Origin of the sequence: uncultured Streptomyces sp., from assembly GCF_947488945.1 — a bacterium.
GTDB lineage: Bacteria > Actinomycetota > Actinomycetes > Streptomycetales > Streptomycetaceae > Streptomyces.
Window position 1 is genome coordinate 55,881 of the sequence record NZ_CANLBS010000013.1, and the last position, 172,180, is coordinate 228,060.

General features: G+C 75.4%; 26 protein-coding genes (1 of these 26 running past the window's edge). 8 read left to right on the plus strand and 18 right to left on the minus strand.

Features of this window, described 5'->3' with window-relative positions:
- The 5 genes from Q0994_RS21215 to Q0994_RS21235 all read left to right on the plus strand — a co-directional run.
- A protein-coding gene (locus Q0994_RS21215) for a carbohydrate ABC transporter permease (RefSeq protein WP_299537424.1) crosses the window boundary here: on the plus strand, window positions 1-35 show its 3' portion. It extends 892 nt beyond the left edge of the window; the window shows 35 of its 927 coding nt (coding positions 893-927); its start codon lies beyond the left edge, outside the window; the stop codon is at window positions 33-35.
- The gene (locus Q0994_RS21220; RefSeq protein ID WP_299537427.1) at window positions 35-955 is read left to right on the plus strand and encodes a carbohydrate ABC transporter permease; all 921 of its coding nucleotides are present in this window, start codon (window positions 35-37) and stop codon (window positions 953-955) included. The genes Q0994_RS21215 and Q0994_RS21220 overlap by 1 nt, the downstream gene beginning before the upstream one ends.
- Before the next feature lie 56 nt (window positions 956-1,011).
- Entirely contained in the window at window positions 1,012-2,313 is a 1,302-nt protein-coding gene (locus Q0994_RS21225) for an extracellular solute-binding protein (protein ID WP_299537429.1), read from the plus strand.
- A 168-nt stretch (window positions 2,314-2,481) separates the two neighbouring features.
- Window positions 2,482-3,786, plus strand: a complete 1,305-nt coding sequence (locus Q0994_RS21230; protein WP_299537431.1) for a BNR-4 repeat-containing protein — start codon at window positions 2,482-2,484, stop codon at window positions 3,784-3,786.
- 246 nt (window positions 3,787-4,032) lie between these two features.
- Window positions 4,033-5,286: a PQQ-binding-like beta-propeller repeat protein gene (locus Q0994_RS21235; RefSeq protein ID WP_299537433.1), complete on the plus strand. Its 1,254-nt coding sequence runs from the start codon at window positions 4,033-4,035 to the stop codon at window positions 5,284-5,286.
- An 18-nt stretch (window positions 5,287-5,304) separates the two neighbouring features.
- On the opposite strand, the gene Q0994_RS21240 is transcribed toward Q0994_RS21235, so the two are convergent.
- Entirely contained in the window at window positions 5,305-5,577 is a 273-nt protein-coding gene (locus Q0994_RS21240) for a hypothetical protein (RefSeq protein WP_299537435.1), read from the minus strand.
- Window positions 5,577-5,804 (minus strand): hypothetical protein, encoded by a 228-nt coding sequence (locus tag Q0994_RS21245; protein WP_299537437.1) that lies wholly within the window; start codon window positions 5,802-5,804, stop codon window positions 5,577-5,579. Before Q0994_RS21245 ends, Q0994_RS21240 begins: the two co-directional genes overlap by 1 nt.
- Window positions 5,805-6,634: 830 nt before the next feature.
- Here Q0994_RS21245 and Q0994_RS21250 point away from each other — a divergent pair.
- A complete protein-coding gene (locus Q0994_RS21250; protein WP_299537439.1) occupies window positions 6,635-9,454 on the plus strand; it encodes a LuxR family transcriptional regulator in 2,820 nt (939 codons plus the stop codon).
- Between the two features lie 144 nt (window positions 9,455-9,598).
- Here the strand turns inward: Q0994_RS21250 and Q0994_RS21255 are convergent, their stop codons facing one another.
- Window positions 9,599-10,456 carry a metallophosphoesterase gene (locus tag Q0994_RS21255; protein ID WP_299537442.1) on the minus strand — a complete coding sequence of 286 codons (858 nt, stop codon included), beginning with the start codon at window positions 10,454-10,456 and terminating at the stop codon, window positions 9,599-9,601.
- Between the two features lie 150 nt (window positions 10,457-10,606).
- Window positions 10,607-11,212, minus strand: a complete 606-nt coding sequence (locus Q0994_RS21260; RefSeq protein ID WP_299537444.1) for a hypothetical protein — start codon at window positions 11,210-11,212, stop codon at window positions 10,607-10,609.
- A gap of 320 nt (window positions 11,213-11,532) precedes the next feature.
- Between Q0994_RS21260 and Q0994_RS21265 the strand changes: the two genes are divergently transcribed.
- Window positions 11,533-12,729, plus strand: a complete 1,197-nt coding sequence (locus tag Q0994_RS21265; RefSeq protein WP_299537446.1) for a cytochrome P450 — start codon at window positions 11,533-11,535, stop codon at window positions 12,727-12,729.
- Between the two features lie 237 nt (window positions 12,730-12,966).
- Here Q0994_RS21265 and Q0994_RS21270 read toward each other — a convergent pair whose 3' ends face one another.
- From Q0994_RS21270 to Q0994_RS21300, 7 genes are all read right to left on the minus strand, one after another.
- Window positions 12,967-13,704: an ABC transporter permease gene (locus Q0994_RS21270; RefSeq protein WP_299537448.1), complete on the minus strand. Its 738-nt coding sequence runs from the start codon at window positions 13,702-13,704 to the stop codon at window positions 12,967-12,969.
- Window positions 13,701-14,618, minus strand: a complete 918-nt coding sequence (locus Q0994_RS21275; RefSeq protein ID WP_299537451.1) for an ABC transporter ATP-binding protein — start codon at window positions 14,616-14,618, stop codon at window positions 13,701-13,703. The genes Q0994_RS21270 and Q0994_RS21275 overlap by 4 nt, the downstream gene beginning before the upstream one ends.
- A 108-nt stretch (window positions 14,619-14,726) precedes the next feature.
- Window positions 14,727-33,764 (minus strand): type I polyketide synthase, encoded by a 19,038-nt coding sequence (locus Q0994_RS21280; RefSeq protein WP_299537454.1) that lies wholly within the window; start codon window positions 33,762-33,764, stop codon window positions 14,727-14,729.
- A gap of 3 nt (window positions 33,765-33,767) precedes the next feature.
- Window positions 33,768-44,540, minus strand: coding sequence for a type I polyketide synthase (locus tag Q0994_RS21285; protein WP_299537456.1), 10,773 nt, complete (start codon window positions 44,538-44,540; stop codon window positions 33,768-33,770).
- A gap of 29 nt (window positions 44,541-44,569) precedes the next feature.
- Window positions 44,570-54,064: a type I polyketide synthase gene (locus Q0994_RS21290; protein ID WP_299537457.1), complete on the minus strand. Its 9,495-nt coding sequence runs from the start codon at window positions 54,062-54,064 to the stop codon at window positions 44,570-44,572.
- Window positions 54,065-54,114: 50 nt separating this feature from the next.
- A complete protein-coding gene (locus Q0994_RS21295) occupies window positions 54,115-78,810 on the minus strand; it encodes a type I polyketide synthase (RefSeq protein ID WP_299537459.1) in 24,696 nt (8,231 codons plus the stop codon).
- 658 nt (window positions 78,811-79,468) lie between these two features.
- On the minus strand, window positions 79,469-80,377 hold the full coding sequence (locus Q0994_RS21300; RefSeq protein WP_299537462.1) for a LysR family transcriptional regulator: 909 nt from the start codon (window positions 80,375-80,377) through the stop codon (window positions 79,469-79,471).
- 100 nt (window positions 80,378-80,477) lie between these two features.
- Here Q0994_RS21300 and Q0994_RS21305 point away from each other — a divergent pair, with 100 nt between their 5' ends.
- Window positions 80,478-81,515 carry an NADP-dependent oxidoreductase gene (locus Q0994_RS21305; protein ID WP_299537465.1) on the plus strand — a complete coding sequence of 346 codons (1,038 nt, stop codon included), beginning with the start codon at window positions 80,478-80,480 and terminating at the stop codon, window positions 81,513-81,515.
- 190 nt (window positions 81,516-81,705) lie between these two features.
- Here Q0994_RS21305 and Q0994_RS21310 read toward each other — a convergent pair whose 3' ends face one another.
- From Q0994_RS21310 to Q0994_RS21340, 7 genes are all read right to left on the minus strand, one after another.
- Window positions 81,706-105,549 (minus strand): type I polyketide synthase, encoded by a 23,844-nt coding sequence (locus tag Q0994_RS21310; RefSeq protein WP_299537467.1) that lies wholly within the window; start codon window positions 105,547-105,549, stop codon window positions 81,706-81,708.
- Between the two features lie 29 nt (window positions 105,550-105,578).
- Window positions 105,579-147,701, minus strand: a complete 42,123-nt coding sequence (locus Q0994_RS21315) for a type I polyketide synthase (RefSeq protein ID WP_299537469.1) — start codon at window positions 147,699-147,701, stop codon at window positions 105,579-105,581.
- A gap of 55 nt (window positions 147,702-147,756) precedes the next feature.
- On the minus strand, window positions 147,757-165,123 hold the full coding sequence (locus Q0994_RS21320; RefSeq protein ID WP_299537471.1) for a type I polyketide synthase: 17,367 nt from the start codon (window positions 165,121-165,123) through the stop codon (window positions 147,757-147,759).
- 579 nt (window positions 165,124-165,702) lie between these two features.
- Window positions 165,703-167,649 (minus strand): hypothetical protein, encoded by a 1,947-nt coding sequence (locus tag Q0994_RS21325; RefSeq protein WP_299537473.1) that lies wholly within the window; start codon window positions 167,647-167,649, stop codon window positions 165,703-165,705.
- A complete protein-coding gene (locus Q0994_RS21330) occupies window positions 167,634-168,365 on the minus strand; it encodes an ABC transporter ATP-binding protein (protein ID WP_299537486.1) in 732 nt (243 codons plus the stop codon). Before Q0994_RS21330 ends, Q0994_RS21325 begins: the two co-directional genes overlap by 16 nt.
- Window positions 168,366-168,564: 199 nt before the next feature.
- The gene (locus Q0994_RS21335; protein WP_299537475.1) at window positions 168,565-170,163 is read right to left on the minus strand and encodes an acyl-CoA carboxylase subunit beta; all 1,599 of its coding nucleotides are present in this window, start codon (window positions 170,161-170,163) and stop codon (window positions 168,565-168,567) included.
- Window positions 170,164-170,320: 157 nt separating this feature from the next.
- On the minus strand, window positions 170,321-172,180 hold a 1,860-nt coding region (locus Q0994_RS21340), incomplete at its 5' end, for an SDR family NAD(P)-dependent oxidoreductase (RefSeq protein ID WP_299537478.1).

Here is a 172,180-nt window from a genome sequence, read left to right on the forward strand (position 1 = left end):
ACCTCAGGATCACCGAGCGGAAGGGCGACGCCTGATGACCACCACCACCTCCACCCCGCTGCACGGCACCGAGCGGCTGAAGACGTCCGCGACGCCCACCGCGCGCACCGGGCGGCGACGGATGCGCAAGGACGTGCTCCGCTCACGGGTCGTCGCCTGGACCGCCGTCCTGGTGATCGGAGCCTTCGGCCTCCTGCCGGTGTACTGGCTGCTGGCCACGGCGCTCAGCGCCCCCGAGCAGGCGTTCCAGTTCCCGCCCAAGCTCGTTCCCACCAGCATCACCTTCAGCAACTTCACCGCGCTGGCCGAGAACGACCAGTTGATCACGTACCTGGTCAACTCGCTGGTCGTGGCCTCGATCACGGCCGTGCTGAGCGTGGTCGTCGCGACCTACATGGGCTACTCGTTCTCGAAGTTCCGCTACCGGGGCCGGCGTTCCCTGATGCACATGGTGCTGGCTTCGCAGATGTTCCCCCAGGCGCTGCTGCTGGTGACGCTGTACGCGGTGTTCTCCAGCTTCGGTCTGCTGAACACGTACACCGCGCTGGTGCTGTCCTTCACCACGTTCACGATGCCGCTGTGCGTCTGGATGCTGAAGGGCATCTTCGACACCATCCCGGACGCCCTGCTGGAGGCCGCGTCCATCGACGGCGCGTCCCGCTGGCGGACGCTGCACTCGATCGTGGCGCCGCTGGCCGCGCCCGGCATGGTGGCCGCCGGACTGTTCGCGTTCGTCCGCGGCTGGAACGACTTCATCTTCGCGGTGACGCTGGCCGACAAGGAGAAGCAGACGCTTCCGCCCGGTCTGGTCTCCACCTACATCGGGGAGTTCCAGGCCGCCTGGCCGGAGCTGATGGCGGCTTCGCTCGTCGTGTCCGTTCCGGTGGTCGTGGCCTTCATGTTCCTGCAGCGCTACCTCGTCGGCGGGATGACCGCCGGTTCGGTCAAGAGCTGATCCCGCTCCCGCCCCCACACACCTTCCCCTTCCGCCCAACTCCCCAGGGAGACACCATGACCACCTCTGGCATCAGCCGGCGCGGCGCGCTGCGCATGTTCGGCCTCGGCGCGCTCGGCGTCGCCGGCACCGGTGTGCTGGCCGCCTGCGCCCCCTCCGGTCCCGCCTCCTCGTCCAACGGGGGCGACACGAAGACCAAGAACTTCGACTTCACCTCGTGGTCGCTGAACGAGGAGACCGCGAAGCCGTCGATCGAGAAGATCATCGCCGCGTGGGAGAAGGCCCAGGGGTCGAAGATCCGCGCGGTCTCGTACCCGTACAACGAGTACCTGAGCCAGCTCACCCTCAAGCTCGGCGGCGGGGAGACGACCGGCGCGATACACCTGGACATCGCCTGGCTCGCCGCCGTGGCGCAGATGGGGAAGCTCGCCGACCTGGCGCCGGTGGCGCCCAAGGGCGGTTACACGGACGTCGCGCTGAAGAGCGGTGTGTACGACGGCAAGCAGTACGGGCTGCCGTGGAACACCGGCTCGATCGGTGTGATCGCCAACGCCAAGCTGCTGAAGAAGGCCGGGATCGAGAAGCACCCCACCACGGTGGAGGAGTTCGAGGCCGCGCTGCGCGAGCTGAAGGGGCTCGGCGGCGGGGTGGTGCCGTACGCCGCGGCCACGAAGGTGGCGCAGCTGAAGGACATCTTCCCGTGGATGCAGACGTTCGGCTGCACGCTGATGGACGGCGACAAGGTGACCATCGGCGACGACGCCTCCGTCGACGCGGTGACCTGGTACAAGAAGCTGCACGACGCGAAGCTGATCGCCGCGGACGTGGACCGTTTCGACGCGCGGGCCCTGTTCGGTCAGGGCAAGGCGGCGTTCTACGACGACGCGATCATCGGCAAGGGCGTGACCTCGGCGCAGTCCTCCGACAAGACGCTCGCCGACGCGATGCAGCCGATGCAGCGCCCGGTCCTGAAGGCCGGCGACACGCCGCAGGCGCTCCTGTGGGGCGGTGTGATCGCGATCGTCAACGGCAAGGGTCAGGACGCGGCGACGGAGTTCGCCCTGCACACCACCTCCGACCTCGCCACCACGTCCGAGTACTTCGTCTCGCGGGCCCTGCCGCCGTCGACGACGGCCGGTCTGGCCGATCCGAAGGTCGCCTCGGACACCTTCACCACCGAGTGGACCGAGAAGATCACCAAGACGGCGACCGGCAGCCCGTTCTGGCAGTTCGCGCAGAACGCGCAGATCGAGGAGGCCGTGGCCGAGCAGGTCCAGGCCGTCCTGGTCGGCAAGACGAAGCCGAAGGACGCGATGAAGGCGGCCGGCGAGGAGATCACCGCCCTCATCAAGCGCTGACCGCAGGGCGCGCCCGCACGGGCTCGCCCTCCGGCCCTCCGGGGCGCCCGGTGGTGACGCCGCCGGGGCCCCGGCCCCCGCCCCTCCCGGGCTCCCGCACGGCACCGGCCCGGTGTGCGGCGTTCTCCGTTCCTCCCGCGCCACCCCCCGCCCACGAAGGAGTTCACCTTGCGACGTCCCTCGGTTCGCGCGTACGCCGCCTCGGCCGCGGCCCTGGCCGCCCTGCTCAGCCCGCTGCCCGCCGCCCGGGCCGACAGCGCCCCCCGTGCCGCGGTCGCGGCGACGGTCGTGGAGAAGGTCCCGTACGCGATGGACTCCTCCAACCAGGCCGCGTGGTGGACGCCCGCCGCCACGTACAAGGGCCGGGGCCAGTACACGTACTTCGCGTTCAACGAGCCGGGCTCCACGGCGGCGACGCACCGCCCGGCCATCGCGCGGCGCGACCCTGACGGTGTGTGGAGCCGGCTGCCGCTGCTGAACGCCGACGGGCGGCAGGCGGAGTTCGCGGACGACAACGGTCACAACCAGCCGTCCGTCGCCCGTGACGGCAGCGGTCGTCTGCACGTGTTCACGTCCATGCACGCCAACCCCTGGCGCTACTACCGCACCGAGGCGCCCGGCGGGAGCGTCACCGACCACGCGGCGGAGCTGCCCGACCAGGGCCAGGCCATCACCTATCCGGTGCTGACCACCGCTCCCAACGGGGACCTGTACCTGGCCGCCCGTGTCGGCGCCGGCAACGACCAGCGCCCCGGCAAGCTCTACCGCTGGGACAACGCCGCCTCCCGGTGGAGCGTCGTCGCGACGTTCGCCACCGCGCTGAACCGCTCGGTGTACCCGGACGACCTGACGGTGGACTCCGCCGGGCGCGTGCATCTGCTGTACGAGTGGGCCAAGGCGCCGGCCACCGCGTTCCGCCACCAGCTCTCCTACCTGCGGTACGACCCGGCGACCGGCGCGTTCACGGACAGTTCCGGCGCGTCCGTCACCGCCCCGGTGACGCCCGCGACGTCCGACGTGATCCAGGACCTCACCGCGGGTGAGGAGTGGAGCATCGACAACGCCTACACCGGACCGGCGGTGCAGAGCGCGAAGCTGACCCTCGACGACGGCTCCGTGCCCAAAGTCGCCTACCGCTACCGTTCCGCCGACAGTGGTGGGAACTTCCGGGTGTACTACGCCTATCCGAGCGGCGGAGGCTGGGCCCGCCAGACGGTGTACAGCGGCGGCCAGACCACTGCCGCCCTCGGTCTCACCTGGAACGCGACGGACGCGAAGCGGGTGTACTACGTGACGTCGACGGGCACGGAGCGGGTCTTCGCCGCGACCGAGTCGGCCGGTGCGTGGAGTGCGGTGGCCGCAGCTCCCGGGGTGGCCGCGGACCGGCTGGCGGTGCGGCGCGACTCGGACGGCAACGACGTGCTGTACCTCGCCGACACCGCGCACAACGCGCTGTACTACGGGCTGCGCTGACACCCGGCCCCCGGTTCCCACGGCTGCCCCGGCCGGTCCTCGGACCGGCCGGGGCAGGTCGCGTCCGGCGCGCCGGACGGACCGCGGACGCGGCCCGTGCGCGTCCGCGGGGGACGGTGACGAGCGGTCCACAGTCGTGTCCCGATCATGTACCGGCCGGCCGGCGGCCGGGGGGCGCCGTCTAGCCTGACGGCGCTGCGGACGTCCGACCGGTGTCGTCGCGGCACGACGGGAGCGGGGGCACGGATGACGGGCGGGGACATGGGCGCGGTGGCGGGCGGCGGCCGGGCGGTGTCGCGGAGACGGCTGCTGCGGATGGCGGGCGCCGGTACGGTGCTGGCCGCCATCGGCGCCGGGGGCGCGGCGTGCGGGCCCAAGGAGCCGGTGCCACCCGCGTCGGGCGGCGCCTCGGGCCACGCCGGCGACGAGAACGCCGGCGCCTTCACCACTCCCCCGCCGGGCACCGCGCCCGAGCCGCTGTGGCGGGCGTCGACGTCCCACGACAATCTGGGCGGGCTGCTGGCCCTCGCCGTCGTCGGGGACGTCGTGCTGGTGTCCGGCGACCCGCTGGTGGGCCGGGACGTCGTCACGGGCGAGGAGAAGTGGTCGCGGGCCGGCATCACCACGCCCGGCGCCCGGCTGATTCTCGGCGGTGGGACGCTGTACCTCTCCAGCGCGCAGTACGACGGTGACGTCGTGGGCATCGCGCCCGCCACCGGTGAGGAGACCTGGCGCAGCCGGCTGGGCGACGCCTATCAGCAGCCCCGGCCGATCGCGGCCGACGACCGGCGGGTGTACGTGCTGGCCGGGGTGCTGGAGAAGGACTTCTCGACGCCGACCAACGTCATCGCCGCGATCGACACCGCCACGGGCGAGGTGGTCTGGCAGGAGAAGCGCGACGCGGGCACGGAGGAGTACGGCATCACCGCGTCGGTCGTCGGCGACCGGCTGGTGTACACCGACTACCGGAAGAACGTGACGGTCCGGGAGACGGCTTCGGGCCGGCAGGTGTGGACGAAGAAGATCGGCAAGTCCAACTACCGGCGCTTCGCCACCCACGAGGATCTGGTCGTGGTGGCCGACGGGCAGCGGCTGCGCGCCTTCGGACTGGCCGCGGGCGAGGAGCGGTGGTCGCTGGCGACGGAACGGTTCAGCCTGTTCAAGGACCCGCAGGTGCTGGGCGGCGTCCTCTACGCCTCGGACAGCGTGCGCGGTCTGTGGGCGGTGGACCCGGGGACCGGGAAGCGGATCTGGCACAACGGGGACCTGCTGGACTCGGCGGCGCAGGCGTGGCAGTTCGCCCTGGTGGGCGGCACCCTGTACGGCGCGACCGAGTTCGACGCGGACGGCGGTGTGCACGCGTTCGAGGCGTCGACGGGGAAGCTGCGCTGGACGTACAACGACGGGAGCGGTGACATCCAGCAGTGGTACGCGGTGGCGGCGGGCGAGCGGCTCGCGGTGATGCACGGGAAGCGGCTGTACGCGCTGCCCGCGGTGTGAGCGGGGCGGGGCTTCGGCTCACACCTCGATGTAGGCGACCACCACCACGGTGCGCAGGGCGGTGACGAAGTAGAGGACGCGTACGTTCTCGATCTCGTCGGTGTACTGGCGCAGTTCGGGCCCGGTCGCGTCGCCGCCGCCGTCGCCGGGGATGGGTTCACCGATCCCGGGGTCGACGGAGAGGGCGACGAGGGTGCGGTCCAGTGCGTGGATCTCGCGTTCGCCGGTGAGTTCTTCGAGCTGTTTGGCCGCGGAGTCGCTGAACGCGATCCGGGCGCGCCGCACGGGCATCAGGCGACGGCCGGGCGGCGGGAGGCGAGGCGGGCGAGGTGCTGTTCCCTCAGCTCCTCCCACGGGGTGCAGTCCTCCACCGCGGGAAGCCCGTTGGCGGCGATGTCCTCCAGCGCGGCGGCCACCCGGTCGGCGCGTTCGCGGGTCCGGGCCGCGTAGGCGCGGACCGCTTCGGCGGTCGCGGGCTCCAACTGCTGGCGCGTGGAGGGGGCCTGCTGTTCGCTCATCGGCGTGCTCCCGGCGGTCGTACCTGCGTGAGCTCCTACCGTAGCGCCGGACGGGGGCGCGGTGCCGGGGTACGGGGGAACGGGCGTGGGTGGTGCTGCGGCCGCCGGCGCCCGGAGGGGTGTGCGGCGCGCACTGCCGGGTGCCCCTCGCGCCCCCGGAGTCTCCGGCGGTGGGCGGCCGGTTCTCTTTTCGCCGCGGTGAATTCTCGTCGTCGGGTGCGTGAAGTGGACGGGTGCGATCTCGGCCGGTGGGTGGATGGTGGCGGGGAGAGGAGATGGGTCGCGTGCGCGGATGCGGCGGGGCGCGGGGTGCGGAGAGGGCGGCGGGGGCCGGAGCGGGCGGGGTCGCCGGGGCCGTCGGGGGGCGCCGGCCGCGGGAGCCGTGGTGGGCGCCGGGTCGGAGACCGGGGTGGGCCAGGGGTTCCGGGCCGGGATTCACCCCGGGCCGCGGCATCCGTCTGACCTGGGGCGCGTCCGGCCGGCAGAGGGAAGGGCGCGCGGGATCTCCGGTACCCCCTCATGTGCGCCCCCTGGCAACGTCCCTCGCCACCCCTACGACCCCTGAGATATCGCCCCTCCGTGTGAGGCGCGTAGATACTGTGACCGTTGTGGCCGGACGGGTTCCTGTGCAAGATTTCCACAAGCGCTTGCCCCGTCCGGCGTGCGCGGGGTCAGGGGGGTAGGTATCAGGCCACCGCCACGGGGTGGCCGCTCGGTTCCATCCCGGCGTGCAGGTGCCTCGGGCACGCACGGCGGGCAGTTCGGACATGGTGCCGACCGGTTCCAGGTGACCTTGGTCGGCACCTCAAACGGGGAGGCTGACGCCAGTCGTGCTGGTGCACCGAGACGAACAACTGGCCCAGCTCCGCCGGGCCTTCCGGGCCTGCGAGGAGCAGGGGTACGGCCACGTGGCGCTGGTGACCGGCGCGGTGGGAAGCGGCAAGACGCAGGTGCTGGAGGAATTCGGGGAGTGGGCGGCGGCCGCGGGGGCCCGGGTGCTCGCCGCCGGCGGTTCACGGGCGGAGCACGGCCTGCAGTTCGAGGTGCTCGGTCAGCTCCTCTACCACGCCCGGCTCGGCAAGGAGGACGCCTCGCGCCTCGGTGATCTGCTGCGCGAGGCGGCGCTCTCGCTGCCGGACGCGCGGCCGGTTGCGGAGTCGGACCAGTTAGCGGCCGACGGCCCCGGCTGGGCGCCGCTGCTGCGTGGCGTGTTCGGCACCCTGCTCGAACTGGCGGAGCAGGCGCCGCTGGTCATCAGCGTCGACGATCTGCACCACATGGACGCGGCCTCGCTGCACTGTCTGCTGTACGTGATCCGGCGGTTGCGTCACGCGCGGATCATGGTGCTGCTGTCGGAGGCGCCCGTGCCGCGCCCCGCGCATCCGCTGTTCCACGCGGAGCTGCGCAGCCAGCCGCGGTTCGCCCGGATCGACCTGCCGCCGCTGTCGACCGATTCCGTCGCCCGTCTGCTGGGCGAGGACCGGGCGTCCGGGGACGTACGGGACGACGCGCGTCAGCTCGTGCTCATGGCGGGCGGCAATCCGCTGCTCACCCAGGCGCTCGTGGAGGAGCGTTCCGACCGGGCGCTGCGTCCCTCGGCTCCGCACGCGCGGGGCGGCGACGGGTTCGACCAGGCCGTGCTGCGCTGCCTCTACCGCCACGAGCCGGGCGTGCGCCGCACGGCCCGTGCGCTGGCGGTGCTGGACGACGCGGCGCCGGCCGAACTGCTCGGCCAGGTCCTGGACGTGCTGCCGGACTCCACCGCGACCGTGGTCCGCATCCTGCACGGTTCGGGACTCGTCGAGGGCGGGCGCCTGCGTCATCCGCGCATCGTGTCGTCGATCCTCTCGGACATGCCCGTGGAGGAGCGGCGCAGGCTGCACCGGAGGGCCGCGGAGGTGCTGCACGAGCAGGGTGCGGAACCCTGTGCGGTGGCCGGACACCTGGTGGCCTCGGGGTGGACCCGCGCGCCGTGGGTGGTACCGGTCCTCAAGGACGCCGCGGCGCACGCCCTGTCGTCGGGGCGGCCCGACGTGGCCGCCGCGTGCCTGCGGCTGGTGGTGCGCGCGGAACCGGACGAGGAGCGGCGCATTCCCGTGGTGCGGATGCTGGTGGAGGCGCGCTGGCAGGTCAATCCGGCGGCGGTCTCCGCCCCTCTCGGTGAGCTGGTGGAGGCGGCGCGGTCCGCGGGCTGGTCCACGGCCACGGGCCTGGACATCGTGCCGTACCTGCTGTGGCAGGGCCGGGCCGAGGAGGCCGTGGCCGCGGTCAGCGGGTTCACCCCGGGAGAGCGGGGCGAGGGGGCGGGGCGGTTGCAGGTGAGCCAGTTGCTGGTCGCGCTGTCCCATCCCGACTTCCTGGCGGACGTGCGCCGCACGCCCAGTTCGTGGAGCCGGGCGGCGACCGTTCCGCACGCCGTGGGGCCGGCGCTCCAGGCGGTCTCGGTGCTCGGAAACGCGCTGATCCCGACGGGCGGTGTCGACACGGTCGCCGCGGCGGAGCAGGTGCTCCAGCGCCACCACGGGTCGAGCGGGGCGCTGTCCCTGCTGCCGGCCCCGCTGGCGGCGTTGCTGGTGGCCGGCCGCGCGGACCGGGCCGCGGCGTGGTGCGACGCGCTGATGGACCACCCGGCGACCGCCCACGCGCCGACCTGGCGCGCGGTCCTGCGCGCGATCCACGCGGAGGCCACGTTGCGGCTCGGCGACCCGGCGGGGGCGGAGCACCTGGCGCGGGCCGCGCTGGACGATCTCCCGGTGGCGGCGTGGGGGGTGGCGGCGGGGGGACCGCTGGGCACGCTGATCGGCTGCGCCACCGAGGCGGGGCGGCTGCGGGAGGCGGACCACTGGCTCGCCCAGCCGGTGCCGCCGGGCCTGTTCCGCACTCCGGCCGGGGTGCATTACCTCGCCGCGCGGGGCCGGCACCATCTGGCCATGGGGCGGCACCAGGCGGCCACGGCCGATCTGAGCCGCTGCGGGGAGCTGATGCGCGGGTGGGGCATCGACGCGGCGGGGCTGGTGCCGTGGCGGCTGGACCTGGCGCGCGTGCAGGTGGCCCTGGGGAACCGGACCCAGGCGGTCCAGTTGCTGCAGGAGCAGCTTCAGGCGCCGCACGGGGTCGACGACCGCACCCGGGGCCGCGCGCTGCGTCTGCTCGCCTCGACGGCGGCTCCGGATCAGCGGCGCAAGCTGCTCTCCAAGGCGGTCGGTCTGCTCCAGGGCTGTGGCGACCTGCAGGAGCTGGCCCGTGCGCTCACCGACACCGGGCAGGCCCTGCAGCAGGCGGGCGATTCGGCGCAGGCCCGGCTGTTCGTCCGGCGTGCCGATCAGCTGAGCCACGATCTGGCGACGGTGCCGGTGGTGCCGTCCGCGCTGGACCGGGCCGGTGCGGGCGCCGCGGCGCCGGCCGATGAGGGCGAGGCACGGGAGCAGGACGACGTCCTCAGCGAGGCGGAGCGGAGGGTGGCGGTGCTGGCGGCGCGCGGGCACACCAACCGGCAGATCTCCAACGAGCTGTTCATCACGGTGAGCACCGTCGAGCAGCATCTGACGAGGGTGTACCGGAAGTTGGACGTGAAGCGGCGGACCGATCTGCCGAAGCCGCTGCTGGCGGCCGAGCCGGTGGCGGAGGGCGAGCGCGGCAAGGCGAGCTGACGCGACGTCACCTCGGCGGCCCGTGCGCGCGGCGTCCCCTGTCGGGGCGTCGGGCGTACGGGCCGTGTCCGGTGCGCCGGGGCGCGGGCGGCGGGCGGCGGGCGGCGGGCGGCGGGCGGCGGGCGGATCGTCGCGGGCGGCGGGTCAGGTCGTCGGGGCTGCGGGCGCGGGGAGGATGGTGCGCAGGGTGCCGGGCGGGGTGGCGCGGCGGCGCCATTCCCTCGGGTAGCCGACGGACACCTCCTCGAAGCGCACGCCGTCGTACCAGGTGGTGCGCGGGATGTGCAGGTGGCCGTAGACGGCGACGCGGGCGTCGTACCGCAGGTGCCAGTCGGCGGTCAGTTCGGTGCCGCACCATTGGGCGAACTCCGGGTAACGCAGCACCCGGGTGGGTTCTCTGACCAGGGGGTAGTGGTTGACGAGCACGGTGGGCAGGCCGCCGCGTTCGTCGTCGAGCCGCCGGCGGGTGAGCGCGACGCGTGCCCGGCACCAGTCGTCGCGGCCGGGGTGGGGGTCCGGGTGCAGCAGCATCTCGTCGGTGCAGACGACGCCGGTCTCGTACGCATAGGCCAGGGACTCCTCCTTGGTGGAGGTCCCCGGGGCGCGCCAGGTGTAGTCGTAGCCGAGGAAGAGCGGGGCGATCATGACGGGTTCGCCGTCGGCGTCCCAGACGGGGTAGGGGTCTTCCGGGGTCAGCACGCCGAGGCGGCGGCAGATCTCGACCAGGTGGGCGTACCGTGCCTCGCCGCGGAGGGGGAGGACGTCGTCGCGGGGGGTCCACAGTTCGTGGTTGCCGGGGGACCAGATGACCTTGGCGAACCGCCCGGCCAGCAGGCCGAGCGCCCATTCGACGTCGGCGGCGAACTCGCCGACGTCGCCGGCGACGAGCAGCCAGTCGTCGTCGCCGGTGGGGCGCAGTCCTTCGACGATCGCCCGGTTCTCGGCGTATCCGATGTGCAGGTCGCTGATCGCCAGCAACCGGCGGCCTTCGACGCTGGTCACCCGAACACCCTGCCTTCCGTCTCCCGCACAGGTCCGCGCGCCGGGCACCGGCAGGGACACGGCACGCGACGGGTGCCGACTCTACGCGGGGCGGTGACCGCCGGGCCACCCCTAGATCCACCGGCGTGGCCGGGGTGGCCGGTGCGGCGCTCAGGGGCGCAGGCCCGCTGTGCGCAGGCCCACGGCTGCCAGGTCCGCGATGACCTGTTCGTCGCCGCGCCGCCAGGCGTCCGCGAATCCGCCGGGCGGTACGGGGAGGGTGGCGAGGGCCCGCTGGGAGCCGGTGAGGACGCGCAGGGCGAGGAGGTCCGCGCCGCCGGGGCCCGCGGCGAGCCGGCGGGTGACGGCGCTGCGGCGGATCCAGCGCAGCCGCGCGGGGAGCCACAGCAGCAGCACGCACACGACCGGGATGGCGATCAGGGCGACGGTGGCCAGGGTCGCCACCTGTCCGACGGTGTCCTGGAGGGAGCGGCCGGCGTCGGCGAGACCGCTGCCCGCCTCGGCGGCGGAGGTGAGTGGTTTCTTCAACTCGTCGCCGACGAAGGGGACTTTGGAGGCGGCGTCGCCCGCGTCGGTGAGGCCGTCGGCGAGGCTGTCGCCGGCTCTCTCCGCCTTGCGGCCCGGTTCGGCCAGTTGGGCGATGGCGTCGTGCACGGCGAGGGCCAGCCTGATCGCGGCGTAGATGAGGGCGGCGGCGATCAGGTCGGCGAGGACCTGGCGGCTCCGACGTGCCGGTGTCTGGGCGTAGAGGCGCATGGGCGTGCTCCGTTTCGGGTGCGGGGGATGGGGCGTGGCCGGAGGCCGCGGGTACGGCTACCCCGATCGGGCGGGTGGGACGCCGGGCCCGGTCGTCCGGTCGGTGCTGTCGGTGCGGTCGTGCGGTCGGTGCGGTCGGTGCGTGGACCATCGGCGGGCCCTTGGACTGTGGGCGGCGGGCGGCGTGGCGTGGCGCGCGTTCGTCCCGCGGGGCCCGGCGGGTTAGGGGTTGACGGGGTTTCGGCGGCGGCTGAGGATCGGGACGCTGCCGGCGCAGCCGAGGCGCGCCACACCGGGGCGACACGGACGGATGGAATGGCATGAGCGTCCTCTACGACCTGAACGATCCCGCGCTGGCCGCCGACCGGTTCGGCTACTACCGGCGGTTGCGCGAGACGGATCCCGTGCACCGGACGCCGTTCGGCTACTGGGTGCTGACACGGTACGACGACGTCGACACGCTGCTGCGGTCGCCGCACGCCTCCAGTGCGTTCCCGAAGGACGCCGGGTGGGCGATGAAGCGCGGCGGGCCGACGTGTCCGGTGATGCGGAGCGTCGGCAACTGGCTGCTGCTCCAGGACGGCCCCGAGCACCGGCGGCTGCGGAAGCTGGTGGCGCGGGTCTTCACGCCCCGCTCCATCGACCGGATGCGTCCGCGCATCACGGACACCGTCGACGAGCTGATCGACGCGATGGGCGACGGCGAGGTGGACCTGATCCGGGACCTCGCGCTGCCGATGCCCGTCACCGTGGTGGGCGAGCTGCTCGGCATCCCCGCGCAGGACCGGGGGCGGTGCCGGGAGTGGACGGACAAGGTCGGCCATGTGCTCGACCCCGACGTCACGCCCCGGCGGCGCATCGCCATGAACAAGGCGGAGCCGGAGTTCCGGGCGTATCTGCTGGAGCTGATGGAGTCCCGGCGTGGCGGTGACCCGGAGCACGACCTGCTGTCGGTCCTGATGCAGGCGGAGGACGGGGAGCAGCTCACGGACGAGGAGATCTGCGCGAACATCCTCCTCATCTTCAACGCCGGGCACGAGACGACGGTCAATCTGGTCGGCAACGGCATGCTGGCGCTGTTGCGGCAGCCGGACGCGCTGCGGGCGCTGCGGGAGGACCCGTCGCTGATGCCGACCGCGATCGACGAGTTGTCGCGGTTCGATCCGCCGGTCACTCTGGCGACCCGGATCCTGACGGCCGACACGGAGATCGGCGGGACGGTCGTTCCGGCGGGCGCGACGGTGATGGGGCTGATCGACGCGGCGGGCCGTGATCCGGAGCGCTACCCCGATCCGGACCGGCTGGATCTGGCGCGTACGCAGCCGAAGACGCTCGCGTTCAGCGCGGGTCCCCACTACTGCCTCGGAGCGGTGCTCGGCAAGATCGAGGCGAGCACGGTGTTCGGCGCGCTGCTGGAGCGTTACCCGCGGATCGAACTGCTGGATGCGGATCCGCCGGTCAACGCGCACTTCAATCTGCACGGTCCGACGACGCTGCCGTTGCGTCTGGGCCGCTGAACCCTCCTCTCCCCCGCCCCTGTGGCCCGGCGATTCGGCGGATTCCGGGGGCCGTTCGGCGTGCCCGCGCGGGTCGGGCGGGCACGGCGCTCCCCGGACTGGCCGCCACCAACGTCGACTTCGCGGCGCGACTCTGCCGTACCCCGCAGATCGCCGTCGCCGGGCTGCTCGCCCCGCGACGAGGGCCGGCCGGAGGTTCCCGGGGCGGGCGCTCCGGGAACCTCCGGCCGGGCGGGCTCAGCGGAAGCGGCGTCCCTCGTCGGCGCGGTAGGCGCGGTGCGCGACGAACGCCAGGACGACGGTCCACACCCCCTGCGAGATCAGGGAGACGGGGCGGGGCGAGTAGTCGGAGACGGCGGCCCAGACGAGCTCCGCCGCGCCCCGGATCGGTATGTAGGGGGCGACGGTCCCGATGAAGCCGCCGGTGTCGGTGGGGTCGGCGAGCAGGCCGCCGAGGACCACCAGGAGCAGCGGGGCGACGCTGGTCAGCATGTTGACCAGGTACGGGTTGACGGCGTACCCGACCGCGAGCATGAACAGGGCGAACGGGATCACGGCGAGCAGCAGCGCGCCGAAGCCGAGGGCCACGTCGGCCGGGGACGCCTCGGCCTCGGTGCCGGCCATGGCGACGAGGACGAGCGGGATCGTGCCGAGCACGGTCATCAGCATGCTGAGCGTGATCATGCTGACCATCTTCGGCAGGGGTCCGCCCGGCAGGGTCCGGACGTAGCCGCCCCAGGGTTTGGTCCGGGAGTCCGCGATGCCCATGCCGTACTGGGCGGAGCAGATGATGAGGACGGCGAACAGGCACATCGAGGCGGTGCCCATGGTCGCGGTCGCCGGGTCGGAGCCCATGGTGGGGATGACGAAGACGAGCATGCCGCCGACGGGCATGAACAGCAGCCCGATGAAGACGGCGGGAATGCGGACCGCCTGGAGTATCTCGAACTTGACGTATGCGGAGACCGTGCTCATGTCGTCGTCACTCCGGCTTCGGTGGAACGGTCGGCACCGTGGTCGCGGCCGAGGAGGGCGAGGAAGGCGTCCTCCAGGGAGCCGGCGCTCACTTCGAGGTTGCTGAAGGCGGCGCCGGAGGCGACCAGGTCGCGCACGAGCCGGTCGGAGTCCTGGGAGATCAGATGGACCCGGTCGCCCTCGCGTTCCACACCGACCAGTCCGGGCAGCGCAGGAACCTCCGCCATCCGTACGCTGACCCGGCGCAGACCGCTGACCCGTCGCAGGGACTGGACGCTGTCGTCGGCGACGCAGCGCCCCTTGTCGACGATCACCACCCGCTGGGCGAGGGCCTCCACCTCGTCGAGGTAGTGGCTGGTGAGGACGACGGCGCCGCCGCCCTCGTGGAAGGTGCGGACGCCGTCCCACAGGGTGCGGCGGGCCTCCACGTCCAGTCCGGTGGTCGGCTCGTCGAGGAAGACCAGGTCGGGTTTGCCGACGAAGGCGAGGGCGATGGCGAGCCGGCGCTTCTGACCGCCGGAGAGCGCGCCGACCTGCCGGCCGGCGAAGGGGGTGATGCCGAACTGGTCGAGCAGGGCCGCCTTGTCGGCAGGGTCGGCGAAGTGCGAGGCGACGAAGTCCACGACCTCGGTGGCCTTCAGCGTCTCGGGCAGGCCGGTGTCCTGCGGGGTCATGCCCATCCGGCGGCGGGCCCGGACGTCGCGCGGGTCGTGGCCGAACAGCTCGATGCGGCCGGACGTCGGCCGCCGCAGGCCGACGAACAGGTTGATCAGGGTGCTCTTGCCCGCCCCGTTGGGTCCGAGGAGGCCGAGGAGCTGGCCCGGCGGGATGTCGAGGGTCACGCCGTCCACGGCCGTGTTCTCGCCGTAGCGCCGGGACACCCCGATCGCGCGGGCAAGGGGTTCGGTGGTCATCGCGTTTCCTTATCTGGGGGACGGCGGGGCCGGAGGCCGTGGGTGCGGGAGGGGCCGGCCCCGCCCGGTGGGCGGGGCCGGCCCCGCCCGGTGGGCGGGGCCGGGAGGTCAGGGTGCGGACGCGATCCACCGGTGGACGGCCCGTGCGGTCGTCGCGGCGTGCTCGGCCATCATCGTGAAGTGGTTGCCGGGGACGTCGACGACGTCGCGGGCGGCGGACCAGGAACTGCGCCACTCCCCGCCGTCGGCCGGTGCCCGCAGCGGCTCGCGGGCGCGGACCAGCAGGGTGGGGACGCGGTCGTCCGGGCCGGGCGAGTCCCAGAACAGCCGTCCGTACCAGGCCATCGCGGTGAGGCGGACGTCGTCCATCTCGACGTACTGCTCCACACGGTCGAACACCCCCTCGGAGAGTTCGCGGTTCCACTCGGCGAGCAGCGGGTCGTCCAGCGGATAGACGTCCGCCAGCACCAGGGCGGCGGGCGGGGCGCCCAGGTCGGTGAGGCGGGCGGCCAGCCGGTGGGCGAGGAGCGCCCCGCCGGAGTGGCCGAACAGGACGACCGGAGAGCCGTCGGCGTGGGCGAGCACGCCTTCCGCCTGCCAGTCGAGGGCCACGTCGGGGGTGGCGGGCAGCAGTTCGCCGCGGCCGTAGCCGAGGACGGGGACGGCGGCCACCCGGCGCTCGCCGCGCAGCGGCGCGGCGAGCCGTGCGAATTCGTGCGGTCCGCCGCCGGCCGTCAGGCCGCTGACGCAGACCAGGAGTTCGGGGGCGGGACCGTCGGCGAGGGGCACCGGCCGGGCCGGGCCGCCGGCTTCGGTGACTGTGTCGGCGACCGGCCGGAACCGGGCGGCCTCGCCGACCATGTCCAGGAACGCGGAGACGCGTCCGGTCCTGGTGGCTTCGCGGTAGAGCGAGTTCAGCAGGCCGACGGGGTTGCGGTCGGTCGGCGAGATGCCGAGTACGGGGGTGTGCGCCCCGGTGTCCGGGCCCCGGCCTTGCGCGGTCAGGAGTCCGTGGAGGTGGCGGGCGAGCGCCGCGGGGGTGGGGTGGTCGAACACGACGGTGCCGGGGAGTTCCAGACCGGTCGCCCGTTCCAGGGCGGTGCGCACCTCCAGGGCGCCCAGGGAGTCGACACCGAGTTCCAGGAACCCCCGGTCGGGGGCGACGGGTTCGGTGTCCGGGTGTCCGAGGACGGTCGCGGTGGTGGTGCGGACCAGGCCGAGGACGGCGCGGTCGCCGTCCGGGCCGGTGAGAGCGGCCGGGCCGGGCCGGGCGGGGGCGACGGGCTCGGCCGGGGAGGGCCGCAGCTCCGGGATCCCGTCGAAGAGCCGGTCGGGGCCGGCGGCGGCGCGGGAGGCGTGGAAGGGGTCCGGGTCGATGTCGGCGACGGTGACGCAGGGGTCGGGCTGGGCGACGGCGGTCTCCAGCGCCCCCCAGGCGTCCTCGGGGTCGAGCGGGCGCAGTCCGCCGGCCCCGCCGTCCGGTGCGTCCCCGGGCGCCGCGGGGCCCCAGGAGAGGGAGGTGGCGGGGAGGCCGAGGGCGGCGCGGTGTCCGGCGAGGGCGTCGAGTCCCGCGCAGGCGGCGGACCGGGCGGTGGCGCCCGCCTCGCCCCACACGCCGGCGACCGAGGAGAACAGGACGAAGGCGTCGAGGCCGGAGGTGAGTGCGTGCAGGACGCGGGCGCCCTCGACGGCGGCCCCGCCGTCGGTCCGCTGCTCACCGTCCGGGCGGGCGGCGTCGGTGTGCACGACGGCGGTGAGCGGCCGGTCGGCGGGTACGGCGTCGAGGACCGCGGCGACCGCGGCGCGGTCGGTGGCGTCGGCGGCGGCCAGGGTCACGGCGACGGGCAGCCCGGCGGCGAACTCCCGTACCTCCGGGGTGTCCGCGTCGCGGGCGAGCAGCACCAGATGGTCCGCGCCGCGGGCGGCGAGCCGGGTGGCCGCCCACCGGGCGGCGCCGTGGGAACCGGTGACCAGCACGGTGCCGGAGGGCGTCCAGCGGGGGGCGTCGGCCGGCAGCGGAGCCCGGCGGAGCCGGCGGGCGAGCGGGGCGGCGCGCAGGGCGATCTGGTCCTCCCCCGCTCCCCCGGCGGCGAGCAGGGCCGCGAGGCGGGAGGCCGTGCGGGTGTCCGGGCCGGCCGGCAGGTCGACCAGTCCGCCCCAGCGGTGCGGCGCTTCGAGGGCCACCGTCCGGCCCAGTCCCCAGAGCGCGGCCGCGCGCGGGTCGGGCGCGGGGTCGTTGGGGCCGGTGGTCACGGCGCCCGTCGTCAGGCACCACAGCGGCGCGTCGGTCCCGGTGTCGCCGAGGGCGTGTGCGAGGGCGGCGGCCGTGGCGGGTCCGGTGGCGAGGCACAGGACCCCCGCGACGGTCCGTCCGGCCGGGAGGGCCGCGAGCAGGGCCTTCGCGCAGGTGTGGCGGTCGTCGTCGCCACTCACCCGGACCCCGGTGAGCCGCATGCCCTCGGCCTGGAGCAGTGCGGCGAGGGGGGTGGAGGCGTCGTCGTCATCGGTGTGCACCAGCAGCCAGTCGCCGCCGGGCACGGCGCGTTCCGGCTCGGGCATCGGCCGCCAGGAGGCGGTGTAGCGGTACGCGTCCTCGGGCGCGGCGGGCCGGAGGACCGTGCCGGGCCCGGCGGGGTGGGGGGCGGGCCAGTAACGGGTGCGCTGGAAGGCGTAGGTGGGGAGGGCGGGGCGGGTGCGGCCCGGTGCGAGGATCGTGCCCCAGGTGATGCCGGGGCCGGTGCCGTTGGTGGTGTGCAGCCGGGCGAGGGCGGTGAGGAGTGCGGTCGGCTGGTCGCGGTCGGGGCGCTGGGTGGCGACGGCGAAGGCGTCCTCCGCGTCGCCGAGGGTGCGGGTGCGCTCCAGGACGCGTTCGACGAGCGCGGTGAGGGTGGTGCCGGGGCCCAGTTCCAGGAAGCGGGTGGCTCCGTCGTCGACGAGCGCGGTGACGGCGTCGGAGAACCGTACGGTGGCGCGGGCCTGGCCGGCCCAGTAGCCGGGGGTGGACATCGCGCCGTCGTCGGCGAGGCCGGTGACGGTGGACACCAGGGGGATGCGGGCGGGCCGGAAGGCGAGCTTCGCGGCTTCGGCGGCGAGCGCGTCGAGCACCGGGTCCATGTGCGGGGAGTGGAAGGCGTGCGAGACGTCCATGCGCCGCATCCTGCGGTCGGTGGCCCGGCCGAGTGCGGCGAGTTCCTCCAGCGCGTCGGCGTCGCCGGAGACGACGACGTCCTCGCGGGTGTTGACGGCGGCCAGTTCGGCGCGGCCCCCGAAGCCGGCGAGCGCGGCGCGGGCCTCGGCCTCGGTCATCCGTACCGCCGTCATCGCTCCGCCCGGCGGCAGCGCGTCCATGAGAGCGCCGCGGGCGGCCACCAGGGCGCAGGCGTCGGGGAGCGACAGGACGCCCGCGGTGTGCGCGGCGGCGAGTTCGCCCACGGAGTGCCCCGCGATCCGGTCGGGGACCACGCCCCAGGACTCCAGCAGCCGGAACAGGGCGACCTGGTGGGCGAAGAGGGCGGGCTGGGCCCATCCGGTGCGGCCGAGGGCGTCCGCGTCGTGGAAGACGACGTCGCGCAGCGGCCGGTCGAGCAGCGGGTCGAGGTGGGCGCAGACCTCGTCGAAGGCTTCGGCGAAGGCGGGGAAGGCGTCGTACAGTTCGCGGCCCATCCCGGCGCGCTGGGCCCCCTGCCCGGAGAACAGGAAGGCGAGCCGTCCCCGGACGGCGGTGCCGCGCACGGTGTGCGGCCCGGTGCGGCCCTCGGCGAGGGCGTCGAGTGCGCCGCGCAGCCCGTCGGCGTCGGGGGCGATGACGACGGCCCGGTGGTCCAGGGTCGCGCGGGTGGTGGCGAGGGCGTGGGCCACGCCACGGGCGTCGGGACCGGGTCCGGTCCGGTCGAGGAGGCCGCGCAGTCGGGCGGCCTGGCCGCGCAGGGCGGCGGCGGAACGGCCGGACAGGAGCCAGGGGGCGGGGACTGCGGCGTGCGCGGCGGCTTCCGGGGCCGGGCCGGCCGGCGCGGGGTGGGCCCCGGAGGGCTGTTCGAGGATGACGTGGGCGTTGGTGCCGCTGATGCCGAAGGAGGAGACGCCGGCCCGGACCGGACGCCCGGTGGCGGGCCAGGGGCGGGACTCGGTGAGGAGCCGGACTGCGCCCGCCGACCAGTCGACCTCGGTGGTCGGCTCGTCGACGTGCAGGGTCGGGGGGAGAACGCCGCGGCGCATCGCCTCGACCATTTTGATGACGCCCGCGACCCCGGAGGCCGCCTGGGTGTGGCCGATGTTGGACTTCAACGAGCCGAGCCACAAGGGCTCTTCGCGGTCCTGTCCGTAGGTAGCGAGCAGCGCCTGCGCCTCGATGGGGTCGCCGAGCCGGGTGCCGGTGCCGTGGCCCTCGACCGCGTCGACGTCGCGGACGCCGAGGCCGGCGTCGGCGAGCGCGGCGCGGATGACCCGCTGCTGGGAGGGGCCGTTGGGCGCGGTGAGGCCGTTGGAGGCGCCGTCCTGGTTGACGGCGGAGCCGCGTACCACCGCGAGCACCTCGTGGCCGTTGCGGCGGGCGTCGGAGAGCCGCTCCAGCAGGAGCAGGCCCGCGCCCTCGCCCCAGCCGGTGCCATCGGCGGACGCGGCGAAGGAGCGGCAGCGGCCGCCGGCCGCCAGGCCGCCCTGCCGGCCGAACTCGGCGAAGACCGCCGGCGTCGGCATCACGGTGACGCCTCCGGCGAGGGCGAGTTCGCATTCGCCGGCGCGCAGGGACCGGGCCGCCAGGTGGAGGGCGACCAGGGACGAGGAGCAGGCGGTGTCGATGGTGACGGCGGGCCCTTCGAGGCCGAAGGCGTAGGACACGCGACCGGAGATGACGCTGTTGGAGCCGCCCGTCAGGGCGTGTGCCTCGGAGCCTTCGGGCAGTACGCCGGTGAGGGCGTAGCCCGCGGCGGACGCGCCGACGAACACACCGGTGCGGGAACCGCGTACGGCGTCGGGGGCGATGCCGCCGCGTTCCAGGAGCTCCCACGCGGTCTCGAGCAGCAGCCGTTGGTGCGGGTCCATGGCCACGGCTTCGCGGGGCGAGATGCCGAAGAGGTCGGCGTCGAACTCGGTGGCGTCGTGGACGAAGCCGCCCTCGGCGGTGAACCCGCCGGTGGCGCTGAGGTCCCACCCCCGGTCGGCGGGGAACGGGGTCATCGCGTCGACGCCGTCGGCGACCAGGTCCCAGAGGTGTTCGGGCGAGACCGCGCCGCCCGGGTAGCGGCAGCTCATGGAGACGATGACGACGGGGTCGTCGTCGCCGGCCGGGGCCGGGGCCGCCGCGGCGGAGGTCTCGGTACGGGCCAGAGGGCCGGTGGTGAGGGCGGTGAGGAGCTCGGCGGTCACCGCGGTCGCGGTCGGGTGGTCGAACACGAGGGTCGAGGGCAGGGCCAGGCCGGTCGCGCCGGTGAGTCCGTCGCGGACCCGCAGGGCGGTGAGCGAGTCGATGCCGAGGTCGGTGAAGGTCGTTGTGGGGTCGATCGCGTCGGGGCCGGAGTGGCCGAGGACCGTGGCGACGGTGGTGCGCACCAGGTCGAGCAGGACACCGGGGCGGTCGGCGGCGGGCAGGGCCTCCAGCCGGGCGCGCGGCCCGGACCGTTCCGGGCCGTCGCCCCCGCCGTCGCGGGAGCCGTCGGCGGCCGACTCGGCCGGGGGCCGGGCGGCCTCGGCGAGGTCGTCGAGGAGCGGGCTGGGCCGGCGGGCGGTGAAGGCGGGGGCGAAGCGGTTCCAGTCGACATCGGCGACGACGGTGCCGGGCCTGCCGGAGTCGACGGCCGTGTCGAGGGCGTCCAGGCAGCGTTCGGGGTCCATGGGGGCGATGCCACGGTCGCGCAGGAAGGCTCCGGCGTCCGCTTCGGCGGCCATTCCGGCGCCGCCCCAGGCGCCCCAGGCCACCGAGGTGGCGGCCAGGCCCTCGGCGGTGCGCCGGTGGGCGAGGGCGTCGAGGTGGGCGTTGGCCGCGGCGTATCCGGCCTGGCCGCCGCTGCCCCAGGTGCCGGCGATCGAGGAGAACAGGACGAACAGGCCGGCCGTGGCGCCGAGCAGGTGGTCCAGGTGGACGGCGCCGAGCACCTTGGCGCGCACGGCGTCCTGGAGGCCGGCGGGGGTGGCGGTGGCGAGCGGCTGCCCGGCGGCGGTGCCCGCGGTGTGGACGACGCCGGTGACGGGGTGGCGGGCGAGCAGGTCGGCGAGCGCCGTCCGGTCGGTCACGTCGCAGGCGACGACGGTGGCCCGTGCTCCGCCGGCGGCGAGTTCGGTCACGAGCGCGTCGGCGCCGGGGGCGGCCGGTCCGGATCTGCTGAGCAGGATCAGATCGGTGACGCCTCGTCGGGCGAGCCGGTGGGCGACCCGGCGGCCGAGGGCCCCGGTGCCGCCGGTGACGAGGACCGGTCCGTCGGGTGTCCAGGGGCGCGTGGCGGCCGTCGCGGGCGCCGCTCGGCGCAGCCGCCGGGCGTAGCAGCCGGAGGGGCGGAGCGCGAGCTGGTCCTCGGGGCCGGCGGCGCCGGCCAGGAGGGCGGCGAGCCGGGTCGTGGCACGGGGGTCCGGGGTCCCGGGGAGGTCGAGGAGTCCGGCCCAGCGGTCGGGGTGTTCCAGCGCGGCGCTGCGGCCGAGGCCCCAGACCATGGCCTGGGCGGGGCTGCTGCCGGGGTCGGAGCGTCCGACGCTCACCGCGCCGCGGGTCAGGCAGCGGACCGGGGCGTCGATGCCCGCGTCGCCGAGCGCCTGAAGGAGGGTGAGGGTGTGGGCGAGGCCGAGGGGGATCGCGTCGTGCGCCGGGTGGGGGCGTTCGTCGAGCGCCAGCAGGGAGACCACGCCCGCGAGGTCGTCCGTGGAGGCGAGGCGGGCGGCGAGCGCGGCCCGGTCCGTGTCGGCGGGGACGACGAGCTGGGTGACGTCGGCCGCGGAGAGGGCGGCCAGGACCATGTCCCGTGCGGTGGCTCCGGCGGCGTCTGGTGCGTCTGTCGCCTCGGCTTCGGCCTCGGCGGGGAGGACGAGGAGCCAGCGGCCGGTGGGGGCGGGGGCGGGGGGCGTGGCCAGCGGTGTCCAGGTCACCTCGTAGCGCCAGGAGTCGACGGTGGAGGCGTCGCGCCGGGTCTGCCGCCAGGCGGCGAGTGCGGGCAGGAGTTCGGTGAGGCCGGGCTCGTCCAGCCGGAGGGCGTCGGCGACGGCGGCGGTGTCGCCGCGTTCGACGTCGGCCCAGAAGCGCTGCTCCGCGGGGTCGCCTTCCCGGTGGGCCGTTCCGGCCGCGGCGGCGGGCTCGGGCCAGTAGCGGTCGCGGGCGAAGGCGTAGGTGGGCAGGGCGACGGGGCGCCCTTCGGTGTGGACGGCTGTCCAGTCGACGGCCACCCCGTGGACGTGGGCTTCGGCGAGCGCGGTCAGCCAGCGGTCCCGGCCGCCCTCGTCCCGCCGCAGGGTGTGCAGGACGGTGCCGGGGGTGCCGCGCTCGTCCAGGGTCTCGCGCAGACCGACGGCGAGGCCGGGGTGCGCGGTGGGTTCGAGGAACGTCGTGCGGCCGTCGTCCAGGAGGGCGCGGGTGACCTCCTCGAACCGGACCGGCATGCGGAGGTTGTCGTACCAGTAGGAGGCGTCGAGGCGGACGGTGTCGAGGGGGCCGCCGGTGACGGAGGAGTAGAACGGCACCGTCGACCCGCGGGGGCGTACGGGCGCGAGGTCGGCGGCGAGCCGCTCGCGCAGAATCTCCACGTGGGCGGAGTGGGAGGCGTAGTCCACCGGGACGCGGCGGGCCCGGACCCCCGACTCCGCGCAGTGGGCGACGAACCGGGTGACGGAGTCGGCGTCGCCGGAGACCACGGTGGAGCGGGGTCCATTGACGGCGGCGACGGAGAGGCCCGGCCGGTCGGACAGCAGTGCGAGGGCGTCGGCCTCGCCGACCGCCAGGGACACCATGCCGCCCAGACCGGCGAGTTCCTCGGCGATGAGCCGGGCCCGCAGCGCGACGACCCGGGCGCCGTCCTCCAGGGTGAGGGCGCCGGCGACGACGGCCGCGGCGATCTCGCCCTGTGAGTGCCCGGCCACCGCGGCCGGAGCGACGCCCGCCGAGCGCCACAGTTCGGTGAGGGAGACCATGACGGCCCACAGGGCGCACTGGACCTCCTCCACCCGCTCCGGGCCGGTCCCGCCATCGCGCACCACGTCGAGCAGGGCGAAGTCGGTGTAGGGGGCCAGGGCCGCGGCGCATTCGGCCATGCGGGCGGCGAACACCGGTTCGCTGCCGAGGAGTCCGGCGGCCATGCCGGCCCACTGCGAGCCCTGGCCCGGGTACACGAACACGGTGCCGGGCCGGGCCGTCGGGCCCGTCCGGGTCACCAGGCCTGGCGCGGGGGCGCCGTCCGCGAGGGCACGCAGACCGCGGCGGAAGCCGTCCAAGTCGTCGGCGAGGACGACCGCCCGGTGTTCGAGCACCGCGCGGGAGCGGATCAGGGAGCGGCCGACGTCGGCCGGGGCGTCCCGCTCCCCCAGGGCGGCGAGCAGACGGGCGGCCTGGACCGGCAGCGCCTCGGCGGTGCGCGCCGACAGCGGCCAGGGGACGGTGCGGCGGGGGGCGGGGGCGGGCTCGGGGGCCGGGGTCGCGGGATCGTCGGGGCGGTACTCCTCGAGGACGACGTGCGCGTTGGTACCGGACACGCCGAACGAGGAGATGCCCGCGCGGCGCGGTTCTTGTCCCTCGGGCCAGGGCTGCTGGTCCGTCAGCAGCCGGACCGCGCCGGACGACCAGTCGATGTGCGGGCTCGGTACGTCGGCGTGCAGGGTGCGGGGCAGCACGCCGTGGTGGAGGGCTCCGACCATCTTGATGATTCCGGCGACTCCGGCGGCGGCCTGGGTGTGCCCGATGTTCGACTTGACGGATCCCAGCCACAGCGGGCGCGCGCGGTCCCTGCCGTAGGTGGCGAGCAGGGCCTGGGCCTCGATCGGGTCACCAAGGGTGGTGCCCGTGCCGTGGGCCTCTACGGCGTCGATGGCGTGCGGGGTGAGGCCGGCGTCGGCGAGGGCGGCGCGGATGACGCGTTCCTGGGCGGGGCCGTTGGGGGCGGTGAGGCCGTTGGAGGCGCCGTCCTGGTTGACGGCGGTGCCGCGGACGACGGCGAGCACGGGGTGGCCCGCGGCGAGTGCGTCGGACAGGCGTTCCACCAGGAGCACGCCGACGCCTTCGCCCCAGCCGGTGCCGTCGGCGTCGGCGGAGAAGGCCTTGCACCTGCCGTCCGCGGAGAGACCGCCCTGGGTGCTGAACTCGACGAAGGTGCTGGGCAGCGGCATGAGGGTGATGCCGGACGCGAGCGCCATGGAGCACTCCCCCGCGCGCAGGGAGCGCACGGCCAGGTGCAGCGCGACCAGGGACGACGAGCAGGCGGTGTCCACGCTGAGGGCGGGACCGCGCAGCCCGAAGGTGTAGGAGACACGGCCGGACAGGACGCTGGCGGTGTTGCCGGTGCCGAGGTGTCCGCCGGTGGCGGCGGGGGTGCCGAGGAGCAGGGCGGCGTAGTCCTGGCCGTTGGTGCCGGCGAAGACGCCGGTGTCGGTGCCGTGTACGGAGGTCGGGGGGATTCCGGCGCGTTCGAAGGCCTCCCAGGAGGCTTCCAGCAGCAGTCGCTGCTGCGGGTCCATGGCGAGGGCTTCGTTGGGCGAGATGCGGAAGAGCCCGGCGTCGAAGGCGGCGATGTCGTCGAGGAAGCCGCCGGTGCGGCTGCGGGAGGCGCCGTCCGGGCCGGTGAGGGCGTCGAGGTCCCAGCCCCGGTCGGCGGGGAAGCCGGTGAGGGCGTCGGTGCCCGCGGCGACCAGGTCCCAGAGGGCTTCCGGGGAGTCGGCGCCGCCGGGGAAGCGGCAGGACATGCCGATGATGGCGATCGGTTCGTCGTGGGCGGTCCCCGGCCCGGTCCCGGCCGTGGGAGCGTCCTCCTCCCCGTCGGTGAGTTCGGCGAGCAGGTGCGCGGCGAGTGCCGCGGGGGTCGGGAAGTCGAAGACGAGACCGGCCGGAAGGGCCAGTCCGGTGCGGGCGGCGAGGAGGTTGCGCAGCTCCAGTGCGGTCAGCGAGTCGAAGCCGAGGTCGCGGAAGGCGCGTTCGCGGTCCACGGCGGCTCCGGCCGCGTGGCCGAGCACGGCTGCGGCCGCGTCCGTCACCAGGGTCTCGACGGTCCTGAGGCGTTCCTCGGGGGGCAGGGCGGTGAGCCCGCTGCGGGGGTCGGCCGCGCCCGCGTCGGCGTCGCGGACGACAGGGGCGGCCTCGGGGAGTTCGGTGAGCAGTCGGGTGGGGCGTACGGCGGTGAAGCCGGGAGCGAAGCGTTCCCAGTCGATGTCGGCGACGACGAGGGTCGCGGCGTCGGCGTCGAGGGCGGCGCCGAGTGCTTCGAGGGCGCGGTCCGGGGGCATGGCGGGCAGGCCGGCCCGTGCGAGGCGGGCGGCGGCGGTCGCCTCGGCGGCCATGCCGGCGCCGGCCCAGGCGCCCCAGGCGACGGAGGTTCCGGGCAGCCCCTGGGCGCGGCGGCGTTCGACGAGGGCGTCGAGGTGCGCGTTGGCGGCGGCGTAGGCGCCCTGTCCGGTGCTGCCGAGGACTCCGGCGAGGGAGGAGAACGTGACGAACGCGGTGAGGTCGCCGGTCAGCCGGTCGAGGTGGTCGGCGGAGTCGGCCTTGGCGGCGAGGACCGCTTCGAGGCGGTCGGGGGTGAGGGTGTCGAGGACGCCGTCGTCGACGGTGCCGGCGGCGTGGAAGACGGCGGTGACCGGGTGGCGTGCGAGCAGGTCGGCGACCGCGTCGGGGTCGGTGAGGTCGCAGGCGACGATGTCGCAGGCGCAGCCGCGGTCGGCGAGGTCGGCGGCGAGGTCGGCGGCGCCGGGCGCGTCGGGGCCGCGGCGGCTCGCGAGGAGGACCGCGGGCGCGCCGCGGTCGGCGAGCATGCGGGCGACGTGGCCGCCGAGGGCGCCGGTTCCGCCGGTGACGAGGACGGTGCCGGTGGGCCGCCAGGGGGTGGTGGCGTCGGGGGCGGGCGCGCGGCGCAGCCGGCGGCCGTGGGCTCCGCCGGCGCGGACGGCGGTCTGGTCCTCGCCGGTGGTGCCGGACAGTACGCGGGCCAGGTGGTCCGCCGCGTCCGGGTCGAGGCGGGCGGGCAGGTCGACGAGTCCGCCCCACCGTCCGGGGTGTTCGAGGGCGGCGACCCGGCCGATCCCCCACAGCCGGGCGGCGGCGGGGTCGCTGGGGTCGTCCGGGTCGACGGTGACCGCGCCGGTGGTGGCGCACCACAGGGGTGCGGTGGCGGCGGTGTCGTTCAGGGCCTGGAGCAGGGTGAGGAGTTCGGCGGGGGTGTCGGGGCGGGCGAGGACTCCGGCAACCAGCCGGTCGGGGTCTGCGGGGTCGCGGAGGACGGACGTCAGGCGCGCGGCGAGGGCGGCGCGGTCCGTGCCGGGGTCGGTCAGCTCGATCACGTGGGCGCCGGCGCGGCGGAGCGCGTCGGCCAGGGTGAGGGCGGTCGTGCGCGGCCCCGGGTCGCCGGCGCCGGGTGAGGTGGTGGTGTCGCTTGCGCCGGCCCGGGGCGTGGAGGTGACGAGGAGCCAGGTGCCGGTGAGCCGGGTGGCAGGGCCGGTCAGGGGTGTCCAGCCGATCCGGTAGCGCCAGGGGTCGGTCCGTGCGTCGGCACGGCCGCGTTCCCGCCAGGCGGAGAGCGCGGGCAGCACGGCGTCCAGTCCGTCGCGCTGGTCGGCGTCGAGGCGCAGGGCCCCGGCGACGGCGTCGGTGTCCGCCCGGTCGACCGCCGCCCAGAAGCGGTCTTCGGCGGGCGAGGCGGCGGGGAGCGCGGGGCGTTCCACGGGGGTGGGCCAGTAGCGGCGCCGCTCGAAGGGGTAGGTGGGCAGGTCGACGCGGGTGCCGCCGGCCGGGGCGAGGTAGGTGGTCCAGTCGACCGCGACGCCCCGGGTGTGCAGGCGGGCGAGGGCGGCGACCAGGGTGTGCGCCTCGGGGCGTCCGGGACGCAGGGCGGGCACGGCGACCAGGTCGGCGGCGGCCTGCTCCGCGAACGGGGCCAGGACGCCGGAGGGGCCGAGTTCCAGGGCGGTGCGCACTCCGGTGAGGCGGCGGACGGCGTCGGCGAAGCGTACGGGTTCGCGCACCTGGCGCACCCAGTACTCGGGGGTGTCGATCGCACCGGGCGCGGTGGGCACGACGTGGATCGCCGGGGGGTGGAAGGTGAGGGTGCGGGCGACGGCGGCGAACTCGTCGAGCATGGGTTCCATGCGGTGGGAGTGGAACGCGTGGGAGACGGTGAGCCGTCGGCACCGGTGCCCCTGTTCCCGCAGGCGGTGTTCCAGGGCGTCGAGGGCGTCGGCGTCTCCGGAGAGGGTGAGCGAGCGGGGGGCGTTGACGGCGGCGAGGTCGACGCCTTCGGGGAGGGTGATCTCCTCCTCGGCCGCCTCCACCGCCAGCATGCCGCCGCCCTCGGGCAGGGCGTCCATGAGCCGGGCGCGGGCGGAGACGAGTACGCAGGCGTCGTCCAGGGAGAGGACGCCCGCGACGTGCGCGGCGGCGAGTTCGCCGATGGAGTGGCCGACCAGCTGGCCGGGGACCGTGCCCAGGGATTCGATCAGCCGGTAGAGGGCCACCTGGAGGGCGAACAGGGCGGGTTGGGTGTACAAGGTGCGGTTCAGCGCGTCGCCGTCCCCGAAGACGACGTCGGCCGGCGGCCGGCCCACGTCGACGCGGGCGCACACCGCGTCGAAGGCGTCCGCGAAGACGGGGAAGGTCTCGTACAGTTCCCGGCCCATGCCGGGGTACTGCGCGCCCTGTCCGGTGAACAGCAGGGCGAACCCGCCGTGCACCACCCGGTCGGCGACGACGTCCGCCGAGGGGGCGCCGTCGGCGAGCGCGTCCAGTCCGGCGCGGTGGCCCCCCCGGTGGTCGCCGATCACCACGGCCCGTACGCCCTGGTCGGCGCGGTGGGCGAGGGAGAGGGCGAGGTCGGCGGGTGCGGCGTCGGTCGCGGCGAGACGCGCGGCCTGGCGGGCGAGGGCCTGCGGGTCGGCGGCGGACAGCACGGCGGGCAGCGGGAGGGCGGGGCGGTCCGCGGGCGGGTCGGTGCGTGCGGTCTCCGGGGCGGCGGGGGCCTGTTCGAGGATGGTGTGGGCGTTGGTGCCGCTGATGCCGAACGAGGAGACGCCCGCGCGCCGCGGCCGGCCGGTGTCCGGCCACGGGCGGCCTTCGGTGACGAGTTGCACCGCGCCCGCGGTCCAGTCGACGTGGGAGGTGGGGGCGTCGACGTGGAGGGTGGGCGGAAGGGTCCCGTGGCGGAGCGCCATGACCGCCTTGATGACGCCGGCGATGCCGGCGGCGGCCTGGGTGTGGCCGATGTTGGACTTCACGGAGCCGAGCCGGAGCGGTTCCTCGCGGTCCTGTCCGTACGTCGCGAGGAGGGCTTCGGCCTCGATGGGGTCGCCGAGGCTGGTGCCGGTGCCGTGGGCCTCGACCAGGTCGACGTCGGCGGGGGCGAGGCCGGCCGATGCCAGGGCGGCCCGGATCACCCGTTGCTGGGAGGGGCCGTTGGGGGCGGTGAGGCCGTTGGAGGCGCCGTCCTGGTTGATGGCGCTGCCGCGGACGACGGCGAGCACCTCGTGGCCGTTGCGGCGGGCGTCGGAGAGCCGCTCCACGAGAAGGACGCCGACGCCCTCGCCCCAGCCGGTGCCGTCGGCGGATTCGGCGAAGGAGCGGCAGCGGCCGGTGGAGGACTGGCCGCGCGCTCTGGTGAACTCGGCGAAGACGGACGGGGTGGAGAGCACGTTGACGCCGCCGACGAGGGCGAGGTCGCATTCGCCGAAGCGGAGCGCCTGCTGGGCCAGGTGCAGGGCGACGAGTCCGGAGGAGCAGGCGGTGTCGACGGTGACGGCGGGGCCTTCGAGGCCGAAGGTGTAGGCGACGCGGCCGGACACGACGCTGGGCGATCCGCCGGTGACCAGGTAGCCGTCGCCGGCTTCGGCGGACAGGGCGAGCAGGCTCAGGTAGTCCTGGCCGCCGGTGCCCGCGTAGACGGCGGTGCGGGAGCCGGTGAGGGTGCGGGGGTGAATGCCGGCGCGTTCGAACGCTTCCCAGGACGCTTCCAGCAGCAGGCGTTGCTGGGGGTCCATGGCGAGGGCCTCGCGGGGCGAGATGGCGAACAGGTCGGCGTCGAAGGTGACGGCGTCGGGGACGAAGCCGCCCTCCCGGGTGTAGTCGGCTCCGTCCCGGGCCAGGAGGCCCTTCTCCCAGCCCCGGTCGGTGGGGAACGGGGTCATCGCGTCGGTGCCGGAGGCGACCAGTTCCCAGAGGTCTTCCGGGGACCGTACGCCGCCGGGGAAGCGGCAGCTCATGCCGACGATGACGATCGGGTCGTCCGCCGCGGCTGCCGGGGCGGTGACGGTCCCTCGGGTCGACGGGCCGGTGACGCCCGCGGCCCCGCCCGCGGCGGGCTCGCCGGCGATCTCGGAGGCGAGGAAGCGGGCGAGTGCGGTGGGGCTGGGGTGGTCGAAGACGACGGTGGCGGAGACGCGCAGACCGGTGGTGAGGGTGAGCCGGTTGCGGAGTTCGACGGCTCCGGCCGAGGTGAGGCCGAGGTCGCCGAAGGCCCGTCCGGGTTCGACGGCGGCCCCGGAGTCGTGGCCGAGGACGAGGGAGACCTGGTCGCGCACCAGGTCGAGGAGGACCCGGTTGCGTTCGGCCTCGGACGCACCCGCCAGCCGGTGCACCGGCAGGGTGCTCTCCGGTTCGGCGGGGCGCTCCGCGGCGGCGGCCTCGGCGCCGCGCCGGAGGGCGCGGACGTCGGGGAGGTCGTCGAGCAGCCGGCTGGGGTGGGTGGCGGTGAAGAACCAGGAGAACACCTCCCAGCGGATGTCGGCGACCACGAGGTGGGTCTCGTCGCGTTCGAGGGCGGCACGCAGGGCGGCGAGGGCGGAGGCGGGGTCCATCCGGGGCACGCCGTGCCGTTCCAGCGCGTCGCCGAAGGCCCCGTCGGCCATGCCGCCGCCCGCCCAGGAGCCCCAGGCGACGGAGGTGGCGGGCAGACCCTGGGCGCGGCGGTGGTGGGCGAGGGCGTCCAGGTAGGCGTTGCCGGGGCCGTAGTTGCCTTCGCCGGCGGACCCGAAGACGGCGGCGAGCGAGGAGAACAGGACGAACGCGGACAGGTCGAGTCCGGCGGTGGCGCGGTGCAGGTTGTACGCGATGCGGGCCTTGGAGCGCAGTGCGGTCTCGACGCGGTCGAGGGTGAGCCCGTCGATGATGCTGGAGTCGACGACCCCCGCCGTGTGGAAGACGGCCGTCAGCGGCAGCCCGGCGGGGATGCCGGCCAGGATGCCGGCGAGCACGTCGGGGTCGGCCGGGTCCGCCGCGACGAGGGTGACGCGGGAGCCCGACGCTTCGAGTTCGGCGACGAGTTCGGCCGCGCCGGGGGCGGCGGGGCCGCGCCGGCTGATGAGCAGCAGGTGCTCCGCGCCCTCGGCGGCGAGCCAGCGGGCGAGGTGGCCACCGAGGGCGCCGGTGCCGCCGGTGATCAGCGACGTGCCGGTCGGGCTCCAGGTGCGCCGGGGCGGTACGGCTTCGCCCCGGTGCAGCCGGGGGACGAAGGTGCCGTGGGCGCGTACCGCGACCTGCTGTTCCCCGGTGCCGCCGAGGACGGCGGCGAGCCGGGCCATGGCGCGGGGGCGGGGATCGGTGGGGAGGTCGACGAGTCCGCCCCAGCGGGTGTACTCGTGGGCGGCGGACCGCCCGAACCCCCAGACGAGCGCGCCGGCGGGGTGGGTGACGGTGTCGCCGGGGGCGGCGGCGACCGCACCGGCGGTGGCGCACCAGACGCGGGCGTCGCCACCGGCGTCGTGCACGGCGTGCAGGAGGGTGAGGGTGGCGGCGAAGCCGGCCGGGACGGACGGGTGTGCGTCGGTGGGGTCCTCGGCGAGGGCGAGCAGCGACAGGATGCCGGCCGCTCCGCGCAGCCGCGCGGCGACGCCGGTGCGGGTGTCGGAGGCGGTGAGCGTGAGGAGTTCGGGTTCGGCCCCCGCCTCGCGGAGCGCGGCGAGGGTCGCGGCGACGAGGGGGTGGCGGGCCGGGTCCGGGTCGGGGTCGGCGTGGACGGCGACCGCCCATCGGCCGCTCAGCCGGGCGGCGGGGGACGGTTCGGCGGGGATCCAGGAGAGCCGGTAGCGCCGGTTCTCGGCGCCGGCCCGTTCGCGGTCGCGCCGGTGCCAGGAGGTGAGGGCGCCGAGCGCCTCGCCGAGCGGGGTCTGGCCGCTGACGTCGAGCATCTTCAGGAGGGTGGGCAGATCCTCCTGCGCGACGGCGTCCCAGAACCAGTCGTGGGCGGGGTCGGCGGCGGGGGCGGGGTCGGGCCCGACGGTGTCGAGCCAGTAGCGGCGGCGCTGGAAGGCGTAGGTGGGCAGGTCGACGGGGGTGGCGCCGGTGTCCCGGAACACGGTGGTCCAGTCGACCCGGACGCCGTGGACGTGGGCCTCGGCGAGGGCGGTGAGCCAGCGCCGTCTGCCTCCCTCGTCGCGCCGCAGGGTGTGCAGCACGGCGGCCTTGAGGCCGGTCGCTTCGATCGTCTCGCCGAGGCCGACGGTGAGTCCGGGGTGCGGACTGGTCTCGAGGAAGAGGGTGCGGCCGTCGTCCAGCAAGGCGCGGGTGGCGTCCTCGAAGCGGACCGGGTTGCGGAGGTTGTCGTACCAGTACGTGGCGTCCAGCACGGTCGCCGCGTCGATGCGCCCGCCGGTCACCGAGGAATAGAACGGGACCACCGGCGCGGTCGGCCGTATTGGGGCGAGGTCGGCGAGCAACTGCTCCCGCAGGCCCTCCACATGGGCCGAGTGCGAGGCGTAGTCCACCGGAACCCGGCGGACGCGGACGCCCGCGTCCGTGCAGTGCGCCACGAGTGCGGCGATGGCGTCCGCGTCACCCGACACCACCGTCGAGCCAGGTCCGTTGACCGCCGCGACCGACAACCCCGGCCACCGCAGCACCAGTTCACGCGCCTCGGACGCGGGGACGGCCAGCGACGCCATGCCGCCCCGGCCCGCCAGCTCACGCGCGATCAGCCCCGACCGCAGCGCCACCACCCGCGCACCGTCCACCAACGACAACGCACCGGCCACCACCGCAGCCGCGATCTCACCCTGCGAGTGACCCACCACCGCCGCCGGGACCACGCCCACCGAACGCCACAGCTCCGCCAGCGACACCATCACCGCCCACAGAACCGGCTGCACCACCTCCACCCGCTCCAGCTCAACACCGTCACCGCGCACCACGTCCAGCAACGCGAAGTCGGTGAACGGGGCCAGTGCCTCGGCGCACTCCGCCATCCGCGCCGCGAACACCGGCTCGGCGTCCAGGAGTCCGGCGGCCATCCCCGCCCACTGCGACCCCTGGCCGGGGAAGACGAACACGGCGCCGCCGCGGCCGGTCTCGCCGGAGCGGGTCACCACGGCGGGGGTGCCCCGGCCCTCGGCCAGCGCCGCCAGCCCGTCACGGAAGCCCTCCAGGTCGGCGGCGAGCACCACCGCGCGGTGTTCGAGCGACGCGCGGGAGGAGACCAGGGAGAGACCGACGTCCACGGGGGAGGTGTCCTCGCCGAGGTGGTCCAGCAGCCGGGCGGCCTGGCCGCGCAGGGCCTCCGCCGTGCGCGCCGACACCACCCACGGCACCACCGTCCCGGCCGCCGGACCGACGACCGCACGCGCAGCATCGGGCTCGGGCTCGGCGGGCCGGTACTCCTCGATCACCACGTGCGCGTTGGTGCCGGACACGCCGAACGACGAGATGCCGGCCCGCCGGGGCTCCTGTCCCGCCGGCCAGGGCTGCTCGTCGGTCAGCAGGCGGACCGCGCCGGCCGACCAGTCGACGTGCGGGCTCGGCACGTCCGCGTGCAGGGTGCGGGGCAGGACGCCGTTGCGGAGCGCGCCCACCATCTTGATGACGCCGCCGACCCCGGCGGCGGCCTGGGCGTGGCCGATGTTCGACTTCAGCGAGCCGAGCCACAGCGGCCGGTCGGCGGGGCGCTCCTGGCCGTAGGTCGCGAGCAGGGCCTGCGCCTCGATCGGGTCGCCGAGCTTGGTGCCGGTGCCGTGCGCCTCCACCGCGTCGATGTCGGCGGCGGTGAGCCGGGCGGCGTCGAGGGCGTCGCGGATCACGCGTTGCTGCGAGGGGCCGTTGGGCGCGGTCAGGCCGCTGGAGGCGCCGTCCTGGTTGACGGCGGAGCCGCGTACCACCGCCAGGACCGGGTGGCCGTGGGCGAGCGCGTCGGAGAGCCGCTCCACCAGGAGCATGCCGACGCCCTCGGCCCAACCGGCGCCCTCGGCGTCGGCGGAGAAGGACTTGCAGCGGCCGTCGGCGGCGAGGCCGCCGGACATGCCGAAGTCGATGAAGGTGTTGGGGGTGATCATGACGGCGACGCCGCCCGCCAGGGCCATGGAGCACTCCCCCGCGCGCAGTGAGCGCACCGCGAGGTGCAGGGCCACCAGCGACGACGAGCACGCGGTGTCGACGGTGAGCGCGGGCCCTTCGAGGCCGAGGGTGTAGGAGACGCGCCCGGAGACGATGCTGCCGCTGCTGCCGGTGCCGAGGTAGCCGGCGACGCTGTCGGACACCGAAAGGGCCCGGGAGGCGTACTCGTTGTACATCACGCCGGTGAAGACGCCGGTCCGGGTGGAGCGCAGGGAGAGCGGGTCGATGCCGGCCCGTTCCACGGCCTCCCACGAGGTCTCCAGGACAAGCCGCTGCTGCGGGTCCATGGCGAGCGCTTCGTTGGGCGAGATGTTGAACAGGGACGGGTCGAAGTCGGCGACGTTCTCCAGGAAACCGCCTTCGCGGGTGAACTCGACGCCCGCCGCCGCGCCCGCGTCGAAGGGGGTCATGTCCCAGCCGCGGTCGGTCGGGAACGGGGAGACAGCATCGACGCCGTCCTCGACGAGCCGCCAGAGAGCCTCGGGGGTGTCGACTCCGCCGGGGTAGCGGCAGGCCATGCCGACGATGGCGATGGGCTCCCGCTCGGCGGACTCCGTCGCGCGCAGCCGCTGCCGGACGGCCGCGAGGTCGGTGGTGACCCGCTTGAGGTAGTCCCGCAGCTTGTCCTCGGTGGACATGTTCCGTGCGCCCGCTGTCGTGTCCGGCATGCCCTAGGCCCCCAGCTCTTTGTCGATGAAGTCGAACATCGCGTCGTCGTCGGCCGTGTCGAGGCCGCTCGCCGCGGCCAGCAGTCCGGTGTCTCCCCCGGCCCCGGTGTCGTACCGGGCGAGCAGGGCGTTGAGCCGGGAAACAACGCGTGCTCGTGTCTCGTCGCCGGGTCCGGTGCGCGCGAGTACGGAGTCGAGCCGGTCGAGGTCGGTCAGCAGGTCCTGCGTGCCGCTCGCCGCGGAGTCGGCGGTGAGGCGTTCCAGCAGGTGGTCGGCCACCTTCAGTGAGGTGGGGTAGTCGAAGACGAGGGTGGTCGGCAGGCGCAGGCCGGTGGCGGTGGCGAGCCGGTTGCGGATCTCGACGGCGGTCAGCGAGCTGAAACCGAGTTCGGTGAAGCCGCGCTCGGGGTCGACGCTGTCCGACGAGGCGTGTCCGAGCACCGAGGCGGCGTGGAAGCGGACCAGGTCGAGAACGGTCTGGGCCCGTTCCGGGGCGTCGAGGGCGGCGAGCCGTGCGGTGAGGGCCGCCGCGCCCTGCCCGTCGCCGGCCGTCGCCCGCCGGGTCGTGGCGGGGACCAGGACGCGCAGCAGCGGGGGTACGGGGTCGGTGGCCGCCCGCGCCCGGAGGGCGGGGAGGTCGAGGTGGGTGGCGACGAGGTGGGCGCGGTCCGTGGCGAGGGCCGCGTCGAAGAGGGCGAGGCCGTCGGTGTCGGAGAGCGCCGTGCCCGCGCTGCCGGCCCTGGCGAGGTCGGCGCCGGCGAGGTGGGCGGTCATGCCGGTGGCGGTGGCCCAGAGGCCCCAGCCGATGGACCGGGCGGGCAGTCCGCGCGCCCGGCGCCGGGCGGCGAGGGCGTCCAGAACGGCGTTGGCGGCGGCGTAGTTCGCCTGGCCGGGGGTGCCGAAGGTGGCGGTGCCGGACGAGAAGAGTACGAACAGGGCCGCGTCGCCCACCAGTTCGTCCAGGTGCAGCGCCGCGTCGGACTTGGGGCGCAGTACGGCCGAGACCCGTTCGGGCGTCAGGGCGTCGAACACCCCGTCGTCGAGGACGCCGGCGGCGTGCACGACGCCGGTGACGCGCCGGCCGGCCAGCGCGGCGGCGACCGCGTCCCGGTCGGCGGCGTCGCAGGCGACGACGTCGGCGCGGGCGCCGAGTTTCGCCAGCTCGGCGACGAGGTCGCCGGCTCCCGGTGCGGCGGGGCCGGAGCGGCTGAGGAGGAGCAGTTCGGTGACGCCGTGGGTCTCGGCGAGGTGGCGGGCGAGCATCCCGCCGAGGACGCCGGTACCGCCGGTGATCAGTACGGTGCCCTCCCTCGCCTCCGGCGTGGTCCGCGGGTGGTCGGGCCTCCGGGTCCGGACCAGGCGCGGGACGAGCAGTGAGCCGCCGCGCAGCGCCGTCTCCGGTTCGTCGGCGGCGAGGGCGCCGGGGAGGGCGGTGAGGTCGCCGTCGGTGTCGATCAGCGTGATCCGGCCGGGATGTTCGGAGTGGGCGGACCTGAGCATTCCGCGGGCCGCGGCTCCCGGCAGGTCGAGGACGTCCTCGCCGTCGCGGACGGCGGCGGCCCCGCAGGTGAGCAGGGCGATCCGGGTGTCGGCGAGACGGTCGTCGGCGAGCAGGGTCCGGACGGCGGCCAGAACCTCGGCGGTCCTGCGGTGGACGGCGTCCGCCTCGTCCTCGGGGGCGGCCCCCGCCGAGAGCAGCACGACGTCCGGTACGGGCGTCCCGGCGTCGAGGGCGTCGGTGAACGCGCCGGGGTCGGCGTGCCAGTGGACGGCCGGCGTCTCGTCGGCGAGGTGGTCGGCGGCGCCGAGGAGGTCACCGCCGACGACGGCCCAGGACACGGGCTCGGGCCCCGCCGGGGCGGGCACCCAGTCGATGCCGTAGAGGGAGTCCCGTACGTCCCGGCCGACGGTGAGCTGATCCGCGGCGAGGGGGCGCAGCGCCAGCGACGCGACCTGGGCGACCGGGGCTCCGCCGGCGTCGGCGGCGTCGATGCGGACCGCTTCGCCGTCCGTGCCGTCGGCGCCGGTCCTGGTCAGCCGGACGCGGAGTTCGGTCGCCCCGGTCGCGTACGGGGTGACGCCGTGCCAGGAGAAGGGCACCCTCACCTCGTCGGTGCCGGGGAGGAGACCGCCGGCGCCGATGGCGTGCAGCGCGGCGTCGAGCAGGGCGGGGTGCAGCCCGAAACCGGCGGCGTCCTGGTGGGCGGACGGGTCGAGGGCGACCTCGGCGAAGACCTCGCCGTCGCGCTGCCACACGGCGCGCAGGCCCTGGAACGCGGGCCCGTAGGCGTAGCCGTTCTCGGCGGCAGCCCGGTAGAAGCCGGTGACGTCGACGGGGCGGGCGTCGCGCGGCGGCCAGAGGGCGAGTCCGGGGACCGGTTCGGCGGGGTCGGCGGGGCGTACGGTTCCGGTGGCGTGCCGGGTCCAGGCCGCGTCGTCGCCCTCGGGCCGGGAGTACACCGTGACGGGCCGGGTCCGGTCCTCCCCCGCCGAGTCCCCGACGACGACCTGGACGACGACGGCACGCTCGTCGGGCAGGATGAGCGGCGCCTCCAGGGTCAGTTCGTCCACACAGGGGCAGTCGGCGCCGGCCCCTGCCCGCGAGGCGAGTTCGACCAGTGCGGTCCCCGGCAGCAGCACGGTGCCGAGCAGGGCGTGGTCGGCGAGCCAGGGGTGGGTGGTGCGGGCGAGCCGGCCGGTGAGCAGGACGCCGTCGGTTCCGGCCACGGACACGGCGGCGCCGAGCAGCGGGTGGTCGGTCCGTCCGAGGCCGACGGCGGTCACGTCGGCGGGCAGCGCGTGGTTCTCCGGCCAGTAGCGCTCGCGCTGGAAGGGGTAGGTGGGCAGATCGACGGGGTGCCCGGTGCGGTCGTCCAGCAGGGTGCGCCAGTCGATGTCCACGCCGTGGACATGTGCCTCGGCGAGGGCGGTGAGCCAGCGCGGCCTGCCTCCCTCGTCGCGCCGCAGGGAGTGCAGCACGGCGTGCGAGCGGCCCGACGACTCCAGTGTCTCCTGGAGACCGACCGTGAGCACCGGGTGCGGGCTGGTCTCGACGAAGAGGGTGCGGCCGTCGTCCAGCAGGGCGCGGGTGGCGTCCTCGAAGCGGACCGGGTTGCGGAGGTTGTCGTACCAGTACGTGGCGTCCAGCACGGTCGCCGCGTCGAGACGCCCGCCGGTCACCGAGGAATAGAACGGGACCACCGGCGCGGTCGGCCGTACCGGGGCGAGGTCGGCGAGCAACTGCTCCCGCAGGCCCTCGACGTGCGCCGAGTGCGAGGCGTAGTCCACCGGGACCCGACGGGCACGTATCCCGTTCTCCGCGCAGTGCGCCACGATATCGGCGATGGCGTCCGCGTCACCCGACACCACCGTCGAGCCAGGTCCGTTGACCGCCGCGACCGACAACCCCGGCCACCGCAGCACCAGTGCACGCGCCTCGGACGCGGGGACGGCCAGCGACGCCATCCCACCCCGGCCCGCCAGCTCACGCGCGATCAGCCCCGACCGCAGCGCCACCACCCGCGCACCGTCCACCAACGACAACGCACCGGCCACCACCGCAGCCGCGATCTCACCCTGCGAGTGACCCACCACCGCCGCCGGGACCACACCCACCGAACGCCACAGCTCCGCCAGCGACACCATCACCGCCCACAGAACCGGCTGCACCACCTCCACCCGCTCCAGCTCAACACCGTCACCACGCACCACATCCAGCAACGCGAAGTCGGTGAACGGGGCCAACGCCGCCGCGCACTCCGCCATCCGCGCCGCGAACACCGGCTCGGCGTCCAGAAGTCCGGCGGCCATCCCCGCCCACTGCGACCCCTGGCCCGGGAACACGAACACCGCGCCACCACGACCCGCACCACCGGAACGGGTCACCAGACCGGGGGCGTCGCGGCCTTCCGCCAAGGCCCGCAGTCCCTCGTTGAAGCCGTCGGGGCCGGCGGCGAGCACCACTGCTCGGTACTCCAGCGCCGCCCGGCCGGTGGACAGCCGCCAGGCGACGTCCGCCGGGTCGGCGGACCCGGTGGCCGGCGCCAGCCGGGCCGCCAGAGCACGCAGCGCGTCGGCGCTGCCTGCGGACAGCACCCAGGGCAGGACCCGGCCGGGACCGTCGGGCGCGGGCCGGTCCGGCGCGGGGGTGTCGGGTGTCCGCCGGGGTGCGGGGGCGGCCTCCAGGACGACGTGGGCGTTGGTGCCGCTCACGCCGAAGGACGAGACCGCAGCGCGGCGCGGCCGGTCCATCTCGGGCCAGGGACGGGACTCGGTCAGCAGCTCGACGGCGCCCTCGGTCCAGTCCACCTGGGACGTGGGCTCGGCGACGTGCAGGGTGCGCGGCAGCACGCCGTGCCGCATCGCCTCCACCATCTTGATGACACCACCGACCCCTGCGGCGGCCTGGGCGTGGCCGATGTTGGACTTCAACGAGCCGAGCCACAGGGGCTCTTCACGGTCCTGCCCGTAGGTGGCGAGCAGCGCCTGCGCCTCGATCGGGTCACCGAGCTTGGTGCCGGTGCCGTGCGCCTCCACCGCGTCGACGTCGGAGGGGGTCAGTCCAGCCGAGGCCAGCGCCTCCCGGATGACGCGCTGCTGGGCGGGGCCGTTCGGGGCCGTCAGGCCGTTGGACGCGCCGTCCTGGTTGACCGCGCTCCCCCGCATCACCGCCAACACCTCGTGGCCGCGGGCCAGTGCGTCGGAGAGGCGTTCCACCAGCAGTACGCCGATGCCCTCGGCCCAGCCGGTGCCGTCGGCGTCCGAGGAGAAGGACCGGCACCGGCCGTCGGAGGCGAGTCCCCGCTGGCGGCTGAAGTCGATGAAGACGGCGGGGGTGGACAGGACGGTGACGCCCCCCGCGAGCGCGAGGTCGCATTCGCCGTTGCGCAGCGACTGTGCCGCCAGGTGCAGCGCGACCAGCGACGAGGAGCAGGCGGTGTCGACCGTCATGGCCGGGCCTTCCAGCCCGAAGGTGTAGGAGACGCGCCCGGCCAGGACGCTGCCGGAGGTTCCGGTGCCGAGGTAGCCCTCGACGCCCTCCGGCAGCACGGTCATGGTGGCGGCGTAGTCGTGGTACATCAGGCCGGCGAAGACTCCGGTGCGGCTGCCGCGCAGCGAGGTCGGGTCCAGGCCGGCGCGTTCGAAGGTCTCCCAGGCGGCCTCCAGCATCATCCGTTGCTGGGGGTCCATGGCGAGCGCCTCGCGGGGCGAGATCCCGAAGAGCTGCGGGTCAAAACGGTCGGCGTCGTGGACGAAGCCGCCCTCGACGACGTAGGAGGTGCCGGAGCTGTCGGGGTCGGGGTCGTAGAGGGCTTCGGCGTCCCAGCCCCGGTTGGCGGGGAAGGGGGTGATGGCGTCGGTGCCCGACATGACGAGTCGCCAGAGGTCGTCGGGGCTGTTGACGTCGCCGGGGTAGCGGCAGCTCATGGCGACGATGGCGATGGGTTCGTCGGTGGCGGCCCGGCGGGGCGTCGCGGCGGGTGCGGGCGCGGTCCTCTCGCCGGTGAGGCGGGGCAGCAGGTGGGTGACGAGGTCGCGGGGCGAGGGGTGGTCGAAGACGAGGGTGGCGGGCAGCCGGATGCCGGTCAGCGCGCCGAGCCGGTTGCGCAGTTCGACGGCGGTGAGGGAGTCGAAGCCGAGGTCCTTGAAGGGGCGGTGGTCCTCGATGGCGCCGGTGTCGCCGTGGCCGAGCACGGCGGCGACCTCGGCGCGTACCAGTTCGGCCAGGGCGTCCGTGCGTTCCGGCTCGCCGAGGGCGGCGAGCCGGTCGCCCAGGGAGGAGAGCGGTCGTCCGGACGCCGGGGCGGCGCTCGCGAGGGCGCGGGCGGTCCGGGTGACCAGGGCGCGGAGCAGCGGGGGCGCGGCGGCGGCCGGGTCGCGGTCGAGCAGGGTCCGCATCCCCGGCAGGTCCATGCGCAGGGCGACCAGGTGGGGGGTGTCGCCCGCGCGGGCCGCGTCGAAGAGGGCGAGGGCCTCGGGGGTGGCGAGCGCGGCCCCGGACCGGGTGATCCTGGCGCGCTCGTTTTCGTCCAGTCCGGCGGTGATGCCGCTGGCCTCGGCCCACAGGCCCCAGCCGACGGAGACCGCTCCGGGGCGGCGGTGGGCGACGGCGTCGAGGACGGCGTTGGCCGCCGCGTAGTTGGCCTGGCCGGCGGAGCCGAAGGTGGCCGCCGCGGAGGAGAACAGGACGAACAGGCCGACGTCGCCGACGAGGGCGTCCAGGTGGAGGGCGGAGACGGCCTTGGCGTCGAGCACCGTGTCGAGCCGGTCCGCAGTGAGGGCGGTGACCGTGCCGTCGTCGACGACGCCGGCGGCGTGCACCACCCCGGTGAGCGGGCGGTCGGCGGCAATCGCGTCCAGTACGGCGGCCAGCGCGTCGCGGTCGGAGGTGTCGCAGGCGACGACGTCGGCATGCGCGCCGAGGGCGGCCAGTTCGGTGACCAGTTCGGCGGCGCCGGGTGCGTCGGGGCCGCGCCGGCCGACCAGCAGCAGGTGGCGGACCCCGTGCCGGGCCGCCATGTGGCGGGCGACGAGGGAGCCGAGGACGCCGGTGCCGCCGGTGATCAGTACGGTGCCGTCGGCGGGCGGGGCGGGCGGGGCGCCGGGCGGTACGGCACGGGTCAGCCGGGGTGCGTACAGGCGGTCGGCGCGCAGGGCGAGTTCCGGCTCGTCGGCGGGGAGGGCGACGGCGGGCAGGGGCCGGTCGGTCCCGGGGCCGGTCGCATGGGGGCCGGTCGCGTCGGGGTCCAGGTCGAGGAGGACGAAGCGGTCGGGGTGTTCGGTCTGCGCGGAGTGCACGAGGCCCCGGACGGCTGCCGCCGCCGGGTCCACGGCGGTGTTCCCGGCGGGCGTGGCGCCCCGGGTGAGGACGACGAGGCGGGAGTCGGCGAAGCGGTCGTCGGCGAGCCATGCCTGCGTCCAGGCCAGTGCGCGGTGCGCGGCGGCCCGGACGGCCTCGGCTTCGTCCCGGTGGGTGTCGGCCGGGCCGGCGGACACCTGCACCGCGACGTGTGCGGGCGGCGCGGGGAGTTCGGCGAGCGCGGCGAGGTCGCCGGGATCGCGGACGAGGGTCCAGCCGGTGGGTTCGCGGTCCCCGGCGGGCAGCGCGGTCCAGTCGACGCGGAACAGGGTGTCGCGGGGCACCGCGCCGGCGGAGGGCGCGGCGGGGCGGAGTACGAGGCGTTCGACGGTGGCGACGGGGCGCCCCGCCGGGTCGGCGAGGGTGACGGAGACGGCGTCGGTGCCGGCGCGGGCGAGCCGCACCCGCAGCGCGGTGGCGTCGGCGGCGTGCAGGGTGACGCCGGACCAGCTGAACGGTAGGCGTACGGGAGCGGGGTGCGCGGCGCCTGTTCCGGTCCCTGTCGCCTCGGTCGCCTCGGCGGGGAGGAGGCCGCCGAAGGCCGCGGCGTGCAGGGCGGCGTCGAACAGCGCGGGGTGGAGGCCGAAGCCGGTCGCGGCGGTTCCGGCGGCCGGGGCCGCAGGCAGGGCGACCTCGGCGTACACCTCGCCGTCGGCGCCGAGCCAGGCGGCGGTGAGGCCGCGGAAGGCGGGGCCGTAGTCGAGTCCGGCGGAGGCGGCGGCGTCGTAGAAGCCGTCGACGGGGACCGGGCGGGCGTGCGGGGGCGGCCAGGTGGCGAGCCGGTCGTCCTCGGGCGCGTCGCCGGGCGCCGGGCGGAGCACGCCGGTGGCGTGCCGGGTCCAGCCGGCCGCGGGGTCCGGGTCCGCGTCGTCGGGGCCCACGTACACCGCGATGCCGCGCCGGGGGTCGGGGCCGGCGTCGGGGGCGTCCACCTCGATCTGGACGCGGACGCCGCCGCGGGCGGGCAGGACCAGCGGGGTGTCCAGGGTCAGTTCGTCCAGCACGGGGCAGCCGGCCTGCTCGCCCGCGTGCAGGGCGAGTTCGACCAGTGCGGTGCCGGGGACCAGGATCTCGCCGCCGACCCGGTGGTCGCCGAGCCAGGGATGGGTGGTGCGGGAGAGCCGGCCGGTGAGGACCAGGGCGCCGTCGCCGACGACGGAGACGGCTGCGCCGAGCATCGGGTGCCCGGCTCCGCGCAGCCCGGCCGCGCCGAGGTCGGTCGCGGCGACGGGGGTGGGCCAGTACCGGTCGCGCTGGAAGGCGTAGGTGGGCAGGTCGAGCCGGCGGGGCGACCACGGTGCGAGGACGGCGGCCCAGTCCAGGTCGAGGCCGGTGACGTGGAGCCGGGCGGCGGCGCGCAGCAGGGTGTCCACCTGGTCGCGTCCGGCGCGCTGCAGCGGGACGGCGGTCTCCGCCACGAGTGCGGACAGGACGCTGTCGGGGCCGAGTTCGACGTGCCGGGTGACCCCTCGGCCGCGCAGTTCCCCGGCCGCGTCGGCGAACCGTACGGTGGCGCGGATCTGCTGGACCCAGTGGTCGGGGGTCGCGGGGCCGCTGTCGGCGGCGACCGTCGACACGAAGGGGATGACGGGCGCCCGGTAGGTGAGACCGGCGGCGACGGCGGCGAAGTCGGCGAGCATCGGTTCCATCAGGTGCGAGTGGAACGCGTGCGAGACGGTCAGCCGCTTGACCTTGCGGCCCTCGGCGCGCAGCCGGGCCTCCAGGGCGGAGACCGCCGGTTCCTCTCCGGAGACGGTGATCGAGGCGGGTCCGTTGACGGCCGCGAGGTCCACCCCGTCCGGGAGGTCCACCTCGTCCTCGGCCGCCTCGACCGCCAGCATCGCGCCGCCTGCGGGCAGCGCCTCCATCAGCCGGCCGCGGGCCGCCACCAGGACGCAGGCGTCCTCCAACGACAGGATGCCCGCCACGTGGGCGGCGGCGAGTTCGCCGACGGAGTGCCCGGCGACGGCGTCGGCGCGTACGCCCCACGACTCGATCAGCCGGAAGAGGGCGACCTCCAGGGAGAACAGGGCGGGCTGGGTGTACGCCGTGCGGTCGAGCCCTTCGGCGTCGCCGAAGACGACGTCGCGCAGCGGGCGTTCGAGCGGGATCGCGGCGCATACCGCGTCGAACGCGTCCCGGTAGACGGGGTAGGTGTCGTACAGCTCCTTGCCCATGCCCGGGTACTGGGCGCCCTGCCCGGTGAAGAGGAAGGCCGTCTGACCGGGGCGGACCGTGCCGGTGAGGACGGTGGGTGGGGCGGTGGAGGCGGCGAGGGAGTCCAGGGCGGCGAGGACGTCGTCGGGGGACGCGGCAAGGACGACGGCGCGGTGTTCGTGGGACTGGCGGGTGGTGGCGAGGGAGAAGCCGAGGTCGACGGCGTCCGCGGGGGCGACCGGGTCGGCGGCGAGGAACGCGCGCAGGCGCGCCGCCTGGGCGGCGAGGGCGGCGGCGGAGCGGCCGGAGACCGGCAGCGGCACGGTGGCGGGAGCGGGGCGGCGCGGGGCGGCGGGCTCGTCCGGGTCGGCGGCCGGGGGTTCCTCGATGATGACGTGGGCGTTGGTGCCGCTGATGCCGAAGGAGGAGACGGCGGCGCGCCGGGGCCGGTCGCCGGGCTCCCAGGGGCGGGCCTCGGTGAGCAGGGTGATCTGTCCGGAGGCCCAGTCGACGTGCGGCGTCGGCTCGTCGGCGTGCAGGGTGCGGGGCAGCACGCGGTGCCGCATCGCCAGCACCATCTTGATCACGCCGGCGACCCCGGACGCGGACTGGGTGTGCCCGATGTTCGACTTGAGGGAGCCGAGCCACAGGGGCCGGTCGCGGTTGCGGCCGTAGGTGTCGAGCAGGGCGCGTGCTTCGATGGGGTCGCCGAGGGTGGTGCCGGTGCCGTGCGCCTCGACCGCGTCGATCTGCTCGGGCGAGAGGCGGGCGCCGGCCAGGGCGGCGCGGATGACGCGCTGCTGGGCGGGGCCGCTGGGGGCGGTGAGACCGTTGGACGCACCGTCCTGGTTGACCGCGCTCCCCCGGACCAGGGCGAGGACGGGGTGTCCGGCGCGGCGGGCGTCACTGAGCCGTTCGACCAGGAGCATCACGACGCCCTCGGCCATGCCCATGCCGTCCGCGTCGGCGGAGAACGCCTTGCAGCGTCCGTCGGAGGCGAGGCCGCGCTGGCGGTTGAACTCGTGGAAACCGGCGGGGTGCGGCATGACGGTGACGCCGCCGACGAAGGCGGCCGAGCAGTCGCCGTCGGTGAGGGCGCGGGAGGCGAGGTGGAGTGCGGTCAGCGAGGAGGAGCAGGCGGTGTCGACGCTGACGGCGGGGCCTTCGAGGCCGAGGGTGTAGGCGATGCGCCCGGACACCACGGAGGTGGCGCCGCCGGTGAGCTGGTAGCCCTCGGAGCCGGCCATGCCGTCGGTCGCGCCGTAGCCCTGGCCGTTGGTGCCGATGAAGACGCCGGTGCGGGAGCCGCGCAGGGTCTTCGGGTGGATGCCGGCCCGTTCGGTGGCCTCCCAGGCGGCTTCCAGGATCAGCCGCTGCTGCGGGTCCATGGCGAGCGCTTCGCGGGGGTTGATGCCGAAGAAGGCCGGGTCGAAGAGTCCGGCGTCGTGCAGGAAGCCGCCCTGGGCGGCCCGCAGGGACTCGCCGCCGTCGGCGCCCGGCAGGCCCCCCTCGCCCCAGCCCCGGTCGTCGGGGAAGGGGGTGATGGCGTCGCCGCCCTCCATGAGCAGGCGCCACAGGTCCTCGGGCGAGCGGACGCCGCCGGGCAGGGTGCAGGCCATCGAGACGATGGCCATCGGCTCCGGCTCGGCGGACTCGGCCTCACGCAGCCGCCGCCGGGTGTCGTGCAGTTCGGCGATCACCCGGCCGAGGTAGTCGCGGAGCTTGCGCTCGGTGGGGTTCTTGCTCGCTTCGGCGGTCATCTTGTTCTCCGACGGGGTCCTTGAGGCAGTCACTTCAGTCCCAGATCCCTGTCCACCAGATCGAACAGTTCGTCGTCCGACGCGAACTCCAGGCGGTCGGCGAGGCCGTCCTTCCCGGAGGTCGCGTCCGTGGTGCGCTGCGCGGCGAGCAGCGATTCCAGCCGCATCACGATGCGTACCCGGTCGAGGTCGTCGTCGGCGCGGCGGGCCAACGCCGCTTCGAGGCGGTCGAGTTCGTCCATCGACGGGAGGTCGTCGCCGGTGTCCTCGGGCAGCAGCAGCGACAGCAGGTGTGCCGCCAGCGCGGCCGGGTTCGGCACGTCGAAGACGAGGGTGGTCGGCAGGGTCAGGCCGGTGGCGGCGGCGATCCGGTTGCGCAGCGAGACGGCGGAGAGCGAGTCGAATCCGACGTCGCGGAACGCCCGGTCCTCCTCGATCTCCTCGGGTCCGGCGTGGCCGAGGACGACGGCGGCGTGGGTGCGTACGAGTTCGAGCACGGCCCGTTCGCGTTCGCCGGGCGAGAGTCCGGTGAGCACGGTCAGGAAGCCGTCCTCGGCTTCGGGGTCGGGGGCTTCCTCCGCGGGGTCCTCGGCGGGCCGCAGGGCGCGTACCTCGGGGAGTTCGCGCAGCAGCGGGCTGGGGCGGAGCGAGGTGAAGGCGGGGACGAAGCGTTCCCAGTCGACCTCGGCGGCGGCGACGAACGCGTCGCGGTGGTCGAGTGCCTGGCGCAGGGCGGTCATGGCGGGTTCGGGGGAGATCAGCGGGACCCCGCGGCGCAGCATCGGTTCGACGGCGGCGAGTTCGACCATGCCGCCGCCGTCCCAGGGGCCCCAGGCGATCGAGGTCATGGGGACGCCGTCGCGTGCGCGGTTCTCGGCGAGGGCGTCGAGGTAGGCGTTGCCGGCGGCGTATCCGCCGTGCCGGCCGACGCCCCAGACGCCGGAGATGGAGGAGAAGTGGACGACGGCGTCGAGCTGTGCGGGGTCGAGGAGCGCGTCGAGGTGGCGGGCTCCGGCGACCTTGCCGCCGGTGAGGCGGGCGAGGTCGGTGACGGTGGTTTCGGCGAGCGGGGCGAGGGTGCCCGTGCCGGCGGTGTGCATGACGGCGCGGACGGCGGTGCCGTCGTCGGCGAGGCCGGTGAGGAGGCGGGCGACGTCGTCGCGGTCCTCCAGATCGCAGGCGGCGACGGTGACGCGGGCGCCGAGAGCGGTGAGTTCGTCGGTGAGCGCGCGGACGCCGGGGGCGGTGGGGCCGCGCCTGCTGGTGAGGACGAGGTGTTCGGCGCCTTCGGCGGCGAGCCAGCGTGAGACGTGGCCGCCGATGGCGCCGGTGCCGCCGGTGACGAGCACCGCGCCGGTGGGGCGCCAGCCGTGCGCGGTGGGGCCGGTGCCGTCGCCGGTGCCGGCGTGCAGCAGCCGGCGGCCGTACACGCCGTCGGCGCGGACGGCGATCTGGTCCTCGCCGTCGGTGCGGGCGAGGGCCCCGGCGAGGCGGGCGGGCAGGTGGGGGTCGTCGGCGTCGTCGGCCGGAAGGTCGATCAGGCCGCCCCAGTGGCGCGGGTGTTCGAGCGCGGCGACCCGGCCGAGGCCCCAGGTCTGGGCCTGTTCGGGGTCGGCGGGGACCTCGTCGTCGCCGACGCCGACGGCGCCGCGGGTGAGGGCCCACAGCGGGCCGGTGTCGAGGGCGACGACGGCGTGCAGCAGGGACAGGGTCCCGGCCAGTCCGGCGGTGAGGGCGGGGTGGCCGGGGTGCGGTGCGGTGTCCAGGGCGAGCAGCGAGAGGATGCCGCCGAGGGGTTCGCCGGGGTTCACGAGGTCGCGGAGCAGGTCGGTGAGATCGTCGCCGTCGGTGGTGGCGGGGTCGACGACGAGGACGTCGAGGTCGGCGTGGCGTTCGGCGAGCAGGGTCTCGCAGAGGGCGGCGGTCGGTCCGCCGGCGGCGGACGCGGGCAGGATCAGCAGGCGGCGTCCCGGCAGGGTGGCGGCGGGCAGTTCGGTCAGCGCGGACCAGGCGACGCGGTAGCGCCAGGCGTCGACGGCGTCCTCCTCGCGTGCCGCCCGGTGCCAGGCGGACAGGCGCGGCAGGAGGGGTTCGAGGGCGGCCGGGTCGATGGCGGTGACCCCGGCGAGGGCCTCGGCGTCGTGGTCGTCGACGGCGGCCCAGAACCGGCTTTCGGTGGGCGAGGCGTGGCCGGCCGGTTCGGGGTGTCCGGCGTCGGCGGGGGTGGGCCAGTAACGCTTGTGCTGGAAGGGGTAGGTCGGCAGGTCCACGAGGTGGGCGCCGGGGACCGCTTCGAGGGCGGGCCGCCAGTCGACGGGGACGCCGAGGACCCATGCCTCGGCGAGGCCCGTGAGCAGGCGGGCGGGGCCGCCGTCGTCGCGGTGCAGGGTGCCGATCGCGGTGACGGGGCGCTCTTCGCGGGCGGCGGTCTCCTGGACGGCGGTGGTGAGCACCGGGTGCGGGCCGATCTCGATGAACAGGGTGTGGCCGTCGCGCAGGAGGGCGGTGGTGGCTTCCTCGAAGCGGACGGTCCGGCGGAGGTTGGTGTACCAGTAGCCGGCGTCGGCCTCCCGGGTGTCGAGGAGGTCGCCGGTGACGGAGGAGTAGAACGGGACGTCGGCGGTGCGGGAGGTGACGGCGGCGGTGTCGAGGGCGGCGGTGACCGCGTCGCGGATGGTCTCCATCTGGGCGGAGTGCGAGGCGTAGTCGACGGGCAGCCGGCGGGTGCGTACGCCCGCTTCGGTGAGTTCGGCGGTCAGTTCGTCCAGCGCCTCGGGTTCGCCGGACAGCACGACGGAGCCGGGGCCGTTGACGGCGGCGACGGAGATCCGGTCGGCGTGGCCGGTCAGGCGTTCCTCGGCGTCGGCGAGCGGCAGCGCGACGGAGAGCATGCCGCCGCGGCCGGCGACCCTGGTGAGGGCGCTGGAGCGCAGGGCCACCACGGCGGCGCCGTCGGCGAGGGTGAGGGCGCCGGCGACGCAGGCCGCGGCGATCTCGCCCTGGCTGTGCCCGACGACCGCCGAGGGGGTGACCCCGTGGGCGCGCCACACCTCGGCGAGGGAGACCATGACGGCCCAGAGCAGCGGTTGTACGACGTCGACGGCGTCGAGGGAGGGTGCGCCGGGGGCGGCGCGCAGCACCTGTTCGGGTGCGAAGTCGATGTGCGGGGCGAGGGCGTGCGCGCAGGCGTCGAAGCGGGCCCGGAAGACGGGTGAGGCGTCGAGGAGTTCGACGGCCATGCCGGCCCACTGGGTGCCCTGGCCGGGGAAGACGAAGGCGACCTTGGGGGTGGTCTCCCGGCCGGTGACGAGGGCGGGGTGGGGGGCGCCGTCGGCGAGTGCGCCGAGGGCGTCGAGCAGCCGGTCCCGGTCGGCGGCGACGGCGACCGCCCGGTTCTCGAAGGGGGCGCGGGCGGTGGCCAGGGTGTGGGCGGTGTCGGCGGGCGAGGTGCCGGGTTCGGTGCGCAGGTGGCCGAGGAGCGCCGCGGCCTGTGCGGCGAGGGCGTGCGGGCCGCGGGCGGACAGCACGAACGGCAGCGGGACGCCCGGGGCGGGGGTGGGGGCGGTGGTGTCGCCGGTGTCGTCGGGGTCGGGGGCTTCCAGGATGACGTGGCTGTTGGTGCCGCTGGCACCGAACGACGACACTCCGGCGCGGCGCGGGCGGCCGGTCTCGGGCCAGGGGCGGGCCTCGGTGAGGAGGGCGACGTGTCCGGCGGTCCAGTCGACCTTGGTGCTGGGCCCGTCGACGTGCAGGGTCTTCGGCAGGACGCCGTGGCGCATGGCCAGGACCATCTTGATGACGCCGGCGATGCCGGAGGCGGCCTGGGTGTGGCTGATGTTGGACTTCACGGAGCCGGTCCACAGCGGCTCGTCGCGGTCCTGGCCGTACGCGGCGAGCAGCGCCTGGGCCTCGATGGGGTCGCCGAGGGTGGTGCCGGTGCCGTGCGCCTCGACGGCGTCGATGTCGGCGGGGGCGAGCCGGGCGTCGGCGAGGGCGGAGCGGATCACGCGTTGCTGGGCGGGGCCGCTGGGGGCGGTGAGTCCGTTGGACGCGCCGTCCTGGTTGACGGCGGAGCCGCGCAGCACGGCGAGGACGCGGTGTCCGTTGCGGCGGGCGTCGGAGAGGCGTTCCAGCAGCAGGACGCCGGCGCCTTCTCCCCAGCCGGTGCCGTCGGCGGTCTCGGAGAACGCCTTGCAGCGGCCGTCGGCGGCCAGGCCGCTGAGCTTGCTGAACTCGACGAAGGGGCCGGGTGTCGACATGACGGAGACGCCGGCGGCGAGGGCGAGCGAGCATTCGCCGCCGCGCAGCGACCTGGCGGCGAGGTGGGTGGCGACCAGGCCGGAGGAGCAGGCGGTGTCGACGGTGACGGCGGGCCCTTCGAGGCCGAGGGTGTAGGAGATCCGGCCGGACAGGACGCTCGCGGTGGTGCCGGCGGTGAGGTGTCCTTCGACGCTCTCGCCGGAGCCGAGCAGCAGGTAGCCGTAGTCCTGGCCGTTGGTGCCGACGAAGACGCCGGTGTCGCTGCCGCGCAGTGCGGTGGGGGCGATTCCGGCGCGTTCCACCGCCTCCCACGAGGTCTCCAGCAGCAGGCGCTGCTGGGGGTCGGTGGTGGTGGCCTCGCGGGGTGAGAGGTGGAAGACCGCGGGGTCGAAGTCGGCGACGTCGTAGAGGAATCCGCCGCGGCGGACGTCGCTGGCGCCTTCCTCGGTGTCGTCGAAGAGGGTGTCGAGGTTCCAGTCGCGGTCGGTGGGGAACGTGGAGACGGCGTCGGTGCCCTCGGCGAGCAGCCGCCAGAAGTCCTCGGGGGTGCGGACGCCGCCGGGGAAGCGGCAGCCGATGCCGATGACGGCGACCGGTTCGTCGGCGGGGTCGGAGGGCCGGGCCGGGCCGGGGGCGGGCGTCGGTTCGGGAGCGGTCGCGGGCAGCAGGTGGGCGGCGAGGTGGGCGCCCAGCGCGGCGGGCGTCGGGTGGTCGAAGACCAGGCCGGCGGGGAGGCCGAGGCCGGTGAGCAGGGTGAGCCGGTCGCGGAGTTCGACGGCGGTGAGGGAGTCCACGCCGAGGTCGCGGAAGGCGGTGCGGGCGCCGACGGCGTCCGCACCGGCATGCCCGAGCACGGCGGCGGCCTCTTCGCGCACCAGGTCGGCGAGGTGCCCGGCACGGTCCGCCGGGGGCAGCGCGGAGAGTCTTCCGGCCCATCGGGCGCGCAGGGCGGCCGGGTCGGCGGCGGGGTGCGCGGTGGCGGTGTCGTCGGCGTCCGCGAGTTCGTCGAAGAGCCTGCTGCGGCGGGCCACCCGGAAGGCGGGGGCGAAGCGGCGCCAGTCGACGTCGGCGACGACCGACGCCGTCGCGTCCTGGTCGAGGGCGACGGCGAGAGCGTCGAGGGCGAGGCCGGGGTCCATCGCGGCCAGTCCCCGGCGGGCCAAGTGGGCTCGTACACCGTCGCGTTGGGCCATTCCCGCGCCGTCCCAGGGGCCCCAGGCCACCGAGGTGGCGGGCAGGCCGCGGGCGCGGCGGTGGTCGGCGAGGGCGTCGAGGTAGGCGTTGGCGGCGGCGTAGGCGGCCTGGCCGGCTCCGCCCCAGACGCCGGCGACGGAGGAGAAGAGGACGAACCGGTCGATGTCGCCGGCCGCGGGGAGCAGTGCGTCGAGGACGGCGGCGCCGCGGACCTTCGCGTCGAGGACGGCGGCGAACTCGTCGGGGTCGGTGTCCGCGAGTGCGGCGTCCTCGCTGATTCCGGCGGCGTGCACGACGGTGCGTACGGCGTGTTCGGCGAGGAGGGCGGCCAGGGCGTCCGGGTCGGTGACGTCGGCGGCGGCGACGGTGACGCGGGTGGCGGGGGCCAGTTCGGCGGCGAGGGCGGCGGTGCCGGCGTCGGCGCCGCGCCGGCCGACGAGGACGACGTGGGCGGCGCCCAGGCGGGAGAGTCTCCGGGCGACTTCGGCGCCGAGCGCGCCGGTGCCGCCGGTGACGAGGACGGGGCCGTCCGGGCGCCACGGCTGCGCCCCGGCGGTGGCGGGGGCGGGTTCGGCGCGGACGATCCGGCGGGCGAAGGCGCCGGAGGCGCGCACCGCGATCTGGTCCTCGTCGGTGACGCCGGTCAGGACGGAGAAGAGGGCGGCGGCGGATCCGTCGTCGAGGGTGGCCGGGAGGTCGACGAGTCCGCCCCAGCGGGTGGGCGCTTCCAGTGCGGCGACCCGCCCGGTCCCCCACACCAGTGCCTGGCGGGGGGCGGTGACCCGGTCGGTGCGGCCGGCGGCGACGGCGCCGCTGGTGAGGGCCCAGAGCGGCGCGCCGGTCTCGGCGTCGCCGAGCGCCTGGACGAGCAGCAGGGTGGTGGTGAGGCCGCAGGTCAGGGCGGGGTGGCGGGGGTCCGGTGTGTCGTCGAGCCCGAGGAGGGACACCACTGCGGTGAGCGGGCCCGTTTCGTCGGCGGCGTCGGCGAGGCGTTCGGCGAGTGTCCACCGCTCGGCGTCGGCCGGGTCGACGGCGAGTTCGGTGATCCGGGCGCCCCGGTCGCGCAGGGTGCGCAGGACGGCCGTGGCGAGTGGCCGGTCGGTGGGGCCGGCCGGCAGCACCGCCAGCCAGTTGCCCGGCCGGGGGGCGGGGGCGGGGGTGGTCAGCGGACGCCATGCGGTGCGGTAGCGCCAGGAGTCGACGCGTCCGCGGTCCAGGCGGTGGCGTCGCCAGGTGGTCAGCGCGGGCAGGACGGCGTCGACGGACCCGGGGCCGGGCAGGCCGAGCGTGTCGGCGACGGCATCGGCGTCGGCCCGGTCCACCGCGTCCCAGAACCGGGCCTCCCCCGGGTCGATGGCGCCGGACGCCGCCGCGGTGGGGGCGGCTCTCTCCACCCAGTACCGGTCGCGCCGGAACGCGTACGTGGGCAGCGCCACCCGCTCGCCGCCCCAGGTGTCGAACACGGCGCGCCAGTCGACGTCGGTGCCGGTGGTGTGCGCGGCGGCGAGCGCGGCGAGCAGGGTCGCGGGCTCGGGGCGGTCGCGGCGCAGGGTGGGCGCGACGGTGGCCCCGGTGCCGGGGAGGCAGTCGCGGGCGGCGGCGCAGAGGGTGCCGTCGGGGCCGAGTTCGACGAGGGTGCCGACCCGCTGGTCGCGGAGGCGGGCGACGGCGTCGGCGAAGCGGACCGGTTCGCGGATCTGGCGTACCCAGTACGCGGCGGTGGCGGGGTCGCCGGACGCCGTGGGGACGAGGGGGACGGAGGGGGCGTGGTAGGTCAGCGACTCGGCGACGCGGGCGAACGCGGCCAGCATCGGTTCCATCAGGTGGGAGTGGAACGCGCGCGTGACGGTGAGGCGTTTGACCTTGCGGCCTTCGTCCCGCAGCCGCCTCTCCAGCGCGACGATCGCGGCCTCGTCGCCGGAGACGGTGAGCGCGGCCGGGCCGTTGACGGCGGCGAGTGCGACGCCGTCCGGCAGGTCGAGCGCGTCCTCGGTCGCGGCGACGGCGAGCATCGCGCCGCCCGGGGGCAGGGCCTCCATCAGCCGGCCGCGCGCCGCCACCAGCCGGCAGGCGTCGTCCAGGGTGAGGATGCCGGCCGCGTGGGCGGCGGCCAGCTCGCCGACGGAGTGGCCGACCAGGTGGCCGGGGGTGACGCCCCAGGACTCCAGCAGCCGGAACAGGGCCACTTCGAGGGCGAACAGTCCGGCCTGGGTGTACGAGGTCCGGTTCAGGGCGTCGGCGTCGCCGTGCACGACGGCGCGCAGCGGCCGGTCGAGTTCCGGGTCGAGGCGGGCGCAGACCGCGTCGAAGGCGGCGGCGAACACCGGGAAGGCGTCGTACAGTTCGCGTCCCATGCCGGCCCGCTGGGTGCCCTGTCCGGCGAACAGCAGGGCGGTTCCGGAGTCGTCGGCGCTGCCGCGGACGACTCCGGCGGGGGCGCGGCCGGCGGCGAGGGCGGTGAGGCCGTCGGTCAGCGCCTCGCAGTCGCCGGCCAGCACGACGGCGCGGTGCTCCAGCGGGGACCGTGCGGTGGCGAGGGTGCGGCCGATGTCGAGGAGGGCGGTCCCCGGGCGGGTGTCGAGGTCCCCCAGCAGCCGGGCGGCCTGCGTGGCGAGCGCCTCGGCGGTGCGGCCGGACAGCAGGACCGGCACGGCGACGGGCAGGGCCGCCGCGGGGGCTTCCCTCCCGCTCGGTGTTTCCTGTGCCTCGGGGGCTTCGGGGGCTTCGGTCAGGATGACGTGGGCGTTGGTGCCGCTCATGCCGAAGGAGGACACCCCGGCGCGGCGCGGCCGTCCGCCGCGCGGCCACGGCTGTTCCTCGACCAGCAGGCGTACGTCCCCGGCCGACCAGTCGATGTGCGGGGAGGGTGTGCGGGCGTGCAGGGTGCGGGGCAGGACGCCGTGGCGCAGTGCCTCGATCGTCTTGATGACGCCCGCCATGCCTGCGGCGGCCTGGCTGTGGCCGATGTTGGCCTTCACCGAGCCGAGCCACAGGGGCTTCTCGCGGTTCTGTCCGTAGGTGGCGATGAGCGCCTGGGCCTCGATGGGGTCGCCGAGGCGGGTGCCGGTGCCGTGGGCCTCGACGGCGTCCACGTCCGAGGGGGCGAGGCGGGCGGCGGCGAGCGCGGCGCGGATGACGGCGCGCTGGGCGCGGGCGCTCGGGGCGGTGAGGCCGTTGGAGGCCCCGTCGGAGTTGACGGCCGATCCGCTGACGACGGCGAGCACGTCGTGGCCGTGGGCGCGGGCGTCGCTGAGGCGTTCCAGCAGGACGACGCCGGCGCCCTCGGCCCAGCCGGTGCCGTCGGCGTCGGCTCCGAACGCCTTGCAGCGCCCGTCGGGGGCGAGCCCGCCGTGTTTGCCGAACTCGCTGAAGACGCCGAGGCCGGCGATGACGCTGACGCCGGCGGCCACCGCCAGGTCGCATTCGCCGCCGCCGAGGGCGTGCGCCGCCTGGTGCAGGGCGACGAGCGAGGAGGAGCAGGCGGTGTCGACGGTGACCGCGGGACCTTCGAGCCCGAAGGTGTAGGCGACCCGGCCGGAGACGATGCTGCCGGCGATGCCGGTCATCAGATGTCCCTCGGCGCCCTCGGGGAGGGTCGCGCCGGCTCCGTAGTCGGAGGATCCGGCGCCGACGAAGACGCCGGTGCGGGAACCGCGCAGGGACAGCGGCGGGATGCCGGACCGTTCGAACGCCTCCCAGACCGTTTCCAGCAGCAGGCGCTGCTGGGGGTCCATGGTGAGCGCTTCGCGGGGGCTGATCCCGAACAGGGCGGCGTCGAAGCGGTCGGCCTCGGCGAGGAAGCCGCCGCGCAGTGCCGGTGTCCCGTCCTGGTCGGGCAGCGGCCCCCAGCCGCGGGCGAGGGGGAGTTCACCGATGGCGTCCCGGCCCTCCCGGACGAGCCGCCACAGCCCGTCGGGGTCGTCCGCGCCGCCGGGGTAGTGGCAGGCGGTGCCGATGACGGCGATCGGTTCGGGTGCGCGTTCCTCCGCCTCGTGCAGGCGCTGCCGGGTCTCGGCGAGGTCGGCGGTGACGCGCTTGAGGTACTGGAGGAGCTTCTCTTCGTTCGTCATGCCCGACCCTTCACCAGGTCCGTCCGTGGGGGCTGCTGTCCTGCGGGGGTTCACGACAGGCCCAGCTCCTTGTCGATGAAGTCGAAGACGTCGGTGGCGGAGGCGTCCTCCAGCCGTTCGGCGACGGCGACGCTCGCGCCGTCCGCCGCGCTCCGGTCGCCGCCGGTGACCCGCGCCAGCAGGGCGCGCAGCCGGTCGGCGACGACGGGGTCCTCGACGGGCCCGGCGTCCAGCAGGCCGATGGAGGCTTCCAGCCGGTCCAGTTCGGTGAGCACGGCGTCCGCGCGGGCCTGTTCGGGGTCGGTCCCGCCGACGAGTTCGGCGCGCAGGTGGTCGGCGAGCGCGGCCGGGGTCGGGTGGTCGAAGACGAGGGTGGCGGAGAGGCGCAGCGCGGTGGCCGCGGTGAGCCGGTTGCGCAGTTCGACGCCGGTCAGCGAGTCGAAGCCGAGTTTGGTGAACGCGAGGCCGGCGCCGACGGCTTCGGGGTCCTCGTGGCCGAGGACGGCCGCGGCGTGGGCGCGTACCAGGTCCAGCAGGGTGCGGCGCTGTTCGGACTCGGGCAGCGGTGCGAGGTCGGAGGCGAGGTCGCGCGGTGCGGCGGCGGTGGCGGCCCTGGCGCGTGCGGGGCGGCGGACCAGGCCGCGCAGCAGCGGCGGAACGGGGGTGGTGTCGCCGGCCCGTTCGCGTAGGGCGCGCACGTCGAGGTTGACGGGTACCAGGTGGGTGCGGGCGAGGTCGCGGGCCGCGTCGAAGAGGGCCATGCCCTTCTCTGCGCCGATGGCCCCGCCGACGGCGGCGCGGTCGCGGGCGCGCCCTTGGAGGTGGCCGGTCATGGCGCCGGAGGGCTCCCACAGTCCCCAGGACAGGGACTGGGCGGCGAGGCCGCGGACCCGGCGGCGGTGGGCGAGCGCGTCGAGGACGGCGTTTGCGGCGGCGTAGTTGGCCTGTCCGGCCGAGCCGAAGGTGGTGGCGACGGAGGAGAACAGGACGAACATCGCCAGGTCGGCTCCGGCCGTCAGGGCGTCGAGGTGGAGGGCGGCGTCCACCTTGGGCCGCAGGACTGCGTCGATGCGTTCGGGGGTGAGCTGGTCGAGGAGGCCGTCGTCGAGGACTCCGGCGGCGTGCACGACGCCGGTGAGCGGCCGGTCCAGGCCGTCCAGCAGCGCGGCGAGCGCGGTGCGGTCGGAGGCGTCGCACGCCTCGACGCGCACGGTGGCCCCGGCCTCGGTGAGTTCGGCGGCGAGCTCCGCCGCGCCGGGTGCGTCGGGGCCGCCGCGGCTGACGAGGAGCAGGTGGCGTACGCCGTGGTGGTGGACGAGGTGCCGGGCGAGGATGCCCGCGAGGACGCCGGTGCCGCCGGTGAGCAGGACGGTGCCTTCGGGGTCGGGTGCGGCGGGCAGGGTCAGGACGTTCTTGCCGGTGTGGCGGCCGCGGCCCATGTGGCGGAGCGCTTCGGGAGCGTCCCTGAGGTCCCAGGCGGTGACGGGGAGCAGGGTGAGGGCGCCCCGGTCGAAGAGGGCGACGATCTCGGTGAGGATCTCGGCGACCCGGTCGGCGTCGGCGCGCATCAGGTCGAAGACCCGGTAGGCGGTGCCGGGGTGGGCCCTGGCGACGTCGTCGGGATTGCGGATGTCGGTCTTGCCCATCTCCACGAACCGGCCGCCGGGGGCGAGCAGGCGCAGCGAGGCGTCGATGAACGGGCCTTCCAGCGAGTTGAGGACCACGTCGACGCCGTGGCCGCCGGTGGCGTCGCGCAGCCGGGCCTCGAAGCCGAGGGAGCGGGAGGAGGCGAGCCGGTCGTCGGGGAGGCCGGTAGTGGGCCACTTGCCGGGGCCCGCGGTGCCGTAGACCTCCAGGCCGAGGTGGCGGGCGAGCTGGACGGCGGCCATGCCGACGCCGCCGGCCGCCGCGTGCACGAGCAGCGATTCGCCGGCGGCCACCTGCGCCACGTCGACGAGTCCGTAGTAGGCGGTGAGGAAGGGGGTGGGGACGGACGCCGCCTGGGCGAAGGTCCATTCGGGGCGCATCGGGGCGAGTGCGCGCCGGTCGGTGACGGCGGTCGGGCCGAACGCGCCGGCGAACAGGCCGAACACCCGGTCGCCCGGGGCGAGGTCGGTGACGGCCGCGCCGACTTCGAGGACGGTTCCGGCGCCCTCGGTGCCCATGCCGCGCTGGTCGGGGACCATGCCGAGGGCCATCACGACGTCGCGGAAGTTGACGCCGGCGGCTCGGACCGCGATCCGTACGTGGGTGGGCGCCAGCTCCGCGCCGGCCTCGGGCGCGGGTACGTACGCCAGGTTCTCCAGGGTGCCTTCGCCGACGATGTCGAGGCGGGTGCCGGGGAGGGGCGCGGGCAGCCGGTTGCCGGCGTCGGCGCGGGCGAGCCGGGGGGCGAGGAGCGTGCCGGCGCGCACGGCGAGCTGCGGTTCGTCGGTGCCGAGCGCGGCGGGCAGGGCGGCGGCCGAGTCGGGGTGGCCGTCGACGTCGATCAGGGCGAACCGTCCGGGGTGCTCGCTCTGCGCGGAGCGCAGCAGGCCGTGCACGGCGGCGCCGGCCAGGTCGGGTACGCCCTCCCCCGCGCCGACGGGGACGGCGCCGCGGGTGACCACGGCGAGGCGGGCGCCGGCGAAGCGTTCGTCGGCGAGCCAGGCTTGGGCGAGCTCCGCCGCGCGGTGGACGGCGGCGCGCACCTGGTCCGCCGTCTCTCCGGCGCGGCGGGTGTGGTCCACGACGACGACGCCGGGGGCGGCGGCGCCCCGGTCGACGGCGGCGGCGAGTTCCGTGAGGCCGTCGTGGCGGGTGTCGGCGGCGAGGCCGTCCGTCGCCGGGCCGACGAGGACGAGCGGGGTCCGGGCGCCTTCGGCGACGGGCGCCCAGTCCAGGCGGAACAGAGAGTCGAGCACGGGGCCGTGGGCGGCGCGGCGTACGGCGTCGGTGTTGACGGGCCGCAGGGTCAGCGCGCCGACGGAGGCGACGGGGGTCCCGGCCGGGTCGGCGGCGACGAGCGACACGGTGTCCGGCCCGGCGGCGGTGAGGACGACCCGCAGGACGGTGGCGCCGGTCGCGTGGAGCTGGACGTCCTCCCAGGCGTACGGGAGCTGGGCGTCGGGGCCGAGCAGGCCGCCGGTCCCGGCGGCGTGCAGGGCGGCGTCGAGGAGCGCGGGGTGCAGCCCGCAGCGGGCGGCCTCGCCGTGCGCGGCGGCGGGCAGGACGACGTCGGCGTACACGTGGCCGCCGTGCCGCCAGGCGGCGCGCAGCCCCTGGAAGACGGGGCCGTAGGCGTAGCCGCCGGCGGCGAGCGCCTCGTAGTGGCCGGTGAGGTCGACCGGTTCGGCTCCGGCGGGCGGCCAGGTGGGCGGCACGCCGTCCGGGCCGGGTGCGGCGGCGAGGGCGGGGTCGGTGAGGAGCCCGGTGGCGTGGGTGGTCCAGGGGGTGGCGGGGTCGGCGTGTTCGGGGCGGGAGGAGACGGTGACGGGGCTGCGGCCGTCGGCCCGGGGTCCGTCCACGAGGAGCTGGAGGTGCACGCCGTCGGTGGCGGGGACGACGAGCGGGGCGTGCAGGGTCAGTTCGTCCAGGCCGGAGCCTCCGGCGTGCAGGGCGAGTTCCACGAAGGCGGTGCCGGGCAGCAGGACGGCACCGTGGACGGTGTGGTCGGCGAGCCACGGGTGGGTGGCGAGCGACAGCCGTCCGGTCCACAGGGTTCCGGCGCCGCCGGCCAGCGGCACGGCGGCGGCCAGCAGCGGGTGGTGGGCGTCGGCCAGTCCGGCGCCGGTGACGTCGGCGGTGGCGGGGCGGGTCTCGGGCCAGTACCTGCGGTGCTGGAACGGGTAGGTGGGCAGGTCGAGGACGCGGCGTCCGGCGGGGCCGCCGAGGACGGCCGACCAGTCGACGGACGCGCCGGCGACGTGGGCTTCGGCGAGGGCGAGCAGCCAGCGGTGGGCGTCCTCCTCGTCGCGGCGCAGGGTGGTCAGGACGGTGCCGGTGGCTCCGGTGTCGTCGAGGATCTCCTGCACGCCGACGGTGAGCACGGGGTGCGGGCCGACCTCCAGGAACACGGTGTGGCCGTCGGCGAGGGCGGCGCGGGCGGCCTGGTCGAACCGGACGCGGCCGCGCAGGTTGCGGTACCAGTAGTCGCCCGTGAACCCGTCGGCGCCGAGGGCCGCGCCGGTGACGGTGGAGTAGACGGGCACGTCGCCGGGGCGGGCCCGGTCGGTGGAGAGTTCGGTGAGCAGCGGGCGCAGCGGTTCGACGAGCGGGGTGTGGGAGGCGTAGTCGACGGGCATCCGGCGGGCGCGGACGCCGGTGTCCGCGCAGTGCGCCAGCAGGTGGGCGAGGTCGTCCGCGGCGCCGCCGACGACGGTGGAGCGGGGGCCGTTGACGACGGCGACGGCGATGCTCGGCCAGGGGGCGATCAGCTTCTCCGCCTCGGCGGCGGGCAGTGCGAGCGAGGCCAGGCCGCCCCGGCCGGAGAGGTGTTCGGCGATGGCCCTGCTGCGGAGGGCGACGACGCGGGCGGCGTCCTCCAGGGTGAGGGCGCCGGCCACGACGGCGGCGGCGAGTTCGCCCTGGGAGTGGCCGATGACGGCGGCGGGGACCACGCCGGCGGCGCGCCACAGGGCGGCGAGGGAGACCATGACGGCCCACAGCACGGGCTGGACGACGTCGGCGCGCTCCAGGCCGGCGTCGTCGTCCGCTTCGCCGCGCAGGACCGCGAGCGGGGAGAAGTCGAGGTACGGGGCGAGGGCCCGTTCGCACTCCTCCAGCCGGGCCCGGAAGACCGGTTGGGTGTCGATGAGCCCCGCGGCCATGCCGGCCCACTGGGTTCCCTGTCCGGGGAAGACGAACACGGGCGCCCCGGCGGTGCGGGCGGTGCCCCGGCGCAGGGCGGCGGGGTGCTCGCGGTCCTCGGCGAGGGCGTCGAGCGCCTCGGGGCCGAGGACGACGGCGCGTTCGGTGAGGTCGGCCCGTGCGGTGGCGAGCGTCCAGGCCACGTCCTGGGCGTCGGCCGGTGCGGTGCCGGCGGCGGCGAGGCGGCGGGCCTGGTCGCGCAGGGCGTCGGGCGATTCGGCGGAGAGCACCCAGGGGACGGCGGCTTCCCGCGGGGCGACCGGGGCGGCGTCTGCCGGGGCGGGCTGTGCCGGGGACTCGTCCGTCCGGGCGGCGTCCGCCGGGGCGGCTTCGAGGACGACGTGGGCGTTGGTGCCGCTCATGCCGAAGGACGAGACGCCGGCGCGTCGGGGGCGCCCGGCCCCGGGCCACTCGCGTGCCTCGGTCAGCAGTCGCACGTTGCCCGCGGTCCAGTCGACCTTGCTGGTGGGACGGTCGGCGAACAGCGTGCGGGGCAGGCGCCCGGCCCGCATCGCCATGACCATCTTGATGACGCCCGCGATGCCGGAGGCGGCCTGCGCGTGGCCGATGTTGGACTTGACGGAGCCGAGCCACAGCGGCTCCTCGCGGTCCTGCCCGTACGTCGCGAGCACCGCCTGCGCCTCGATCGGGTCACCCAGCCTGGTGCCGGTGCCGTGCGCCTCGACCGCGTCCACGTCACGGGGGTCGAGCCGGGCGGCGGCGAGGGCGGAGCGGATGACGCGTTGCTGGGAGGGGCCGTTGGGGGCGGTGAGGCCGTTGGACGCGCCGTCCTGGTTGACGGCGGAGCCGCGCACGAGGGCAAGCACCCGGTGGCCGTTGCGGCGGGCGTCGGAGAGCCGCTCCACGAGCAGCAGACCGACGCCCTCGGCCCAGCCGGTGCCGTCGGCGTCGTCGGAGAACGCCTTGCAGCGGCCGTCGGCGGCCATCGCGTCCTGCTTGCCGAACTCGGTGTAGATGCCGGGGGTGGCCATGGCGACGACCCCGCCGGCGACGGCGAGCGAGCATTCGCCGTTGCGGAGCGCCTGTCCGGCCAGGTGCAGGGCGACGAGCCCGGAGGAGCACGCGGTGTCGACGGTGACGGCGGGCCCTTCGAGCCCGAAGGTGTACGAGAGCCGGCCGGAAAGGACGCTGGCGGAACTGCCGGTCGCCAGGTACCCCTCGCTGCCCTCGGGGGCCACGGCGGGTAGAGACAGGTAGTCGTGGTTGTTGGCGCCGGCGAAGACGCCGGTGCGGGAGCCGCGCAGCGACAGCGGGTCGATGCCGGCCCGTTCGAAGACCTCCCAGGCCGTCTCCAGGAGCAGGCGTTGCTGGGGGTCCATGGCGACGGCTTCGCGCGGCGAGATGCCGAAGAGTCCGGCGTCGAAGTCCGCGATGTCGTCGAGGAATCCGCCGCGCTGCGGCCAGGTCGGCGCCTGCGCGTCGGCCTCCTCGCTGCCGGCGTAGAGGTGCCAGCCCCGGTCGGCGGGGAAGTCCCCGACCGCGTCGACGCCGTCGGAGACCAGCCGCCAGAGGTCCTCGGGGGTGCGCACCCCGCCGGGGTAGCGGCAGCTCATCCCGATGATGGCGAGCGGTTCGTCCCGTTCCGTCCCGGCCGTCGGGGCGTCGGCCCCGGCGGTGTCGCCGGGGGCGCGGGAGGCCGTCGGCAGCGTGTCGGCGAGCAGGGTGGCGAGATGGGCGGCGAGGTCCCGGGCGGTCGGGTGGTCGAAGACGGTGGTGGCGGACAGGGCGAGGCCGGTGGCGGCGGCGAGGGTGTCGCGGAGTTCGACGGCCGTCAGCGAGTCGAAGCCCAGGTCGGAGAAGGCCCGCAGCGGCGCGACGGCGTCGGCGTCGGCGTGTCCGAGCGCGGCGGCGGCGGACGTACGCACGAGGGTGAGCAGGGCCCCTTCGCGTTCGCGGGCGCCGAGTCCGGCGAGGCGGCGGCGCAGGCGATGCGCTTCGCCGGTGCCCTCGGAGGTCGGTGAAGGGGTCGGTTCGGTGTCGGGGAGCAGGTCGAACAGGGTGGTGGTCCGGCCGGCGGTGAAGGCGGGCAGGAAGCGCGCCCAGTCGACGTCGGCGACGGTCACGTTGCCGAGCCCCGTGGTGACGGCGTGCTCCAGGGCGGCGACGGCCGCCGACGGGTCCATGGGGATCAGTCCGCGCCGCCGCAGGTGCTCCTCGGCGCCCTCGTCCACCAGCATTCCGGCTTCGGCCCAGGGTCCCCAGGACACGGAGGTGGCGGCGGCGCCCCGCGAGCGGCGGCGCTCGGCGAGCCCGTCGAGATACGCGTTGGCGGCGGCGTACGCGGCCTGGCCGCCACTTCCCCACACACCCGCGATGGACGAGAACAGCACGAACAGATCGGCGTCCGGGAGGAGTTCGTCCAGGTGTGCGGCACCGAGCGTCTTGGCCCGCACCACCTCGGCGAACTCCTCGACGCCGGTCTCTCCCAGCGGGCGCGCGTCCACCACGCCTGCCGCGTGCACCACACCGCGCACCGGGTGCGCGGTCAGCAGAGCGGACAGCGCCTCGCGGTCGGCGACGTCGCAGGCGACGACGGTGGCGGTGGCGCCGAGACCGGCCAGCTCCGCCACCAGGGCGTCCGCGTCCGGCGCGTCCGGACCCCGGCGGCTGGTCAGCACCAGCTCGGTCACGCCCCGGGCCGCCAGACATGCGGCCACGCGGGCGCCGAGGCCGCCGGTGCCGCCGGTGACCAGCACCGGGCCCGTGGGGGCGAATCCCGCCGGGGCGGCCTGGGCGGCCGGGACGCGGACGAGCCGGCGGGCGAAGGTACCGGAGGCACGGACGGCCACCTGGTCCTCGGTGCCCAGCAGGGCCGAGACGAGCCGGGTGCCGGCCCGGTCGTCCAGGACGGCGGGCAGGTCGATCAACCCGCCCCAACGGCCGGGCAGTTCGAGTGCGGCGACCCTGCCGAGGCCCCAGACCTGGTGAGCGTCCGGGTCCGTGGGCCGGTCGGCCCGGTGCACCGCCTGCGCCTGTCTGGTCAGGCACCACAGCGGCGCGGCGATCTCCGCCTCGCCGAGCGCCTGGACGAGCAGGAGCGTGGCGGCGACACCGGTCGGCAGGTCGGGCCGTCCGGGGTGGCGGCCGTCGAGTCCGGCCGTTCCCGCGATCACGCCTTCGAGGGTGCCGGTGACGGCGACAGCGATCTCTTCCGCCAGGTTCCAGCGGTCGTCCTCACCGCCGTGGAGGGCGACGTCGCCGATCTCGATGACCTCGGCGCCGTGCGCCCGGAGCGCCGCCACCACGTCGTCGGGGCAGGCGACCGCGAGCCAGGTGCCGAGAGCGGCGGGCCGGTGGACGGCCACCGGTTCCGGGACGGGCGTCCAGGTCGGCCGGTAGCGCCAGGAGTCGGCCGCCGAGCGGGCCAGCCGGTCGGACCGCCAGACGGACAGCGCGGGAACGACGCCGGCCAGGGCGTCCGCGTCGAGGTGCAGGGTCTCGGCGAGCCGCGTCAGGTCCCCGCTCTCGACGGCCGACCAGAAGCCGGCGTCCTCGGCGTGGACGTCGGCCGGGGTGGCGGACGCGGGGACGGCGGACGCCTCGATCCAGTACCGCTGCCGCTGGAAGGGGTACGTGGGCAGCGCGACGCGTCGGCCCGCGCCGACCACCGTGCCCCAGTCGACCGCCGCGCCCCGGACGAACGCGGACGCGACACCTCTCAGGGCAGTCTCGGCCTCGTCGCGCTCCGCGCGCAGCAGGGGCACGGCGACGGCATCGACGAGGGACTGCCGGGTCAGCGCGGACAGCACGCCGTCGGGGCCGAGTTCGAGGAAGGTACGCACACCGGTGAGCGAGGTGACGGCGTCCATGAAGCGGACCGGCTCCCGGACCTGACCGACCCAGTACGCGGCGGTGGCCGGATCACCGGGCGCCGTGGGCGCGAAGGGGATCGACGGGGCGTGGAACGTCAACGACTCGGCCAGGAGCGCGAATTCGGCGAGCATCGGCCGCATCCGGTGCGAGTGGAAAGCGTGTGAGACGGCCAGCCGCTTCACCTTCCGGCCCTCGCCCCGCAGCCGGTCCTCCAGAGCGGCGATCGCCTCCTCACCGCCCGAAACGGTGAGCGAGGACGGGCCGTTCACCGCCGCCAGGTCCACCCCGTCCGGCAGCTCGACCTCCGCCTCGGCGGCTTCCACCGCCAGCATCGCCCCACCCCCGGGCAACGCCTCCATCAACCGCGCACGCGCCGACACCAGCGCACACGCGTCATCCAGCGACAGAATCCCCGCCACATGCGCCGCCGCCACCTCACCGACGGAGTGGCCCACCAGAACGTCCGGCGTCACGCCCCACGACTCGACCAGCCGGAACAACGCCACCTGCACCGCGAACAACCCCGGCTGCGCACAACCGGTCCGGTCCAAGGCAGCGGCGTCGTCCCCGAACACCACCTCCCGCAACGGCCGGTCCAGCTCCACCCGCGCACACACCGCATCGAACGCGTCCGCGAACACCGGGAACACCTCGTACAACCCCCGGCCCATCCCAACCCGCTGCGACCCCTGCCCCGTGAAGAGGAAGGCGGTACGGCCGGGGGCGGCCGATCCGGTGACGACGGAGGCCGGTGCGCCGCCGGCCGCCAGAGCGGCGAGGGCTTCGCGGTCCGCACCGAAGACGACGGCACGGTGGTCCAGTCGTGCGCGCCCGTCCGCGAGAGTGCGGGCCACGGCGGCGGGGGCCGGGTCGTGGGCGGCCAGATGGGTGCCGAGCAGGGCCGCCTGTGCGGCCAGCGCCTCGGGGGTGCGGCCGGTGAGCACCCAGGGGACCACCGGAATCCCGGCGACGTCGGGGGCGGGGTCGGTGCCCGGTCCGGTGCCGGGTTCGGTGTCCGGTTCGGGGGCCTGTTCCACGATGACGTGGGCGTTGGTGCCGCTGACGCCGAAGGACGACACGCCGGCCCGGCGGGGGCGGCCGGTGGCGGGCCAGGGGCGGTTCTCGGTGAGCAGTTCCACCGCGCCCGCCGTCCAGTCGACCTCCGGGGTCGGGTCGGCGACGTGCAGGGTCTTGGGCAGGACTCCGTGGCGGATCGCCTGCACCATCTTGATCAGGCCGCCGACACCCGAAGCGGCTTGTGTGTGACCGGTGTTGGACTTCAGTGAACCGAGCCACAGCGGCTCCACCCGGTCCTGCCCGTACGTCGCGAGCAGGGCCTGCGCCTCGATCGGGTCGCCCAGCTTGGTGCCGGTGCCGTGCGCCTCGACCGCGTCCACCTCCGAGGGGGCCAGGCGCGCGGCGGCCAGCGCCTCGCGGATCACCCGCTGCTGTGCCGGGCCGTTGGGGGCGGTGAGGCCGTTGGACGCACCGTCCTGGTTGACCGCGCTGCCCCGCACGACCGCCAGGACCTCGTGGCCCTGGGCGAGCGCGTCGGAGAGGCGTTCCACCAGCAGCACGCCGACGCCCTCGGACCAACCGGTGCCGTCGGCGTCGGCGGCGAAGGACTTGCAGCGGCCGTCGGCGGCCAGGCCGCCCTGCTTCGAGAAGTCGGCGAAGACGGCGGGGGTCGCCATGACGACCACACCGCCTGCCAGCGCCATGGTGCACTCGCCGTTGCGCAGCGACTGGGCCGCCAGGTGCAGGGCGACCAGCGACGAGGAGCACGCCGTGTCGACGGTGACGGCCGGCCCTTCGAGGCCGAAGGCGTACGAGACGCGGCCGGAGATCACGCTGGAGGAGATGCCGGTGGACAGGTAGCCGTCGCTCGCCTCCGGGGACGCGGCGAGGAGCGAGACGTAGTCGTGGCTGTTGGCGCCGGCGAAGACGCCGACTCTGCTGCCGGACAGGGAGGTGGGGGCGAGGCCCGCCCGTTCGAACGCCTCCCACGAGGCTTCGAGCAGCAGGCGCTGCTGGGGGTCCATGGCGACCGCTTCGCGCGGCGAGATACCGAACAGGTCGGCGTCGAAATCGGCTACTCCGGTGAGGAAGCCGCCCTCCCTGAGGAAGCCGGACGGCGCCGGGTCCCAGCCGCGGTCGGTGGGGAAGGCGGTGATGCCGTCGGCCCCGGAGACCACCATCTCCCAGAGGTCGTCGGGCGACTCCACCCCTCCGGGGTAGCGGCACGCCATGCCGATGATGGCGATCGGCTCGTCGGCCTCGGCCGGGGTCCGGGCCCCGCGGGCCTCCACACGTCCGGCCTCGGCGGGGGCGCCGGCGGTGTCGACCAGGGTCGCCAGGTGCGCGGTCAGCGCCTCGACGGTCGGGTGGTCGAAGACCAGGGTGGCGGGCAGGGCGAGGCCGGTGGCGGCGGCGAGGCGGTCGCGCAGTTCGACGGCTATCAGCGAGTCGAAGCCGAGCTCGGAGAAGGACCGGTTCGTCGGTACGTGGTCGGGGTCGGGGTGTCCCAGGACGGCGGCGACGTCGGAGCGCACCAGGGCGAGCAGGACGCGCGCCCGCTCCTGCGGCGAACCGGCGGTGTCCGCCAGCCGGGCGGCGAGGGCGGTGCCGGCGACGGTTCCGTCCGGTCCCTGTGGGGCGTCCACCGGGCGGGCCGGCCCGGGGAGCTCGTCGAAGAGGGTGCTGGGCCGGGCCGCCGTGTACGCGGGGACGAACCGCTGCCAGTCGACGTCGGCGACGACGACGCAACCGAGGTCGTGGGTCACCGCCTGCTCCAGCGCGGAGACCGCCAGCTCCGGGGCGAGCGGGGTGAGGCCGCGTCGGCGGAGGTACTCCTCGCCGTCGCCGTCCACCAGCATTCCGGCTTCGGCCCAGGGTCCCCAGGACACGGAGGTGGCGGTGGCGCCCCGTGCCCTGCGGCGCTCGGCGAGCCCGTCCAGGTACGCGTTGGCGGCGCCATAAGCAGCCTGGCCACCGCTCCCCCACACACCCGCGATCGACGAGAACAGCACGAACAGCTCCGCGTCCGGCAGGAGTTCGTCCAGCAGCTCCGCCCCGAGCGTCTTGGCCCGCAGCACGTCGGCGACGTCCGCGAGCCCCGTCGCACCGAGCGGGCGCACGTCCACCACACCCGCCGCGTGCAGCACACCACGCACCGGGTGCGCAGCCAACAGCGCCGACAGCGCGTCCCGGTCCGCGACGTCGCAGGCGGCCACGGTGACCCTGCTGCCCAGCGATTCCAGCCGGGCGACGAGCTCCGCGGAGTCCGGGGCCTCTGTGCCCCTTCGGCTGGTGAGCACCAGGTGTTCAGCTCCGGCGCGTGCCAAGGACTCGGCCACCCGTGCCCCCAGAGCCCCGGTGCCGCCGGTGATCAGGACCGTACCGCCGGGGTACCAGGGGCGGGTCGGGGTGCCGGGAAGACCGACGTGCCGGAGGCGGCGGGCGAACGTTCCGGAAGGGCGTACGGCGATCTGGTCGTCGGTCCCCGCGAGCGCGGCGGCGAACCGGGCGCCGGCCCGCCGGTCCAGCGCCGCCGGCACATCCACCAGCCCACCCCAGCGCTGCGAAGCCTCCAGGCCCACCACCCGGCCCAGACCCCACACACCCGCCTGCACCGGATCCACCGCACCATCCGCACGCCCCGTGGACACCGCACCTGCCGTCACACACCACAACGGCGCCGAAACCTCGGCATCGCCCAAGGCCTGCGCCAACACCAACGAAGCAGCCACCGGACCCGGAACACCATCGACACCAGCACCCCGACCGGACGCCAGCAACGACACCACACCGGTCAGCTCACCAGCCGCATACGCCTCATCGACCAGACACTCCGCCCACTCCCACCGATCAGGAGCACCCTCCAGCACCACCTCCACCGGAACCGCACCACCCGCACGCAGCGCCCCGCACACCCACCCCGACAATGCAGGATCCGTGTCCTGCGCCCGCACCACCAACCACGAACCCCGCGCCGACCCCGACGCCCCCACCACCGGACGCCACGAAACCCCGTAACGCCACCCCTCCACCACCGACCGCTCCGCCGCACCACGACGCCACGCCGACAACGCCGGCAACACCGCACCCGCAGCCTCCGCATCCACACGGAGCGACTCAGCCAGCGCCTGCGCGTCGCCCGACTCCACCACCGACCAGAAACCGGCGTCGGACGCCTCGTCCGGGACGGAGGTCTCGGGGGCACCGAGCCAGTACCGCTCGTGCTGGAAGGCGTACGTGGGCAGGTCCAGCAGGCGGCCGCCGCCGACCACCGCCGACCAGTCGACGTCGGTTCCGCACACGTGGAGACGGGCCACGGCCTGCAGGGCGGAGGCAGTCTCGTCCTGTCCGGCGCGGAGCAGCGGGGTGGCGACGGCCAGGTCGTCCGAGAGGGCGCGGGCGGCGGCGGAGAGCACGCCGTCCGGGCCGAGTTCGAGGAACCGGGTGGTTCCGCGCTCGACGGAGGCGACGACGGCGTCCGCGAAGCGCACGGGTTCCCGGACCTGGCCGACCCAGTAGGCGGCGGTGGCCGGATCGCCGGGCGCGGTGGGCGCGAGGGGGATCGACGGGGCGTGGAACGTGAGTCCCGCGACGACGGTCTCGAACGCGGCGAGCATCGGCTGCATCCGGTGCGAGTGGAAAGCGTGCGAGACGGCCAGCCGCTTCACCTTCCGGCCCTCGCCCCGCAGCCGGGCCTCCAAAACCCCGATTGCGTCCGCGTCGCCCGAAACGGTGAGCGCGGACGGGCCGTTCACCGCCGCCAGGTCCACCCCGTCCGGCAGCTCGACCTCCGCCTCGGCGGCTTCCACCGCCAGCATCGCCCCGCCCCCGGGCAACGCCTCCATCAAACGTGCACGCGCCGACATCAGCGCACACGCGTCGTCCAGCGACAGAATCCCCGCCACATGCGCCGCCGCCACCTCACCGACGGAGTGGCCCACCAGAACGTCCGGCGTCACGCCCCACGACTCGACCAGCCGGAACAACGCCACCTGCACCGCGAACAACCCCGGCTGCGCATAACCCGTACGGTTCAACACAGCGGAGTCGTCCCCGAACACCACCTCCCGCAACGGCCGGTCCAGCTCCACCCGCGCACACACCGCATCGAACGCGTCCGCGAACACCGGGAACGCCTCGTACAGCCCCCGGCCCATCCCGACCCGCTGCGACCCCTGGCCGGTGAAGAGGAAGCCGGTGCGGCCCTCTTCGACCGTGCCGCGCACCACGCCCGGTGCCTCGGTGCCCGACACCAACGCGTCCAGCCCGGCCAGCAGTTCGGCGTCACCGGCGCCCAGCACCACCGCGCGGTCCTCCAGACCCGCCCGCGCCACCGCCAGGGTGTGCGCCACATCGGCGGCGGCCGGAGCCTCGTCCTGCGCGCGCAGGTACGCCGCCAGCCGGCCGCCCTGTCCGGTCAGGGCCTGCTCGTCGCGGGCGGACAGGGCCCAGGGCAGCACGGACGGTGCGGCCACCGGTGAAACCGTCGCACCGGCCGCCGGGAGCTGGGGTGCTTGTTCGATGATGACGTGGGCGTTGGTGCCGCTCACCCCGAACGACGACACCCCCGCACGACGCGGCCGCCCCTCCACGACCTCCCACGGACGCGCCTCGGACAACAACTCCACCGCACCCGACGCCCACTCCACGTGCGACGACGGCACCTCCGCGAACAACGTCCGGGGCAACACCCCACGACGCATCGCCTCCACCATCTTGATCACACCAGCCACACCCGAAGCAGCCTGCGTATGACCGATGTTCGACTTCACCGACCCCAGCCACAGCGGCACCCCACGCCCCTGCCCGTACGTCGCCAACAACGCCTGCGCCTCGATCGGATCACCCAACCGCGTCCCCGTCCCGTGCCCCTCCACCACATCCACGTCGGAGGGCCGCAGGCCGGCCGCGTCGAGCGCGCCGCGGATCACCCGCTGCTGTGCCGGGCCGTTGGGGGCGGTGAGACCGTTGGACGCACCGTCCTGGTTGATGGCGGAACCTCGCACGACCGCCAGGACCTCGTGGCCCTGGGCGAGCGCGTCGGAGAGGCGTTCCACCAGCAGCACGCCGACGCCCTCGGACCAGCCGGTGCCGTCGGCCGCGTCCGAGAACGCCTTGCAACGCCCGTCCGAGGCGAGCCCGTCCTGACGGTCGAACTCGGAGAAGATCTCGGGCCCGACGATGACGGTGACGCCGGCCGCGAGTGCCATGGTGCACTCGCCGTTGCGCAGCGACTGGGCCGCCAGGTGCAGCGCGACCAGCGACGAGGAGCAGGCGGTGTCGACGGTGACGGCGGGGCCTTCCAGCCCGAAGGAGTAGGCGATCCGGCCGGACATCACGCTGTTCGACATGCCGGTCATCAGGTGGCCGTCCGCGCCGACGGTCCGGCCGCCGGTTCCGTAGCCGGACGTGGACGCGCCGACGAAGACGCCGACCTGGGTGCCGTGGAGGGAGCGCGGGTCCATTCCGGCCCGTTCCAGGGTCTCCCACGAGGTCTCCAGCAGCAGCCGCTGCTGGGGGTCCATGGCGATCGCCTCGCGCGGCGAGATGCCGAACAGCCCGGCGTCGAAGCCGGTGGCGTCATGGACGAAACCGCCCTCGGCCGCGTACGCACCATGGGCCCGGGACAGGTCCCAGCCACGGTCGGTGGGGAAGGTGCTGATGCCGTCGCCGCCGGCCGCCACCAGGTCCCAGAGGTCCTGCGGGGAGCGGACTCCGCCGGGGTAGCGGCAGGCCATGGAGACGATCGCGATCGGCTCGTCGGGGTCGCCGGGCGCCCGCGTCGGGGTGGCACCCGACTGCGTAAGGCCGGCGGTGCCGTCGGCCATGTCGGCGGCGAGCAGTTCGGCGAGGCGGTCGGCCAGCGACTGCGCCGTGGGGTAGTCGAAGACGAGCGTGGCGGGCAGCGCCGTGCCGAGTGCCGCGGCGAGCCGGTCGCGCAGTTCCACGGCGGTGAGCGAGTCGAAGCCGAGGTCGGAGAAGGGCCGAGTGGCCGCGACGGACTCGGCCGTGGAGTGGCCGAGAACGGTGGCCGCACCGCTCCGTACGAGGGACAGCAGCGCGAGACCACGCTCGCCCGCGCCCAGCGCGGCCAGTTCGCGCCGCAGCGGCAGCGAACCCCCCGTCCCGCCGTCGTCTGCCAGGTCGACGGTGGCGGCGGCGGTGGTGGCCCGTACCGCGTCCGGGATGTCGTCGAAGAGGGGGCTGCGGCGACCGGAGCCGTACGCGGGGGCGAAGCGGGCCCAGTCGACGTCGGCGACGGTGACACAGCCGAGGTCACGGGCGACCGCGTCCTCCAGGGCGGTCAGAGCGAGTGCGGGGGCGAGCGGGGTGAGGCCGCGTCGGCGGAGGTATTCCTCGGCGTCCTCGTCCACCAGCATTCCGGCTTCGGCCCAGGGTCCCCAGGACACGGAGGTGGCGGTGGCGCCCCGTGCGCGGCGGCGCTCGGCGAGCCCGTCCAGGTACGCGTTGGCGGCGGCATAAGCAGCCTGGCCACCGCTCCCCCACACACCCGCGATCGACGAGAACAGCACGAACAGGTCTGCGTCCGGCAGGAGTTCGTCCAGCAGCTCCGCCCCGAGCGTCTTGGCCCGCAGCACGTCGGCGACGTCCGCGAGCTCCGTCGCACCGAGCGGACGCGCGTCCACCACACCCGCCGCGTGCACCACACCACACACCGGGTGCGCGGCCAACAGCGCCGACAACGCGTCCCGGTCCGCGACGTCGCAGGCGGCCACGGTGGCGGTGGCACCGAGCCCGGCCAGCTCCGCAACCAAGTCGTCGGCGCCCGGCGCGTCCGGACCCCGGCGGCTGGTCAGCACCAGCTCGGTCACGCCCCTGGCCGCCAGCCGTCGCGCCACCTGCGCGCCGAGTCCACCGGTACCGCCGGTGACCAGCACCGGGCCCGTGTGCCGGAACTCCGCCGGGGTGTCGGAGGCACCTTCGACACGCGCGAGCCGCCGGACGAAGGTTCCCTCCGCGCGTACGGCGATCTGGTCGTCCGTTCCCGCGAGCGCGGCGGCGAACCGGGCACCGGCCCGCCGGTCCAGCACCGCCGGCACATCCACCAGCCCACCCCAGCGCTGCGAAGCCTCCAGGCCCACCACCCGGCCCAGACCCCACACACCCGCCTGCACCGGATCCACCGCACCATCCGCACGCCCCGTGGACACCGCACCCGCCGTCACACACCACAACGGCACCGAAACCTCGGCATCGCCCAAGGCCTGCGCCAACACCAACGAAGCAGCCACCGGACCCGGAACACCATCGACACCAGCACCCCGACCGGACGCCAGCAACGACACCACACCGGTCAGCTCACCAGCCGCATACGCCTCATCGACCAGACACTCCGCCCACTCCCACCGATCAGGAGCACCCTCCAGCACCACCTCCACCGGAACCGCACCACCCGCACGCAGCGCCCCGCACACCCACCCCGACAATGCAGGGTCCGTGTCCTGCGCCCGCACCACCAGCCACGATCCCCGCGCCGACTGCGACGCTCCCGCTACCGGACGCCACGAAACCCCGTAACGCCACCCCTCCACCACCGACCGCTCCGCCGCACCACGACGCCACGCGGACAACGCCGGCAACACCGCACCCACGACCTCCGCATCCACACGGAGCGACTCAGCCAGCGCCTGCGCGTCGCCCGACTCCACCACCGACCAGAAACCGGCGTCCTCGGAGTGCGGGGCGGACGGAGTCGTGAGGGCGGGGGCGGCGGGCTCGATCCAGTACCGCTGCCGCTGGAACGCGTACGTGGGCAACGCGACGCGTCGGCCCGCGCCGACCACCGTGCCCCAGCCGACGTCCGTTCCACGGACGTGGGCCGAGGCGAGGGCCCGCAGCGCGGTCTCCTTTTCGCCCTGCTCCGCACGGAGGAACGGGACGGAGAACGCGTCGTCGCGTATCTGACGGACCAGGGCGGACAGCACGCCGTCGGGGCCGAGTTCGAGGAAGGTACGCACACCGGTGAGCGAGGTGACGGCGTCCATGAAGCGGACCGGCTCCCGGACCTGACCGACCCAGTACGCGGCGGTGGCCGGATCACCGGGCGCGGTGGGCGCGAAGGGGATCGACGGGGCGTGGAACGTCAACGACTCGGCCAGGAGCGCGAATTCGGCGAGTATCGGCTGCATCCGGTGCGAGTGGAAAGCGTGCGACACCGCCAGCCGCTTCACCTTCCGGCCCTCGCCCCGCAGCCGGGAATCCAGAGCGGCGATCGCCTCCTCACCGCCCGAAACGGTGAGCGAGAACGGGCCGTTCACCGCCGCCAGGTCCACCCCCTCCGGCAGCTCCACCTCCGCCTCGGCCGCCTCCACCGCCAGCATCGCCCCACCCCCGGGCAACGCCTCCATCAACCGCGCACGCGCCGACACCAGCGCACACGCGTCGTCCAACGACAGAATCCCCGCCACATGCGCCGCCGCCACCTCACCGACGGAGTGGCCCACCAGCGCATCCGGGACGACCCCCCACGACTCGACCAGCCGGAACAACGCCACCTGCACCGCGAACAACCCCGGCTGCGCATAACCCGTACGGTTCAACACAGCGGAGTCGTCCCCGAACACCACCTCCCGCAACGGCCGGTCCAGCTCCACCCGCGCACACACCGCATCGAACGCGTCCGCGAACACCGGGAACACCTCGTACAACCCCCGGCCCATCCCGACCCGCTGCGACCCCTGCCCCGTGAAGAGGAAGCCGGTGCGGCCCTCTTCGACCGTGCCGCGCACCACGCCCGGTGCCTCGGTGCCCGACACCAACGCGTCCAGCCCGGCCAGCAGTTCGGCGTCACCGGCGCCCAGCACCACCGCGCGGTGCTCCAGACCCGCCCGCGCCACCGCCAGGGTGTGCGCCACATCGGCGGGGAGCGTGTCCGTGGTGCGGACGTGGGCGGCCAGTCGCCCGGCCTGGTCGCGGAGGGCGTCGGCGGTCCGGGCGGAGAGCACCCACGGCAGGACACCGGAGGCAGGGGTCTCCGCGTCGCCGGGCGTTTCGGGGCCCGCCGACAACTGGGGCGCCTGTTCGATGATGACGTGGGCGTTGGTGCCGCTCACCCCGAACGACGACACCCCCGCACGACGCGGCCGCCCCTCCACGACCTCCCACGGACGCGCCTCGGACAACAACTCCACCGCACCCGACGCCCACTCCACGTGCGACGACGGCACCTCCGCGAACAACGTCCGGGGCAACACCCCACGACGCATCGCCTCCACCATCTTGATCACACCAGCCACACCCGAAGCAGCCTGCGTATGACCGATGTTCGACTTCACCGACCCCAGCCACAGCGGCACCCCACGCCCCTGCCCGTACGTCGCCAACAACGCCTGCGCCTCGATCGGATCACCCAACCGCGTCCCCGTCCCGTGCCCCTCCACCACATCCACGTCGGCCAGGGAGATTCCGGCGTCGGCCGCGGCTTCCCGGATGACGCGTTGCTGTGCCGGGCCGTTGGGGGCGGTGAGTCCGTTGGACGCGCCGTCCTGGTTGATGGCGGAGCCGCGCAGGACGGCCAGTACCCGGTGGCCGGCGGCCATGGCGTCGGAGAGGCGTTCCACCAGCAGCACGCCGACGCCCTCGGACCAGCCGGTGCCGTCGGCCGCGTCCGAGAACGCCTTGCAACGCCCGTCCGAGGCGAGCCCGTCCTGACGGTCGAACTCGGAGAACACGCCGGGATTGGTCATCACGGTGACGCCGCCCGCCACCGCGAGCGAGCATTCGCCGTTGCGCAGCGACTGGGCGGCCAGGTGCAGGGCGACCAGCGACGAGGAGCACGCCGTGTCGATCGTCATCGCGGGGCCTTCCAGCCCGAACGAGTACGAGAGCCTGCCGGACAGGACGCTGCTCGACATGCCGGTGAGGAAGTGCCCCTCGGAGCCGGAGTCCGACGCGCCGATGCCGTAGCCCGAGGGGGACGCGCCGACGAAGACGCCGGTGCGGGTGGAGCGCAGGGAACGGGGGTCGAGGCCCGCGTTCTCGAAGAGTTCCCAGGTGCTTTCCAGCAGCAGCCGCTGCTGGGGGTCCATGGCGAGGGCTTCGCGCGGGGAGATGCCGAAGAGGTCGGCGTCGAAGGCGGTGGCGTCGCGGACGAAGCCGCCCTGCAGGGTGAAGCCGATGTGGGCTCCGCCCGCGTCCCAGCCACGGTCGGCGGGGAACGCGCCGACGCCGTCGCCGCCGGCGGCGACGAGGTCCCAGAGTGCCGCGGGCGAGTCGACGTCTCCCGGATAGCGGCACGCCATGGCGACGATGGCGATCGGTTCGTCGGACACGGCGCGCGGTGCCGGTTCGGTCCCGTCCGCTCCGGCGGTGTGCCGGACGCCGTCCACCAGGGTGAGCAGGTGGCGGGCCACGGCGGCGGGGGTCGGGTGGTCGAAGACGAGGGTGGCGGGCAGGCTGAGGCCGGAGGCGTCGGCGACCCGGTTGCGGACCTCGACGGCGGTGAGGGAGTCGACACCCAAGTCCTTGAACGGCCTTTCGGCGTCCACGGGTTCGGTGTAGCCGAGGACGGCGGCGGTCTCCCGCCGGACCAGACCGAGGACGGTGCGGGCGCGTTCCGCGGGTCCCAGGCCGGCGAACGGGCTGGGCGCGTCGCCGGCGGCGGGGTCCGGTGTGCCGGTGTCCGTCCCGGCGTGGGCGTCGCGGGCTTCGGGGAGGTCGGCGAGCAGGGGGCTGGGGCGGCGGGCGGTGAAGGCGGGGGTGAAGCGGGTCCAGTCGACGTCGGCGACGGTGAGCGAGGTGGTGGCGGTGTCGATCGCGGTGGCGAGCGCGGTGAGGCAGAGGCTCGGCCGCATGGGGCGCAGGCCGCGTCGGCGGAGGTATTCCTCGGCGCCGGGGCGGGCGGCCATGCCGTGGTCGGCCCAGGAGCCCCAGGCGATCGAGGTGGCGGTGCGGCCCGCGGCCCGCCGGGCCTCGGCGAGGGCGTCGAGGTGGGCGTTGGCCGCGGCGTAGGCGGTCTGGCCGCCGCTCCCCCATACTCCGGCGATCGAGGAGAAGAGCACGAAGAGTTCGGCGTCGGGGAGGAGTTCGTCCAGGTGTGCGGCTCCCTGGGCCTTCGCCGCGATTCCCGCGGCGAGGTCGGCCACCGAGGTGGTGTCGAGGGGGGCCGTGGGGTCGGTGCCGGCAGCGTGGACGACGCCGGTGACCGGGTGGGCGGTGAGCAGGGCGGAGAGGGCGTCCCGGTCCGCGACGTCGCAGGCGACGACGGTCGCCGTGGTGCCGAGTGTCCGCAGCTCGGCGACGAGTTCGGCGGCGCCGGGGGCGTCGGGGCCCCGGCGGCTCGTCAGGACGAGGTCGGTGACGCCCCGGCCGGCCAGCCAGCGGGCGACGTCGGAACCGAGTGCCCCGGTGCCGCCGGTGATCAGCACCGGGCCGGTGGGGGCGGGTGCGGCCGGTGTGTCGGCGGCGGGGGCGACACGCGCGAGGCGGCGGACGAAGACGCCCTCGGGGCGCACCGCCACCTGGTCCTCGTCGCCGGCCAGGACGGTGGCGAACCGTTCGGCGGCGCGGGCGTCGGGGGCGGCGGGGAGGTCGATCAGGCCGCCCCAGCGTTCGGGGTGTTCCAGGGCGGCGACCCGGCCCAGGCCCCAGATCCGGGCGGCGGCGGCGTCGGTGAGGTGGTCGGCGCGTCCGGTGGAGACGGCGCCCGAGGTGACGCACCACAGGGGTGCGGGGATGCCGGCGTCGCCCAGTGCCTGGACGAGGGTGAGCGTGGCGCCGAGTCCCGCCGACACGCCGGTCCCGTCGGGACGGCCGTGCGTGGCGTCGGCGAGGAAGGAGAGGACGCCCGCGAGGCCGTCCGTGGTGGCGGCGGTGTCGCGCAGGAGTGCGGCGAGGTCCTCGCGGCCGGGCGGGGTGGCGGGGAGGGTGACGACGACGGGCTCGGCGCCGGCGTGTCGCAGTGCGTCGAGACACGCGGCGGCGCGGGCGGCGGCGTCCGGGCGGGCGCGGTCATCGGCGTCGTCGTCGGCGGCACGGAGTACCAGCCAGGTGCCGTGGAGCGGGCGGGCTGCCGGGTGCGCCGGGGCGGTCGCGGGGCGCCAGTGGACGCGGTAGCGCCAGGAGTCGACCTCGGTGCGCTCGGCGCGGTTGCGGCGCCAGACGGACAGGGCGGGCAGGACGGTTTCCAGCCCGTCGCCGGAGCGCAGCCGCAGGGTTTCGGCGACCTGCTCGTGGTCGAGCCGGTCGACGGCGTCCCAGAAGTCGGCTTCGGCGGGGTCGGCGGCCGTGGTGGGGGCGGGCGGCTCCTCCCCGCGCGGGGCGGCCAGCCAGTAGTGGGTGTGCTGGAAGGCGTAGGTGGGGAGGCCGACGAGGTCGCCGGCGGGCAGGACGGACGTCCAGTCGACGGGCAGGCCCGCGACGTGCGCCTCGGCGAGTGCGGTGAACCAGCGGTGGGTACCGCCCTGTCCGCGTCGCAGGGTCCCCAGCACGGTGCCGTCGGTTCCGGTGTCCTCGACGGTGTCGCGGACACCGGTGGTGAGGACGGGGTGCGGGCTGACCTCCAGGAAGGCGGTGTGCCCGTCGGCGACTGCGGCGCGTACCGCCCGGTCGAGGCGTACCGGTTCGCGGAGGTTGCGGTACCAGTAGTCGGGGTCGAGGGTGCGGGTGTCCAGCGGGCTGCCGGTCACCGTGGAGTAGAAGGGGACGTCTCCGGTCCGGGCGTCCGGTGCGGGCAGGGCCCGGAAGACGGGGTGCAGGGGTTCGGTGAGGGGGGTGTGGGAGGCGTAGTCGATGGCGACGCGGCGGGCGCGCACCCCGGACTCCTCGCAGGCGGAACCGAGTTCGGCGAGCGCCTCGTTCGTTCCGCCGACGACGGTGGTGCGGGGGCCGTTGTACGCGGAGATCCACAGCGGGCCGGGCAGGGGCGCGAGGAGCGCCTCGGCGTCGGCGGGCGGCATCGGCAGGGAGAGCAGGCCGCTGCGGCCGGACAGTTCGTCGGCGATGGCCTTGCTGCGTACGGCGACGATGCGGGCGGCGTCGGCGAGGGGCAGGGCGCCCGAGACGACGGCGGCGGCCAGTTCTCCCTGGGACGCGCCGATGACGCCGGCCGGGACGACTCCGGCGGAGCGCCAGAGTTCCGCCAGCGACACCATGAACGCCCACAGCAGCGGCTGGACGACGTCGGAGCGTTCGGCGAGGTCGCCGGCGTCGGCGGTGAGCGACGGCAGGGGGCTGTCGAGGTGCGGGGCGAGGGCCTCCTCGCACGCGGCGAAGCGGGCCGCGAACACGGGCTCCGTGGCGAGCAGTTCGGCGGCCATGCCGGCCCACTGCGATCCCTGGCCGGGGAAGACGAGGACGGGGGCGAGCCGGGTGCGGGCGGTTCCCCGCACCACGCCGGCGGGGGTCTCGCCACGGGTCAGTCCGTCGAGCCCGCGCCGGAAGTCCTCGGGGGTGGCGCCGAGGACGACGGCCCGGTGTTCCAGGGCGGCGCGGGCGGTGGCGAGGGTGTGGGCGGTGTCGGCGGGGGCGTGGTCGCCGGCGACCGCGGCGAGGCGTTCCGCCTGGGCGCGCAGCGCCTGCGGGGTCCGGGCGGACAGCAGCCACGGCAGCACGGGGGGCGTCGGCCGGGCGGGGGCGGCGGCGCTCGCCGTGCCCGCGGCGGTGTCGGGTTCGGCGACGGCGTCGGCGTCGTCCTCCGCGGGTGCGTCGGCGCTCTCCAGGACGATGTGGGCGTTGGTGCCGCTGATGCTGAACGAGGAGACGCCGGCCCGCCGGGGGCGTTCGGGGTCGTGCGTCCAGGGGGTCGCCTCGGTCAGCAGCCGGACCTGCCCGGCCGACCAGTCCACGTGCGGGGTGGCCTCGTCCGCGTACAGGGTCGGGGGCAGCAGTTCGTTGCCGAGGGCCATGACCATCTTGATGACGCCGGCGGCACCGGCGGCGGCCTGGGCGTGGCCGATGTTCGACTTGACGGAGCCGAGCAGCAGGGGGGCCCGGCGCGTTCCCTGCCCGTAGGTGGCGAGCAGTGCCTGCGCCTCGATGGGGTCGCCGAGCACGGTGCCGGTGCCGTGGCCCTCGACGGCGTCGATGTCGGCGGTGGTGAGCCGGGCGTTGGCGAGGGCGGCCAGGATGACGCGTTCCTGGGAGGGGCCGTTGGGGGCGGTGAGGCCGTTGGAGGCGCCGTCCTGATTGACGGCGGAGCCGCGGAGGACGGCGAGGACGCGGTCGCCGCGCTTGCGGGCCTCGGCGAGGGGCCGCAGCAGCAGGACGCCCGCGCCTTCGGCCCAGCCGGTGCCGTCGGCGTCGGCGGAGTAGGGCTTGCAGCGTCCGTCCGCGGCGAGGCCGCGCTGTCTGCTGAACTCGGTGAAGATCCCCGGGTTGGTCATGACGGTGACGCCGCCGGCCATCGCCAGGTCGCACTCGCCGTTGCGCAGGGCCTGCGCGGCGAGGTGCAGCGCCACCAGCGACGACGAGCACGCGGTGTCGACGGTGACGGCGGGCCCTTCGAGGCCGAGGGTGTAGGCGACGCGGCCGGACACGACGCTGGGGGCGCCGCCCGTGAGGAGGTGTCCTTCGACGCCGGGTGGCAGGGCGCGCAGCCCCGCGCCGTAGGCGGACGAGGAGGAGCCGATGAAGACGCCGGTGCGGGTGCCCCGCAGGGAGAGCGGGTCGATGCCCGCGCGTTCGAGGGAGTCCCACGCGGTCTCCAGCAGGATGCGCTGCTGGGGGTCCATGGCGAGGGCTTCGCGCGGGGAGATGCCGAACAGTTCGGCGTCGAAGTCGCCCGCGTCGTGGACGAAGCCGCCTTCGCGGACGTAGGTGCTGCCGGCCGCGTCCGGGTCGGCGTCGTAGACCGCTTCGGTGTCCCAGCCCCGGTCGACGGGGAAGCCGGTGATGCCGTCGCGGCCCTCGCGGACCAGGTCCCACAGGTCTTCCGGGGAGCGGACGCCGCCCGGGTAGCGGCATCCCATGCCGATGATGGCGATGGGTTCGCTGCCCCGTGCCTCCGCGACGCGCAGCCGGCGGCGGGTCTGCCGCAAGTCCGCGGTGAGCCGCTTGAGGTAATCGAGATACTTCTGATCGTCGGCCACTCGATGTCACCTTCTCCGGACCGGCAGCGCATGTTGCGGAAGCTACTCGATGAATTCACCGGGACCGCACGACGACGGGAATCCCCCTGTTTACCCGGCCGGATTGTCGGGTTCGGCATTCCGGCCGGAAACTCCCGCTGAGGGTACGAACCGTTCGGAGCCCGCAACAACCCCTAATGCGACCCCTAAGGGCCGCCCCACCGGGACGGACCGGGCGCGGGAGCGGGCGTGCGGGCCGCGCGGTGCGGGGGCCGCCCGAATACGCCCCGTATGAGGAAGCCCCCTGTTCCGGGGTGGGGAGCGGGTCGGGGTGGCGCGCCGGGGGCGGCGGAGCGCCGTCCGGCGCCGTCGCCTGCCGTGCGACCGCGTCCGCCGCGATCGTCCGTGACGGTTCTCCCGGTGTTTTCCACCGACCCGCCGACGGGCACGAGGAGTTTTTCGCACGGGCGGGACGGCGGTGACCGGAGGTGAATTCCGTGCGGCGACGGCGGGAAATACGCGCAGGGAAATCAGGAGGCCGTCCGATCAGTGCCGGACGCACTGTCCGGAGCCGCACTCGGTCCGGTCGGACCCCTGACCCGCGTCGCACCCTTGCGGCCGCGCCCGCCCCATTGCCGTCACGCGCCGGGGGGAGGAGGCACCGTCCTGCTCGAACGCGTCACGGCGGCCCCCACGTCCGGGCGCCCACCGTGGCCCGCAACTCCCGCACGAAGGCGCGCACCACCGCGGCTGCGGCCAGGTCGGAGGTGGTGACGTAGCCGACCTGGCGTGTCGGACGGTCCGGCCCGAGATCGGTGACCGTGACCGAGGGTGTCGCTCCGGCCCGGGAGAGCGCCGGCATGATCGCCATTCCATGACCCGCGCTCACCAAGGAGAGCACCGCTCCGTCGTCCTCCGCCTCGATGGTCGTGTCCGGGATCCAGTCCTGCGCGGCCCACCACTCACGGGTGTACGAGCCGCAGTTCTCGGCCCAGTCGACCAGCGGCAGCGAGCGCGGGGTGGCGTGCCCCGCCGGGTGCACGAGGGCGTACGGATCTTCGAGGAGGCCGCTCGCGATCAGGCCCGGCGGAAGGGCCGTGGAGCCCCCGAGCGTGGCGATAGCTATGTCGGCTTTCCCGTCGGCCACTTCGCCCGCGGTGCCCCGCCCGACCTCGCGTACGATCCGCACCCGGGGCTCGATGCCCGGATGCCGGGCCCGGAGCCGTTCGAGGACGGGTGGCAGCAGGTGGAGAGCCGCACTGCGGAACGCCGCGATCCGCAGTGGCCCCTCCGCCGTGCCGGACCGGGCCGCTCCGCGCGTCTCGGCGCCCAGGACCTCCAGCAGACGCAGAACGCGACGTGCGTACGCCACGGCCCTCTCTCCGGAAGGGGTGGGACGGGCGCCGGAGCGACCTCTGTCGAACAGCACGGCGCCGACCTTGCGTTCGCTTCCGCGCACCGAGTGGGAGACCGCGGACTGGGTCAGACCGAGCGCCTCGGCCGCCGCCGAGAACCCCTGGGTCTCCGCGACCGCGACCAGGACGCGCAGTTCCTGAGGGCTGAGATCGGCATCGTTCGTGCGGGCCACGGGGCGCTCACCTCGGAACATGAGAACTGCTCATGGAACGGTCGGTCGCATGAGCCTATCCGGCTGCCCGGGTGGCACCTCCGCGCCGTACGGTCCGCTCATGAACGAGACCGCGCTCACCGTGCATCAGATCGCCCGCCCCCACGGCTTTCCCACCGCGGAGCACTTCGCCTTCGTCGAGTCGGCGCTCCCCGTGCCGCCGGCGGGCGCCGCGCTCGTGGAGAACCTCTACTGGTCCGTCGACCCGTACCACCGGGAGATGATGGATGACGTGCCCGGCGGCTTCGCGCTCGGCGCACCGCTGGAGGGACGCAGCATCGGGCGGGTCGTCGCCTCGCGCACTCCCGAACTGGCCGAGGGCGAATTCGTGTTCCACCGGCAGGGCTGGCGCACGCATGCCACCGTCACTCCCGAGGAGGTCCGACGGCTGCCCCGTTTCGAGGGGGTGCCCCTGACCGCGCACCTCAGCACCCTCGGCGGCACCGGCCTGACCGCCTATGTGGGTCTCACCCGGATCGCCCGGCTCCAGGAGGGCGAGGATCTGTTCGTGTCGGCGGCGGCGGGCGGGGTCGGCACGGCGACCGGCCGGTTCGCCAGGCTGCTGGGCGCCGGACGGCTCGTGGGCAGCGCGGGCTCGGCCGCGAAGGCCGCTTACCTCGTGCGGGAGGTGGGCTACGACCACGCTTTCGACTACCACGACGGGCCCGCCGCCGAGCTGCTCGGCAAGGCCGCGCCGGGCGGCATCGACGTGTTCGTCGACAACGTCGGCGGCGAACAGCTCGCCGCCGCGGTGGGAGCGCTGCGCGACTTCGGGCGCATCGTCCGGATCGGCACGATCAGTCAGTACAACTCCCCCGACGCGGTGCCACCACGCTTCGACTACGCGGACATCGTGGAGAAGAGCCTCCGCATGGAAGGCTTCCTGGTGCGCAACTACCAGGAGTTGCAAGAGGAGTTGTACGAGTTCGCCGTCCCCCGTCTGCAGAGCGGCCGGCTCTCCGCGGACGAGACGGTGGTCGACGGCTTCGAGCGCCTCGTGGACGCGTTCCTGGGAATGCTGCGCGGCGAGAACACCGGCAAGATCATCGTGCGGGACCGCACCGAAGCTCCGTCCGGAGGCCGACGCCCGGTTCGGTAGCGGAGCGGCCGGTGCGAGGCCCCGTCGGTCCCCACCGGTCCCCGCCGCGGCCGCTGCCACCACCACCGGCCGGAGCGAGCCTCCGGACCCGTCCGGGGAGAAGACCGGACAGCTCCAGCCGCACCCGGTTCGGCCAGCTCCTCCCCGTTCCACGGTCCGGGCCCCCGGACCGGCCCCGCGGGCCGACGGGTCAGAGGCCCAGCTCCCGGTCGATGAGCGCCAGCATGTCCTCGTCCCCGACATCGTCCAGACCGGACGGCCCGGTGGCGGCGGTGGCCCGGTCGTCGACCCACCGGGACAGGAAGGTCTGGAGCCGTACCGCCATCTTCGCCCGGGTCAGCCCGTCGGGCGGGGTGGTGCTGAACTCCGCGTCCAGGGCGTCGAGTCCGGCCAGCAGGGACGCGGTGCCGGACACCGGGCCCAGCTCGTCGAGGAGTCTGCGCACCAGGTCCGCCGGGGTCGGGTGGTCGAAGACCAGTGAGGCGGGCAGCTCCAGTCCGGTGTCCGCGCGCAGCCGGTCGCGGAGTTCGACGGCGGTCAGCGAGTCGAAGCCGATCTCCTTGAACGGGCGGTGCAGCTCCACGGTTTCGGCGCCCGTGTGGCCGAGGACGGCCGCGACGGCGTCCCGGACCAACGTCCCGAGCAGGGCGTCCCGCTCGGCGCCGGAGGTTCCGGCGAGCCGTTCGCGCAGTGCGGGCCCGGCGTCCGGGCGGCTCGACGCAGCGGTGCCCGTACCGGCGGACGGGCGGGGCGTGTCGACGAGTCGGGCGAGCAGCGGGCTGGGGCGGGACACGGTGAAGGCGGGGACGAACCGGTCCCAGTCGACGTCGGCGACGGTGACGCAGGTGTCCCCCGCGTCGACGGCCCGGCCGAGCGCGGCGAGGGCCCGGGTCGGGTCGAGGGCGCGCAGGCCGCGCTTGGCCAGGTAGGCGGCGGTCTCCTCGCCGGCCGCCATACCCTCGCCGTCCCAGCTCCCCCAGGCGACGGAGGTCGCCGTGCGTCCCTCGGCCCGGCGCTTGTGCGCCAGCGCGTCGAGGTAGGCGTTGGCCGCCGCGTAACCGCCCTGGCCGCCACTCCCCCAGACTCCGGCGACGGACGAGAACAGCACGAACAGCTCCGCTTCCGGCACCAGTTCGTCCAAATGCCGGGCCCCCTCCACCTTCGCCCGGACCGCCTCGGCGTACGCGTCGGCGTCGAGGTCGGCGAGGCGTCCGACGCCGGTGACCCCGGCGGCGTGCACCACGGCGGTGGGGCGGTACGCGGCGACGACCTCGGCCAGCGCGTCCCGGTCGGCGACGTCGCACGCCACCACCACCGCCTTCGCCCCCGACTCCGCCAACTCCGCCACCAACGCGGAGGCACCCGGCGCAGCCGGACCCGAACGACTCGTCAGCACCACCTCACGCGCCCCCCGCTCCACCACCCAACGCGCCACATGCCTACCCAACGCACCCGTACCACCCGTCACCAGCACCGGACCACCCAGCGCGCGCCCCACCGGCGACGAACCCACCGGCGAACCCACCCCCAACGGAGCCCGCACCAGACGACGCGCCAGCACCCGCCCATCACGCAGGGCGACCTGGTCCTCGCCGAGACCGGCCAGCACCGCCGCCAGGAGGTCGCCGGTCCGGGTGTCGAACTCCTCGGGCAGGTCGACGAGTCCGCCCCAGCGGTCGGGGTGTTCCAGTGCCGCGACCCGGCCCAGCCCCCAGAACTGTGCCTGGTCGGGGTCGGTGGCGGCCGTCCCGTCGCCGGCGGACACCGCGCCACGCGTCAGGCACCATACGGGTGCCTTTGCACGGCGCAGCAGGTCGAGGAGTTCCGCGGGCCGCGACCGCCGGCTGTGGTCGGGTCCGGCAACATCGCCGTCGCCGTCGCCGGGATGCGTGCCGGGTGCGGGCACGGTGAGGATGCCGGTCACCTCGCCGTCCGCACGGTCCACGACCGTGCCGCCGTGGCGTTCGACGGCCCGTACGGTCGCGGCGACGAGCGCATCCGAGCGGGGACCGAGGACCGCCCAGGTCCCTTCGAGCACCGTCTCGGCAGCGGTCGGCACCGGGGTCCAGGTGATCCGGTGGCGCAGGCGGTCCACGTCGGCGCCTGCGCGGGTGGCGGGCCAGTGGCGGCGGCGGTCGAAGGGGTATCCGGGCAGCCGGACGGGTCGTGCGTCCTCCAGCAGCGGCGACCAGTCGACCGGAACGCCCCGGGCGTGCAGACGGGCGACGGCGGCCAGCAGGGTGTCGCGTTCGGGCCGGCCGCGACGGAGCGCGGCGACGCCGTCCTCGGCGAGCGCGGTGAGGACGCCGTCGGGGCCGAGTTCCAGCAGGTGGACGGTGCCGCGTCGGCGCAGGGTGCGCAGCGCGTCGGCGAAGCGGACGGTACTGCGGATCTGCCGTACCCAGTATGCGGGCGTGGCGAGTTCGGGGTCGGGGGTGCCGGTGACGGTGGACACGACCGGGATCGCCGGGGCGTGGTAGGTCAGGGTCGCGGCGGTGGCGGCGAACGCGTCGAGCATGGGTTCCATGCGGTGCGAGTGGAAGGCGTGCGACACGGTGAGCCGCTTGACCTTGCGGCCCTCGGCCCGCAGCCGGGCTTCCAGGGCGTCGACGGCCTCCTCGTCGCCGGAGAGGGTCAGGGAGGCGGGGCCGTTGACGGCGGCGAGGTCCACGCCGTCGGGCAGTTCCAGGTCCCTTTCGGCAGCCTCGACCGCCAGCATCGCGCCGCCTCCGGGCAGCGCCTGCATCAGCCGGCCGCGTGCCGCGACCAGCGTGCAGGCGTCGTCCAGCGCGAGGACGCCCGCGACGTGCGCGGCGGCCACCTCGCCCACGGAGTGCCCGACGAGGTGGTCCGGGACGACGCCCCAGGATTCCACCAGCCGGTACAGCGCCACTTCGAGGGCGAAGAGGGCCGGCTGTGCGTACTCGGTGCGCTCCAGCGCATCCGGGTCGCCGAGGACGACGTCCCGCAGCGGGCGGCCGGCTGCCGTGTCGATCCGTTCGCACACCTCGTCGAACGCCGAGGCGAACACCGGGAAGGTGTCGTACAGCTCCTGTCCCATGCCGGTTCGCTGGGCGCCCTGGCCGGTGAAGAGGAAGGCGAGGCCGCCGTCCCGCGCCTCGCTGTGGAAGACGCCGGGCGCCCGGTCGCCCCCGGCCACGGCGGTGAGGGCGGCGGACAGGGTTTCGGCGCCGTCGGCGAGCACGACCGCCCGGTGGCGGAGCCGCGCGGTGCCGGTGGCGAGGGCCGCGGCGATACCGAGCATCGGCAGTTCACCGGCGACGGCCCGCAGCCGTTCCGCCCTGGCGCGCAGGGCGGCGGGGGTGGCGGCGGACAGCACGAACGGGACGGGGGCGGTGGGTCCGGGCGTCCCGGCCGCGGGGCGTGCGGATTCCTCGGTCGGGTACTCCTCGATGATGGTGTGGGCGTTGGTGCCGCTGAGGCCGAACGACGACACCGCGGCGCGGCGCGGGCCGGCCGAGGTCCAGGGCCGGTTGGCGGTGAGCAGGCCGATGTCGCCGGCCGTCCAGTCGACGTGCGGGGTGGGTTCGTCGGCGTGCAGGGTGCGGGGCAGCACCCCGTTGCGTACCGCCATGACCGTTTTGATCACTCCGGCGATGCCGGCGGCGGCCTGGGTGTGGCCGATGTTGGACTTCACCGAGCCGAGCCAGAGCGGCTGTTCCCGGTCGCGGCCGTAGGTGGCCAGCAGCGCCTCGGCCTCGATGGGATCGCCCAGGGAGGTGCCGGTGCCGTGGGCCTCGACCAGGTCGACGTCGGCGGACGCCAGTCCGGCGGAGGCCAGGGCGGCCCGGATCACCCGCTGCTGGGCGGGGCCGTTGGGTGCGGTGAGGCCGTTGGACGCGCCGTCCTGGTTGACGGCGGAGCCGCGGACCACCGCGAGCACCTCGTGGCCGTTGCGGCGGGCGTCGGACAGCCGCTCCACCAGGAGCACGCCGACGCCCTCGCCCCACCCGGTGCCGTCGGCGGCGGCGCCGAACGCCTTGCAGCGGCCGTCGGCGGCCAGTCCCCGCTGCCTCGCGAACTCCACGAAGGCGCCCGGCGTGGACATCACGGTCACCCCGCCGGCGAGGGCCAGGGTGCAGTCGCCGTTGCGCAGCGACTGGACCGCCCAGTGCAGGGCCACCAGCGACGAGGAGCAGGCGGTGTCGACGGTGACCGCCGGGCCCTCCAGCCCGAAGGCGTAGGCGATCCGTCCGGAGAGCACGCTGGCCGCGTTGCCGGTGCCGACGTGGCCTTCGAGCTCGGAGGTGTCGGTGTCGGTGTCCGCGTCGAGGAGCAGCGCCGCGTAGTCCTGCCCGTTGGTGCCGGCGAAGACGCCGGTGGGGGTGGAGCGCAGGGAGTGCGGGTCGATGCCCGCTCCCTCGACGGCCTCCCAGGCGGTCTCCAGGAGCAGCCGCTGCTGGGGGTCCATGGCGAGGGCTTCGCGCGGGGAGATGCCGAACAGTTCGGCGTCGAAGTCGGCGGCCCCGGCGAGGAAACCCCCTTCGCGGGCGTACGTGGTTCCCGGGCGCCGGGCGTCCGGGTCGTAGAGGGAGCCGAGGTCCCAGCCGCGGTCGGTGGGGAAGGGGCCCATCGCGTCGGTCCCCTCGGTGACGACCCGCCACAGGTCCTCGGGCGAGGACACCCCGCCGGGGAACCGGCAGGCCATGCCGACGATCGCGATCGGTTCGTCCGCGGCGGCCGGTCCGGTCCCCGTCTCCCCCGTCCGTGCCGCGGGTTCGCCGGACAGCAGCGTACGGAGGTGACCGGCGAGGGCCGCCGGCGTCGGGAAGTCGAACACCAGGCCGACGGGCAGGCGCAGTCCGGTCTCCGCGGCGAGGGTGTTCCTGAGCTCCAACGCGGTCAGCGAGTCGATGCCGAGGTCGCGGAAGGGACGGCCGGCGTCGATGGCGGCCGCCGAGCCGTGGCCGAGCACGGCGGCGGCCCGTGCGCACACCAGGCCGAGGACGTCGCCGGGGGCGACGGCGGGTGCGGCGGGGGCCCGGTGGGTCTCCACCAGGTGGGTGAGGAGGGCGGTGGGACGGGAGGCGGTGAGGCCGGGGGCGAACCGCTGCCAGTCGACGTCGGCGACGACGACGCAGCGGTCCCCCAGGTCGAGCGCCCGGCCCAGTGCGGTCAGGGCGCGCGCGGGGTCGAGGGCCGCGAGTCCGCCGCGCCGCATGCGGTCGGCGGTGGGGGCGTCGGCCGCCATGCCGGTCTCCGCCCACGGCCCCCAGGCCACCGACGTGCCGGCGCGCCCCTCGGCCCGCCGGCGTTCGACGAGGGCGTCCAGCACGGCGTTGGCGGCGGCGTAGGCGCCCTGGCCGGGGCTGCCGACCGTGCCGGCGAGGGACGAGAAGACGACGAACGCGCCGACCTGCCCGAGGAGTTCGTCGAGCACCAGCGCCGAGTCCGCCTTGGCGCGCAGCACCGCGGCGAACCGCTCGGGCGTCGTGTGGTCGACCACGCCGTCGTCGACCACGCCGGCCGCGTGGAACACCGCGGTGACGGGGTGGTCGGCGATCAGCCGGGCGACGGCGTCCCGGTCGGACACGTCGCAGGCGACGAGGTGGACGAGGGCGCCCGCCGCGGCGAGTTCGGCTTCGAGGGCGTCGGCGCCCTCCGCGGCCGGGCCGCCACGGCTCACCAGGACGAGTTCGCCGGCGCCCCGGTCCACCAGCCAGCGGGCCACCCGCGCCCCGAGGGCTCCGGTGCCGCCGGTGACGAGTACCGGCCCGTCCGGCGTCCAGGGGGCGCCGGCGGTGCGCCCGCGCGCCGGGGCGGTGTGCAGCCGGCGGCCGTGAATGGCGTCGGCGCGCACCGCGAGCTGGTCCTCGGGCGCGGTCGCCAGGGCGGCGGCGAACCGGCGGCCGGTACGTGGGTCGAGCACGGCCGGCAGGTCGATCGTGCCGCCCCAGCGCTCGGGCAGTTCCAGCCCGACCACCCGGCCGAGCCCCCAGACCGCGGCGGCGGACGGGTCCGCCGGTCGCTCGGTCCGGTCGACGGCGACGGCTCCGCGGGTGACGGCCCATACGGGGGCCGTCACTCCGGCGTCGCCGAGCGCCTGGACGAGCGTCAGCACTCCGTCGGCCGGCAAAAACGCCAGGGCCCCGGCGAGTCCGGCGTCCGGTCCGACCGCCGCGCGCAGCAGCCCGGTCAGGGCCGCCCGCTCGTGTCCGGAGGCGGCCACCGGGACCAGCTCGGCTCCGGTGAGCGCGGCCCGCACGTCCTCGGGGATGTGGCCGTCGGGGGCGACGCAGAGCCAGCGGCCGGCCGGAGCGGCGCTGCGGTCGGGCAGCCGCTCCCAGGTGACGCGGTAGCGCCAGGCGTCGGCGGAGGTCCGGTCCTGGTGGGCGCGGCGCAGCCCGGCGAGCACGGGCAGCGCGCCGGCGAGGACCGCCCGGTCGTCGGCGGTCACGGGCAGGGCGTCGAGGCCGTCCGCCGTCACCGTGTTCCAGAAGGCGTCGGAACCTCCGTCCGCCGGGGCGCCGGCGGGCTCCAGCCAGTACCGCTCGCGCTGGAACGCGTACGTCGGCAGGTCGACCAGGTCCGCCGGTACGCCGAGGATGGCGGTCCAGTCGACGCGGGCGCCGGCCACGTGCAGCCGGGCGACCGCGCCGAGCAGCGTGTCGGCGTCGGCGGAGCCGCCGCGCAGCGCGGGAACGGCGACGGCGTGGCCGTCCCCGCGGCCGACCAGCGCGGACAGCACGCCGTCCGGGCCGAGTTCGAGATACGCGCGCACGTCCGGCAGCGCGGCCACCGCGTCCGCGAACCGTACCGGCTCCCGGATCTGACCCACCCAGTAGGCGGCGGTGGCCGGGTCGCCGGGGGCGGTCGGCGCGAGCGGGATGCGGGGCGCGTGGTACGTCAGCGACTCGGCGACGCCGGCGAACTCCGCGAGCATCGGCTCCATGCGGTGGGAGTGGAAGGCGTGCGACACGGTGAGCCGCTTGACCTTGCGGCCCTCGGCCCGCAGCCGGGCCTCCAGGGCGTCGACGGCCTCCCCGTCCCCCGACACCGTGAGCGCGTCGGGCCCGTTGACGGCGGCGAGGCACACCCCTTCGGACAGGACCAGATCCCCTTCGGCCGCCTCCACGGCCAGCATCGCCCCGCCCTCGGGCAGCGCCTCCATCAACCGCCCCCGCGCCGACACCAGGCGGCACGCGTCGTCCAGCGACAGGATCCCCGCCACGTGCGCGGCGGCCAGCTCACCGATCGAATGGCCCACCAGGTGGTCCGGAACGACACCCCACGACTCCAACAGCCGGAACAACGCCACCTGCAACGCGAACAACGCCGGCTGCGCATAACCGGTCCGGTTCAGCACAGCGCCGTCGTCCCCGAACACCACCTCACGCAACGGCCGGTCCGACTCCACGCGCGCGCAGACCGCGTCGAAGGCGTCGGCGAACACCGGGTACGCCTCGTACAGCCCCTGCCCCATCCCGGCCCGCTGCGCGCCCTGGCCGGTGAACAGGAAGGTGGTCGGGCCGTCCGTGGTGGTGCCGCGCACCGCGGCCGGAGTCGCGCGGCCCTCGGCGAGCGCGGCGAGAGCGTCCAGGTCGCCGCCGGGCACGACGGCCCGGTGGTCCAGCTGGGCGCGACCCGCGGCCAGGGCGCGGGCGATCGCGGTCGGGTCGGGGGCGTCCGCCGCCCGGACCAGGTCGAGCAGCCGGGCCGCCTGCGCGGCGAGCGCCTCGGCGGAGCGCGCGGAGAGCAGCCAGAGCGGCCGCGTGCGGTGAGCCGTATCGCCGGTGCGGGGGGTACGGTCGGCGGGCGTGCGGTCGGCGGGGGTGGAGTCCGCCGGTTCCGCCGGTGCAGCCGGTTCCTGCGGGGCCTGTTCGACGATGGTGTGGACATTGGTGCCGCTGACGCCGAAGGACGAGATCCCGGCGCGCCGGGGCCGGCCCGTGGCGGGCCAGGGCCGGTTCTCGGTGAGCAGCTCGACGGCGCCCGTCGACCAGTCGGCGTGCGGGGTCGGCTCGGTGACGTGCAGGGTGCGGGGCAGGATGCCGTGCCGCATCGCCTGCACCATCTTGATCAGGCCGCCGACGCCCGAGGCCGCCTGGGTGTGACCGGTGTTGGACTTCAACGAGCCCAGGAGCAGGGGCTGTTCGCGGTCCTGTCCGTAGGCGGCGAGCAGCGCCTGCGCCTCGATCGGGTCGCCGAGCCGGGTGCCGGTGCCGTGCGCCTCCACCGCGTCCACGTCCGCCGGTTCCAGCCGGGCGGCGGCCAGCGCCTCACGGATCACCCGCTGCTGGGACGGGCCGTTGGGGGCGGTGAGACCGTTCGACGCGCCGTCGGAGTTGACGGCGGAGCCGCGTACCAGCGCCAGGACGCGGTGCCCGCGGGCGCGGGCGTCGGAGAGCCGCTCCACCAGCACCATGCCGACGCCCTCGGACCAGCCGGTGCCGTCCGCGTCGGCGGAGAAGGACTTGCAGCGGCCGTCGGCGGACAGGCCGCCCTGCTTGCTGAACTCGGAGAACGCGCCGGGCGAGGCGATGACGGTGACGCCGCCCGCGAGCGCGAGGTCGCACTCGCCGTCCCGCAGTGCGCGCGCGGCCCAATGCAGGGCGACCAGGGACGACGAGCAGGCGGTGTCCACGGTGATCGCGGGACCCTCCAGGCCCAGGGTGTAGGCGATCCGACCGGACAGGACGCTGTTCGCGGTGCCGGTCAGCAGGTGGCCCTCCAGCTCGGCGGGCAGCGTGGCGCCGCTGCCGTACGCCGAGTTGGACGCGCCGACGAAGACGCCGGTGCGGCTGCCTCGGACGGAGGTCGGATCGATCCCGGCGCGTTCCAGGGTCTCCCAGGCGGTTTCCAGCACCAGACGCTGCTGGGGGTCCATGGCGAGCGCCTCGCGCGGCGAGATGGAGAACAGTTCGCTGTCGAAGCGGGTGGCGTCGTGCACGAAGCCGCCGGCTCCGGTGTGGCCGGTCCCTGATTCGAGGTCCCAGCCGCGGTCCTCGGGGAACCCGGTGACGGCGTCGGAGCCGGAGGCCACCAGGTCCCAGAGGTCTTCCGGCGAGGCCACGCCGCCGGGGTACCGGCAGGCCATGGCGACGATCGCCACGGGGTCGTCGTCGTACGCGGCGTGTGGGGCGACCGCGCCGCCGGTGGTGTCGGCCGGGGCGGCGCCGGGGAGCCGGCCCAGCAGGTGGGTGGCGAGCGCGTCCACGGTCGGGTGGTCGTAGGCGGCGGTGGCGGAGACGCTGAGGCCGGTGGCCGCGCCGATCCGGTCGCGGAGGTCGATCGCGGCCAGCGAGTCGAAGCCCATCTCCTTGAACGGCTTACGGGTGTCGACCTGCTGGGGGCCGGGGTGGCCGAGGGCTGCGGCGACGTGCTCCCGGACCAGGGCGACGGCCTCGCGCCGCCGGTCGGCGGCGCCGAGGCCGTCGAGTCCCGCGGCCCAGGCGGACGGTCCCGCGGCCGGGACGGCGGTGCCGCGTCCGAGGGCCTCGGCGGCCTCGGGCACTCCGGCAAACAGCGTGCTGGGGCGGACGGCGGTGAACGAGCGGGCGAAGGGCGACCAGTCGACGTCGGCGACGACGAGGGTGTCCTCGTCGTGGTCGAGTGCCTGGCCGAGCGCGGCGAGCGCCCGGTCGCCGTCGAGGGGCCGCAGCCCCCGGCGGCGCAGGTGGCCTGCGGCGGGGCCGGCCGCCATCCCCGCTCCGGCCCAGGGCCCCCACGCCACCGAGGTGGCGGGCAGTCCGAGGGCGCGGCGGTGGGAGGCGAGCGCGTCGAGGTGGGCGTTGGCCGCGGCGTACGCGCACTGGCCGCCGCTCCCCCACACCCCGGCGATCGAGGAGAAGAGGACGAAGGTGTCGACGGCTCCGGTCCCGGTCCCGGTCAGCTCGTGGAGGTGACGGGCGCCGAGGGCCTTGGCCCGCACCACGTCGGCGTACGCCCGGGGGTCGGCGGCGTCGAGCGGGGTGGGGGTGTCGACGCCCGCCGCGTGGAAGACGGCGGTGACGGGGTGGGCGGTCAGCAGGGCGGCGAGGGCGTCCCGGTCGCCGACGTCGCAGGCGACGGGCCGAACGGTGACACCGCGTCCGGCGAGGTCGGCGACGAGGCGGGCCGCGCCGGGGGCCTCGGGGCCGCGCCGTCCGGCCAGGATCAGTTCGGTCGCTCCGCGGCCGACGAGCCAGTGGGCGAGTGCGGTGCCGAGGGCCCCGGTGCCGCCGGTGACCAGCACCGGCCCGGTCGGCGCCCACTCCCGTACGGCCGGCCCGGCGAGCGGGGCGCGGCGCAGCCTGCGGGCGTGGACTCCGTCGGCGCGGATCGCCACCTGGTCCTCGTCGCCGGTGAGTACGTGGACGAGCCTGGCTCCGGCGCGGTCGTCGAGCAGGTCGGGCAGGTCCACCAGGCCGCCCCAGCGGTCGGGTGTCTCCAGTGCGGCGACCCGGCCGACGCCCCAGACCTCGGCGCGTTCCGGTGCCGTGACGTGGGCGGTGCGGCCGACGGCCACGGCCCCGCGGGTGACGCCCCACACCCGGGTGCCGGTGCCGGCCGCGTCGGAGAGCAGCGTCAGGAGGGCGGGGGCGTCGACCAGGCCGAGGACGCCGGCGGCACCGGCGGGTATCCGCTGCCCGGGGGTGAGTTCGAGGGTGTCGGCGCCGGCCGCGGTCAGCGCGGCCACCACGTCGGGGGCCGGTCCGGCGGCGACGACGGCCCAGGTCCCGGTGAGCGTGCCGGGCCGCCCGGTGCGGGGACCCGCCTGGGGCTCCCAGGCGACGCGGTAGCGCCAGGAGTCGAGCTGGGTGCGTCGGCGCCGGGTCTCCCGCCACGCCGTGAGGGTCGGCAGCAGCGCGTCCGCCCGGTCGGTGTCGGTCTCCAGCACGTCGGCGAGAACCCCGGCGTCGCCGGAGTCGACGGCGGTCCAGAACGCGGTGTCCTCACCGGCGGTCGCCGTGGCGGGAGCCGGTTCCGGCCAGTACCGGGTCCGCTCGAAGGGGTAGGTGGGCAGGGCGACCCGGCGACGGCCGTGGCCGAGGACGGCGGTCCAGTCGACGTCGGCGCCGCGGGCGTGGGCCCGCCCGACGGCGGCCAGCACCGCGGTCGGCTCGTGCCGGCCGGAGCGGAGCACCGCTACCGCAGCCGTGTCCGCGGCGGCACCCCGGACGAGGGCGCAGAGGACGCCGTCGGGTCCGAGTTCGAGGAAGGTACGGGTGCCGGTCAGTGTGGCCACCGCGTCGGCGAACCGCACCGGCTCCCGCACCTGCCGCACCCAGTACGCCGCAGTCGCCGGGTCCCCCGAGGCCGTCGCGGCCAACGGGATCGCCGGAGCACGGTAGGTCAGCGACTCCGCGACCCGCCCGAACTCCGCGAGCATCGGCTCCATCAGATGCGAATGGAACGCATGCGAGACCGCGAGCCGCTTGACCCGCCGGCCCTCCACCCGCAACCGGACCTCCAGACCGATGATCGCTTCCTCATCACCCGAAACCGTAAGAGCCTCAGGCCCGTTCACCGCCGCCAGACACACCCCCTCCGGCAGCTCCAACTCTCCCTCGGACATCTCCACCGCCAGCATCGCCCCACCCCCGGGCAACGCCTCCATCAACCGCGCACGCGCCGACACCAGGGCACACGCGTCGTCCAACGACAAGATCCCCGCCACATGCGCGGCCGCCACCTCACCGATCGAATGCCCCACCACGTGGTCCGGAGTCACCCCCCACGACTCCACCAACCGGAACAACGCCACCTGCAACGCGAACAACCCCGGCTGCGCATAACCCGTACGGTTCAACACAGCGGCGTCGTCCCCGAACACCACCTCACGCAACGGACGATCCAACCCGCCGTCCACCCGCGCACACACCGCGTCGAACGCCTCCGCGAACACCGGAAACGCCTCGTACAACCCACGCCCCATCCCCACCCGCTGCGACCCCTGACCCGTGAACAGGAAGGTGAGGGCGCCGGGGGCGGCGGTGTCGTGCGCGGTTGTGGGAGCGCCCTCGGCGAGTGCGCCGAGGGCCGTCACAAAGGTGTCGCGGTCGGTGCCGACGAGGACGGCCCGGTGGTCGAGGCGGGCGCGGCCGGCGGTGAGGGTGGCGGCGACGTCGGCCGGGTCCGCGTCGCTGTCGGCGATCCGTTCGGCGAGCCGGGCGGCCTGGTCCCGGAGCGCGGCGGGGGTACGCGCGGAGAGCACCCACGGCACGGCCGACGGGACCAGGGGCGCGACGGGGGCGGAGGGGGCCGGCGGCTCCGCCGCCTGTTCGAGGACGACGTGGACGTTGGTGCCGCTGACGCCGAAGGAGGAGACGGCGGCGCGGCGCGGCCGGCCCAGGGCGGGCCAGGGCCGGTTCTCGGTGAGCAGTTGGACCGCGCCCGCCGACCAGTCGACCTGCGGGGTGGGTTCGGCGGCGTGCAGGGTCCGCGGCAGTACGCCGTGGCGCAGCGCCTCCACGGTCTTGATGACCCCGGCCACCCCGGACGCGGCCTGGGCGTGCCCGATGTTGGACTTCAAGGAGCCCAGGTGCAGGGGCTCCTCGCGGTCCTGCCCGTACGTCGCGAGCAGCGCCTGCGCCTCGATCGGGTCGCCGAGCTTCGTGCCGGTGCCGTGCGCCTCCACGGCGTCCACCTCGGAGGGACGCAGCCCGGCGGCGGCGAGGGCGGCGCGGATGACCCGCTGCTGGGAGGGGCCGTTGGGGGCGGTCAGGCCGTTGGACGCCCCGTCGGAGTTGACGGCGGAGCCGCGGACGACGGCGAGCACCTCGTGACCGGCCGCGAGGGCGTCGGACAGCCGCTCGACGAGCAGCACGCCGACACCTTCGGACCAGCCGGTGCCGTCCGCGTCGGCCGAGAAGGACTTGCAGCGGCCGTCGGCGGCGAGCCCTTGCTGCATGCTGAATTCGGTGTAGATGCCGGGGGTCGCCATGACGGTCGCGCCGCCGGTGAGCGCGAGATCGCACTCCCCGTTGCGCAGCGACTGGGCCGCCAGGTGCAACGCGACCAGGGACGACGAGCAGGCGGTGTCGACGGTCAGGGCCGGGCCTTCGAGGCCGAAGAAGTAGGCGAGCCGTCCTGAGGCGACGCTGGTGGCGGTGCCGGTCAGTCCGTGGCCCGCGGCTTCCTCGCCGTCCAGGCCGTAGTGGGAGGCGGCGACGCCCATGAACACGCCGGCCTGACGGCCGCGCAGGGAGAGCGGGTCGATGCCGGCGCGCTCGAACGCCTCCCAGGAGGCTTCCAGGAGCAGGCGCTGCTGGGGGTCCATGGCGAGGGCCTCGCGCGGCGAGATGGCGAAGAGTCCGGCGTCGAAAGCGGTGGCGTCGTCGACGAAACCCCCTGCCCGGGTGTACGCGCGGCCTGCCTCCCCGTCGGTCGGCCAGCCCCGGTCCGCGGGGAAGCCGCCGACCGCGTCCACGCCGTCGACCACCAGGCGCCACAGGTCCTCGGGCGAGGAGACGCCGCCGGGGTAACGGCAGGCCATGGAGACGATGGCGATCGGTTCGTCGGTCTGCACGGCGGCCACGGGGGCGGCGGCGGGCGTCGCGGTGCCCTCGGGCACGAGGGCGGTGAGCAGGTGTGCGGCCAGCGCCTCGGGCGTCGGGTGGTCGAAGGCGAGCGTCGCCGGCAGCCGCAGGCCGGTGGCGGCGTTCACGCGGTTGCGGAGCTCGACGGAGGTCAGCGAGTCGAAGCCGAGGTCGCGGAAGGCGCGTCCGGTCTGCACGGCGTCCGCCGAGGCGTGTCCGAGGACCGCGGCAGCCTGGGCGCGTACGAGACCGACGAGAGTGCGTTCCTGGTCGGCCGGGGTCTGCGCGGCGAGTGTGGCGGCGAAGGAGCCGGTGGCCGTGGCGGCGCGTCGTACGGGGGCCCGCAGCAAGCCCCGGAGCAACGCGGGGACGGGGGCGTCCGGCGTGCGGGACCGGAGCCCGGCGAGGTCGAGCCGGAGGGGAACGAGATGGGGTTCGGGCCGTCCCGTCACCGTGTCGAAGAGGGCGAGCCCGTCGGCGTCGGAGAGGGCGGAGCCCAGTCGGGCGAAGCGGGCCCGGTCGGTGGTGTCAAGGGTTCCGCTGAGGGCGCTGGCCCGGTCCCACAGGCCCCAGGCCGCCGCGGTGGCGGGCAGACCCCGGGCGTGCCTGCGGTGGGCGAGGGCGTCCAGGAAGGCGTTGGCCGCGGCGTAGTTGCCCTGGCCGGGGGTGCCGAGCGTGGCGGCCACGGAGGAGTACAGCACGAACATCGCCAGGTCGAGTCCGGCGGTCAGCTCGTGCAGGACCAGGGCGGCGTCCGCCTTCGGACGCAGCACGGCGTCCAGCCGGTCGGCGGTGAGCGCTTCGATCACGCCGTCGTCGGCGATGCCCGCCGCGTGGACCACACCGGTCAGCGGATGCGCCGCCGGGACGGCCGCGAGCAGCGCGGCGACCGCGTGACGGTCGGCCGCGTCGCACGCCACCACCTGCACCGACGCACCCGACGCCTCCAGCTCCGCGACCAGTTCCGCCGCTCCCGGCGCGTCCGGACCCCGGCGGCTGGCCAGCACCAAATGGCGCACACCTCGGGACTCCACCAGGTGGCGGGCCAACAAACCGCCCAGAGCCCCCGTGCCACCGGTGATCAGAACCGTGCCCTCGGGGTCCAACTCCCTCGGCAACACCAGCACGTTCTTGCCGATGTGGCCACCCGACCCCACGTGACGCAGCACCGCGCGCGCCTCGCGCACGTCCCACGCCCGCACCGGCGGCAGCCGCAGCACCCCGGACGCGAACAGCTCCAGCAACTCGCACAGCATCGCCTGCAACCGGTCCGGACCGGCCTCCCACAGGTCGAACGACCGGTAGGTGCCGTCGGGTCCGAACGAGTCCGGGTCGCGGAGGTCGGCCTTGCCCATCTCCACGAACCGGCCGCCCGGCGCGAGGAGCCGCGCGGAGGCGTCGATGAACTCCCCGGCCAGCGCGTTCAGTACGACATCGACACCGCGGCCACCAGTACGACTGCGGAACACGTCCTCGAAGCCCAGATCGCGGGACGAGGACAGGTGGTCGGCGTCCAGACCCGTCGCCGCCCACTTGGACACCGACGCCGTACCGAACACCTCCGCACCCCGATGACGCGCGATCTGCACCGCCGCCATCCCCACACCACCCGCCGCCGCATGGACGAGAACCCGCTCACCGGACCGCAGACCGCCCAGATCCACCAGGCCGTAGAACGCCGTCAGGAACGCCATCGGCACCGACGCCGCATCGACGAACGACCAGCCCTCCGGAACCGGAGCGACCATCCGCCGGTCCACCACCACCGAGGGGCCGAAGCCGCCGGAGAACAGACCGAAGACCCGATCACCCGGCGCCAGATCGGTGACATTCTCACCGACCTCCAGCACCACACCCGCACCCTCCGACCCCATCAAGGCAGCCGGATCCGGATACTCCCCCAGACCGATCAGTACGTCACGGAAGTTCACCCCGGTCGCGCGGACCGCGATCCGGACCTCCCCCAAGCCCGGAGCCATCTCGGCGACCGGGACGAAGGCCAGGCCGTCCAGGGTGCCGGTGCCGGTGGGCTCCAGCCGCCACGCGGGAACGTCCGGGGTGGCGAGGGCGGCCGTCGGCCTGGTGAGCCGGGGGGCGTGGGGGCGGCCCGCGCGCAGGGCGAGTTCGGGTTCGTCCAGGGCGAGGGCGGCCGGCAGCGCGGTGAGGGAGTCGTCCTGGTCGATGTCCACGAGGACGATGCGTCCGGGGTGCTCGGACTGCGCGGAGCGCACCAGTCCGCGGGCCGCTGCGGCGGCGGGTGCGGTGATCAGGTCGCCGGGGAGGCAGGCCACGGCTCCGGTGGTGACCAGCACCAGCCTGGTCCCGGTCGCGGTGGCGTCCGCGAGGTGTTCCTGGACGATGCTCAGCGCACGGCGGGTGGTGGCATGCAGGTCCCCGTCCGGGAGCCGGACGACGGTCGTGTCCCCGCCGATGTCTCCGCCGATGTCTCCGGTCGTGTCTCCGGCCGGCGGCGCGGTCGGGGCGGTGCCGGCGTGCGGAGCGTCGGGGAGGGCGAGCGGGGTCCAGGTGACGGAGAAGAGGGCGTCGGCCGTCGTGGGGGCCTGTATCCGGTTCGGGTCGACGGGCCGGAGGGTGAGGGCGTCGACGGTGGCGACGGGCGCGCCGGTCGGGTCGGCCGCCGCCAGGGACACCGTGTCGGGGCCCACGGCCGTGATCCGGACCCGCAGCCGTTCGGCACCGGTGGCGTGCAGGGTGGTGCCGGCCCAGGAGAACGGCAGGCGCGCGGTGTCGTCGCCCGTGGCGCCGTCGAGCACCCCGCCGAGGCCCAGGCCGTGCAGGGCGGCGTCGAGCAGGGCGGGGTGCAGGCCGAAGGAGCGGGCGTCGGAGCCCTCGGGCAGCGCGACGTCGACGCAGACCCCGTCGGCGGTGCGCCAGGCGGCGTGCAGGCCCTGGAACGTGGGCCCGTAGGCCAGCCCGCGCGCGGCGAGTTCGGCGTACAGGGTGTCCGTCTCGACGGGTTCGGCACCGGCCGGGGGCCAGACGGTGAGCGGTTCGGGGAGCGGTGCGGCGGAGACGCCGAGCCGGCCTTCGGCGTGCCGGGTCCAGTCGTGGGCGTCGTCCGGCCGGCCGTGGATGCTGACGGGTCGCAGGCCGTCCTCGTCCGCCGGGCCGACGATGATCTGCAGGGTGGCGGGCAGCACGAGGGGGGCTTCGATGGTGAGTTCGTCCAGCCGGACGGTTCCGGCCTCCGCTTCGGCGCCCGCTTCGGCCCCTGCCCGGAGGGCCAGTTCGACCAGCGCTGTGCCGGGGAGCACGGTGCGCTCGTGGACGACGTGCTCCGCGAGCCAGGGGTGGGCGTTTGGCGTCAGCCGTGCGGTGCAGAGGTGTCCGGCACCGTCGGCGAGGGGGGTTGAGGCGCCGATGAGCGGGTGGCCGGCGTGGCCGAGTCCGGCGGCCGTGAGGTCGCCGGCGGCGGGCCGGGGGCGTATCCAGTACCGCTCGTGCTGGAAGGCGTAGGTGGGCAGGACGGCACCGGGGCCCGGGATGTGGCGGGCCCAGTCGATGGCGACGCCGCGTACGTGGAGGTCGGCCAGGGCGCGGTGGAAGGAGTCGGTCTCCGCGTGGTGGCCGTCCCGGATCAGCGGGACGGCGGCGGCCTCGTCGGTGAGGCCCTGGACGAGGGCGGAAAGGGTGCCGTCGGGTCCGAGTTCGAGGAAGGTACGGGTGCCGGACAGTGCGGCCACCGCGTCGGCGAACCGCACCGGCTCCCGCACCTGCCGCACCCAGTACGCCGCAGTCGCCGGGTCCCCCGAAGCCGTCGCGGCCAACGAGATCGCCGGAGCACGGTAGGTCAGCGACTCCGCGACCCGCCCGAACTCCGCGAGCATCGGCTCCATCAGATGCGAATGGAACGCATGCGAGACCGTCAGCCGCTTGACCCGCCGACCCTCCGCCCGCAACCGGGACTCCAGAGCCTCGATCGCTTCCGCGTCGCCCGACAGCGTAAGGGAGTCGGGGCCATTGACGGCAGCGAGGCAGACCCCCTCCGGCAGCTCCACCTCCGCCTCGGCGGCTTCCACCGCCAGCATCGCCCCACCCTCGGGCAACGCCTCCATCAACCGCGCACGCGCCGACACCAACGCACACGCGTCGTCCAACGACAAGATCCCCGCCACATGCGCGGCGGCCACCTCACCGATCGAATGCCCCACCACGTGGTCCGGAGTCACCCTCCACGACTCCACCAACCGGAACAACGCCACCTGCAACGCGAACAACCCCGGCTGCGCATAACCCGTACGGTTCAACACAGCGGCGTCGTCCCCGAACACCACCTCCCGCAACGGACGATCCAACCCGACGTCCACCCGCGCACACACCGCGTCGAACGCCTCCGCGAACACCGGAAACGCCTCGTACAACCCACGCCCCATCCCCACCCGCTGCGACCCCTGACCCGTGAACAGGAAGGTGAGGGCGCCGTCGAGCGCGGTGCCCCGGCGGACGTGGGCGGCGGGGGTGTCGGCGGCGAGGGCGCGCAGGCCGGTGAGGAGTGCGTCGGGGTCGGCGCCGAGCACGACGGCGCGGTGTTCGAGGGCGGCCCTGCCCGTCGCGAGGGTGTGGGCGACGGCGGAGGGAGCCGTCTCCGGGTGGTCGGTGAGGTGGTCGAGCAGCCGGTCGGCCTGGGCGCGCAGTCCGGCTGCCGAGCGGGCCGACAGGTGCCAGGCCAAGGGGGTCGGCGTCGTCGCGGGCCGCTCGGCAGGGGTGGTCGGCCGATGCGGCGGTTCGGGTGCGGATTCGGCCGGCCCATCGGGGGCCTGTTCCACAATGACGTGGACGTTGGTGCCGCTGACGCCGAAGGAGGACACGCCCGCCCGGCGGGGACGGTCCGGGGAGGCGGCCCACGGGCGGCTCTCCGTCAGCAGTTCCACCGCGCCGCCCGACCAGTCGACGTGTGACGAGGGCCGGTCGACGTGCAGGGTGCGGGGCAGCAGGCCGTGGCGCATCGCCTCGACCATCTTGATGACGCCCGCGACGCCGGAGGCGGCCTGCGTGTGCCCGATGTTGGACTTGACCGAGCCGAGCCAGAGGGGTTCCTCGCGGTCCTGCCCGTACGTCGCGAGCAGCGCCTGCGCCTCGATGGGGTCGCCGAGGCGGGTGCCGGTGCCGTGGGCCTCGACGGCGTCCACGTCGGTCGGCCGGAGGCCGGCCATGGTGAGCGCGTCCTGGATCACCCGCTGCTGGGAGGGGCCGTTGGGGGCGGTGAGACCGTTGGACGCGCCGTCGGAGTTGACGGCGCTTCCGCTGACGACGGCCAGGATCCTATGGCCGTTGGCCCGCGCGTCGGACAGTCGTTCGAGGAGGACGACGCCGACCCCCTCGGACCAGGAGGTTCCGTCGGCCGCCTCGGCGAACGCCTTGCAGCGGCCGTCGGCGGCGAGTCCGCGCTGCCGGCTGAATTCGACGAACGCCGTAGGAGTGGCCATGACGGTGACACCGCCGGCGAGGGCCAGCGAGCACTCGCCGTTGCGCAGGGCCTGCGCCGCCAGGTGGAGGGCGACCAGGGACGAGGAGCAAGCGGTGTCGACGGTGACGGCCGGTCCTTCGAGGCCGAAGGCGTAGGAGACGCGACCGGACATGACGCTGGCCGTGGTGCCGGTGGCGAGGTAGCCCTCGGCGCCTTCCGGCCCTTGCGCGGCGAGGGCCGCGTAGTCCTGGCCGTTGGTGCCGGCGAAGACGCCGGTGCGGCTGCCGCGCAGCGAGCGGGGGTCGATGCCGGCGGCCTCGACGGCCTCCCAGACCGACTCCAGCAGCAGCCGTTGCTGGGGGTCCATCACGAGGGCTTCGCGCGGGGATATGCCGAAGAGCTCCGCGTCGAAATCGCCCGCCCCGGTGAGGAACGCGCCGTGGCGGGCGTAGGAGGTGCCGGGGCCGTCGCCGGCGAACAGGGCGTCGAGGTCCCAGCCCCGGTCGGTGGGGAATCCGGTGACGACGTCGCGGCCCTCGGCGACGACGTCCCAGAGGTCCCCCGGGCCGCTGACCCCGCCGGGGTAGCGGCAGGCCATGGAGACGATGGCGATCGGTTCGTCGGTGCGGGCGGCGACGGGTGCGGGCCCGGTGGCGGGGGCGTCGCCGACGCTCTCCGTGACGAGGTGGCGGGCGAGGGCCGCCGCGTTCGGGTGGTCGAAGACGAGGGTCGCGGTGAGGCGCAGGCCGGTGGCGGTGGTGAGGCGGTCCCGCAGGTCCAGCGAGGTGAGCGAGTCGAAGCCGAGGTCCTTGAACGGGCTGTCGGGCCGTACGTCCTCGGGGGTGGCGTGCCCCAGGACGGCGGCGGCCTCCGTCCGGACCAGGTCGAGGACGGCGCGGTCGCGTTCGGATCCGGAGAGCGCGGCCAACCGGGCGGTCCAGGAGGGGGCGCCTTCGGGGGTTCCCTCCCGCGCGGCGGGGGTCTCGTCGTCCCAGGGGAGTTCCGCGAGCAGTGCGCTCGGTCGGGCGGCGGAGAACACCCCGGCGAAGCGGGGCCCGTGCACATCGGCGACGGTGACGCAGGTGTCCCCCGCCGCCAGGGCGCGGTCGAGGGCGGCGAGCGCCCGGTCCGGGTCCATCGCGGTGAGTCCGCGCCGCCGCAGACCCTCCTCCGCTTCGGCACCGTGGTCCGCCAGCATGCCGCCGTCGGCCCAGGGGCCCCAGGCCACCGAGAGGGCCGGCACGCCGCGCCGACGCCTGGCTTCGGCCAGGGCGTCGAGGTGGGCGTTGGCCGCCGCGTACGCCCCTTGGCCACCGCTCCCCCACACGCCCGCGATGGACGAGAACACCACGAAGAGTTCCGCGTCGGGCAGCAGCGCGTCCAGGTGGCTCGCGCCCTCCGCCTTCGCCCGCGCCACCTCGGCGTACGCGTGCGGCGACAGGCCGGACAGGGGTTCCATGGCCATCACGCCGGCCGTGTGCACCACGCCCGTCACGCCGTGTTCGGTCACCACTGCGGCCAGTGCCGCGCGGTCCGTCACGTCGCAGGCGACGAGGGTCGCGGTGGTCCCCCGTGCGGCGAGGTCGGCGACCAGCGCAGCGGCGTCCGGCGCGTCCGGGCCCCGGCGCCCGAGCAGCACCAGGCGCGACACCCCGCGGTCGGCCAGCCAGCGGGCCGTCCGGGCGCCGAGGCCACCCGTGCCGCCGGTGACGAGCACCGGGCCCAGCGACGCCGGCGCGTGCCACGGACCGGCGGGCCGGGCCGGGGCGGGCAGCAGCCTGCGGCCGAACACGCCGGTGGCGCGTACGGCGACCTGGTCCTCTCCGCCGGTCCCGGCGAGTACCGCGGCGATCCGGGCGCCCGCGCGGGTGTCGAGGGTGGCGGGGAGGTCGATGAGGCCGCCCCAGCGTTCGGGCTGCTCCAGCGCGGCGACCCGGCCCAGCCCCCACACCGCAGCCGCCGAGGGGTCGGGCGCCCCGTCCGCGCGGTTCACCGACACCGCCCCACGCGTCAGCACCCACAACCGGCCCCCGAACCCGGCGTCCGCACGCAGCAACGGCAGCAGATCCACCGGGGCCGACGGCAGACACACCACACCCGCCACGTCCCCGAACCCGCTCAACTCCGCACCGAACCCGGCCGGGACGGCTTCAGCACCGTGGGCCCGTAGCAGGCCGGCGATCCGGTCCCCGGGGTCATCACCGAGGACCAGCCAGGAGGTTCCCTCCAGCGAGGCGGGCCGAACGGTGAGCGGACGCCAGGTGACCCGGTAGCGCCAGGCGTCCACCACGGACTCCTCGGCCCGGGTGCGACGCCAGTCGCCGAGGGCGGGGAGCACCGCGTCGAGGTTGCGCCGGGTGCCGTCGTCGGTCAGGTGCAGGGTGTCCGCGAGGCGGTCGGCGTCGCCGTCCTCCACCGCCTCCCAGAAGTCCGCCTCGGCCGGGTCCTCGGGGCGCAGCGCGCGGTCCCGGGGCAGCGGGTCGAGCCAGTAGCGCGTGCGCCGGAAGGCGTACGTCGGGAGGGCGACGTGCCGGGCGCCGAGGCCCCGGTAGATCTCCGCCCAGCCGACGGCCACGCCCACCACGTGGAGCTGTGCCACGGCGGTGAACAGCGCTGCGACGTCGTCCTGCCCGTCACGCAGCGCGGTCGCGGCCGTCATGTCCTCGGACACACCGCGGACCAGTGCGGACAGCACTGCGTCGGGGCCGAGTTCGAACGTCCGGGTGACGCCCTCGGCAGGCAGCGCGGCGACCGCGTCCGCGAAGCGGACGGGTTCGCGGACCTGCCGCACCCAGTACGCCGCCGTCGCCGGATCACCCGAAGCGGTCGGCACCAACGGCACCGAAGCCGGCGCATACGTCAACGACTCCGCCACCCGCGCGAACTCCCCGAGCATCGGCTCCATGCGGTGGGAGTGGAACGCGTGCGAGACCGTGAGCCGCTTGACCCTGCGGCCCTCCGCGCGCAGCCGGGACTCCAGGCCGGCAACCGCCTCCGCATCACCGGAAACCGTCAGCGAGGAGGGGCCGTTGACCGCCGCGAGGTCCACACCCTCCGGCAGGATCACATCCCCCTCGGCCGCCTCCACCGCCAGCATCGCCCCACCCCCGGGCAACGCCTCCATCAACCGCGCACGCGCCGACACCAGCGCACACGCATCGTCCAACGACAGAATGCCGGCGACGTGCGCGGCCGCCACCTCACCGACGGAGTGCCCCACCAGCACGTCCGGGGCTACACCCCACGACTCGACCAACCGGAACAACGCCACCTGCACCGCGAACAACCCCGGCTGCGCATAACCGGTCCGGTTCAAGGCAGCGTCGTCGTCCCCGAACACCACCTCCCGCACAGGCCGTTCAAGGCCGGCATCCACCCGCGCACAGACCGCGTCGAACGCCTCCGCGAACACCGGGAACGCCTCGTACAAACCGCGCCCCATACCCACCCGCTGCGCCCCCTGCCCCGTGAACAGGAACGCGAGGTCGCCGTCGCGGGCGGTGCCGACGACCGCGCCGGGGGCGGACCCGTCGCGGGCCAGTGCGGTGAGCGCCTCGCGCGGGTCGGTGAGGAGCACGGCCCGGCGCTCCAGGTGTGCGCGGGTGGTGGCGAGGGCGTGGCCGATGTCGAGGTCGGAGGCGTCGGGCAGGTCGTCGTCGAGTCGGCGTGCCTGGGCGAGGAGGGCGTCCTCGTCGCGGGCCGAGAGCGGCCAGGGCAGCGTGGCGGGCACGGGCCGGTCGGCGGCCGGGCGGTCGGCGTCGGCGGGGGGCTCGGGGGCCTGTTCGAGCACGACGTGGGCGTTGGTGCCGCTGACGCCGAACGAGGAGACCGCCGCGCGGCGCGGCCGGTCGACGGTCGGCCAGGGGCGTTCCTCGGTGAGCAGCGAGACCGCGCCGCGCTGCCAGGCGACGTGCGGGCTCGGCGCGTCGATGTGCAGGGTGCGGGGCAGGATGCCGTGGCGCAGGGCCAGGACGGTCTTGATGACGCCCGCGATGCCGGAGGTCGCCTGGGTGTGGCCGATGTTGGACTTCAACGACCCGAGCCACAGGGGCTCTTCACGGTTCTGTCCGTAGGTGGCGAGCAGCGCCTGAGCCTCGATCGGGTCGCCGAGCCGGGTGCCGGTGCCGTGGCCCTCTACGGCGTCCACGTCGGCCGGTTCCAGCCCGGCCGCCGCGAGGGCGGCCCGGATGACGCGCTGCTGGGCGGGGCCGTTCGGCGCGGTGAGGCCGTTGGACGCGCCGTCCTGGTTGACGGCGGAGCCGCGCAGGACGGCGAGGACCTGGTGGCCGTGGGCGAGGGCGTCCGAGAGCCGCTCCACCACCAGCACCGCGACGCCTTCGGACCAGCCGGTGCCGTCCGCCACGGCGGCGTAGGACTTGCAGCGGCCGTCGGCGGCCAGGCCGTTCTGCTTGGCGAACGCCTCGAACGGCGTGGGGGCGGGCATCACGGTCACGCCGCCGGCGAGGGCCAGGGTGCATTCGCCCGCGCGCAGGGCCTGCGCCGCCTGGTGGAGGGCGACGAGGGACGAGGAGCAGGCGGTGTCCACGGTCACCGAGGGCCCTTCCAGGCCGAGGGTGTAGGAGACGCGGCCGGCGATGACGCTGTCCGAGGTGCCGGTGAGCAGATGTCCCTCGGCGTCTTCCGGGACGTGCACCCCGGTGGTGGCGTAGCCCGAGTGGGAGGCGCCCGCGAACACCCCGGTCCGGCTGGAGCGCAGCGAGTCGGGGGCGATGCCGGCCCGCTCCAGCGCTTCCCAGGAGGCTTCGAGCAGGAGCCGCTGCTGGGGGTCCATCGCCAGCGCCTCGCGCGGCGAGATACCGAACAGGGCGGCGTCGAACTCGGTGGCGTCCGCGACGAATCCGCCCAGCCGGGCGTAGTCGGCGTCGGCGTCGAGGTCCCAGCCCCGGTCGGTCGGGAAGTCGCCGATGCCGTCGCCGCCGGCCCGGACGAGGTCCCAGAGTTCGTCGGGCGACGTCACCCCGCCGGGCAGGCGGCAGCTCATGCCGATGACGGCGATCGGCTCCCGGGCGGCCTCGACGAGTTCGCGGTTGCGCCTGCGCAGCCGCTCGGTCTCCTTGAGGGAGACGCGCAGCGCCTCGATGACCTGCTGCTCGCGGGTGCTCATGACTGGGCTCCAAACGGGGTGGACACGGGTCACGCGTCCGGGTTCTCGAAGGCGGTCTGGATGAGGGAGTCGATGTCCATCAGGTCGATGTCGGTGTCGGTGTCGCCGCCGTCATCGCCGTCGGGTCCGGTTCCGGTTCCCGTTCCGGGGCCGGTGGCGTCCGTCGGGGGTGCGGGTGTGCCGTCGGCGGCGGTACCGGAGGCCGCGAGGGCCAGCAGTACGTCCAGGAGGCCGGCTTCCCTCAGCCGGTCCGGGGTCAGTGAGGCGAGCGCCCGGGTCACCGGGTCCTCCCCCGTCGCCTTCTCGGTCGGTGCGGGGGTCTCGGGGACGGCGGTGGTTCTGGCCGCCGCCTTGGCCGCCTCGGCGGCGATCTCCTCCGCCAGTTGGGCGGCCAGCGCGACGGGGGTCGCGTAGTCGAAGATCATCGCGGTGGGCAGGTCGAGGCCGGTGTGCGCGGCGATCCGGGTGCGTATCTCGACCGCGGTCAGGGAGTCGAAGCCGAGGTCGGAGAAGCTGCCGCGGGCGGGGACGGTGTCGACGCCGGCGTGGCCGAGGACTTCGGCGGCCTGTGTGCGGACGAGGTCCAGCAGGGCGCGTTCCCGGCGGGCCGGGGGCAGGAGCGCGAGTCCTGCGGCGAACTCGGTGAGCCCTTCGCGCCGGGTCTCCTCCCGCGGGTCCGTCCCGTCGGAGGCGGACGGCGCGGCGAGCGCGACCAGCAGCGGGCTGGGCCGGGTGGCCGTGAACGCGGGGACGAAGCGCTGCCAGTCGATGTCGGCGACGGTGGCGCAGGTGAGGTCCGCGTCGACGGTGTCGGCCAGCGCGCGCACCGCGTGCTCGGGGTCCATGGCGCCCAGTCCACGGCGTGCGAGGAACCCGTCGGGGCCGCGGTCCGCGGCGGCCATGCCCTCGCCGTCCCAGCGGCCCCAGGCGACGGAGGTCGCCGTGCGTCCCTCGGCCCGGCGCTTGTGCGCCAGCGCGTCCAGGTGGGCGTTGGCCGCCGCGTAACCGCCCTGGCCGCCACTCCCCCAGACTCCGGCGACGGACGAGAACAGCACGAACAGCTCGGCGTCGGGGACCAGTTCGTCCAAATGCCGCGCTCCCTCCACCTTCGCCTTGATCTCTTCGGCGAAGGTACCGGAGTCGAGGTCGTCGATCGAGGTGAATGTGGCGATGCCCGCGGCGTGCACCACGGCGGTGGGGCGGTACGCGGCGACGACCTCGGCCAGCGCGTCCCGGTCGGCGACGTCGCACGCCACCACCACCGCCTTCGCCCCCGACTCCGCCAACTCCGCCACCAACTCCGACGCACCCGGCGCAGCCGGACCCGAACGACTCGTCAGCACCACCTCACGCGCCCCCCGCTCCACCACCCAACGCGCCACATGCCCACCCAACGCACCCGTACCACCCGTCACCAGCACCGGACCACCCAGCGCGCGCCCCACCGGCGAACCCACCGATGAACCCACCGGCAACGGAGCCCGCACCAGACGACGCGCCAGCACCCGCCCGCCCCGCAGGGCGACCTGGTCCTCGGGGCCGCCGAGGACGGCGGCCACCAGGGCTGTCGTACGGTCGTCCGCGTCGGCCGGCAGGTCGACGAGTCCGCCCCAGCGGTCGGGGTGTTCCAGTGCCGCGACCCGGCCCAGCCCCCATATCTGCGCCTGGTCGGGGCGGATCTGGGCACCGTCGGAGCCGGTGGCGGACACCGCACCCCGCGTCAGGCACCACAGGGGCGCCCCGAGGCCGGCACGGACGGCGTCCAGCACGGTCCCGGCGTCGTGGGAGAGCAGCAGGACCCCGTCGGCCGGTCCCGCTCCGGGCAGGTCGGCGGGGAGGCACTCGACGGTTTCGACTCCGGCCGACCGCAGGGCGGCGACCACGGCGGGCAGGGCGTCGCCGGGCTCCGCCGCGACGAGCCAGCGCCCGCCGGCCGGACGTCCGGCGGTGACCGGCTGCCAGTCGACGGCGTACCGCCAGGCACCGGTCGTCGCACGCTGCCGACGGTCGCGGCGCCACGCGGAGAGGGCGGGGAGCACGTCCGAGAGGCCGGCCCCGGCGTCGAGGCCGAGGGTGGTGAGGTCTCCGGACTCGACGGCCGTCCAGAACTCGGCGTCGGCCGGGTCGGCGGCGGTTTCGGCCGGGCGTGGCTCGGGCCAGTAGCGGGTGCGGTCGAAGGCGTACGTCGGCAGTGCGGGCCGGGGGCCTTCGCCGGTCGTCCGGAGCCAGTCGACGCGGGTGCCGCGGGTGTGCGCGGCGGCCACCGCGGTGAGCAGCGTCGTCGGTTCGTCGCGGCCGGGACGCAGGGCGGGGACGACGGCGGCGTCCTCGTCCAGCCGGTCCCGGACCAGAGCGGTAAGGGTGCCGTCGGGGCCGAGTTCGACGCAGGCGGTGATGCCGCGTTCCCGCAGGGCGGTGACGGCGTCGGCGAAGCGGACGGGTTCGCGGACCTGCCGCACCCAGTATTCCGGCGTCGCCGGGTCGCCGGGGGCGGTGGGGACGACGGTGAGCGTCGGACGGTGGTAGGTGACCCGCGCGGCGGCCTCGGCGAACGCCGGGAGCATCGGCTCCATGAGGCGGGAGTGGAAGGCGTGCTGGACGACGAGGCGCTTGACCTTGCGGCCCTCGGCGCGCCACCGCTCCTCGCACGCGGCGATCGCCTCCGCGCCGCCGGAGACCGTCAGCGCGGCCGGTCCGTTGACCGCGGCGAGGTCCACGCCCCGCGGCAGGGTGATCTCGTCCTCCGTGGCTTCGACGGCCAGCATCGCGCCGCCGGCGGGCAGCGCCTGCATGAGCCGGGCGCGGGCCGACACGAGGGCGCAGGCGTCGTCGAGGGAGAAGATCCCTGCGACGTGGGCGGCGGCCAGTTCACCGATCGAGTGGCCGACGACGGTGTCGGGCCGGACCCCCCACGACTCGAGGAGCCGGAACAGGGCCACCTGGAGGGCGAACAGGGCGGGCTGGGCGTGTTCGGTGCGGGTGAGGGCGTCGTCGTCGCCGAACACCACGTCGCGCAGCGGGCGGTCCCGGGCGGGGTCGACCCGTTCGCAGACCGCGTCGAACGCCTCGGCGAAGACCGGGTAGGTCGCGTACAGGGTCCGGCCCATGCCCGCGCGTTGCGAGCCCTGGCCGGTGAACAGGTAGGCGGTCGCGCCGGGTCCGGCGATGGAGGCCGGGGCGCCCGGCGCTCCGTCGGCCAGCGCGCGCAGTCCGGCGAGGAGGGTGTCGCGGTCGGTGCCGACGACGGCGGCCCGGTGGGTGAGGTGGGCGCGGCCGGCGGCCAGGGTGCGGGCGATGTCGGTGGCCGGCAGGGCGGGGTGGGCGGTGGCGAAGGCCAGCAGCCGTCCGGCTTGTCCGCGCAGCGCGGCGGCGGAGCCCGCGGAGACCGGCCAGGCGACGGGTGCCTTCTCCCGGGGGTCCGCTTCCGTGCCCGGAGCGTCCGGAGCGTCCGCCGCGGTGGGGCGGGTGGCCCGGACCGGGGGCTCTTCGAGGACGATGTGGGCGTTGGTGCCGCTGATCCCGAAGGAGGAGACACCGGCCCGCCGGGGGTGGCCGGTCTCGGGCCACGGCACCGGTTCGGTCACCAGCTCGACGGCTCCGGCACTCCAGTCGACGTGCGGGGTGGGCGCGTCGACGTGGAGGGTGCGGGGCAGCGTCCCGTGGCGCATCGCCTCGACCATCTTGATCACGCCCGCGACACCGGACGCGGACTGCGCGTGACCGATGTTGGACTTCAACGACCCCAGCAACAGGGGGCGTTCGCGGTCCTGACCGTAGGTGGCGAGCAGCGCCTGCGCCTCGATCGGGTCACCGAGGCGGGTGCCGGTGCCGTGTGCCTCGACGGCGTCCACCTCCGACGGGCGCAGCCCGGCCGCGTCCAGCGCGGCGCGGATCACCCGCTGCTGGGAGGGGCCGTTCGGCGCCGTCAGACCGTTGGACGCGCCGTCCTGGTTGACGGCGGAGCCGCGTACCACCGCCAGGACCGGGTGGCCGTGGGCGAGCGCGTCGGAGAGCCGCTCGACGAGCAGCATGCCGACGCCCTCGGACCAGCCGGTGCCGTCGGCGGAGGCCGCGAAGGACTTGCAGCGGCCGTCGGTGGCGAGGCCGTTCTGCTTGCTGAACCCGACGAAGACGTCGGGGGTGGCCATCACGGTGACACCGCCCGCGAGCGCCATGGTGCACTCGCCGTTGCGCAGCGCCTGGGCGGCGAGGTGCAGGGCGACCAGCGAGGCTGAGCACGCGGTGTCGACGGTGACCGCGGGACCCTCCAGTCCGAAGGTGTAGGCCAGCCGTCCCGAGGCGACGCTCCCGGCGCTGCCGGTGAGGAAGTGTCCTTCGGTGTCCTCGGGCATCCGCATGCCGACGCCGTATCCGGAGGACATCGCACCGACGAACACGCCGGTGCGGCTGCCCCGCAGGGTGCCGGGGTCGAGGCCGGCCCGTTCGAACGTCTCCCAGGAGGTCTCCAGCAGCAGGCGCTGCTGCGGGTCCATCGCCATCGCCTCGCGGGGCGAGATGGAGAACAGGGCGGTGTCGAAGTCCCCGGCCCCGTCGAGGAAGGCGCCGACCCGGGCGTACGTGGTGCCGGTGCGGCTTTCCGCGTCGAAAAGGGCGTCGAGGTTCCAGCCCCGGTCGGCGGGGAACGGCCCCAGCACGTCGGTCTCCTCCGTGACCAGCCGCCACAGGTCCTCCGGCGAGGCGACCCCGCCGGGGTAGCGGCAGGCCATGGCGACTATCGCGATCGGCTCGTCGGTGCGGGCGTCCGCGCCGGTGCGCGCCGGGGCCGGCGCGTCGGGTGCGCCGAGCAGTTCGGTGCGCAGGTGCGCGGCGAGCGCGCTCTGGCTGGGGTGGTCGAAGACCACGGTGGCGGGAAGCCGCAGGCCGGTCGCGGCGGTCAGCCGGTTCCGCAGTTCCACCGAGGTCAGCGAGTCGAACCCGAGGTCGCGGAAGGCGCGGTCGGGGTCGACCGCGTCGGCGGAGGAGTGGCCGAGTACCACGGCCACCTCGGCGCGGACCAGGTCGAGCAGCATGCGGTCGGGGTCGGCCGCGGTGGCGAGCCGGGTGACGAACTGGTCGCCGCCGGCACCGCCGTCCGCCCGGCGCAGCCCGGCCGGACGGCGCACCAGACCGCGCAGCAGAGGCGGGACGTCACCGGCCCGCCGCAGCCGGCCGAGGTCGAGCCCGGCCGCGACGAGGTGGCTGCGGCCGGAGGCGAGGGCGGCGTCGAACGCCGCGAGTCCCTGCTCGGTGGTGAGCGGGTCACCGTGGCGGCTGACCCGTGCGAGGCCGGCGGTGTCGAGATGGCCGGTCATGCCGCTGGCCTGCTCCCACAGGCCCCAGGCGACGGAGACCGCGGGCAGCCCGCGGGCGGCCCGGTGCTGTGCGAGTCCGTCGAGCACGGCGTTGGCCGCCGCGTAGTTGGTCTGTCCGGGCGAGCCGAGAGTGGCGGCCATCGAGGAGTAGAGGACGAACAGCGCGAGGTCCTGGCCCTCGGTCAGCTCGTGCAGGTGCAGGGCGCCGTCCGCCTTCACCCGGAGCACGGTGGCCAGGCGCTCCGCTGTCTGGGACTCCACGAGGCCGTCGTCCAGCACGCCTGCGGCGTGCACGACCCCGGTCAGGGGGTGCTCGGCGGGTACGGCGGCCAGCACCGCGGCGAGCGCGGCGCGGTCGGCGACGTCACAGGCGACGACGGTGGCGGAGGCGCCGAGCGCGGCGAGTTCCTCGGTCAGTCCGGCGGCACCCGGAGCCGCGGCGCCGTTGCGGCTGGTGAGGACGAGGTGGCGGACGCCGTGCGCGACGACCAGGTGCCGGGCGAGCAGGGCGCCGAGGGTGCCGGTGCCGCCGGTGACGAGGACCGTGCCCTCGGGGTCCGGGCGGCGGGCCGGAGCCGCCGTCAGGGGCGCGTGGCCGTCGTCGGGGCGCACCCGGGCGAGGGCGGGCACGTGCACCCGGCCGTCGCGTACCGCGGTCTGCGGTTCGCCGGACGCCAGGACGGCGCCGAGCACATCCGCCGGGAGGGTGCCGGCGGCCGTCCCGCTCACCACCGTGCCGACCGCTCCGGTGCCGGCGGCCTCCCTCTCGATCGCTTCGGTGGCGACGCTGTGGGTCGCTTCCGTGTCGATGAGGACGAAGCGGTCGGGGTGTTCGCTCTGGACGGCGCGGATCATCCCCCAGGCCGCCGCGGTCAGCGGCTCGGTGATGTCGTCGTCCGGGGTGACGGCGACGGCTCCGCGGGTGTGGACGACGAGGACGGACGAGGCGGTGCGCGCGTCCGCCAGCCAGGTCCGTACGCCCTCCAGCAGGGCGTCGGGCCGGACCGGGGCCTCCCACAGCGCGACGGACGGCACCGCGTCGGGGCCGGAGAGCGCGGTCACCGGGTCCAGTTCCGGCACTGGACCGGGGGCGGCGGCCCCGGCAGGTCCGAGGTCGTCGCCGAGCGGTGTCCACACCACTTCGAACAGGGCGTCCGTGCCGGCCGGGGACCGGTCGGTCATCGGGCGGACGGTGAGGGAGTCGACGGAGACGACGGTCAGACCGGTGGCGTCGAACGCGGCCAGGGTCGTCGCGTCCTCGCCGGCGGGGGTCAGCCGCACCCGGAGCGCGGTGGCGCCCGCGGCGTGCAGGGTGGCGCCGGACCAGGCGAACGGCAGCCGCACCTCGGGCGATCCCGCCCACGGTCCGGCGGCGGTGGCCGCCTGGACCGCCGCGTCGAGCAGGGCGGGGTGGACGCCGTAGGCGTCGGCGTCGCCCGGGTCGGGCAGCGCCACGTCGGCGTAGACCGTGTCGCCCGATTCCCACACTCTCAGCAGGCCCTGGAAGGCGGGGCCGTAGCCCAGGCCGACGCGGTCGAGTTCCGCGTAGTGCGTGCCGAGGTCGACGGGGGTGGCACCCGGCGGCGGCCACGCCTCGGGCAGGGGCTGTGGTGCGTCGCCCGCGGTGGAGGCGAACGCGCCGACCGCGTGGCGCGTCCACGGGCCGTCGGGGTCGGACTCGGGCCGGGCGTAGAGGGCGACGTTCCGGGCGCCCTCGGCTCCCCCGACGACGACCTGGAGCAGTACCCCGCCCCGCTCGGGCACGGTCAGCGGTGCGGCGAGGGTCAGCTCGTCGAGCCGGTGCAGCCCGGCGATCCGGCCCGCGTGCAGGGCCAGTTCCACCTGTGCGGCGCCTGGTACGAAGACGGTGCCGCGTACCCGGTGATCGGCCAGCCAGGGGTGGGTCGACAGGGACAGCCGGCCGGTGAGCAGCACACCGTCGTCCGCCGCGGAGACGACGGCTGCGCCGAGCAGCGGGTGGTCGGCCGAGCCGAGGCCGGCGGCCGTCAGGTCGCCGGACCGGGCCTTGCCCTCCAGCCAGTAGCGCTCGCGCTGGAACGCGTAGGTGGGCAGGTCGACGCGGTGCCCGGTGCGGTCGTCCAGCACGGCGGGCCAGTCGATGTCCACGCCGTGGACATGGGCCTCGGCGAGCGCGGTGAGCCACCGCTGCCGCCCGCCCTCGTCGCGCCGCAGGGTGCCGAGGGCGGCGCCGTGGGCGCCCAGGTCGTCCATCGTCTCCTGGATGCCGACGGTCAGCACGGGGTGCGGTCCGGTCTCGATCAGCACCCGGTTCCCCGCCGCCAGCAGGGCGCGGGTGGCGTCCTCGAAGCGGACCGGGTTGCGGAGGTTGTCGTACCAGTACGTGGCGTCCAGGGCGGTCGCCGCGTCGAGACGCCCGCCGGTCACCGAGGAATAGAACGGGACCACCGGCGCGGTCGGCCGTACCGGGGCGAGGTCGGCGAGCAACTGCTCCCGCAGGCCCTCGACGTGCGCCGAGTGCGAGGCGTAGTCCACCGGGACCCGACGGGCACGTATCCCGTTCTCCGCGCAGTGCGCCACGATATCGGCGATGGCGTCCGCGTCACCCGACACCACCGTCGAGCCAGGTCCGTTGACCGCCGCGACCGACAACCCCGGCCACCGCAGCACCAGTTCACGCGCCTCGGACGCGGGGACGGCCAGCGACGCCATCCCACCCCGGCCCGCCAGCTCACGCGCGATCAGCCCCGACCGCAGCGCCACCACCCGCGCACCGTCCTCCAGAGCCAGCGCACCGGCCACCACCGCAGCCGCGATCTCACCCTGCGAGTGGCCCACCACCGCCACCGGGACCACACCCACCGAACGCCACAGCTCCGCCAGCGACACCATCACCGCCCACAGAACCGGCTGCACCACCTCCACCCGCTCCAGCTCAACGCCGTCACCACGCACCACATCCAGCAACGCGAAGTCGGTGAACGGGGCCAACGCCGCCGCGCACTCCGCCATGCGCGCCGCGAACACCGGCTCGGCGTCCAGAAGTCCGGCGGCCATACCTGCCCACTGCGCCCCCTGGCCCGGGAACACGAACACCGCGCCACCACGACCCGCACCACCGGAGGCTGTGATCACCTCCGGCGTCCCCCGGCCGTCGGCCAGTGCCGACAGGCCGTCGCGGAAGCCGTCCAGGTCGGCGGCGAGCACCACCGCACGGTGCTCCAGCACCGCACGTGAGGTCGCCAGCGACAGCCCGACGTCGCTCGGGGACGTCACCTCGCCGAGGTGCGCCAGCAGGCGGGCGGCCTGGTCGCGCAGGGCCCGTCCGGTGCGCGCCGACAGCACCCAGGGCAGCACGCCGCCCGGCTCGGACGCGGTCTCCTCGGGCTGCTCGGGCTCGGCCGGCCGGTACTCCTCGATCACCACGTGCGCGTTGGTGCCGGACACGCCGAACGACGAGATGCCGGCCCGCCTCGGCCGGTCGACGGCGGGCCAGGGGCGGGACGCGTCCAGCAGGCGCACCTCGCCCGCGGACCAGTCGACCTGCGGGGTCGGCTCGGAGACGTGCAGGGTGCGCGGCAGCACGCCGTGGCGCAGCGCGCCCACCATCTTGATCACGCCCGCCACACCGGCCGCCGCCTGGGCGTGGCCGATGTTCGACTTCAACGAGCCGAGCCACAGCGGTTCTTCACGGTCCTGCCCGTAGGTGGCGAGCAGCGCCTGCGCCTCGATCGGGTCGCCGAGCCTGGTGCCGGTGCCGTGCGCCTCCACCGCGTCCACGTCCGCCGGTTCCAGTCCGGCGGCGGCCAGCGCGGTGCGGATGACCCGTTGCTGCGAGGGGCCGTTCGGGGCCGTCAGGCCGTTGGACGCGCCGTCCTGGTTGACCGCGCTGCCCCGCACCACGGCGAGTACCTCGTGCCCGTGGGCCAGCGCGTCGGAGAGGCGTTCCACCACCAGCATCCCGACGCCCTCGGACCAGCCGGTGCCGTCCGCGTCGGCGGAGAACGACCGGCAGCGGCCGTCGACCGACAGGCCCTTCTGCCGGCTGAAGCCGGTGATGACGTCGGGGGTGCCCATGACGGTGACGCCGCCGGCCAGCGCGAGGTCGCACTCGCCGTTGCGCAGCGACTGTGCCGCCAGGTGGAGCGCGACCAGCGACGAGGAGCACGCGGTGTCGATGGTCATCGTCGGGCCTTCCAGCCCGAAGGTGTAGGCGATGCGGCCGGAGGCGACGCTGCTGGACGCCCCGGTCAGGGAGTGCGCCTCGGCGTCCTCGGGGAGGTCGACGCCGATGCCGTAGCCCGACCACATGAGGCCGACGAACACACCGGTCGCCTTGGAGCGCTGGGTGCCGGGGTCGATGCCGGCCCGTTCGAACGCCTCCCAGGAGGCTTCCAGCAGCAGCCGCTGCTGCGGGTCCATCGCCAGCGCCTCGCGCGGCGAGATGCCGAAGAAGTCGGCGTCGAACTCCCCGGCGCCGTCGAGGAAGGCGCCGTGCCGGGTGTAGGTGGTGCCGGGGCGCTCGCCCTCGGGGTCGTAGAGGTGGTCGAGGTCCCAGCCTCGGTCGGCGGGGAACGGGCCGATCACGTCGGTCTCGTCCATGACCAGGTGCCACAGGTCCTCCGGGGAGGACACCCCGCCGGGGAACCGGCAGGACATGGCGACGATGGCGATCGGGTCGTCCGCCGGGTCGACGACCGGGCCCCGTCGGGCCCGTGTCGCGGCGGGGGCGTCGCCCAGCAGTTCGGTACGCAGGAACCCGGCCAGCACGGACGGGTTCGGGTGGTCGAAGACCAGGGTGGCGGGCAGCCGGAGGCCGGTGGCGGCGGCCAGCCGGTTGCGCAGTTCGACGGACATCAGGGAGTCGAAGCCGAGCTCCCGGAACGCGTGGTCGGGGGCGACCTCGTCGCCGGACGCGTGCGCCAGGACGACGGCGACCTCGTTGCGCACCAGGTCGAGCAGGATCCGCTCGGGCTCGGCGGCGGTGGCGAGCACGCCCGCCAGGGTGCCGGACGCGCCCGCCCCGGCCGTCCCGGCCCTGCGGAGCTGCGCCGGGACCTTCACCAGGCCGCGGAAGAGGGGCGGTACGTCGCCGGTCCGCCGGGCGCGGTCGAGGTCCAGCCGGCTGGGCACCAGGTGCGGGCGGCCGGAGGCGAGCGCGGCGTCGAAGAGGGCCAGCCCGTCCTCGTCGGAGAGTGCGTCCCCGAGGCGTCCGACACGGGCGAGGTCGGTGGCGCCGAGGTGGCCGGTCAGGCCGCTGGTCCGGGACCACAGGCCCCAGCCGAGCGACACGGCGGGCAGGCCGCGTCCGGCCCGGTGGTGGGCGAGGGCGTCGAGCACGGCGTTGGCCGCCGCGTAGGTGGACTGGCCCGCCGAGCCGAAGGTGGCGGCGGCCGAGGAGTAGAGGACGAACATCGCCAGATCGAGTCCGGCGGTCAGCTCGTGCAGGTGCAGGGCCGCTTCGGCCTTCGGGCGCAGGACCGCCGCCAGCCGGCCGGGGGTCTGGGATTCCAGTACCCCGTCGTCGACGGCGCCCGCCGCGTGGACCACGCCGGTCAGCGGGTGGTCCGCCGGGATCTCCGCGAGGAGCGCGGCGAGTGCGGTGCGGTCGGCCGCGTCGCAGGCCACCACCCGTGCCGACGCGCCGAGTTCGCCCAGTTCGGCGACGAGTTCGGACGCACCGGGGGCTTCGGGGCCGCTGCGGCTGGTGAGGATCAGCCGGCGCACCCCGTGCGTGGTCACCAGGTGCCGGGCGAGCAGGGCGCCCAGGGCGCCCGTGCCGCCGGTGATCAGGACCGTGCCCTCGGGGTCCGGCCCGGTCGGTGCGGCGTCCGCGCCGGAGCCGGGGGTGACTCTGGCCAGTCTCGGCAGCAGCGTCCCGCCGTCGCGCAGGGCGAGTTGCGGTTCGCCGGCGGCCACGGCCCGCGCAAGGGCCTCCACGAGCGCGTCCGGCACCGGTCCGTCGCCGTCGAGGGCCGTCCCGGCGTCCGTGTCCAGCAGCAGGAAGCGGTCCGGGTGCTCCGCCTGGGCGGCCCGCACCAGGCCCCAGGCCGCCGCGGCCCACGGGTCGGCGACCTCGTCGCCGGGGGCGGCGGCGACCGCGTCGCCGGTGCACACCACGAGGCGGGTCGCGGCCGTGCGGTCCTCGGCCAGCCAGGCCCGCAGCCCCGCCAGTACGGCCGCGGGGTCGGCGGGGGCCCGCCACAGGGCCAGGTCGGGCGCGTCGGCCCAGCCGGCCGGCCCGGTGGCCGGGTCGTCCACGGGGACGCACACCGGCGTCCCGGCGTCCGCGCCCGCCCCTTCGGCGGGCTTCGACCACACCACTTCGAACAGGGCGTCCGTCCCCGGACCCGCCGTCGGCGCCGGCGCGCCGGACAGCTCGCGCAGCACCAGTGACCGGGCCGTCAGCACGGGGAGACCGGTCTCGTCGAAGGCGTCGAGCGTCACGGCGTCCACGCCGGCCGGGGCCAGCCGGACGCGCAGTACCGGTGCGCCCACCGCGTGCAGCGTCGCGTCGGACCAGGCGAACGGCAGCCGTACCGTGAGCGGGGCGTTCGCCGCCCCTGCGGTGGCTCCGAGCGCGTGCAACGCGGCGTCCAGCAGGGCGGGGTGCACGCCGAACGCGCCGGCCTCGCGGCGGTCCGGCAGGGCGACCTCCGCCCAGAGCACGTCGCCCGTCCGCCAGAGCTCCCGCAGGCCGCGGAACGCGGGCCCGTACGCGAGACCCGCCGCGGCCAGCGCGTCGTAGTGGCCTGCCAGGTCGACCGCCACGCCGTCCGCGGGCGGCCAGGTCACCGGGTCGCCGGACGGGGCCGCCGCACCGCCGGGGGCGACCGGGGCGAGCACGCCGGCCGCGTGGCGCGTCCAGGGCCCGTCCTCGTCGTCCTCCGCGCGGCCGAAGACGACGACGTCCCGCTCTCCCGTGCGCCCGTCGGCGCCGCCGGAGACGACGACCTGGAGGCGTACGGCTCCCCGGTCGGGCAGGACCAGCGGTTCGTGGAGGGTCAGTTCACGCACCTGCGCGCCGCCCGCCAGGGTGCCCGCGTGCAGGGCCAGTTCGAGCAGGGCCGTGCCGGGGACGATGACGGTTCCGCGGACCCTGTGGTCCGCCAGCCACGGGTAGGAGGAGACCGAGAGGCGGCCGGTGAGCACCAGGCCGTCGTCGGTGGCGGAGGCGACGGCCGCGCCGAGCATCGGGTGGCCGGCGCCGGAGAGCCCGGCCTCGGTCACGTCGCCGGATCCGGGCTCGGCCAGCACCCAGTACCGCTCGTGCTGGAAGGCGTACGTGGGCAGGTCGGCGCCGCCCGCGGCGGGCAGGCCGGGCCAGCCGACGGTGGCGCCGGAGACGTGGAGTCCGGCGAGGGCGCGCAGGAAGGTCTCCGCCTCGTCACGGTCGGACCGGAGGGCGGGCACGAACACGGCGTCGTCGACGAGTTGCTGCGCCAGGGCCGACAGGACGCCGTCGGGGCCGAGTTCGACGTACCGGCGGACGCCGTCCATGCGGCTCATAGCGTCGGCGAACATCACGGGCCGGCGGGCCTGCCGCACCCAGTAGGCGTGTCCGTCGACCGGGCCCGGTCCGGTGGTGACGATCGGGATCGCCGGTTCGTGGTGGGTGAGGGTCGCGGCGACCGCCCCGAACTCCTCCAGGATCGGGTCCATGTGGTGGGAGTGGGCGGCATGCGAGACGATCAGCCGCTTGACGCGCCGGCCGCGCGCCCGCCACCCGCTCTCCAGTGCGGTGATCGCGTCCTCGTCGCCGGAGACCGTCACCGACGTGGGGCCGTTCACGGCCGCCAGGTCGACGCCGTCGGGCAGCGGCAGGATCTCGGCCTCCGACGCCTCGACCGCGAGCATGGACCCGCTCTCGGGCAGGGCCTGCATGAGCCGGGCGCGTGCCGACAGCAGCCGGCAGGCGTCGTCCAGGGACAGGACGCCCGCGATGTGCGCGGCGGCGAGTTCGCCGGTCGAGTGGCCGAGCACGACGTCCGGGTGGACGTCCATGGACTGCAGTAGCCGGGTCAGGGAGACCTGTACGGCGAACATGCCGGCGATGGCGTAGCCGATCCGGGTCATCTCGTCGCCGTCGCCGAACACGATGTCCGCGAGCGGCAGACCGACGTCGACGCGGGCGGCGACCGCGTCGAAGGCCTCCGCGAACGCCGGGTGGGCGGCGTACAGGGCGCGGCCCATGCCGGCGTACTGCGAGCCCTGGCCGGTGAACAGGAACGCCGTACGTCCGCCGGTCGCGGTGCCCCGTACGACGGAGGTGGCGGACGCGCCGGTGGCGAGGGCCTCCAGGCCGGGCAGCAGGCCGTCCGCGGAGTCGGACGGGCGGCCGAGGACGACGGCCCGGTGTTCGAGCGCGGCCCGGCCGGTGGCGAGGGTGCGGGCGACGTCCTGCGGTCGCACGTCCGGGTGGGCGGCGACGAAGTCGCGCAGCCGTGCCGCCTGCGCCCGCAGGCCGTCGGCGGTGCGGGCGGACACCGTCCAGGGCAGCGCGCCGCCGGTCCCCGTGCCGTCGTCGTCGCGGCGGGCGGGGACGGCGGGTTCCGGGGCCTGTTCCAGGATGACGTGGGCGTTGGTGCCGCTGATGCCGAACGACGAGACGCCGACCCGGCGCGGCCGTCCGGTGCGGGGCCAGGCGCGGTTGTCGGTGAGCAGGTCCACCGCGCCGGCGTCCCAGTCGACCTGCGGGTTGCGCTCGTCCGCGTGCAGGGTGCGGGGCAGCACGCCGTGGCGCAGCGCCTGGACCATCTTGATGACGCCCGCGACGCCGGCGGTGCACTGGGTGTGCCCGATGTTCGACTTGACCGACCCGAGCCAGAGCGGCTCGTCCCGGTCCTGGCCGTAGGCGGCCAGCAGGGCGTGCGCCTCGATGGGATCGCCGAGCCGGGTGCCGGTGCCGTGCGCCTCCACGGCGTCGACCTCGGACGGCTCGACGCCGGCGGCGGCCAGGGCGGCGCGGATGACACGCTGCTGGGCGGGGCCGCTGGGGGCGGTGAGGCCGTTGGACGCGCCGTCCTGGTTGATGGCGGAGCCGCGCAGCACGGCCAGGACGCGGCGCCCGTTGCGGCGGGCGTCGGAGAGCCGTTCGACGACGAGCATGCCGACGCCCTCGGACCAGCCGGTGCCGTCGGCGTCGGCGGAGAACGACTTGCACCGGCCGTCGGCCGACAGGCCCTTCTGCCGGCTGAACTCGGTGAACACGTCGGGGGTTCCCATGACGGACACCCCGCCGGCGAGGGCGAGTTCGCACTCCCCGTTGCGCAGCGCCTGGACGGCCCAGTGCAGCGCGACCAGGGAGGACGAGCAGGCGGTGTCGACGGTGACGGCGGGCCCTTCGAGCCCGAAGGTGTAGGAGATGCGGCCGGAGGTGACGCTGGTGGAGCTGCCGGTCAGGAAGTGCCCCTCGACGTCCTCGGGCAGGCGTACGCCGATGCCGTAGCCGGAGGAGGTGGCGCCGACGAAGACGCCCGCCTGGGTGCCCCGGAGCGCCCCGGGGTCCATGCCGGCCCGTTCGAACGCCTCCCACGACGCCTCCAGCAGGAGGCGCTGCTGCGGGTCCATCGCCAGAGCCTCGCGCGGCGAGATCCCGAACAGGCCCGCGTCGAACGCGCCCACGTCGTCGAGGAATCCGCCGTGCCGGGTGTAGGTGGTGCCGCGGCGGTCCGGGTCGGGGTCGAAGAGCGTGTCGAGGTTCCAGCCGCGGTCGTCGGGGAACGGTCCCACGGCGTCGACGCCGTCGACGACCAGCCGCCACAGGTCCTCGGGGGAGGTGACCCCGCCCGGGAAGCGGCAGGACATGCCGACGATCGCGATGGGTTCGTCGGTCCGCACGGTGGCCGCCGCGCGGCTGGTGGCCGTGTCGTCGTCGGGGCCGGACAGCTCGGTGAGCAGGTAGGCGGCCAGGGCGCTCGGGGTGGGGTGGTCGAACACCAGGGTCGCGGGGAGCCGCAGCCCGGTGACGACGGTCAGCCGGTTGCGCAGTTCGACCGAGGTCAGCGAGTCGAAGCCGATTTCGCGGAACGCCCGCTCGGCGTCGATGTCCCCGGTGGAGGAGTGGGCGAGGACGACGGCGGCTTCCTTGCGCACCACGTCCAGCAGCAGGCGGACCGGGTCCGCGGCGGCGGCGAGCCGGCGGGTCAGGTCGCCGTCGGTGGGCGCGCCGGACGCGCGGCGGCGGGGTGCGCGCACCAGGCCCCGCAGCAGCGGGGGCAGGGAGTCGGCGGCCCGGCGGAGCCGCGCGGCGTCCAGCGGGGCGGCCACCAGGTGCGGGCGGGCGGCGGAGAGCGCCGCGTCGAACAGTGCGAGGCCGTGCGTCGCCGTGAGCGGGTCGCCGAAGCGGGCCGCGCGGGCCAGGGCCGTCGCGTCGAGGTGGCCGCTGATGGCGCTCGCCTCGGCCCACAGGCCCCAGGCGAGGGAGAGCGCGGGCAGGCCGCGCCGCACCCGGTGGTGGGCGAGGCCGTCGAGCACGGCGTTGGCGGCGGCGTAGGTGGACTGGCCCGCGGAGCCGAGGGTGGCGGCGACCGAGGAGTACAGCACGAACACGGCGAGGTCGAGGCCCGCCGTCAGCTCGTGCAGGTGCAGCGCGGCGTCCGTCTTGGGCCGCAGGACGGCGGCGAGCCGCTCGGGGGTCTGCGTCTCGATCATGCCGTCGTCCGTGATCCCCGCGGCGTGGATCACGCCGGTCAGCGGGTGCGCGGCCGGGATGCCGGCGAACAGGGCGGCGACGGCGTCGCGGTCCGCCATGTCGCAGGCCACCACCCGCACCGACGCGCCCGCCGCCTCCAGTTCGGCGACCAGGGCCGACGCACCGGGCGCCTCCGGGCCGCCGCGGCTGGTCAGCACCAGGTGGCGCACGGAGTGCGCCTCCACCAGGTGGCGGGCGAGCAGCGCTCCCAGCGCACCCGTGCCGCCGGTGACGAGGACGGTGCCGCCGGGCTGGAAGGCCCGCTGCAGCACGAGGACGTTCTTGCCGATGTGGCTGCCCGAGCCGACGTGCCGCAGCGCCGCCCCCGCCTCGCCCATGTCCCACGCCCGCACCGGGGCGGGCACGAGGGCGCCCGCCGCGAACAGGTCCAGCAGTTCGCGCAGCATCTCCTGGATCCGGTCGAGTCCGGCGTCCCACAGGTCGAACGCGTGGTAGACCCGCTCTCCGAAGGCTTCCGGTTCGCGGAGGTCGGCCTTGCCCATCTCGACGAACCGGCCGCCCGGTGCCAGCAGTCGCGCCGAGGCGTCGACGTACTCCCCCGTCAGCGCGTTGAGTACGACGTCGACCCCGCGCCCGCCGGTCCGCCCGCGGAACGTGTGCTCGAAGCCGAGGTCGCGGGACGAGGAGAGATGGTCGTCGTCCAGTCCGGTCGCGGCCCACTTGGACACCGACGCCGTGCCGAACACCTCGGCGCCGAGGTGACGGGCGATCTGTACCGCCGCCATGCCGACACCGCCGGCCGCCGCGTGCACGAGGACGGACTCGCCGGCCCGGAGACCGCCGACGTCCACCAGACCGTAGAGGGCGGTGAGGAACGCCATGGGTACCGACGCCGCGTCGACGAACGACCACTCTTCGGGCATCCGGGCCACCATGCGCCGGTCCACGACGCACGACGGCCCGAACCCCTCGGAGAGGAGACCGAACACCGGGTCGCCGGGCGCCAGGTCGGTGACGCCCTCGCCGACCTCGACGACCACGCCCGCGCCTTCCGACCCCATGAGGGCAGAGGAGTCGGGGTACTCGCCCAGGGCGATCAGCACGTCCCGGAAGTTGACGCCGGCGGCGCGAACGGCGATCCGGACCTCACCGGCGCCGAGCACGGCCGGGGCGACGGGCACGAAGGCGAGGTCGTCGAACGTCCGGCCGGTCGCTTCGAGCCGCCACGCCCCGGCGGTCGGCAGAGGCATCAGCGGCGGCCGTACACGGGACAGCCGGGGCGCCACCAGCACGCCGCCTTCGCGGAGGGCGAGTTGTGGTTCGTCGTCCGGCAGGGCGGGGACGGCGGCGGCCGGCGTGGACGGGTCGAGATCGAGGAGGACGACCCTGCCGGGGTGTTCGGACTGCGCGGAGCGGACCAGGCCCCACGCGGCGGCGGTCAGCGGATCCGCGATGTCGTCCGCCGGGACGGCGACCACCGCGCCGCTCGTGCGCACCACGAGCCGGGCGTCGGCGGTCCGTCCGTCGGCCAGCCAGGACCGGATGCCCGCCAGCACCGCGCCCGCCTCGCGCGGCACCCGCCACCACACCTCCTCGGGACCCGCGGGGCCGCCGGTGCCGGACACGGAGTCCGAAACGGCGTCCGTGGGATCGGCCGCGTCGGACTCGATCCGCGTCCCCACGGCGCCGGGCGCGGTGGCGGGCTGCGGCAGCTCGGTCCAGGAGACCTCGTGGAGCCCGTCCGCCGCGGCGCCGTCCGGCCCGTCGGTGACGGGACGAAGAGTGAGGGAGTCGATCGACACGACGGCCAGACCGGTCCCGTCGTACGCGGTGACGGAGAGGGACTCGGGGCCGACCTGCTCCAGTCGTACCCGCAGTGTCCGCGCACCGGTGGCGTGCACCGAGACGCCGGCGAACGCGAACGGCACCCGTGCCACCGTCTCGCCCCCGGACCGCCCGGCGGCGACCGCCTGGAGCGCGGCGTCCAGCAGCGCGGGGTGGACGCCGAACCCGTCGGCGGCCTCCTGCTCGGGGAGCGTCACTTCGGCGTGGACGGTGTCACCGGAGCGCCAGACCGCCGTGAGTCCCTGGAAGACGGGGCCGTAGGCCAGCCCGGTCCCGGCCGCGTCCGCGTAGTGGGTGTCCAGCGCGACGGGCTCGGCTCCGGCCGGGGGCCACACCGGGTCGGCGATCCCGGCGGGCACGGCCGCCGCCGCCAGCAGCCCGCCGGCGTGGCGGGTCCACGGGGCGTCCTCGTCGTCGGCGGGGCGTGCGTAGATACCGATGGTGCGGGGTTCGTCGTCACCGACGACCACCTGCACCCGCATCGCGCCCCGCTCGGGGAGCACCAGCGGGGTGTGCAGGGTCAGTTCCTCGACCCGCTCGTACTGCGCCTGGGCACCGGCGTACCAGGCCAGTTCCGCCAGTGCGGTGCCCGGCACCACCACCGCACCCCGCACCCGGTGGTCCGCCAGCCACGGGTGCGTCGACACCGAGAGGCTTCCGGTGAAGAGGAGTCCGCCGCCTGCCGCCGGCGCGATCTCGGCGCCCAGCAGCGGGTGGTCGGTGGCGCGCAGCCCGGCCGCGCCGAGGTCACCGGCCCCGGCCCGGCGGCTCAGCCAGTACCGCTCGCGCTGGAAGGCGTACGTGGGCAGTTCGAGCCCGCCGCCGCCCCGGGGGGTGAGGAGCGCCGTCCAGTCGACGGGGGTGCCGACCGTGTGGACGCGGGCGAGGGCGGTCAGGGCCGACGCGGTGTCGTCCCGGTCGCGGCGCAGCAGGGGCACGGCGGGCACCGATGCGTGCACCGCAGGGGTCAGCGCGGACAGCACGCCCGCAGGGCCCAGCTCCAGGAACGCCCGCACCCCGGACAGCGACCCCACCGCGTCGGCGAACCGCACCGGCTCGCGGACCTGCCGCACCCAGTACGCCGCCGTCGCCGGATCACCCGAAGCGGTCGGCACCAACGGCACCGACGCGGGTGCGTACGTCAACGACTCCGCCACCCGCGCGAACTCCGCGAGCATCGGCTCCATCAGATGCGAGTGGAACGCGTGCGAGACCGTCAGCCGCTTGACCCGCCGACCCTCCGCCCGCAACCGGGACCCCAGAGCCTCGATCGCTTCCGCGTCCCCCGACACCGTAACGGATTCAGGGCCGTTGACGGCAGCGAGGCAGACACCCTCCGGCAGGACCAGATCCCCCTCGGACATCTCCGCCGCCAGCATCGCCCCGCCCTCGGGCAGCGCCTCCATCAGCCGGCCGCGCGCCGACACCAGCGTGCACGCGTCCTCCAGCGACAAGATCCCCGCCACATGCGCGGCGGCCAGCTCACCGATCGAATGGCCCACCAGCACGTCCGGAGCCACCCCCCACGACTCCACCAACCGGAACAACGCCACCTGCAACGCGAACAACCCCGGCTGCGCATGACCGGTCCGGTTCAACGCGGCGGCGTCGTCCCCGAACACCACGTCGCGCAGGGGCCGTTCGAGACCGGCGTCCACCCGCGCGCAGACCGCGTCGAACGCCTCCGCGAACACCGGGAACGCCTCGTACACACCGCGGCCCATTCCCGCCCACTGCGACCCCTGCCCCGTGAACAGGAAGACCGTGCGGCCGTCCGTCGTCGAGCCGGTGACGGCGTCGGCGGCGGGGTCGCCGTCGGCGAGGGCGGCGAGGGCGGCTGCGGCCTGCGCGGTCCCGGTGGCCAGCACCACCGCGCGGTGGTCGAACAGGGCGCGGCCGGTGGCGAGGGTGTGCCCGATCTCCTCGGGGCGCAGTTCCGGCCGGGCGACCACGGCGTCGAGCAGCCGTGCGGCTTGGGCGCGGAGCGCTTCGGAGGTCCGCGCCGACAGCAGCCACGGCGTGACGGCGGGCGGCGCCGGGGGTTCGGAGGGCGCCGGCACGTCCGGCGCGGGGGCCTGTTCGAGGACGACGTGGGCGTTGGTGCCGCTCATGCCGAACGAGGACACGGCGGCCCGGCGCGGCCGGTCCACGGCCGGCCAGGTCCGCGCCTCGGTCAGCAGCTCGACCGCGCCCGCCGACCAGTCGACCTGCGGGGTCGGCTCGGAGACGTGCAGGGTGCGCGGCAGCACGCCGTGGCGCAGCGCCTCGACCATCTTGATCACGCCCATCACCCCGGCCGCCGCCTGCGCGTGACCGATGTTGGACTTCGCCGAACCGAGCCACAGGGGTTCTTCACGGTCCTGCCCGTACGCGGCGAGCAGGGCCTGTGCCTCGATCGGGTCGCCGAGCCGGGTGCCGGTGCCGTGCGCCTCCACCGCGTCCACCTCGGCCGGGGTGAGGCCCGAGGCGTCGAGTGCGGCCCTGATCACCCGCTGCTGCGACGGCCCGTTCGGAGCCGTCAGGCCGTTGGACGCGCCGTCCTGGTTCACCGCCGAGCCACGGACCACGGCGAGGACGTGGTGCCCGTGCGCGCGGGCGTCGGAGAGCCGCTCGACCAGCAGCACGCCGACGCCTTCGGACCAGCCGGTGCCGTCGGCGTCGGCGGAGAAGGACTTGCACAGGCCGTCGTCGGACAGCCCCTTCTGCTTGCTGAACTCGCTGAAGATGCCGGGGGCCGCCATCACGGCGACGCCGCCGGCCAGGGCCATGGTGCACTCCCCGCTGCGCAGGGCGTGGACCGCCCAGTGCAGCGCCACCATGGACGAGGAGCACGCGGTGTCGACGGTGACCGCCGGGCCCTCGAGTCCGAGGAAGTAGGCCAGGCGGCCGGAGGCGACGCTGCCGGCGCTGCCGGTGAGCAGGTGGCCCTCGGTCTCGGCCAGTGCGGGCTCGGCGCTGTACTGCGAGGCGGAGGCGCCGATGAAGACGCCCGCCCGGCTGCCGCGCAGGCTGGTGGGGTCGATGCCCGCGTGCTCGAGGGCCTCCCAGGAGGTCTCCAGCAGCAGTCGCTGCTGGGGGTCCATGGCGAGCGCCTCGCGCGGCGAGATCCCGAAGAAGGAGGCGTCGAAGTCTCCGGCGCCTTCGAGGAATCCGCCGACCCGGGTGGTGGTGGTCCCCGGCCGGTCCGGGTCGGTGTCGAACAGGGCGTCGAGGTCCCAGCCCCGGTCGGTGGGGAACGGGCCGGTGACGGTGGTTCCGTCCATGACCACGCGCCACAGGTCGGCGGGGGACGCGATCCCGCCGGGGTAGCGGCAGGCCATGCCGACGATGGCGATCGGCTCGTCGGTCCGCACCGCGACGGACCGCGTCGTGCGGGGCGCGGCGGGTTCGGCGCCGGCCAGCAGTTCGGTCCGGAGGAATCCGGCCAGCACCTGGGGGGTGGGATGGTCGAACACCAGGGTCGCGGGGAGCCGCAGCCCGGTGACGGTGGTCAGCCGGTTGCGGAGCTCGACCGACGTGAGCGAGTCGAAGCCGAGGTCGCGGAAGGCCCGGTCGGGTGCCACCCCGTCGCCCGAGGCGAAGCCGAGCACAACGGCGATCTCCGCACGCACCAGGTCGAGCAGCATGCGGTCGGGGTCGGCGGCGGCCGCCAGTTCGGCGGCGAGTCCTCCGCCGTCCGCCCGCCGGGCGGAGAGCGCGAGCCGGGCCGCGGTACGCGTACGGGACCGGGGTACCGCCGCGCGCAGGACGGCGGGGATGTCGTCGGACCGGGACAGGCGGGCGTGGTCGATCGATGCGGCGACGAGCTGCGGCAGCCCGGCGGCCAGCGCCGCGTCGAAGAGGGCGAGGCCCTGCTCGTCGGAGAGCGCGCCGCCGAGTCGGGTGGCCCTCGCCCGAGCCACCTCGTCCAGGTGGCCGCTGACCGCACTGGCCCGGTCCCACAGGCCCCAGGCCACGGAGGCGGCGGGCAGACCGCGTGCCGCGCGGTGCTGGGCGAGCGCGTCCAGGACGGCGTTGGCCGCGGCGTAGTTGCCCTGGCCGGGGGTGCCGAGCGTGGCGGCCACGGAGGAGTACAGCACGAACATCGCCAGGTCGAGCCCGGCGGTCAGCTCGTGCAGGACGAGGGCGGCGTCCGCCTTCGGACGCAGCACGGCCTCCAGCCGCTCGGCGGTGAGCGTCTCGACCGGTCCGTCGTCGGTGACACCGGCCGCGTGGATGACGCCGGTCAGCGAGTGAGCGTCGGGGACGGCCGCGAGCAGCGCGGCGACCGCGTCACGGTCGGCCGCGTCGCACGCCACCACCTGCACCGACGCACCCGACGCCTCCAGCTCCGCGACCAGTTCCGCCGCTCCCGGCGCGTCCGGACCCCGGCGGCCGGTCAGCACCAGACGGCGCACGGCGTACGTCTCCACCAGGTGGCGGGCCAGCAAACCGCCCAGAGCCCCGGTGCCACCGGTGATCAGAACCGTGCCCTCGGGGTCCAACTCCCTCGGCATCACCAGTACGTTCTTGCCGATGTGACCGCCGGACGCCAGATGCCGGAAGGCGGTGCGCGCCTCGCGCAGGTCCCAGGCCCGTACCGGGGGAAGGGCGAGGTCGCCGCGCGCGAAGAGTTCGAGCAGCTCGGCCAGCATCTCCTGGAGACGGTCGAGCCCTGCGTCCCAGAGGTCGAAGGCGCGATACGTGTGGTCGGGTCCGAACGACTCCGGGTCACGGAGGTCGGCCTTGCCCATCTCCACGAACCGGCCGCCCGGCGCGAGGAGCCGCGCGGATGCGTCGATGAACTCCCCGGCCAACGCGTTCAGTACGACATCGACACCGCGGCCACCGGTCCGGCTGCGGAACGCGTCCTCGAAGGCCAGATCACGGGACGAGGACAGGTGGTCGGCGTCCAGACCGGTCGCCGCCCACTTGGACGCCGACGCGGTCCCGAATACCTCCGCACCCCGATGACGCGCGATCTGCACCGCCGCCATCCCCACCCCGCCCGCCGCCGCATGGACGAGAACCCGCTCACCGGACCGGAGACCGCCCAGATCCACCAGGCCGTAGAACGCCGTCAGGAACGCCATCGGCACCGACGCCGCCTCGACGAACGACCAGCCCTCCGGAACCGGAGCGACCATCCGCCGGTCCACCACCACCGAGGGGCCGAAGCCGCCGGAGAGCAGGCCGAACACCCGGTCACCCGGGTAGAGGTCGCTGACGCCCTCACCGACCTCCAGCACCACACCCGCACCCTCCGACCCCATCAAGGCCGCAGCGTCCGGGTACTCCCCCAGTCCGATCAGTACGTCACGGAAGTTCACCCCCGACGCACGGACCGCGATCCGGACCTCGCCGGCGCCCAGGGCTCCCGGCGTCGCCGGTATCAGGGCCAGGTTCTCCAGGGTGCCGGCGCCGGTGGTGTCCAAGCGCCACCCGCCCGCCGACGGCGTCCGCAGGGGGCGTACGCGGGTCAGGCGCGGCACCAGCATCCGGCCCTCGCGCAGGGCGAGTTGGGGTTCGTCGTCCGGGAGCGCCGGGACGGCGTCCGGCGTGGTGACCGGGTCCAGGTCGACCAGGACGATCCGGCCCGGGTGTTCCGACTGCGCGGAGCGCACCAGCCCCCAGACCGCCGCGGCGGACGGGTCGGTCGCCTCGTCCGCGGGGACGGCGACGACCGAACCCCGCGTGTACACCACGAGCCGGGCATCCGGAGTCCGCCCGTCGGCCAGCCAGGAACGGATGCCTTCCAGCACCTGGCTCACTTCTCGGGGCGCCCGCCACCACACCTCGGGGCCGGGGGTCGGCCCGGTGCCGGAGAGGGGTTCCGTAGGGTCGGCCGCGTGTGTCCCGACCCGTGTGCCGGGCGCACCCGCGGGCGCGGGCAGGGCGGTCCAGGACACCTCGTAGAGCGCGTCCGTCCCTGCGAGGGGCTGATCGGCGACCGGCCGCAGCGCGAGCGAGTCGATCGAGACGACCGGGGTGCCCGCCAGGTCGTACGCGGCCACCGAGACCGAGTCCGGACCGGCCGGCTCCAGCCGGATGCGCAAAGTCCGCGCGCCGGTGGCGTGCACCGACAGGCCCGCGAACGCGAACGGTATCCGCGCCACCGCCTCGTCCCCGGTCCGGCCGGCGGCGACCGTCTGGAGCGCGGCGTCCAGGAGTGCCGGGTGCACGCCGAACCCGTCAGGGTCCTGCGGCGCGGGGAGTGTCACCTCGGCGTAGAGGATGTCGCCGGAGCGCCAGGCCGCCGTCAGCCCCTGGAAGACCGGCCCGTAGGCGAGCCCGATGCCCGCCAAGTCCGCGTAGTGCGCATGGAGTTCGAGCGGCTCGGCACCGGCGGGGGGCCATACGGCTTCGGCCGCCTCGGGGGCCGAGGCCGTGTCGGGCGTCAGCAGCCCGGCGGCGTGGCGGGTCCACGGTTCGTCCTCGGCGTCGTCGGGGCGTGCGTAGATGCCGACCGTCCGGCCACCGTGCTCGTCCTCCCCCTCGACGATGACCTGCACGCGCACGGCGCCCCGGTCGGGCAGCACCAGCGGGGTGTGCAGGGTCAGTTCCTCGACCCGCTCGCACTCCGCCTGCGCACCCGCGTACCAGGCGAGTTCCGCCAGCGCGGTGCCCGGCACCACCACCGCACCCCGCACCCGGTGGTCCGCCAGCCACGGGTACGCGGCGGTGGACAGCCGACCGGAGAACAGGAGGCGCCCGCCCGTGGCGGGGGAGATCTCCGCCCCCAGCAGGGGATGTTCGGCGACGCGCAGCCCCGCCGCGCCGAGATGGCCGGTGCCGGGACGCGGGCTCAGCCAGTACCGCTCGCCCTGGAAGGCGTACGTGGGCAGTTCGGCCCTGCCGCCGCCCCAGGGGGTGAAGAGCGCCGTCCAGTCGACGGGGGTGCCGACCGTGTGGACGCGGGCAAGAGCGGTCAGGGCCGACGCGGTGTCGTCCCGGTCGCGACGCAGCAGCGGCACGGCGGGCACCGACGCATGCACCGCAGGGGTCAACGCCGACAGCACACCCGCAGGGCCCAGCTCCAGGAACGCCCGCACCCCGGACAGCGACCCCACCGCGTCGGCGAACCGCACCGGCTCGCGGACCTGCCGCACCCAGTACGCCGCCGTCGCCGGATCACCCGAAGCGGTCGGCACCAACGGCACCGACGCGGGTGCGTACGTCAACGACTCCGCGACCCGCGCGAACTCCGCGAGCATCGGCTCCATCAGATGCGAGTGGAACGCGTGCGAGACCGTCAGCCGCTTGACCCTGCGGCCCTCCGTCCGCAACCGGGACCCCAGAGCCTCGATCGCTTCCGCGTCCCCCGACACCGTAAGGGAGTCGGGGCCGTTGACGGCAGCGAGGCAGACGCCCTCCGGCAACTCCAACTCACCCTCGGACATCTCCACCGCCAGCATCGCCCCGCCTTCGGGCAACGCCTCCATCAACCGGCCGCGCGCCGACACCAAGCGGCACGCGTCGTCCAGCGACAAGATCCCCGCCACATGCGCGGCGGCCAGCTCCCCGATCGAATGGCCCACCAGCACGTCCGGAGCCACCCCCCACGACTCCACCAACCGGAACAACGCCACCTGCAACGCGAACAACCCCGGCTGTGTGAAGCCCGTACGGTCCAGCGCCTCCGCGTCCCCGAACACCACCTCCCGCAACGGACGATCCAGATCCACCCGCGCACAGACCGCGTCGAACGCCTCCGCGAACACCGGGAACGCCTCGTACAAACCGCGGCCCATACCCGCCCACTGCGACCCCTGCCCCGTGAACAGGAAGACCGTGCGGCCGTCGCGTACGTCGCCCCGCACCACACCGGGCGCGACGCGGCCGTCCGCCAGGGCGGTGAGGGCGTCGGCGGCCTGGTCGGGGCCAGTGACCAGGACGACCGCGCGGTGGGCGAGCGCGGCGCGGCCGGTCGCCAGGGTGCGCCCGATGTCCACGGCGGGGCCCTGCGCTCCGCGCAGCCGGGTGGCCTGGGCGGCGAGTGCGGCGGTGGTGTGGCCGGAGAGCGGCCACGGCACGAGGGCAGGCTGCGGCGCGGAGGAGTCGAGAGGCGCTTCGGCGGGCACGGTGAGCGCCCGATCGGCGGGCACGGCATCGTCGCCGGGGGTGGTGACGGGCGCGACGGTGACGGCCGCCACGGTGGCGGGCTCGGCGAGCAGGACGTGGGCGTTGGTGCCGCTGATGCCGAAAGAGGAGACACCGGCGCGGCGCGGGCGGCCGGTGCCTGGCCAGGGGCGGGCCTCGGTCAGGAGTTCCACCGCGCCGGCCGACCAGTCGACGTGGGAGGACGGCGTGTCGGCGTGGAGCGACGGGGGCAGCACGCCCCGGCGCATCGCCTCGACCATCTTGATGACGCCCGCGACCCCGGAAGCGGCCTGGGTGTGGCCGATGTTGGCCTTGACCGAGCCCAGCCGCAGCGGCTCGTCGCGGTCCTGGCCGTAGACGGCGAGCAGCGCCTCGGCCTCGATGGGGTCGCCGAGCCGGGTGCCGGTGCCGTGTGCCTCCACGGCGTCGACCTCCGAGGGTCGCAGACCGGCGGAGGCCAGCGCGGCGCGGATGACCCGCTGCTGCGACGGTCCGTTGGGGGCGGTCAGGCCGTTGGAGGCGCCGTCGGAGTTCATCGCGGAGCCGGCGACGACGGCCAGTACGGCATGACCGTGGCGACGGGCGTCGGAGAGCCGCTCGACCAGCAGCATGCCGACGCCCTCGCCCCAGGCGGTGCCGTCGGCGGCGTCGGCGAAGGGCTTGCAGCGGCCGTCGGCGGCGAGGCCGCGCTGCCGGCTGAACTCGACGAAGGCGCCGGGGGTGGCCATGACGGTCACACCGCCCGCGAGGGCCAGGTCGCACTCGCCGTTGCGGAGCGACTGGGCGGCCAGGTGGAGAGCGACGAGGGAGGAGGAGCAGGCGGTGTCGACGGTGACGGCGGGGCCCTCGAGTCCGAAGGTGTAGGCGACCCGGCCGGACATGATGCTCGCGGAGCCGCCGGTGGCGACGTGTCCTTCGATTCCGGTGGAGTCGGCGAGGGTGAGGCGGGTGTAGTCCTGGCCGTTGGTGCCGGCGAAGACGCCGGTGCGGCTGCCGCGCAGCGAGCGGGGGTCGATGCCCGCACGCTCGAACGTCTCCCAGGCGCTTTCCAGCAGCAGCCGCTGCTGGGGGTCCATCGCGAGTGCCTCGCGCGGTGAGACGGAGAAGAGTTCGGCGTCGAAACGTCCGGCGTCGGAGAGGAAGGCGCCTTCGCGGACGTAGGAGGTGCCGGGGCCGTCGCCGGCGAACAGGGCGTCGAGGTCCCAGCCCCGGTCGGTGGGGAACGCGCCGACGGCGTCGCGGCCCTCGGCGACGACGTCCCAGAGGTCGTCCGGGCCGCTGACCCCGCCGGGGTAGCGGCAGGCCATGCCCACGATGACCACGGGATCGTCGTCCGGGGCGGCGGGCCGGGACGTCGTCGGGCCGGTCGGATCGGCGGACTGTCCGAGCAGGTTCACGAGCCGATCGGCGAGGGCGCCGGAAGTGGGGTGGTCGAAGACGAGGCCGGCGGGCAGGCGCAGTCCGGTGAAGGTGGCGAGGCGGTCGCGGAGTTCGACGGACGTCAGGGAGTCGAAGCCGAGGTCGGAGAAGGCCCGGTCGGCGGCGACGGCGTCGGCCGTGCGGTGGCCGAGGGCGGCGGCGGCCTCGGCCCGTACCAGGTCGGTCATCGCGCGGAGCCGCTCGGCGGGCGGCCGGGCCATCAGGCGGCGCGCCGCCCCGGTGCCCGGTCCGGCGGAACCGTCGGGGGCCGGGGTGCCGGTGCGGTCGTGGAAGGCGTCGAGGAGCGGGCTGGGCCGGACACTGGTGAAGGTGGCGGCGAAGCGGCTCCAGTCGACGTCGGCGACGGTGACGCAGCTGTCCCCCGCGGCCAGGGCGCGGTCGAGGGCGGCGAGCGCCCGCTCGGGGTTCAGCGCGGTCAGCCCACGGCGGCGCAGCGCCTCCTCGGCGCCCTGTTCGGCCAGCATGCCGCCGTCGCCCCAGGGGCCCCAGGCCACCGAGAGGGCCGACGCGCCGCGCCGACGCCGGGCTTCGGCCAGCGCGTCGAGGTGGGCGTTGGCCGCCGCGTACGCCCCTTGTCCGCCGCTCCCCCACACGCCGGCGATGGACGAGAAGAGCACGAAGAGTTCCGCGTCGGGCAGCAGCGCGTCCAGGTGCGCCGCGCCCTCCGTCTTGGCCCGTACGGTCTCGGCGTAAGCGTCCGGCGTCAGTGCGGTGAGCGGTTCGACACCGATGACTCCGGCGGCGTGCACCACGCCCGTCACGGCGTGCTCGGTGATCACGGCGGCCAGTGCTGCGCGGTCGGTCACGTCGCAGGCGACGAGGGTCGCGGTGGCTCCGCGTGCGGCGAGTCGGGCGACCAGTTCGGCCGCGCCGGGGGCGTCCGGGCCGCGTCGGCCGGTCAGCACCAGGTCGGTGACGCCGCGATCCGCCAGCCAGTGGGCCACCCGGCCGCCGAGGACTCCGGTGCCGCCGGTGACGAGCACCGCGCCCGAGGCCGGCGGGGCGCCCTCGCTGCGGGACGGGGCGGTGGCCGCGGACAGGGCGTGGCGGAGCCTGCGGGCGAGGACGCCCGCGTCCCGGATCGCGAGCTGGTCCTCGGCGCCGTCGGGCGCCGTCAGTACGGAGAGCAGGCGCGCGGCGGCGCGGGTGTCGAGGGTGGCGGGGAGGTCGATGAGACCGCCCCAGCGTTCGGGCTGCTCCAGCGCGGCGACCCGGCCCAGCCCCCACACCGCAGCCGCCGAGGGGTCGGGCGCCCCGTCCGCGCGGTTCACCGACACCGCCCCACGCGTCAGCACCCACAACCGGCCCCCGAACCCGGCGTCCGCACGCAGCAACGGCAGCAGATCCACCGCCCCCGACGGCAGACACACCACACCCGCCACGTCCCCGAACCCGCTCAACTCCGCATCGAACCGGGCCGCCACGAGGTGCCCGGAGAGGGCGGCGGCGAGGTCGTCGGGGACGGACCCCTCGGGGGTGAGGACCAGCCAGGTGCCGGTGGGGCGTGCGGGGGTGTCGGCGAGTGGCTGCCAGGTGACGCGGTAGCGCCAGGAGTCGAGCAGTGCCTCTTCCCGCCGGCCGCCGTGCCAGGCGGAGAGGGCGGGGAGCACGGTGGCCAGGGTCTCGGGGTCGAGCCGGAGAGCACCGGCGACCTCGGCGGCGTCCTGGCGCTCCACGGCCTGCCAGAAGCGGGCCTCGGTCTCGTCGACGGCAGCGGTGGCGGTGCCGGTCGGGGCGGGGCTCGGGTCGATCCAGTACCGCCGGCGCTGGAACGCGTACGTCGGCAGATGGTCGATGCGGTGCGTTCCGGTCTCGGGGAGCGTCGCCGACAGGTCGGCGGGGCCGCCGTGGACGTGGGCGACGGAGACGGCGTGCAGCAGCGTCTCGGCCTCGGGGCGGTCGGCGCGGAGAGCGGACGCACAGGCGGCGGCCGGCTCGCCGTCGAGACAGCGGCGGACGTGGCCGGTGAGGGTGCCGTCGGGCCCGAGTTCGAGGTGGACGGCGGTGCCGGTGTCCCGCAGTCGGGCGACCGCATCGGCGAAGCGGACGGGTTCACGCACCTGCCGCACCCAGTACGCCGCCGTCGCGGGATCACCGGACGCGGTCGGCACCAAGGGCACCGACGCGGGTGCGTACGTCAACGACTCCGCGACCCGCGCGTACTCCGCCAGCATCGGCTCCATCAGATGCGAGTGGAACGCGTGCGAGACCGTCAGCCGCTTGACCCGCCGACCCTCCGCCCGCAGCCGGGACTCCAGGCCGGATATCGCCTCCGCATCACCAGAAACCGTCAGGGAGTCGGGGCCGTTGACGGCAGCGAGGCAGACGCCCTCCGGCAGGACCAGATCCCCCTCGGCCGCCTCCACCGCCAGCATCGCCCCACCCCCGGGCAACGCCTCCATCAACCGCGCACGCGCCGACACCAGCGCACACGCATCGTCCAACGACAGAATGCCGGCGACGTGCGCGGCCGCCACCTCACCGACGGAGTGCCCCACCAGCACGTCCGGAGCCACACCCCACGACTCCACCAACCGGAACAACGCCACCTGCAACGCGAACAACCCCGGCTGCGCATACCCCGTACGGTCCAGAGCGGCGTCGTCCCCGAACACCACCTCCCGCAACGGACGGTCCAGCCCGGCGTCCACCCGCGCACACACCGCGTCGAACGCCTCCGCGAACACCGGGTACGCCTCGTACAACCCGCGCCCCATACCCGCCCGCTGCGACCCCTGCCCCGTGAACAGGAACGCGGTACGGCCCGGAGTGACGGTGCCGGTGATCACGGACGGGTGTGCCGTGGCCGTGGTGAGGGCGGTGAGGCCGGCGGTCAGGTCGTCGTGGGTGGCTCCGAGCACGACGGCCCGGTGGTCGAGGGCGGCACGGCCGGTCGTCAGGGCGCGGGCGAGAGCGGTGCCTTCGGTGGCGGGATGCGCCTCCAGGAACGTGAGCAGGTTGGCCGCCTGGGCACGCAGGGCGTCGGCGGTGCGGGCCGAGAGGGGCCAGGCCAGCACGGGCGGCGCGGGAGTCGTCGCGGGGAGTGGGGTGGGCTCGTCCGCCGGGGCCTGCTCGATGACGACGTGGGCGTTGGTGCCGCTGATGCCGAACGAGGAGACCGCCGCGCGGCGCGGCCGGTCGGCGGTCGGCCAGGGGCGGGCCTCGGTGAGCAGGGCGACGTTGCCGGTGGTCCAGTCGACGTGCGGGGTGGGCGCGTCGGCGTGCAGGGTACGGGGCAGTTCGCCGTGGCGCAGCGCCATGACCATCTTCACGATGCCCGCGGCGCCCGAAGCGGCCTGGGTGTGGCCGATGTTGGACTTCAGCGAACCCAGCCACAAGGGCTCTTCGCGGTCCTGCCCGTACGTGGCGAGCAGCGCCTGCGCCTCGATCGGGTCCCCGAGCCGGGTGCCGGTGCCGTGCGCTTCCACGGCGTCCACGTCGGCCGGTTCCAGCCCGGCCGCCGACAGGGCGGCCCGGATGACGCGCTGCTGGGCGGGGCCGTTCGGCGCGGTGAGGCCGTTGGACGCGCCGTCGGAGTTGACGGCGGAGCCGCGTACCAGGGCGAGCACCTGGTGGCCGTGGGCGCGGGCGTCGGAGAGGCGCTCGACCAGGAGTACCGCGGCGCCTTCGGACCAGCCGGTGCCGTCCGCGTCGGCGGAGAAGGACTTGCAGCGGCCGTCGCCGGCCAGGCCGTCCTGCTGGGCGAACTCGGTGAAGCCGGCCAGGGTCGGCATGACGGCCACGCCGCCCGCGACGGCGAGGTCGCATTCGCCGGTGCGCAGGGCCTGGGCGGCCAGGTGGAGGGCGACCAGGGAGGAGGAGCAGGCCGTGTCGACGGTGAGGGCGGGGCCTTCGAGTCCGAAGGTGTAGGCGATGCGGCCCGACATCACGCTGTTGGAGGTGCCGGTCAGCAGGTGGCCGGTGACCTCGTCGGCGGGGGTGGCGCCGAGGCCGTAACCGCTGTTCGAGGCGCCGACGAAGACGCCGGTGCGGCTGCCGCGCACGGAGGTGGGGGCGATTCCGGCGTGTTCGAGTGCCTCCCAGACGGATTCCAGCAGCAGCCTCTGCTGGGGGTCCATCGCCAGGGCTTCGCGGGGCGAGATGGAGAACAGGTCGGCGTCGAAGTCGGCGGCGTCCGGAAGGAAGCCACCGAGGGTGGCGTAGTCCGCGTCGTCGGTGTTCCACCCCCGGTCGGCGGGGAAGGCCGTGATGCCGTCGCCGCCCTCCTGGACGAGTCGCCACAGGTCCTCGGGCGAGCGGACCCCGCCGGGGAGGCGGGTGCTCATGCCGACGATGGCGAGGGGTTCGTCGGAGGTCGCCGGGGCGGTGCGGGCGGGGGCGCCGGGTGCGGTGTCGGGGCGGCCGAGGAGTTCGGTGCGGAGGTGGGCGGCCAGGGAGGCGGCGGTGGGGTGGTCGAAGACGAGGGTGGGGGGCAGGGCGAGGCCGGTGGTCCTGCCCAGTCGGTCGCGGAGTTCGACGGAGGTGAGCGAGTCGAAGCCGAGGTCGGTGAAGGCGGTCGCCGGGTCGACGGCGGCCCGGTCGCGGTGGCCGAGGACGCCGGCGACGGCGGTCACCACCAGGTCGAGCAGGGCGCGGTCGCGTTCGCCCGCGGGCAGGGCCGCGAGCCGTTCGCGCAGCCCGGCGCCGGTGGCCAGGTCGGCGGTGCGTGCCGCGTCGCGCACCTCGGGGAGTTCGGCGAGCAGCGGGCTGGGCCGGTGCGCGGTGTAGGTGGCGGTGAAGCGGTCCCAGTCGACGTCGACGACGGTCAGGCACGGGTCGCCGGAGGCGACGGCCCGGTCGAGGGCGGTGACGGCGAGGTCCGGGTCGAGAGGGCGGAGGCCTCGTCGGCGCAGCTGGCCGGCCGCGTCGCCGGCGGTGGCCATGCCGGCGTCGGCCCAGGGGCCCCAGGAGACGGAGGTGGCCGGCAGTCCGCGGGCCCGGCGGTGTTCGGCGAGCGCGTCGAGGTGGGCGTTGGCCGCCGCGTAGGCGGCCTGGCCGCCGCTGCCCCAGATCCCCGCGATCGAGGAGTAGGTGACGAACGCGACGGGCGCGCCGGGAAGTTCGGCGGTGAGTTCGTCCAGCAGCCGTGCGGCGTCGGCCTTGACCCGCAGCACCGTGTCGAGCCGTTCGGGGGTGAGGTCGGCGAGGGGGGTGTCGTCGGTGACGCCCGCCGCGTGCACCACGGCGGTCAGCGGGTGTGCGGCGGGGATCGCGGAGAGTACGGCGGTGAGCGCGTCGCGGTCGGCCGCGTCGCAGGCGACGATCGTGGCGGTGGCGCCGGCGGCGGTCAGCTCGGCCAGGAGGGCGTCGGCGCCGGGGGCGTCGGGGCCGCGGCGGCCGGTGAGGACGAGGTGCGGGGTGCCGCGCCGGGCGAGGGTGCGGGCGAGGTGGGAGCCGAGGGCCCCGGTGCCGCCGGTGATGAGGACGGTGCCGTCGGGGCGCCAGGGCGTGGCGGCGGGTTCGGGTGCGGCGTGGCGCAGGCGGCGGGCGAAGACGCCGGAGTCGCGGACGGCGATCTGGTCCTCGGGTCCGGCGGCGGCGAGGACGTGCGCGAGCCTGCGGCCCGCCTTGGCGTCGAGGGTGGCGGGCAGGTCGACGAGACCGCCCCAGCGGCCGGGGTGTTCGAGGGCCGCGACGCGGCCGATGCCCCAGACGCGGGCGGCGTCCGGGTCGGTGAGGCGGTCGGCGCGTCCGGTGGAGACGGCCCCGGTGGTGGCGGTCCAGCAGGGTGCGGTGATGCCGGCGGTGTCGAGCGTACGCAGCAGCGCGACCAGGTCGGCGGGGTCGGGGTGCAGGGCGAGGACGCCGGCGGGGTCGTGGTCGCGGAGGGTGGTGACGTCGGCGGTGTCGAACTCCGTCACCTGGGCACCGGCGGCGCGGAGGGCGTCAGCGATAACGGGCCGGGCGGGGCCGATCAGCAGCCAGACGCCGCTGAGGACGGTGTCGGACCGGGTGTCCAGGGGGGTCCAGGCGACACGGTAGCGCCAGGAGTCGACCAGGGACCGGGAGCGGCGGTCTCGCCGCCAGGCGGTGAGCGCGGGCAGCACGGTGTCGAGCCCGGCACCGTCCGCGAGGCTCAGGGTGGCGGCGACGGCGGTGCGGTCGGCGGCGTCGACGGCCTCCCAGAACCTGGTCTCGGCGGGGTCGGCGGCGGTCGTCGCGGACGGGGCGGTGTCGAGCCAGTACCGCTCGCGCTGGAAGGGGTACGGGGGCAGCTCCACCTGCCGGCCGGCGGCGGTGATCCCGGCGAGGTCGACGGGGACACCGTGGTCGTGCAGGTGGGCGACGGCGCGCAGCAGCGTCCCGGCCTCGTCGTGTCCGTCCCGGAGGGCGGGCACGGCGCGCACGTCGGCATTCTGCGCGGCGAGGGCGGTGAGTACCGCATCGGGGCCGATTTCGAGCGCGGTGGCCGCGTCGGCCGTGGTGACCGCGTCGGCGAAGCGGACGGGTGCGCGCACCTGGCCGACCCAGTACGCGGCGGTGGCCGGGTCACCCGGCGCGGTCGGGACCAGCGGGACGGACGGGGCGCGGTACGTCAGCGACTCCGCTACCTGCTCGAACTCCGCGAGCATCGGCTCCATCAGATGCGAGTGGAACGCGTGCGACACGGTCAGCCGCTTGACCCTGCGCCCCTCCGCCCGCAGCCGGGCCTCCAGACCGGTGATCGCGTCCTCAGCACCCGAAACCGTAAGGGAGTCAGGGCCGTTGACAGCGGCGAGACACACGCCTTCCGGCAGGACCACGTCCCCTTCGGCCGCCTGCACCGCCAGCATCGCCCCGCCCTCGGGCAACGCCTCCATCAACCGCCCACGCACCGAGACCAACGCGCACGCGTCGTCCAGCGACAGGATCCCCGCCACGTGCGCGGCCGCCACCTCACCGACGGAGTGCCCGACCAGGACGTCCGGGGTCACACCCCACGACTCGACCAGCCGGAACAGCGCCACCTGCAACGCGAACAGGGCCGGCTGCGTGTAACCGGTCCGGTTCAGGGCGGCTTCGTCCCCGAACACCACGTCCCGCAGCGGGAGTTCGAGTGCGATACGGGCGCAGACCGCGTCGAACGCCTCCGCGAACACCGGGAACGCCTCGTACAGCCCACGCCCCATTCCGGCCCGCTGGGACCCCTGCCCCGTGAACAGGAACGCGGTACGCGCGTTGCGGACGGTTGCCGGGCGGGCGACGGGGATGTCCGTCGCGGGGTCGGCGAGGGACGCGAGTGCGCGGGCGAGGGCCTCGCGGGTGCCGGCGACGAGGGTGGCGCGATGGTCCTGGGCGGGGCGGGTGGTGGCCAGCGACCGGGCGAGGTCGACGGGGCGCAGCGTGGCGTCCCGGTCCAGCAGGTCGAGCAGACGGCGGGCCTGCCCGGCGAGGGCTGCCGGGGAGTGCGCGGAGACCGGGACCGGCACGGGGTGGGCGGGGTCGGGTCCGGCTTCGGGCGCGGGCTGTTCGGGGGCCTGCTCGATGATGGTGTGGGCGTTGGTGCCGCTGACGCCGAAGGAGGAGACGGCGGCCCGTCGGGGGCGGCCGGTCCGGGGCCAGTCCAGCGTCTCGGTGAGCAGTTCGACGCTGCCCGCCGACCAGTCGACGTGCGGGGTCGGTTCGGTGACGTGCGGGGTCCGGGGCAGCACGCCGTGGCGCATCGCCTCGACCATCTTGATGATGCCCGCGACCCCGGCGGCGGCCTGGGTGTGTCCGATCGCGGCCTTGACGGAACCGAGCCGCAGGGGCTCTTCGCGGTTCTGCCCGTAGGTGGCGAGCAGTGCCTGCGCCTCGATCGGGTCGCCGAGCTTGGTGCCGGTGCCGTGTGCCTCGACGGCGTCCACGTCGGCCGGAGCAAGGCCGGCGGCGTCGAGGGCGGCCCGGATCACGCGCTGCTGGGAGGGCCCGTTGGGGGCGGTGAGACCGTTGGACGCGCCGTCCTGGTTGATCGCCGAACCACGGACGACGGCGAGGACCCGGTGGCCGTTGCGGCGTGCGTCGGAGAGGCGTTCCACCAGGAGCAGGCCGACCCCTTCGGACCAGCCGGTGCCGTCCGCGTCGGCGGAGAAGGACTTGCAGCGGCCGTCGGCGGACAGGCCGCGCTGGCGGGAGAACTCGGTGAAGATGGCCGGGCTCGCCATCACGCTGACGCCACCGGTCAGCGCCATCGTGCACTCGCCGTTGCGCAGCGACTGGGCAGCGAGGTGCAGGGCCACCAGGGAGGACGAGCAGGCGGTGTCGACGGTGACGGCGGGGCCTTCAAGGCCGAAGGTGTAGGCGAGCCGGCCCGACGCCACACTGGTGGAGCTGCCGGTCAGGAAGTGGCCCTCCACCCCCTCGGGGAGGCGTACGCCGACGCCGTAGCCGGAGGAGGCGGCGCCGACGAAGACACCGGCCCGGCTGCCCCGCAGGGTGCCGGGATCGATGCCGGCCTGCGCGAACGTCTCCCACGCGGTCTCCAGCAGCAGGCGCTGCTGCGGGTCCATGGCGAGGGCCTCGCGCGGCGAGATGTCGAAGAGGCTCGCGTCGAACTCGGCCGCGTCGGTCAGGAATCCGCCGGCGCGGGCGTAGGTGGTGCCGACCTTGTCGGGGTCGGGGTCGTAGAGCGAGGACAGGTCCCAGCCCCGGTCGGCGGGGAACGGGCCGGTGGCGTCGCCGCCCTCGACGACGAGCCGCCAGAGGTCCGCCGGGGAGGAGACGCCGCCGGGGAAGCGGCAGGCCATGCCGACGATCGCCACGGGTTCGTCGGCCGCCGCCGTGCGCACCGGGGCCTCGGGTCGGCCCAGGTCGCCCGCGAGGGTCTCGCGCAGGTGGGCGGCGAGGGCGGCCGGGGTGGGGAAGTCGAAGACGAGGCTCGGCGGCAGCCGCAGACCGGTGGCGGCGTTGACGCGGTTGCGGAGTTCGACGGAGGTCAGGGAGTCGAAGCCCAGTTCCTTGAAGACACGGGTCGGTTCGACGGCGTCGATGTCGGCGTGGCCGAGGACTGCGGCGATCTCGGCCAGCACCAGCCCGGTGAGCAGGCGGTCCTGTTCGGCGGGGCGGAGCGCGGCGAGCCGGTCGGCGAGGCCGGAGCCGCCGGTGACGGTGCCTGCGACCCGGCGGGGCGTGGTGCGTACCAGTCCGCGCAGGAGGGCGGGGACGGGACGGCGGCTGCGGGCGACGGCGAGGTCGAACCGCACGGGCAGCAGATGGGTGAGTCCCGTCCGCAGCGCGGCGTCGAAGAGGGCGAGGCCCTGGTCGGTGGCGAGGGGGCCGCCGATCCGGGAGGCGCGGGCCAGGTCGGTGGCGTCGAGGTGGGAGCTGACGGTGCTGCTGTGCGCCCACAGCCCCCAGCCGAGCGCGGTGGCCGCGAGTCCCCGGGCGCGGCGGTGCTGGGCCAGGCCCTCCAGGAAGGCGTTGGCGGCGGCGTAGTTGGCCTGGCCGGGAGAGCCGAAGGCGGAGGAGGCGGAGGAGTAGAGGGCGAACATCGCCAGGTCGAGGCCGGTGGTCAGCTCGTGCAGGACCAGGGCGGCGTCCGCCTTCGGACGCAGCACGGCGTCCAGCCGCTCGGCGGTGAGCGCTTCGACGACCCCGTCGTCGGCGATGCCCGCCGCGTGGACCACACCGGTCAGCGGATGCGCGGCCGGGACGTCCGCGAGCAGCGCGGCGACCGCGTCCCGGTCGGCCGCGTCGCACGCCACCACCTGCACCGACGCACCCGACGCCTCCAGCTCCGCGACCAGTTCCGCCGCACCCGGCGCGTCCGGACCCCGGCGACTGGTCAGCACCAGACGGCGCACACCTCGCGACTCCACGAGGTGGCGGGCCAGCAAACCGCCCAGAGCCCCGGTGCCACCGGTGATCAGAACCGTGCCCTCGGGGTCCAACTCCCTCGGCGTCACCAGCACGTTCTTGCCGATGTGGCCACCGGACCCCACGTGACGCAGCACCGCGCGCGCCTCGCGCACGTCCCACGCCCGCACCGGCGGCAGCCGCAGCACTTCGGAGGCGAACAGCTCCAGCAGCTCGCACAGCATCGCCTGCAACCGGTCCGGACCGGCCTCGCTCAGGTCGAAGGCGCGATACGTGTGGTCGGGTCCGAACGTCTCCGGCTCGCGGAGGTCGGCCTTGCCCATCTCCACGAACCGGCCACCGGGCGCCAGCAGCCGCGCCGAGGCATCGATGAACTCCCCCGCCAGCGCGTTCAGTACGACATCGACACCCCCACCACTGGTCCGCGCACGGAACGCGTCCTCGAAACCGAGGTCGCGCGACGACGCCAGATGGTCGGCGTCCAGACCCGTCGCTCCCCACTTCGAGGGCGACGCCGTACCGAACACCTCCGCACCCCGATGACGCGCGATCTGCACCGCCGCCATCCCCACCCCGCCCGCCGCCGCATGAACGAGAACCCGCTCACCCGACCGCAGACCGCCCAGATCCACCAGGCCGTAGAACGCCGTCAGGAACGCCATCGGCACCGACGCCGCCTCGACGAACGACCAGCCCTCCGGAACAGGAGCGACCATCCGCCGGTCCACCACCACCGAGGGGCCGAAGCCGCCGGAGAGCAGGCCGAACACCCGGTCACCCGGGTAGAGGTCGGTGACACCCTCACCGACCTCCAGCACCACACCCGCACCCTCCGACCCCATCAAGGCCGCCGGATCCGGATACTCCCCCAGACCGATCAACACATCACGGAAGTTCACCCCCGCCGCACGGACCGCGAGCCGCACCTCGCCGGCGCCCAGGGCACCCGGCGTCGCGGGTACGAGGGCCAGGCGGTCCAGGGAGCCGGTGTCGCCGTCGCGGGCGAGCCGCCACGCGTCCGTCGCGGGCAGGTCGAGGGTGCCGGACGCCGAGGCGCGGGTGAGCCGGGGGGCGAGCAGGGTTCCGCCGCGCAGGGCGAGCCAGGGCTCGTCGAGAGGGGGCAGGGAGGCCAGAATCGCTTCGGCGGGCGGGGCGTCGGCGTCCAGGAGGAGGAACCGGTCCGGGTGCTCGGACTGTGCGGAGCGCACCAGTCCGCCGAGGGCGGACGCCGGGAGGTCGGTGACGTCGTCGCCGGTGGTCGCGGCGACGGCGGACCGGGTGATCAGGACGAGCCGCGAGGCGGCGAACCGGTCGTCGGCCAGCCACGCCTGGATGCCCGTCAGGGCCGCGGCGACGGTGGCGCCGGCGTTCTCCGCCGCTCCCTGCGGGAGCGGCCAGGCCACGACGTCGGGCACGACCGTGCCGGCGAAGGCGGCGAGGAAGGCGGCGGGGCCCTCGGGGGCGGTGGCGACGACGCTGGCGCGGGGTTCCGGGGTGGTCACCGGGGCCCAGTGCAGGGTGAACAGCGCGTCGTCGTGGCGTGCGGCCGCCGCGGCCGGGGGGCGCAGGGTCAGCGTGTCGACGGTGGCGACGGGCGCGCCGGTCGGGTCGGTGACGCGCAGGGTGTAGGTGTCGGCGCCGGTGGCGGCGAGGTGGACCCGCAACCGGGTGGCGCCGACGGCGTGGAGGGTAGCGCCGGTCCAGACGAAGGGCAGTCCGGCGCGGGCCGGGTCGATGCCGGTGGGGTGCAGGGCGGCGTCGAGCAGCGCCGGGTGCAGGCCGCAGCGGGCCGCCTCGCCGTGCGCGGACTCGGGCAGCTCCACTTCGGCGTACAGGTCGTCGCCTGCGCGCCAGGCGGCGCGCAGGCCCTGGAAGGCGGGACCGTAGCGGAATCCGGCGTCGGAGGCGCGGGGGTAGAAGCCGGTGAGGTCGACGGGTTCGGCCTCGGGGGGCCACGGCAGCGTGGGGACGGCGGTGCCGGTCGCGGTGCCCAGGACGCCGACGGCGTGGGCGGTCCACTCCTCCTCACCGTCGGGGCGGGAGTGGATCTCCAGGCGGCGGGTGCCGTCGTCGCCCTCGGGGCCGACGCTGACCTGCACCTGGACGGCCCGGTGCGGGGGCAGCACCAGGGGGGCGACGAGGGTGAGGTCGTCCACGGTGGTGCAGCCGACGTGTTCGCCCGCGTGCCAGGCGAGTTCGACGAAGGCGGTGCCGGGGACCAGGATGCTGCCGAGGATCTCGTGGTCGGTGAGCCAGCCGTGGGTGGCGGCGGAGAGCCGGCCGGTGAGCAGGGCTCCGCCGCCGGCCGCGAGGGAGACGGCGGCACCGAGCAGCGGGTGGTCGGCGGCGCCGAGTCCGGCGGAGGTGAGGTCGGTGGCGGTCAGTCGGCCGGAGGGCCAGTAGGCGCGGCGTTCGAACGGGTAGGTCGGCAGGTCCACCGGCCGGCCGCCGCCGAGGACGGCGGCCCAGTCGACGGTGACGCCGTGGGCGTGGGCGTGGGCGACGGCGTGCAGGATCGTCGCGGTGTCGTCGCGGCCGGTACGCAGCACCGGGGCGGTGACGGCGTCCTCGGTGAGGGACTGGGTGAGTGCGGACAGCACGCCGTCCGGGCCGAGTTCTAGGTAGCGGGTGGCGCCGCGGCCGGCCGCCGCGCGCACCGCGTCGGCGAAGCGGACGGGTTCGCGGACCTGGCTCACCCAGTAGGCGGCGGTGGCCGGGTCGCCGGGGGCGGTGGGCAGCAGCGGGACGGACGGGGCGCGGTACGTCAGGGACGCGGCGGTGCGCGCGAAGTCGGCGAGCATCGGTTCCATGCGGTGCGAGTGGAACGCGTGCGAGACCGTGAGGCGTTTGACCTTGCGGCCCTCGGCCCGCAGCCGGGTCTCCAGGCCGGTGATCGCGTCCTCGTCGCCGGAGACGGTGACGGAGGCGGGGCCGTTGACCGCTGCCAGGCAGACTCCGTCGGGCAGGGTCAGGTCCTGCTCGGCGGCCTCGACGGCCAGCATCGCGCCGCCCCCGGGCAGCGCGTCCATCAGGCGTCCGCGCGCGGACACCAGGCGGCACGCGTCGTCGAGGGAGAGGATGCCCGCCACGTGGGCGGCGGCCAGTTCGCCGACGGAGTGGCCGATCATGACGTGCGGGCGGACCCCCCAGGACTCCAGGAGCCGGAACAGGGCGACTTCCAGGGCGAACAGGCCGCTTTGGGTGTACGCGGTGCGGTCCAGTGCGGCCGCGTCGCCGTGGACGATCTCGCGCAGCGGCCGGTCCAGGTCGAGCCGGGCGCAGACCGCGTCGAAGGCGTCCGCGAACACCGGGTACGTCTCGTACAGTCCGCGGCCCATGCCGACGCGTTGCGCGCCCTGGCCGGTGAAGAGGAACGCGAGGCGGCCGGGGGCGGCGACGCCCGCCCGTGCCTCGGGCGGCACGGTGCCGTCGGCGAGTTCGGTCAGGGCACGCAGGGCGGCATCCCGGTCGGCGGCGAGCACGACGGACCGGGTGGGCAGTGCCGCCCGGGTGGTGGCGAGGGAGTGGCCGACGTCGGTGAGGCGGATGTCGGGCCGTGCGGTGAGGAAGGCGGCGAGGTTCGCGGCCTGTTCGCGCAGGGCGGGGGCGGTGCGGGCGGAGAGGGGCAGGGGGACGAGCGGCGGCTCGGGCGCGGTACCGGCCGGTTCGGTGGGGTCGGCCGGTTCGTCGGCGGGTGCCTGTTCGAGGACGGTGTGGGCGTTGGTGCCGCTGACGCCGAACGAGGACACCGCGGCGCGGCGCGGCCGGTCGGCATCGGGCCAGGGGCGGTTCTCGGTGAGCAGAGCGACGTTTCCGGCGGTCCAGTCGACCTGGGGGGTCGGCTCGTCGGCGTGCAGGGTGCGGGGCAGTACGCCGTGCTGGAGCGCCTGGACCATCTTGATGACGCCGGCGATGCCGGCGGCGGCCTGGGTGTGGCCGATGTTGGACTTGACCGAGCCGAGCCAGAGCGGCTCCTCCCGGTCCTGCCCGTACGCGGCGAGCAGCGCCTGCGCCTCGATGGGGTCGCCGAGGCGGGTGCCGGTGCCGTGGGCCTCGACGGCGTCCACCTCGGCGGGGGTGAGGCCGGCCGAGGCGAGGGCGTCCTCGATGACTCGCTGCTGGGCGGGGCCGTTGGGGGCGGTGAGGCCGTTGGAGGCGCCGTCCTGGTTGACCGCGCTGCCCCGCACCACGGCGAGGACCCGGTGGCCGTTGCGGCGGGCGTCGGAGAGCCGTTCCAGCAGGACCAGGCCGACCCCCTCGCCCCAGCCGGTACCGTCGGCGCCCGCGCCGAAGGCCTTGCAGCGGCCGTCGGCGGCCAGCGCCCGCTGGCGGCTGAACTCGACGAACGCGGCGGGGGTGGTCATCACGGTGGCGCCGCCGGCCAGCGCCAGGGTGCATTCGCCCTTGCGCAGCGACTGGGCGGCCAGGTGGAGGGCGACCAGGGAGGCGGAGCAGGCGGTGTCGACGGTGAGGGCGGGCCCTTCGAGCCCGAACGCGTAGGAGATGCGGCCGGACATGACGCTGGCGGCGGTGCCGGTGGCGAGGTAGCCGTCGGAAGCGCCGGGGTCGGCGGCGAGCACCGAGGCGTAGTCCTGGCCGTTGGTGGCGGCGAACACGCCGACCCTGGTTCCGCGTACGGACTTGGGGTCGATGCCGGCGCGTTCGAACGCCTCCCACGAGGTCTGGAGCAGGAGTCGCTGCTGGGGGTCCATGGCGACGGCTTCGCGGGGGGATATCTCGAAGAGGCCGGCGTCGAACTCGGCGGCGTCGTAGAGGAAGCCGCCCTCGTGTCCGTAGCTGGTGCCGGGCCTGTCCTGGTCGGGGTCGAGCAGCGTGCCGAGATCCCAGCCGCGGTCGGCGGGGAACGCGGACACGGCGTCGCCGCCCCGGGCGACGAGGTCCCAGAGCTGCTCGGGGCTGCGGACGCCGCCGGGGAAGCGGCAGGCCATGGAGACGATGGCGATGGGCTCGCCATCGCGCTCCTCCATGTCCTTCAGTCGCCGGTGTGCCTGCCGCAGCTCACCCGTGACGAAGCGCAGGTGATCGAGCAGCTTCTCTTCATTCGCCATCAGAACGACTCCCAGCAGGCAGGACCGTGCGTGTGTTTCAGGACTGGCCGGCGCATCAGGACGTGCCGAATTCTCTGTGGATCAGGTCGAACAGGTCGTCGGCGCTGGCCGCCGCCAGATCGTCCGTCGGTTCGGGGTCGGGGGCGGCTGCGGCCACGAGAGGGCCCGGATCGGCGCGGTCGAGCCGGTCGGCGAGGCGTCGCAGCCGGGTCCGGAGCGTGTCGGCTTCGTCGCCGTCGGGAGGTGTCTCCGCGAGGGCCGCTTCGAGCTTCTCCAGCTCGGCGACGGCCGCCGACCCCCTGCCCGGCCGGTCGGTGCCGGCCGCCCCGGTGGGGACGAGCAGGGAGCGCAGGTGGGCGGCGAGGGCGGCGGGGGTCGGGTGGTCGAAGACGAGGGTGGCGGGCAGGGTCCGGCCGGTGGCGGAGTTCAGCAGGTTGCGCAGTTCGACGGCGGTGAGCGAGGTGGTTCCGAGGTCGCGGAACGGCCGGTCCGGGTCGATGGCGGCGGGCGTCGGGTGGCCCAGCGCGACGGCGGTCCGGGCCACCACCAGGTCGAGCAGGATCTGTTCCTGCTCGGGTCCGGGTGCTGCGGCGAGCCGTTCGGCGAGGCCGGGCCCTTCGTCGTCGGGCGCGGTGTCGGCGGGCCGGGCGGCCTCGGGCAGCAGGGCCAGCAGCCGGCCGCCGCGGCCGGCGTCGACCGTCGGCCCGAAGCGGGCCCAGTCGACGTCGGCGACGCAGAGCGCCGTCTCCTGGCGCGCGACGGCGGCGAGCAGCGTCCGCACGGCGTGCTCGGGCGTGAGGGGGGTGATGCCGGTGCGGTGCTGCTGCTCGGCGACGGCGGCGGCCGCGCCCATGCCGGTACCGGCCCACGGGCCCCAGGCGGCGGCGGTGGCGGTCGCGCCGCGGGCGCGGCGGCGGTCGGCGAGGGCGTCGAGCCAGGCGTTGGCGGCGGCGTAGGCGGCCTGTCCGGGGTTGCCGACGACTCCGGCGAACGAGGTGAACAGCACGAAGGCGTCCAGGTCGAGGCCGGTGGTCAGTTGGTCGAGGTGGTGGGCGCCGAGGGTCTTGGCGTGCAGGGCGGTGGCGATCCGGTCGGGGGTGAGGGAGCCGATGACCGCGTCGTCCGCGATGCCCGCGGCGTGCACGACGGCGGTGAGCGGCTGGTTCTGCGGGAGCCGGTCGAGGAGGGCGGTGAGCGCGGCTCGGTCGGCGACGTCGCACGCGGCGAGGGTGACGCGGCTGCCGAGGGCGGTGAGTTCGGCGGCGAGTTCCGGTGCGCCGGGGGCGTCCTGGCCGCGCCGTCCGACGAGCAGCAGGTGCGGGGCGCCCCGGTGGGCGAGCCCGCGGGCCAGGTGGGAGCCGAGTGCCCCGGTGCCTCCGGTGATCAGCACGGTGCCGGTGGGCGTCCACTCCGGCGCGGGGCCCGCGGGTGCGTGGAGCGGGCGGCGGGCGAGCCGCCGGCCGAGGACGCCGGTGGCCCGTACGGCCGTCTGGTCCTCGCCGGCGGGGTGCGCGAGGAGCCCTGCGAGGCGGGCGCCGATCGTGGCGTCGAACACGGGCGGCAGGTCGACGAGTCCGCCCCAGACGGTGGGCAGTTCGAGAGCGGCCACCCGGCCGAGGCCCCAGACGGCGGCCTGGTCGGGGTCGGGCGCGGGGTCGTCGGCGCCGGTGGCGACGGCGCCGCGGGTGGCGCACCACAGCGGGGCGGTGGTCCCGGCGTCCTCGACGGCCTGGGTGAGCGTGGCGGTGGCAGCCGTGCAGCGGGGTCCGGTGCCCGGCAGGGCGAGGACGCCGGCCGGGTCGGCGTCCTGCGCGGCGGTGCGGATCCGGGCGGCGAGCGCGGCCCGGTCGATGCCGCCGGGGAGGGTGCGGGTGGTGGCGCCCGCGTGGTGCAGGGCGGTGCGGACGGATTCGGTCAGGCCGTCGTCGGCGCCCTCGGGCGGGGTGACCAGCAGCCAGGTGCCGGTGAGGGGGCCGGCCGGGTCGGGCAGCGGCTGCCAGGTGACGGTGTAGTGCAGGGGGCCGGTGTCCGTCCGGTGGCGCCGGGCGGCCAGTGCGGGCAGCAGATCGGCGAGGGTGGCGTCGCCGGGCACGCCGAGGGTGTCGGCGAGGGCGGCCGGGTCGCCGGTGGAGACGGCGGCCCAGAAGGCGGCGTCCGTCGGCGCGGTGGGCGCGGTGTCGGGCCAGTAGCGGGTGTGCTGGAACGGGTAGGGCGGCAGCGTGGCGGGCGGTCCGGGCGGGAAGTGCGCGGTGAGGTCGGCGTCCGTGCCGCGCGTCCAGTGGTGGGCGACGGCGGCGAGGAGGGTGGCGGCCTCGGGCCGGTCGCGGCGCAGAACGGGGACGGTGCCCGGGACCTGGACGCTGAGCACGCCGTCCGGGCCGAGTTCGAGACCGCGGGTCCCTTCGGGCAGCCGGTCGACGGCGTCGGCGAATCGGACGGGCTCGCGGATCTGGCGCACCCAGTAGCCGGGGGTGTCGATCGCGCCGGGTGCGGTGGGCAGCACCGGGACGGTCGGCGGGTGGTAGGTCAGCGACTCGGCCACCTCGGCGAACGCGGCGAGCATCGGTTCCATCAGGTGGGAGTGGAACGCGTGCGACACCGTCAGCCGTTTCACCTTCCGTCCCTCGGTGCGCAGTCGGTCCTCCAGTGCGGCGATCGCGTCCGCGTCGCCCGAGACCGTCAGCGAGGCGGGGCCGTTGACGGCGGCGAGGTCGACCCCGTCGGGCAGCCGCAGCTCCTCCTCGGCGGCCTCCACCGCCAGCATCGCCCCGCCCTCGGGCAGGGCCTCCATCAGCCGGCCGCGCGCCGCCACCAGGGTGCAGGCGTCGTCCAGGGACAGCACCCCCGCGGCGTGCGCGGCGGCGAGTTCCCCGATCGAGTGGCCGACCAGGTGGTCCGGGACGACGCCCCAGGACTGCAGCAGCCGCACCAGCGCCACTTGGAGGGCGAAGAGGGCCGGTTGCGTGTACGCGGTGCGGTCCAGCGCGGCCGCGTCACCGTGGACGACCTCGCGCAGGGGCCGGTCCAGGTCGAGCCGGGCGCAGACCGCGTCGAAGGCGTCCGCGAACACCGGGTACGTCTCGTACAGTCCGCGGCCCATGCCGGCCCGTTGCGCGCCCTGGCCGGTGAAGAGGAACGCGAGGCCGCCGCTGCCGGCTTCGCCGCGGGCGACGTGGGGGGCCGGTTCTCCGGCGGCGAGGGCCGCGAGGCCGGCCGCGTACCCCTCGGGGCTGTCGGCGGTGACCACGGCGCGGTGTTCGGGGCCCTGGCTGGTGCGGGCGAGGGTGCGTCCGACGGCGGCCGGGTCGGTGCCGGGGGTGAGGGCGAGGGTCCGCAGCCGGCCGGCCCTGGCGCGCAGCGCCGCCGCCGAGCGGGCGGAGAACGCCCAGGGCAGCGGGGCGGACGGTGGCGGGGCGGCGGCCTGTGGGGGCTCCTGTGCCTGTTCGAGTACGACGTGGGCGTTGGTGCCGCTGATCCCGAAGGCGGACACGGCGGCCCGCCGCGGCCGGTCCGGCCGGTCCGGCCAGGGGGTGTGGGCGGTGAGCAGGCGTACCGCGCCGGAGTCCCAGTCGACGCCGGGGGTGGGCGCGTCCACGTGCAGGGTGCGGGGCAGTTCCGCGTGGAGCATGCTCTCGACCATCTTGATGACGCCGGCGATCCCGGCGGCGGCCTGGGTGTGGCCGATGTTGGACTTGACCGAGCCGAGCCAGAGCGGCTCCTCCCGGTCCTGCCCGTACGTCGCGAGCAGCGCCTCGGCCTCGATCGGGTCGCCGAGGGAGGTGCCGGTGCCGTGGGCCTCGACGGCGTCGACGTCGGCGGGCCGGAGCCCCGCCGAGGCCAGGGCGGCCCGGATCACCCGTTGCTGGGAGGGTCCGTTGGGGGCGGTGAGGCCGTTGGAGGCGCCGTCCTGGTTGACCGCGCTGCCGCGCACCAGGGCCAGCACCCGGTGGCCGTTGCGGCGGGCGTCGGAGAGCCGTTCCAGCAGGACCAGGCCGACCCCCTCGCCCCAGCCGGTGCCGTCGGCGGCGGCGGCGAAGGGCTTGCAGCGGCCGTCTGCGGCGAGGCCGCGCTGGTGGCCGAACTCGATGAAGGCGGTGGGGCCGGCCATGACGGTGACGCCTCCGGCGACCGCCATCGAGCACTCCCCCGCGCGCAGCGACTGGGCGGCCAGGTGCAGGGCGACCAGGGACGCGGAGCAGGCGGTGTCGACGGTGACCGCGGGGCCTTCGAGGCCGAAGGCGTAGGAGACGCGGCCGGACAGGACGCTGGCCGCGCTGCCGGTGGCGATCTGTCCTTCGAGCCCCGAGCCGGTGGCGGGGATCAGCCGGGCGTAGTCCTGGCCGTTGGTGCCGGCGAAGACGCCGATCCGCTGTCCGCGCAACGCCATGGGGGCGAGGCCCGCCCGCTCGAAGAGTTCCCACGATCCTTCCAGCAGCAGGCGCTGCTGGGGGTCCATCGCCAGGGCCTCGCGGGGCGAGATGGAGAACAGGCCGGCGTCGAAGCCGGCGGCGTCCGGGAGGAACGCGCCGCGGCGGGCGAAGGCGGGGGCGTCGGTGAGGTCCCAGCCCCGGTCGGCGGGGAGGTCGCCGACGGCGTCCACGCCGCGGGCGAGCAGGTCCCAGAACTGCTCGGGGGTGGACGCGCCGGGGAACCGGCAGCTGGTCGCCACGATCGCGATCGGGTCCTCGGACGCGGTGGCGGCCGTGTCCGGCGGCACGGCGGGGGCGTCCGCCCCGGTGGCGCCGGTGAGTTCGGCGCGCAGACGGGCGGCGAGGGCGGCGGGCGTCGGGTGGTCGAAGACGAGTCCGGCGGGCAGTCGCAGACCGGTGGCGGTGCGCAGCGCGTTGCGGAGTTCGACGGCGGTGAGCGAGTCGAAGCCGAGGTCGCGGAACGCCTTGTCGCGGTGGATGGCGTCGGGTGTGCCGTGGCCGAGCACGGCGGCGGCCCGCGTCCGGACCAGTTCCTCCACGAGGCGGCGTGCCTCGCCCTCGCCCGCCGCCGCCAGTCGGCCGGCGAACTCGGTGACGCCGCCGGGGGCGGTGGCGGCCCGGCCGGAGGCGAGTGCGGGGGCGAGTGCGGTGAGCAGAGGGCTGGGGCGGACGGCGGTGAAGGCGGCGGCGAACCGGGCCCGGTCCAGGTCCGCGACGACCGGCGCGGCCTCGTCCCCGGCGGTCCGCAGCAGCCGCAGCAGGGCGTGGGTGGCGGGGCCGACGGGCAGCGGGGCGAGTCCGGCCCGGCGCAGCCGGTGGACGAGCGCCTCGTCGCCGGCCATGCCCGCCTCCGCCCACGGCCCCCAGCCGATCGACACGGCGGGCAGCCCGTCGGAGCGGCGGCGGGCGGCGAGCGCGTCGAGGTGGGCGTTGGCGGCGGCGTAGTTGGCCTGTCCGGCCGTGCCGACGGCGCCGGTGAAGGAGGAGAAGAGGACGAAGGAGTCGAGCGTGAGGTCGCGGGTCAGTTCGTCCAGGAGGTCGGCGGCCAGGGTCTTGGCCCGCAGCACCTGTTCGAAGCGGTCGGGGGTGAGGGCGCCCACGACTCCGTCGTCCACCAGTCCGGCGGCGTGGACGACGGCGGTGAGCGGGTGTTCCGGCGGGATGCCGGCCAGCAGCGCGGCGAGGGCGTCCCGGTCGGCGGCGTCGCAGGCGACGACGGTGGTCGGGGTGCCCGCGGCGGTGAGGTCGGCGGCGAGGTCGGCGGCGCCGGGGGCGTCCGGGCCGCGTCGGCCGGCCAGCAGCAGCCGGACCGTGCCGCCGCACTGCCGGGCGAGCGCGCCAGCCACCTGCGCGCCGAGTGCCCCGGTGCCGCCGGTGATCAGGACGGTTCCGCCGGGGCGGACGGCGGGGGCGACCGCCGCGGGCAGCGGACCGGCGGGGACGAGCCTGCGGGCGTGGACGCCGTCGGCGCGGACGGCGACCTGGTCCTCGGGGGCCGGTCCGTGCGCCGCCAGCACGGCGACGAGCCGGTCTCCGGCGCGGGCGTCGAGGTGGGCGGGCAGATCCACCAGACCGCCCCACCCGTGCGGGTGTTCGAGGGCAGCGACCCGGCCGAAGCCCCAGATCCGGGCCTGGGTGGGGCTTGCGGGCGCATCGGACCGGCCGACGGTGACGGCTCCCCGGGTGAGGCACCACAACGGCGCGTCGAGGTCGCTGTCGGCGAGGGCCTGGGTCAGCGCCAGGGTCGCCGCGAGCCCGCGGTCGAGTGCGGCGCCCGGCCGCACGGGGCGCTCGTCGAGGCCCAGCAGCGACACCACCGCCCGCACACCGTCGAAGGCGCGCAGCCGCTCGGCGAGGACGGTCCGGTCCTCCCCCGCGTCGGTCAGCTCCACGACGGTGGCCCCGCCCCGCCGCAGGGCGTCGGCGACACCGGTGGCCGGAGAGTCACCGGCCTCCCCCGGCCGGACCAGCAACCAGGTGCCGTCGAGGACGGCGGGCGGCGGTGCGACGGGCTGCCAGGCGGCGCGGTAGCACCAGGCGTCGGCGGCGGACTCCTCGCGCCGCCGGTCCCGCCAGGTCGTGAGGTAGGGCATCAGTTCGGCCAGGCCGTCACGGGCGGTGCCGCCCGGCTCGCCCGGCAGCCCGAGCGTTCCCGCGAGCCCGTCGAGGTCGCGACGGGCCACGGCCGACCAGAACCGCGCCTCGGCGGGGTCCCGCGCCTCCTGCCGGCCGGAGCCGGGGTTCTGCGCGGCCAGCCAGTACCGCTCGCGCTGGAAGGCGTACGTGGGCAGGGCCACCGGGCGTCCGCCGAGCCGGTCGAAGAACCGGGCCCAGGCGACCGTGCCGCCGTGGACGTGCAGCGCGGACACGGCACGCACCGCCGTGCCGGGTTCGTCCTGTCCGGGGCGCAGCAGGGGCAGGGTGACCACGTCTTCGGCGATGCGGCCCACCAGCGCGGACAGCACGGCGTCCGGGCCGAGTTCGAGATACGCCCGCACGTCCGGCAGCGCGGCCACCGCGTCCGCGAACCGCACCGGCTCCCGGATCTGACCCACCCAGTACCCGGCGGTGGCCGGGTCACCGGGGGCGGTCGGGACGAGCCGGAGGGACGGGGCGTGGTAGGTCAGCGACTCCGCGACCCGCGTGAACTCCGCGAGCATCGGCTCCATCAGATGCGAGTGGAACGCGTGCGAGACCGTCAGCCGCTTGACCCGCCGGCCCTCCGCCCGCAGCCGGGACTCCAGGCCGGATATCGCCTCCGCATCGCCAGAGACCGTCAGGGAGTCGGGGCCGTTGACGGCAGCGAGGCAGACACCCTCCGGCAGAACCAGATCCCCCTCGGCCGCCTCCACCGCCAGCATCGCCCCACCCTCGGGCAACGCCTCCATCAACCGCGCACGCGCCGACACCAGCGCGCACGCGTCGTCCAGCGACAAGATCCCCGCCACGTGCGCGGCCGCCAGCTCGCCGATCGAATGGCCCACCAGGTGGTCCGGGACGACACCCCATGACTCCAGCAGCCGGAACAACGCCACCTGCAACGCGAACAACGCCGGCTGCGTGTAACCGGTCCGGTTCAACGCAGCGCCGTCTTCACCGAACACCACCTTCCGCAGGGGGAGTTCTAGTTCGGTGCGCGCGCAGACCGCGTCGAACGCCTCTGCGAACACGGGGTACGCCTCGTACAGTCCCTGCCCCATCCCGGCCCGCTGCGCGCCCTGGCCGGTGAAGAGGAAGGCGGTGCGCGAAGCGGTGGCGGAGGCCGACGGATGCGTGCCCTCGCCGCGCGCCAGCTCATCGAGTCCGTGCAGCAGTTCGGCACGGTCCGCGCCGACCACCGCCGCGCGGTGCTCCAGCGCGGCGCGGCGGGTCGCGAGAGACAGGCCGACGTCGGCGGGGTGCAGTCCGCCCACGGCGGCGCGCAGCCGGGCGGCCTGGGCGCGCAGCGCCTGAGGGGACGCGGCGGAGACGATCCACGGCACGACCGCGGCGGGGCGGTCGGCCGGCTCGGGGCGGTCGGTCGGCTCGGGGCGGTCGTCGCGGGTGGGCGACGGCTGCGGCGGGGCTTCCTCCAGGACGGTGTGCGCGTTGGTGCCGCTGATCCCGAACGAGGAGACGGCGGCCCGGCGGGGGCGGCCGGCGGCCGGCCAGGGGCGTTCCTCGGTCAGCAGGGCGACGGCGCCGGAGGACCAGTCGACGTGCGGGGAGGGCGCGTCGACGTGGAGGGTGCGCGGCAGCACGCCGTGCCGCATCGCCTGCACCATCTTGATCACGCCGGCGACACCCGCCGCGGCCTGGGTGTGACCGACGTTGGACTTGAACGAGCCCAGCCACAGGGGCTGTTCGCGGTCGTGCCCGTAGGTGGCGAGCAGCGCCTGCGCCTCAATGGGGTCGCCCAGGGAGGTACCGGTGCCGTGGGCCTCGACGGCGTCCACGTCGGAGGGGGCGAGCCCGGCGTCGGCGAGGGCGGAGCGGATGACGCGTTCCTGCGAGCGGCCGTTGGGCGCGGTCAGGCCGTTGGAGGCGCCGTCCTGGTTGACCGCGGAGCCGCGCACCACGGCGAGGACGTGGTGCCCGCGCGCGCGGGCGTCGGAGAGGCGCTCTACCACCAGCACCCCGGCGCCCTCGGACCAGCCGGTTCCGTCGGCCGAGGCGGCGAACGACTTGCAGCGGCCGTCGGGGGCGAGGCCGCGCTGCTTGCTGAAGTCCACGAAGACCCCGGGCGTCGCCATCACGGTGACCCCGCCCACCACGGCCATCGAGCACTCCCCGGCCCGGATCGACCGGGCCGCCCAGTGCAGGGCGACCAGGGACGAGGAGCAGGCGGTGTCGACGGTGACGGCCGGGCCCTCGAAGCCGAAGGTGTACGCGACACGGCCGGAGACCACGCTGCCCGCGCTGCCGGTGGCCCGGTACCCCTCGACTTCGGCGGGGGCGTCGGCGGCGGTCGCGTAGTCGTGGTACATGACTCCGGCGAAGACCCCGGTGTCGGTGCCGCGCAGGGTGGCCGGGTCGATCCCGGCGCGTTCGAACGCCTCCCAGGACAGTTCCAGCAGCAGCCGCTGCTGGGGGTCCATGGCGAGCGCCTCGCGCGGGGACACGCCGAACAGGCCCGCGTCGAAGTCGGCGGCGTCGTGCAGGAAACCGCCGTGGCGGGCGTAGGTGGTACCGGGACGTTCCGGGTCGGGGTCATGCAGGCGGCCGAGGTCCCAGCCGCGGTCGGTGGGGAAGGCGCTGATCCCGTCGCGGCCCTCGCGGACCATCCGCCACAGTTCTTCGGGGCTGTCGACACCACCCGGGTAGCGGCAGCTCATCGCGACGATCGCGAGGGGCTCGTCGGTGGCGGGCGTCGTCGTGGGCGGGGGTTGTTGCGGCTGTCCGGAGCCGCCCAGTTCGGCGCGCAGGTGGGCGGCCAGTTCGGCGGGGCTGGGGTGCGAGAAGACGAGGGTGGCGGGCAGCCGGAGGCCGGTGGCGGCGGCGAGCCGGTTGCGCAGTTCGACGCCGGTGAGCGAGTCGAAACCCAGCTCGCGGAAGGTGCGGGTCTCCTCGACGCGGGCCGACGGCGGGTGGCCCAGCACCGCGCCGACGGCCGTGCGGACGAGCGTGCCGACGGCCCGGTCCCGCTCGGCGGGGGGCAGCGCGGCCAGGGCGGTGGCGTCGGTGGCCGGACCGGGACCGGCCGCCCGGCGGAGGTCACGCCGGACGAGGTGGCGCAGCAGCGGGGAGGCGGGCTCGCGGGGTGCGGGTTCGGCCGCGACGGCGAGGACGTGGGCGCGTTCCGAGGCCGTGGCCGCGTCGAGCAGGGCGACGCCCTGACCGGGGGTGAGCGCGCCGCCGAGCGCGGCGAAGCGGTGGCGGTCGGCGGCGCGCAGCGAGGCGGCCATGCCTTCGGCGCCGTCCCAGAGTCCCCAGGCCACCGAGACCGCGGGCAGCCCTTGGGAGCGGCGGTGAGCGGCGAGGGTGTCGAGGAAGGCGTTGGCGGCGGCGTAGGCGGCCTGGCCGGCGGTTCCGAAGGCGGCGGCGACGGAGGAGAAGAGGACGAAGGAGGTGAGGTCCCGGTCCCGGGTGGCTTCGTCGAGGAGCGCGGCGGCGTCCGCCTTCGGGCGGAGCACGGCGGCGGCGCGCTCCGGCGTCAGCGAGGTCAGCAGGCCGTCGTCGACGATGCCCGCGGTGTGCACGACGGAGGTGACGGGGTGGGCGTCGAGGACGGCGTCGAGCACCGCCCGGTCGGCGCAGTCTCCGGCGACGACCGTCACGGTCGTTCCGACGGCGGCGAGTTCCTCGACCAGGGCGCGGGCACCCGGCGCCTCGGGGCCGCGCCGGCTGAGCAGGACCAGGTGGCGGACGCCGTGCGCACCGGCCAGGTGCCGGGCGACATGGACGCCGAGCGCTCCGGTCCCGCCGGTGATCAGCACCGTGTCGGCCGGCCCCCAGGGCGCGCCGGCCGGGACGGGCAGCCGGACGGCGCGCGGGGCGAGGGGAGCGCCGCCCCGGATCGCGAGCTGGGGTTCGGTTGCGGTGAGGGCGAGCAGCGCACGGAGATCGGTGGCGCGGGCGTCTCCGTCCAGGTCCACCAGGGCGAATCGGTCCGGGTGTTCGGTCTGCGCGGAGCGCAGCAGTCCGTGGACGGCGGCGGCCGCGGGGTCGAGGTGGTGGCCGTCCCCCTCCGCCGCGGCGACGGCGCCCCGGGTGACGACGACGAGCCTGCTCGCGGCGAACCGCGCGTCGGCGAGCCACGCCTGTACGAGGTCGAGTGCGGCCAGGACGGTGTCGTGGGTGCGCCGGACGGCCTCGTCCCCGGTCACCGCGGCGGGGCCGGCGCAAACGCCCAGGCAGGCGACGACGGTGTCCGGCGCCGGGCCCGGCAGTGCGGCGAGCGCGGCGAGGTCCGGGTGTACGGCCAGGCCGGCCCCGGCGGCATCGAGGGTGTCGAGCAGCGCGGTGGTGCCGACAGGCATGGCGGCGAGGGACGCGGGCCGGCTCCCGTGCTCCGCGTCGGGCAGGGCGGGGACCGCGGACGGGCCCGCAGCGTCCGCAGCCGGGACCGGGCTCCAGTCGACGCCGTACAGCACTCCGGCGCGCGCGTCGCGGAGTGCGTCGGCGGTCACCGGCCGGAACGCGAGAGAGGTGGCGGTGAGGACCGGGGCTCCGGCCGGGTCGGCGAGGTGGACGGCGTACTCGTCGGGGCCGCGCCGGGTGAGACGTACACGCAGCGCCTGCGCCCCGGTGGCGTGCAGGGTGACGCCGGACCAGGCGAACGGCAGCAGAAGGGCGTCGTCGCGGATCAGGCCGGCCGCGCCGAGGGCGTGCAGGGCCGCGTCGAAGACGGCCGCCTGCGGGCTCCCGTCGAGTTCCACCTCGGCGTGGACGCTGTCGCCGTCCCGCCAGACCGCGCGCAGGCCCCGGAACGCCGGGCCGTAAGCGAGACCGGCGGCGGCGAGTGCGTCGTAGGCGGCGGGAACGCTCGGGCCTACGGGCGGCCAGGCGGTGGGCGGGGCGGGTGCGTCGGCGGGGGTGGCGGCGGTGAGCAGGCCGGCGGCGTGGACGGTCCACGCCGCGCCCGCGTCACCGTCGGGGCGGCTGCGGACCTCGACCTGCGGTCCCACCACGCCGACCTGGAGCTGGGTGCCGCCGTCGCCGGGCAGCACCAGGGGTGCGCGCAGGGTGAGTTCGGCGAGCGCAGGCAGTCCGACGTGGCCGCCGGCGTGCAGTGCCAGGTCGACGAGGGCGGTGCCCGGCAGCACCACGCGTCCGTGCACGACGTGGTCCGCGAGCCAGGGGTGCGTGGCCGGGGAGATCCGTCCGGTGAGGACGGTCCGGTCGTCCCCTGCGACGGGAACGACCGCGCCGAGCAGCGAATGGTCCGCCGCGCCGAGCCCTGCGGCGGCGAGCGGGGCCGGGGAGACGGCGTCGGCGGCGGGCCAGTAGCGGGTGTGCTGGAAGGGGTAGCCGGGAAGCTCGACGTGGGCGGCGGGGCCGGGGCCGGCCACGGCGTTCCAGTCGGGTCCGCCGCCCCGCGTCCAGAGCGCGGCGAGTGCGGCGGTGACGGTGTCCGCCTCGTCCTGGCGGGCGCGGAGCGCGGGTACGGCGAGGGCGTCGGTGACGGTCTGAGGCACCAGCGCGGACAGCACCCCGTCGGGGCCGAGTTCGAGGAACGTGCGGACCGCCGGCAGCGCGGTCAGGGCGTCGGCGAACCGGACGGGTGCGCGCACCTGGCCGACCCAGTACGCGGCGGTGGCCGGGTCACCCGACGCGGTGGGAACGAGGGGAACGGCGGCGGTCCGGTACGTCAGCGACTCCGCGACCCCCGCGAACTCCGCCAGCATGGGCTCCATCAGATGCGAGTGGAACGCGTGCGACACGGTCAGCCGCTTGACCCTCCGCCCCTCCGCCCGCAGCCGGACCTCCAGGGTCTCGACAGCGTCCGCGTCCCCCGACACCGTAAGAGAGTCGGGGCCGTTGACCGCCGCCAGACAGACACCCCCCGGCAGCTCCAGCTCACCCTCGGGCATCTCCACCGCCAGCATCGCCCCGCCTTCGGGCAACGCCTCCATCAACCGGCCACGCGCCGACACCAGGCGGCACGCGTCGTCCAGCGACAGGATCCCCGCCACGTGCGCGGCCGCCACCTCACCGACGGAGTGCCCGACCAGGACGTCCGGGGTCACACCCCACGACTCGACCAGCCGGAACAGCGCCACCTGCAACGCGAACAGGGCCGGCTGCGTATAACCGGTCCGGTTCAGGGCGGCTTCGTCCCCGAACACCACGTCCCGCAGCGGGAGTTCGAGTGCGATACGGGCGCAGACCGCGTCGAACGCCTCCGCGAACACCGGGAACGCCTCGTACAGCCCACGCCCCATCCCGGCCCGCTGGGACCCCTGCCCGGTGAACAGGAACGCGGTGCGGCCGGTCCGGGCGACGCCCCGGAGCAGGCCGGGCGCGTCCTCGCCGCGGGCGACCGCGTCGAGGGCCGCGACCAGGGAGGCGCGGTCGGGGGCGGTGAGGGCGGCCCGGTGATCGAGCGCGGTCCGGGTGGTGGCGAGCGTACGGGCGACGGCGGCGACGGACAGCCCGGGCTCACTGTCCAGGTGGCCGCGGAGCCGCGTGGCCTGGGCGCGCAGGGCCCGGTCCCCCCGGGCGGAGAGCAGCACGGGCAGCGGCGGTGCGCCCGTCTCCGGTGCGGGCGCGGGCTCTGCCGGCTCGGGCGGTGCGGGGGCCTCTTCGATGATGGCGTGGGCGTTGGTGCCGCTGATCCCGAAGGACGACACACCGGCCCGCCGGGTGCGGTCGCCGCGCGGCCAGGGGGCGGGCTCGGTCAGCAGGCGGACGGAGCCCGAGGCCCAGTCGACGTAAGGGGACGGCGTGTCGGCGTGCAGGGTGCGGGGCAGTACGCCGTGCTGGAGCGCCTGGACCACCTTGATGACGCCGGCGACCCCGGCGGCGGCCTGGGTGTGGCCGATGTTCGACTTGACCGAGCCGAGCCGCAGCGGTTCCGCGCGGTCCTGGCCGTAGGCGACGAGCAGCGCCTGTGCCTCGATCGGGTCGCCGAGCCGGGTGCCGGTGCCGTGCGCCTCCACCGCGTCCACGTCGGCCGGCGCGAGACCGGCGGCGTCGAGGGCGGCCCGGATGACGCGCTGCTGGGCGGTGCCGTTGGGGGCGGTGAGGCCGTTGGACGCGCCGTCGGAGTTGACCGCCGAGCCGCTCATCACCGCCAGGACGCGCTGGCCGTCGGCGCGGGCGTCGGACAGCCGCCGCAGGGCCAGCACGCCCACCCCCTCCGACCAGCCGGTACCGTCCGCGTCCGCACCGAACGCCTTGCACCGGCCGTCCGGGGAGAGCCCCTTCTGTCGGGCGAATTCGGCGATGACGCCGGGGGTGGCCATGGCGGTCACACCGCCGGCGAGCGCGGTCGAGCACTCCCCCGCGCGCAGCGACCGCGCCGCGAGGTGCAGGGCCACCAGGGACGACGAACAGGCGGTGTCGACGGTGAGGGCGGGGCCCTCGAAGCCGAAGGTGTAGGCGATCCGGCCGGACGCCACGCTGGCGGTGCCGCCGGTGAGCAGATAGCCCTCGGTGCCCTCGGACGGTTCGTGCATCCGGGGGCCGTAGTCCTGCGCCGTCGCGCCGATGAACACGCCGGTACGGCTGCCGCGCAGGGAGGCGGGGTCGACGCCGAGCCGTTCCACGGTCTCCCAGGCCACCTCCAGCAGCAGCCGCTGCTGGGGGTCCATCGCCAGGGCCTCGCGGGGCGAGACGGCGAAGAGTTCGGCGTCGAAGCCCGCGATGTCGTCGAGGAACCCGCCGCGGGCGGGCAGCCCGTCGGGGTACGCGGCGGGGTCGAGCCGCCACCCCCGGTCGGCGGGCAGCTCCGTCAGCACCTCGCGGCCCTCGGCGAGCACCTGCCACAGTGCTTCGGGGGTGTCGATCCCGCCGGGGAAGCGGCAGGCCATGGCGACGATCGCGATCGGCTCGTCGGCGGCGGCGGCTCCGTCCGGGGCCGCCTGCCGACCGCTGTCGCCGCTGACCTCGCTGTCGCCGCTGACCTCGCTGTCGTCGCCCGCGAGCGCGTCGCGCAGGTGGTGGGCGGCGGCGGCCGGGGTGGGCCGGTCGAACAGCAGGGTGGCGGGCAGCCGGAGGCCGGTGGCGGCGGCCAGCCGGTCCCGGAGCTCGACCAGGGTCAGCGAGGCGAAGCCGAGGTCCTTGAAGGTGTGGTCGGGGTCGACCGCGTCGCCCGAGGCGAACCCGCCGACGACGGCGGCGTGGGCGCGCACCAGGTCCAGGACGAGGGTGTGGCCGGCCTTCGGCGGCACCGCGCGCACCCGGCCGCGCAGCGAGGCGTCCGCCGGCGCGGGGGCGGTGGTGGGGGCGGCGCCGGTTCCGGGCCGCCAGTGGCGCTCGCGCTGGAAGGCGTAGGTGGGGAGGTCGACGGTCCCGGCGGGGTGCGGGGCGGGAAGCCGCACGGGGTGCCCGTGGGCGAGGAGTTCGGCGGCGGAGGCCAGCAGCCGGCCGCGGGTGCCGTCGTCCCGGCGCAGCGAGCCGACGGCGACGGCGTCGGCGGTGTCGAGCGCGGCGAGGGTGTCGCGCACGGCGGGGACGAGGACGGGGTGCGGGGTGGCTTCGACGAGGAAGCGGTACCCCTCCGCGACCAGGGTGCGGGTGGCGTCGGCGAACTCGACGGTGGAGCGCAGGTTCCGGTACCAGTAGGCGGCGTCCAGTCCGGCGGTGTCGGTCCATTGGCCGGTGACGGTGGACAGGAACGGGACGGTGCCGGTGCGCGGGGTGATGTCGGCGAGGACGGTGAGGAGTTCGTCGCGGATCAGCTCCACCTGTGCGGAGTGCGAGGCGTAGTCGACCGGTACGCGCTTCGCGCCGATGCCGCGTCCCGCGCAGGTCGCGGCGAACGCGTCCAGTGCCTCGGTCACGCCGGAGACGACCACCGAGGAGGGGCCGTTGACGGCCGCCACGGACAGGTCGGGTTCCGCCGCCAGCCACTGGCGGACCTGTGCGGCGGGGGCGGGGACGGAGAGCATCCCGCCGCCGCCCGCCAGCGCGCCGATGGCCCGGCTACGGAGCGCCACCACCTTCGCGGCGTCCTCCAGGGTCAGGCCGCCGGCGACGTGGGCGGCGGCGATCTCGCCCTGGGAGTGTCCGAGTACGGCGTCGGGGGTGACGCCCAGCGAGCGCCACACCTCGGCGAGGGCGACCATCACGGCGAACAGGGCGGGCTGGACCACGTCGACGCGGTCCAGGGTGGGGGCGCCGTCGGCGCCGCGCAGGACGTCGGTGAGCGAGTAGTCCACGTGCGGGGCGAGGGCCCGTTCGCAGGCGGCGATCGCGTCGGCGAAGACCTCGTCGGTGTCGAGGAGCCCGGCGGCCATGGCCGGCCACTGCGAGCCCTGGCCGGAGAAGACGAGCGCCAGCCGGCCGGTGCGGGCGGTGCCTTCGGCGACGCCGGGGGCGGGTCGTCCGGCGGCGACCGCGTCCAGGGCGGTGAGCAGGGACGCGCGGTCCTCGGCGAGGATCACGGCCCGGTGGTCGAAGACGGTGCGGGTGGTCGCCAGCGTGTGGGCGACGGTGGCGGGGTCGGTGTCGGACGCGGCGACGGCGTCGCGCAGCCGAGTGGCCTGGGCGCGCAGCGCGGCCCCGGTGCGGCCGGACACCAGGACGGGCGCGGGGGCCGCCGCCGCATTCCCCGCGGCGGGCCGGGCTGCGGCCGGTTCCGGTTCCGAGGGGTGCGGGGCGGGGCCGAGCACGAGGTGGCAGTTGGTGCCGCCCATGCCGAAGGCGCTGACGCCGGCGAGGCCCGTCCCGGCGAGCGGTGCGGGTTCCGTCTGGACCCTCAGGTTGAGCCGGTCCAGCGGGATGTCGGGGTGCGGGGTGCGGAAGTTGAGGCTGGGTGGGACCAGACCCCGCTCGACGGTGAGGACCGCCTTCAGCAGACCGGCGATGCCGGCGGCCCCTTCGAGGTGGCCGATGTTGGTCTTCACCGATCCGACGGGCAGGGGCGCGGTCCGTCGGGCGCCGAGTGCGGCACCGAGTGCGGCGGCTTCGGTGGGGTCGCCCAGCGGGGTGCCCGTGCCGTGGAGTTCGACGTATCCGACGGCGTCGGGGTGCACGCCCGCGCGGGCGTACGCGGCGCGCAGGACGGCCTGCTGGGCGGCGGCGCTCGGGGCGGTGAGGCTCGCGCCGCCGCCGTCGTTGTTCACGGCTCCGCCGAGGATCACCGCGTGGACCCGGTCGCCGTCGGCGAGGGCCCGGGTGAGCGGCTTGAGCACGACGAGCCCGCCGCCCTCGCCGCGTACGAAGCCGTTGGCGCGGGCGTCGAAGGTGAAGCAGCGGCCGTCCGGGGAGAGGCCGCCGAACCGCAGGGCGCCGACGGTACTGTCCGGGGCGAGGACGAGGTTCACCCCGCCGGCGAGGGCGAGGTCCGACTCGCCGCGTCGCAGGCTCTCGCAGGCCAGGTGCACCGAGACCAGGGAGGAGGACTGTCCTGCGTCCACGGCGAGGCTGGGGCCGCGCAGGCCGAGGGCGTAGGAGATCCGGTTGGCGATGATGCCGCGCTGCAGGCCGGCCATGGTGTGCCGGTCGATCGCCTGGTCGCCGTCGCGGTGCAGCAGGGTGGCGTAGTCGTCGCCGATGGCGCCGACGAAGACTCCGGTGCGGGTGGAGCGGACGTCTCCCGGCACGACGCGAGCCTCTTCCAGCGCCTCCCAGGCGAGTTCGAGCGCCAGACGCTGCTGGGGGTCCATGGCCGCGGCCTCGCGCGGGGAGATCCCGAAGAACGCGGCGTCGAAGTCGGCGACCCCGGTGAGGAACCCGCCCCGGCGGGCCCCCGGTACGGAGGGCCGGTCCGCCGGGGCGTCGGTGGTGGCGTCGGTGCCCGTGGACAGCAGTTCCCAGAACTCCGCGGGGCCGCTCGCGCCGGGGAGCCGGCAGGAATACCCGATGATCGCGACGGCTTCGGTGTCACCGGTGTGCGCTTCCGACATGGCTGCCTCTGAATCACTCGAAATCGCGGGTCCCTCGGAACCCGAATCCCTGCCGATGACGTGCGCCGGTGACGATGGGTCGACCGCGTGGTGCGGGGTGCTCCTCCGGCTCGTGCGTCCGGATCAATCCGGACAGTAGCCAGGGCCCGGCAGGGGGCCAACCCCTAACCTCCGGGCCCCGCCACCCCCTACCGGGGAATTCCGGGCCGGTGGGAAAACACGGGGTCACGGGCGTGCCCGTGCGGGACGGGGCGGTGCGGCGGCACGGGGCGGCGACGGGCGGGAACCGCGGGCGGTGGCCGGTTCCGGCGGACCGTCCGCCCGACGGAGAGTGACGGCCGCCGGGTCGGAAGCCGGGGCGCGGGGATCACGGCGGGCATGGCGGGAGTGTGGGGCCGACACGGCGGGGCGGGCACGGCGGGCCGGTGGACCGGCGCGGCGCGGCAGGCCCGGTGGCACGGTGGCGGTTGCGGTGGACCGGGGACGCGGACGGGGCGTGCCGCGGGTGCGGCACGCCCCGTCATGGGTGCGGGCACTGGGGACGTACGGGCCGGGCTTCACCGGGCCGGACCCGACGGTTCAGGCGTGGGTGAGCCGGTCGGGTCCTCCCGGAGCCTGCTCCGCCTCCGGTGCACCGGCGCGTTCGGCGGCCTCGCGGATGCGGAGCGCCTTCCACGCCCGCTCCTTCACCTTGCGGGTCTCGGAGAGGTACACCCCGAGCATTCCGCCGAAGCCGGCCAGCCCGATCAGGATCATGCCCGCCACCACCGGCCACTGCCAGAAGTCGGGCACGTACAGCGCGAGGAACCACACCTTGGCGTCCGAGCCGCTGAGTTTGATGCCGAGCGGGACCAGTCCTTGCGGGAACAGGCCGAGGATGCCGATCGCCATGCTGCCCCACATGAGGAACTGGCTCCTCGGCGGCATCGTCTGGAAGGCGGACGGGGTGTCGGCCAGGTCGTCGACGCTGGTGCGGCGCTTGCCGGTGCGCATCAACTGGAGCAGTTCGGGGCCCCTGTCGCGCAGCCGCCGGGCCGCCAGGTCGCCGAGCAGGACGTAGCCCGCCACAGCGGTGACGAGGGCCACCGGAACACTCGCCCGGAGCAGCCAGGTCAGGTCGAGGAGGTGGCCGGCGAGGGCCGCGCCCAGGGCGGGGGCGGCGGTGAGCGCGGTGAGGAGGAAGGCGACGAAGGACTGGCCGGTGACGTCCCCGTGGTCGAGCGGGGTGTTCTTGGCGCGGTGCGGGTCGGGCCCCGGCACCAGGCCGGCCACGGCGATCCAGGCGAGTACGCCGGCGCCGCCGCCGAGCGCCGCGACATTGCCCGCGACCGCCCACGGCACCAGGGCGGCGTCACCGTGCACGAGGGTTCCGACGACCGTCATGACGCAGGTCAGCGGGGTGAAGACGGTGAGCCAGGCCAGCTGTCTGGCCCGTACGTCGGCGCGCTCCCGGCCCGGCAGCATCAGCGTCATCCAGAGCGCGGTGCCGTCCTGTCCGTACGCGTTGGCGCAGGTGGAGGCGGCCATCAGGGCGGTCGCCGCGCCGATGAAGGGGAGGAAACCGGTGTAGTCCAGGATCAGCGGGAAGAGGGCGGAGATGATCGAGAAGGCCGCGGGCAGGGTGGCGTTCTGCGTGCGCAGCGGGTCGCGCGCCCAGGTCCGCATCTCCTTCAGGTAGAAGGCGCCCAGGTCGCTGCGGGCGGCCCGGCCGCGGGGGGCGGCGCGTTCGGCGGAGGAGCCGCGCACCACCGCGCGGGCCAGCCGCTGCGGGCCGAGCAGTCTCGTCCAGAGGAGGAAGAGGACGGCCACGAGTGCGCAGAGACCGAGCAGCGGGCCGACCGTCCAGCCGATGTCGCCGCGGCCGGCCGCCTCGACGGAGAGGAGGCCCCAACTGGACGGCAGCCAGCGCAGGAAGGTGGAGAGCCGGGACGGGAAACCGTACTCCAGCAGGAGGTAGACGCCGACGAAGATGACCCAGGAGAACGAGGCCAGCGCGATCATGGCGGCGGTCACGGTCGCGGTGACGACTCCTCCGACGCGGGACCGGGCGAGCGCGCCGAACAGCAGGGACACCACGCGGGAGAGCAGCACCACCAGCAGGAGCATCAGGACGACCGCGGGCAGCGAAACCAGGACCGCGACCACGCCGAGCCGGGCGGCGAAGACGATCAGGGCGACGAAGGCGAGCAGGGTCACCGCGGCGGTGACGCTCACCAGTCCGGCGGCGAGCAGGCCGAACGCGAGGGTGCGGCGCTCGATCGGCTGGCGGAGGAAGTGCTGCCCGCCCAGCGGCGGTTCTCCGGCGAAGGTGGGTCCCGCCATCCAGCCCAGCGCCCAGAGCCCGAAGGTCACGGCGAGCAGGTCCATCAGCATCTTCGGCTGGGAGAAGTCGAGGAAGGCCAGGACGACGGTGGCGATGGCGAGGCAGAGGCCGACCGTGCCGCCGGCGGCGGCCCATGCCATCTTGTCGCCGGTCGCGGTGTTCCGCAGCACGGCGAGCCTCATGCGGATCAGGACGCCAACCACGACAGTCCTTCCGCTCCGCCGATCTCGACGCCGACGAGGTCGACGAAGGTCTCCTCCAGCGAGCGTGTGCCGCGGACCTCGTCGAGCGGGCCCTCGGCCACCACTCTGCCCCTGGCCATCACCGCCACGGTGTCGCACAGCTGCTCGACGAGGGCCATGACGTGGCTGGAGATGACGACCGAGCCGCCGCCGGCCACGAAGCGGGTGAGGATCTGCTTGATCGTGGCCGCGGAGACGGGGTCGACCGCCTCGAAGGGCTCGTCCAGCACCAGCAGTCGCGGTCCGTGCAGCAGGGCGGTGGCGAGGCCGACCTTCTTGCGCATGCCGGTGGAGTAGTCGACGACCAGGGTGCGTTCAGCCTGTCCGTCGAGTTCCATGACGGCGAGCAGCTCGTCGGCGCGGCGCGCCGACTCCTCGGCGCCCAGACCGTGCAACTGTCCGAGGTGGGTGAGCAGTTCGCGTCCGGTGAGCCGTTCGGGCATGGCGAGCCCGTCGGGCAGCACGCCCATCAGCCGGCGGGCCCGCAGCGGTTCCTCCCACACGTCGACGCCGTGCACCTCGGCCCGTCCGGCGTCGGGCCGTTGCAGTCCCACCGCCATGGAGAGGGTGGTGGTCTTCCCGGCGCCATTGGGTCCGACCAGCCCGTAGAAGGAGCCGGCGGCGACCGCGAGGTCGGCGTGGTCCACCGCCGTGTGGTCGCCGAACGTCTTGTGCAGACCGGTGAGGCGGAAGGCGGGGACCCCGCCCCCGCCGGGGGCGACGGCGGCCGTCTCCTCCTTTGCGGTCAGGGCGTTCTCTGAGTGCACGCTGCTTCTCTCTTCCTGGGTCGCAGAACGTGCCGATCCTAGCGGAACAATCCGTTCCAGAACGTCAACTGCTTTGTGCAGAAAGGATGTTGGGTTTCCGGCCATCCGATCACAGAGGAATGTTCCCGTGCTTCCTGACCGGCCGTTCCTGACGCTTGTTCCGCAGCAGGTTCAGCGCCTTCGCGACCTCGGAGCGGGTCTGCGAGGGCTGGATCACCATATCGACGAAGCCGTGCGAGGCGGCGACGTACGGATTGCCGAACTGCCGGCGGTAGTCGTCGAGGAGCTTCTCCTTGACCGCGGCGCGTTCCTCCGGCTCCGCGGCGGCGAGGTCGCGGCGGTACAGCACCCGCACGGCGCTCTCCGCGCCCATCACGGCGATCTCGGCGGTGGGCCAGGCGATCACCCGGTCCGCCCCGAGGTGCTGCGAGCCCATCACCCCGTACCCGCCGCCGTACGCCTTGCGGGTGATCACGGTGACCTTGGGGACCGTCGACTCGGCGTAGGCGTAGAAGAGTTTGATGCCGCGGCGGATGATGCCGCGGTGCTCCTGGTCGACGCCGGGCAGGTAGCCGGGGACGTCGACGAAGGTCAGCACCGGGATGTTGAAGGCGTCGCAGAAGCGGATGAACCGGGCCGCCTTCTCGGACGCGTCGATGTCCAGCACCCCGGCGAGGTGCTGCGGCTGGTTGGCCACCACCCCCACCGAGTGGCCCTCCACCCGGCCGAGCGCGCACAGGATGTTGCGGGCGAAGCCGGGGTGGATCTCCAGGTACTCGCCGTCGTCGAGAACCGCGGCGACGACCTCGGCCATGTCGTAGGACTGGCTCTCGGTGTCGGGGACGATGGTGTCCAGCGCCAGGTCGCCCGCCGTGAGCCCGGCCGGCGCCCCGTGCTCGTACACCGGGGCCGGCTCCATGTTGTTGTTCGGCAGGTAGCCGAGGAGGGTCTGCACCCACGAGATGGCGTCCCGCTCGTCCTCGGCGACGTAATGGGCGTTGCCGGAGACCTCCGCGTTGACGGCCGGCCCGCCCAGCTCCTCGCTGGTGACCTTCTCACCCATGACCGCGCTCACCACCTCGGGCCCGGTGACGAACATGTACGAGATGTCCTCGACCATCACTGTGAAGTCGGTGAGGGCGGGCGAGTACACCGAACCGCCGGCGCAGGGCCCCATGATGAGGGAGATCTGCGGGACGACTCCGGAGGCGTGGACGTTGCGCACGCCGAGTTCCGCGTAATAGGCGATGGACATCACGCCTTCCTGGATGCGGGCGCCGCCGGAGTCGTTGATGCCGATCACGGGACAGCCGATACTCATGGCCAGGTCGTAGACCTTGAGCACCTTGGCCCCGAACGCCTCCCCCATGCTGCCGCCCAGGACGGTGAAGTCGTGCGCGAAGACGCAGACCTGGCGCCCGTCGACGGTTCCGTGTCCGGTGACCACGCCGTCGCCGTACGGACGCGACAGCCCGGCTTCGGTGGACCGGTGGCGCACGAACTCGTCCAGCTCCACGAACGACCCGGGGTCGAGCAGCAGGTCGATCCGCTCGCGGGCGGTCAGCTTGCCCTTGGCGTGCTGACGGTCCAGGGCCTGCTTCTCCGCGAGGAGCACCGCCTCCTCGTGACGGGCGGCCAGGTCGGCGATGCGGTCCGCCGTGGTCGTCAGCGGCCTTTCCCCCGCAGGGGCGGGCTCTTGTGACGGCATGCCGGAGTCCTTTCACGAGCTTTCACGAGAAGAAGCGCCTGTTCACGATGGTCACCGGCCGGGGAGTGCGGGCATCACCCCTAACCGCCCCCGCCCGCCCCCTACGACCGGCCGGTAACCGCGGGTCCGACGAGGGGAGCGGTGGCGTGCGGGGCGGTCAGGAGCTCTCCAGTTCGCTGTCGATGAGGGCGAAGATGTCGTCGCCGGTGGCCGCCGCGAGGTCGTCGTCCGTCGCCTCCTCACCTGCCGGGGCGTCCGCCCACTTGGCGAGCAGTGCGGTCATCCGGACCCGCAGCAGGCCGCGGTCGGCCTCGGACAGTTCCGTCTCCGGGGAGTCCAGCAGGTCCAGTCCGGTGAGCAGCGCCGCGGCCGGGCCGGGATCGGCCGGGACCAGGTCGGTGAGGAGCCGCGAGGCGAGCGCGGCGGGCGTGGGGTGGTCGAAGACGAGCGTGGCGGGCAGCCGTACGCCGGTGACGGCGCCGAGCCGGTTGCGCAGTTCGACGGCGGTCAGCGAGTCGAAGCCGAGGTCCTTGAAGGCCCGGTCGGGCTCGACCTCGGCCGCACCCGCGAAGCCGAGGACGGCGGCGGCCTCCGTCCGGACCCGGTCCAGGAGCAGCCGCAGCCGTTCCGGGGCGGGCAGGGCCCGCAGCCGGTCGGCGAGGCCGGTCTCTCCGGCCGGCCGTGCGGCGGTGCGCCGCGCGCCCCTCGTCAGCCCGTGCAGCAGCGGCGGCAGGTCGGGGCGGCGGCCGAGGGCGGCAAGGTCGAGTCCGGCGAGGACGACGGCCGGGTCGGCGCCGTCCAGCGCGGCGTCGAGGAGGGACATGCCCTCGGCTGCGGTGACGGCCGCGAAGCCCGATCGTGCGGCCCGCTCCCGGTCCGCGTCGCTGAGTGCGCCGAGCATGCCGCCCGCCACGTCCCACGGGCCCCAGGCCAGCGACCGCGCGACGAGCCCGCGGGCCTCCCGGTGGACGGCGAGCGCGTCGAGACAGGCGTTGGCCGCGGCGTAGGACGCCTGGCCGGGGCTGCCGAGGGTGGCGGAGACGGAGGAGAACAGCACGAACTCCTCCGCTTCGGGCACGAGCCGGTCCAGCAGAAGGGCGGCGGTCGCCTTCGCCGCCAGCACGCCCGTGAGCCGGTCGGGGGTCAGCGAGGTGGCCACCCCGTCGTCGAGGACGCCGGCGGTGTGGAACACGGAGCGGATCCGCCGGCCGCGCACCACCGCTGCCAGAGCCTCCGGGTCGGCGACGTCGCAGGCGGCCGTCTCCACCCGTGCGCCCAGGGCGCGCAGTTCGGCGAGGAGTTCCGGCGCGCCCGGCGCGTCGGGTCCGCGCCGGCTCAGCAGCAGCAGGTCGCGGCGTCCGCGGGCCGCCAGGTGCCGGGCGAGCAGGCCGCCCAGCGCGCCGGTGCCGCCGGTGATCAGGACCGTGGCGTCCGGGTCCGGCGGGGCGGGCAGGGTGAGCACCACCTTGCCGACGTGCCGGGCCTGGCTCATGTACCGGAAGGCGGTCGGGGCGTGCCGCAGGTCCCAGGTACGCAACGGCGGGAGCGTGAGCGCGCCGTCGGCGAACAGCCGCATGACCTCGGTGAGGATCTCCGCGATCCGGTCGGGGCCCGCCTCGGCCAGGTCGTAGGGCCGGTAGGTGAGACCGGGCAGGGAAGCCGGTTCGCGGAGGTCGGTCTTGCCCATCTCCAGGAACCGTCCGCCCGGCGCCAGCAGCCGCAGCGACGCGTCGACGAACTCCCCGGCCAACGCGTTCAGTACGACATCGACACCCCGGCCACCGGTCCGGCTGCGGAAGGCGTCCTCAAAACCGAGGTCGCGCGACGACGCCAGATGGTCGGCGTCCAGACCCGTCGCTCCCCACTTCGAGGGCGACGCCGTACCGAACACCTCCGCACCCAGATGACGCGCGATCTGCACCGCCGCCATCCCCACACCACCCGCCGCCGCATGAACGAGAACCCGCTCACCCGACCCCACCCCACCCAAGTCCACCAACCCGTAGAACGCCGTCGC

Bases quoted from the DNA above. Each gene is read 5' to 3' on its own strand.
- Q0994_RS21320 (WP_299537471.1), bottom strand. From the start codon at position 165,123: ATGTCGGAAGCGCACACCGGTGACACCGAAGCCGTCGCGATCATCGGG.
- Q0994_RS21305 (WP_299537465.1), top strand. From the start codon at position 80,478: ATGAACGAGACCGCGCTCACCGTGCATCAGATCGCCCGCCCCCACGGC.
- Q0994_RS21235 (WP_299537433.1), top strand. From the start codon at position 4,033: ATGACGGGCGGGGACATGGGCGCGGTGGCGGGCGGCGGCCGGGCGGTG.
- Q0994_RS21310 (WP_299537467.1), bottom strand. From the start codon at position 105,549: ATGAGCACCCGCGAGCAGCAGGTCATCGAGGCGCTGCGCGTCTCCCTC.
- Q0994_RS21275 (WP_299537451.1), bottom strand. From the start codon at position 14,618: ATGACCACCGAACCCCTTGCCCGCGCGATCGGGGTGTCCCGGCGCTAC.
- Q0994_RS21290 (WP_299537457.1), bottom strand. From the start codon at position 54,064: ATGACGAACGAAGAGAAGCTCCTCCAGTACCTCAAGCGCGTCACCGCC.
- Q0994_RS21270 (WP_299537448.1), bottom strand. From the start codon at position 13,704: ATGAGCACGGTCTCCGCATACGTCAAGTTCGAGATACTCCAGGCGGTC.
- Q0994_RS21245 (WP_299537437.1), bottom strand. From the start codon at position 5,804: ATGAGCGAACAGCAGGCCCCCTCCACGCGCCAGCAGTTGGAGCCCGCG.
- Q0994_RS21240 (WP_299537435.1), bottom strand. From the start codon at position 5,577: ATGCCCGTGCGGCGCGCCCGGATCGCGTTCAGCGACTCCGCGGCCAAA.
- Q0994_RS21335 (WP_299537475.1), bottom strand. From the start codon at position 170,163: ATGCCGTCACAAGAGCCCGCCCCTGCGGGGGAAAGGCCGCTGACGACC.
- Q0994_RS21225 (WP_299537429.1), top strand. From the start codon at position 1,012: ATGACCACCTCTGGCATCAGCCGGCGCGGCGCGCTGCGCATGTTCGGC.
- Q0994_RS21315 (WP_299537469.1), bottom strand. From the start codon at position 147,701: ATGGCGAATGAAGAGAAGCTGCTCGATCACCTGCGCTTCGTCACGGGT.
- Q0994_RS21280 (WP_299537454.1), bottom strand. From the start codon at position 33,764: ATGCCGGACACGACAGCGGGCGCACGGAACATGTCCACCGAGGACAAG.
- Q0994_RS21285 (WP_299537456.1), bottom strand. From the start codon at position 44,540: ATGACCGCCGAAGCGAGCAAGAACCCCACCGAGCGCAAGCTCCGCGAC.
- Q0994_RS21260 (WP_299537444.1), bottom strand. From the start codon at position 11,212: ATGCGCCTCTACGCCCAGACACCGGCACGTCGGAGCCGCCAGGTCCTC.
- Q0994_RS21220 (WP_299537427.1), top strand. From the start codon at position 35: ATGACCACCACCACCTCCACCCCGCTGCACGGCACCGAGCGGCTGAAG.
- Q0994_RS21265 (WP_299537446.1), top strand. From the start codon at position 11,533: ATGAGCGTCCTCTACGACCTGAACGATCCCGCGCTGGCCGCCGACCGG.